This window comes from Thalassotalea piscium, from assembly GCF_030295935.1.
GTDB lineage: Bacteria > Pseudomonadota > Gammaproteobacteria > Enterobacterales > Alteromonadaceae > Thalassotalea_B > Thalassotalea_B piscium.
This window is the reverse complement of sequence record NZ_AP027362.1, coordinates 2,306,856-2,537,541: the sequence shown is the minus strand read 5'-3', so window position 1 is coordinate 2,537,541 and position 230,686 is coordinate 2,306,856. Positions and strand designations below refer to the sequence as shown.

Here is a 230,686-nt window from a genome sequence, read left to right as displayed (position 1 = left end):
TTTAGTCTTAGCTTTGCAATATGAATAATATTCTTGGCAGGTTGTGGCAACAAGCCAAAACGATCAATTAATTCAATTTGCACTTCGTCTAATTGGTTGTTGTTAACACAGCTAGCAATTCGCTTATACATACTAAGCCTTAAGCTTACGTCAAAGATATAATCGTCAGGTAAAAGCGCAGGAATGCGTAAGTCAATTTCAGTTTGTTTTGCCATTACTTGATCGAGCGATGGTTGTTTGCCTGCTTTTAAAGAGTTAACGGCGTGATCTAACATTTCCATGTATAGGCTAAACCCTATCTGGCTCATAGAACCACTTTGCTCTTCGCCGAGTAATTCACCTGCACCACGAATTTCTAAATCGTGAGTAGCAAGGGTAAAACCAGCGCCTAAATCTTCAAGCGAAGCTATTGCGTCGAGGCGTTTTTTTGCATCTTTAGAGATCAGCCTTTCATGTGGTGTTAATAAATAGGCGTAGGCTTGATGATGCGAACGACCAACACGGCCACGTAACTGATGCAGCTGCGCTAAACCTAAACGGTCGGCTCTATCCATTATAATGGTGTTAGCACTTGGTACATCTATACCTGTTTCTATAATAGTAGTACAAACAAGCACATTAAAACGTTGGTGATAAAAGTCGCTCATTATTCGTTCAAGATCACGTTCTCGCATTTGGCCATGTGCAGTTATAACATTTGCCTCGGGTAATAACGCTTTAATTTCTTCTGCGGTACGCTCAATAGTGTCTACATTATTATGGAGAAAATAGACTTGACCACCACGTAATATTTCACGCAATATTGACTCACGTATTAATGCGTCATCGCGTTGACGTACAAAGGTTTTAACGGCTAAGCGTTTTGCTGGCGGTGTGGCAATAATTGATAAGTCGCGCATGCCGCCCATCGCCATATTCAAAGTACGAGGAATGGGGGTGGCAGTTAGTGTTAAAATATCAACGTTACTACGCAGTTGTTTAATTTTCTCTTTTTGTTTTACACCAAATCGATGTTCTTCATCAACTATTAGCAGTCCTAAATCTTTATACTTAATTGCGTTTTGTAATAATTTATGGGTACCGATTAATATATCTATATGGCCCGATTCAACTTTTGCAATTACTGCGCTTTGTTCTTTTGCTGTTTTAAATCGAGAGAGCACTTCTATTGACACTGGCCAGTTAGCAAAACGGTCTCTAAAATTATCATAATGCTGTTGTGCAAGTAATGTAGTAGGAACAAGAATAGCGACTTGTTTACCATCGTTTACGGCAATAAAAGCTGCGCGCATAGCTACTTCAGTTTTACCAAAACCAACATCACCACAAACGAGGCGATCCATAGTTTTGGGTGATAACATATCACTAATAACGGCATTAATTGCTTGCTCTTGGTCGTGTGTTTCTTCAAAACCAAAACTGTCAGCAAATGCGCGATACTCTTCTTTATTACGTTTAAATCCGTACCCTTGATTACTGGCTCGTTTTGCATAAATGTCAAGCAACTCGGCTGCTACATCTTTTACTTTTTCTGCGGCTTTGCGTTTAGCTTTACTCCAACTGTCCGTGCCTAATTTATGCAATGGTGCGTGTTCAGAGTCTGTACCTGAGTAACGACTAATTAAGTGCAAGGAAGCAACTGGCACATAAAGTTTAGCGTCGTTTGCGTAACTTAACGTTAAAAACTCTGTGGTAATACCACCCGTTTCCAGCGTTTGTAAGCCAAGGTAACGGCCAATTCCGTGGTCGATATGAACAACCGGTTGGCCAATTGACAATTCAGCTAAGTTTTTAAATAGGGCATCGGCTTGAATATCTTGTTGTTTATTACGTCGACGTGTTTGTCTTACTCTATCGCCTAACAACTCAGTTTCTGTGATCAGTGCAATTGCATTTTTGACTGATGCACCTTTATTTTGAAATACAAAGCCGGCGCTTAACGCATTAACCGTTATGCCTATTTTTTCATTTGAATTAACAAATTCTTCAATTGTTTTAAATTGGGTAGGGGTAATATCTATCCGCTGTAGTAACTCTAAAACACTTTCTCTTCTGCCTTGGCTTTCTGCAACAAATAACACTTTGCTCGGTGTTGTTTTAGCTGCTAAATATTGTTTGATTAAATCAAAAGGGTGTTTAAGGTGGTGATCAATTGTAATGTCTGGCAGCGGCTTTACATCGTACTGAATAACGCCGCGTTGTTCACCTGGGGTATTAACAGTGGTAATTTCTGTTACGGAGCTATTTTCAGCGGTATCGGTAGACTTTACTTTTAACGGGTGTTTAATGGTAATTCTATCGAATGGTTTTAATGCGCTATAGAGCTCATCGCTACTTAAAAATAAGCTGTTAGGTGCAAGTAAAGGACGAGTAAGATCGTAGCGGCGATCTTCATAACGGTAATTAATGTCTAACCAATAACTTTCAAGTGATTTATCAATATCACCGGAAATAATAACTAAGGTATTTTCAGAGAGATAGTCACATAAAGTATTTGTTGTATCAAAAAACAGGGGTAAATAATATTCAATCCCTGCGGGCATAATGCCGTTACTTACTTGATGATAAATAGACTCTTTATTAATGATACTTGGGAATTGATCACGATATTGCTGACGAAACATATTAATGCCGTCAGTATCTGTTGGAAATTCATGGGCAGGTAATAAGTCAATCTTTTCAACTTTATCACTTGAACGTTGGTTTTCTGGATCGAATAAGCGTATCTCTTCTATTTCATCATCGAAAAAGTCTAATCTAAACGGACTAGTACTTCCCATTGGGTAAAGATCTAAAATTGCGCCTCGTGCAGAAAACTCACCATGCTCCATTACTTGATCAACATAACGGTAACCACTTGCTTCCAAGTTTTGTCTTAGTTGGTGTAGATCTTTTTTATCACCTTTATTAATTAATAGGCTATTACTCTCAAGGTAATGTTTAGGTGCTAAACGTTGCGACAATGTTGTAACTGGCACAATAACAATACCGTTAGTCATTCTCGACATTTTATATAGGGTAGATAAGCGTTGAGAAATAATATCTTGGTGCGGTGAAAACGAGTCGTAAGGTAATGTTTCCCAATCAGGAAATAAGCAAATTTCAAGTTTGTGGCTATTTAAACTTTGGAGCTCATGCTCCAGCCTAATAGCGTTTGGCGTGTCATGCACCACAATTAATACGGGTTGTTGTGACTGCACCGCGGCTTGATACATTGCAATAGTGGCGCTACTACCTGTTAAGTTGCTCCATATTTTTTTATCTGCATTTTTGCCACGACGACTGGTAAGTACCGGAGAAAATAAAAGGTGTTGTTTACTCATTGAATGCTTACTATATTTTGATTGAAGGAGAGCTATTTGTAAGTGATATATCTTATCACGACTTTCGTTAAATTTTGATGTATTAAGTTAAAAGAGTGATAAAATAGTATAATGTTGGCATTGGCCATATTATTAGCTCAAATTGAGCATTATTATATTTGTGAGTGCTAGTAAAGCAAACACACCCCTGGAGAATTCATTGACTAATAACGACGTGTTGCGACGTATCCGCTATGCTTTTGATTTTAGAGATACAAAATTAATCAGTATTTTTGCCTTAGGTGGCTTAAATGTTGAGCTTGATCAAGTAAAGCGTTGGTTAAAAAAAGATGATGATGAACAGATGTTAGCATTAGAAGACGTTGAGCTTGCTAGCTTTCTCAATGGGTATATTGTTGAAAAAAGGGGACCACGAAAAGATGGTGAGAAAGTAGAAGCTGAAACTACCTTGACTAAAAACCTTATTTTAATGAAGCTAAAAATCGCGTTGTCATTGCAAACAGATGATATTGTATCTATGTTAGCTAAAGCAGGTTTTACTGTTGGGCAGTCTGAGCTAACCGCATTTTTTAGAAAACCAACACACAAAAACTATCGTCATTGTAAAGCACAGTTTTTACGTAACTTTATTCAAGCGATTCAAGATCAACATCGACCTTTTGCACCAGCGCCACGCCAAGATAAAAAAGTAGATAAAAAGCAAGATACCTATAATAAAAAAACTCATAACAATTCAAGTGAGCATAAATCATCTAGTCAATCTTATGCTAAGTCACGCGATAAAAAACCGGTGCCAAAAGAAGTTTATGTAAACCCTAAAGCGAAAAAGCCGGAAGCTAAGCAAACTGAGCGTAAGGTGTTAAAATTAAAGCCAGAAGATATTTACAAGCAATAAGCTGTGAATTTATTCAAATGTCTAAAGTGATCCCTTTTATTAGTCAGTTGCCTGTACATGAGCAAAATCAATGGTTGGCGAAATTAAACCAAGTGCTTGCTCCCCATCAAGTGATTTTAGCTGAACGTATGAGTAATGAGGAAAAGCTGCAGGTAAAGGTTGCGATAGTTGCGAATCCTGAGCCGACTGAACTAGCATTATTTACTAACTTAGTTTGGGTGCAAAGTTTATGGGCAGGAGTTGAGCGTTTAGTTAAAGAAATAGCACAACCACAATTTAACATTGTACGCATGGTAGACCCTAAGTTAGCTCAAACAATGGCAGAGGCGGTATTAACATGGAGTTTATATTTACACCGACAAATCCCCCTGTATATTGCCCAACAAAAAAGAGGTGATTGGCAGCAGCACCCTGTTGTTAATGCCTCAGAATGCAATATTGGTGTTTTAGGGTTAGGAAAGCTTGGTCAAGCCAGCGCGCTGCGTTTAAAAGATAATGGCTTTAATGTATATGGCTGGAGCGCTAGTTCAAAAAACCTAACCGGCGTTAAGTGCTACAGCGGGAAAAAAGGTTTAGAGACGCTACTGGCTAATGTAAATATTGTAGTCGTTTTATTACCGTTGACAGATGCCACTGATTTACTACTTAATAAAGCGCTTATTTATAAATTGCCTAAAGGTGCGAACATTATTAATTTTGCACGGGGGAGAGTTATCGACCTTCAAGCGGTGATCGAAGGATTAGATAATGGCCAGTTATCGCATGCGGTTTTAGATGTATTTGAGCATGAACCCTTAATGCCAAACGATCCATTATGGCGGCATGGTAAAATTACTATTTTACCTCATATTTCAGCACCAACCAATTTAACTTCCGCCGCTCAGGTTGTACGTAAGAACATTTTACACTATTTCAACGAAGGGATAATACCTGAAGCAGTGAACATAAAACGAGCATATTAATAAAGCTTGATGTAAATCAAAACGACAATATTAAACCTTGTTAGACTTGCGGGTATTGAATGTAAGCAAGGAAATTCTATTGGATATGTTAAAGCCTATTGTTTATGCGTGTGCTGGCTGCTCAAATGTTGCTCGTATAGCACATGATGTTGCACTAACATTAGATTGTGATGGTTTAGCGGAAATGTCGTGTGTTTCCGGTGTTATTGGTAATATTGCCCCCATTAAAGCACTCGCTACTTCAGGAAGGAAAATTATAGCTATTGATGGCTGCTCACTTTCCTGCACAAAAGCGTGTTTAAACGCATGTAAAATTGAACCTGATCACTACTTCACAATTACAGATTTAGGGATCGAAAAAAGAGATAAATGGAAAGATTCTTTAACTGACAATAGTTTAGCTATTAATAGCATATATAAAACGCTTGATAAGCATGGGATAAACTTTGTTAATTAATGAAACTGGTATAACTTCAGTTTAGACAAAAGTGCTTAAACTAGACTGAGGTTTTATCGCTGATGCTAGCACTGATCTGTGTTTGTTAATAAAACTGGCGTGTTTAATAGCTATCTTGTTATATTGGCTTTATGAAAGTTCATCAAACTTTGACAGTTATTGCAAACAAGCTAGCTGTTTGTATAGGTATAATAAAACTTATTTCGATATTTATTGTTATCGCAATAATATACCTATTTGGTTTTTCATCAATACAAACACAAAACCAATTACTACAACCTTTATTTCTTGGGCTCATTTGGCTATTACTGTTAAAGCTATTCATTAACAGCTTTGCAAGAAAACTATGCGACGAACAAAGGAGTGGTTGTTGGTTTACGATAAAAAACAAAGTAAAAAACACACTTCGTTATCTGGTTTTGCTTAGTTTTATTTTAGTCTCTTTAACTGCTTGCTACTTTTCTATAAGACTGTTGAGCTTGTAGTATTTTACTTAACCTGAACTCGGGTTAATGAATGTTGACTTTCTCACATAAAACATTATTTTTTCAATAGTTTAATTTTATTCACTATTTAAAAAGCTAACCTTTACTTCTCTGTATTGATAGTTTTGTGAATATCAAGGCGAATTTTTTGATCCAATAGCGGGCTATTGGCAACAAATTCAACGTAGATAGGCTCAAAAATAGCTTACTGAGTAACTTTGCTTAACCCGAGTTCAGGTTACTTATTAAATGCTCAAGTTAACAGCCTTTAACTTGATGCGTTTGCTATAAGTAGCACCGCTGCGGTACTACTTTTACTGAGGTTGGGGCGAGTGAAAGCAATTGGAATTGTACATAAAATACTACCAGATGATTTAAAAGGTAGTAGGCATCAACGATTTATCGTCAAACTAAAAGATAACCAAACCGTCCTTATAATTCACAATATAGATATTAGCCGTAAAATACATGATCTGCGTATTGGTGATAAAGTTGAATTTTCAGGTGAGTACCAGTGGAATAGTGCCGGCGGAATGGTGCATTGGACGCACAAAGACCCCCATAGCAAGCAGAAGGGGGGATGGATAAAGCACAAAGATCGCCTATACAATTAAATACTTAAGCTAAGCGATTAAATAGAAAAAGCCTCATATCATGAGGCTTTAAACTACTTTAAACGGTATGGTATTACTGATTCTTTCTAAATATTTCACAAGCGACTTTATCATCGCACTCGCCATACAAATAGAGGCTATGGTTAGTCAGTTTCATCTTGTGTTGCTTGGCAACTTTTTCTTGTTGTTGCTCAATTATGTCGTCTTCAAACTCAACAACTTTGCCACACTTTAAACACACTAGGTGATCATGGTGGTTATTTTGAGTTAGCTCGAATACAGATTTACCGCCTTCAAAGTGGTGACGTGTAACAATACCCGCATCGTCAAATTGATTTAAAACACGATAAACAGTTGCTAGACCAATTTCCTCATTCTGATCAAGCAATATTTTATAGACCTCTTCAGCACTGATGTGTTGGTTATCAGGATGCTGCAATATCGCTAAAATCTTAACTCTAGGCAAGGTGATTTTTAATCCCGCCCTTTTTAGCTCTTCATTTTGCTCTGCCATATAAATTGCTTCTCACATTGTTGGATAAACCAAAAATTATAGGTGGTTCGAGTCAGGGTTGGAAGCGCTATTTCATTTAAAGTCGATAAATAGGTGTTTTTCTTTAAATTGCATGGTGGTACGATGAGTTAATTGTAATTAATGTGTTGTAAAAAATGTTTAAAAAATCTTGGGTAATGAAATTATTACTTAATCTATGGCCACCTTTTCTATTTTCGGGTATTCGTGTTGTCTATTTATCTAAAGATTTTCGTGAAGCGAAAGTTGAATTAAGAATGCGCCCTTGGAACAAAAATGCGGTAGGTGCTCACTTTGGTGGTTCTCTCTATTCAATGACAGATCCCTTTTATATGTTAATGTTGATGCCGCAATTAGGAGACCAATACTACGTATGGGACAAAAAAGCAGATATAGAGTATGTTAAACCAGGTAAAGGTGTTGTATATGCAGAGTTTCATATTAATGAGGCCATGATTGACGATATTATTATTAATACCGCTAATGGTGAAAAGTATTTACCTGAATTTTCGGTGCTTGTGAAAGACCAAGAGGGAGATGTAGTTGCAGAACTTAACAGGCAACTGTATATTCGCAAGAAAAAACGACATCGCTAGTTTTTTATAATATTGAAGGTAGTTTTTTTTACTTTGGATTTAAAAACCCACCGGAAAGTGGGTTTTATTTCAATTAACATTGTAACGAACAATTAATCCGCTAGTTCAGCTAAACACATTTCTTCGTAAACTTGCTTAACCCATTTATCAACACGTTCTTCGGTTAGTTCTGGTTGACGGTCTTCGTCAATACATAAACCGATAAAGGTGTTTTCATCAACAAGGCCTTTAGATGCTTCAAATTCGTAGCCTTCAGTTGGCCAATTGCCAACAACAATAGCACCTTTAGATTCAACGATATCACGCAGTGGAGCCATGGCATCACAGAAATATTCAGCGTAGTCTTCTTGATCACCTAAACCGAATATTGCAACTAGCTTATCGGTAAAGTCAATTTCTTCTAATTCTGGAAGAAAGTCGTCCCAGTCACATTGGTTTTCGCCGTAATACCACGTTGGGATCCCAAGTATGATCAAATCAAATTCTGCGATTTCTTCTTTGGTGCTTTTAGCGATATCTTTTACATCAACTAACTTTTTACCCAGTTTTTTCTGGATCATTTTACTGACTGCTTCAGTATTACCAGTATCACTACCGAAAAATAAACCTACAATTGCCATTGAATTTTTACCTTTTATTTCTAAAATTAATTCTGCTGCTTTGCTAGTGCTTCAACTATCAAGGCTTCAATTAGCTCGCTTCGGTTTACACCTTTACTTGTAGCTAATTGCTCTAACTGTTCGATTATGCTTTGGTGAATTTTAAATTCAACGCGTTTTAAGCCATTGCTTTTATCACGCTTTACTTGGTTACGTTTATTGATTTTTACCTGTACGCTCCGAGAGTAAGGATTAGTTTTCGGACGTCCGGGACGTTTTTCATCGCTGAATAAATCAATTGTGGTAATGTCTGCGTTTTGTTTTGCCATTGTCGATTAACCTACGCCTTGGCTTTCCCAAACAAGCTGAATAATACCTTTGGCGATAAAACCAGCACAACCAAGAAAAAGTACAAGGTACACAACATAACGCCCCATTTTAGGCACGTCATTTTTCTTCATCACGTCATTTATTGATAAACCAATGAAAATGAAGATAAAAGCAAAAAATAAATTGAGCCCAACGGTTTCTATAACGACAAAATATTCTGCAAGCATAACTCACCCTATAAAATTCACGCGCACTATAGCATAAGCGTAACTCTTAGCACATAGCTTTTCTTTTATTGTCATATTAAATACGCGATTAAGTAGACTTCTTTGATGTTTTTTTGATAGACATCAAAGATCAACACGTTCTAGTTATTCGCTATAAAATCTAAAACGACTTTATTAAAAGCGACAGTTTTTTCAGCATGCAACCAATGACCAGCACCTTGTATTATTTTAGCTTTACTGGCAGGAAATAACTGAGTTATGGTGTTTTTATGTTCAGGTAAAATGTAATTTGAATTTCCGCCTTTGATAAATAAGGCTGGCCCCGAGTATTGGCTATTACCATTATAGCTAGCCATTATTTGCGGATAACACTCAACAATATTATGTAGATTACATTTAAATTGCCATTGTTCATTCATTAGCACTAAGTTACGAAGCAAAAACTGCCTTACACCTACCTCTTTCACATAAGGTGATAACTGCTTATCAGCATCTTTACGTGACGTTATTTTGGTTAAGTCAATCGCTTGTAATCCTGCTAATATTTGTTGGTGGTGTGCCGGATATTTTACAGGGGCAATATCAGCTACAATAAGTTGTGCAACTCGATTTGGAAAAGTTAACGCAACCTCCATTGCTATTTTTCCACCCATAGAGTGACCTAAGATAGTACATTGCTCTATAGCTAAATGGTCTAGCAAAGCGATAATATCTTGTGCAAGCTCGGAATATGCCATCGTATTGTCATGAAAAGAGTCGCCATGGTTCCTAACATCTACGCTAGTAACACAGTAATGTGCTTTTAGATCTCTAGCTACCATGTTTAAGTTGTCTAAACTGCCAAGTAGCCCGTGAATTAATATTACATGCGGGCCAGTACCTTGTTGTTGGTAATTTAAAATAGACATAACAATTCTCAACGTTTAAATGTAGGGGTATTGTCGTTGTTTTTAATTTCTGTTGCAAAGCGAAAGCGAAACTTTACGGTAAAAGATGTTAATTCATGTTAATCAACGCTAGAGACTTACACTTAAGGTAAGTATAATTAATGTAGATTAACCAAATACTTTTAATTATTTAGGCTTTTAATGAAAAACATTGAAGTAGATGAAGAGCTCTACCAATACATTGTTACCCATACACAAGAAATTGGTGAAAGTGCCTCTTCTATATTAAGAAGATTACTCAAGTTAAGTGAAAGCAATGTTGCGTTAACTACAAAAGACGCACAAACTTCGCCTGATGGTTCACATAATGATGAAGGTTCACGTCAAGAGGAAATACCAGACGTAAGTGTTGCTAAAGGTTCAATTTTTAATATTATAAATCGTGAAGAATTAGCCATGCAGCGCGGTGCGGTAGGGCGTTTTTTAATTATTTTAGCGGCACTTCACCGAGTTCATTCAAATCAGTTTGATAAAGTCTGTGATATTAGAGGTCGTAATCGACTTTATTTTGCCACGAGTGAAACAGAGCTTGAGCAAAGTGGCAGTAGTACCAAGCCTCGCCAAATCCCTGACAGTAATTTTTGGGTTATTACTAATTCTAATACCACTCGCAAAAAAATGATGTTAACAGAAGTGGCAAAAGAAATGGGCTATAGCAACGATGATGTTGAGGCAATAAGAGATTTACTTTAATTACCTAATAATTACTAAAAGGATATAAAATGTCGGTGCACCCCCACGCAGGAAAAGCGGTTAGACCGCAAGACAGAGTAAACTTAGGGCGTTTAGTTAGCGATTACTTTTTAATGAAACCAGATGTTAGCCTAAATGAACAAAAGGTTACATTTGGAACTTCTGGCCATCGTGGTAATGCAAGTTTATGTAGTTTTAATGAACAACATATTGCGGCTATTTGTCAGGCTATTGCAGAATATCGTACAGTTCAGGGGTATAAAGGGCCGCTTTACCTAGGTAAAGACACCCATGCCTTGTCTGAACCTGCCTTTGCCACGGCATTATCGGTACTTATTGCTAATAAAGTTCCGGTAATTATACAAACAGACATGGGCTATACACCAACACCTGTAATATCACGTTTGATCATTGTTCATAATAAAACTAACAATAGCCAAGCCGACGGATTAATTATAACGCCTTCTCATAATCCACCCACAGATGGCGGAATAAAGTATAACCCACCTCATGGAGGGCCAGCGGAAGGCGAAGTTACGAAAATAATAGAGCAGCGAGCTAACGATATTATTGTTAATGGCATGGCCGATGTGAAAGCTGTTGATCTTGAAGTGGCACTTAGCTCAAACCTACTTTCCAAAGAAAATTTCATTCAATTTTACACTGAGCAACTCGAACAAGTGCTCGACTTAACAGCAATAAGCCAAGCAAATGTTTGTATTGGCGTTGATCCTTTAGGTGGTTCTGGTATCGATTATTGGCCTGTAATAGCCCAGCGTTATCAATTGAACTTAACGATTGTAAACTCTGTTGTAGATAGCAGCTTTTCTTTCATGCCATTAGATAAAGACGGCAAAATCCGAATGGATTGCTCTTCTCCTTATGCAATGGCTGGCTTAATAGCGATGAAAGATGACTTTGATGTAGCTGTTGGTAATGATCCTGACTTTGATCGCCATGGCATTGTAACTAAGTCAGGTGGGCTAATGAACCCGAACCATTTTCTAGCGGTAGCCATTCATTACTTAATGACCCACAGAGATTGGTCTCAAACGTGTAAAATTGGCAAAACGTTAGTTTCAAGCAGCTTAATCGATCGAGTTGCTAGGTTAATTAATAGACCACTATCTGAAGTGCCTGTGGGCTTTAAGTGGTTTGTTGACGGTTTACATTCAGGTGAATACGCATTTGGTGGTGAAGAAAGTGCTGGCGCCTCTTTTCTAGCAAAAGATGGTAGCTGTTGGACGACAGACAAAGACGGTTTTATAATGGCGTTACTTGCCGCTGAAATTTTAGCGGTTACCGGTAAAGACCCTTACCAATATTACTTAGATCTCGTAGGGCAATTGGGACAACCTTGTTACGGACGTGTTGAAGCTGTAGCGTCTTTTGAACAAAAACAAGTGCTATCTTCGCTAACACCTGAAATGGTAACTTCAAACACCTTAGCAGGTGAAGAGGTTAAGCAAGTATTATCTCATGCGCCTGGCAATGGTGCGGCTATCGGTGGTTTAAAAGTGGTTACCGACAATGGCTGGTTTGCAGCAAGACCTTCAGGCACCGAAGATATTTATAAAATTTATGCTGAAAGCTTTATAGACGAAGCCCATTTACAGCAAATAATTTTAGATGCGCAAACGCTTGTGAGTAATGTATTTAAAGAAGCAGGGGTATAGTTGCTACTATGTAGGTTTGACTTAGGCTGCTCAGATTTATTAACGTATTTTGAGCGCCAATTGCCAACCTACATTTATCACTTTTTTCAACACGCCCTAATAACGTAATCAATTATTATCCAAAGTAGGTACCAGCTCAATATGAAATTAACAGCACAACATTTACAGCAGCAACTCACTCATACGGGCGACTTTTTATCACTTACTCGCCAGTACCCCGAGGGGTTTGGCACTAGTGTTACCTTTCAAGTGAAAAATTTGCACCAAATTATTAATGTAAATGTGCTCGAAACGGGTTTGATTATTTTTGAACCAGTTTCGAAGACCACCACTCAGGATATTGTGCTTTCTAGTGCTGTACATGGTAATGAAACTGCACCGATTGAAATTTGTGCTGATCTTATTCAACAACTTATTATGGGGCAGCTTTACTTAGCTGAACGCGTTTTATTTATATTTGGTAATCCAGCCTCTATGAATATTGCTGAGCGCTTTGTCGAAGAGAATATGAATCGTTTATTTTCTGGTGGGCATTCACAAGATCAAGGCCAAGGTGCAGGTCTTATTAATAAGGAACGCTTAAGAGCGAAGCTTTTAGAAGACACTGTTCGAGAGTTTTTCGAACAAGGTAGTCAAGTTAGTCAGAATAGAAAGCGTAGCCATTACGACTTGCATACAGCAATTAGAGGCTCAAAAAATGATAAATTTGCTGTTTACCCTTTTCGTCATGGCAAGCCTTGGAAAAAAGAGCAACTATCATTTTTACAAGCCTGTGGTATTGAAACAATACTCCTTTCGCATTCACCAACTACAACGTTTAGTTACTATTCATCGAATGAATTTGGTGCAGATGCCTTTACTGTTGAACTTGGAAAAGTAATGCCTTTTGGTGAAAATGATATGAGTAAATTTACCCAAGTTAAGTCGACATTAACGGCATTAATTTCAGGTAATAAGCTTGAGCTGAAACCCTTTAATGAAAGTGACTTTTATATTTATGAAATTCATCAAATTATTAACCGAACGCATGAAAACTTTTCATTTACTTTTGCTGATGATGCCGAGAACTTCACTGATTTCCCCAAAGGTAGTGTATTAGCATACGACGGTGATAAAGCGATTGTGACAGAGGTGGAAGGAGAGGCAATTATTTTTCCTAATGCAGAAGTAGCTATTGGGCAAAGAGCTTTATTAACCGTAATCCCTGCCAAAATTTGATTAATAAGCCCTTTTAGCCCTGCACTTATATTGTACGCTTCAAGTATTTTTGAGCGGAGGGGCATTATAAACATTTTGTAAACTTTTATGCTCAGTATGATAAAAATTGGCGGTAAATGAGCACGGGTAAAACTTGTTTTTCAGTTTACGTAAAGGTAAAGTGCGGTCAATAAATATATTCAATGATTAAAGGTCTGTTAATCTTTTAGTTTAAAAACGCAGTTGGCATGAATATATGGCAATCGTGGCACTTACATAAAACCCTTATGTGTTGTCAGTCTAGGTTAAAGGGCCGAGAGTAACGTTTTTAAGGCAATCTTTAGCGAAGACTAAAATAAAAGATCAACTGAACCTTATAATAAAATTTAACCAACTATACTTTACGTATTCTTAATAATAGTTATACCTTGCGCGCAAGGGATAAAACAAGAGAAGGCTATGAACACTGAAATTTATAAAGAAAGTCAGGTGGTGCATACCCCTACTTTTATTGATGGTCATTCAGTAGAAATCCCCATCCTCAAAATATTACAACAAGACGGTACTACCTACTCAGGTGCAGAATTACCTGATATCGATCAAGCTAAAGCAACAAAGATTTATAAAGCGTTAGCATTTCATCGCGTATTAGATGAACGTATGGTTGCTGCTCAGCGTCAAGGACGAATTAGTTTTTATATGGCAGCACTTGGTGAAGAAGCCGCCAGTGTTGGGGGAGCTGCTGCTCTTGAAGATCAAGATATGATCATGGCGCAATACCGTGAACAAGGTGCGTTAATCTACCGTGATTTTTCTCTTGAAAACTTTATGAACCAAATGTTTTCTAATGAAAAAGACTTAGGTAAAGGTCGTCAAATGCCAATTCATTATGGATCTAATGAATTAAATTATATGACAATATCATCACCATTAGGTACGCAAATACCTCAAGCGGCTGGTTACGCTTATGGGCAAAAATTGCAAGGTAAAGAAGCGGTAACTATTTGTTATTTTGGTGAAGGTGCCGCATCTGAAGGTGATTTTCATGCGGGCTTAAATATGGCCGCTGTTCATAGAGCGCCGGTGATATTTTTCTGTCGAAATAATGGCTATGCTATTTCAACACCTGCAGAAGAGCAATATGTAGGCAATGGTATTGCTTCTCGTGGTGTTGGATACGGCATTAAAACCATTCGTATTGATGGCAACGATATTTTAGCGGTTGTGAAAGCAACTCAAGATGCTCGTCGTTATGCATTAGCTGAGCATAAACCTGTGATTATTGAAGCAATGTCATATCGTTTAGGCGCGCATTCAACTTCAGACGATCCTTCTGGGTATCGAACACGTGAAGAAGAAGAGAAATGGCAAAAGCATGATCCAATTTTACGTATGAAAAACTGGATGATAGCGCAAGGTTGGTGGAACGATGCACAAGAAACAGAGCTATTTGAAAAGCTGAGAGAACAAGTGCTAGCAGCTGTAAAAGTTGCTGAAAAAATTGACAAGCCACCAGTTGAAGATTTAATTACTGATGTGTATGACGAAGTGCCAGAGCACTTACATAAACAATTAGATGAATTAAAAGTACATATTAAAAAATACCCTGAGGCATATCCTTTTACAGCAGGGAGAATTAAATAATGGCACAAATGAACTTATTACAAGCAATTAATAATGCGTTAGATATTGCAATGGCTGAAAATGACAGTGCGTTATGTTTTGGTGAAGATGTTGGTCATTTTGGTGGTGTATTTAGAGCAACTAGCGGCTTACAAGAAAAGTACGGTAAAGCACGTTGCTTTAATACGCCATTAGTTGAGCAAGGCATTATTGGTTTTGCTAATGGTTTGGCAGCACAAGGCTGTACTCCTATTGCTGAAATTCAGTTTGCTGATTACATTTTTCCTGCGTTTGACCAAATAGTGAATGAAACTGCTAAATTTAGGTACCGTAGTGGTAACGAATTTGATGTGGGTAAATTAACTATTCGTACGCCATACGGCGGCGGTATTGCCGGTGGTTTATATCATAGTCAATCTCCAGAAGCATATTTTGCCCATACTCCAGGTTTGAAAATTGTTGTGCCTCGTAATCCTTATCAAGCAAAAGGTTTATTACTAGCCTCGATTCGTGATGATAACCCAGTAGTGTTTTTTGAACCTAAGCGTTTATATCGAGCGTCTGTTGGGGAAGTGCCTGAAGAAGATTACCAATTACCCTTAGGTAAAGCAGAAGTTATGCAAACAGGTAATGATATTACGTTGTTAGGTTGGGGTGCCCAATTAGAAATAATTGAAAAAGCGGCAGAAAAAGCGTCAGCTGACGGTATTTCTTGTGAAATTATTGATTTACGTACTATTTTGCCTTGGGATGTTGAAACAGTAGCAACTTCTGTGCGCAAAACTGGTCGCTTATTAGTTAGCCAAGAAGCGCCATTAACAGCAGGGTTTGCCAGTGAAATTGCTGCAACCATTCAACAAGAATGTTTCTTGCATTTAGAGTCGCCTATCGAGCGTATATGTGGTCTTGATACACCTTACCCGTTAGCGTTAGAAAAAGAATATGTGGCCGATCATTTAAAAATATATGAAGCGATAAAACGCAGCATGAATTACTAGGAATTTGAACATGAGCATTGATTTTATATTACCAGATATTGGTGAAGGTATCGTTGAATGTGAACTGGTTGAATGGCTAGTTAATGAAGGTGATATTATTGTTGAAGACCAACCCGTAGCTGACGTAATGACAGACAAGGCATTAGTGCAAATTCCTGCAATGCATTCAGGTGTAGTAGACAAACTTTATTATGCAAAAGGTGATATTGCTAAAGTGCATCAACCATTATTTGCTATGACACCCTCAGACGGGGCTGCAAACGACACAGTTGCTGTGCAAAGTTCTTCATCGACAACGGAAGCAGCTAATGAAGTAAGTGCTGAGTTAACACCACAAACTAGCACTGAAACTATCGTTGAAGACTTTATTTTACCTGATATAGGTGAAGGTATTGTTGAATGTGAAGTTGTTGAATGGTTAGTTACCGAAGGTGACGTGATTGTTGAAGATCAACCTGTAGCTGACGTAATGACTGATAAAGCGCTAGTGCAAATTCCAGCTATGTATTCAGGTAAAGTGGTTAAATTACATTATGCGAAAGGGGATATTGCTAAGGTTCATGCGCCTTTATTTGCAATTGAGCGCATTGGTGTTTCAACCCATACTAAAGCAGTAAACAATACCCAAGTGCCAGAACAAAAAGCAAAAGTTCCTGAACAGGCTATGGCAAAAAGTGCTCCTGTAAGTAATGAAAAAACACTCAATACTAAAGCACTAGCTAGCCCTGCAGTAAGAAGAGTGGCGCGCGAAATGAATGTCAATATTCATCAAGTACCCGGTAGCGGCAAAAAAGGGCGAGTTTATAAAGACGATGTTGTAGCGTTTATTAATGGTAATACGCAAGGTTCAGCTAAACAATCTGATGCGACAGGTTCATCAGTTAATTCAATAGTAGCTGGTGGCAAGCGTGTTGAGGCTATTCGTGGCGTAAAAGCAGCCATGGCAAAAGCGATGGTTAATTCAGTATCAACTATTCCTCACTTTACTTATTGTGAAGAAATAGATATGACTAAATTAATAAAATTACGCCTTGAGCTTAAAGAAATATATGCCAAGCAAGACATCAAATTAACTATGATGCCTTTCTTTATGAAAGCCATGTCGTTAGCGTTAAAAGAGTTTCCAATTGTTAACTCTCAAGTTAATGAAGATTGTACCGAGCTAACTTATTTTGACGATCATAATATTGGTATGGCGGTAGACTCAAAAGTAGGCCTGTTAGTACCAAATATCAAACAAGTCCAAACAAAATCAATACTAGACTTGGCTCAAGATATTACTAAATTAACTAATGATGCACGCTCTGGGCGCGTAGCTAGCGCAGACTTAAAAGGCGGTACTATTTCTATTTCTAACATTGGTGCTATAGGCGGTACGGTTGCAACACCAATTATTAATAAGCCAGAAGCTGCTATTGTTGCATTAGGTAAATTACAAACATTACCTCGTTTTAATGAAAACGGTGAAGTAGAAGCACGCTCAATTATGCAGGTTAGTTGGTCGGGCGATCATCGTATTATTGATGGTGGTACTATCGCTCGCTTTAGTAACTTATGGAAATCATTCTTAGAAGAGCCAACAAATATGCTAGTGCATATGGCGTAATTACTAAGCCGAGTTTAACTTTGTAAACTTCATTTTTAATGTTTTTAAAACCTGCTTCGGCAGGTTTTTTATTTGTCGTGCTATTGCAGGAAATAAAAAAGCCTTAGTAAAATTACTAAGGCAAATATCCGATAAGGGATAACAATTACGAGGAGGTACTTATGTCTATCTAGAGAACATCCTTACTCAACACTAGGTGCTTAATAAGTGAGGTAATGATACCCTTATTTTGTGACAGCACTATGACATAGATCAATTTATATAAAAGCATTTTAAATCGCTATTAAATCATTATTAAGTTGATATTATATAAGTAAAGTAAGTGCTAAATTTAGTAAGGGCTCCTTTGGTAGAAAAAAAACTTAAGCATTTTTATATTGCAGAAGATCAATCGGTCTATTTACTTAATCATGAAGATGCCACTAAATTCAAAGAGTGGGTGAAACTCTGTCAACAACAGCTCTCTTTATTGGGTTATCATAATATTGCAATGGTCGGAAAAGGCGCCTATGGTTTTGTTTTTTCTGGTGATGATGACGAAAACAATGCCTATGTTTTTAAGTTCTCCCGTATTAATTTACCCCCTCATGTTCAAGATCGACTAGCAGAAGAAGCTGAAATTCAAGATGAACTTAATCACTCTCGCATCCCTCAAGTGTATGAATATTATAAAATTAAGCGCCAAAATATTTTACATATGCAACGTGCGCCAGGTATCGACTTAGAAAAACTGTCACATCAACGAGGCCCGCTAGCGCCTGAACTTATCGTGAATATTGCCATTCAACTTGCTGAAATACTTCGCTATTTACGTGACTCAAAGCAGCATAAAAAAGGTAAACCCTATGTACATGGCGATATAAAGCCATCAAATATCGTTTATAACGAAGAATTACAAAAAATATATTTAGTCGACTGGGGATCAGCTGTTGTTGCTCAGTTAGACACGCATGGTCAAACGACAGCTAATAATGTGATGGACTTAATGAGCAGTGATTTACAAAATACCAATGCTCGTTTAGGTGATGTTTATTTTATTGGTCCAGAACAAATTAATGGTTGTATGTCTTCTCCTCGTTTTGACGAGCAGGGCTTTGCTGCAACCATTTATGCTTTAGCATCAGGCCAATCGTGCAGGTATGGCGCAAAAGTGATCACGCCACTTTCTTTGGGGTTACCTAAGTTACTTGCTCAAATTTTAGATGGCATGTTAAGTGATGATAAAAAAATACGAGACAAAGCAGGCGACTATCTGTTTAAGCACCTTAAGCTTTTAAAGCAAACGGTTTTGTCTTCTCAGCCTACTTGGCCGGAAATTAAACCTCTTATTCCTGTTTGGGCTAAACCTATCGCTGGCGAAATTGACACGGTTGTTTATGGATCGCGCAAATCATTTTTGCGAGAATTAGATAGTGATGACGAATTAAATAAGATTGATGATGTACAGCTTGAAAAATACTATAAAAACTACCTTATGGGGATGGGCGATGTTGAAAAAGCTTTTATAGCCGCTGTTGGGCGCTTAGGTAGTTTTCCTGTTGTTGGGGGCATTGCCATTCGCTGGGAAAAAAATGGCGTGTATATAGATTCAAGCTTACGACTATTTGACGAGTCTCTCAAAGTGTCTTTTCAAAGTGCGGTTAATAATATGGTTAATTTAGCACAGGGCATTTTTCGAGTGGGTGTGTTCAAAAGCTGTTTGTTTAATGCGAGAAACACCTTACACGTTGAGCGCAATTGTGAGCAAGAGCCCTTTGTTGCGGCTGAGGGACAAAAAATTAACTTTGATATTAGTGATGTGGCTGAAGTAGACGACATTACACGACTACATTCATACTTTGAAGATGGTAAAGACCCTGATGAATATTTATATTTGCCAGAGCCAATTATGGCTGTATTAGCCAAACTTAACCAAATTCACCATACAGGTTGTATTATTTTTGAAGTGCTGCCCACGCATTTAAAAATTCATAGCTATTTAAGGTTATTAAATCATGATAAAGCCCAAGAATTCAGTGAGCATTTAGCCGAAATTATCACATTACTTCCCACTATTGAGGGGTTAGGAATCTCTGGCTTTATGAAACTCCCTTACAAAGACACACGATTTTTTGAACTAATAAATCAATTACCAGAGCGTTATTACCCTAAAAACCCTAAAATTTAATAAATTAATCATAGGAATAAACCAATGAAATCAACAATAGGCGATATGGCATGGATAGACTTATCAGTTAAAAATGCTACAGCAGTAAAAGATTTCTACCAACAAGTTATTGGCTGGAAAAGTGAATCAATATCAATGGGTGAATATAATGATTATGCAATGTCATCACCTGAAAGTGGCGACACTATTTCGGGTATTTGTCACGCTCAAGGGGTAAATAATAATTTACCGCCGACATGGTTACCTTATTTTTTAGTTGAAGATATCGACAAGTCCGTTGCACAGGTTTTAGCTAATGGTGGAGAACTCGTAACAGCAATTAAAACAATGGGTGATGATCGTTATGCGGTTATTAAAGATCCCGCAGGGGCTGCTTGCGCAATTTACCAAAAATGGAAATAAAGATGAAAGATCAACAAAAGTTATCGATTTATCAAGTTGATGCCTTTGCAAATGCTGTGTTTAAGGGAAACCCTGCTGCTGTTGTACCTCTTGAGGAATGGTTGCCAGATGAGATATTACAAAAAATAGCGCAAGAAAATAACCTATCAGAAACTGCTTTTTTTATTCAGCATGACCAAAGTGTAGAGTTGCGTTGGTTTACTCCTGCTGAAGAAGTTGATTTATGCGGACATGCAACATTAGCAACTGCACATGTGTTATTTGAGCATTTAGCATTCTCGCAAGAAAAAATAAGTTTCATAACTAAAAGCGGTGAGCTAATTGTTGTAAAGACCAGTGCAGGGCTATCGATGAACTTTCCAGCGTCAATGCCGAAAAAATGTGATCCTCCTCAAGCACTTATCCATGGTTTAAATGACACAAAAGCCATAGCTTTATTAGCAGATTTTGACTACTTTATCGTGTTAGAGTCAGAGCAAGCAGTACAATCGCTTCAACCTGATTTTACTGCATGGAATAAATTAGATCGTCGTGGTGTTATTGTTACCGCCAGAGGAACTGACACAGATTTTGTTTCTCGATGCTTTTACCCAACACTAAATGTAGAAGAAGATCCTGTTACAGGCTCGGCTCATTGCTTATTGGCTCCGTATTGGGCAAAGCAATTAAATAAAACGACATTGATCGGTAAGCAATGCTCCAGTCGAAGTGGAGAAGTACATTGCCAATTACTAGAGGACAGAGTGGTATTAACAGGGCAGTGCGCAGATTACCTAAAAGGTGAAATTACCTTTTAACGTTTCAGAGGCTGTTTATAATAATACCAATCTCACTAATTATGTGATCATTTCTACTGGTTAAAACAATCAACTACTGCGTTATTTATTTTATAATTAGAACAACTAGTTATGAAAATAAATGCCTTGTATTTGACTATTTTCACTTCGTATAAAATAGATCACTTATTTAATGAAACTGGTATAACATTAAATTGTTTTAAGTTTACTGGCTAATAAGTTTGGACGATGAATGATATTGTCCAACTCTTCTGCCAAATAATTTGTTGCTGATAATACCTTCCGCCAATACTTAATGCGAGTATCGGCATCCATCTCGGTAAAGTCTTTCCTGTCAGGTATTTTCTGAAAAGGTAGTTGCTGAATAAATTCATCAGAAGGCACTAACATTACCGTATTATCGTAATGTTTTATGTTAACAGCACGAGTTGAACTTTTATCAAACCAGCCTGCTTTTGGATTAGCATTAAAGTGAGGGTATAAAGTTAACCCATTAATAGGGTTTAGCTGAAAGTCAAAATGATAATCAATAATACCACCATCGCGATACATTCCTTTGGCACAACCATTAATATCTTTAATACCTTGCATCACCAGCGGTATCGAACCAGAAGCTAACAATGCATCGGCTAAATTTGCATGAGTTAACGGCTGATAAACATCATTAAAGCGGTGGTTATCACTTATGGTTAATTGGCTTGTTGGATGATGAAAAACAATACGTTGATATTGATGGCGTAACAAGCCACGATCAACCTTGTTGAGCATCACACTTGTTACTAAGCCTAAAAGTTGTAGTGGTTTGGCTTCAAAACTTGTTAGCCCTTGGCAACGTGCCACAATGAAATGTGCTTTAAAAATAGGGTTGTTAATAATTTGCTCTATCCCATCTTTACCATACACAGCAGCTAGTAATTCACGTGCTTTGGTGGTGATCTCTTGGGCATTTGCCTTTTTTGAATATACAGTCTCACTATAATGCTTAGCAAGCCGAGTGATAGCGGTTACAGGATCATTTTGACTTAAAGCAGCAAAACGAAAAGCACCAGCAGAAGAGCCAATTAAGTTAAGCTCAGTACTTCTTTCTTTAAAGAACTCACCAAATAAATACTTATCTAAGCCAAAAAGCGTAAACCACTTGGGCCCACCGCTAGCGCCTAACATTGAGGTGAATAGGTCTTGTTTAAAACCTTGAGTTAATAGTGTTTCTCGGGCAGTTTTACCCACGTAAATATTAAGCATGGTTTAAGTGTTGGACCTTGTTTATTTAAGTAAAATTTTGGCTTGATTTATTGCTTCTTTATTTGCAAAATAATTTTCAACTAAGAAGGCCAATTTTTCATCATCGTCTAACACTTCAGCTAATGTTTTTATCATAAATTTATAATCGGTGAATTCTGTTTCAACAGTAAGCATCTTATTGATCCATAGCCACATTTTTTCCTCACCTATTTCCTTTTCAATAGCTAACCAAACAATAGGAGCATAAGTGTAGACATAACGATTTCTGTTACTGTAATCAGATTTATTTTTAATATTTTTAATTGCGACAAAGTTTTTGTCTGCTAAATTACTTAGTTTCTTATTTATGTTTTCTAAGTAAACTTTTTCATCAATTAATTTTTTTGTTAACTTTAATGAAAGATATTCTGCTAATGATTCTGAAAACATGTCACCAAGTTCTGAATTAAATACACGATAAGTACCAAAATAATAATGTGCTAATTCATGAGCAATATAAGGCTTAAACCAACCTGATTTATCTTGGTCAACTAAACCACTTAACCCATTTTTTTCATGGTTTATGGCTACAATTAATGGGTAAGTCACAAACATCCAAGAATCTTTTTTCGATGTAGGTGTGGTGTGAATATAAACAACATTTTCACCATAAGGTAAATTCAGATTATATTGATAATACTGTTTGAATGAAGCTGTTATATTTCCTAACTCAGACATTTGTTGCTTTGATAATCCTGAATTTAAGTAATAACTATTGTTTTGTTTATCAATATCATAATCACCTGCGAACAAAGCGACCGATGTCAGCTCTTCTCTTTTAAATATTCCGTGCGTGGCTGAAATAGGATCACTACCATTTACATAAATTGATTTACAATCTATGCAAGTAACTTCAATGTCATAAGTTACCGCGTCATATCGCTTATCTTTTTCAATATCATATAAAACGGGATACCATGCGGTTTGAAGTCCGTCTGCTCGAATAGTTTTTCCATTGAAAGCTATATTCCCCTTCCAGTCTCCTCGATCACTTGCTTTGTCCATATTATCAATAACTGGAAATTTTCCTGTATATTTAAATTGTATAGAAGCAGGTAAAAATTTATTTTTACCTGTATTGTCTGGAAAGTAATAACCAAAGCTCTCATATGAAAAATTAGTATTATAAGATTTTTCAAATGCATAATTGAATTTATCTTTGTCATTTCTAAAATATTGAATGTTGAATCCTGTATTTAAGAATATTAAGTAGTCTTTAATTTTGGGAATGTTATCAAGTTGGAAATTGGCGTCAATAGTGCCTGAATTAACAGATATATTAATGGTTCCACTTAATTTTGGAACTTGCTCCGTAGCTAAAGCTGTGACTGAAAAAAGTAATGGAAAGAAAAATGTTTTATTCACATGAATTCCTTGTCTAGAATGTATTTAGTTATTTTGTTCTAATAAATAATTTGTATTTCTTTAATGCAACTTTAAGCCGATAGTAAGCTTTGTTAAATTACTAGGGGTTCAATAGGAGGGGAAAGTGTAAATGTTTTATTCTCCACCAGCAACACATTCACATGACTGCTTTATTACGCGCCCATTCTTTGTTGTTGTTGTACAAACTTCATCTTCATTATCAGCGCATTGAACAGCAAATTGAGGTGTTATGTCACCACCTTTGACAACCGTTTTAAATTTTAATAACGGCATATTTTTAGAGAGAAAAACTTTAATTCCAGTTATTTTGTTGTGGTAAACCATTTTTGTAAAATTATCATCATTGGCTAACTCAGGATAATTGTAATTAAACTCCTGAAGCAACTCTTTACCGCTAAGTTCATTTGTGTTTAACGTTTGAGCGGTTGATGATAATGTTATTATGCTAGCAAATGCTAATACGGCAACTTTCAATGCTTTCATATTATTAATCCTTAAATAATAGTTAATTTAACATGTATCATTCAAGGACGTTAATGATGATTTAAAAAGCCTATCTATTGATTTGCTCATCACAATAATCATCCTTGACTACATATTGTGTTTCATATTCAAAAGTATTTGAATATGAAACACACCGTATCACGGATATAGCATTATCCGCAACTTCATCAAAATACTGGGGTGAGCTGAAAATTGTCGTCTATACTTGTGGCTGAGGATTTGATGATTACTTACTTGTGTTAATAGTGTTTTTTGGGCGCTTTCACCCATGTAAATATCAAGCATTTTTGGGCTATTAAATATGTAAGTCGTGGTGATTACGAGTATTACTTGGCACAAATAAACTTTGATAAAGATTCGTCGCAAAGTCATCAGTCATACCTGATACATAATCAGCAATAACGCGGTAACTGTTTAATCCATTTTCAACCGCATGTTGATAACGGTTACGGGCATTATTAGGTAATAAACGCATAGGATCTGAAGCTAGCGCTTCAAATAACTCCATTACTATTTGTTGGCCGCGGTATTCATGATGTTGAATTTCAGTGCGTTTGATCACAAAGTCGAAAACAAAGTCTTTAAATATTTGTAATGCTTGTCGGGCAACTTTTGGATGCTGTGCATTGTAACGTAACAGTGGCTCTTCAAATTTGGTGCCTGCAGTTTCATTTAAATCAACGAGTGTAATAGCGGTGATCAAGTAATTAACTAAACCGCCAATCGCTTCTTTTTGCTGATAGGTTTTCTGGCTAAAGAGTTGTTTTGATAAATGATTACTGATTTGCTGTAGCCATTCATCATTTAAATGTTGAAGTTTATTAATAACGTGTTGCTCAAAATCTTCTCGCCTTACTACGCCTGTTACAATGGCGTCTTCCAAATCATGAATCCCGTAGGCAATATCATCAGCTAATTCCATTATTGAACAGTCAAGCGACTTATAAATGGTTTTGTTATGGCCTGTTTTGCGCACATTAATTTGTTGAAATTGGGCTTTATCCTTTTCAGATAAAGGTGCTAATATCCAGTTTAATGTATCTAAGTCATCTTGATAAATACCCTTAGGCGGGTGCCAGTCATTGGCTTTTAATTGTCGAAACGAGGTTGGAATATTTGGTGTTTTTTTGGCAGTAAGTTGCTCAAGTGTTTGGGGATATTTAATTAAGCCAAGTAGGGTTCTTCGGGCTAAATTCATCCCGTTACTTTCACTAAAAGGCTCTAAATTAGACACAATACGCAAGGTTTGACCGTTGCCTTCAAAGCCACCGTGATCGCGCATCATAAAATGTAGCGCCACTTCACCACCATGACCAAAGGAAAACAGACACCCACTAATAAATATAAAAATGTATCCATTGTTTGAAAGATAAATTAGTATGTAATTAGACGTGGTGTGAGAAATAGATGATGTATAACTTTCAAAGTGAAAAATATAAAACAAAGATGATGTGTGACTCTGATGGTATTCCATTGTTGCTACCCAACTTATATTTACATTCGCTTTATAAAAATAGACAAGTATACAAATTAACATGGATCGATGGGTCTGGAAAGCGCCGAATTAAAGACGCTGAGCTAAATAAAGTAACGTTATCAAAGAAAAAAATTACCGAATTCTTTTATGAGTTGAGAAAGTTTCTTTTATGGCTTGAAAGTTATTCAGAAAACTCATCTACAATTTCGCTAACTACACACCACAACTTACCTGAAGAAGTAATCAATTATTACATAAATAATGTATTGATTTTAGATCGTAATACCAGCGAGAAAATGATCGAAAAAGCTGTCTCAGGCTTAATATATTACTACAACTATTTAGCTTTCAATGGATTTACCAACATTAAAGAGATCAGTGTCAAAAGTGAAAACAAATCTATTGCAAGGGATAATACTAAAAGGAGAAATGTTATTAAGTATTTGTCTCCACGCATGCGAGCTGAACTTTATGCAAATGCTAAAAGCCTGCGAGTCGAATGTATTTTGCGTGCAGGTGGAGAATGCGGCCTTCGTACAAAGGAAAATATGGGATTATTACTAAGCGATTTTAAAGTTGGTGGCCGATCATATTCAGGAATAAAATCGTTTTGCAAGGAAATAGATATTGAAACAAAACTCAATAAGCCCTTTAACAAACAAAAGCAAGAGTTCAAATATTGGCTTCAAGGTAAATATACTAAAGGCCGCAGAGGTGGTGTTGGCGGCATTTCTAGATGGATTTATATTCCACGTGATGTCATGTTGCGATTTAAACTTTATTACGAGACTGAAAGACCCGAATGTGCTGAGGATAGCTTGTTGTTAACAGATCCTAAAAGTGGTGTTGTACATGGGATTAAGGAATACCAAGGCTCTAGAGATTTTAGTGAGACGCAGGGCTTAGTAATTGATAAACAACAGCAAGGACTATTACCAGATTATCTTCATATGCTGGACGATAAACATTCATACCACATTCTCAGGCATTCTTATGGTACAGATAAGTTCCATGATGCTATTGAGGAAGATGGGCTTGAGCTTGAAAGTGTTACGCATTTATCTAGGCCATATTTGCTAGTAGCAGAATTATTGGGTCATGAAGCTCAGGGCAAAGATGCTCCAATAACAACAAGAAAATACATAAGGTCTGCTAAGGAAAAGCGTGATCAAGAAAAATCATACTTGGAGTGCTCATATGGATAACGTTGAAGCTAGCTTATTAAAGCAACAAGCTGAGATGCTGGCCGAATTTTCGAGCAAAAAAACAGTTAGAGCAGTTGATTTTGAGCCATTTGATGTGGATAGATTTATTGTTCCCGAATATCAGGGGGCAAAGTCGCAAATCATAATTCTCAAAGATGGAGAATCACAAGAGAAGCGATTGATATTTGCGGCTTTATACGCTGCAAATTATATAACATTTGTTCTTGATGAGGGGACTGAAGGCTATCGTAAAACATTATCTCATATAGTTCCGAAGTTTATGATTTATTTAAATGTACTAAAAATAGATCAATTTAATCGTGTAAATATCTTAAAGTGTTTTGAATCTTATCGGGTTGAAAACGATGGAGTAAAGACTCAAAGCACAGGAATGATCGAATTAATACGGTTGATTAACAAAGCGCTCAATTATGTTCCTTTTGGTAACGAGTTACTTGCAACCAATGATTATAGATACTTAGATTTACTATCAAAAAGCAAACCCGCAGTAAGTGATGGTAGTGTGCAAACTACACTCACTGATTACTTTGGCTTTCACTCTTGGTTAAGAAGAGATGATATCGGTGTTGGTGCGCAACTATATAAAAGAGCTGAATCACCAAAATTATTGATGTGGTCATTCCAAATTACAATTAGCAGCGCATTAATTGAAATTAATAAGGCAAAACACGCGCTTATTGATCTGTTTAATAAGAAGAGGGTTCAACCAAAATATTTTCCCGCGAAATTGATTCGTCCTCATTTAGATAATTATAAAGGCGGACGCGAAAGTAAGCAGTTTCGAGTAGATGAAGCAGCATTTAAAGTTGCTACTTTAACTAATAAAAGAGATTTTTTTGAGAAACTTAGAAATGTTCTTACTGGTATCGAAGCCGATAGCATAATCAATACAGCTTTAGAGTCTCTAATATATTCTCAATGCGTGGAAGAGGCACAACAGTATGCTAAAGACGAATTTTGGAATACAGGAAAAATAGCAACCCAAACAACAAAGATATCTAATAAAAGAGTCACAGTTTTTCGTCAGGTAACTGAAAGCTCACTTTTATTTACACCGGACTTTATTCAAGAGCTAGTTGAATATTCGCAAGCAAAAAAAAGAAAGATCCCAATTTCTAAAGGGGAAAATTACTTATTTGCGCTATTAATGTCATATCAAACGGTACCATATAATGATTTGTTTAAAATAAAATTGAGTGATTTTAGATTTTCTAAAAGACAAACAGGAGAAGTTACTCAAATAGAATCAGACTATTTCAAGTCTCGCGCAAAAAGCTATCATGAAATAGAAGCAGTTGAAGGAAATTCGGTACTAGGTACTTCAATAATTGCTTTTCTAAATGACCGTACTGACAGCCTTAAAGTCAACAGCAAATTAATTGATAACGATGGTTCGTTACAATCCAAAATGGGAATAACAACAAGCATCTCGCTGTTTTTCAAGTTTTTAGGGAAATCTCATATTCGTGACGTGCTAAATACCCAGTTATTAAAAGAAAAGGTTTCACCCGTATTCATCGAATGTGTTGTGGCTATATGTGAGAAAGGTATTCGAAAAGAGGCTTATGAGAGAAAAAATACTAACTGGCTTTTAAACTGCGAAACACCAACGGTGACTCGTATCTTTAGTTCGGAAGCAGTTAAGAACTCAAAGGTACACTCTCAATCAGATAACTTTGACCCAACTCGAATTACTAATTACAACTCTCATACGAATGAAACAGAGCGCACTAATTATCGTACCGAAGACAATCAAACTTGGATAGATAACTGCGGAAAAATTACTCGCACTGTAATGAATGATATTTCCTTAAATGTCTTAAGGCCTAGTAAGTCAGAAGTTTCTGAATATAACACAACAATAAAAAGTGCATTACAAACCCTAAAATTAAAGGCAGATAATACCTTGGCACTATTAAAAGTTGTTACTGGCAAAAGTGATGGCAAGGTCAATGACCTTGGTTTCTTGGTATCAAATAAACACAGTGAAGATAGTTTGCCTGATAACATTTATCTTGTTGATTCACCGGAAACTGTTCTTAAGTTTTTACACTACTTAGGGGAAATAGAACGCTGTCATCAAAAAATCTTTGAACGAGCACCAGAGTACTTGTTTCTAGAGGCGTTACCCACGGCAGAATGGATAGAAGCAGTTTTATCTAACAGATTGTTTAGCAATGAAACGGTTGCAGAAGGTCAGAAGTTATATAAAAAGTATAAAAAAGATCTACCACCCATTTTTACCGCATTTACTGGGAGTTACTAAGTGAAAAATTTAGTTAGTTCAGTTAGCTACATTAATAATTCTAAATCTAGGTTCTTAGAGCATTGTAATGACATGCTCCGTTTAATTGATCCTAACGGACATGCTTCCTTTGAAAGTCATAAATGGGTAATTCCTTTTTCTTCAAATAATACAAAAGTGGAAAATTGGTATGCAACGTTATATTTTGAAGACTTCAATAATGAAACTTTAAATTTCAAATCAAGTATTAGAATTGAGTTTGAAGTTGAAGAGTTCATTAATTTGAAGATTATCGACTTTGCCAAGTGGCTTTTTTTACAACAAAGACATAATAACTCGGTGGATTATGCAGGTGTTTGGTATTTACAAATGTTAAAAGTGCTTTTTGCATTTCTGCGGGAAAATAACATCGACTCGTTAGATGAAACTAAGATAGAGGATTTTTTTAGTTTGGCTCTTACTCACGATTTTATTGACGGGACCTTTGTTAGACGCCTGTCATCTCCAGCTTATGCTTCTCGATTTAAAATGTTTAACTTATTGAGTATTACAAGAACTTTGCGCCTTCACGGCGTAGAAGGCGTTGTTCCTAATATCCAAGAGGATGATATAAACAAAGCGTTTAATACAGCGTGCTTAGCGCAAATAGATATGACTTTGGCAGATTATAAAAAAGGCGGAACATTTGACTTTTTAACTTTGGATGTGGGTAAACATTATGTTGATTATTGTGCAAGCTTCTTTGAGCAACATATTGTTTTTGCTACAGCTCTTCGTAGTGCTGTTATTGAACTAGGATTCGATTTAGTAGAGAACGGAAATCAATACAAGTGGGATGCCTTATTTAGTGAAAATAAAGAGCAACTCTGCAATTTAATTGCTAATAAATATAACCAAATAGTAGTTAAGTATCATGCGTTTAACATATATAAACTTAATCAAATAATATCAGAGTTAAAACTGGACGAAACTCGTTTTGACTCTTATGAATTCGTGAGATCACTGATGTATGCTCGCTTTTATGATGGTCAGCTTAAAAAAAGAGAGCATATACTGTCAGAATACGCTGCGTGTATTAATAGTGATAACGCAGGCTTCAGGATCGACTTTACATTACAAGATTTCGATGATTATTGTGACGATGCTTTAAGCGAACAAATTTTAAATTTAGAGAAAACGAAAGTACTTCTGGACGAATACTTAGATCTATTTCGTGATAGAACTAATGCCAAAATGGGGAGTTTTTTCAGGGATGTTGAAGCTGCTGGTGTAACGGCTCTGGTAGCTTATACGGGCTGGCGAGCAAGTGAATACGGGTTTCCTGAATCATCGTTAAAATCTACTGTTAATAAAGATATTTCAGATGCCGTTTATTCACCGTTTCGATTTTACATTAAATGGATTTCGCCAAAGACAAATGGTGAAACATTACTGGAAAGAGAGATAACGTTATCCACTGCAATTCTTATTAGGCAATTGTCTGTTTTTACAGAGGAAAATGACAATGGTTTTGCGTTGACTTCAGCTAAATTTGGAGACACTACGCTAATTGGGAGTCATGTTCGCGGTATGGTAGCGAGGCATTGGGTAAGATTTCCTGAAAAATACGAAACATTTTTGGATTTAGATGAGCTTGAATTACTAACTGTTAAAGATACCGATGGCAATTTAGTAGAATTAAAAAGAAGGCAGTATTTGACAGATAAATATGATTTGAATAGTCCTGTAGTCGAGGGACTTATAGAGCTTAGAGACAAACTCAGAAAAGATAATCAGGTCTTACAGCTAATTGCTCGCAGTTATAAAATCGGTCAGAAACACTTACGTGTTGCCGAAACTATTAGACTTTATGCCAATGGTGAACTTGATGAGATTGCAGTTGAAATTTTAGAAAGCCGCTTATCTCAAGAAACTTTGGAATACATTAAAATAAATCATGTCAATATCAGCGATTCGGATACAAGAGCAATAATAGACGAGATTAAAGAAGGTATATTTAATGCAACCCCACATGCATTAAGACATGTATGGGCAGAAGCAGTATTAAGACGATATAAAGGCGATATAGGCAAGTTTATCCGAGCAAACTTCAAGCACATTGATGACCGATTTTTTATGGCCTATCTGAAGGGTAAGGAAGCTAAGGCTATAATGCAGGTAGCTAAGAGAACAACAATAAATCACATTGTGCGATCTAGAATCCAAAGCATTAATGAGGAAAGAAGACATTATGCTGGTATGTTTGATCGGTTCATAAATAAAGCTGTTGCTATTACCAAGGTTAATACATTAGAAGAGTATGAAAAATTAGCAAACATGGTTTCGAATAACAGAATAATTGATATTAAAGTTAATCCTTGGAATACGTGCGTGTTGCGAAAAGGTACGTTTGCCAACGCTAAGTGCTCAGAGGGTGGTATACCTCAGCGGCATAAAGCTGAACCTAAGTTTTGCTTAGGTTGTATCAATGGTGATTTTGAAGAAGGAAACTACAACGGCACTGTTGTTTATGTCAAACCAGATGTTGAAGCTTGTAGAAACCCCAACCTTCCAATGTTTATCAAAAGATCACATTTAGTGACTGTTAGATTAGCTCTAAAACGTATACAAGAGCTAGGTAAAAATTACGATGAATCACCTTATCAGAAATATATTGATTTTTTAAATGAAACAATAGAAATGGCGGTCAGCTCTGAGGAGGTGTCGTAATGAGTATAAATTACTACGATGACTTTTTACTGGAAGAAGAAAGGATTCAAGAGCCTAAGGGTATAGAAGTTGATAAAGATTTAACATGGATTTTGCTTCATCCAACTGCCAAAGAAGCTTACACAGCAATAAACAATCTTAAAATGGAAAAGTTACGCTTCATTAGTGGTCATCCGGATAAAGGTAGTTATAAATATAAAAAGTATTGGACTATTTCAAAAGTAGAAGTCGCTAGAAGAGTTGGAAAAAAACCTCAGCCATTGTTCAACAGCAATACATACTCAGCAGGGTTAATAACTTACTTTAATGGCGTAAACAGTAAACTTCATAAAGCGAAATATGACCGAATCAATAAGCCTAACAAGGGGTATCAGCACAAAACTAAGGAAGAGTTGAAAGCAAGTACGGTTAAATTAACAAAAGAAAATAAAAAATTACTTCAGAATACTTGTGAAGAGCTGTATGGAAGGATGTTGAATGACATACCCCTTGATGTAAAAAGAAAGCTAGGTTTAAATTAACAACATTTGCCCAACAGATATAGGTATTGAACAAACATTCCTAATGTTTGTTGGAATTGTAAATTTATAATTATTGAATAATAACAATATTAAGGGAACAGCAGTATGGATTATAACGAAAAGCTAAAACATGAACGCTTTCGTGCATCAACAGCTCCGAAAAAAACATTCGATGAGGAAATGGAATCAGACCGGGGCCGTTCAATCAACTCTGCTGCGGTAAGAAGGCTTCAACAAAAAACTCAAGTGTTTCCTTTAGAATCGAATGCGGCAGTAAGAAGTCGTTTAACTCACTCGTTAGAAGTACAACAAGTTGGTAGGTATATAGCTAAGCTTGTATTAAAAAAACTTGATAATGATGGTAAGTTAAGAGAATTAGGGTTAGAAGATAAAAAAGACGGATTTACCAGCGCAATAGAAATAGCATGTTTACTTCATGATGTTGGAAACCCAGCCTTTGGGCATTTTGGTGAAGAAGCTATCAACATGTGGTCAGGAACGTCATTGTTAAATATCTTTACAGAAAAATTCGGGGATAAAGTTAAGGATAGTAAACTACTAAAAGACTTACTTTGCTTTGAAGGTAATGCCCAAGCCATTCGAATTTTACATAGCTTGCAGGACTTGAACTTGTCATTTACTCAAGTAGCTTGTTTAATTAAATATACTAGACCTGCCTATGAGCAGAGGCCGACAGGAAAAACTGAATCGTATAAATATAGAAAGAAAAAACCCGGCTATTATTATTCTGAAGAAGAATACGTTAATAAACTACAAAGTAGTTTAGGCATTGAATCAGGAAATAGATTTCCACTTACTTACATAATGGAAGCAGCGGATGACATATCATACTGTATTGCGGATTTAGACGATGCTTTGGATAAAGGTATTTTGGACGTAGACCAACTTCATCAAGCTATCGTTAGTATTTGGGAATCTTACTTAGATGATGATGAAGTAGATAACGAGGTAGTTGAAAAACGTTATCTTCCTAACCTTGCGCAAAAGGCATATGCAAGATATGAATCGGAATCTCATAATAAGAACCATTCTTATATACTTACTTTAAGAACTAACTTAGTAAATGATCTAGCCAATTATGCTTCTGAACGATACATTTCCAATCATGAATCAGTTTTCAATGGAACACTTGATGAATCTTTATTAGATGGTAATGACGAATATAATTTGGCAACAGAAGTGTTAAAGGGTGTTGCTTTTAAGTATGTGTTTTCTGCCAAGGAGGTAGAAAGATCAGAATTGCAAGGACATGCTATCATATCAGGGTTACTTGATATATATACACCACTTCTCAAATTAGATTATGAAAACTTTAAATCTCTTTCAAAAAGCGAATCTTTAAAATCTTTTCCTATAGAGACTAGGTTGTACCATTTATTATCTAATAAACATAAGCGCTATTATTGTGATAGCGTAAAAAGGCTACACGATGCAGCAGTCGTAACTGATGAAGATAAAATTATAGAAATGTATTACAGATCGCGCCTACTGATTGACTACGTTAGCGGAATGACTGATAGGTTTTCATTTGAGGAGTATAGAAGTCTATTAGCTATTGATTAGATATATGATTTGGAAGTATGAGTTTAATTCAGTACGAATTGAAGCGTTTTAGTACCAATTCGTTGCAAGTTTGCATTTTAGCTTCTAAAAATGAAGCATGTATTTAAAAACTATTTGAACAGGCAAATAATGAGCAAAGTAGATACTCATCAATCAGAACAAAATATACAGTTATGTAATGATCAATTATCACTTAATCAGCGCATCATGATCAAAAATGTCCGAGAGGCTATTGCTAACAATCGTATTGACGGCCTATCAATAAATCCTATTCAGGTAGAGAGAGTAATTGCAGTATGTAAAGATAATCAGAAACTAGATACTGAACAATTGATCAGAGAGTTTGTAACTCAAAATTAGTCAACTAGCGTTTTTTAAAAACTGCCGAAGCTGGTTTTAACTGTATTTTACAAATAGCACCGTATTTACTGCCAGTAAGCCCAGAATTCATTTGTCTTTTTCTATATTTTTTAAGTTGACGTGTGTTCAATTTTTGAAGTTGGCTAACTCTGTGATGATAATACTGTTGACCTATTATTTTTACTTTAGCGATAGATTCCAAAGTAACAGTTTTACTATTAGCGCGAGTAATATTCTGCTGATTTTTGAAAAATGCAGTTAAGTGCTTTTTACGCAGACGTATCAATTTTCTTTTCATATTTTGTCAGAATGCGTGTGATATTTATGATTAATTGCTATCAACATTAAATGAAATTTATAGATCTTCCAAGTTTGTCATTTGCTATACTTAAACTTCAGCAATTCAAGAATTAGAGATATGCCTTATTGCCACACTGTCTTTCAACCAATAGCTCCTAATGAAGTTGAGTCATTATTATCGACGTTTACTATCGAGAACTTTGTCGACGGACGAGCAGCGTATCACTTAGGCAATGGCAGTTATTCGATAGATGCTGGCGAGAATGATATTCGTGCTATCTATGATGATGAAGATGAGGTCGTTCGATTCTTTTGCCGTCACGAAAAAGAGATGCTTCGGTATGAAAAAAAGCTAAAAGCATTTGCAACCAAGCATGGTATTAAGCTTAGCACTAGCAGTTAAAGGCCCCAAAAACGCTTAGACAGCGAATGCGAGGTGATGAGGTTGGACTCAATGCGGGTCAGTTCGAACATTCGTTTAGCAACAAAAGCATGTCTAGTAAAATCTAGGAATTCCAGTTCCAGTAGTGGTCTTTCCGAATTTCTGCTTCACACTACGAATTCACAACTCAAAACGGTCTAAATTAGTTGTTAGGTTGAACGGCATATATATTGAGTTATCAATGGGGTGGACTCAGTCTAAAATTACGCCTAGCTTAACGAGCTAACACATTCATTTTTTAAAATATGTAATTGATTTAATGCTACACAAAGAAGTTCTGCCCACTCCATACAATCATTTAGACTAATATTTATTTGATTATCTTCTGGCACTTCATAAGGTTGGACTGCCTGTTGGCATGCGTCTAATGTTTGAATCCAAGTGTTGGTGACATTGCTATCATATTCTTTTGCTATATTTATCAATTTTTGTGCCGCGTTGATATGCTCTGTTAGCGGTTCAATTAAATTACTACAATAATTTTCTAGTATTTCTATTCCTGTATCATTTGCATTTTGCGGGAGAGTTGATCTTCCCCCGATTTTGTAGACCTCTAGCTTCCAGTTAGAAACTGGTTTTCATACTCATCAGGTGACACATGACCAAGGTGGCTATGCAATCGTTTTCGATTGTAGAACATTTCAATGTAATCAAACAAGTCAGCCCGTGCTTCATTGCGGTTTTCGTACACTTTTCGTTTAACTCGCTCAGTCTTAAGTGAGTGAAAAAAGCTCTCAGCAACAGCGTTATCTAAGCAATGGCCTCTTCGACTCATGCTAGGAACTAAATTATTTGCAGATAAAAATTCTCGATAATCACAGCTTGCATATTGGCTACCTTGATCACTATGAACAATAACTTCTTGCTTAGGATTTCGACGCCAAACGGCCATTAGCAGTGCTTTGATAACAATATCTTTAGACATGTTGGGCTGCATCGACCAACCAATGATTTTGCGTGAGAACAAGTCGAGGACAACAGCAAGATATAGCCAGCCCTCATAGGTTTTTATATAGGTGATATCTGCTACCCAAGCAGTATCAGGCTCACATACAACAAACTGTTGCTGTAAATGGTTATCAGCAATCAATGCTGGTACGGATGACTTAAAGTAGCGACGTTTGTAGCCAATACTTGCTTTGAGCTTAGCTTGTTTCATTAAGCGAGCAACTCGATTTTCACTACAGCTTTCACCCTGACGGCGTAGCTCATGCGTAATACGTGGGCTACCATAAACACCACCACTTTCAACATAGCTTGCTTTGATATGCTCAAGTAGTCGTTGATTATCAAGCTCACGGTTTGATATTGGTTGCTTCAACCACGCATAGAAACCGCTACGATGAACGTTAAGTGCCTGACACATAGCTTTAACACGATAAACATCGAGTCGTGACTTTATGAACGTGTACCTTTCTTTGACTCGCTTGCAAAGTACACGGCGGCTTCCTTTAAAATGTTGCGTTCCTCAGTAACACGCTTAAGCTCTGCTTTAAGTTTGCGTATTTCTTCTTGCTCGGCCGATTTAGCGGGTGGCGTTTTGGCTTTACTCACCCAGTAGTAAAGTGATTTATCTGAAATACCCAATCGTTTAGCAACGTCAGGGACGGAAAAGCCTTTATCAACCACTTGGCGAACAGCTTCATCTTTGAATTCTTGTGGGTATTTATTATTACTCATAACATCTCTCATCATACTTCATTTTCTAAATAAAAGATGTCTACATTATTTGGGGAAGATCAAATCATCCTACCACTGCGTCCATCTGGCAGAGTAATATTTTTAAACTTAGACTCCCCAAGGTTAACCGTTAGTCTGGGTAGTTCATTGACTTCAAAAAGCGCTAAAGTGTCAGATTTTTCAAATACCTTATTTTTGTGCCAAAGCTGATAATATTCAGGATTTTCTTTACCTTCAAACTCAGGCATAAACTCACCCGCAAAATCAAAATCAACCTCTTGCTCGTCTTCTTCGACCAACGTTTCGAGCAAACTAGCTTTGTTAGTCATTGCACGATCAAATTCACTACTGATCCACGTGTCAACGCTTATATCTGTTGCTAGCAGAATAGAAACCAAGAGTATTGATATCGAAATTGATAAATAGCGGCTGAGCTTCTTTTTAATAGAATTCACAAATCACTCTCTACGAAATAACCAAACCCGCGTTTAGTTTTAATGGGCAAATCGAACCCCAGTGCTTTCACTTTTTTTCTCGCTGACGATAAATGTGCTTCGATAGAATTTTTAGCTACAGCATCATATTGCCCCGCTAAATATTCGCTAAGCTTTTCTGGTGAGATAACTTTACCTTGATTAGAAAAAAGGCACTCAACAACTTTATATTCATTCGGTGTTAAATTAGCGTCAGTCCCTCCGCACTTTAGCTGTTTTAAATGAAGGTCTAATGAAATAGCACCAATATTTATACTACTATCATTAACGTTTAAACTGCCGCGTCGCATTAGGCACAGCAAACGAACATGAAGTTCATCAAAAGAAAAAGGTTTAGTTAAATAATCATCAGCGCCATTAAGTAAGCCGTCCACTTTATCTTCGGTTAGATCTTTAGCAGATAATATTAATACCCTAATATCTTTATTTGCTTGACGAATTGCCTTTAAGATAGCAGTACCGCTAAGGGTAGGAAGCATAAGGTCGAGTATCAGCAATGAATAATTACCTGCTAACGCCATACTTAGCCCCTCAGAACCATCACCAGTGTCGTCAACGGTGAAACCAAGGTTGGATAGGCCAACCCTTAAACTTCTTCTTAGCGAGGTTGAGTCTTCTATAATTAAAACTTTCAACGTTTGGATTACCTAACAAATAAATATTATTTAACTTAAACTATTAAACTTAAGATTAGCTGAATTTATACTTAATTTTATTAATTTTATTAATTTTATTAATTTTATTAATTTTATTAATTTTATTAATTTTATTAATTTTGAGGATTGATTTAGCTCATAAGCTCGGCAAGAGTGAAGATTAGTTCTATCTCGGTAGGGGGCGATTGTGCCTTCGACTTAATCTTATATTTATTCAAAATTAAATGATTCTAATGTCTGCTTTGGGGGGGGGCGATATCTAACGCAATGCAAAAGTTGTAGTCATAATTTTAGTTGTGAATGAGCTAGTTTCAGGTGAAAACGGAAGCTTTAGAATCTCTGCTCTGCTGCTATAAACAAGCTAATTACTGTCATTAAAAGCTTAACGGTCACTGTCTGTTTCTCGCTCTAGAAGTTTCCCTTAAAGTATTTGCATTTACTCGTTAAGGGGCAGGAGCGAGTCAGAAGTTAACTCGCCAATGGACAATTGTGAGTTAGAACAAATGTGTGCTTTGTGCCATTAAGAGACCTTCAAGGTACTTTTAATCTGCGTGTAGAACGTTTCTATATGACCTTTTGAATAGCCCCGCGCAAAGGATGAATGGGGCTATATCGAGTTGCTAAGACCTAATCTCTTTTAATTTTCCTTTAGAAAATAACTGATATAGGCTTGGTACAACAAATAACGTGAGTAATGTTGCTGTAATTAACCCACCAACAATAACGCTTGCTAGGGGGCGTTGAATTTCCGCGCCAACCCCATTAGACATTAACATCGGAATTAGCCCTAACGCTGAGGTGATTGCGGTCATTAGCACAGGTCTTAACCGGGAAGTAGCCCCGTCAAATATTGCATTAGTAGTTTCCAAACCATCTTGAATACGCTGGTTAATACTTTCAACCATAACCACACCATTTAACACGGCAACACCAAATAGTGTAATGAAGCCAACGGAGCTTGGCACGGACAAGTATTGCCCAGACAAATATAAGGAGAAAACACCGCCGATAACAGCTAATGGGACATTAACTAAAATCAACATTGCTTGACCAACTGAGCCAAATGCGAAGTAAAGCAAAAGAGCAATTAGGGTTAAAGATAGAGGAACCACTATAGCTAACCGTTGTTGTGCTCGTTGTTGACTTTCAAATTGACCACCGATGGCAACAGAGTAGCCAGCAGGTAAATCGACTTTCTCGGCGATTACTTGTCTGATATCGGCAACAACACTGCCCATATCTCGATTCTGTACGTTGGCTTGGATAACAACACGTCGTTGCACATCATCTCTTCTCACTTGCGGAGGACCTGACTCAAAGAAGATTGTTGCAACATCACTAAGACGAACCCAAGCACCTGTAGGTGACTGAATGCGAATATCGGAAATAGCTTCTTTATTATTTCGATATTCTTGTTCGATACGAACATAAATATCATACCGCTCATTGCCATTAATAATTTGTCCTGCTTCAACTCCACCTATACCATCTCGTACCACTTCCATTATATCACCGACCGATAGGCCAAAACGTGAAAGCTCTTGTCTGTTTGGCTTTACAACTAATTGAGCTTCACCAGCTATTTGTTCAAGCGCAACATCTCTAGCGCCTTCAACTTCTTTAATTGCCGATTCTATTTCTTGCCCTTTAACTGCCAATTGATTGAGGTCTGGCCCAAACAGCTTTATCGCTAGTTGTGCTTTTACACCAGATAGTAACTCATCTACACGGGTGGCAATTGGTTGAGAAAAGTTCAGTAAAAGTCCCGGAAACTCTTCAAGCGATTGTTCCATTTTGTTTTGCAGTTCATAACGGTTTGAAGCACTGGTCCACTCGGATACAGGTTTAAGTCCGATATAAATCTCGATGTTATTAACTGGTTCAGGATCGCCGCCAATATCAGGTCGCCCGATACGGCTTAGCGCATAAGTAACTTCAGGAAATGCCATCAACTTTTCTTCTAATATAGGTGAAACCATCAATGCAGTATCTAAACTAGAAGAAGGAGCAAGAGTTGCTCTTAAGTTAATTGTTCCTTCTTCTAGCTCTGGAACGAATTCAGTACCTATGTAAGGTATAATTGAAAAAGCCGAAGCAACCATAATTAGCGAGGTAACAACAATTAACTTGGTACGTTTAAGTGCAAACTTAAGCCCCTTTTTATATAGCTTATCTAAAGGTTTAACGACAAAGCTTTCTCTTTCTTTTATGCCTTTTTTGAACATGAAAGTGGCGAGTGCTGGTACGATAAACAAGGCAACAACAATAGCTGAAATGATGGCTAAAATAATACTAATTGCCATTGGCTGGAATAATTTTGCTTCGACGCCTTCAAAGCTAAACAAAGGCAAGAACACGACTAAAATGACAGAAGCAGCAAAAAATACTGGGCGAGCCACTTCTTTGCCTGCTTGTTTTAGCCGCAACTCGATACCATGATCATCTTTTTCTATTGCAAAGGGATCAGTATCATCACTAGGAACACGTGCTTCTACACTTTGTTGGTGTGTTGAATCAGGGTGGTTTAAATGTTTAAACATATTTTCAACCATGACCACTGAGCCGTCCACAAGCATACCAATAGCTACGGCAATGCCACCTAGTGACATAAGATTGGCAGAAATTCCCCACCAAGCCATGATCATTAATGCAATACCTACCGATATTGGAATGGAAATAAGAACAAGAAACGTTGCTCTTAAATTCATTAAGAACAGGGCAAGCACGATACAAATAAAGATAAAGGCAAGTGCTAGTGCATTGACTACAGTACTGACAGCTTGTTCGATTAAATCAGCTTGATCATAGAAGGGTTCGAATCGAACACCTTTAGGTAATGCCTGATTGATTAGTGGAATTCGTGCATTAATACCATCAATGGTTGCTTTTGTATTGGAACCCATACGCTTGAGTACAATGCCTGATACAACTTCACCTAGGTTTTCAACTTTTCCTTCGGACGTTTTACGGGTCATAGTGACCGCACCTTGTCGAATTTCACTACCTAGTTCAACTTTGGCGACATCAGAAACCGTCACAACAGTACCATCTACGGTTTTTACAGGTACTTGCTTAATGTTGCTAATGCCTGCTTCACCACTTTCGAACCAACCCGTTCCTCGAATAACAAGCTGCTCTTGTCCTCGGTTCATATACCAACCGCCAACGTTGGCATTGTTACTATCCAGTGCATTAACGATATCTTCTTGCGACAATCCATATGCAAGGAGCTTAGAGGGAGCTATGTTCACTTGATATTGCCTAACATTACCTCCGAAAGATAAGACATCTGTGACACCATCAACTGGCATAATTAGCAATTTGATTATCCAATCATTGAGGCTTCTGAGCGCCATTGAGTCATATCCTGCGTCTTTATCTGACACGAGCAAGTATTGAAATACTTGACCTAACCCAGACGTATTTGGTCCCATTTCAGGCGTACCTACACCGTCAGGTATCAACTCTTTTGCAGCTTGAAGCCGTTCAAAGACGAGCTGCCGTGCAAAATAGATATCAGTCCCTTCTTTAAAAACGACAGTAACGCCAGACAGCCCCGTTTTGGAAATTGAACGTACTTGTTCAACATCAGGTAACGCATACATGACCGCTTCAATCGGATAAGTGATGAGTTGTTCTACTTCTTCTGCGGCAAGCCCCGGCGCTTCTGTATTAACCGCGACTTGAACATTAGTCACATCAGGGAAAGCATCCAAGTTCAGTTTTGGGATCACCATTATTGCGCCAACAATAGTGGCAAATAAGGCAATCAAAATAAGGAGTCGGTTGTTTACAGACCAATCTATAATTTTATTAAACATAGCGGCTCTCCTTAATGGTTATGCGGATCAAATCCGCCTTTAGCTATTTCAGAAGCAACAAAAAACGCTCCTTGAGTGACCACACGAGTACCACTTTCTAAACCAAATATTTCTCTGAAATTACCTAGAGAACGACCTAACTCAACCTCTGTCGCTTTGAATTCACCGGGATGATCCTCAACAAATACGGTCCAATCTCCGTCCGCACTTCTAATTAGCGCTTCTTCTGGAACGGCCATAACTTTTTGTTCAGTGGCAAATTGAAAATATACTTTAACAAACATGCCTGAATGGAGATTGTCATCTGCATTATTAACACTTAGGCGAATGATTCGAGTTCTAGTGATGGGATCAATCGTGTGGGCTTCCTGAATAACTTTTGCCTTATAATCCTCTCCTTCTAATTTAACTATTGCCGGAGAGTTGATTGATAGATTGAGCTTTTTGTTGGGTGATACTTTAGCTTCCACCCACAGCTTATTTTCATCTGCCAAAAGCATGATAGTATCACCCGCATCGACTCGTTGGCCTTGGGTGAAGTCATCTTGTAAAACTACTCCTTCTCGCTGAGCTACTAGCGAATATTGGCCAAACGAAGTTATGTCTTTATTTGATATGTCTTTTATCGCTTTTTCAGTTAACCCTAGTGCGATAAGTTTTCCGTATGTAGCGTTAAATGTGGTTTGAGCCTGAAGTAAACGACTTTCACTTACTGTTTTGTTGCCTAATTTCTTTACTCGCTGCCATTCAGTTGACGCAATCAAGTAGTCAGCTTGAGCTTGAGCCATTGCTTCACTAAATAGGGTGACCAGCTTTTGTCCTTTTTCTACGTGTTCACCGAGTGCAGTATGTCTGCTTATTATCACTGACTCGGTACGGGGAGAAACGACATAGCTGCTATAACCATCTACTTTGACCTCTCCGGGCGCATAGATTGTACTGAATTGATAATCAGGTCTTATGCTTTGAACTTTAATATTGGCTAGTGACATTTTTTGAGGGCTTAGAGTAATACCTTCTTCATGTTCCTCTTCAGTTTCTTTATTTTTGCTCTCTTGGTCGTGACCATGTTCGTCATGTTCTGTGTCTTTTTCAGAATGGTTGCCTTCATTTTCCTGATGGCCTTCTTCTACATGATTTTCTTCACTTTCCGAGTGTTTATGTTCTTTGGGTTTTGCTGTTACAGGGTCAATTGTATTTACTTGTAGAGCATACACTTCACCGCTTAATGTCCCACCTAAAAAAAGTCCACTAATTAGTATTGCTAATATTTTTTTGCTAAATAATGTATTCATTTTTTTACCTATATTCTTTTAAAGTTTAAGATTTCTAATTGCCGTTTTAACTAATTAAATCTTGAACTTAGATAATTGACCCATGCTCCAAATGAAGGCTATTTCAGAGAGTCTAAATTGTTTTTCTAGTTGAATGCCTGAGTGCAATCCATCAGCTCTTTGGCTCAACGCTATTAGATAGTCTGAAGTATTGATGTCTCCAGCCTCCCAACGAGCGTTTAGCAACCTCGCGCTATTATCAATTCGGTTTTGTATAAGGTTTTGCCATCGCTGATAGTATTTTTTACTGATCATGAGGGATTCATAGTTGGCCTGAGCTTCAAAAGAGCGTTTTCGATAAATGGATTGGAAATAAGCTTCCGCAGCAACGGCTTCTGAATATGCCGCTTTAGTAGTATCGGAATAGTTATTTCTGATATTCAAAGGCATAGAGAATGTTAAGCCAACGATATTATCGTCACTATTTTTTCCTGCGCTAATCCCTATGGTGGGATTAGCTTTATTCTCTATGGTTGTTAGTTGTGCTTTAGCTTGTTGCTCTTTCCATTTTGCTTTAGCCAATTGTACTTGGGGGTGTTGTTCAATCCATTCAGCTTTGTATGAATAGTTTTCAACATCGAAATCAATAGAGGTTTTACTGGCTAACTCTGGTGTCCAATCAGGCAGCAGCTCTTTAACTTTAACCTCAGCATTTTTTAGCTCTATTTGATATTCAGCTATTTCACTAAAAACTTGAGACAAGTTTAAGTAAACCAGCTCAGCATCTAGAGGCTCAAGTATTCCCGCCTTTTGTTTGTCTTCCACAATACTAAGTAAGGTTTGCAGTTGACTTTCTCTCTCAGTAGAGAGCTGTGCAGCATCTTTCGCTGATTGCCAATTTGTCAAAGCAATTAACGCATCGGCCTTTTTTGAATCGATTAAATTCAATAAGTGCTGCTGGCTGGCATAAAGAGTTATCTCGCCAATTGACGTATTGGCAGAGCGTTTATCCCAAAAATCAATGGTCTGACTCAAACCGATTGAATAGTTATTAAAATCACCTTCTTTCTCAAAACTTGCGTCAAACTCAGGGTTATATATTGCCTGAGTTAAGCTTTTTGCATGATGATTGCTTGCGATTAACAACTCTCTTGCTTCAATTATTTCGGGATCTTTATTTATTTGTGTGTCTAACCACGACTCACTTTTTTGCTTGCTGTAAGCGGCATATGAAATACTTACAAGTAGGCAGAATGACAGGCAAGTGCCTGTATTTTTTATATATTTATACATAAGACTTCTTAAATTTTAAGTATTAATCATCTCTCATTTACCGATTTTTTAATCGATAAATGGACGGTCATAAATTTAGAAATTTAAGAAATAGGGGGGCGTAATATAGCGTCTAAAAATTCTTTTGTTTGATCGAATTGATAAGGTATTAGGTTGTTGTTATATAACTTTGTTGCACTATTTGAATTGCTAATTAATATCCAAGATAAGTGGCTGCCGCTACAGTGACCACAGTGATGACAATCCTTGATATCATGAGGTTCATCATCAGCGTTTTCATTTAAAATATCGCGATCATTTTTATGGTCATGTTGAGTTTGCAGGTGCTCTACATCGATTTGATGATTCTCAGAAGTTGCAGACGCAATAGAGCTTATCGATTGTAGAACAATCGAAAGAACTAATATTATCCTTAAAGCAACAGTGAAATTCAAAATAGACACCCATAAAATTGTGAGATAAAACTATAACAAGAAGCGACAGTTGAGACTAGCTCTATGTTTCTTTTTCATGCTCATCTCTGCAAGTTTCTTTGGGAAACTCAAACTCAATGGTTGTATGAGACAAATGATATTCTGAAAGTTCAATTGCGATAGTTTGTTTTAATGCCACGAGTTCATTCACACTTGAGTTTTTAGATAACTCCAAATGAGCTGTTAGTACATGACTTTCTCCGTCTAACGACCAAAAGTGCATGTGATGAACCCCATTAACTTCAGGTAATTTAATTAAAGTTTGTTTGATATTCTGTTGAGTTTCTTCATCTGGAGCGGCTTGAAGAAACAAAACAAGTGTAGATTTTAGATTTCTGAAAACATTAAATAAAATAAATAATGTAAAACCAATTGATAGCAGTGGGTCTAGTATTGGCAGTTCTACAAATAACAACACAATTGAAACAATTAGAACGGCGACCCAACCCAGAACATCTTCCAGTAAGTGCCAAGTTAGTACTTTTTCATTTAAAGTTTCCCCAGCTTTTAATTTGAATACGGCATACCCATTTACGGCAACACCGAGTATCGCAAGCCCTAACATTCCTTCAACTACAGGCATTTCAGGGTTGGTTAGCCTTGGAATTGCTTCAAACAACACCCAAATTGAGCCAATTACTAATACAACGCCATTTACCAATGCCCCGAACAGTGTAAGTCGGCGGTAACCATAGCTGTATTTATCTGGCGCTGCTTTGTTTGAAAAACGACTTAATATCCATGCAAAGCCAATCGATAAACTATCTCCTAAGTCATGCACCGCATCAGCCATAATAGCGGTACTGTTGGTGAGCCAACCACCAATAAATTCGATGATCGTAAAGGTAACATTCAGAAAAAATGCCCAACCAATCCTGTCGTCTGTTCCATGTTGATGACTATGACTATGCATTTTGTACCTCCAGCGCTTTATTTTTTCTTAGATTAGTGACATTGAAATTTATTAGGTGGCGGATCACTTTTTGATACATCCAGCGTTTGACTCCAGACAAATTAGTGCCTTTTTCAAGATAAAACTCATCAGGGGAATTATAAAGTCCAAAGTCGTCGTGAATCCCTTCTTTTTGAATATATGTGTCGGTTCCGCGCCAACCTGTATCTGGTGATGAAAAACATTTTGTTGCAACACCATAACCACAGAAATTGTCTTTTATTTGATTAAACTTTTGCTGTATTGAAGTGAGATATTGATTGTCTAAAATAAAGCCCTCTAAGTTGATCCAACGTCCTTCAAAGTAAACTTCAACCCAACTGTGAATAATGTATTTGGGCGCTAACCAAAAGACATAGGTAGGAATAGCTCCTTTTTGTAATTGCTGATCTATTGTAAACCCGTGAAATCGGCACTGAATTCTTAATCCACGTAATAAGGCCATTAAAAGGTTGCCCTTAGTGTTACATTGCCCGTATCCGTCAGATAAAACTTCACTTGCGGAAATATCGTCGCTTTTGTTATAGCCAAATAGTATTTCGTCTTTTACAAACTGATAAGCAGTGCCAATCTTGTTGTAGTCATCAAGTTCATGCCATTTTCGCTCTGTTATTAATGATTGGATAGTGGGGTGTTCAAAATTAACTATCTCAGTTTTTTTAAGATATTCTTGATTCATAAGAGCTTCCTTACTTTGAATTGCAGCAGGTTGATTGTTTATTTTTATCTGATACTTCAGATGTATATTGAGCCGATACTAATTCTTGTTTGGCATCCGTTAATATCATGTAAGCACCTCGAAGAATTAACATTGAAATGATGCTACCAATAACAATATCAGGCCAGCGTTGTTCTAGCACCATGACAAGTATGCCAGCAAATACGACACCAAGGTTTGCGATCACATCATTAGCTGAAAATATCCAGCTAGCCCTCATATGCACTTCATCATTGTTGTGTTTTCGTATAAGCATCAAACAAATGACATTAGCGATTAAAGCCACAGAACCAACTCCAATCATAAACCAAGAATGAGGCTCACTTTCTCCAACTAGTCGCCTAGCTATATCGAGAAGAATTAGAACCCCTAACCCCAATTGGAAATAACCACTTACTAATGCTGCATTAGCTTTATGTTGGATTGACTTCCCCACGGCATATAAGGCAATGGCATAGACGATAGCATCAGCTAGCATATCTAACGAATCAGCAATTAATGCGGTTGATTCAGATAACCAACCTAAACCAATTTCAAATACAAACATCGTGGCATTTATAGCTAAAAGCCAATAAAGCACTGTTTTTTGTTGGTCATCTTTTAATTCTACTTCACAGCCACAACCGCTCATTTTTTAACTCCGCCTTACTTGTATAATTCAAGTGTAAAACCTATAGTAACTATAGGGTCAAGTTTAAAAAGAAAATATTATGAAAATAGGTGAATTATCGAAAACATCCGGTTGTTCTATACAAACTATTAGATACTATGAAAAAGAAGGATTACTTTCTGATCCAGAGCGTACAGAAGGTAACTTCAGATTGTATGACGTTACCGCTTTGAAGCAATTAGAATTCGTAAAACATTGTCGCAGTCTCGATATCTCTCTGATTGATATCAAACGTCTTATCGACCTAAAAAATAAACCAGAAGAAAGTTGTTCAAGTGTAAATGAACTGATTAAACAGCAATTAGATTTAGTTAATAAACGCATGAAAGAATTAAAAGCCTTAAAAATCGAATTACAACAAATGTCTAGTACGTGTAATTCTGATAATACTATTGAAAGGTGTGGGATAATTAAGTCATTAGATAGCTAAAGTGATGTACAAAAGGCTATTTTTTTAATTCACCTTGATTATTGATACAGACTAATTAATAGTTATTTTCTTACCCACACGAACAGACTTTAGTTCCCCTGTAAACTCCTTTTCAACTAGCAATAGCGATTTATCGCTTGTATCGTGAGTACCTAATGCAACCATTTTGAGTTTACGGGACATTAAATTAATGTCATTAAGGACGTATTGTTTATCAATAAGCGAGCATACTCCTTTGCTGTATATCAAATGAAATTATGAATGCTACATGTACCTCTTTGAAAAAATTGACGTTAGTCAAATATTCATAAATGTTTACATGACATCAATTTACTTATTCGAAAATTTGTATTAGCATAAGCCATGTATATTTTTATGAGAATTTTATGTCTAAAGCATTTTCAAAAGTCTTAGTAATAACGCTTATGCTGGTTGCCTTTGTAGGGCAAGCATTTGCGTATTCTGCTATGTCTTGCGAAATGTCATTAGGTTCTCATGAATCACACATGAACATGGAACATTCCAAGATGAGTCATCATGAAGGAATGGAGCATGGTGATATGAATAAAAGCAGTAACGGTCAATCAGAAGATTGTTGTGGTGTTTGTGTTTGTCCTACAAATGCTTGCTCATCTACGACAGTCCTAAATTCCAGTATTGATTCGACAGATATTCAAATATTCAGTGAATCTGTAGCTGCTCTGCAATCTAAACAACCTCATTCAATTTCCACTTCCCTTTATCGTCCACCAATTTTTGCCTAATACAGGATTAGTGCGTCCAAATTTCTCGCACATGTAATTAATTTTTCTGTTAGTCAATATAGCGTCGTAGCGCTATAGATATTTTCCAGCGATGTCTGGGGGCAAAAATGATCAATAAGTATTTAAAAATAGCAGTAGTAATGCTGCTTTCACCTGCGTTTGCAAACGCCAACGAACATAACCATGCAGACAATCACGACGTAACACCTTTGGAGTTAATCGTTTATAAAACCCCTACTTGTGGGTGTTGTAAAAAATGGATAACTCATATTGAAGACAAAGGGATCGTTGCGCATTCCAAAGATTTCCGAAACATCGGCAACATCAAAACTAAGTATGGTATCAAACCTAATTACCGTTCATGCCACACGGCAGTGAGTAGAAATGGATTTGCCTTTGAAGGTCATATACCTGCTAAATTTATTCAGCAGTTCTTATCAGAAGAACATCCCAATGCGATTGGGCTTTCAGTTCCAGCAATGCCAGTTGGCTCTCCCGGTATGGAAGTCGATGACCGCTTTATGCCATACAACGTGTTAATTCTATTTAAAGATGGAACGAGCAAAGTCTATGCAAAAGTTAAGACATACGAGGAGCAATTCTAATGAAATTGAACTCTTCAAACCTTACTTCACTTTCAACTGCATTAATACTCGGCTTATCTGTATTCTCAGCTCAAGCTGAGAAAGTAGTGTCGCTTGAACAAGCTATCACCTTAGCTCAGCAAAATGATCCTTGGCTTCATGGTAGCCGATTGAAACAAAGTGCAGTTGAAAATAGAAGTATTGCTTCAGGTACTTTGCCTGATCCGAAAGTATCGCTAGGGATAATGAATTTACCAACAGATACTTGGGATTTAGATCAGGAAGGAATGACTCAGCTAAAGGTTGGCGTCTCTCAAATGTTTCCGAGAGGCGACAGTCTAGAGATCAAGAAAGACCAGTTACAAATTGAGTCCACGAAATTTCCACTGTTACGAGAGGATCGTAAAGCTAAGTTGAAAAGCCAAGTGTCACAACTTTGGTTAGATGCTTACTTAGCCCAACAAACTATTAAATTGATTGAAGATGATTGGTCTCTCTTTGAGCAGATGGCGGAAGTGGCTAAAGCTAGCTATTCAAACGTTGTTGGTAAAACTAGACAGCAAGATGTTATTCGTGCTCAGTTGGAAATCGTGCAGTTAGATGACAGATTAACTTCGCAAAAGCAGAAACTAGAAACGACAATCGCTCGTCTCAATGAGTGGCTTCATATTTACGATGCGGATCGTTTGAATGAATCATTCAACTTTGACGCGCAACCATTAGAGTTTAGGGTTTCTAAAAAGTTACCTGCAATTACTCTGAATAATCCAACAGTCCTAAAAGCATCTAATTACTCAAGAAATCTATTGGCTCAGGAGCTTTCGAATCACCCAGCCATACTTGCAATTGATATAAAACGCAAAGCTTCAGAAAAAGGAATTGAGTTAGCCAAACAGCAATATGAGCCGCAATGGGGTGTTAATGCTAGTTATGCCTATCGCGACAATATGCCCTCTGGTGATAGCCGAGCTGATTTATTTTCTGTTGGGGTAACGTTTGATTTACCCTTGTTTACCGAGAACAGACAAGATAAGCAAGTTGCAGCTTCTATTGCAGATTCAGAGACTATTAAAACCGAGAAACTATTACTGACAAAGCAAATGATCAGTGTTTTAGAAAAAGAACTAAGACAGCTTAAACGCTTATCAGATAGACAATCTATCTATCAAGAACAACTCCTTAAACAAACTCATGACCAAGCAGAAGCGTCATTGACAGCCTACACAAATGATGATGGCGATTTTGCCGAAGTTGTTCGAGCAAGAATCGCAGAATTAAATGCCAGAATATCAGCCTTAAGAATTGATGTTGACGCACTTAAAACAGTTGTTCGTATCAACTATTTATTTGCGCATTCTCAATCTAACTCAAATGCTGAACATAAGTCGAAGCACACTTCGCACAAAACTAATCAGCTCTTATCCAGTCAGCAATTTGGAGAAAAATAATGTCAACGAATACTAAAACAGTTATTGCCGTCATCATTGGGGCAGCACTAGGTGCTGGAGCATTGAGTTTATATCAAGGTACTGGCTCAAACAGTAATAGTAATGAAGCAACATCAGGAGAAAAAAAGCCTCTGTATTGGGTTGCACCGATGGATTCTAATTACCGCCGGGACAAGCCCGGTAAGTCGCCTATGGGGATGGATTTAATACCTGTGTATGAGGAAGAATCATCTGGTGATGACTTTGGCCCCGGAGCAGTAAAAATTGCGCCTCATGTAGTGAATAACCTTGGGGTTCGCACTGCACCTGTTGAACTGAAAAATATGCATACTGAAATCTCAACGGTAGGTTATGTTCAATATGATGAAGATAAGCTAATTCATATCCACCCACGGGTTGATGGCTGGATTGATAAACTTTACATCAAAGCAGCAGGTAACCCTGTAGAGAAAGGGCAGCCTCTTTATACACTATATTCTCCTCAGTTAGTTAATGCTCAGGAAGAGCTGTTAATAGCGTTAAAGCGCAACAATAGTTCTTTAATTTCAGCAGCCAAAGATCGCCTAAAAGCGTTACAGCTTTCAGCAGACTTTGTTCAAAAGCTAGAAAAGACACGAAAGGTTCAGCAAACAATTACCTTTTATTCACCACAAGCAGGTGTTGTCGATGGTTTGAAGGTTAGAGAAGGTTTTTATGTAAAGCCGGGAAACACCTTATTAAGCATTGGCCAGCTAGATCAAGTTTGGGTTGAAGCAGAAGTGTTTGAACGTGACGCAGCCTTAATTAAAAAAGGACTTCCTGTATCAATGACACTAGATTATTTACCCGGTGAGGACTGGGCTGGTGTCGTTGATTATGTTTATCCAACATTGAACAGTAAAACACGCACACTCCGAGTGAGATTGAAATTTGATAACACAGACTATCAATTAAAACCAAATATGTTTGCACAAGTCTCTATTCACGCTAATCAAGCTGATAGCACCATCCTCGTGCCTAAAGAAGCCGTTATTAGAACAGGTAAACAGGACAGAGTAGTACTTGCGTTAGGTGATGGGCAATTTAAATCTATTGAAGTGACTATTGGCCGGGTTGATATCGACAGCATCGAAATATTAGACGGCTTAAATGAAGATGACGTTGTGGTGACATCTGCCCAATTCTTGATTGATTCTGAATCAAGTAAAAGCTCTGACTTTAAACGAATGACTCATGATGAAGTGCCTAACTCTGTTTGGATGCAAGGGGATGTTAATAGTGTTATGGCAGGGCACCGCATGGTTAATATTTCACATGGCCCTGCTGAAGCTTGGGATTGGCCTGAAATGGTTATGGATTTTACTGTGGCTGAAAAAGTCGATATTGACTCATTAAAGTCAGGTCAATCTTTGCACTTTGAAGTGAGCAAAACCGAAGACGGTGGATATGAAATTACTGGAATTCATATCATGAGTGAGCCTGAAGTATCATCAGCAACAGTATCTGGTTTGATCAATGCGATTGATATTGATACACGGATTCTAAATATTAGCAGAGGCCCAATAGAGAAATGGGATAGACCTGCTGCGACGATGGATTTTATCGTCGCGGACAATATAGAAATGGTTGATTTCAATGTCGGTGATAATGTCACTTTCACTTTTGAGGTTAGAGATGACTTAGTTATCACTGACATTTCTCTTGAATCAGATGAACAACACGGCAAGGAAAATAAAGCTGCTGTTGATCATTCTAATCATTAAGTGGGAGAAAAATAATGATTGAATCAATTATTAGATGGTCTATCGGCAATCGTTTCTTTGTTTTGTTGATTACCTTAATTATCGCGTTTGGTGGTTTGTATTCATTACAAAAAACACCAGTAGATGCACTCCCCGATCTTTCTGATGTGCAGGTGATAATTAAGACGAGCTATCCGGGACAGGCACCACAAGTAGTGCAGGATCAAGTGACATTTCCTCTTACTACAGCGATGTTATCAGTGCCGGGGGCGCAAACTGTTCGTGGTTACTCATTTTTTGGTGATTCCTACGTCTACATTATTTTTGATGATGATACTGATTTGTATTGGGCTAGAAGCAGAGTACTTGAATACTTAAGCCAAGTAGCATCAAGCCTGCCTGATTCGGCAAAACCTCAATTAGGACCTGATGCAACAGGTGTGGGTTGGGTATACATTTACGCTTTAACAGATAAGTCTGGAAACCATGATCTAAGCCAATTAAGAAGCATTCAAGACTGGTTCTTAAAGTATGAACTACAAACTGTTCCGGGCGTGTCCGAAGTTGCCGCCGTTGGTGGTATGGTTAAGCAGTATCAAGTGCAAGTAGATCCTGATAAATTGAGAGCTTACGATATTCCTCTAAGTTTAATACAAATAGCCTTACAAAAAGGGAACAAAGAAACTGGCGCATCCGTTGTGGAAATGGCTGAAGCTGAATATATGGTTACCGCAACGGGGTATATTCAATCAGTTGGAGACATTGAGAAAATTCCACTTGGTATTAACGAACAAGGCACGCCATTGCGTATTGGTGATGTTGCTACCGTTAATTTAGGGCCTCAAATGCGCCGTGGTATCGCAGAGCTAAATGGTGAAGGAGAAGTTGTTGGTGGTGTTGTCGTTATGCGCTTTGGTGAAAACGCTCAACAAACCATAAACGGGGTAAAAGAAAAACTTGAATCGCTTAAATCTTCTCTACCAGAGGGGGTGGAGATTGTCCCTGTTTATGACAGATCGAAGTTAATAGATCGTGCTGTTGATAATCTTTGGAGCAAGTTGCTAGAGGAGCTTGCAGTCGTTGCTATTGTCTGTGTGGCTTTCCTATTTCATCTTCGCTCATCTATTGTGGCAGTTGTTACTCTGCCATTAGGTATCTTGGTGTCGTTCATTATCATGTATATGCAAGGCATCAATGCCAACATTATGTCTTTAGGCGGTATCGCTATTGCGATTGGTGCGATGACTGATGGTGCAATAGTGATGATTGAAAATATGCACAAGCATATGGAGAAAACACCACTAACAGATGAAAATCGCTGGCAAATTGTTGCTAAGGCTGCGAGTGAAGTAGGCCCTGCACTATTTTTTAGCTTACTGATCATTACAGTCTCATTCTTACCTGTATTTATCTTGGAAGCGCAAGAAGGAAGAATGTTCTCTCCGCTCGCCTATACAAAAACCTATGCAATGGCGGCATCAGCAGGTTTGGCGATCACATTGGTGCCTGTTTTGATGGGCTACTTTATTCGAGGCAAAGTTGTTTCTGAAAAGAAAAACCCGTTAAACCGATTATTGATTGCTATCTACATGCCTGTTTTAAAGCAAGTCATGAAGTTTCCAAAATCGACAATAGTAGCAGCAATATTAGTGACTATCGTTGGCTTTTGGCCTGTCGATAAAATTGGTAGTGAATTCATTCCGCCATTGGATGAAGGCGATCTCATGTATATGCCTACTACCTATCCCGGTATTTCAATTGGTAAAGCAAGGGAGTTATTGCAGCAAACAGACAAGCTTATTCGCACTGTGCCAGAAGTTGAAACTGTATTTGGTAAAGTAGGAAGAGCTGAAACTGCAACCGATCCTGCACCTTTAACCATGATTGAAACCTTTATTCAATTGAAGCCACAAGAGCAGTGGCGAGAGGGTGTGACTACTGAATCGTTAAAAGCTGAGTTTGATAAATTGGTTAAGTTTCCGGGCTTAACGAATGCTTGGGTTATGCCAATCAAGACCCGAATCGACATGTTAGCAACAGGCATAAAAACGCCTGTGGGTATTAAAGTCGCCGGACCAGAGCTTGATGTGATTCAGGAAATCGGCCAACAAATAGAGCAAATTTTACCCGAAGTTACAGGCACAGCATCAGTTTACTCAGAGCGAGTTGCAGGTGGACGATATATCAAGGTTGATATTTCACGCGATAAGGCAAGTCGCTTTGGGTTAAACATCGAAGATGTTCAACAAGTGGTTTCTACAGCTATTGGTGGTATGAACGTTACCCAAACGGTAGAAGGTCAAGAGCGTTACCCTGTTAACTTACGCTATCCGCAAGACTATCGAGACTCTCCTGAGCAGCTATCACGATTACCTGTTGTAACACCAAGTGGTCAACGCATTGCACTAGGTGATGTCGCAGATATTCGAGTTGAGAACGGTCCGCCGGGAATTAAGAGTGAAAATGCTCGTTTAAATGGCTGGACGTTTATCGATATAGACGGTGTTGACGTAGGTACTTATGTTGAAAGTGCAAAAATACACTTGGCTAATAATCTAAAACTACCAGCAGGTTATTCAATTACTTGGGCTGGGCAATACGAATATATGGAAAGAGCGAAAGAAAAGCTCACCTATGTATTGCCTTTAACACTCGCCATTATTGTTATTCTACTTTACTTAAACTTCAGAGCGTTTAGTGAGGTGGCTATCATTATCGTTACCTTGCCGATGGCGATGATTGGTGGCTTATGGTTGATGTATCTGGAAGGGTTTAACTTCTCTGTGGCTGTTGGCGTGGGCTTTATTGCTCTAGCTGGGGTAGCGGTTGAGATTGGTGTGATAATGTTGGTCTATCTCAATCAGGCACTTGCTGAGCTTAAGGAAAAAGCTGAAGAGCGAGCTGAACCTATCTCTGATGATGCATATCAAGATGCATTATTGCACGGTGCAGGCTTACGAGTTCGTCCAGTAATGATGACAGTTGCAACAATCATTATCGGCTTGATGCCCATTTTATATGGTACAGGAACAGGTTCGGAGATTATGAGTCGTATTGCTGCACCTATGGTAGGCGGAATGACAAGTGCTGTGCTACTCACTCTTATTGTGCTCCCAGTAATTTACTCAATCGTTAAAAAGCCAGAATTAAACGCCTTTAACAAGGAGCTTTCTAAGGCGGAGCTAAAAAGTAATGCTTAGCGAAGTTAAGAAACCATAAATAGCAATTTCAATAAACTAAAATAGAGGTAAATATGAAAAAACTAATTAAATTTTTAACCGTAATCAGTGTCGTTTTTAGTAGTGCGGTATTTGCGCATGTGCATCTTGAAAAAAGTGTGCCTGCTGATAATGCAATGCTAATGAATCCTCCAGAAGAGTTAACTTTGGTGTTCACCAAAGAGGTACGGGTTGTAAAAGTTTCATTGGCCAATAAACAAGGCGAAGAATTTAAATTTGGATTCGAGCCTTCTAAAGTCGCTACTAGCAAATTTACATGGAAACTACCTAAATTAGCTCCTGCAAACTATGCTGTGGATGTAACCTTCTTAGGTAACGATGGTCATAAAATGAAACATAGCTTCGGCTTTATGGTTCACTAAAATAGGCGGTGTGATTGATATGGAAATGTATATCTGGAATACAGTCATTGTACTGTCAAAAATTGTATTTTACGTCGGCTTTGCCTGTATTGCAGGTTATACATTTTTCAGGCAAATATTTGAGAATAATGAATCTCATACTAATGCTGTAATAGCGAATTTAACGTGGACAAGAACTTATATAGTTATGGCTTTGATCGCTAATATTACTTGGTTCTTTGCCAGTACTGGTGCAATGGCAGAAGAGGGAATTCAGGGGGCGATAGACGCTGATATATTGGCTATTATGTGGGACTCCTCTGTCGGCACTGGAGCTTTGCTTCGAGCGCTTGGGCTAGTTACCGCAATAATCGCTTTAGCTTTAAGGTTCAAACTCGCTGTGAACTCGTACTTAAAACAAAGCGCTTTAATGTTGAGTTTATTAATCCTTGCATACTCATTCACGTTACTGGGTCATATTTCTGAGTTAGGCACAATTGAAAAAGGCTTGCTTATTTTGCATGTGCTCGTTATGGCATGGTGGTTTGGGGCGTTATTGCCACTAAAACAGGCTTGCCATCAGCTAAGTTATGCAGAACTTCATTTGCTGATGGAAAGCTTTGGCAAACAAGCAAGTTTTACATTGAGCCTATTGTTGGTAGCAGGCCTCTGGCTCGTGATTCAATTGGTCGGAAGTCTTGATGCACTAATAAGCTCAAGTTACGGACAAACACTGTTGTTTAAATTGGCCCTTGTAGTGTCTATTTTGGCACTTGCTGCTAAACATAAACTAATACTCGTTCCACAACTTAAAAATAGTCAAGGCAGAGAGGCTTTATCTAAATCTATCTCGATAGAAATGGTAGTAGCTTTTGCCATTTTATCTGTAACGGCTGGGCTTACTAGTGTTGTTGGCCCTGCAAATTAAAACCTAAAAGAGAGAATGAAAATGAAAACAATAAATATATTACTCGTTTTATTAATGACGTTTAGTTTCGCAGCAAACGCTCATGGTGATAAGAACAAAGACAAAGGTTTGTTTAAAGGTATAGATACCCCTGCCGCAAAAGTTGTTTTGGCATTTCATCAAGCACTTGAAACTGGCAATCAAAAACAGGCTAGAGCGCAGTTAGCGGATGATGTCACCATTTTCGAGGGAGGCCGCGTTGAAAGGAGCGCTGATGAATATGCTCATCATCATATGTTGTCGGATATGAAGTATTTAGCAGCGATGAAGAGCGACACACTTGAACATCAAGTGACGATACTTGGAAATACCGCTATCTCTGCGTCGCGTAGTCAAACTACAGGTACTCATAAAGGTGTTGAACGCGATTATCAAGGCATGGAAACGATGGTGCTGGAAAAACAAAATGGTGAATGGAAGATTAAGCACATTCATTGGTCACATTAACTTATTGGTTAAATAACGGAGTACAAAATGAGAATTAAAAGTCCATTACATCAAGTTTCTACGCCACGTAGACGCTTTGTACAAGGTGTAATTGCTGGCGGTGTATTAGCTGCTTTTCCAAGTGTTCTTCATGCAGCTTCATCTTTGATTGCTGGAACTTCAACAGGTACTGCGCCCGAACTAAGTGGAGAAGTAATAGATTTAGTGATAGATGAGTCACCCGTAAACTTCACAGGTGTTGTAAGAATGGCTACAACAATCAATGGCTCAATACCAGCTCCTACCTTGCGCCTCAGAGAAGGTGATGACGTTACTATCAGGGTAACTAATAAATTATCAGTGCCGAGTTCAATTCATTGGCATGGGATCATTCTTCCGTATCAAATGGATGGCGTACCGGGTATTAGCTTTAAAGGTATAATGCCGGGTGAAACCTTTGTTTATAAATTTAAGCTGCAACAAAGCGGCACATATTGGTATCACTCACACAGTGGCTTTCAAGAAATGACAGGTATGTACGGCGCATTAATTATTGAGCCAAGAGAAAAGGATATTATTAGTGCTGACAATGAGCATGTCATCCAATTGTCTGATTGGACTGATGATGACCCAATGGATTTGTTTCGCAAGTTAAAAGTACAGAGCGATGTATTTAACTTTAATCAACCTACTGTTCCAGAGTTTTTTGATGACATTTCAAATAGCAGCGTTTCAAATGCGCTACAACGCCGGGAAATGTGGAATAAAATGAGAATGAACCCTACAGATCTTGCAGACTTATCAGCATCTGCAATGACTTTTTTAATGAATGGTTGTGCGCCTTTGACAAACTGGCGTGGAATGTTTAAAGCTGGCGAAAAGGTTAGGCTTAGATTTATTAACGGTTCTAGCAATACGTTTTTTGATGTAAGAATACCTGAGCTGAAGTTAACAGTTGTACAAGCTGATGGACAAAATGTTGAACCTGTGACAGTAGATGAATTTAGATTTGGTCCCGGTGAAACTTATGATGTACTTGTCGAGCCAAAAAATGATGCATATACGATTTTTGCACAAAGCATGGATCGCTCAGGTTATGCTAAAGGTACTTTATCAATGGCACCTAACGTTGATGCACCAGTACCTTCTTTAGACCCCGTTGAGTGGTTAACGATGACAGATATGATGGGCAATATGACCCATGATAGTGTGCATTCTACAATGGCTGATACGGCAGGTATGTCGGGCATGAATTCTAATAAAATGGATCATAGTGCAATGGGTCATGGAGCGATGGCAATGGATCATAGTAAACATGGAATGACTAAAAACCCATTAGCTGTTGCTAGCACTAAAGTGCGTCATGCAAAAACAGAGTATGGAGCTTCTGTTGATATGCGTGTTGATATGCCTAGAACAAACCTTGATGATCCCGGTATAGGTTTACGTAAAAATGGACGCCGTGTTTTAACACTTGCAGATTTACATTCTCTTGAGGGAATTACAAACCAGCAAGAGCCAGAGGCTGAAATTGAATTACATTTAACTGGAAACATGGAGCGTTATAGCTGGTCATTTGATGGCTTGGAATTTGGAAAAAGCACGCCAGTTCACATGAAGCATAATCAACGTTTAAGAGTTATTTTACAAAACGATACAATGATGACACATCCCATGCACCTGCATGGTATGTGGAGCGATTTGGAGAATGAAAAAGGTGATGTACAGGTTCGTCGCCATACTATCCCTGTACAACCAGCGCAAAGAATTAGTTTTTTAACAACACCTCATGACGTAGGTCGCTGGGCATGGCATTGCCATTTATTATTCCACATGGATGCAGGTATGTTTAGAGAGGTAGTTGTATCATGAAAAAGTTAATACTAACCAATACCTTAAGACTATTATTAATAGGTTTGCCCCTTATAAGTGTATCTGTATCTGCAAAAGATGAGATGACTGAGATGGGTGATCCTAAAATGCAAGCACAAGGTGGAGATGCACCTAAAGATGCTAGAGACCCCCATGCTTATGCAGCAGGTACAACTTTGACTGAAGGCCCTTACGCACTCAGTAGCGACAAACGACTGACTTTGGCAGATGAGCATTCATTTTACGCGCTACTAGGGGATCGTCTTGAATATAATGAGCAAACAAACGCAGGTGTTTTTGACTTTCAGGCATGGTATGGCACTACTTTTGATAGATTAGTCATCAAAACTGAAGGAGATTTTAGCGAAGGTAATTTAGAGGAGAACCAAACAGATTTTCTATGGGGCCACGCAATATCTGCTTATTGGGATACACAAGTCGGTATTCGACTTGATTACAATAACGAAGGTGAAAACCGCAAATGGCTAGCTTTTGGTTTACAAGGTCTAGCCCCCTACTGGTTTGAAATTGATATGACTGCGTATTTAGGAGAGCAAGGTAATAGTGCATTTTCGATCGAAGCTGAGTATGAGCTATTACTTACTCAAAAGTTAATTGTTCAACCACGAGCAGAGTTGACGCTTTACGGTAAGGATGACGTCCAAAATAACCTTGGTAGTGGCTTGTCTAGCAGTGCTATTGGTTTTCGGGTTCGTTATGAGTTTACCCGCCAGTTTGCTCCCTATGTGGGCGTTGAGTGGACAAATAAATTTGGTAATACAGCCGACTTTGCGAAGTTAAATGGGCAAAGTACTCGTGATACTGCTTTTGTTGCAGGTATCAAGTTCTGGCTCTGATATGAAGAAATACTATATTGACTTGATGAGAGCTACCGCAACTATATTGATGGTAGCTTTCGCTTTTTGGGATTTAAACCATTTTAGTTATGTTAGGAAAGGCCTAGCTAATAGTTTTTTTGGAAAGAACTAAGAGCAGTAATAGTAAGCTACTTCTTGTTTTCAGTCGGTGCCAGTCTGGTGTATACCTATCAAGGTGGAATATCAGCTAAGAAGTAAAGTTGGCGAATGGTTAAGGTTAAAGAGTCAAGGCAAAAAACATCGCCATTGAAAGACCTACAATAGGCCATTTTATCATTTTTGATGAACGGGAATTGGATGTGCCCGGGATAGAACCGATTGTTGCAAAGTACAGCGCTTAAAGCTGAACAATTGGAAAAATGATCCCTTACTCAATACCTAATTATGAGCGTAGGGTTTTTATTTCTTTTAATGGTGCTCATGCTTGGCTTCAATCTCATGAGTATAAATTAGACACCCCTTTTATACTTGTGAAGTTTAAGCTGTTTAAAAAAGTAAAAAGTAAAAAGTAAAAAGTAAAAAGTAAAAAGTAAAAAGTAAAAAGTTTAGGTTTTAGTTCAAAGGTTGATCAAGATCATAAAATTATTTTTATAAAGTGGCTAATATTGTAGGTGCTAAAGAAGGAATGATAATGTTTGGACTTTTCAGGTGGTTTAAAATAGTAATAATAACTGTGTTGCTTACGCAGCATGGCTTTGCTATTGCTAAACCAATGAATTGTGAAGAGCATCATAATGGCTCATCCGACACGCATATTATACAACCAAGCAAAAATATGCATCATCAATCAATGATTGACAATAGTCACTATCACACTGAAAATTCGCAAGATTCTAAAAACCGTCATGGTGATGAAGACTGTGAAAAATGTAAAGCTGGTGATTGTGTTTGTTGTGAAGGCGGTTTTTGTACAAGCTTTCATTTAAATGCCTATCTTGTGGAAGCGCAAGACGAAGGTATTTGCAATATTCATTCTGAGCTAATTCTACAGCGTACACCCCTACCAAAATCTGGTATCCATCTCTTACTTTATCGTCCACCAATTATTGGCTAATCACAGGATCAGTGCGTCTTTTTTTCGCCACTCCCATCAAAAATAGAATGACTTATTCATTGATTTAAATAATCAATTGTTTTGAACGATTAGTACGATATTTGGAAAGGCATTATGAAAATGCTCAAGTTATTGCCATTTACAGTAATTAATACTGTCGATTTTGGCCGAGATTCCTCTTTTTACCAAAAATTAGTTTTTAGCTTTTGCATTATTAATCACGAATAATCACTTGACCTGTGTCTTAGACACAGGTCTAAGCTGTAGGTGAGATTACAAACTTAGGTGAAGAACTAAGGAGTGAACATGAAAGTTGCAGAGCTGGCAAAAAGCCTTGGAACGACTGCTGATACGGTGCGCTATTACTCGCGATTGGAACTGTTAAAACCTGCTAAGTCAGTGAACGGCTACAAGTCATACTCGAATAAAGAAGTATCGAGACTTAAATTCATTTTAAGTGCCAGAAACCTTGGTTTTTCTGTTGCAGATATCAAGGAAATTATTAATGAATCTGAAGATGGTAAAAGTGCGTGCCCATTAGTCAGAAGCCTGATCAAAGAGCGGCTTGAAGAAACAGAAAAGCAGTTTCAAGCAATGTTGGCACTTCGAGGAAAAATGTCTTCTGCGCTTTCTCGATGGGAAGAAATGGAAGACAAAGCACCGACTGCAAACATGGTTTGTCATCTCATCGAAAACTTTGAGCAAATTAAAAAAGCATAGGAGGAAAAAGGGTGGCTACTAACACAAATATAAAAACTGAATCAGGCTGTTGCTGTCAGGCAAAAGCTCAATCCTCTTCGTGTAAAAGTAAGGAGAATACGTTGGAGAAAGTATCACATAACCAACAGCTTATCATTGAAGGTGCTGGGTGTGCTAGCTGTGTAGGCAAAATTGAAGGGGCGTTAAAGGCAACTTTTGGTGTAGTCAGTGCGGAAATGAATTTTGCTGATAGGACTGTAATAGTTTCTGGGACAGCTAAAACAGAAGAATTGATCAAAGCTGTTGAATCTGTGGGGTATAACGCGAAGCCAATTGATGATAGCTCTGCAACAGATGCGCTTGACGAGAAAGAAGCGGCTGATTGGGCATATTATAAAAAGCTAATGCGCGATACATTTATTGCCCTTTCACTCGGTGTTCCTTTGATGATCTACAGTATTGTAGTTGGAGAAATGACGGTTGAAACCAACCTTGAACGCATGTCTTGGCTGGTTGTAGGCATTTTAACTTTTGGTGTTATGTATTTTTCAGGTAAGCATTTTTATGTTGGCGCTTGGAAAAGCTTTAAAAATCACTCCGCTAATATGGACACTCTAATAGCTTTAGGAACAGGTACAGCTTGGGTGTATTCGATGGTTGTCGTGTTTGCACCTGACGCCGTTCCATTGATGGCACGGCATGTTTATTTTGAAGCTACCGCCATGATCATTGGCTTAATTGATTTAGGTCTAGCATTAGAAATAAAAGCCAGAGGTAAAACCTCTGAGGCCATTAAACGTCTTATCGGCTTGCAGGCCAAAACGGCAACCGTAGTTCGTGATAACAAAGAGGTTCAGATTGGTATTGAGCAGGTTTTACTGAATGATGTTGTAAAGGTAAAACCGGGCGAAAAAATTCCCGTCGATGGTGTGGTATTGGAAGGCCACACCTCCATTGATGAGTCCATGCTGACAGGCGAACCCATGCCTGTTGAAAAAGCTGAAGAAGATGAGGTTGTCGCTGGTACTTTGAACAAATCAGGCATGATTTTATTTAGAGCGACACGCGTTGGTAAAGACACGGCGCTTGCACAGATCATCAATATGGTGAAACGAGCACAAAATTCAAAACCGCCGATTGGCCGCTTGGCCGATGTTATTTCAGCTTTTTTCGTGCCTGTAGTGATGATCATCTCTGTGTTAAGTGCGCTAGCATGGCTTAACTTTGGACCTGAGCCAGCAGTCGCTTTTGCCATCGTATCAGCAACCACCGTACTTATTATTGCCTGCCCGTGTGCTTTGGGCCTAGCAACTCCTATGTCTGTCATGGTCGGAGTAGGAAAAGCAGCAGAAGCTGGCGTGCTTATTCGAAACGGTGAAGCACTGCAAAACGCCTCTAAAATCACTGCCATGATTTTAGATAAAACGGGCACTATTACTGAAGGGGCACCTAAGGTAACCGATATTGTTTTAGCAAAAGCTACTGACGAAAAAGACGTACTACAGCTTGCAGCAAGTTTAGAAAGCGGCTCAGAGCACCCTTTAGCGCAAGCGATTGTTGAAAGTGCATTAGATAAGGATATTGAGTTACTAAAAATTGAAGCCTTTAACGCCATCACGGGTTTTGGTGTAGAAGCAAACTGCAACAATAAAGCCCTGCTTTTCGGTAACGATAAACTAATGAAGTTAAAAGGCATAGACCTCACTGGCTTTGTTGGAAAAGCCCAGTCTTTAGCAAAAGAAGCTAAAACACCTATGTATTTTGCTGTTGATGGTGAGCTTGCCGCAATAATTGCTGTTGCAGATCCAATCAAGTCTGACTCAATCTCTGCTATCCAACGTCTTCAGGCCAATGGTATACGCGTCATCATGCTAACGGGGGATAACAAGGAAACCGCTGCCACTGTTGCCAAAAAAGCGGGCATTAGCGAGTTTTTTGCTGAAGTGCTGCCAGAAGACAAAGCCAACAAGGTGAAAGAGCTACAAGGCAGTGGCGAAATCGTTGGTATGACAGGTGATGGCATCAACGATGCTCCGGCGCTAGCGTTAGCTGATGTTGGTTTTGCTATAGGCACAGGTACAGACGTTGCGATTGAAAGCGCGGATATTACCCTGATGCGTGGTTCACTTCATGGCCTTGCTGATGCCATCGCGGTAAGCAAAGCGACTTTACGAAATATCAAACAAAACTTGTTTGGCGCGTTTGTCTATAACGTAGCCGGGATTCCTTTTGCTGCGGGGGTTCTATACCCCTTCTTTGGCATTCTGCTTAGCCCTGTAATTGCTGGTGCTGCAATGGCGTTTTCGTCATTGACCGTAGTGTCAAATGCAAATCGACTTCGCTTTTTTAAAGCCCAAAACTTATAGAAAGTAAGCATTAGGAGAATCACAATGATGATAATTAACTTATTAGGCTTAGTGTTAATTGCAATGATTGTTTGGTGGTTTTGGCTATACAAACCCAATAAAACAATTGTTCAAGATAGTGAAGTACTCATTGAAGTGAGGGATGGTGTGTATTCACCATCCTCAATTCAAGTGTCTGCTAGCCAGCCTGTCACTCTGAAGTTTATGCGCAAAGATCAATCACCCTGCGCTGAAACAATGCTTATTCCATCATTGGAGATAAGTGAGCAGCTTAAATTAAATGAAATTACTCAAATTACCTTATTGAACTTATCACCGGGAGAGCATGAGTTTCATTGTCAGATGCAAATGTATCGCGGTGTCTTAAAGGTCGTTTAGGAGTGCTTATGAACATGAAAAAAGTGACAGCCATTTTTGATGAAATGGTGTTAACACGAGTAGAAGAGGCACTACTTTCACATGGCTATAAAGGCTTTACCCTACATAAAGCAACTGGCAGAGGCGCATATGCTGATACCTACAATAGAAATCACTTATCAGCACATATAGTAATGACAATTTATGTTGCCTTCGACGATGCCGAACATGTTGCTGAAGTTTTGCTTGATGCAGCGCATACCAACGTTGAAGGAGAAGGATTAGTTAGCGTCTCTCCTGTGGATAACCTCTACTGGATAAATTCTAAGTCTGAAGCTTTAGCGGAAGATTTACGGTCAATAGGAGGCCAACATGAAAAATGAGCACCCTAAATTTTGGTTTACACCCACAGGTTGGGCTGCATTGGTGCTTATTGCCGCAGCCACCTATTTTTTAATCTTTGAACATGGACAACATGTTCTGCAATTTCTTCCCTATTTAATTTTGCTGTTATGTCCTTTGATGCATGTATTTATGCATGGCAGTCACGGCAAACATGGTCACGATCATTCACATGCGCCTGATGACAAAAAGGAAGAGAGCTTTCAAGAACTCACGGATAAAAATGAAGCCTATCGCGATGGCTACATACAAGGGTTAGAAGAAGGACGCAAGGAATTGCATAAGAAGGAGAACAGTGATGAATGAGACATATGATTATGGCTTATGGTCAATGGTGATACTGAATTCAGCAATTTTTATCTTTTTTGCCTTTAGTTTTGTAAAACCAAAAACATCAACTGATTGGCGAAGCCTAGGAGCGTTCTCCGCCTTTATTGTCGCTCTATTTACTGAAATGTATGGCTTTCCTTTAACTATCTATTTTTTGTCTGGATGGTTAACTGAAAATTACCCAGAAGTTAACTTCTTTGCGCATGAAAATGGGCACTTATTACATACTTTCTTTGGTTTGGAAGGTGATGCCCATTGGGACCCATTTCATATAGCGAGTATGGTGTTTATTGTGGCAGGTTTCTTTATGTTGTCTTCAGCATGGAACGTATTGCATCACGCGCAAAAACACCATCAATTGGCTACTACAGGATGGTACGCGAGGTGTCGTCACCCACAGTACGTAGCTTTCATTCTAATCATGTTCGGCTTCTTATTGCAGTGGCCGACCATCCCAACACTTGCGATGTTTCCAATCTTAGTCGTTGTTTACGTCAAGCTAGCGAAACGCGAAGAGACACAAGCTATTGCCGAGTTTGGTTCGGAGTACCATAGCTATATGGAATCGACACCAAGTTGGATTCCAAATTTTAATAAGAACATAGAAGGTAAAAATCATGAAAATGTTAGGTAAATCAATTTTATTTGTCAGCTCACTATTGGCGGCCACAAGCTTATTTGCTCAAAACAATGAGAATAAACATGAAGGTGCGAACAAATCGGATATGCATCAAGGCATGGCAATGTCGCATGAGAACATGGGAAAAATGCATTCAAAAATGATGGAAATGAAAAAGGAAGTCCATGCCATTAAAGCTGAAAAAGATCCTGAAAAGCAAAAGCAGATGATGGCTGAACATCACCGCTCAATGATGAAGATGATGCAATCCATGCACAAAAACATGGAAGCAATGCCAATGCATAAGCAAATCAAGATGGCTGAACATCATCTGGAAATGATGGAAAACATGATGCCACAAATGAAATACAAAATGGCAGAAATGAAAGACAAAAAACAACAACACTCGCACTCACATTAGGAGATAAAATATGAGCGATTTAGATCATAGAGTTGGCGTTAGAGAGCAGAATTTAGTTGTTCGAAATTTAAGACTAAGTAATGTCACAGAAGAAAACTGTGACGAGTTAGTAAAATCAATTGATCAGCTTTTTGGTATAGATGAAGTCAGTTACAACATCAAAGAAGGTGAAATACACCTAGCATATGATGCGGCAAATATAAACCTTGATGGGATTGAGGAAGTTATTCGCAAACATAATGCCGATGTTCATGACGATTGGTGGACGCACACTAAAGAAAGCTACTACAAATTCGTTGATCAGAATGTCAAAGACAACGCTGCTCATAAACCGTGGAGTTGTCACAAAGTTCCTCCGGGTGCAAGCCGGAAAAATAAGTAAGCTTCCAAAGAGCTTGCTCAGTTAATAAGTTAGATGAGGAAAAAATGATGAAAACATCCAATATGAAAATTCTTTTGCTTGTTGTATTCGGTATCTTTTTAGCAGGCTGTTCGAATACTGCGTTTTATCACAAAAATATGATGAGGGGCCAAGTGGTTGAGCAGTCTACTGATCGAACTCTGATTTGTATTGGTGCCAAACATGGTGCAGAGGTTGGACAAAAATACAGTGTTATTAGATTCCATGAGGAAATTGCGCCGGGTGAAGGGTAAGCGTCGGTTAAACCACACCTTTTCAATAATCGCCAAACTAAATCAACTCCTCAATAATTTACTATTGAGGATATATCATGACCCGAAGAACGTTAGATGATTGGACGAAACTTATTGAACAACAAGCCCAAAGTGGCTTATCTATTCTTGCTTTTTGTAGGCAACACCTGATACCTACGTCAAATTTTTATAAATACCGACATAAAATTGAACACCTCAATCAAACATCGGGTTTTGTAAAAGCTAAGGTAGCAACAAAGGTAACAACTCAACCTGCCGATGCAACAATACACATAGTCTTTGGCGACACAAGGTTAACGCTACCTCATCATTGCGAACCAACATGGTTAGCTGAACTTATTAAAGCGTTACACGCATGAAGATGTTTGTTGATGTGCCTGATGTCTATTTACACCGCCAGTTTGTCGACTTTCGCAAATCCATTAATGGTTTATCGGCTTTGCTCGATAGTGAGCTGCAATTACCCGTGCTCTCTGGGGCTTTGTTTGTGTTTTGTAATAAAGGTCGCGATAAATTAAAAATTTTGTATTGGGATCAGACGGGTTTTGCGCTGTGGTATAAACGCCTTGAGCGAGATAAATTTAAGTGGCCAACAAGGTTAACTGAATCGACCATGGAGCTCACCGAGCAGCAATTACATTGGCTGTTATCTGGCTTTGATGTGGTGGGCCATCAAGCGATGAGCCTCGATAATTTGTCCTTATAACCTGCGATCATAAGCAGCAGTTATCGATCACGAAATAGTCTAGGTAATAACAACAACTTAACCATTTACTCTGGTAAAATAACTGCATGAATACCAAGACTAAACTTCACCAACGTATTGCTCAGTTAGAGCGGTTATTAGCAGAAAAAGACGCACGTTTACTGTTCCTTGAAGAGCAGTTTCGCCTAGCGCAGCAAAAACAATTCGGTAAAAGTGGTGAAGGCTTTGCAGGTCAAGGGGAATTGTTCAACGAGGCGGAAGAAATCGCTGTGCTTGCTGAAACTGAGCAACAAGACATCAGCTATCGCCGTAATAAACCAAAGCGTAAACCCTTACCGAAAGACTTACCACGGGAAGTGGTGGTGCATGATATTAGCGACGCTGAGAAAGTGTGCGTTTGTTGTCATGCTCAATTACATAAAATCGGTGAAGACATCACTGAAAAACTAGACTTCATCCCGGCACAAGTCAAAGTTATTGAACATGTTCGCCCTAAATACGCGTGTCGTGAATGCGAAAAAACAGGCACTAGCAACCCGATTAAACAAGCGTTGATGCCAGTAAGTCCTATCCCTAAAGGCATTGCTACTGCAAGTTTACTGAGTCAACTCATTACCAGTAAATATCAATATGGTTTGCCTCTTTATCGCCAAGAATCATTATTCAAACAATACGGTATCGCGCTCAGTCGCCAAACAATGAGTGATTGGATGCTCAAATCAGCAGCGTTATTTCCCCCGCTCATCAAACGGCTTAAGGAAGAATTACGAAAACAAGCAGTGATACATGCCGATGAGACTACGGTCAATGTCATCAAGTCTGACAAAATAAAAAGTTACATGTGGTTGTATTGCACGGGCACGGATTCCCCCATGCCCACTAGTTCAATCCCAAATATTATCTTATACGATTATCATGATAGCCGTGCAGGTCGCTGCGTGGTTGATTATCTCGACGGCTATTCGGGCTACCTTCAAGTTGATGGTTATCAAGCCTATCATCAAACCCAAGCAACCTTAGTGGGTTGTTGGGCACATGCGCGGCGTAAATTCATTGAAGCCAAACAAGCACAACCCAAAGGAAAAAGTGGTAAAGCTGATGTGGCGCTAAGTTATATTCAAAAATTGTACGGTATTGAATCGCGTTTTAAAAATACAACTCCAGAAGAGACTTACGAGGCTCGCCAAACTCAAGCCAAACCGATACTAGATAAATTACACGGTTGGTTTACTCAACAAAATGTGTTGCCCAAAAACAAATTAGGTGAAGCTATCACGTATCTGAGTAATCAGTGGCCAAAATTGGTGGGTTACCTCGAAGACGGTCGCTTGAGCATCGACAATAATCGTGCAGAGCGGGCAATAAAGTCCTTCGTTATCGGACGTAAAAATTGGTTGTTTAGCCAAACCGCTAACGGTGCCGATGCGAGTGCTGCACTGTATAGTATTATCGAAACCGCTAAAGCTAATGGCTTAGTTCCATTTGATTATGTCAAGCAATGTCTTGAAGAGTTATGTAAACCACACCCTGATATTGACGCAATATTGCCGTGGAACATCAAGCGTTAGTCAGTAGAAAATGATAATGCAGAAATAAAAACGAAAGGTAAAACAGAGGTAATCATCCGTGATCAACACTCCCTGTTTACTTCATCCCTCATAGCAATCCTCGCTACATCACCTCATCCGTAAAGCTTCCCTAAACAAGCATCCAGCTTGCTGTTGTTACCAACTTTTTAAGTCTAGAATAAGGATGAAATATTGCAAATAATGCTGAATAAAAAATTTAGGTGTGGTTTAACCGACGCTTACGGTGAAGGTGATGATCCGTACACTATTGAAAAAGTGGGAACGGTACAAATTACTAAAATTGTGAATGATCACTTCGCGACGGTAAAACTAATATCTGGTGACATCGCAGCGAAAGATATGGTGGAACTTGAAGACTAGTAAAGTGGTGGCGAAAGCCACCACAGGAGAATAACGATGAAACTTAATGAAAAAGCTTTTGCGTTGGCCTGTGCCGCCGCCTTTGCCATTGTTTGGGTTGTGTGTTCAGTTCTGGTTATGGTGATGCCAGATATGATGTCCAGTATGACTGGAAACATGTTACATACGGATTGGAAAAGTATGGGCTGGCATATGTCCTTTATAGGGGTACTTATTGGTGGCTTTTTATGGGCATTATTGATGGGGATCACTGGCTGGCTGATCGCTAAAATCTATAATATGCAATCAAGTTAGCAGAGAAGGTTAATTTTAGTGGAATTATCTCAAGGACATTATTTGAAGCAATGGTTGGGTAGCACACTAATAATTGAGTTAATTGGTGAATTATCCGTTAGTGGAATAAACCAATATTTGGAAGAGATTACCGATGAGCTATCTTCGGTTAACCAGCCTGTTAATTTTATTTTGGATCTATCTTGTTTTAAAGGTGTAGTTGTTAGTTGTTGCTGTAACGTAGAACCAATATCAGTGCAAATACGCTCTACTGGAGTGACTTCAGCGAGAAAAGCTATTGTCGGAGATAAGTTAAAAGGTGTTCAAATAGACATAACTGAGTTTCCGGAATGCTCTATCAATAATACTGAGCACTTTAGTGATCTGAGTAGTGCGTTGAGGTGGATTCAATAATGATGCTTACTATAAGACTGGTTTTTAAAAAGTATAAATTAAAGTAGCAGAATCCGAACTAAAGTTGATATTTAGTTTCGTTCATGAACGAAATGGATTTAGTGGACTTTCGTTCACTTAATTGATAAGGTGTACGAAAGTTATAACTTTGGTGCATGAAGATGACGAATGAAGCAGAAATAAGAAAATTATCTTTTGAACAAATAAAAGAGTTACTTACAGATCCTTTCAGGGTTCTGGTAGAAGAGGGTCGTGTTATTCATATATGTGCATACGGCCAAGATTCCAGTGAGGTGCTTGAAGAAGTATCGATTAGTACTGCGGCACATGATTTGATTAGACAACTAAGTAGATCAAATATCATTCACAAAGCAAAGTGGGGGCAAAATATTATTTCTGATATTCCTGACTTCGCTTCTTTTTATGATATTCATCGTGGGGATATTTACGGTATTCAAACAGAAGACGAATATCAGCTTGCTAAGTCATTAGAGCTAGCAGAATCTAGATAAAATGAAAGTAGGTTTTGCTAGAGTCTCTACAAATGAGCAAGATTTAGAAGTGCAACTTTCTAAATTATCAGATTTTGGCTGTGAGAAAGTTTTCAAAGGTAAGCAATCAGGTACATCAATAAAAAATGATGAAAAGCTTAAAGAGCTTATCGATTTCATTAGAGAAGGTGATGAAGTAATTGTTACTCGACTAGATCGGCTTGGACGTTCATTAAAAACAATATTGGACTCAATAGACAATATTCATAGAAAAGGCGCTTGCTTGAATATCATCGATGGATCATTAAATACGAGTAACGACAATCCTTTTTCAAACGCAATGATTAATCTATGTGGCGTATTCGCTCAACTAGAGCGTGACCTAATAAAAGCGAGAACAGCCGAAGGCAGAGCTGAAGCAAAAGCAAAAGGAAAACACTTGGGGAGAATGCCCGCACTTAAAGATCAGCAAGCTAGAGAGTTATTTAATGCAAAATTAAATGGGGAGTCTATTTCTGCTTTAGCAAGAAAATATAAAGTGAGTCGTCCTACCGTTCACAGAACAATTAGTCGGATAAAGAAAATCATTGAGCAGAGTAAATCAATAACCCTATAACATTACAATATATGGAAATATTCCACTTGATGAATCAAGTGGGGAGGAAATTTATTTATAGCGCATCCTTTAGCAGGAAACTTTTTGAGTCATTGAAATTGTATTTTCAATAGTCAAATAAAAAATAACATTAGTTTTATTAAGAGGTGGTTTTTGTGAAAAATAGTTCTTTTTTAGCTTGGATACTTCGAATGAACCTCATTAAACGCTGGTCTCCTATGCATTTAGTGAAGGAAGAGAATGTAGCTGAGCATAGTCATCAGGTAGCCGTAATTGCACATTTATTAGCAACGATTAAAAATGTTTATTGTGATGGTCATATAAGTCCTGAAAAAGCCGCCACTATCGCTTTATATCACGAAGTTTCAGAAACAAAACTTCAAGATATAAACCATGTTACCAAGTACAGTTCACCCGCGTTAACAGAGGAATTTAAAAAAATAGAAGATTTAGCTGAGATAGAGTGTTTGAATTCCTTACCTGAAAAGTTGCAACCGCTATTCAAAGAGCTAGTTATACAAAAGCAGGTAGATAAAGAGTATAAGAAGTTAGTAAAAGCAGCCGATGTTCTTACTGCTTACTTTAAAGCATGCGATGAACTAAAATTTCATAACCCAGAATTTGTCTCTGTTAAAAGGCGTTTATCTTTGAAAGTAGACACTTATAAGAAAGATATGCCTGAGGTAAGTATTTTTATGGAACTTTTTGAACAAAATTGTTTGGCTAGTCTGGATGATTTATCTAATTAAACTTGACAATAATAATACGTATGTAATAAAATGTATGTGTTGATTCTTCCCCTTTACCTTTATAATTAAGGTGTTAGAGTTACAAACCTCCAAAATAAATACGTTTGTGGTGTTTTGTTCCAAAGGGTGGGTGGCCAATATCATGGGCTAAACATAACGATTCTATTAAGCTATCTTCATTAGGTATTAATGCTTTGCTAAGAAGTGGGTCTTTCATCCGTAGTTGAGCGCAGATCCCTGAGCCAATTTGAGCCGCCTCAAGCGAATGTGTTAATCGCGTGCGGTAGAAATCACTTTGCCCACTACCCATAACTTGGGTTTTTGACTGTAACCGTCTAAATGCAGCCGAATGCAGTATACGTGCGCGGTCACGTTGAAATGGACTACGGTGATCATCTTTGCGCTGTGCGATATTGGATAATCGGCGTTCAAACCAAATGTTTGGCATAACTTCCTTTAATCTTTTAAACGTTTTTTCAAAATAACTGCTAGAATACTACTAAGACTCTAACCGTTTTAGCAAGAGTATTACCTAAATAGTTATCAATAAAGCGAATTATTATTTAAGTTGTAAGGATTATTGCCGTTTGAAAATCAACCTTAAGTGCGTTTTAGCGTCGCTATTACTAAGCACATCAGTTTTTGCTGAAAATGCTGTTCAAATAGAACAAAAAACTATCGTTGCTGGTTTAAATAAACCTCCCTATGTAATTGAAGAAGATGATCAAGGTATTCAATTAGATTTAATGCGTAAAGCATTTGAGGATATAGATGTTTCTTTTATCTATATTCCTTTTGGTCGAGGTCCTACAGGTTTCCAACAATTTAATGCAGATGGCTTGCTTACGGTCCCACCAGATGCCAGTTTTGCAGAAATGTATATTAGTGAACCCTATGTTTATTATCAAAATATAGCTGTGACCTTATTAGAAAATGACTTTTCAATAACTTCGATTAGTGACTTAGCAGGTAAAGATATTACTGCATTTCAGAATGCTAAAAAATATTTAGGCTCAGAATATGAGCTAACATCAACACGTTTTATGAATTATCGAGAAGTACCCGAGCAAGATAAACAAATAGAGTTATTATTTTTGCACCGAACAGAAGTGATTATATTAGACATCAGTATCTTTAAGCTTTATTTGAAATCTCATGCTGATAGCGAATTAACTAAACCTTTTAAGGTGCATTATATTTTTGGGGAAAGGCCCTACGCGGCAGGCTTTAGAACTAAAGAAATGCGTGACACATTTGACCTACGCATTAAGGAAATGAGAAAAAATGGTACTTACCAATTAATTTATGATAAGTACTTGTAAACATAGTTAGCTATATATTGGCGATAAAAATAGCCCGTTTAGGGGCTGGGTAGCCTTCAATTGTTTTTGAACTATCGTTTGGGTCTAAAAAGTCTTGTAACGACTCGGTATCAATCCATTGCGTTTTACGCTGTTCATCGAGTGCGGTTATATCGGTATTTACCACACGAATATTTTTAAATCCTACCCGCTCTAGCCAAGCGCACATAGCGGCTGCACTTGGTAAAAACCATACATTTCGCATTTTTGCATAGCGTTCTCCTGGTACTAATACTGTATTTTCATCACCATCAACAATTAAGGTTTCAAGGACTAATTCCCCCCCTTTAGTTAATTGAGATTTTAGTTGGTAGAGAAAGTCGATAGGTGAACGACGGTGATAAAGTACGCCCATTGCAAATACTGTATCAAATGCTTTTAACTCGGGTAAATCTTCAACACCTAAAGGAAGTAAGTTTACGTTATCATCTTTAATAAAGTGCTGAATAGCATTGAACTGCATTAAAAATAATTGAGTTGGATCAATTCCAACTACAAACTTAGCGTGCTCGCCTCGCATTCGCCACAGGTGATAACCGCTACCACAACCTATATCTAATACGTAACGATCTTTGAGTGGACTGATATGATCTTTTAATCTGTCCCACTTAAAATCGGAACGCCATTCAGTGTCTATATGTAAGCCATGAATATGGTAAGGGCCTTTTCTCCATGGCTTAAACTTCTTTAATAAGTTTTCAATGCGCTTATATTCACCATCGTTAATATCTTCACGTTCGCCTGCTTTAACTTGAGTATTTAACTCTACGTTACTTACTAAGGTCTTTGGGAGTGCATCAAGTGTTTTTTGCCAATGTGCAAATTCACCATGTAAATTTGCTTTCTGCCAATGAGTTAATTGTGCAGGTAACGTATTGAGCCAATGACTCAAGCGGTTCTCGGCGATTTTTTGATAAAAACGGTTGTATGAAATCATTTGATAGCGACCAAAGAAAAGAAATTAAAGCATTGAAACCAAGGAGCTACATGGCTAAAACCAGCATTCGAAAGGCGAGTAAGGTGAGTGTCTAAACTATCAGGCTTCATAACATTTTCAAGTGCTGTTCGCTTTTGCGCTATTTCTAGCTCACTGTAGCCGTTGGCGCGTTTGAAATTGTGATGTAAGTTGATAAGTAATTGATCGCACACTGGGTCTGAATTGGTAATTTTTTCAGATAATACAAGTAAACCTCCTGGTTTTAAGCCTTGAGCAATTTTAGTAATTAACTGAGCGCGTAATTCTGGCTCAATAAATTGCATTGTAAAGTTAATCACTACCATTGAAGCATTAGCGATTTCACTATCTAAAATATTTGCCTCGATAATCTCAACGGGTGTTTTACCTTTAAAGGCATTCACATGAATTTTACAGCGTTCAACCATGGCTGGGGAGTTATCAATACCAATAATTTTACAATTGTCGGCTAAAATTGCTTTTCGCATTGCAGAAGTTGCAGCTCCTAAAGAGCAACCTAAATCATAAACATTTGAGTTATCGGTGACGTATTCTTGGCTGAGTCGACCAATCGTGTCAATTATTGTGTTGTAGCCTGGCACAGAGCGAGAAATCATGTCAGGAAATACTTCAACAACTTGCCGGTCAAAAGTGAAGTCTTTTAGTTGAGGGTGCTTTTTTGAAAAAATTAAATCTGTATCAGGCATAAATACAATTTGTAACCGCTAGCGTAAATTAGCACTATTTTAACTGAATTTGTAATAGGATTAAATGCTGTTGTAATTATCGATATTAATTAACCTTTTTAGTCGATAATTAGAGAGGAAATATCGTATTTATCCTACTGGAAAATTAATTAGTTAGGTGACAATCTTTCGCTTTACTATATAATGTGCAACATTTTTTATGCTAACAGAAACTAGTGGCAAATAGTTGCTACTCCATCGGTTAGTTCATAGTTATCAGGGCAAAATAGTATGCGTACGCTTTATTGTGGTGAGGTCAACGAATCTCATATTGGTCAAGAAATTACATTGTGTGGCTGGGTTAACCGTCGTCGTGACTTAGGTGCAGTGATCTTTTTAGATTTACGCGACCGAGAAGGGATAGTACAAGTAGTATATGATCCAGACTTACCAGATGTAATTACTAAAGCAAACGCTTTACGTAATGAGTTTTGTGTACAGGTTCGCGGCAAAGTAAGAGCTCGCCCAGAAGGCCAAGTTAATAAAGACATGAAAACAGGTGCGATTGAAGTGCTTGGATTAGACCTTGTTATTTTAAATAGATCGGCGCCTTTGCCTCTTGATAGCAACCAAATAAACTCTGAAGAGCAACGTTTAAAATATCGCTATTTAGATTTGCGTCGTGCTGAAATGACTGAACGTTTACGCTTTCGTGCGAAAGTAACTTCGGCGGTACGCTCATCGTTAGAAAAACAAGGCTTTTTAGATATTGAAACGCCAATTTTAACAGCTGCGACCCCTGAAGGCGCGCGCGATTATTTAGTGCCAAGCCGTACCCATAAAGGTCAATTTTTTGCTCTACCTCAATCGCCGCAACTGTTTAAGCAGTTACTGATGATGTCAGGGATGGAACGTTATTATCAGATCGTAAAATGTTTCCGTGATGAAGATTTACGTGCCGATCGTCAACCTGAATTTACCCAAATTGATATTGAAACCTCATTCATGAGCTCTGATCAAGTAATGGAAGTTACTGAAACCATGATCCGTGAATTATTTCAACAGTTACTTAATGTAGATTTAGGTGAGTTTCCACGTATGCCGTATTCAGAAGCCATGACACGCTTTGGCTCTGATAAGCCTGATCTACGTAATCCATTAGAAATTGTTGATGTTGCTGATATTCTAAAAGATGTTGAATTTAAAGTATTCTCTGGTCCTGCAAATGATGCAAAAGGGCGAGTTTCAGTTATTTGTGTCCCTGGTGGCGCGGCTAAGTTTTCACGCAAAAATCTAGACGATTTAACCAAATTTGTTGGAATTTACGGCGCTAAAGGTATGCCGTGGCTTAAAGTTAATGACAGAGATGCTGGACTTGAAGGCTTGCAATCGCCGATTTTAAAGTTTTTAACTGAAGAATCAGTCAATGCATTACTTGAACGTGCTAATGCTAACACAGGAGATATTATCTTCTTCGGTTCAGATACCTACAACGTGGTAACTGAATCATTAGGTGCATTGCGCCTTAAATTAGGAGAAGACTTAGACCTACTTCAGGGAGAGTGGAAGCCATTATGGGTTGTTGACTTCCCAATGTTTGAAGAAGTTGATGGTCAAATGCATGCGATTCATCACCCGTTTACTGCGCCAACTAATCTAACAGCGCAAGAGTTAGAAGCTAACCCTGTAGGTGCGTTGTCTGATGCATACGACATGGTATTGAACGGTTGTGAATTAGGTGGTGGTTCAGTTCGTATTCATAAGCAAGATATGCAAGCAGCTGTGTTTAGAATACTCGGTATTAGCGATGAAGAAGCGCAAGAAAAATTTGGTTTCTTACTTGAAGCTTTACAATATGGTGCGCCGCCGCATGCTGGTTTAGCATTTGGTTTAGACCGTTTAGTGATGCTAATGACAGGAGCGAGTTCAATTCGTGACGTTATGGCATTCCCTAAAACAACTACGGCAGCTTGCCCGTTAACTAATGCTCCAGGTAAAGCAAATCCTGCTCAACTGGCTGAATTAGGTATACAAACGGTAGCTAAAGAACAAAAGTAGTTATAGTTTAATGAAGATAATGCAGTTAAAGTGTATGCTTTAACTGCATTTTTTATGTCATTTTTACGTATCATACCAGTTTCATTAATTAAGTGATCTATTTTATACGCAGTGAAAACAGTCAAATACAAGGCATTTATTTTCATAACTAGTTGTTCTAATTATAAAATAAATAACGCAGTAGTTGATTGCTTTAACCAGTAGAAATGATCAAATAATTAGTGAGATTGGTATCAAACCATATGTAATTAAGGGTAACTTTGAGTATTATTTTAGGGATAGATCCCGGTTCTCGCTTAACCGGTTACGGGGTGATAGCGCAACAAGGTAGAAAGTTTACCTACCTTGGTAGCGGCTGTATTAAAGCAATTGCCTCAGGTGACGACCTAGCTGGCCGTTTGCAAACAATTTTTGCTGGTGTGTCAGAAATTATAATGCAATTTAACCCCAACATGTTTGCTATTGAGCAGGTATTTATGGCAAAAAATCCCGATTCTGCCTTAAAGTTAGGGCAAGCACGTGGCGCAGCTATTGTAGCAGCCACAAATGCAAAACTTATTGTTGCAGAGTATTCAGCAAGGCAAATAAAAAAATCAGTTGTTGGTACGGGTGCTGCAGACAAAGCACAGGTACAACACATGGTTAAAACTATTTTAAAACTACCCGCTACACCACAAGCCGATGCCGCAGATGCTTTAGCCGTAGCCCTTTGCCATGCGCATAGTTATGACTCTTTAGTTAAAATGTCAGGGCAGGTGAAAAAAACAGTGCGTGGTCGATTACGTTAAAATAAAGCCATGTACAATTCTACTTTACTGTATATTTATCTAGTGTTATCTTAAGCCTATTATTTTGCAAAGAGTTTGTTGTTTTGATTGGTCGTTTACGTGGATTACTGGTTGAGAAAATAGCCCCAGAGATATTAATTGAATGTAATGGCGTTGGTTATGAAGTGACTATGCCAATGACAAGTATTTACGCTTTGCCTGAGCTTAACCAAGAAGCAATAATATTTACCCATTTTGTTGTTAGGGAAGATGCCCAATTACTTTATGGTTTTGCTAATAAAACAGAGCGTAAGCTATTTAGGTTACTAATTAAGGTAAATGGCGTTGGTCCTAAATTAGGTTTAGCCATATTGTCTGGTATGTCAGCAGAGCAGTTTGTAAGTTGTGTGGTTCATGATGACTTAACCACTATTGTTAAAATTCCTGGTGTTGGCAAAAAAACAGCAGAACGATTATTAATTGAAATGCGCGATCGCATAAAAGACTGGCATACCGATGAAAGTGTTTCAACGTTTACGCTTAACTCTTCAAGCGCTAATTCACAACCGGTATTGACCAATAACATTAAAGGTGATGCGATTAACGCCTTGATCTCTTTAGGGTACAATCAGTCACAAGCTGATAAAGCGATTAGGGCTGTTTTTCAAGCAGGTATGGACAGTGAAGACTTGATCCGTGATGCACTAAAGTCAATGCTTTAATAGTATGTTTACTAAAAGGTTTAATTAATAATTATGATTGAAGCTGATCGTTTGATCCAACCTGTGGCGACCATCGAAGATGAAAGTGTTGACCGTGCCATTCGTCCTAAAATGTTGTCTGATTATACAGGGCAAGATCATGTAAAGTCACAAATGGAAATCTTTATTCAAGCGGCAAGGCAACGCAGTGAACCATTAGATCATTTATTGATATTCGGTCCTCCTGGGCTAGGTAAAACGACATTGGCGAATATTGTTGCCAATGAGATGGGTGTAAGCATTAGAACTACTTCGGGCCCAGTTTTAGAAAAGGCTGGAGACTTAGCTGCGTTATTAACGAACTTAGAAGAAAATGATGTGCTTTTTATTGATGAAATACATCGGTTAAGCCCTGTAGTTGAAGAAATATTATACCCGGCGATGGAAGATTACCAATTAGATATTATGATCGGTGAAGGGCCTGCTGCACGCTCAATAAAACTTGATTTACCCCCATTTACTCTGATCGGAGCAACTACAAGGGCTGGTGCTTTAACTTCTCCGTTGCGTGACCGCTTTGGTATAGTTCAGCGTTTAGAATTTTATAATAGTAAAGACTTAACAGATATCGTTAATCGTTCAGCACACTTTCTTAATTTAACTATTGATGATCAAGGTGCATTTGAAATAGCTAAGCGATCAAGAGGTACACCAAGAATAGCCAACCGTTTACTACGCAGAGTGAGAGACTTTGCAGATGTAAAAACACAAGGAGTAGTTAATCAGGGCACTGCAGCTGATGCTTTACGTATGCTTGAAGTTGATAATGAAGGCTTTGACATTATGGATAGAAAACTATTAACCGCCATAATCGACAAGTTTATGGGAGGTCCTGTTGGCTTAGATAACGTTGCCGCTGCTATTGGTGAAGAGCGCGAAACAATTGAAGACGTACTTGAACCTTTTTTAATTCAGCAAGGCTTTTTACAACGAACACCACGAGGGCGTATTGTTACCGATAAAGCTTACTTGCATTTTGGTATAGATAAGCCTGAACTAAAATAAACTATTTACTTCAAACAACAACTTTTAGAGATAAACGTACATTCAGGCTTACCAATAAATTTTTGACAAAAAAAAGCCCGCAGATACACTGCGGGCCAACTTAGTAATAAGTTGATAGAAGGAATTACATTTCCAGAAAACATGTCAGAGAGAATAAATAAAATTTACTCAAAAAATTCCGGCTAATGAAATAACTGTTGGGAGTCGAGTTGTTTCACTGCGCTAGCTCAGAAAGTAAGAGTATTCTACTTAGAGTAATTACTTTAGACAACTGAATTAAATTACTATATTCGGATTAGATAAACTAATGTGAAGTAGAAAGTGTAAAAATATAAGCCTCTAGTATTACCTACCCCAATATAGATTCAGTCCCCTCATTTTAATTTACCAAGCTTCTTGGTGTTTTAGCTCTAAGAAACAGTATTATAAAGTTGTAATTTTTTATGCAGTTTATTGGTTTGGTGTAATACCAATCTCACTAACTATGTGATCATTTCTACCGGTTAAAAACATCAACTGCTGCGTTGCTTATTTTATAATGATAACAACTGGTTATGATAATAAGTGCCTTGTATTTGACTGTTTCACTGCGTATAAGATAGATCGCTTAATTAATGAAACTGGTGTAGTACCAAATAGTGATCAAAATAAAATGTAGACTCATCGTTAATAAAAACACAATGTGTTGTAAATAAACTATAATTTGTAGTTTATAACAGTTTTTATCCCCGATTCTTTCCAAATTACCGAACATAAAAAGCTTATGTTTAGCCATCAGTATTTATAATTCGTAAATTCTTACAATCTAGTGTGATTAAGACTTGTTTGTCTGCCAATATATCTATTACTATATCTATAGACTGACTAAGCTTGTATTTTAATTTTTTTTCCGCCTGATTTGCTCTTATTTAGTAAGCACATATCATTTGTGAAAGAAAAACACTTTTACGTGATTTGCAAAGCGTAGCTCTACATAAAGCTAATAAACTGAAGATCTATAGATCTTTAATTACAATACATTTACTAATCGATTGAAGTTATCAATGAACGATAAACATCATATTAGAGTTTACTACGAAGACACTGATGCTGGCGGTATTGTATATTATGCTAACTACCTCAAGTTTTTTGAAAGAGCTCGGACAGAATTTTTGAGACTACGAGGTATAAATCAGTCAGATTTTTTAGAACAAAATATAGGTTTTGTGGTCAGAAAGGTTGAAATGGAGAACTTAGCTTCCGCAAAGCTTGATGACTTACTACTGGTAACCTCTAAAATTTGCCAATTAAAAGGCGCGAGTATAGTTTTTGAGCAAAAAATCTTCACTCAATCACAAATATTAATATGTACTGCTAAGGTGCGTGTTGCCTGTGTTAACCTAGCGTTAGCAAAACCCTGTGCCATACCTGAAATTATATTAGGAGCGTTAAAACGTGTCAGCTGAAATATCATTCTTTGATTTATTTTTACAAGCGAGTTTATTAGTTCAATTAGTTATGCTTACGCTATTAAGTTTTTCTATTGCCAGCTGGGCGGTTATTTTTCAACGCAGAAAAAACATTACCCAAGCTGCTAATCAGCTACAAGTGTTTGAAGACAAATTTTGGAGTGGGGCAGACTTAAGTAAACTGTACACTGAAATTAGTGCTCGTTCACACATTTATGGTATTGAAAGTTTATTTGTTGCTGGATTTAAAGAGTTTGCACGAATTAGAAAAAGTAATATTAGTTCTCCGCAAGCAGTCATGGATGGAACTCATCGTGCGATGCGTGTTGCATTATCGAGAGAGGTAGATGAATTGGAAACACATTTACCTTTTATGGCGACAGTCGGTTCAATCAGTCCGTATATAGGGTTATTTGGTACTGTTTGGGGAATTATGAACTCTTTTATTGCATTAGGTGCGGTAGAGCAGGCGACTTTAGCTATGGTAGCACCAGGTATAGCAGAAGCATTAATAGCAACGGCTATGGGACTGTTTGCCGCGATCCCTGCTGTAATGGCGTTTAACCGATTTAGTCACCAAGTTGAAAAGCTTGAAAATAGCTACGGTAACTTTATGGATGAGTTTTCAAGTATTTTACAAAGACAAACCGCTGGCGAACAACAAAATCAATAAGGGCTTTCTTTTATGTATACGCGTGTTAGACGAAAAAAAGTGGCTGAAATAAATGTTGTGCCTTATATAGACGTAATGTTGGTATTGTTAATTATTTTTATGGTTACCGCACCATTAATTACTCAAGGGGTAAAAGTTGAATTACCTAAGGCAGATGCAGAGCCACTTAGCAAAGACAGTAAACCGCCGTTAGTTGCATCAGTTAACGCTAAAGGTGAATACTTTTTAGCCGTTGGCGCTAATAAAAATGAACCTATGTCTGCTGATGAAGTTGCTGCTGTGGTAAAGGCGCATTTAGCTAAAGCGCCGGACACACCTGTTGTTGTTAATGGCGATGGTGCTGTTTCATACGATGCCGTTATTCAGTTAATGGTGATATTGCAAAAGCAGGCAGGCGTACCTTCGGTTGGTTTAATGACAGATTCTCCGGAGAAATAATTGTTTAAATTTAAACCATTGTCGCCTTTGTCTTTAAGCGTTACTTTACATGTTATTGTATTATTAGTTTTGATTATTGGTGACTTTACTTCAACGCCGCCAAAGCCAACAACAATGGCTGCTCCTATGCAACCAATTACGGCTGTAGCAGTTGAAAGAAAAACAATAGAAGCACAAATAAACAAAATTAAACAAGCTGAAGCAGCGGAAGAGAAACGTAAGCGCGATAAAATAACTGCGGCTAGGAAAGCTAAAGAAAAGAAAGCACGTGATGAAAAGTTACGTAAAAAAAGAGCAGCAGAGAAAAAAGCCAAAGCTGTTGCTGCAGAAAAAGCGCGTAAAAAGAAAATAGCAGAGCAAAAAGAAGCAGAGAAAAAGGCAGCTGCCGAGAAAGCTAAGCGTTTAAAAGATGAACAACGTAAAAAAGAGCAGAAAATAAAGCAAGAAGCTGAACGACAAAGAAAAGCTAAAGAGGCCAAAGAAAGAGCTGCACAAGAGCGTTTACTAGAGCAGCAAATGGCTGAAGAGATGGAAAGTCGCCAGCAGGCACGGCGTCAACAAATGTTAAGTGAAATTGGTCGTTATACGGCATTGATAAGCCAAACAATTCAGCGTAATTTAATTACTGATAAAGCAACAATGGAAGGACGCTCTTGCAAACTAACAATAAGTTTAGCACCATCAGGGTTTGTTACTAATGTTGTTATTGGTCAAGGCAATAGAGTAGTATGTGATGCAGCAAAAGTCGCAGTGTATAAAGCGGGCACTTTACCTGTTTCAAAGGATCCGGAAGTATTTAAAGAGATGCGTACTATTAGTTTAACGGTAGTACCCGAATTTTAATGTCTGACAGTTTTATAGAGAGAAGATAGTATTTAGTATGATAAAAATTAGAATATTAGCAATAGCGCTTTTAAGCTTAGTAGCTACACATGCAATGGCTACTTTAGAAATAGTGATTACCGAAGGAATTGATAGTGCACGACCAATAGCTATTGTCCCGTTCGAATGGACAGGCTCAGGGAATATGCCAGAGTCACTTTCAAAAACAATTAGCGATGACTTGCTACGCAGTGGTAAGTTTAACCCTATTAATCCAATACGTTTTCCACAAACGCCAAGCCATGACAGTCAGGTAGATTATGCCGCGTGGGCTTCAAAAGGGGTTGAAGCAATTTTAATTGGTAAAGTAAAAGAAGCCTCTATTGGTCGTTATCAAGTTTCATATCAGCTAATTGATGTTATCCGCGGGCAAATAACCGGTGGACAAACTCAAATGCTAAGTAGTGGCAAATTAGTCAATACTTCTGATCATATTTATCATGAAAGTAGTGTGCAAATTAATACGTCACAATTTCGTCGCTATGCACATCAAATTAGTGATGTGGTATATGAAAAACTTACAGGTACACGAGGGGCATTTTTAACAAAAATTGCGTACGTTATTGTTAGAGATTCAGGTGAATATCCGTATCAGTTAGTTATTGCTGATTATGATGGTTATAATGAACACGTATTGTTAAGCTCTAAAGAGCCTTTAATGTCGCCTTCTTGGCACCCTAAAGGAGATAAGTTGGCTTACGTTACTTTTGAAAACCATCAGGCTCAAATATATACTATTGATATATATACTGGTAAACGTACTATGATAAGCTCTTTTAAAGGAATTAATAGTGCACCTAAATGGTCGCCAGACGGTAAAAGTTTAGCGATGGTACTCTCTAAGGATGGTAACCCTGAACTTTATGTGATGGACGTAGCGAGTAAAAAATTACGTCGAATAACACGACATAGAGCTATAGATACAGAGCCTAGTTGGGCACCTGACGGTAAATCATTGATATTTAGTTCAGAACGGGGTGGAAAAGCGCAGCTATATCGCGTAAATTTAGTTGACGGCAAAAAAAGACGTTTGACTTTTGACGGAGAAATGAATTTAGGTGGCTCATTAACACCTGATGGTCGTGAACTTGTGATGGTTAACCGCACAAGAGGTAATTATCATCTTGCTAAGCTAGAGTTAGATTCTGGAGTGTTTCAAGTCTTAACGAAAACTCGCTTAGATGAGTCGCCAAGTATAGCGCCTAATGGCGGTATGATTATTTATAGTACTTTGCACAACAAACGCCAAGTACTAGGGTTAGTTTCGGTGGATGGACGATTCAAAGCACGCTTACCTGCACTTAATGGGCAAGTAAAAGCACCAGCTTGGTCGCCATTTTTATAATATAGATTTTAAAATTGTAGAAACAATAAGGAAAAAGCAATGCGCTTAAATAAAACAATGAAAGCTCTAGCTATTGCATTACCAATGATGACATTAGCAGCCTGTAGTTCAAACTCTGAAACTGACGCACAAAGTCAAGTGGATACAAACGCTCAAACTCAAACTAGCACAAGTACACAAGATAACGTGCAAGTTGCAGCAGCACAGCGCGCTGCAGAAATTGAAGAGCAAAAGCGTCAAGAGCTAGACAGATTACGCTCTGAGCATATCGTTTATTTTGGCTTTGATAAATCAACGGTAAGTGGGCAATTTTCAGAAGTATTAGATGCACATGCTAAATTCTTAAATGAAAATACTAATGTATCTGTATTAATTGAAGGTCATGCAGATGAACGTGGTACGCCTGATTATAACATCGCATTAGGTGAACGCAGAGCTAAATCAGTAGTTACTTATTTAGAAAATATGGGTGTTTCACCTTCACAGTTAAGTGTTGTTAGTTACGGTGAAGAAAAGCCTATGGTTAAAGATCGTAGCGAAAGTGCTTTTGCTAAAAACCGTCGCGCTGTTTTAGTATATTAATTAGGGCGTTAAATGAAACTATCTAAAGTTTTATTAAGCGTTGCTTCAGCTGCTATTACCTACGGGGTAATAGCAGCTGAGCCCGCTCCAGTAATTGACGTTAGCAATAACAAATCGTCACATTCGCAATCAATTTCAGAGCAATTAACTACACTTGAACGCAAGCTTGATACCCGTAATAGGGCACAAGTGAATGTTCAACGTCAGCTTGATGAATTGCAAAATGAAGTGAATGAACTTCGTGGAATTACCGAATTACACACTCACCAATTGTCACAGATATTAGAGCGTCAGCGTGAACTCTATCAAGAGTTAGATCGCAGAGTTAGCCAAGCATTAAAGCCTGCTAATAGTGTTCCAAGTTCAATCTCAGCGCCTAGTAAAGAGGCCGTGAGCTATAGTACTAACCTGACAGAAAATGAGGCGTATGATCGCGCAGTAAATCTTGTACTAAAAGATAAAAACTACGATCAGGCTATTCCTGAATTTAAAGCTTTTAACCAACGTTTCCCAAATTCAACCTATGCAGCAAATGCGCATTATTGGTTAGGACAACTCTTATTTAATAAGGGTGAGCTAGATCAATCGAAAGCTGAATTTGAAGTTGTAGTAAAAGAGTTTAACACGTCGAGTAAACGAAGTGATGCACTACTTAAGTTAGCAATGGTTGAACAAAAGCAAAATAATACGACAAAAGCAGCTCAATTATATAGGCAATTGATTTCTGAGTACCCAGATTCAAGTGCAGCTAAACTTGCTGCACCTAGACTAAGTGCAATTAATTAGTTTATAACTTACGCTATGTGCCGACTTTTTGTGCAAACAAACGGCATATTTAAAAAAATATTAATTTATTCTTGCACTGAGAAAATATATAAGTATTATATGCGGCGCGTCGGGGCACCAATCCTTTCGCGGTAAATGAATAATATCGGTCGTTAGCTCAGTTGGTAGAGCAGTTGGCTTTTAACCAATTTGTCGAAGGTTCAAATCCTTCACGACCGACCACTTTTTTTATAATAAAAGTGGTCACTATTCACAAATTAAATTTAATCGGTCGTTAGCTCAGTTGGTAGAGCAGTTGGCTTTTAACCAATTTGTCGAAGGTTCAAATCCTTCACGACCGACCACCTTCTTTTCCCTGTTCGGGATAGTAAGTTGGACTTATTACTCGCATAGTAATTTAAGTATTAAATTTAATGTCACACTATATCGGTCGTTAGCTCAGTTGGTAGAGCAGTTGGCTTTTAACCAATTTGTCGAAGGTTCAAATCCTTCACGACCGACCACTTTTTATTAAAGTATTATAAAGTTTTCAACTTTATACAAGCTTTCCCTTGTTTCAATATTTATAGCGTCAGTTATTAATTCACACCCATATACACATTTGATATTGTTTAACGTATAATTCAGCTCTTTTTTAATCTCAGTTGTTAGAGTTACTCATGTCTCAAGCTAATTTAGCCGTTGAATATGATTTTAAATTTCCTGCCAAACCAGCTCCTTTAAATGAGCAAGAAAAGCAAACTTATAAAGATCGTATTAAACAATTATTAATTGAAAAAGACGCGGTATTAGTTGCTCATTACTACACAGATCCTGAAATTCAAGCATTAGCTGAAGAAACAGGTGGCTGTGTAGCTGATTCACTTGAAATGGCGCGTTTTGGAAATAAGCATCCAGCAAAGACACTTATCGTTGCAGGTGTTCGTTTTATGGGTGAAACAGCAAAAGTGTTAACACCAGAAAAAACGGTTGTTATGCCAACGCTCGAAGCAACATGCTCTTTAGACTTAGGCTGTCCAATCGAAGAGTTTAATAAGTTTTGTGATCAGCACCCAGAAAGAACTGTTGTAGTATATGCCAATACTTCAACGGCAGTAAAAGCAAGAGCTGACTGGATTGTTACCTCATCTTGTGCACTTGAAATAGTAGACTATTTAGATGCTAAGGGTGAAAAGATACTATGGGGACCTGACAAACACTTAGGTAACTACATTCAAAAGCAAACTGATGCAGATATGTTAATGTGGCAAGGGGCCTGTATCGTTCATGACGAGTTTAAAACAAAAGCCTTGTCTGATATGAAAGCCTTACACCCAGATGCTGCTGTATTAGTACACCCAGAGTCTCCTATTGACGTTGTAGATTTAGCAGATAAGGTAGGCTCAACAAGCCAACTAATTAAAGCTGCGCAAGAACTCCCTAATAAAAAATTTATTGTGGCAACAGACCGTGGCATTTTTTACAAAATGCAACAGCTTTGTCCTGATAAAGAATTCTTTGAAGCCCCAACCGCTGGTGAAGGAGCTACCTGCAAAAGTTGTGCACACTGCCCGTGGATGGCAATGAATGGTTTAAAAGAAATAGAAGACGCATTGCTTGACCCAACAGGAAAAGAAGTCTTTGTTGACATGTCTTTGCGGGATGGGGCGCTTAAGTCACTCAATCGCATGCTAGATTTTGCTGCAAATATGAATAAGTGATCTAAATTATTGAATGGATAAATATTAAGCAACTAAAACCAAATGCAATAGTTTCAGTTGCTTAATTTAGTCAATTTACCTAACATAGCGCAGCTTTATTTTGTTGTTCAGCTAAATGCTTTGTTCACTTTAATATAAATTGTAATAAAAGCAGGACTTGTAGGTTGGGCTTTAGCGCATCAGTTATTTTAAATGTATTAGATTAACTATTTGACGGCATAAATGCCGACCTACAACTAAAGACGTAACAAGTAGACTTGTAGGTTGGGCTTTAGCCTATCAGTTATTTTAAATGTATTAGATTAACTATTTGACGGCATAAATGCCGACCTACAACTAAAGGCGTAACAAGTAGATTTGTAGGTTGGGCTTTAGCCCATCAGTTATTTTAAATGTATTAGATTAACTATTTAACGGCATAAATGCCGACCTACAACTAAATAAGTTCAAATAAGGTGACGTGTCCGAGTGGCTGAAGGAGCACGCCTGGAAAGTGTGTAAAGGGCAACCTTTCGAGAGTTCGAATCTCTCCGTCACCGCCATCTTCTCTTCAAATACAATCTAATGTTACTCTACAGCCAATAAAAATATTACCAAAACGTTTTTTCTGTCTCGTAATATTCAGATTGGCTATTTATCACCCATAATATAAATTTCACTAACGATGTGAGCATTTCCATTGGCTAACAACAATTAGCTACGGCGTTATTTATTTAATCATTATCACTATAATTGGTAGCATAAATTATGGTAAGTGTGAATATTACCAAGGTAAAAAGAGCACCTAAAACTGTGCACTTACGCTGCTAATTAATAGTGATTGTATTCTGGCGTTTAATTTAGACTATTCATCGCGAATCACCGGTAGGAGCAGAGCAACTTCAACGAATACGTTGTATATTTAGTAGTATAAAGTTAGATAGCCTAATTTAGGTTAATGAAAGCCATTTATAAATAAAGGAAACATAATGACGTTAATACGGCATTCGATTGCGGTGATTGCATTATTAATAGTTTGCCAAGTGCAGGCTCAGTCTTTTGGTTCTGATAAAGCAGCAGAGGTTATTACTACGCCCATTAGCTTTGAACAAAAAACTAGCCGAGTAGAAGCCGTTGGTACTGCTGAAGCCGTTCGTTCTGTAATTGTATACCCTGCGGTAGCTGACAAGGTTACAGCAGTAAACTTTGTGCCTGGGCAATATGTTAAAAGTCAAGAAAGTTTACTTGAGCTAGACTCGCGCCGCCAAAAAGTAGCTCTTGAACGTGTAACAATTCAACTTGCCGATGCCGAACGTACGGTTCTTCGTTTGCAAGAAAGTCGTAAGAAAGAGGCTATTGCGCAGAGTGTTTTAGATGATGCCATTACGGTACGCGATTTATTGAAAGTTCAGTTAGTAGAAGTAAAAACTGAGCTTGAAGATAGAACAGTTAGAGCGCCATTTTCAGGTGTAGTAGGGTTAACTGATGTTCAACCCGGTGATCGTATCGGTATGCAAACAGCAATTACTTCGATAGATAATAGAGAAAAACTATTCATCAACTTTAATGCACCTGAAGCCGCTTTACCAATATTACAGGGTAAAGCCAGTGTAGAGCTAGAACCATGGCAAACACAAGGGCAACGAATCAAAGCGAATATTACTGAAGTTGATTCGCGGATCAATCTTTCCACTCGTAGTATTCGTGTTAGAGCTTTATTAGACAATAAAGACGACTTATACCGCCCAGGTATGAGCTTTCGCGTTATTCTTCAGTTAGCAGGTGAGCAGTATGCTGTTATTCCTGAGGCTGCTTTAATGTGGGGGGCAACAAGTGCTTATGTTTGGCTAATAGAAAATGGCAAAGCTAAGCAAGTTGATGTACAAATTCGTCAACGTTTGAGCGGCCGATTATTAGTGTCTGGAGAATTAACCGAGAACGATCAATTAATTATAGAAGGTGTACAAAGCTTACGCGAAGGGCAAAGTGTGAAAGCGGCTACATCGCAAGGTGCTAGCTTATGAGCCAGCAACCTTTACTTCAAAATGACTTGCCATCACTATCTATTCGTCGGCCAGTATTAATAGTTGTTCTTAATCTATTAATTATTATTGCGGGCTTAGCTGCATTTAATGCTATTGAAGTGCGAGAGTTACCTGATGTTGACCGCCCAATAGTGTCGGTAACCGCTGCTTTTCCTGGGGGATCTCCTGAAACTGTTGATACCGAGGTTACAAGTAAACTTGAAGGAGCGGTAGCTCGAGTTAGCGGCGTTAAATCAATTAATGCCAATAGCGAAGAAGGAAGTGCACGAGTAAGAGTGGAATTTCGACCTGGCATTAATTTAGATGATGCCGCGAATGAAGTTCGTGAAGCCGTCAGTCGTGTTCAACGTGAACTACCCAGAACAGTTGAACGTTTAGCCATAATTAAAGCTGACAATGATGCTCAGTCGGTTGTGAGCCTAGCAGTTTCTAGCCCAACCCTAAATTTAGAAACGTTAACCGAACGCGTTGAAACAGATTTAGCGCCATTATTTTTAAGTATACCTGGAGTTGCTGATGTCCGTTTAAATGGGGATCGAGAACGCGTTTTACGGGTGCTATTAGACCCGCTTCGTTTAACCAGCTTTAATTTATCTGTAACTGAAGTTGCGGCAGCGCTTCGTCAAGCTCCGTTTGACGTACCTGCTGGCAGTATGAAATCAACCGATCAGCAACTTATTGTTCGCGCCGATGCAACATCTATTAGTGCAGAGCAAGTTTCCGATATTATAGTCAGTGGTAACACCAGAATTGGTGATGTAGCCACTGTTTATTTTGGTCCAGCTGATGCGCAAAGTTTAGTAAGGCTAGATGGTAAGCCTGTGATTGGTTTGGGGGTTATTCGTCAAGCACGTTCAAATACCATTGAAATATCTGACGAAGTATTAGCGTTAGTTAAACGAATTGAAAGTCGATTTCCAGAGTTAGAGATACAAGTCACCTCTGATGACGCAGAGTTTATTAGGGGATCAGTAGAAGAAGTAATTACCTCGTTGCTGTTAACAATTATATTGGTTATCGCAACATTATGGCTATTTATAGGTTCGGGTCGAGCAACCATTGTGCCAGCTTTGTCGATACCTGTTTCATTAATAGGTGCGTTAGCTGCAATTTGGTTAATGGGCTTTTCAATTAATATTCTTACATTGTTGGCACTTGTGTTAGCCACAGGCTTAATAGTTGATGATGCTATTGTAGTAACCGAAAATATTCAGCGTCGTCGAAGCATGGGCTTAGGCGCTAGAGCTGCAGCTGTTATTGGTACAAGAGAGGTGTTTTTTGCGGTTGTTGCTACCACTGCCGTATTAGTTGCAGTATTTGTACCCATTGCTTTTCTACCATCTACAGCAGGGCGCTTATTTAGAGAGTTTGGTGGCGTACTTGCCATTGCAGTCATAATTTCATCATTTGTGGCGTTATCTTTAGTACCTGCACTAACCGCACGTTTACCTGTTAAAGCCAATAGTAAAAATCGTTTAGCGGGAATGGGAAATGTAATTCTAGGATGGTATCAACGTTCTCTACATGTTGCGCTTGATAAAGCATGGGTAGTCTTTTTGGCAAGCTTAATTGCAGCTTTATCCGCTATTAGCTTATACAGTGTGTTAGATAATGAACTGATGCCATCAGAAGATCGTGGCAGTATACGCATTTTTGCTCGAGGCCCAGACGGTGTAGGTTTAAACTTTATGGATCGTCAAGCTGACAAAATGGAAGATATATTATTACCTTATGTAAACGGTGGTGATATTGATTCAATCTACACAGTTGTTGGTCAATGGGATCCTAACCTAGCATTTATTACAGTGCCCTTGAAACATTGGGATGAACGCTCGCGTTCACAACAAGAAATTATTGAAGAGATAAAAGGTCCGTTATCGGCAATACCAGGCGCTCCGGCCAGAGCTTTTGGCTCTAATAGCTTGAATTTACGAGGTCAAGGTGGTGGGCTAGAGCTTGCGTTAACAGGGCAAACCTATAATGAAATATTTCTTGCGGCGCAAAACTTCTCTAAAGTTATTCAAGAGAAGCTACCAGCGCTTGGTATACCTAGAATTTCCTATCAGCCAACTCAGCCTCAGCTTAGGGTAAATATTGATCGTCGTAGGGCGCAAGAGTTAGGCGTGCCATTATCTGATATTGCGACTACATTACGCGTGGCAATAAATGGCGACAACATAGCTGACTTAAACGTTGGCGACCAAGCTGTTCCTATTATTTTGCAAGCACAAAGCCAGCAAATAAAAGACCCAACGGATTTGGCTAACCTTTATGTAGGCTCAAGTAGTGGCAGTTTAGTGCCCCTATCTAGCTTGGCTAATATATCTGAAGAGGGGGTTGCCGCAGAGTTAGAGCGACAAGCACAACGACGCGCCATTAAAATGGACATGCAGTTACCCGACGATCTTCCTTTAGCTGATGTGGTAGAACAATTACGCGATATGGGTGAGCAGAGTTTACCTGCCAGTATTGGTTTAATTTTCTTGGGTGAAGCATTAACCTTTGAAGAAACAGCACGTGATGTAACATTAACCTATGTGCTTGCTTTTGTTATTGTTTTATTAGTGTTAGCTGCCCAGTTTGAAAGTGTTAACAGTGCTGTTGTTGTTATGGCAACAGTGCCATTTGGAATAGCGGCTGCGTTATTTGCGTTATATTTAACGGGGACCTCAATTAATATTTACTCGCAAATTGGCTTAGTTATGTTAATTGGTTTGTTGGCAAAGAATGCGATTTTATTAGTGGAATTTGCCGATCAACTTCGCGATCAAGGCTACAGTGTTCGCAAAGCGGTTGAAGAAGCAGCAAGTATTAGATTGCGTCCAATTACCATGACCTTACTTTCTACATTATTAGGTTCTTTACCACTAATTTTATCCAGTGGTGCTGGCGCTGAAGCACGAAATGCTATTGGTTGGGTTGTATTTGGTGGTTTAGGCATTGCTGTGGTATTTACGCTCTATTTGACCCCCGTATTGTATTTAGCATTGGCTCGCTTTACTAAACCTCGTGCTGATGAAACACAGCGTTTACAAAATGAAATGGACCATGCAGAGCAGCTAGAACCCTAATAAATAAGCAAGAGACTGCGGCTAGTTAATGGTTAATAGTTAAAGTCGACTTACCTTATTATTAAGGCTAGTCGACTTTATCGTTTGGCTAAAAGGGAAGTTAAGCTGATACCAATCTCACTAACTATGTGATTATTTCTACTGGCTAAAACAATCAACTGCTGGGTATAAAATAGATCACTTAATTAATGAAACTGTTATTAATAACCAGCAGCTTGCCCATCTTTTCTAGACTCTGAGGCACCGTAATACACTTTCTCTTTGTCATCCCACATAATTGCCTGATAGCCACCATAACCGCCCATATCAAAACCTACTTTGTGGCCACGTTGCAAAAGCCCTCGCACCGTTTGGTATGGAATATCAGACTCTATAACTAATTGACCACTATCAATTAAGGTTTTGCCATGCGCTTCAGTAGGTTCTGTTGAACCGTAATGTTGCCAGCGGGTTGCATCGCCAGCTTCCTGTAAATTCATGCCAAAGTCGATAATATTAGTCACAATTTGAACATGTCCTTGTGGTTGCATTGCACCACCCATTAAGCCAAAGCTAATAAAGGGTTTATTATCTTTCATCACAAAGGCTGGAATAATTGTATGGAAAGGGCGTTTATTGGGTTGATACACATTTGCGTGACTTTCGTCCATAGAAAATAACTGGCCTCTATCTTGAAATACAAAACCTAATCCAGGCACAACAACACCTGAACCCATGCCACGATAATTACTTTGAATAAGCGAAACCATGTTGCCATCTTTATCAGCCGTGGTTAAATAAATAGTATCACCTTGATAAAGTGCAGGGTTACCAGCATCTACACGTTTAGCTGCGCGTTCACCAATGAGCTTTTTACGTTCCATTGCATATTTTTTGTCAATTAACCCTTCTAGCGGTACATCAAAAAAGTCTGGATCTGCATAAAACTTAGCACGATCTTCAAATGCTAGTTTTTTTGCTTCAGTCATAACATGCAGTGCATTTTCCGATAAAAACCCCATTTCTGATAAATTGTAAGCTTCTAAAATATTGAGCATTTGTAACGCGGCAATACCTTGGCCGTTAGGTGGTAATTCAAATACATCATAACCACGATAGTTCGTTGAAACAGGCTCTACCCAAGTAGAACGATGACTTGATAAATCTTCACGTGAAATATAACCGCCATTGGCTTTCATAAAAGCGTCAATTTTATTTGCAACTTCACCTTGATAAAAACCAGCTCGACCTTTATCGGCAATAATAGACAAGGTGTTGGCAAGTTCAGGGTTTTTAAATAGTTGACCTTTACGAGGTGCGTTACCGTTAATGGTGAAAGTTGTTTTAAAGCTACCTGGTTGTACCGATAGTTTCGGAACACTACGCTCCCAATAGTAAGCGATAAGTTCACTTACGGGAAAGCCATTAATAGCATAATCAATGGCGGGTTTAAGAATGTTTTTCATTGGCATTTTGCCAAATTTATCATGCATTTCAAACCAACCATCGACAGTGCCAGGTACTGAAATAGGTAACATTCCATAAGGGGGAATGTCATCACGTTGTAGTGTAGCTAATTCAGCTTTTAATTTTTCGAGTGTAAGCGATTGAGGCGATCGTCCACTGGCGTTTAACCCGTAGAGTTTTTGGCTTTTTGCATGCCAAATAATGGCATATAAATCTCCGCCTATACCATTGCCGGTTGGCTCCATTAGTCCTAGCGCCGCATTAGCAGCTATAGCTGCATCAATAGCATTACCACCATCTTTTAATACTTGTAAGCCTATTTGCGTTGCTAAAGGTTGGCTTGTTGCAACCATACCATTTGCAGCAATAACTTCTGAACGAGATGCGTGTGTTTTCCCTGTAACCCTGTCGGCATTGGCGTGGGCTTGCAAAGTTAACGTAGAAATTATGATAATTCCTGCCTTGCAGAGCTTAGTTGATAGCTTATTAAGCTTTATATTCATTATTTTTACTCATTGATAAGCGAAGCATAATAGATACCATGAGCTTAAAAAACGTACAAGACTAACAGGTTAGTATTACCTTTTTTTAAGTTAAAAATATCTTGATTAGGGTCTGTTGATCTTTCAGTTTATAGCTCTGTTGCATTTGAAAAAGATGACAGTCGAGGCACTTAATGTAATGTTTGGTTGTTCCAAATGCACATTAAGTAACAAAGAGTGACTCTTTGTCAAGGCAACCCAAAGGGCTATGACTATTTTTCAACCTAACATCGTTAAAAATGCTTAAAGTACGACTGCACGGATGCAGAAGGTAGAGCGACGCAGGATGCCAAAGCCGAGAATGCTACATTGCACCATTTTCGCCTTGTTATCTTAAAAAATAGTCTATAGCAGAGGCTAAAATGAAAGATCAACAGATCCTAGAGAAACTTTTATTATAATAAAGCTTTTATTTCTCTTTTAAGATAAAGTTCAGCCCTAATGTGACTTTTTAATTTAATACCAGTTTCATTAATTAGTGATCTATTTTATACGCAGTGAAAACAGTCAAATACAAGGCATTTATTTTCATAACGAGTTGTTCAGGGCAATTATGCATCTCCTGCATTGCCCACATAAGCTGCATCCTTGTAGCGATAATTATAAAATAAATAACGCAGTAGTTGACTGTTTTAACCAGTAGAAATGATCACATAGTTAGTGAGATTGGTATAACACTTTATCGTTTTTTTTAGGAATTTTACATGTCTACAGACATTATAACCTGGTGCGCCATTGCATTTTGTATTTCACAATCTGCGATATTTTCAGGATTGAATCTCGCATTTTTTTCAATTAGTCGACTACACCTAGAAGTTGAAGCAAAAAAGGGCAATAAAGCCGCAATAATTGTTTTGAAACTCAGAGATGACTCTAACTTTTTGTTGGCTACTATTCTTTGGGGAAACGTTGGAATTAATGTGTTGCTCACCATGCTGTCAGATTCTGTTTTAACAGGTTTGGGGGCTTTTTTATTTTCAACAATTGCCATAACGGTTATTGGCGAAATAACACCTCAAGCATATTTTTCACGTAATGCCTTAAAAATGGGCAGTATGCTCGCACCAATTATTCGATTTTATCAGTTTTTGTTTTACCCAGTAGCTAAGCCTACTGCATTAATTTTAGATGGCTGGTTAGGTAAAGAAGGGATTACTTATCTTGAAGAAAGTGAGCTTCGTAATATTATTCGCCAACATATTACCGCTGAAGAGGCCGATTTAAATCAAGTTGAAGGTATTGGGGCACTAAACTTTTTTGCCTTAGATGAAATACATGTAACGCAAGAAGGGGAGTTGATCGATCCTAAATCAATTATTACTTTACCTACAAAGTTAGATTTACCAATAATTCCAGAAATTACACAACACCCTGATGATCCTTTTTTAAAGCTAATTAACAGTACAACGCATGGTTGGGTAATACTGATCAATAGTGACGATAAGCCATTATTAGTGCTTGATGCTGATGGTTTTACACGAGCAGCTTTGTACCAAACTAACGACTTTGACCCCTATAGTTATTGTCATCGCCCAGTGGTTATTACTGATGAAAAAACACCGCTAAATGAAGCAATGCTTAAAATGAAAGTTAATACCTCAATTGATAAAAACTTTGATGGCGTAATTGAGCATGATGTATTACTTGTTTGGGGTGATAAAAAGCGCATTATTACAGGCGCAGATATTTTTGGTTTCTTACTTAAAGGTATGTTGCCTGAAGTTATCAAGGCTTAATTGCTAACTTAATCGCTAAGTTTTGATGGCTAATCAGTATGAGTTCAGCGGCAATAGTGACTGGATAAATTTTCTGAAGCTTTAACAAGCATAAATGTAATTTTTACACACTTAACCCTACTGTGTTGCTCGGTTTTATTTAAATGCATTTAATATCAATGAGTTAGCTTTAGGTGTGAATCTTGCATCTGTAGTTTATTCACTTTTACTATAGAGCGCTTTATGTTTGTTTATTTGTATTACATCGCATTAGCGATATTATCTTTTGTGGTAGTTGTAATTGGTAGTGGTGCCGTTGCATTTCTCTTTGCTTGGCTGGGATTATCTTTAACGTTAGTCTCAAGTGCTTACCTACTTAAAAACCCGTCAATTTTTAGAAAAAATTCGGATGGTAGCATCCCGTTTATTATTAGCCTGGTGCTATTGCCATTTATCGTAGGTGTTCACCTTTATAATATTATTGCCACTTGGTTTGATAAAACCGATCGTATTCATCATATTAATCATGGCGTTCATGTAGGTAGACGCCTCAACTCTAGTGACTTGCTTACCTTAGAAGAATTAAATATTAACGCAATTGTTGATATGACGGCTGAATTTAGCGCACTGAATTGGAGCGCATCTGCAATGGAGTTAGATTACTTTAATATTCCAGTGCTAGATCACCAAAGCCCGAAAGAAGAAGAGCTTAGACAAGCTATTACTTGGATAGATAATCAAGTTACTCGCGATCGTAAGGTGGTAGTACATTGTGCACTTGGTCGAGGACGCTCAGTTTTTGTGGTTGCTGCTTATATGTTAGCAAAATCGCCTGATCTTTCTGTACGTGAAGTATTAGAAAATATTACTAAAATACGCTCTTTTGCTAAGTTAAACCGTTCACAGATGAAACGTTTAGTTGAGTATCATCAGCAAAATAAAATTTATATAAATGAAGAAGCATGTCTGATTGCTAACCCAGTATCAGGTGGTGGTAAATGGCTAACATCAAAAGAGCTTGTTATTGACCAGCTATCTCGACATTTTAAGTTAATCGTTCATGAAACCACATTAGAACAATCAGCAAGTGACTTTGCTAAACAAGCAATTAACAATAACATTAAAACAATTATTGCGGCTGGCGGTGACGGCACATTAAGAGAGGTAGCAGAGCACTTAGTAAATACAGATACTTTATTTGGTGTAATTCCTTTAGGTACTGCAAATGCACTTGCTCATCACTTATATGGAAACCTCTCGAAAATTGATCCTGTTGGCACAGCAATGTCTCATATTGTCTCTAAAAATTGTGAGAAAATTGATACGGCATCCTGTAATAACCAAACAGTATTATTATTAGTTGGTATAGGTTTAGAGCATGAAATGATCAGTTATGCTGATCGAGATAATAAGAATAATTCGGGGCAATTTGCCTACTTAGAAGGATTCTTTCGAGGCTTTGCTGATGGGAAGTCATACCCTCTTAAAGTTAAGTTTGATCAAGAAGCGGAGCAAGAGATTAACTGTACAAGTTTCGTCGTAGCCAATGCAGCACCTTTTACAAGCCTATTAGCGCAAGGAAATGGTTCTCCTGACTTTACAGACGGATTACTTGATGTAACTTGGATAAAACCAACAGCAGATACTACAAGTAAACTTGTAGACTTTGCCGAGTTAGTCAGCGCTAGCTTTAACCTTCGTCAAGGCAATGAACTACCAAATGAACAGGGTAATATTAATGCAACTCTGGCTAAAAAAGTAACGGTAACAAGCGATAAAGCAATAAGTTATGTAATTGACGGCGAAGTCTTTGAAGAGCAGAGCGTTTGTATTGAATCTAACCCTGAGTCACTTAATGTGTTTATCAATAAATCATAAGGTTATTTTTAGCTAACAGCTACACTATTGTCATAATTATAACAATACTCGAGAGGATTTAATGGAATATTTAGATATTAATAAGTACTGGTCACTTATCGACGAAAAGTTAAATGTTTGGTTAGAAACGATAATTAAGCATATTCCAAACTTAGTGGTTGCTATATGTTTTATTATTATATTTTCTGTTGTTGCCCGTATTGTTGGTAAGCTAGTCAAACAGTTTTTACGACGTAGTTTAGACTCTCAGCAAATAGCAGACTTGTTAGCCGCTATATTTAAAGTTTGTTTTATTCTTACTGGGGTGTTTATTTGTTTAGACTTTATTGGTTTAAAGGGCACAGTAACCTCATTATTAGCGGGTGCGGGTATTATTGGTTTGGCAATAGGTTTTGCCTTTCAAGACATGACAGAAAACCTTATTGCTGGTGTAGCTATGGGAATAAGAAAACCGTTTAGCATTGGCGATATTATTGAAGCTGATAACGTTTTTGGTAAAGTTATCACCATCAACTTACGCAATACCATAGTGGAAACTTTTTCTAGTCAAATAGAAGTAATTCCTAATAAAATTTTATTTAGAAATATAGTAACTAACTATTCAAGTTTATCCATTCGCCGAGTTGAAGTACCTGTGTCAATTTCTTATGCAGACGACCCTGATCATGCAAAAGAGGTTATTGTCGATGCAATTAACCAATGTGACTTTGTGATAAAGCAAGATCAAACAGATGTTTATGCTGAAAGTTTTGGTGATAGTGCCGTTAATTTATTAGTTTGGTTTTGGATTGATTACCCAGGTGAAACTGGCTACATGTCGGCAAGGCATCAAGCAATTAGTTTGATTAAAAAGTCATTAGAACAAGCCGATATATTAATACCATTTCCAATTAGAACACTTGAATTTGGTGCTAAAGGTGGAGAAACATTAGGAGATATATTAACCCAGCAAGCGCAGGTGAAAAATAGCAAAGCAGAGAAAGAGTAGCTTTGTTTATTGCTATACCCACTGGCTTATGTGGTTGAGCAGGAGTTTAGTCGTTATTGAATAGCAAATGTTTATTTTAAAATTTGTAACATAATAGAACGTTTCAGGGAGTTAGTAATGATAAAAATAATAAAGCGCACGAACTTATTTATTCGAAGGTTGAATAGACAAGTTATTTATACAGCCTTGTTAGTGGTCGCAGTAATGCTAAGTTCTGGTTGCTCTTCCAAACAAGAGCATCTGGCTGAAGCAACTGTAACCAATGAGCAGCCGGTTAAAGGTCCCTACGAAATAGCCGCTGAAAAAAACCTACCGAGTGTGGTGAGTTATCAGGCACCTGAAGATTCTTTACGTTTTATTAATGAGCCTATTTTTAACTTTAATGATACCGTTTATCGTTATGTACTGAGTCCATTAGCCAACGGTTATCAAAAAGTCGTACCCAAGCCAGTAGATAACAGTATTCGAAACTTTTTTTATAATTTACGTGAGCCACTGTACGCGGTAAATCACTTATTACAAGGTGAGGTGGTAAAATCAGGAAAGAGTCTAGCTCGGGTACTAATGAACTCTACAATAGGCTTATTAGGTTTATTCGACCCCGCTAATAGTATGATGGAGTTAACGCGAGACAAAACTACTTTTGGTGAAACGCTTGCAAGTTATGGTGTAGGGCATGGTGCATATATAGTATTACCGCTTCTTGGTCCGTCAGACTTACGAGATACCGCATCATTGTCGTTTAATTACTTAGCACATCCATTAAATTTTATTAGCGATGAGAAAGCGGCCCAGCAGTTATTATTAACTGATGGTATACAAGCACAAATTCCTATTTTGGCAAAATATCCGCGTGTACTCAATGGCGTGGATAATTCTTATGAGTTTACTCGAAACTTATACATGCAAAGTTTACAGCGTGATGGACAAGAGCGTCGAAACGAAGTGTTTAAAACTGAAAAGCAAAAGCAGTCGCCTGTTCAATCGGTTTCGGTTAGTAATCAAGTGGTAGAATAAACATGATTAACAAAAATATGACGCCATGGGCTTACCTTATTTGTTTTATATTCACCTTACTAACAGGTTTACTTGCGTGGCAAGCGCAGAAGTTTGAAATCGATGCTTCAGCAGATACCTTACTTGTTGATAATAACCAGCATTATATTTTAACGCAGCTGGCTGATCAGCGTTACGGCTCTGAAGAATTTATTTTAATTGCATTCAAACCCAATAGCAGTCAATTATTCTCAAACACCAACATGAACACAGTGTCTACTATCGGACGTGAAATTGAGAATATATCACGAGTTAAGCAGGTTAACAGTATTGCTAATATGCCCATTTTTACAGCGGCAGACACAGTAACTGCCGATGTTGAAAAGTTAACTTGGGAAAACGAAAAATTCGATGAAAAAACATTATCGTTAAGTTTAAAGCAACACCCGTTGTACGAAGGACTATTAATCAATAAAGCACAAAGCGCGCTGTCGTTACAGGTGGTATTTAAGTCTGATCCTGCATTAGAAAAAATTAACAACGATATTATTGAGATCAAACGCCACTTGTTAACGAGAGAACTAACCAGGCAAGAACAACAGGCTGTTGACCAGTTAAAGCAAAAGCAGCAAGTACTTAACAAAAGTTTAGAGCAAACGCGTATTAATGAAATTGAACAAATTCGATCTATTTTAACGCCGCATAAACAAGTAGGTGAGTTTTATTTAGGGGGTAATAATTTATTATCTTATGAATTAATAAAGATTATCGAAAGCGACTTAGTATTGTTTGGCGCGTTAATTATTATCGTGGTTATTGCGTTGTTATGGTTTTTATTCAGGCAAGTGAGCTGGGTATTACTGCCAATTATATGTTGCGCAACCAGTGTGGTGATGACAATAGGTTTATTAGCCGCGCTTGATTTTAAAGTAACGGTAATTTCAGCGAATGTGTTTGCGCTACAAATTATTTTATCGTTAGCAATGATAATTCACCTGATTGTGCATTACCAAGAATTAGTTAGTAAACATAACGATTGGACACATAAAAAGTTGGTTTTAGCGACAATAAAACAAAAAATAAAGCCTTGTTTTTATGCTGGATTAACTACCGCAATTGGCTTTGGCTCGTTAGTATTTAGCGGTGTTCAGCCCGTAATTAGCTTTGGCTGGATGATGGTAGTTGCAATGTTTGTTAGCTTCATAGTCAGCTTAGTGTTTTTTCCAGCACTCTTATACGCCATATTCAATAAGCAATCGTATGTTAAACAACACCACCAAATTGAACGGGGCATGCAAGCAACTGCAAGCCTAGTTATAAATCAGCCTAAAAAGATTATGGTGATCTCGGCTTTAATATCGCTAGTGGGCGTGTTTGGTTGTACACAGCTTACAGCTGAGAATAGCTTTTTAAATTACTTCAGCGAGTCTACAGATGTTAGAAAAGAGCTAACCTTTATTGATCAAGAATTTGGTGGTTCAACACCATTTGATGTACTGCTTGAAATTCCTGAAGAACAAATTAAGCCTAATTTGATCATATCGGCAAGCACAGTTCAAACGGTAACTGCTATACAAAATATGCTTGCTAAGCAACAAGCTATTGGCGTTATTACCTCGATTGCCGACTTTACCCGCATTGCTCAAGTTGTCAATGGTAAGCCACTAACAGAATACGAACTAACAGCTCTATATAAAAGTTTAGATACTGACTTACAACAACAATTATTTGGTGCTTACTTTTCTGAAAAAGACAATCAAATACGAATTTCTATGCGTGTACAAGACAGCACCAAAACATTAAATAGGGCGGATTTACTGAAAGAAATTCATCAAGAGTTATCTGCAATGGGCATTAAAAAGCAAGAGTACACGCTAACAGGCCTATTCATTCTTTACCAAGATGTGCTTTCTCGTTTGGTTAACTCTCAGGTGCTTACTATTTTAATTGTATACGGTGCTATGGCCACTACGTTAATGATTATATTTTCATCGCTTAAAGTTGCAGTAATCGCATTAGTACCTAATTTTATAACTACTTTAGTAATAATGGGAGTTTTAGGATTGTTTTCAATTCCGCTCGATTTAATGACCATTACTATTGCTGCTGTTGCTATGGGAATTTCAATGGACGATACCATTCATTATATTCATCGTTATTTAGAAGAAATTAAAGGTAACCATGATAGTCAAGACCAGTGGGTAAAGCGTACTAACTTATCGGTAGGTTATGCGTTAATTTATACCACAACTGTCATTGTTATTGGTTTTGGTACCCTAGTGTTTTCTAACTTTGTACCTAGCATGCTGTTTGGTTTACTAACGAGTGTTGCAATGATAGTTGCTTTACTCACCGACATCACCACGCTTCCTGTTTTACTGAGGAAATATGTGACTAAGGCAGATGTTAAACAAGCGTAGTACTACCTACCTTACAAAGGCTCATTTACAAAGGCTCATTTAAATAATGAGCCTTTTTGCTTTTTAATGGTAAGTGTTGTTTATACATCATGTACTTTTTACATTATTTGCATGTAAAAAAGGTAAGTTTCTAATTGATCAAAGTATGCTTTTATATTTTTGCCTTTATTTTTCAATAGGTTAGGCTTTGGCATGGAAGTGGCATTAATAAGTATGATTCATTCAAAAGGAGAAGATTATGAAATATTCAATTGGTTCTATCATTATTGCTACAGTATTAACCGTAGGTTCAACTGCAGCCTATGCTGAAAACACTTGGAAAGATAAATCTAAAGATGCATGGATTGACGGTAAAGCCGAAAGTACCATACTGTTGAATGGCAATTTAAACTCTTTTGACATAAATACTGACGTTCACCAAGGCGTTGTTACGTTAACAGGGAAAGTAGACAGTAAAGTTGATAAAGCATTAGCGCAAGAGTTGGTTGAAAGTTTAGATGGGGTTAAATCTGTTGATAATAAATTAACCGTACTAAGCAATAAAAACGCTGATGATGACTCAGTAATGACCGCATTAATGGACTCAAAAGTTGAAACAGTAGTAAAGACTAAGTTATTGGTTGAGTCTGAAGTTAATGGTACAGACATAGAGGTTGAAGTGACTGAAGGCACTGTAGTGTTAACGGGTGAAGTGCAATCTGATAGTGAAAAACAACTTGCTGTTGCTATTGCTAAAAATACGAATGACGTTAAAAAAGTAGTTAACAAGTTAACTGTTAGCAATAGTTAACTACACGCTACTCTGTTGTTTATTTAGCTTGAGCAAGTAACTAGCAATTAAATTAACAACGCTAAAACCAACGGCTCTAAATCCAACTAAACATTGGTTTAGAGCCGTTAATTTATCTTCATTAGGCAATAAAAGACTCTAGGTTAACCGCAGTTTATGTTAGCGGTATTAATTGATTTTATACCATTATCCCAAAGGCCTAAATAAAGTAGGTTTTCTGTATTAGTTTGCAACATTAATAAACTTTTAACGCCACCTTTACTGACTTCTTTTGAAAAATCGTTACTGTTCCAAGTAACCCCGTTATCACTACTGCAAAGTACTTTTAATGGCTGCTCTGCTCCTCCTTTGTTAAAGCTGGCGCTGTATAGATTACCAATATCATCAATAACAATGTCCCAATAAAAATGGTGGTCAACATCGCCCAATGGTTGCTCCCAGTTTGTGCCGTTATCACGGCTGATTACTATACCTCCTTCGCCGCCCACTAAAACAGTTTTATTGTCGGTTGGGTGGATCAATCCTCCTTTAAAAACGGATGGATTTGGCAGCAAGTCAGTCCAAGTCGTCACGCTGCCGTCGACAATTGAATAACGATTTAAGTGACCATTTTCAATTGGCCCTTGTCCACCAAACCAGATAAATTGTTGAGATGGATGAGGTAAAATTAGTGCTAAACCAGATGCTATTCCATCCCAAGCTCCATCTAATAGCGTCCAGTTTTCTGCTGCACTATTTGCAACAGCAAAAGAGGTATCGCCCACTGCATACAGTTGGTTATTCACTTGGTCATAGACAATATTATTAATAGTACTAAATTCGTCACCGCCAAAATTATGGTTGATCAGTTGCCAATTTTGGCCACTATCTTGGGTAATATACAGCGGTGAAGGCTTAGAATATGGAGCTGCTTCATCAGTTTGAACTGCAGCTATATAATGTCCTTGAGAAATTATTGCTAATGCTTTTATTCCACTTGAGCTTGGAGAGCGATCTTGCCACTGAGCATCAGCGTTGGCTCGCCAAAGCAAGCTTTGTGTTGTAGCGGCGAGCTGGGCTTCTCCGTCTAGATATAAATGGCTAACAGTAACAGAGTCATTTAATTCTGTGTTAACTATTGTTGTTGGTGGAATAGGAGGTGTTGGTGGTGTTGTTGGTTGTTCGCTGTCAGAACTGCCACCACAGCTATAAAGAAACACTGAAGCGATTAATATTAAACCATAGCTAATTTGATTTTTCATCATTAAGCATCCTTTCGTTGATAATGTAAAATAGTTTAATAGGCAATGCTACAAAACTTATTACGTGATTTCAATTAGGCTCGCGATTGTATACTTAACGAAGTTAGTTAACCTGTGCTCTGGATAACGGATGTACGACCAATACAGATAAAGTTATATTTTTCAATTGCTTATTATAAAAAACCGTATTGCTTATGTAGTTATATATCAATGTTATAAGTGTTGAGTGAATCAAGGCAAGTTTGCGTACCTAACAACGCAGATACGCGCAAAAATCGTGACATTGACGTGCTTAGCTTATCCAGAACTCAGGTTAGTTAGTTCAAATGTTGCAGTTGAATGTTATTTATTGGTCTTTTGTTAAGTGGAGAAATAGCCCAAGAGATGCTAATAAAAGTGCAGTGCTTGAGATAATAGCAACTGGATAATATAAATTTCCTGCTAAGTCGAGTTGACTGTATTTTATCACCATAATTAACCCTTCAATTGAAAGCGCTATACATACGGTGCCTATAAACCTTGGAATGGTTCTTCTTAAGCTGGCAATAACATCTTTTGTTTCATCACGGTTGGTGTATTCCTGGTTGATCACTAACGCCAATTCAAACACAGCAAGAGCAATAATGCCGGTGTTAATGCTGCTAATAAATATTTGCATTATTTCGGTGCCGTTAATTACTCCTTGCAATATGGTGTTAATTAATGAAAATATAATGGCTGCTGCTAATCCAAAGAAGATAAAAGCAAATACTTTTGCAAATAGGGTTCTTATCGTTGTATCGGTAATAGGTAGCATAAATTTTTCCTTTGTTTATTGCTCTTAACTTTTAGTTTTTATACCAGTTTCATTAATTAAGTTATCTATTTTATGCATAAGAAAAACAGTCAAATACAAGGCGTTTATTTTCATAACTAGTTGTTCAGGGCAATTATGCTTGCATTGTCTGCATAAGCTACATCCTTGTAGCGATAATTATTAAATAAATAACGCAGTAGTTGATTTTTTAGCCAGTATAAATGATCGCATAGTTATTGAGATTAATGGTATTGTTAATTATTCGTAGCAAAAATTTCTTTTTGTGTTGCTAATATGTTTTCATCTGTCGGTGACAGAGTTACAGCCTTATTAATGAGAATTTTTGCCTCTTCAATCTGACCGTTTTTAAAGCGTGCATAAGCATAGTTATTTAAATAATGGCTTTGCTTTTGTCCATTGCTAATGCCCTGATCAAACCAAAAAATAGCCTTGGTTAAATTACTGCTTTTGTTTTCGTCTTTCTCTAAATAATAATTGGCAAGTAAAAAGTAACTTAACCAGTTATTTGGCCAAGCCTTAATGGCATTGTGTAAATAAGGTATTGCAGCCAACGCTTGCCCTGTTGATATTAAATCTTGAGCGGCACTAATATAAGTAAAGTCATCTAGAGGTGTTGTGCTTTGTGTTGGTGTTAACGCTGCAACAAACCAAAAGCTTGCCCGTTGCCATGTGCGTTCAAATACTTGCATTGATACCCTGCGATTTTCAATGTCAGCAGAATGAAGAATAAACTCATGGGTGTGTAAGTCATAACCTTTAACAACAGCATAATGCCATAATGGATACCAAGAAAGGCCTAGGTTCTGCAACACAATAACTGGGATGTTTTGGTTAACTAGATCCATTAACTCTGTTAATGAACCACGTTTAGCGTAAGCAAGAAACCCTTGTTGTCTAATGGCAGCAACCATTTCTAGCTGTAAACTACCTTGCCTTTTTGGGATAAATAGTTGCGGAGCAATTTGTTCTGGTGTTTGTTTTACGCCATTGTATTCAAACACCTCAGCAAGCGTGGTTGGCCCACAATAATAGGCTTGTTGAGGGTAAAAAGGAACGCCTTGAATATTTACTTTAGCAGGTATGTTGGTTGGCGCGTGCTCAACAAGCTGCAATGTTTGTGGTGGGGTGGCACAACCAAGCAGAGAAAAAAGGCTGGCTATAATGCCAACCTTTATTACTTTATTGGCTAATTTAAATAGGGTCGATGAACGAATAAGCATCAGTAACGCCTAATAAATCAAGCACAGCAACCACAAGAAGCACTGTAAATATTGTTCCAACAACACCACTGCCTGCTGGGGCATCGTTAATTTGGTTATTTAACGATGCTAATTCGGCATTGGTTAGGTTATTGATACGTTGCTTTGCATCATCAGGGCTTACACCTAACGCTACTAATTGCTGTTGCACTTTATCTGTTTCAACCATTGATAATATTTGTTGCTTGGTGATAGCAGATCGTTGTTGCTCAATAACTGAAGCAGAACTTACTGTTCCTGCTAATGTAGTTACTGGTAAAATACTAGTTAGCAGTGCTGCGAATAGCATGATCATGTTTTTCATTTTCTTTCCTTATTGTTTAATTTATTCAATTAATTTTAACTTAAAGTAATGAAAATAATGTGAATTAAATGATTTTAGTCTTTTACTAAAATGACTTAATTCACTAGGTATATACCCTCTAGGTATAATATCTATTGTTTGGCACTAGTGTTTAACAATCAGTATCTTTTACATCAAGTTTGTCTTTAGCTTTTTCACAGGCATCTTCAATAGCATTGCCAGTATCTGTTGCTAAATCTTTAACTTTGTCTTTTGCACTTTCAGCGGCGTCTTTTAAGTTGTCACCAGCATCTTTTGCAGCATCTTTAGTATTAGCTATTGCGTTGTCTACTTTTTCACCTGCGTTTTCAGCTTTATCATCACTACAAGCTGCTAAGCTAAGTAGTACGGTAAGTGTTAGTGCTGTAATTGAAATGTTTTTATTAATATTCATGAAATTCTCCTTAAAAAATATAATGGTTAAGCTCTTGGAGCTTTTCCTCGTAATGCGTTAACTATCAGTGATATAACAAGTAAAACTACAAAGATGAAAAAGATAATTTTTGCTATTCCAGCTGCTGCACCTGCTATTCCACTAAAGCCAAATATGGCTGCGATTATTGCGATAACTAAAAAAGTGAATGCCCAACTTAACATTAGATTTCTCCTTTACTTTATTGTTTGACATACCTTAACTATGCGATAGTTGTGCCATGTATTAAGTGACTGAAAAGTAAGTGTATTGTTTATCTTCTTGATTTGGGCGTTTAAAAGGTTAGGTAAATATTACAAGGTACTTTTGTAGTAGTTGCACAGTATGCAGAAGTTACTGTTGATCAAACAGTTGTTGAAGTAGTGCGAGGTTTATTGGTTTGAGTAGCGCTTTATCGGCCCCCGATTGGGCAATACTTTCTTTTGATACCTGATTACCGCTAACAATGGTTATATTGGCATTGGGTACTTGCTGCTTTAGTGACGAACTGAGGATTAGGCCATTAGCATCAGGCAGGTTCATGTCAACTAATATATACTGCCAGTGCTTATCTGTAATAAGTATGTTGTTTGCTGCTGTTGCGCTGTGAGCTATTGTTACTGCTTTATCTAAGCTTTGAAGTAATAATGCAGTGATTTCTGCAGCATCAACATCGTCTTCAATTAGCAGTATACGTTCATTATTTTTAATGTTTTTTTTGGTGTTGTTTTTATGTTGCACTGTTGAATCAAGCGGAGACTTAATGAGCTGCTGCATAATTTTTTGATGTAATTCGTATTTATCTATGGGTTTGGGAACTACGTCATTAAAGCCTAGGTCATGCAACTCTCGTTGTACCCCTTTCATTGTTGCCGCAGTTATTGCTAGTATTGGAGTGTTTATGTGCATGTTTCTAAGCTGAGATATAGCCCTTTTACCATCTAACACAGGCATGTGAATATCCATTAAAACTAGATCATAAGGTGCACAAGACTCGCTTGCTGAAACTATTTTTGAAATCGCTTGCTGGCCATTATTTGCATAGCTCACTTCAAGGCCAAAGGAGCGGCAAACATAGCCAATTAATCGTCTAATATCATCAATGTCATCAACAATTAATACTTTGCCTGAAAGTTTGCTAAGGGTTTCTGTTGATGACTTATAATCGCTACGCTTGAAGGATAACGTTTTTTGTTCAACACCTGAAATGTTGCCAGGGTCAATCGATACTACAAACTTACTACCCACACCTAGTGTTGATTCAACTGATATATTGCCACCCATATGCTTTAACAGTTCACTGCAAATTGATAAACCAAGGCCTGCGCCTTCTTCGTTACGTGAAACAATATCTTGAACTTGTTCAAAAGGTTTAAATATTGTTGCTAACAAACTGTCAGGTATACCAACACCGGTATCGCTTATTGAAAAACATAAGCATGGCTTATTGGCGTTATCCTCTAACCAAATATGAAGGTCAACAGAGCCATGATTGGTGAATTTAATTGCATTATGAATAATGTTAATCAGCACTTGGCGTAATCTAAGGGGATCAGCCGTAATTTCGATAGGTAGTTTGGTTTTAGCAATTAAATTTAGGTTAATACCTTTATCTTGTGCCGACATAGACATGAGTGTGTAAACATCTACAATAAAGCTTTCAAATGACACTGTGGTGTTATTGAGTTCAAACTTTCCAGCGGCAATTTTAGAGAGGTCGAGTACATTATTTAATAACCCCAATAGGTGTTTACCGTTGTCTAATATAGTAGTAAGTTCAGGTTGAATTGCATTGTTAGCGTGATCACTCAGTAGTAATTCTGTATAGCCAAGTATTGAGGTGAGTGGCGTACGTAATTCATGGCTTAAATGTGCTAGAAACTTATCTTTGGATCGGCTTTTAGCCTCAGCTTTTATTCGTTCAACTCGTTCATTTTCTATGTCTTTTCTTGCCAGTGCATAGCGAATTGCTCGGTTAAATCTTGCGCTATTAAGTTCAGATTTTACTAAGTAATCTACCGCACCGGCATCGAGCGCGCTGTTATCAAGTTCAGTATCTGTTTGCCCTGTAAGCATAATAATTGGCACAGTGCAGCCATCAGCAGAGGTTTGTTTAAGTACCGCTAAACCGTTTAAACCACCTAGCTGATAGTCTAACAAGCAAATATCATGGGTATTTGCTTTTAGCAGCGCTAATGCTTCAACAGGGTTATCGACCCAGTCAATAGTAAAGTGATGACTTGGCATTTGCTGAAGGTAATCGCAGGTGAGAATATAATCATCTTCGTCATCTTCAACTAATAAAATACGGGTACTTAACTTAGACATAGTGTTGTTACTAATTTTTTTCGTTATACGATGGCAGATCAACAAACTCTACCCAGTATTTACCTAGTGCTTTCATTAAGTCGACAAGCCCTTCAAAGTTAACAGGTTTAGTAATATATGACGCTGCACCCAGTTCATAGCCTTTGACCATATCTTCTTCTTGCTTTGACGTTGTTAAAATAACAACAGGAATACCCTTTAATTCAGGGTTAGCTTTTATTTCTTTTAACGCTTCTCGGCCGTCTTTACGGGGCATATTTAGATCAAGCAGTATTAGTCCTGGCCTAGGTGCGCTTTCTTTGTCTTTAAATTTGCCTTGGTGTGTTAAATAATCGAGTAATTCAACACCGTCTTCAACAAAGTGTAATTCGTTTATTACTCTGCTTTCAATTAATGCATCGCGTGCAAGTAAACGATCATCTTCATCGTCATCAGCCATTAATATTACAATGGGAGTGCTTGTTTTCATGGTGTAAATTCCTTTAATTGGTTATTCTGCCATTGTAGTTGGTGCTGTATATTGGTGCGGTATACTAATGGTAAAAGTAGTGCCGTGATTCACCTGACTTTTAGCTGAAATGGTGCCGCCATGACGTTCAACAATACGCCGGCAAACGGCTAAGCCAATACCAGTTCCTTTATATGCTGTTCTTGCGTGCAAGCGTTGAAAGGGTACAAATATTTTATCTTCAAACTCTTGTTCAAAACCAATTCCGTTATCGGTTATGGTAATAACATGCCAAAGTGAATCAGTACTTAGTATAGGATCGTATGCCGATTCTTTTTGATAAGCGATAGTGATCTTAGGCGCAAGATCTTTTTGCCTAAACTTAATAGCATTACTTAGTAAGTTAAGTAATAACTGATTAAGTTGGCTAACGTCACCATTTATTTCAGGTAAATCTGGGTAGTTTATTACCGCAGCACTTTCTTCAATTGCTACTTCTAAGTCATCAATTACGTCGCTTACTACTTGATTAAGCGCAACAGGTATAAACTTGTTTCCTCGCGTATTAATTCTAGAATACTCTAATAAGTCATTAATTAGGTTCGACATTCGCTCTGCTGCACCACTCATGCGCTTAATAAAGTCGAGCCCGCGTTCATCAATTACATCATTGTAGCCAGTTGAAAGCCTATCACCAAAAGCTCTAATTTTACGTAAAGGTTCTTGTAAGTCATGAGAAGCGACAAAGGCAAAGTCTTCTAACTCTCTGTTGCTTCTTGCTAACTCTTCTGAATAAACTGTTAATTCTTTAGTGCGTAAACTTACTTTTTCAGCTAATTCTTCATTTTGAGTTTCAAGGGATTGTCGATAGAAAAGCTCTGTTTTGCTATTTATGCGAACCATTACACCAATGCCAACTAATAATAAAAAACTAGTGATAGCTGAAATACTAAAGGTAAACTTTGCTTCTCGTTCTATGTTTTCTAGTTTTTTGTATAAGTCGTTTCGGTGCAGTACCTCACTTGTTTTTATTTCATTAAAGAGGTTTTCCATTTTCTTATATAGCGTTCTGCCACGACCTGTCATTACTATTTTTAACGCGCGCTTTTCGTTGTCACTTAGTGCAAGATCAACAGTATCGCTAAGCTCTATCATTTTAATTTCTACTAAGTTTGATAGTTCAGCAATTTTTTCACCTTGAATTTCAAGGTCTGAGTTTAATGAATTAACTAGCTTTATTTGTTTGATTACTTGGCCAATGGCGTTTTGATAGGGCTGTAAGTAATCTTCTTTTTCTGTTAGCAGATAACCTCGCTGGCCGGTTTCGGCAGACAACACTAAATTATGCAATTTGTCTAAGCTAAGAATTATTTCGCCAGTATTAGTAATACCTTTTTGAGTTATTGATAAATCATCAATGGTTTTTAATGCTAAAACGATATTTATAACAATAACGCCAACAACAATAGAGAAGATTAATCCCCATGATACTTTATTGTTTTCTAATAGTTTTTCAATTCTAGTCATTATAAATTCGTTACTTTACGTCACATTAATTTAGCGTTTAGCTGCCTTTGAAAGTTGCTCAAGTGTTTGACTGCACTCTTGGCACGATGCAATAATTTTGGCTGCTGCCTCTAGTGCTTTGTCAACTGGCATATCGTTTTCAAGTACTAATTTAATCATTTCTGCCTGCATAGAAATTCTATTGAGTGGTCCACGGGCATCATGAATAAGTTGATTTAAATCAGCCTGTTCAGATTCTTCATTGTGCTGGTTATTATTCATTATTATTTCTCTTTGCTGGGGAGCTTACTTAGCCTCATTCTTCAAAGTCACCATAGGCATGCAAACGGTTATATAATGTTTTTATACTAATACCTAACATTTTAGCGGCAAGCGATTTGTTGCCTTCTACATCTTCGAGCGTTACTTTTATCAATTCACGCTCGACATCTTCAATAGTACGACCAGCGCTTAAGCTATGCTGATTTTCTGAGATAGAAGAGAAAGGCGAACGGAAGGTTTTTGGTAGTTCAATATGATTGCTATCAGGGTCGGCCATAATAAATGCGCGATGAATGGCATGGCGCATTTCTCTAATATTACCTGGCCAATCATATTCAGTTAAACGTTGAATTTGTGGGGCGGTCCATTGATAGTCTCTATTGTACTCATCGTTTAATTCCGCTAAAAAAGCTGCAGCTAAAAGGGGAATGTCATCTTTTCGCTTGCGTAAAGGGGGAATGCTAATAGGAAAAACAGCTAACCTAAAATAAATATCTTCTCTTAACACTTTGCTTTGTGCTATTTCTTCAATAGAACGATTAGTTGCTGAAATAACCCGGCAATTTACATCAATCTCTTTTGTTCCTCCTATTGGCGTTACTTTATTACTTTCTAGTACGCGTAATAAATTGGGCTGCATATCTATTGGCATTTCAGTAATTTCATCTAGAAACAAGGTGCCATTGCCGGCACGTAGAAATACACCGTCTTTTTTAGCTATTGCACCAGTAAAAGCGCCTTTTTCGTGTCCAAAGAGTTCGCTACCAATTAAATCTTTTGCCATTGCGCCACAGTTAGTTGCAACCAGCTCTTCACCCGTGTTGCTTGCGGTATGAATTGCTTGTGCGACCACTTCTTTACCTACACCACTTTCTCCTAACAACATAACGTTGGCTTTTGTTGATGCGATACGTGAGATCATGGTGTACATCTCTTGCATTGCTTCTGATTCGCCAATTAAACAATCGAAATGTTTTTTAGGGAGTGCTTTGTTGTTCTTTTTCGGCTGAGTTGCCTTTTTAGGTTGATGTGTTAGCGCTTGCTCTAAATCTTCACGCTGTAATGGCTTAGCGATGTAATCGACTTTAGGGCCGCATAACCCTGCAAGTAAGCCTTTTACTAATGGGTGACCAGTAATTAATGTAATATAAGGATCATGCTCAGACTTTTTAAGGTGGTCTATTAAATGTAAACCACTACCATCTGGCAGCATAAAGTCTAAAAAAATATGATCGAAGCTATTGTTTTCTAGCCACTCGTAGGCTTCTTTTAAACTATTTGCTGTGCAAATGTCATGACCTAAAAATTCAATAATATGGCAGGCGACTTCGGTAAACTCCGTATCGTCATCCACTAATAGTATTTTTAACACTTTTATCCCTCAAGTTGGTTTAATACCAATCTCACTAACTATGTGATCATTTGCTACTGGCTAAAACAGTCACTACTGCGTTATTTATTTTATAATTATCGCTACAAGGATGTAGCTTATGTGGGCAATGCTGAAGCATAATTGCCCTGAACAACTAGTTATGAAAATAAACGTCTTGTATTTGACTGTTTTCACTGCGTATAAAATAGATCACTTAATTAATGAAACTGGTATAACTCGTTTACAATTAACAATCGCCCTATAAATTTAGGTTCGCTTTATTAATTTGGTGTGTAAACTGATGACGATAGCTAATTAACAGTTCTCTTGTTTTAATTTTTAAGATCTTTATTACATTATGTGATTACGTTCAGTGTTGATAAATTAGCATATTGTACTAATTGAGTCTTTATACTTAACACGCCCTAGTTGTTTATGTGGGTTTAATGCAATTTATTCAAGCTTACTCATTAATTTAATTGTAAAAAGCATGTGTTCTTTCACAATTTAGTTTATCTCTAACTAAAATTGGTAACACAAGAATAAAAAACGAAGCCTATACATTAGCTTCGTTTAATAAAATAGTAGGTGGCTGTACTTAACGCTCAGCTCTATATTTTCCTTTATTGAGCGGCATCTTGCACTGACTCTCCAGCGTCTTCAATATCTTCACCTAGACCTTCCATTGTAGAACAAGCAGATACGGCTAAAGCGAATGTAAGAATAAAGGATAAGCCGATCATTTTTTTAAATAGTTTCATTTATACCTCCGTCATTGTGATTTTACTTAAGATGTAAATTGATACCAAACTCATTAACCCGATGAAGTTGACTTGCAATAATAAATAACGAGCCTGCTATGTTTCCGATATTAGTGAAGCAGATATTGTTCCAGTAAATTAAAAGTTTTTTATTTCAGTTAGTTAATTTAATTTTATTGATTGTCTAATCATAGATTTAATGTTTATTTCTGTAAAAATTTCACAGAAATAGTAATTTATACAAAGTGTATTTAATTGTTGTGATTAAAAAGCAGACAAAAAATATTATTAGGTAGGGCGGCTGAACATTATGCTGTATAATGCGCGACCTTATTATTTTGAGACTTTGGCTATTTAATTATTCAAGTAATACAAGCAGCCGTACTCAAAAGTTATTAGCATTAATTAGCAATACCAAGGAATACCTTTTTGATCACTACATCGAACATTACTATGCAGTTTGGCGCAGAGCCGTTATTTGAAAATATCTCGGCTAAATTTGGCAATGGCAACCGCTACGGATTAATTGGCGCCAATGGTTGTGGCAAGTCTACTTTTATGAAAATTCTCACAGGAGAGCTAACACCAAGTGCTGGTAATGTGTCTATTACTGCTGGGAACAAAGTAGGAACCTTGAGCCAAGACCAGTTCGCGTTTGAAAAGTATAGTGTTATTGATACCGTGATCATGGGCGATGTGGCCTTATGGAAGGTTAAGCAAGAAAGAGACAATATATACGCGCAAGCAGAAATGAGTGAAGCTGATGGAATGCGTGTTGGCGATCTTGAAAGCCAGTTTGCTGAAATGGACGGTTATAGTGCAGAAAGTCGTGCAGGTGAAATATTATTAGAAGCTGGTATTGAGGAGTCATTTCATTATGGCTTAATGGAGCAAGTAGCACCTGGTTGGAAGTTAAGAGTGTTAATTGCACAGGCATTATTTGCAAATCCCGATATTTTGTTACTAGATGAGCCAACCAACAACCTTGATATACACACTATTTCTTGGTTAGAAGGTGAATTGAATAAACGTAAATGCACCATGATCATCATTTCTCATGATCGCCATTTTCTGAACTCAGTGTGTACTCACATGGCAGATATTGACTATGGGGAGTTGCGTATTTACCCGGGAAATTATGAATTTTATTTAGCCCAGTCAGGTCTGATCCGTGAACAATTACTTGCCGGTAACGAGAAAAAAGCAGCTGAAATTGAAGAATTACAAGACTTTGTAAATCGCTTTGGAGCGAATGCTTCAAAAGCAAAGCAAGCCAGTTCACGTGCGAAAAAAATGGATAAAATTAAACTAGATGATGTTAAAGCCTCAAGCCGTATGACACCGAAGCTTTCGTTTAAGTCTGGAAAGAAAATGCACCGCCAAGCATTAGAGCTTGAAAACTTAAGCCATGGTTTTGAAGGCGACCTTTTATTTGAAAAAGGTGATTTATTATTAGAAGCAGGAGCAAAACTGGCAATTATTGGTGAGAATGGCGCGGGTAAAACCACATTCTTGCGATGTTTAACCGGTGAGCTAGCGCAATTAACCGGTGTCGTTAAATGGTCTGAAAATGCATCTATAGGTTATTGCCCTCAAGACAGTGGTCACTTTTTTGATAATGACTTAACGCTAATGGATTGGATGTCGCAATGGCGTAGACCTTGCCATAACGATTTAACCGTTCGCGGCATGCTAGGGCGATTATTATTTACAGAAGACGACGCCAATAAAAAAGCACGCAATTGTTCAGGAGGCGAGAAAAACAGACTCCTATTCGGTATGTTAATGATGCAAGATATCAATGTTTTAATTATGGATGAACCAACTAACCATATGGATATAGAAGCAATAGATGCCCTTAACAATGCACTTAAGGCGTTTGAAGGTACATTAATTTTTGTTAGCCATGATCGTGAGTTTGTATCAAGCCTAGCTACACGTATTATTGATATTAAAGATAATAAATTAGTCGACTTCCAAGGATCGTTAGATGAATATTTAGCTAATGAAGCGATTAAAAAAGACATAGCACAGAAAAAAAATGGTCAGAGAAAAGTGGCTTAATGTTAATTAAAGCTTGCTGACTTACGCATGACTTGCTTATGCACTGTTAATTGAAAAGGTTACCCATGATAAATAATGATATTCTTCGCAGGATCAGTACCATATTTGAATTTACTGATGAAAAAATGATTGCTGTGTTCGCATTGAATAATTTTGAGATTAGTGCAGAAAAGCTAGCCTGTTTTTTCAAAGAAAAAGATGATGCTAATTACACAGAGTTACTTGATGTAGAACTTGCTAGTTTTCTCAATGGCTTAATTGTTGATAAAAGAGGGGTAGGAGACGGGCCCCAACACCAAGCGGAGCAAGAGGTTAATAACAACCTTATTTTTAACAAACTTAAAATTGCGTTAGCATACAAAGCTGAAGATGTTATTGCTGTGTTAGCGTTAGCAGATCTGAATTTAAGTAAGCATGAATTAAGTGCGTTATTTAGAAATGTTAATCATAAACGTTATCGAGAATGTAACGATCAGACATTATCTGCCTTTCTAAAAGGTTTGAAAATTAAGTTGCACGCCTAAGCGCTTATTAAATAACAGTAAAAGCACCATTTTATGGTGCTTTTTATTTTTAACCGCGGCTACAAATAACGGAAGATGTCGAACCCTTCTGTATCTATATCGGGTGTTGTCTTTGATACGGCATCGGCGAGTAACTTACCTGAACCGCATGCCATGGTCCAGCCAAGTGTGCCATGTCCGGTATTAAGGAATAGGTTAGCTATTTTTGTTTTGCCGATCACAGGTGTACCGTCTGGTGTCATTGGACGTAAACCTGTCCAAAACTCAGCTTTACTTAAATCGCCTCCTTGAGGAAATAAGTCCTCAACTACCATAGAAATTGTTGATTTTCTCTTTTGAGAAAGCGCTAAATTCAGACCCGCTAATTCAGCAGTACCAGCAACCCGAATTCTGTCTTTAAATCGAGTAATGGCAACCTTATACGTTTCATCCATTACCGTTGAAACAGGAGAGTAGTCTTTGTTAGTAATAGGAAGCGTTAATGAATAGCCTTTGACAGGATATACCGGTAAATTAATGCCATGAGGTTTAACAAGCTTAACAGAGTAACTGCCCAAGGCTACAACATAAGCGTCTGCTTTAAGGGTTCCAATAGATGTGTTTACTCCAGTAATGGTGTCGTTATCACGCAATAAATGATTCACCTCTACGTTAAAGTTAAATTTAACCCCCGCCTTTTTTGCCATTTCGGTAAGTTGTTGACAAAACATAAAGCAATCACCCGTTTCGTCATCTGGCAAATGTAAGCCTGCAACAATTTTATCTTTAACAAGTGATAATCCAGGCTCTTTTTCTATGCATTCTTTAGTATTTAATAATGTAAAACGTGTACCACTTTCTTTAAGTAACGCCATATCTTTTTCAACGGCTTCAACTTGTGCTTGGTTTCTAAAGACTTGTAGTGTACCTCTTTGCTGTCCTTCATACTCTATAGATGTACTTTCTCTTAAATCAATTAGGCACTTACGGCTATAGTTTGCTATGCGTAACATTCTATTTTTATTGAGTTGGTAACGCTGTAAATTACAGTTTTTTATGAATTTAGTTGTCCATGCATAAAACTCAGGCGATAGGCTAGGTTGTACAACAAGCGGTGCGTGTTTTTGCATTAACCATTTAATCGCTTTAAACGGAATATCAGGTGCAGCCCATGGCGATGAATAGCCGTATGAAATTTGCCCTGCATTAGCAAAGCTGGTTTCTTCAGCACTTGTTGATTGTCGATCAACCACTGTCACTTGATGACCCGCTTTAGCTAAGTACCATGCAGATGTCAGCCCAATAACACCACTACCTAATACAATTACCTTCATAACTTAATCTAGCTCATTATAATTTATGCCGTCATATTGAAAGATAATATTGGATTAAACAATCGATAGTTATTAATATTAGCCTTTAGATATTTTAAAGGCTAAGTGTTGTGTCTATTGCAGGAAATACATTGTCAGGTTTATCGACCTTTAGCGTTGTGGCAAGTTGTGGCAGCTTTACCCAAGCAGCTAGCTATTTAAATATTACCACGGGGGCTGTTAGCCAACAAATTAGCTTGTTAGAAGAGCGTTTATCATTCAAATTATTTGAAAGACACTCAAGAGGGATAAGACTCACAAATTCCGGAAGTCAGCTGCTTAGAGTTGTTGAAAGCAGTTTTGATGATATTGTACAAACCATTGATAACATAAAGCGCAATCCTATCATAGGCGGAGAAATACGGTTAAAACTCACACCGTCATTTGCCTTTAAATGGTTAGTGCCACGCCTTCAAAATTTCTATAGCCTCTATCCTAATATTAGTATTCATACCTTTGCAGAAAGGGCATTAGTTGATCATCGAAATAGTAGTTTTGATTTAGCGATAGATTATGGGCAATCGCCTTATGTCTATGCCAACTCTCAATTATTACTCGCTGAGCAGTTAATACCTGTGATGAGTCCTAGCTATTATAAACGCTTTAATTGGCATGATAATTCTCAAGAAAATGTAAACAACATTTGGCAGAAAGTTACACTATTGCATGATGCTATGCCTTGGGAAGGAGCTGAAAAATATATTGAATGGCAGTATTGGTTTAACACTATGAATATAAAAACTGAATATAATAAAGGGCACTTTTTCAACCGCACTGATATGGCCATGGCAGCCGCAGAAGCAGGATTAGGTATTGCAATGGCACGCTATGCTTTAGTTGCTGAAGACTTCAAGCACAAGCGTTTAGTTTCACCATTTAAGCCGGTAGCAGCCAATGCAGGCTACTACCTAATAAAACATCATTCATCACCTAGCATTGAATGTTTTTCACAATGGCTGTTAACTCAGTCGAATTAACGCAGTCGAATTAACAGAGATGAGTTAGCGCAAACAGGTGAAATATTATTGCGATAGCCAATCAGGAATAGTTTCTTGTGCAATCAACTCTTCATAACTAAGGCGAGGCTTAATAACAGAGAATTGTGCGTCGTTCACCATAATCTCAGGTGCATTTAAGCGAGTATTATAGTGTGAAGACATGACACTGCCATAGGCGCCACAACTTAAAATGGTAATTAAGTCGTCTGTTTTTGCTGTGGGTAGCTCTCTATTTTTTGTAAATGTATCGCCAGTTTCACACACGGGGCCAACAACATCATACACTGACATTTCTTGCTCTGTATTATCAACAGGAAGAATTTGGTGATAGGCGTCGTACATACTCGGTCTGATCAGGTCGTTCATACCCGCATCAATAATTAAAAATTGGCGTTCATCACCTTTTTTAACATAAACAACACTTGAGACAAGCACGCCAGCATTGCCAACGATAGATCTGCCAGGTTCCATAATTATTTTACAGTTTAAGTGCCCTAAGCAGCTTTTAACTATAGAGGCATATTCGTTTTTATCAGGTTCTATTTCATTTTCACCATAGCCAATGCCTAAGCCACCACCAATATCGATAACAGATATGTCATGACCGTCCATCGTTAACATCGCAATAAAATCAGCTAGCTTAGCGAATGCTTCTCTAAATGGTTGAAGATCAGTAAGTTGAGAGCCAATATGAACATCAACCCCTTGAACTTTAATGCCGGGTAACGACGCCGCATATTGATAAACTTGTCTGGCATTAGTGATTGGAATACCAAATTTGTTCTCTGATTTACCCGTGGTGATCTTTGCATGAGTTTTAGCACAAACATTCGGGTTTATTCTAATTGATATTGCAGCTAATTTGTTGGTTTGGGTCGCTAATTGGCTTATTAATAGTAGTTCAGGCTCAGATTCTACGTTAAATTGAAAAATACCTTGGTCTAATGCAAAGGCTATTTCATCTTTGGTTTTAGCTACACCAGAAAAAACAATTTTACTTGCAGGTATACCTGCACTTAGTGCTCTTCTTATTTCACCACCCGATACTACATCTGCACCTGAACCTAGGTTAGCAAGAGTTTTTAAAATAGCTTGATTCGAGTTTGCTTTAACGGCGTAACATATCATTGTATCGAGTTGGTTAAAAGCTGTTGTATACGCTGTATAAGACGCTTTAATTGCCGAATGCGAATAGCAGTAAAAAGGAGTCTCCACCTGTTCAGCGATTGTATCAAGTGACACGTTTTCTATGTGCATTTTATTATTGATGTAAGAAATATAAGGCTTAACGTCCATGAATAAAAAATTCTGCAGTTATTTAGTTGTGGGAATAATGTATTTCTTTTTGAGGTGGTGATCAAGCAATACCGTGATATATTTATAGTGTTTAATAAATTAGTGGATAGTTAAAATAAAAAGAGTAGGTAAAATAACAAGCCGTTTACCTAACGTGGATCTATAAAAGCCCTTACTTGGGCTTTTATTTTATGAATGGTACGCATAGTCCGTAGACCGTTTCCAACATGCTCCTTAAAATAATACCCATTATTAATAGGAGCAAACTATGAAGCTAGAGCAAATTCAAGAATCTCAAGGCCTTACGCTTAATGGATATTACTATCAAATCCAAAACATTGATGAATACGCTGAAGAGATACATGTAATATGCACAGATAATCAGGGCATTATGAGTTCACACTTAATGAACTAAATGAAAGTTCAAACTTAAAGCTTGATTAGCCTAGAAAGATTTCTTTCTGACAGTAATGAAACTCAAAGCCTTATTGTACATAAAGAAAAGTGGTGCTGAATTGATACTAGCACCACTTTAAGTAAACGGCTTGGTAAAAGGGGGATTAGTTTATTAATAACCATACACCTAAAACGAGAAGCAAGTAGTTCATTATGTTTAAAAACAATTGCTTATCGATTGTGCTATTTATTTTTACACCTATCCAGTTACCAACCAGTGCTAGCGGCAGAAACATTAGTGCGGTAAGCGCTGTAGTGCTAGTTAATAATCCAAACGATACTGCACCAACAAGTTTAAATACATTCATTACTGCGAAAAATATACCTGCAGTAGCAACAAACTTACTTGGTTTTAATCCAATAGCGCTGAAATAGATAATAATAGGCGGCCCACCAGCATGAACTAAACTACTAGTTATGCCCGAAAACATCGACATCACTAATGCCCCTATTTTATTATTAATAAAGGTGATGGTGGTTTGTTTAAAAAGTAAGTTTTTTAGAGAGAAAACGATACAGATAACAGCAACTAATAATCTGAGGTGATCAGGGTTTATGCTCTCTATAATTAAGTATGCAGTCAGTACACCTATAGCTGCACCAGGAATAAGCGTAAATAATAGTTGTTTATCCCACTTTCGCCAAAAGCTTTTAACGGTTAACACATCACCAATAATTAATAATGGCAGCATTAGAGCAATCGCTTGAGTTGCGGGTAATTTTAACATTAAAAGGGGCACGGCAAATACACCTAGTGCCCCAGCAAATGCTGACTTTGATATACCAATTAGCACTACAACCAGTGCTATTAGTATAATGGTTACTGCATCCATTACGTTCTATTACATTGGCGGTAATTCAAACCACAATGCCTCAAGTGTATTTATTGTTTCAAGCTCAACCGTTTGTTTTGGGTCAATTGCAAAGGCATCGCCAGCTTCAAACGTAACACCGTCAACCTTTATTTTTCCTTTAACAAGGTGCAAATAGCCAATATGCTCAGCTGAATTAAGCTTGAACGTTTCTTTCTCATTTAACACTAAGCGAGATAAGCTAGCTTTTTGGTTTAATGATAACGTGCCATTTGCTCCAGTTTCAGTAACAAGCGGGGTTAATGGTCCTTTTTGTGGAATACTTTTTTGTTCATAACTTGGTTTTATCCCCATTTTGATGGGTTGTATCCAAATTTGAAAGAACTTTACTCGCTCTGTCTTCGATGGGTTAAATTCAGAGTGCATTACTCCACTTCCGGCGCTCATACGCTGTACGTCACCTGCAGGTACAACATGTTCATTACCTTCACTGTCTTCATGCTTTAATGCGCCTTCAGTAACATAAGAGATAATTTCCATGTCACGATGACCATGTGCACCAAAGCCTTGACCTGGCATAACCATATCATCGTTAATTACACGAAGGGCAGAAACGCCCATGTGTTTTTGATCGTAGTAATTACCAAAAGAAAAGCTATGTTTACTTTCTAACCAACCAAAATTTGCTGTGCCTCTATCTGCCGATCTTCTAATGTATTTCATCAGTACATTCCTTCCTCTAATTTCAATGAGGTTAGTTTAATGTTTACTTTAAACGATTAAAATTAGTAAGATTAGCGTTAATCATTCTTATAAAGAGAATGATTGTTCGGCGTTTAGTTGGGGCATTGATACCTTAATTCTCCAAGAAAGGTTTTGGCTGCGGGGCCAAGGCTATCTTTGTCTTTAAATATCAAATGTAGCTGCATTGAGCGCTTGCCATTATATTGCAGGGGTAATGGCTTGAGCTGACCTTTTTCAAGCTCATTTTTAATAGAGCTAATAGGTAACCACGCAAACCCCAGCCCATTGCAGATCATATCAATAGAGGTGCGTAAGTGGCTTACTGTCCACCGTTGATTCGCGCCTAGCCAACCAGCGTCACTTTTATTTTGCAGTGCAGAGTCTCTAACCACTACTTGCCTGTGGCTTTTTAAGTCTTCAGCAGACAACTCTCTATTTAAGGCATGCAATGCATGTTCAGGATTGGCAACCGCAATAAATTCAATGTCGCAGAGTTGTTCACTAAAACCATCGATTAATGCAACCGGAGAAATGGCAATATCAACATCGGCATTATTAATTAGTTCGCTAGCACCACTAAGTACCGACTCTATTAGCTCTATTTGCAACATAGGATATTGTGCAGACACACTATCTAATACTTTATAGAGCAGTAATTGCGGAAACATTTCATCTACAGCAATACGTAAGCTGCTTTCTGTACCTTGGCCTAGTGTTTGCCCAACTATTTCGAGCTTTGCGGCTTCATCAAGTAGAAAGTTTGCCCGCTTTAACATTAACTCGCCCGCTTCGGTTAAGATAGTTTTTCGACCTTCAATTTCAAAGAGCTTAACGTTTAACGAGCTTTCTATTTTACCAACGGCATTATGTATGCTCGACTGACTCTTATGTATGCTTTGAGAGGCTTGATTAAAACCACCGTATTGGACAACAGAACGAAACATTCGCCACTGCTCTAACGTTACTCTAAGCATCAGCTATGCCTTTACTAGTGCTAATATACTCGGCTGGGGTTTTTAACTCGTTTTTCTCAGTGCAAGTATTTAGGTCTTTTTGTGCTTGAGCATCGCCTTCTAATACTTGTTTTAAGTCTTCCAAACGCTGTTTTACTGCAATGCCGTAGCTGTGATCATCACCCCATAAATGCGCAAGTATTTTCAGGGATTCTTCATCGTGATCAGCAAATAACTTTCCAGCGCGCTCGGCATCGTTACGGTTATTACCTAATAAAGTGAGCGCTTCAACACCTAAGTTAAGGGCAGAGTCGAAAGTTTCACGTTTAAAGGTTGTGATACCAAGATGTAAAAGTTCATAAGCATGGCGACGGTCAATGGCACGTGCCACAACTTTTATATGCGGATAATGCTTTTTGGCAAGTTCAGCAACTTGTAATATTTTGTCTGGATCGTCTATTGCAATTACCAGCAATTGCGCATCATTAGCGCCAGCTGCGGCTAAAAGATCTCTGTTTGCTGCATCGCCATAGAATACTTTATTGCCAAAACGACGCACTAAATCAATTTGGCCGGGACTATGGTCAAGAATCGATAAATGATAGCCTTGCGCAGTTAAAAGGCGGCCAATAATTTGGCCAAACCGCCCATAACCCGCAATAATAACATTTTTTGTTGGTTCCATTTGATCTACAGAGTCGTATGCTTTGGAAGTGTTTACATCTTTATTTAAAAACGTGTCGTAAATAATCAGTAATAACGGTGCCATCAGCATTGAAATAGCGACAACTAAGGTCGTTAGTTTACTTTGTTCTAATGTTAAAATTTGTAATGTTGACGTTAGCGATAACAGTACAAAGGCAAATTCCCCACCTTGCGCTAAAGCTAGAGTGAATAACAGTTTCTGCTTACTTCTGATCTTAAAAACTACCGCTAAAAGGTAAAGTACTACTGCTTTAACTACAATTAAGCCAACGACTAATGAAATAACAAGCAGTAGGTTTTCGAGTAATAGCGGGAAATCAATTGAGGCGCCAACAGTAATAAAAAACAACCCAAGTAATAGGCCTTTAAAGGGTTCTATATCAACTTCAAGTTCATGTCTAAATTCGTTATCTGCTAATACTACGCCAGCTAAAAATGTACCTAAAGCAGGAGATAACCCTATTTTTTGCATAATTACGGCAATAGCAATAACTAAAAATAAAGCAAATACGGTAAATAACTCTCTAAGGCGTGTTTCGGCAATATATCTAAATACCGGTGCTGAAACATAACGGCCTGCAAATATAATTGCAGCGATAACCATAAGCGATATTAGCACTTGACCATAGACTGGATAATGCTCAATGAGATTAGCCTGATCAGACATTACGCTAATAGTATCGCTAAAGGCTAATAAAGGTAACAAGGCTAAAATAGGTATTACTGCAATGTCTTGAAAAAGTAATACCGAAAATGCGTTTTGACCTGCTTCTTGTTTTATCCAACCCTTTTCGGTCAGTGTTTGTAGCACAATCGCGGTTGAAGAAAGCGACAACATTAGGCCTATGGCTAATGCTGTTTCCCACCGTAACGATAATAAATAATAGCCAATGACAAAAAATAGCAAGCTAGTTAACACAACTTGTAGCCCACCAAGGCCGATAATAGAGTTTTTCAGTTTCCATAATCGAGAGGGTTGTAGCTCTAGCCCAACAAGAAATAGCATCATAACTACACCAAACTCGGCAAAGTGCATTACCGCTGTCTGGTCACCTACAAATGCTAATGCAAATGGTCCTATTAATATGCCAGCGAGTAAATAACCCAAAACTGAACCTAAACCTAATCGTTTGGCTATTGGCACAGCAATAATAGCCGCTGCTAAATATATCAATGCAATTTCAAGCATTTAAACCTCATGTTTTTATTATTTAGTGTTACTGTTTTCTTGTTTTAATTATTCGATAGTTTTTTTAACAACTAACTTACTGTGTAAGGTTTTGTTCACAGGGCATCGGTCTGCAATGGCTAAAAACCTTTGACGCTGTTCGTCTGTAACATCGCCAACAATTGTTATTTTGCAATTTATTAGCTCGACTTGGGTGTCTTTTTCGTCACAATCTTTGCAATCTTGATGATAATTTCTGTTGTGACTTAACGTTGCGCTAATATCGTCGACAGCTATTTTTTTGTGCTTGGCATACATACGTAATGTCATAACGGTACAAGCGCCTAACGCCGCTAATAAATGTTCATAGGGATCAGGGCCAAGGTTTTGTCCGCCGACAGCCGTTGGTTCATCGGCTAACCAATGATGACTGTCACTGACTACGTCGAGAGTAAAGTTATGATCTTTTTCTGAAACAACGACATTACCTTTAGTCGCGAGAGTCGCTAAGGTTGCTTCATCTGTTTCGTATTCAATGTACTTATCAGCCCAGCTGCTAATAACTGCAGCGGCATATTCGGCATCTGCTTTATTAGATAAGAAGTGATCGGCTTTATCGAGCGATATAAAACTTTTTGGATGCTTAACACTCGTGTAAATTTTTTCTGCTTCATTGATTGAAACTACGGTATCAATGGGGCTATGCAATACTAATAGTGATTTACCATGCAGATCGAATTTTTGCTGACTATTTTCATTAAGATCATCAATAAACTGTTTTTGGATGGAAAACTCTTTTAAACCAAGTGTTACCTTAGCCTCGCCATCGCGTTTAATATCTTCTAAGCTCGCTTCAAAGTTGTGTATAACGTGCTCTGCCTTTGCTGGGGCAGCAATTGAGACAACAGCCTTAACTGACTCAATACTGTTTGCTACTGCAAGTACAGCAGCGCCCCCTAAACTATGACCAATCAGTAATTGTGGCGCTAAATAATGTTCAGTTAAATAAGCTGCCGCGGCTCTTAAATCATCAAGGTTTGAAGTAAAATTGGTATTTGAAAAATCACCATCGCTGTTACCTAAGCCGGTAAAATCAAAACGCAGTACGGCAATACCTTTTTCTACTAAAGCGCGCGAAATTCTAGTTGCGGCAGCAATATCTTTTCCGCATGTAAAACAATGGGCAAACACTGCATAGGCTTTTACACTAGTTGCCGGCGACTCTAATAAACCAGAAAGACGCAAACCATTACTTGTAAACTCTATCTTTTTTCTCACAACATCACCTTTAACTTTTAATGAAATTATTGCAGTCACTCATAATTTTAATTATTTAAGTGGAATAAACTCTTTATCATCACCTGGTATGGTGGGAAAACGACCGTTTTGCCAATCACTTTTAGCCTGTTCAATGCGCTCTTTACTGAAAGAAACAAAGTTCCAGTGGATAAAAGGTACTTGTTCAAATTTTTCACCGCCAAACATAATAAAACGACCATCATTCGCTAGTGTAATTTCACTGTCACCAGGCGCTAATAAAATAAATTCGTTGGTGCCAAAGGTTTCACCATTAATAGTTACCTCACCGCAAATAGTATATATTGCCATTTCTTGCTCAGGGTTAGGGCGCTTAATAACACTACCTTTACTGGCAACAGCGTCTATATAAAACATAGGTGAATAGGTTTTTACAGGAGAGCTTAAACCGTAAGCTTCGCCGACGATTAATCTCATCATTATGCCTTCGTGGATAATTTGAGGTAATTCATTCTTTTTTGTATGCGTAAACGATGGCTCTAACTCAGCCATTGACTCAGGTAAAGCAACCCAACATTGAAGCCCACTAATTGAATGTGGGTTTGCACGTACTTCAAAACTTTCTCGCTCTGAATGAACAATGCCTTTTCCTGCGGTCATCCAATTTACATCGCCGGGGCAAATTTCTAAATTATTACCAAGAGAATCACGATGTAAAATACTGCCATCAAATAGGTAAGTTAATGTTGATAAGCCAATATGCGGGTGGGGTCTAACATTAATACCTTGCCCTGCCGGAAAATTATTAGGCCCCATTTGATCAAAAAATATAAAGGGGCCAACCATGCGTTTTTCTTGGTGTGGTAATACGCGTTTTACATTTAGCCCACCAATATCATGTTCTTTAGCTTTGAGTACTTTGGCCATACTAACTCCTACTTAATTTATTATTAATTTACAATTTATTAAATCAATCGTTCTTATTTAATTAACAAAAAACTCTTAAACGATGAAGTTTGTTCTTATTTATAGAGTGCTAGCACGTTAAAATAGTAATGCACACAAGGCTACGTCCTTATTTATAGAATAAATTGTTCTGTTTTAACAATAGAAGTGGGTGCTAAATAGGTTAGCTGATAATAAATAACCTGAGTTCGGGGTAATGGCTGTTCATATAAATAAGCTGTTTATTATGAATTTATGATTATCAAAGTAGTGATGATAAGCTATTACTACAACTAAATAATAGAAAACTGATTATTGATGAGGAAATTAATGCGCACAATTACGCTATTTTGTTTTTTGGCACTGCTAGCCAGTTGTTCGTCATCACGCTTTGTTGAATATCAAAACTCTAATGAAATTATCGGTAAAGGGGGGAATGTTCAGTTAGTTGATTTGGCTGCTTTTTCCACGCAAGAGGTTCATACATACTGTTTATCTTTGCCAAAACTTACAGATGTGGGATTAGGACAGCTTATCCACTGCACTAAAACGCTGCTGGGTCGTAATAACTTATCTAGCAATTTGCGTAATTATGCAATCTCTAATTACAACTATGCGATTTATCATTTATTAAAAAATGGCAACGACGGTGCAAGCTCTGAAGGCCGCGTAACATTAATACATAGTAACCTTAATCACTTTATCTTTAGCGAAGAAATGTTAGCTAAAGACCCTAGCTTACAGCCCAAGATTTTTGGTGAGCTTGGTATACCTGTTGTATTTAGTCGTGATAACCAACAGGTAGGTTTAGATAGGTATGCTCCGCTTGAAGGCGTGATGAAAGACGCTACGCTTATCGTAAGTGATATTAAAATACGAAAAAAACGCTTTGAAGTAATGCTTGATTTACAATTTTATAGTAACCATTCCAATCTGATGATCGGTACTAACCAATACCTATTACGACATTCGCCTGGGGCTGCATATTTGGCGTTAATTGAAAAGGCAGACATAGACGACTATAACTGGCTCGGTTTTGTTTCTCCCAAACAGGCTGAAAAGCGCAGGGGGGTTTTTGCAATAGGTGGGATCTTTAAAGATAAAATTCCGCTGATAATGATCCACGGTTTAAATTCTGATCCGTTAATCTGGCGACACTTAACAATGGCGATACTAAATGAACCTTCGTTAATGTCTCGCTATCAAATTTGGCATATATACTATCCTTCAGGGCCACCTCCTTTTTATACCGCCTCAAAAACTCGCGATAACTTACATAGCTTATTAACAGAAATTGGCAGTAATAATCTAAAAGAAGAAGCTGTAATAATAGGCCATAGTATGGGAGGGGTGATTGCTAAACTGTTAGCAGTTAAGACTGACTTTAGTTTATGGAACACTGCTTTTAATCAAAGCCCAGAACATTTATTAACCGAAAATGATGTTAGCTTAAAAAATATTTTTATTTTTGATCCCGTGTTTAATTTAAATACGGTTTTTTCTTAGATACACCGTTTAAAGGTTCAGCTGTTGCCAATTCAACCATTGGTTATATTGGCGCATTATTGGTTGCACTTCCTGGAGAGTTTACTCAATTATTTCAGTCTCTTATTAAACGTGCAGGTCCAGAAGTAATCACTAAGGCGATGCAACCTTTTTTATTGGATTACGGACCCAATAGTGTACAGGTGTTAAGACCAGGTCACCCGTTAATGGGAACACTGTATGACCTACCAATAGCGGGTAAAGCTTATGCTATTGTTGGCTCTAACGGAGAATTAAGCTGTGATACTTCATTAACTTGTTCAGCAATAACTGATGGTGTGGTCAGTTACGACTCGGCCAATTATCGCTATGCAAAGGAGTTTATTATTGCTCCCTCATCACATAACTCATTTCAAAGTCGAAAGGCGATAGACTTTATTATTGCTAAACTTAAAAATAACAGCATTTAGTGACTAAGCGATAGTTTGGTGTTAAAGAGTATAGTACAGTGATTATCATGTTCATTTATCAGTCGTATATAAGGATTATAACTAGATGATAAAAAAAGCTTTTACAGCAACTTTTGCTGTATTTTTAACGGCAAACGTACAAGCGGAAGCAGTTGGCTTATACCTAGGTGGCCAAGTGTGGCAAAGTGAGGCTAGTGGTGTTTTTGGCGAAATAAATGCGCTAAGAGACTTTGATTTAGCAAAAGAATATCAAAACAACTACTTTGTTGCCATTGAGCATCCATTTCCTTTACTCCCAAATATACGTATTTCAAGTACAAGCCTTGCTACTTTAGGACACATTCGTTCAATGCAAGAGTTTAGTAACGATAACGAAGTTTACTATGTAGATGTTCGTGTTGACTCTGATGTTGAGGCCAATTTTAATGTTAGTTATATCGACTACACGCTTTATTATCAGGTTTTTGATAATGGCTTGTTTTCAGTTGATTTAGGGTTAAGTGCTAGAGACTTTAACGGTAGCGTTACTGTAACTGAGACAACAAATACTACGACTACAACGGCTGATAAAATTTGGGATGAGGAAGAACACGACGGACATGATCATCCTCCTATTACTGAAACAACAACTACAGTTGAAGCAAATAATAAAAAGACCAATGATATTGAGCCAATGTTGTATGTTGCCTCTAGTATCAGCTTACCTTTAACCGGAGTAAGTGTTTTTGCCCAAGGTGACTTTTCATTAATAAATGACCATTCACTTTATGATTATCAATTAGGGCTAAGTTACGATTTAATTAATAATGTTATGGTAGATTTTAATCTAACCTTAGGTTACCGCGCAGTAAAAATGGAATTTCAAGATGTAAACAGCTTATATACTGATCTTGAATTTAAAGGGGCTTTTGTTGGCGTAATTGCACACTTTTAAAGGCCGCAACCTTGTTATACCAAGTGAAATAACTATTTGACCAATTCAGAGTATCGTTAGAGAAGTTAGAACAAAGCAAATTGATGCAGGTGTAGTATTCTCCATCGAATCAATTTGTAACGTTAAAATTACTCTTACTATATAAGTAGCGCTTCGGGCTTATCCAACACCTGAATAAGGTGTCGGCTACGCGACACCTATTCTTATTTGTTATAAGTAATTTACTCAGGCTTGGCTCTACTAGTTATTAGAGTTATTAAAGCCGCAATCAAAAGCCAAAAAATAATGATTATTGCATAAGCTAATGCTGTTTGCGGTAATGCACCAAACTCTTCTATTTTAAAGTGAGTACTGCCTATAGCCTTTGCAATGCCAGTCCACAAAACAGGTATATTAACCCAGAATAATAATGGTAAAAATAAAAGACCAACTTTTGTGACTGCGAGTATTGGCGGTAAATTTAAAATAAAAGATAACAACAAAAAACGTTTAATTGAGAAACTTCGTAAATTCATCCATGACTCCAATACTTTGGTTACTTATAGACATAATGACTCCCCACGAGGTTAGCCTCCATATCGTGGGTTAACTTAAAAAATTAGAGCAATAATTAATTTGTTAAATAACTAAAGCGGAGGCTAGCATTAATAACTTTACCATAATTTTTATCAGATTAGATACACATAAAACATTTACCCAACTCACTGCTTTGAAAGACGAAAGTGAAGCTAAACCTGAATTATAAGCACGAATAAGTCAGCCTTTATTAAATTCGCAATAAAATATAATAAATGAGAAATATAAGCGACTGTCCTAGTTATTTTAATATATTTAACTGGTTTTAACGGTATCTTCTAAATAGATGTACTGATAAAACAAGTAAAATATAAAACTCAAAATTGGAATAATAATAAACAGTATTAACCAAATAATTCTCTTAGAGTTTTCTTTAACGCGTTTCTTCATAATAAAAAACGGTAATACTACTATCAACAGTATTGCGAAAATTTGTCCTAAAATAAACATTGCATTGCTACCTTATACAATTTTACAAGTTAATACAGTACGCTCGGGCGTAGAATCAGTTGTTGGGTATACTTTAGTTGTACGCAGAATAACTAGGACACTCGCTTATAAGTTATTTACAACAAAGCCTGCATGCAAGCGAATAAACGCTTAAAATAAACTCAATAAATATAAGCGACTGTCCTAGTTATTTTTTTTGAGTGACTTGTTAGGCATTTAGTCACAAGCTCCAATGTATTTCCCACTACCAACTATCTTCATTTTCATACTGAAGCTTTCGTCTGAGGTTGTGCTTTCAACTAACGAAGTTAATGTTTTACCATTTAAATTCATTTCACCGACTGTTTTAGATACTCCACCAGCTTCAGTATCAGTGCATACACTTTCAAATAATAGCTTGTTAGAGCTTATACGTTTGATATTTACTTTACATTCTTCTACGTCATCAGGCTCAGAATCAAACATCGCAGAAAATGACAAGGACACTCGCTTATAATTTACCTACAACAAAGGGAGCATGCAAACTAAATAACAACTCGAATTAAACTAAAAATACACTCAATAATTAAGAAGTCGGCTTCGCGACACCTATTCAAAAAATTAACAAGGACACTCGCTTATCAATTACCTACAACAAAGCCAGCATGCAAGCTAATAAACAGCTTAAAATAAACTCAATGATTAAGAATATAAACTTAATTTGAAAAACATTGGCCAAAGTTGGTAAGCGTCGGTTAAACCACACCTAAATTTTTTATTCAGCATTATTTGCAATATTTCATCCTTATTCTAGACTTAAAAAGTTGGTAACAACAGCAAGCTGGATGCTTGTTTAGGGATGCTTTACGGATGAGGTGATGTAGCGAGGATTGCTATGAGGGATGAAGTAAACAGGGAGTGTTGATCACGGATGATTACCTCTGTTTTACCTTTCGTTTTTATTTCTGCATTATCATTTTCTACTGACTAACGCTTGATGTTCCACGGCAATATTGCGTCAATATCAGGGTGTGGTTTACATAACTCTTCAAGACATTGCTTGACATAATCAAATGGAACTAAGCCATTAGCTTTAGCGGTTTCGATAATACTATACAGTGCAGCACTCGCATCGGCACCGTTAGCGGTTTGGCTAAACAACCAATTTTTACGTCCGATAACGAAGGACTTTATTGCCCGCTCTGCACGATTATTGTCGATGCTCAAGCGACCGTCTTCGAGGTAACCCACCAATTTTGGCCACTGATTACTCAGATACGTGATAGCTTCACCTAATTTGTTTTTGGGCAACACATTTTGTTGAGTAAACCAACCGTGTAATTTATCTAGTATCGGTTTGGCTTGAGTTTGGCGAGCCTCGTAAGTCTCTTCTGGAGTTGTATTTTTAAAACGCGATTCAATACCGTACAATTTTTGAATATAACTTAGCGCCACATCAGCTTTACCACTTTTTCCTTTGGGTTGTGCTTGTTTGGCTTCAATGAATTTACGCCGCGCATGTGCCCAACAACCCACTAAGGTTGCTTGGGTTTGATGATAGGCTTGATAACCATCAACTTGAAGGTAGCCCGAATAGCCGTCGAGATAATCAACCACGCAGCGACCTGCACGGCTATCATGATAATCGTATAAGATAATATTTGGGATTGAACTAGTGGGCATGGGGGAATCCGTGCCCGTGCAATACAACCACATGTAACTTTTTATTTTGTCAGACTTGATGACATTGACCGTAGTCTCATCGGCATGTATCACTGCTTGTTTTCGTAATTCTTCCTTAAGCCGTTTGATGAGCGGGGGAAATAACGCTGCTGATTTGAGCATCCAATCACTCATTGTTTGGCGACTGAGCGCGATACCGTATTGTTTGAATAATGATTCTTGGCGATAAAGAGGCAAACCATATTGATATTTACTGGTAATGAGTTGACTCAGTAAACTTGCAGTAGCAATGCCTTTAGGGATAGGACTTACTGGCATCAACGCTTGTTTAATCGGGTTGCTAGTGCCTGTTTTTTCGCATTCACGACACGCGTATTTAGGGCGAACATGTTCAATAACTTTGACTTGTGCCGGGATGAAGTCTAGTTTTTCAGTGATGTCTTCACCGATTTTATGTAATTGAGCATGACAACAAACGCACACTTTCTCAGCGTCGCTAATATCATGCACCACCACTTCCCGTGGTAAGTCTTTCGGTAAGGGTTTACGCTTTGGTTTATTACGGCGATAGCTGATGTCTTGTTGCTCAGTTTCAGCAAGCACAGCGATTTCTTCCGCCTCGTTGAACAATTCCCCTTGACCTGCAAAGCCTTCACCACTTTTACCGAATTGTTTTTGCTGCGCTAGGCGAAACTGCTCTTCAAGGAACAGTAAACGTGCGTCTTTTTCTGCTAATAACCGCTCTAACTGAGCAATACGTTGGTGAAGTTTAGTCTTGGTATTCATGCAGTTATTTTACCAGAGTAAATGGTTAAGTTGTTGTTATTACCTAGACTATTTCGTGATCGATAACTGCTGCTTATGATCGCAGGTTATAAGGACAAATTATCGAGGCTCATCGCTTGATGGCCCACCACATCAAAGCCAGATAACAGCCAATGTAATTGCTGCTCGGTGAGCTCCATGGTCGATTCAGTTAACCTTGTTGGCCACTTAAATTTATCTCGCTCAAGGCGTTTATACCACAGCGCAAAACCCGTCTGATCCCAATACAAAATTTTTAATTTATCGCGACCTTTATTACAAAACACAAACAAAGCCCCAGAGAGCACGGGTAATTGCAGCTCACTATCGAGCAAAGCCGATAAACCATTAATGGATTTGCGAAAGTCGACAAACTGGCGGTGTAAATAGACATCTGGCACATCAACAAACATCTTCATGCGTGTAACGCTTTAATAAGTTCAGCTAACCATGTTGGCTCGCAATGATGAGGTAGCGTTAACCTTGTGTCACCAAAGACTATGTGTATTGTTGCATCGGCAGGTTGAGTTGTTACCTTTGTTGCTACCTTAGCTTTTACAAAACCCGATGTTTGATTGAGATGTTCAATTTTATGTCGGTATTTATAAAAATTTGACGTAGGTATCAGGTGTTGCCTACAAAAAGCAAGAATAGATAAGCCACTTTGGGCTTGTTGTTCAATAAGTTTCGTCCAATCATCTAACGTTCTTCGGGTCATGATATATCCTCAATAGTAAATTATTGAGGAGTTTATTTAGTTTGGCGATTATTGAAAAGGTGTGGTTTAACCGACGCTTACCAAAGTTGAGCAAAATTACAGTTAAAGTAGAAAAACACTGTTTTCTAAGCATAACTACTACATCAGGCTTGATGTGTTGGTGGGATTTAAGTGGTAGTACTAAAAGTTTTGCTTAATACTATGCTAACAATTTAGTACAACGGTTAACATTGGCTCGTCGTTTTAACCCTTTATGCTCACAATAGTCAGTTAATACATCGCTATGACCTACAGCACCATGAAAGAGCTTTCTAAAATCTTTACTTAACGTTAACCAGTTTTCAGGTTTTATATTTAGCCTTGTTAGTAGTGCTGGTTGGTGTTTATCAATATACCCTGTTTTGTCTTCTCGAATACAGCGCCCTGTTAGCTCAATGAGTTCAAGGTAGTCTTTAAGCTCAAACGGTAAGCCTTTTGGCATGGTTTGGCGTGGGTTGCCTATAAAAGGCAATAATAGTGTTGGCTGTGTCGCTTTTCTAGCTGATATTACGCGTTGTTTGACACTAGTATTCTCTGAGCTTTCTGGTGTTTTAGCTACATTGGCTCGCACCGGGTTTAAATCAACATAGGCCATACAAGCTGCAAGGGCGGCTTCATCAAGTAACGCTTGTGATTTAAAACGTCCTTCCCAAAAATGCCCTGTACAGTTATCTTCTTTGTTGGCTTTTGTGGCAATACTTTGGTTTAGTATGCGCATAAACCAACTAATATCCATTAAACGGCTGCGATATACCTCAACTGTTTCAAGCAATGAGGACATTAAATAGTCGGGAATTTCATCACCACAACAATATTGCTGTGTGAGTAGTGTGCCTTTGAATAATTGATGCCAGCGTTCAAGCACTTCTTTGGTTGACCAACCTTTAGCGGTGTCTTCATCAATAAACAGTACGGTATGCGTGTGGTTACTCATCACAGCGTAAGCGCATACATCAATAGCAAACACTTGAGTTAGGCTAAGTAGTTTTTCTTCTACCCAGCCTTTCCTGTGGTTAAAGTTCTGACCTGTATTTTTATCTTCACCACACAAAAAAGCACGGCGTACACAACGAGAAATACAATGATAATAAGGGGTGTCGGTTAAGCTAATTAACTGTTTTCTCGCTGTTGTCATAATACCATCCTTGAATTTTGATTAGATATTAACCTTAGTTCAGTGATTTGTATTATTCAAATATAAGCGACTGTCCTTGTTATTTTTTTATTTGTCCTGATTTATTTGCTTGTTATATGCAATTACTTATTACAAGCACAGGCCTTTTTACCATTTTTTTGAAACCACTCTTGGTAATTACCACTTGAACAGGTTCGCTTTACATTAGGACAACTTGCAGAATTGTGACTTATTTTAGTACTTGTGGTTTTTTCAAAAACTTTCCCAAAGATGACATTAGCGACTTGATGACTAGCAGGTTGAGATGAACAGCCTGATATAAGGATAATAATTAGTAGTGACAAATACTTCATGCGATCTCCATTTGCATATAACAGCTTTAACAAAAGGAATTTTTCTCGTCTATTACTTACCACGATCAATTTTCCTTAATTTTTAAATAATTTAACAATATAGCGTAATGCATTAAACATTAAAATAAATTTATTTTAATGTTTAGTTGTTTTTGCGTGAAAGCGAGAATTTTTCTCGCTTTCATTGTAGAAACCGAGAAAACGTCTAAACTGTAATTATATACAGTTAAAATAAAAGATTTTAAATGAGATTATTATTTTTAACATATGTAAAAGAATAAATGTGGGCAATGCGTTACGCTAAAAGAACAACGCAAAGCTATTTTTTTAAATTAAGGCCTATATTAACTTTTCTGATAAAAGATAACCTTCAGAGTGTCTAACCACGAAGTAGAATCTTTACGTAACTAATCAACTTAATCTTGCTCCTAAAACTTAAGTAGTCTAACTGTTAACTTAACAGCATTATCGTTGGCATTTCATGCTTTACCATCGTTCTAGTGTGATTTTTTAACAGGTGGAAATCGGTTAGGTTAAAACTTTTAAGCCTAAAATGTCAGAACGGGTTATATTAACAGGATTAAAATCAACTAATTATACAATCTGGGTAACCCAAACTGTTGGCAATTATTTATTTTTATCTTCCAAAAGAGTGAAAACAAAATCAACCATTTGTGTTTGTACCGATAAGTGGTTTTCTCCCTGACCATTGTTTTCTCTTTCAGCTTCTACATTGATGTAGCGATAGCCTTTCATTTCGGCATAAACAGATAAAGAGCCATCGTCTTCTTCCGGGTCAAATGCAACTTCTGGGTTTTGTAATACGGCATTCCAACCGTACTGCTTTGTTGTGGCAAAATCATTTTTATCTGTTAAAAAATAGAGATCGTCTTCATCATGGTCGCCTTGGGTAACATCAATTAAATAATTAGCACCGCTGGCAAGTTTTTTTTGATAACGAATAATAGAAACGTCTCCATAACCATCTTTACCGTCACCTGTGTAGCCGTTAGTGTTGTTATGCATAGCAACTAGGGTAGAAGGTGGTTTTGTTCCATTTAATGATGCTAAAACAAAATGGCTGAGTTTTTCAGCTAACTGTTCTGCTTGTGTAATCAATGGCGATTGCTCACTAATTGTCGGGTTTTGTTTTTTTAAACTTTCAATTCGACCATGTCTGGTAAACATTCGGTTAGGATCTATTTTAACTTCTTTATTGTTGATGTTAAATGTGATCAGGCGTTCACCATGTTGGCGTAGCACAACAAATACACCGCCTTTATCTACTATTTTTTCGGCAACATATTGATTTGCAACAAACTCAGTTTCGTGTGGAGCAAAAAATGCCCAGTCTTTTTCTGAGTTACTGTTACCCACAATTTCTAAATAGATATTGGGTTGTTGCGGAAATACCAATGCATGAGATAAAACAAATAATAAATTATGCATTTAACTAACAGCCGTTTCGGTGAGTATTAATCGTTTGTTATTCGCGTCAAGTGTTGCCATTGCACCAATAGGTATCGTTGAGTTATCGTCAATATGGCCGATCATTAAGCCTTTTAATACCGGAATATTTAAATCGCCCAACCTGTCTTTTATTACCTCTTCAATACTTAATGAGTTGCCAGATGCCTTACAGTCGGTACATTTACCAAACACTATGCCGGCAAGTTTGTTCAGTCGCCCTGCAATTTTTAAGTGAGTTAACATACCGTCGACACGGTAGGGAGCTTCTTCAACATCTTCTAAAAATAGAATTTTATTGGTGTAATCTGGTTCAAAAGGCGTACCAACTAATTTAACCATTAACGACAGGTTTCCTCCAATAAGCTGGCCATGGGCAACCCCTTTACTAACTAATGTCAGTCGATTGTCTTTTTCTGCTTGGCCTTCTGCTACTTCAAATAATGGGGGTGTACCAAGATCTATATTGGCCTTTGGAGAGAATAAAATATCTTTAAAGCTTTTAAGTGTGTATTCACTAAAATTTTGCTTAGCAATAGGGCCGTGAAAGGTCATTAATCCCGTACGCGCGTAAATTGCATTGAGTAGCGCTGTTATATCGCTATAGCCGATAAAAGCCTTAGGGTTTTTTGCTATTAAATTGTAATCTAAATAAGGCAGTATGCGCGGTGAACCATAGCCGCCACGTAAACAAAATATACCGTCTACGTTTTTATCTTGGAACATATCATTAATATCCCAAGCTCTTTGCTGGTCGGTACCTGCAAGATAGCCACTACGCTCAAAAATATATTTACCTTGCTTTACTTTAAAGCCAAACGATTTTAAAACATCAATAGCAAAATGAATTTCTTCGTCTTCCCATGTATTACTACTTGGTGTAATTAAGCCAATAGTGTCTCCTGCTTTTAAACGTTTAGGCTTAATCAGTTTATTCGAATTAGTTGCTGAGTGAGCCTGGTTGCTTGTGCTTGCATTAGTTATAGTTGGCAATAAACTTGTTGCAATAGCAGAAGTGATTATTGCTTTTAAGAAGGAGCGTCTTGGCTTCATTATTATTCCTGTTTTTCTTTAAAGTTAATAAAATAGTATCATATAGCAAATAATAATTATTACAAAATAAGAAGTTTGTAAGAATTTTATAGTATTTTTAGTTTATGTTAATAACAATAATGTAACTCTAGGGTCTGTTGATCTTTCCTTTTAGGCTCTGCTATAGGTTATTTTTTAAGATAACAACACGAAAATAGTGCAATGTAGTTATTCTACTTTATCTATTTTTAACGTAGTTAGGTTGAAAAACAACCATAGCCCTTTAGCTTGCCTTGAAAAAGCCTCACTCTTTGTTGCTTAATGTGCATTTGGAACAACCAAATATTACATTAAGCGCCTCGATTGACACCTTATTCAAGAGCAACAGAGCTATAAACTGAAAGTTCAACAGACCCTCGCAATTAAAGGCTGATTTATGTCTACATTCAACTCTATCCCTCGCGTGATAATCTCTCATAGCCCTACACCTTTAGAGCCAATGCCTCGATTATCGTCGTTGTTTAATCATAACTTGTATGTAAAGCGCGACGATTGTACAGGTTTAGCAGGTGGCGGTAATAAAACCCGTAAATTAGAATATTTGGTTGCTGCAGCGCTTGCCAATAAAGCAGATACCCTAGTAACTGTAGGTGGTATGCAATCTAATCATGCTAGGCAAACTGCGGCGGCAGCGGCTAAATTTGGCTTGAACTGTAAATTAATATTAGAAGATGTACATGGTACGCCTAAATCAGACTTTTACCATAATGGTAATATGTTATTAGATAAGTTACTGGGAGCTTCTATTCATCGCTTATCTGACGAGCAAAACTGTACAGAATATGCCCATAACTTGATGACAAAGTTACAAAATAATGGGAAAAAACCTTACTTTATTCCTATGGGTGGTTCAAACCCATTGGGTAGTCTTGGCTATGTTCATTGTGCGCAAGAAATAGTAAACCAAATAAAAGAACAAGCAATAACTATTGATCAAATTGTGCTAGCCACTGGCAGTGCTGGCACACAAGCAGGGTTGTTAGCGGGGTTAATTAAAGCGGGTGTAGATATTCCTGTACTAGGAATTTGCGTAAGTCGCTCTGGTAACGAACAGGTAAAACTTGTATCAGAGTTATTAGCGCAAACCTTAACCTTAATGGGTTTAGATCCTTATTTGGCCGAAGGCAGGGTAGTTGCTAATGGCCATTATTACGGTGAAGGTTATGGTATTGCTACTGAGGAAATGATTGAAGCTGTTCGTTTATGTGCGCAGCATGAAGGGTTGATACTAGACCCCGTATATACAGGTAAAGGAATGTCGGGCATGATTGACCTATGTAGAAAAGGCTACTTTAGTGATAAGCCTAATATTTTGTTTCTTCATACAGGCGGTAGCCAAGGTGTGTACGCTTATCAGGAAATCTTTTGATAACTATATGGTGTTGATTTTTGAAGCACTAGGGGCTGTAAGCTTTAAATTGTTAGCAGAGGCTAAAATAAAAGTTTAACACGCCCTAATGTCTCATATAGCGCAAAGTTCATCCTAGACTAACAACCAAACTGCACAAACGTTCTTTATGCAAAATATATTTTAGTAATAAAAAATTACATTTGATTGTTAAAGCTTGAATAATCTATTCTTATTTGTCAGTATGTTCACTTAGTAATATTAATAAGGGTTTAATATGGAATGGTACTCATTGTTACCTCCGTTAGTTGCTGTCGCAGTTGTCTTATGGAAGAAAGAAGTAATACTTGCATTATTACTCGCTATTCTTACCTCTGAAGTATTACTTGCTGAGACTGGTGCATCTATGATTTTTCATGGAGCTGTAGGAACATTCGAGCGTATCGTTTCTATTTTTGGTTCAGCTGGAAATACACGAATACTACTGTTTAGCTTAATTATTGGTGCTGTTTTAGCATTTATGCGACATTCTGGCGGGGTAACTGCCATGGTCGAGTATGTTATTTCTAAAGGTTTAGGTAAAAATCGGCGTCAAGCTGCGTTTATGGCTAACTTTACAGGAATGGCCATATTTATTGAAAGTAACCTGTCTGTGCTAACTGCGGGTATAGTCTCGCGGGGCTTATTCGACCGTTATAAAATGAGCCGAGCCACACTTGCTTATATTATAGATAGCAGTGCTGCACCTATTTGTATTTTAGTGTTACTCAATGGTTGGGGGGCATTTGTACTGGGCTTACTGAGCAATTATGAATTTGAGCAAAGTGCGGCTGAAATAATGTGGGGTACCGTGTTATTAAACTTTTATCCAATTATTGCATTAATGATGGTTTGGTACACTGCCTATACTGGCAATTTACATGGACCACTTGCCCGTTCAAAGTTTAGCGAAGAGCATGATATAACACGTAAGCATGAGTTTAAGCCTACAAAAGCAAGATTTATGTTAGTGCCATTATTAACTATGGTTTTGGGTATGATCATGTTTATGTTTTGGACTGGCGATGGCACCTTAGCTAACGGCAGTGGTTCAAAATCTGTGTTGTATGCAACAGTTAGTGCCTGTTTAATTGCTTATATTATGATGCTATTTTCACGTAAATTTACTCATCATCAACTGGTGAAAATTGGTTTTGACGGTATGAGTGAATTATTACCTTTAGTGGCTATTGTATTACTATCGTTAACCTTGGGCGCTAGTTTAAAAGTATTAGGTACGGGTATATATGTAGCGCAAATTATTGGCGACTCTTTACCGTTATTTTTAATTGCACCTATGTTATTTCTTGCAGGCGCTTTTATTGCATTTTCAACAGGTACTTCGTGGGGTACTTTTGCCATATTAATCCCAATCGGTGTACCTCTTATTCAAACCTTAGGCTTACCACCTTCATTTATTATTGCTGCAATATTAGGTGGTGGGGTATTTGGCGATCATTGTTCGCCTATTTCTGATACCACGGCTGTTTCTGCAATTGCATCAGGCTGTGAGCTTTTAGAGCATGTTAAAACTCAACTACCTTATGCTTTATTTGGTGGTGCCTTAACCGTTATTTTATATATGGTATATGGCTTGGCTTTTTTATAAAAACAACTACTTGATATGAGAGATTTTTATTGATGAAAAATTATTTATTTCTATTCACTTTTATCGTGAGTTTGTTTGGTCAGCCACTATACGTATATGCCCAAACAGATGCTTTTAATGTGAAAGAAGTCGATAGCTTAGTACATAAGGTATTAGCTACATTTAAGGTACCAGGTGCAGCGGTTGGCGTAATTAAAGACGGCGAAGTATTATTGAACAAAGGTTATGGCTTACAAGATATCAATAAAGAAGCGCTGACCGTTGATAAAAAAACACTCTTTAAAATAGCTTCAACCTCTAAAGCCTTTACTGCTGCAGCTTTAGCAATGTTAGTTGATCAACAAAAAATAACTTGGGAAAGTAAAGTTGTTGATATTATTCCTCAGTTTGCATTATACGATCAGTGGGTGACGAAAGAATTTACTATTGCTGATTTGCTGACTCATCGCAGTGGCTTAGCAAGATTTGCCGGTGACTTAATGCTGTGGCCAGAACCAGCAGGCTTTAGCCGAGATGAAATAATACGTAACCTTAAACATTTACGTCCCGCTTCGGGTTTTCGCAGTGAGTATGCCTACGACAACTTGCTTTATATTGTAGCTGGTGAGGTTGTTGCAAAGGTTTCGGGATTGTCTTGGGAGCAGTTTGTTGAACAGCAAATATTTTCAGCGCTAGAAATGAAGCGCTGCTTTGCTGGCGCTGTACCAAAAAAGCAAATGACAAATATTGCTCAACCTCATGGTTTAATTAACGATAAACCAACCATTATCAAACGTAATCAAACGTATGATAAAGAGAGTGTTATGGCTGCTGCTGGTGGTATTAAATGTAGCGTTAATGATTTACTTGTTTGGGTACAAACACAATTAAACCGTGGTATTTCACCTGCTGATGTGAGAATTTTTAGCGATGAGCAAAGTAAAGTTATGTGGTCTCCACATACTATTTTATCTGTCTCAGAAAATGATAAAAAATATCATAATACTAACTTTAGATCTTATGGGTTAGGCTGGCGTTTAGCCGATACGCATGGTTACAAACGTGTTTCTCATACGGGGAGTTTGTCAGGTAACTTATCTCAAATTACTTTGATCCCAGAGTTAAATTTAGGCGTTGTTGTTCTTATTAATCAAAACTCAACCTATGCTAGAAATACAATAATGAATTCTATTGTTCAGTCTTTTATAAATGTTGAGCAAAGAGACTGGTTAACAATTCAAACACAAAGACAACAGGAGCGGTTAGACCGACTCCGCACGAAAAGTGCCCAAGCAAGTTTAACGCATAATGTTAAGCCTTTAAGAAAAAAGGTAACACTACCCTTACAACGTTACGTTGGTCTTTATCAAGACCCTTGGTTTGGCCAAGTTAACATTTCAATTAAAAACAAACAGCTTTACTTTGAATCTTTAAAGTCGACTCGTATGCACGGGCACATGATAGAGAACGAGGGTAACGAATTTATTGTTTGGTATGACGATAGAAGTTTAGAGGCAGATGCGTTTGCTCGGTTTACAGTAGAAAATAATCAGGTAGTTGGATTAACAATGGATCGACTTTCAGACGATATTGATGCCAGTTTTGATTATATAGATCTGAACTTTACCCGTATTACTGAATAGGTATCAAGTGAGTGAAACTAGATATTAAACAGGTATTAACACCGTTAATTTACATTGAGTACAGCCAGAGGAATTATGTTTAGTCGTATTAATAGGAAAGTTGTGTTGGGTTTGGTCATAGGCATAGTAATACTGCTTGCTTTACTGTTTAAACACCAAGCTGAACGCGCTGAAATAGCACAAAAAATAGCACAAAAAATTATGCTTGATATTCGCTATTATTGCCCTGAATTAACTGAACATGTTGTCTTTACCGATGAAAATAGATGTAAATCTCCAGTAACCACATTACATGAAGACTTATCTGGCTTAATAACAGATACGTCTCTAGGGTCAATAATTCTTTTTGCAGAAAACTTTACTGATATTGAGCAAACTATTCATCTTACGCAAGATCTACAGCAAGCGGCATTAGCATCAAACAGTGCACAACCGCTGTTAATTTCAATTGACCAAGAAGGTGGGCGAGTTGTACGTTTACCTCGTGCTATTGCAACTTCCTTCTCGGGTAATATGGCCGTAGGTGCAACCTATGAAAATCATAGTGACTACTTTGCAAGAAAAGTAGGAGAGGTTATTGGCGCTGAATTATTCTCGCTAGGTATAAATGTTAATCACTCACCTGATGTAGACGTAAATATTAATCCAAATAATCCTGTAATTAACGTACGCTCTTTTGGCGAAACCCCCGAAATTGTTGGCGAGTTGGGTGTTGCTATGCTTGAAGGTTTGCAGTCGCAAGGGGTTATTGGCACATTAAAGCATTTCCCTGGCCATGGCGATACCAATACAGATAGCCATACAGGTCTACCACGTGTTGAACATAGCTTTGATGTGGTTAAATCAGTTGATTTATTGCCATTTCAACAAGCAATAGACACTAGTAATGTTGAAATGATAATGACGGCACATATTCAATATCCTGCACTTGATAATAGTTTAGTCATAAACAAGTTTGGCGACTCTATGATCAAACCCGCAACCTTATCTAAAGCCATTTTAACGACATTACTAAGAGAGGAAATGGGGTTTGATGGCGTAGTGATCACTGATGCGTTAGACATGGCGGGAATTGCTGAGTTTTTTGCTGAAGATGAAGCCGTTATCCATACCTTTAATGCTGGTGCAGACATAGCAATGATGCCAATGAGCATTAGGCAGCCTTCAGATATCCCTCGATTTAAAAATATGCTTAATCTACTGGTAGATAAAGTTATGTTAGGTGATATCTCAATTGAAGAGGTTGAACACTCAGTTGCTAGAATACTTAAATTAAAACAATCGCTTGTGCCAGTTGATAAAACCAATATTGATGAGAAGGTGTTGAATGCTAAGCAAATAATTGGAAATGACAAGCATAAGGCGTTAGAGCAGGCGCTTGCTCAGCAGTCAGTGGTTGAAATTAAGCCCAATGAAATACTGCCACAAACGTTATCATCGATAACTAAAGTTCACCTTGTCTTTCCTAAAAAAGAGCAGTCTGAAGCAATGGCGCGTGCGCTCAATCAGCAAAGTGTGCTCATGGGTGAGCAACCATGGTTGATATCAACATCAAACTTGGAAACGTTTAACCAAGAAGCCATGTTTGCTCAGCTTGATAATACTGAACTTGTAATTGTGGCCAATGATAGCCAAAAAACTGCCGTTGAAATAGGGCAGGCGAGTGATCTTACCATACAGAGTGTTAACCTAGATAAAACGGCGGCAGATCATGCTTTAAGTGTTTTAGCGTATGCAAAGCAAAAGCAGTTACCTGCGATATATATATCCCTTAAAGCGCCATATCAATTAGCACAATATACAGCAACTGCTGATTGGGTATTAGCAAGCTTTGATGGTAATGCATACCAAATTAAAGACTCGGATGGGTATACTGGGGCTGTATTTAATAGTTTAGCTGAAATAATAACGGGTGAAGTTAGTGCTACCGGACATTTACCCATTACCCTAGATTTATGATAGATATTTTTAATGTTAACTAAGGAACATTTAAATGAAAGTTAAAGTCATAATTTCATTTGTATTACTTTTACAGATGAACTTTTTTTCGCTCGCAGCATTTGAATATGTGGAACAGAAGTCAGACGTTATGAACATAAATGAATCACAATTGACAACATCGCACTGGATTGAGCTTCATAAAAATAAGCAAGCAAGTGAAGATGCAGTGTTGATTGATAACCAAGGTGTAAGCCAGTTTAATCAACAGTTGATAGCGAATAATGAGCATGTTAGCGATCCGCTGACAATGCCCGAACAATTAACTCAAGCTCAATTAATTAGCTTAATTAATCAAATTAGTTCAGTACCCAGTAGCGCGAGGTTTTATAGCAATGGTCGCAAGCTAGGTGACAAAGAGTTTAACAATTACAGAGAAAACTTAAACCTTTTGGCTGTAGCTACTAAGAATAGTGTGAGATGGGGGTTAGTGGTTAAACGAGCATCTTTGCGAACTTTTCCTACTAATGACCGAGTGCTTAATAGTGGTATGGATAGCGATCTTGACAGGTTTCAAGAAACCGCAGTGTTTCCGGGCGAGTCGGTTGCGGTATTACATGAGAGTAAAGATAAACAATGGTATCTGGTGCGATCATACAACTACCTTGCGTGGGTAATGCAAAAAGATATAGCGCTTGGAGATAAAAAAATCGTTAATAACTTCATGAAACCGGAACAGTTTTTAGTGGTAACTGGCGACAAAGTGTTTACAACTTTTGTACCTGACAAGCCTGAAGTCTCGGAAATTCAGCTAGATATGGGGGTTAAATTACCACTAATGAATAAAGGTGAATTTGTCGGTAACCTGTATGGTCAAAACCCTTATGCTTCACATATTGTTCAGCTTCCTGTGAGAAATAAAAGTGGAAAGTTGAGTTTTTTACCTGCGTTGATAGCAAAAAGCCAAGATATTAATATAGGTTACTTACCCTTTACAAAACAAAATATTATTAAGCAGGCGTTTAAGTTTTTAGGTGAACGTTATGGCTGGGGGCATGATTATAACGCAAGAGATTGTACCGGCTTTGTTGGTGAAATTTACAAAACTTTTGGGGTGTTAATGCCGCGAAATTCAGGACAACAAGGCAAAGCAAACTATGGTAATAGCATTGACTTTACTACCGAATCTAAAAAAGAAGACAAATTGGCGGCAATAAAACAATTGGAAGTTGGCGACTTAGTTTATATTCCTGGTCATGTTGTTATGTATTTGGGTGAAGATAATGGTCAGCCTTATGTGATTCATGATGTTAAAGGTATGTCTTACTTCACCGAAGATAACAAATACTATAAAGGCACATTAAATGGTGTTTCAGTAACGCCTTTACTCCCTTTACAGTTATCTGAATCTAAAAGCTATATTGATAGAATCTATAATATTAAACAGATAAGACTTAACGAGTAAAGGTGGCAAAATGAAAATTACCAATATACGTTTTGCGAAGTTAATAGTGCCATTAATAACGCCTTTTAAAACGTCGATGAGAACGGTTGAAAATATAGAAGACCTAGTGGTTATTGTTGAAACTGATGCAGGCGAGGTGGGCTATGGTGCTTCACCAGCAACACCGGTAATTACCGGTGACACGCACGGCGCTATTATTGCGGCAATTGATACTGTCTTATTGCCTAAATTGAAAGGCATGGATATTGAAAATTTAAATGGCATTATTCATGTTATTCAATCTTCAATTATTAATAATACCAGTGCTAAAGCAGCATTAGAGTTAGCGATATATGACTTATGGGGAAAGCTTTATAAAGCACCTTTGTACCAATTGTTAGGTGGTGGAGACAATAAACTACAAACTGATATAACCATCAGTGTTGATAATATTGATAAAATGATCAGTGATTCAGTTCAAGCCGTTGCTGATGGCTTTAATATATTAAAGATTAAAATTGGTACAGATATTAAAGAAGATATTGAAAGAGTTAAAGCCATTCATAGCGCGGTAGATAACGATATATTACTAAGGCTAGATGTTAATCAGGGCTGGAGCGCTAAACAAACTGTTTATGCGGCTAATTACTTTGAAAGTATTGGCATACATTTGGAGTTAATAGAGCAGCCTGTTCGCGCAGATGATATTGCGGGGTTAAAATATATTTCTGATCGAGTTCATACGCCTATTATGGCGGATGAAAGCGCATTTTCACCTAAGCAAGTGATAGAGCTTATTACGAGCCATTGTGTTGATATTATTAATATTAAACTAATGAAAACCGGTGGCATTTCAAATGCGATAAAAATAGCTGATATCGCTAAAATTTATCAGGTGGAATGTATGATTGGTTGCATGCTTGAGGGCAGCATAGGTGTTTCTGGTGCTGCTCATCTCGCAGTGGCTAAGTCAGATGCTATTACTAAAATTGATCTCGATGGGCCAGCGCTTGGCCAATATGATCCTATATCAGGCGGCGTAACATTTGATAAGTCTGTAATACAGCTTAATAATGCACCAGGCTTGGGTATCAACCGAATAAATGGTTTAGTCGATCTGTAATATCCTTTTGTAAAATGCAGGTTATCTAATTAATGAAACGGATATAAACGTTAAGTTCAACAGACATTAATATCTATTACCTATATATTTTTTGTTATATTTAATTATTGTTTTGTGTTAATGTTTGAATAAATTATTCCTTTAACCTTTGTAAAGTGAAATTTTAAGGAACATATGAGTACACTATATTCGGGATTAGATTGGCTTGTTTTTGCTTTGTACGGGGCGTTATTACTAGGCTCTGGAATTTACTTTAATCGTAAAAAATCACAAAATACTCAAGACTTTTTTCTTGGTAGTAATACGATTCCTACGTGGATGGTTGCTATTTCTATTTTAGCGACCTCTCAATCAGCAGCAACTTTCTTAGGTGGTCCAGACCAAGGGTATCAGGGCGATCTGTCGTATCTTGCGACCAATATCGGCGCTGTAATTGCCGCTGTTTTAGTGACAGTTTTTCTTGTGCCAAAGTTTTATCAAAATAAAGTATTCACCGTTTATGAGTTACTTGAAAAGCGTATGGGAAGTGCAGCCAAGAAACAGGCAGGGATAATGTATTTATTTGGTCGTGTTTTTGCCAGTGGTGCACGACTATACATGGCCGCTTTAGCTGTTGCCATGATTTTATTTGGTAATATTGCTGCTGAAAACGTGATTATAGCGACCATTATTTTAACCTTTGTCGGGTTAATTTATACCGTATTTAGTGGCATTAGAACCGTAATTTACAGTGATGTGATTCAATGCGTTGTTTATATAAGCGCAGCAGTGTTTGTTATTTACTTTATCTATACGGCGATTCCTGCAAGTTTTTCTCAAATTATAGATGCATTACAAAACCCGTCACCGGGTCAGTCTTCAAAGTTGGCCGTATTAAAGTTTGACTGGGACTTTACTTCAACAGGTGTTTTTAACTTTTGGTCTGCTATTACCGGTTTTATGTTGTTAAATTTTGCGGCATTTGGTTTAGACCAAGACATGACACAACGCATTTTAACCTGTAAAAATGCTAAAGAAGCTAACAAAGCAATGCTACTTTCCGTGTTACTTGTTATACCTGTAATGCTGTTATTTATTGTGATCGGATTGTTGCTTTATATTTTGTATCAACGCCCAGACATTATGCAAATGTCATCAGGTGGTGAGCTAATTCAAAGTTTTCAAGGCGAAAAGATTACAATTTTTATGTACTACGTTCTTAATGAAATTCCTTCTGGCGTACGTGGACTAGTTACTATTGGGATAATAGCTGCAGCCCTATCTACCTTGAATTCAGGCTTAAATTCAATGTCGTCAGTTATCGTTAACGACCTGTATCGTCCTTTTAAAGAAAAACAAAAAATAGTAATGCCTGAGTCTCATTATGTTAGTGCTGGGCAATTAGGCATGGTAGTGGTCGCTTTAGCACTTTGTTTAATGGCAATTCTTTGCTTTTACTGGCAAAGGTATACGGATATGCCACTATTAAAGTTCGCACTAAGCGTTATGGTGTTTTCGTATAGTGGCTTACTTGGCGTATATTTTACTGCTTTATTTACAGAGCGAGGTAATCAACAATCTGTTTTTTGGGCACTAACGATAGGCTTTCTTGTTACTTTATTTTTTCAGCCTTATGTAATGTCGATGTTTTTATCTGAGGAGTTGTTGTTTGACTTAGGCTTTACATGGCAGCTATGTATTGGCGCTTTTATATCATTTTTTGTTTGTATGTTAGGGCGAAATAAAACACATGCTACCAACTTAACAACTTGTTCGGATAATGCGTGATGAATGATCTTGAAAATCTAAGAACCTTCATTTTAGGTGTAGATGGCGGTGGCACTAAAACGATTGCTCGCCTTATAAATATAGACACTGAAGAGCAATGGCAAGCGAGCACGGGCCCTTCGTCTTTAACCAATGACTATAATACTGCATTACGCAGTTGCCAAAGCTTGATTGAACAACTGCGTATTCAAGCTAACTGTTTAAGAACTGAGATCACTGTTGTTTTTGGCTTAGCCGGTGCGGGTCATATTGAAAGAGCTAATGAGTTTAAGCGAGCGATACCTGAAGACTACAAGGAAGTAGAGGTTTACACAGATGCCAAAATTTCTTTATATGGTGCTAATGAAGGCAATCCTATTGCGGTTGTCTCTTTAGGTACTGGCTCAGTTGGCGCGGCATTAACTCATGAAGGCAAAGAGATTCAAATTGGTGGTTGGGGTTTTAATGTAGGCGATGAAGGTAGTGGCGCTAAAATGGGCGTTTTAATTGTAAAGTCTATTTTAGCTGAGATAGAAGATTTTGGTGGTGTAAACAGTTTATTAGCTCAAATGGTTGTTCAAAAGATAGGTGGAGATTTTGAGGCAGTTTTACCTTGGTCTACATCGGCTAAACCAACTGACTTTGCAAGTTTAGCCCCTTTAGTTTTTGAACTTCACGGAAAATGTCATTTAGCAAAAAGCATTTTAATTGAACATGTTCGTCATGTAGAAAGCCTGATCACAAAAACAAGAGCTAACTTACAGCTACCGGTAGTGTTGCTTGGAGGCCTTTCAACACCAACTATGCCATTTTTAAGTACTGATATTAAAAATATGTTAGTAAAAGAAAAAGGTAATGCTTTAGATGGCGCATGCTTTTTAGCAAAAAAATTAGCGCAGAAAAACCTCACAGGGTACTCAACGTATGGAAGTTAAATTAAATACTCAACAATCTCAATTAATTGGTGATCTACAGCAAATGTCTTCTGAAGGTCGTAATCCAGACACAATGGATTTAGATTTATTAGATACTAATAGCCTGTTATTGGCGTTAAATAGAGAAGACCAAAAAGTAGCTCAAGTAGTAAAACAGTCGATACCAGAGATAACGTATGCGGTAGAAGCTATAGTAACTGCATTTGCTAGAGGCGGTAGACTTATTTATGTGGGCGCAGGAACAAGTGGACGTTTAGGTGTTTTAGATGCCGTAGAGTGTCCGCCAACATTTAGTGTGTCTGAACATCAAATAATCGCATTAATCGCAGGCGGAACAACGGCTATGTATAAAGCGGTAGAAGGTGCTGAAGATGACCCTGAACTTGCAATTACAGAGCTTAAACAAGTGAATGTTAGCAAAAATGATGTTGTGGTTGGTATTGCTGCCAGTGGGCGAACACCCTACACCATTTCAGCTTTAAAGTATGCGAAAAAAGTTGGTGCTGTTGCGGTTGGTGTTTCTTGTAATTCTGGCTCAGCGCTGCTTAAAGAGGCTGATATTGCAATTTGTGCTGAAGTTGGACCTGAAGCACTTACCGGCTCAACGCGCTTAAAGTCAGGTACTGCACAAAAACTTATCCTTAATATGCTAACAACAGCTAGCATGGTAAAAACGGGTAAAAGCTACGAAAACCTAATGGTTGATGTACACGCAAGTAATGAGAAATTAAAAGCAAGAGCCGTTCATATTGTAATGCAGGCTACATCTTGTGATATTCAAAAAGCGTCAGCGGCATTAGTACAAGCTAATAACAACGCTAAACTTGCCATTTTATTAGTGTTAACAGGCTTACCTGTCGATCAGGCAAAAGTATTGTTAGCGGCTAACAATGGCTTTTTAAGATCAGCCGTTGATGAATCAACTAAGAAAAGCAATTAACGATGAAAGCATTAACTTATATTCTTTTTAGTCTTTGTTTCATAATGTTATTTAGCGTTAATAGCCATGCACAGACTATTACCGTTGGTGCTGAACAACCAGTAAGTTATTTACCCTTATTAAAGGGTAAAAAAGTAGGATTAGTGGTTAATCAAACCTCTGTAGTACAAGGAAAGCACCTTGTTGACTTTCTCTTAGGGGAAGGGGTTGATATTAGCTATATATTCGCACCTGAGCATGGCTTTCGTGGAGATCATGATGCAGGGGCGACGGTTAAAAGTGATATTGACACCAAAACTAAATTACCGGTTATTTCTATTTATGGGAAAAACAAAAAACCAGCTAAAGCACTAATGCAAGCGCTTGATGTTATTGTTTTTGACATTCAAGATGTTGGTGTACGTTTTTATACTTACCTAAGCTCAATGCACTATATGATGGAGGCCGCAGCAGACAACAATAAACATTTTATTGTATTTGACCGTCCCAATCCAAATATTAAGTATGTTGATGGCCCGATATTAGAAGAGTCATTTAAGTCGTTTGTTGGCATGCATCCAATCCCTATTTTACATGGGATGACTTTAGGAGAACTGGCACAAATGATTAAAGGGCAGGGGTGGCTATCAAGTAAAAACGCACTCAATTTAACGATAGTGCCAGTGAAAAACTATACACGTAATAGTCAATATTCTTTACCTATAAAGCCAAGCCCTAATTTACCTAATGACCAATCAATTCAACTCTACCCGTCTTTAACGTTTTTTGAGCCTACGGTGGTAAGTATAGGTAGAGGTACACCATTCCCTTTTCAAGTCATTGGGCATAATGATTACGCAATTGGCGACTTTAAGTTTATGCCTGTATCTACACCTGGTAGCGCCTCAAGACCTAAATTAATGGATGTTCAGCTCACAGGACAAGACTTAAGAAAGTCTACTATTCATGGACTTGATCTTGGACCATTGATTCAGTGGCATAATTTATTTAAAGAGAATAACCAAGAGTTTTTCAAACATCCCAAGTTTATGGACAAGCTAGCGGGCACCGATAAACTTCGTAAAAGCATTGAATTAGGTGAAAGTTCACAACAAATAAAAGCGACATGGCAAAAAGACTTAGCCGCTTTTAAACAATTGCGTACCGAATATTTAATTTATGAATAGTTGACTTATCGCCTTAGCTTTCTCTGAAGTCTTTAACCACATTATTACTTTTCTCGAGTAACTTTCTACCCTGGCTTGATGACTGGGTTAGCGCGATAAACAAGATATCAATGACAAACTCTTGTGATGTTCTGGCTAAAATAGACGATAACCGAATCGACTCTTGCTCTGCAACTGAATAAAGCTTCACGTCAGCATTATCTGAAACAGGTGTTGAACCATACTTAGTTAGCGAGATAACAGAGCTATTATTTGCTTTAGCTTGTTCAGTAACAGAGCGCACCTCTCTAGTTTGCCCCGATTCACTAATAGCAAAAACTAAATCACCTTTTTTAAAGGTTGAAACAAATGCCAATTGTGCATGACCGTCTGGCTCAGCGTAGGCTGAAAAACCAAGCTTTTGTAATTTATACGAAAAATCTTTACCAACAAGTGCAGAGCCACCTAAACCACATATTAAAATACGCTTTGCAGACGTTATTAATGCTAGCGCGTCTTCAAAAGACTTTTGTTCATTAAGTATTTTTGTTTCAGTGAGTACAGCCATTTTACTGTTAAGTAAAATTTCTGCCATTTGAGTTAAACTAGAGTGTAATGTTATTTCACCATGTAATTTTGGATCATTCGTATCGCTATTTAACGCATCAATAACTGCCATTTTAAACGCTGGATAGCCTTTATAACCGAGCTTTTGTGTAAACTTAACGACACTTGATTGGCTGATCCCAATGACATTCGCTAATTCTTGAGATGATAGCTCCCGTATTGCATTTGAAGATTTCAACACAAAATTGGCTAATTTTAACTCACTAACAGAGAGCGATTTTTTCATCGCTTTTATTTTAACAAGTGCTGACATTTCGACCCACAGTAATAAATTATTTTAAAGTTTATATCATTATTTAATTCTTAATTACTAGTAATAATTAACTACTAGGCTATATTTTAGAGATTATTATCTACAACTAACGTGTTTTCTTGGTAATAATATATTTGTTGTTTTCAATAAAGTTGTAATAAAATATTTACTTTAATTGCTAGTGTGGTAAGTTACTAACAACGAATAAAAATTATACATTTGAACAAATATGATTGTTTATAACAAAACATTGGGTTAGGGATAACTATGGTGTGTTATTAATCTTATTGATTATTCTTTTATAATAATAACTTGGAGAAGCTCAACATGAAATTAACAAAGATAGCGCTTGTTCTGGCTATGGGACTTAGTGCTTCAGCATTTGCACAATCTTCCAGTAGCATAAGAGGTAAAGTAACAACAGAAGATGCAGGTATAAGTGTTGCCGGTGTTACTGTAACCGCCACAAGTGAAAACATGCCCAAACCACGCTCTGTGGTAACTAATGCTGACGGGTCATATAACCTTCAAGCGCTAATTCCAGGCAAGTACCAACTGACATTTGTTTCTAGTGATGGTACAACCCGTCAAATGGATGTTGAGGTTTTTTTAGATCAATCAACAAGAGTTAACTTATTGCTTGAGCCGACATCTAAGAACGTTGAAGTTATTACTGTTACTGGTTCAAAAATTTTTAGAGAGGGTAACTCTTCTTTAACAAACTCGGTAAGTGCAGAAGTTGTAGATGCTGTACCAACAGGTACTAACTACCGCGACTTAATGAAACTTATTCCTGGTGTACAATACTCTGAAAATTCAGTGTTAGGCCCATCGGCTGGTGGTTCTGGTCGAGATAATAAATACGGGTTTGACGGCGTTGATGTGTCGTTACCTATGTTTGGTACATTAGCCTCTGAGCCATCTACCCATGATGTGCAAAGTGTAACAATGGACCGTGGTGGTGCTAAAGCTATTGGTTTTAACCGCTCTGGTGGTTTTTCAATAGATACTATTTCTAAATCAGGTACTAATGAATTTCATGGCTCTTTAGAGTATAAAATTCAAGATAAAAGCTTTGTTGCCGACAAAGACGATGCTGATGGCACTAAGTATGAACTTAATAAGTCTTGGTTAATTGGTAGCTTAAGTGGGCCAATTATTGAAGATGAATTATTCTTTTATGGTTCGTTTTATCGTCCAGAAAGTGATCGTGTAAACAAAGAAACGGCTTACGGCGAAACAAAAGACTATAGCAGTGTGCGTAAAGAGTATTTTGGTAAGCTAACCTATGCACCTACAGACGATTTACTATTAAACTTTAGTTATCGTACCTCAGACAAAGATAATAGCGGTGAGTCTATTGGTGCATTTGATACTGATAGTACTTCTGAAGGTTCAAGTGCAGATCAAGATATTATAACCTTTGAAGGGTCATACATTATTAATGATATGACGACCTTTAATTTTCAATATAGCCAATTTAAACTTGAAACAGCGGGTGGTCCGGATAGATTACTCAGCGATGTTACCCCAACTTTAGGTGACAACTTAGATTTAACCAATTTAGACAACCTAGGTTTATTCAATGTACCTAATTTGCAACTTGATAACCCAGATTTTGACAATGCTCAAGCCCAATTATTAATCGACCAATATGGTTATGTTGATGATGCAGGTTTGAAAGCAGGCGGTGGTTCAATTGGTGCTGGCTCTACTATTAACGAACAAAATTTTTATCGAGACAGTTTAGAGCTATCTTTACAGCATGAATTAGAATGGGGTTCAACTTACCATAACATCCATGTTGGTTTTAAATGGGCTGAAGGTACTGAAGAAATTAGCCGTTTTTCAAATGGCTGGGGTAGCATTAGTTACTTTGGCGGTCAAGAAACTGCTACTGATGGTACGCCAATTTATTATCGTGCTATTACCCAACAAATGAGCTTACAAGATGCCTCAGGCTCTACTGTACCGGTTATTGAATCTTCGAATGAAAGCTATAATATTGAGATTAACGATTCAATTGAATACCAAGACTTTGTATTCGAGTTAGGTGTGTTAGTAAGTAAAGATGTTTTATATGGTCAAGGTTTAAGAGCTAACTCATCAAATGTGTCTGGTTATGAGCTAGCGCCAGGCGAAAAATATAAAATGCACACTATTGGTTTTAGCGACATGATTCAACCGCGTTTAGGTGCAACGTGGAATTACCAAGACGATGCCTCTGTATTTGCAAACTATGCGCGTTATAATCCTGAAGCGTCTTCATTATCTCGTGCTGCGTCTTGGGCAAGAAATACTCGTTCAGCGCTAAATGTTGACTTTGACGAAAATGGTAACTTTATTGAATCTGAGCCAAGAGATGGTTCTTCAGGTAAGTTTTTCCAAGAAGGGATGACACCAAGAAGTATAGATGAATTTACCATTGGTGCGACTAAAGCTGTGTCTAGCGATTTATTATTTCGTGGACATGTACGTCATCGTAAAGGTGATCACTTCTGGGAAGATACACCTAACACATCACGTCTTGATGGAAAATATAAAAGTCCATTTGGTGGCGTACCTGATCACATTGCAGCTAAAGGCGAGTACATTCCAAATTTAGGTGCAATGCGTGATGAAGTAGGTGGTTCATCATACGTAATTGCTGAATTAGATGATGCCTTTACCAAGTATTGGGAAGTTAGTTTAGAAGCGGAATACCAAGGTGATCGTACTTACCTTAATGTGTCGTATGTATGGAGCCATTACTATGGTAACTACGACCAAGATATTACTGGTGGTTCAAGTGATGCCAACCTATTTATCGGTTCATCAAACCTTGGTGACGGTAAAGGACGTCAAGTTTGGGATGGTAAATACGGTAAGTTAAATGGTGATAAACCGCACGTATTTAAAGCCTATGGTTATTATACAACAGATTGGGAAGCTAACGTTGGGGCTTACCTTGTTTACCAATCTGGTGATGTGTGGGAGAAATGGGATGGCTCTGAATATGGTTATTCAAGTTCAACCATACGTTATGCTGAGTATGCCGGTAGCCGCCGTGAAAGCAGCCATTGGCAAATGGATTTAACTTATAATCAAAACTTTACCGTTTATGATAACTATGTAGTTGAATTTTCTGCTGAATTGTTTAACGTTTTTGATAACCAAACAGGGTATAACTACGACCCGTATGCATCAAACACAACGTTTGGTGAAGCGCGTAATTTAATTAATCCGCGTAGATTACAATTATCAGTTAAAGTAGGCTTTTAATTGAGTTTAGTGTAGTTAAACGTAAACGTTAATAATTAAATCCCCGTCATTGCATGGGGATTTTTTTTAATATATAAATTATAAAACATGAATGAGCAATACACTATGAAGAGTAAATTCTCTTTTTTTGAGGCTAAAAATAATAAATACTTTTTAGGGCACTTACTTATTATAGTTTTGTTGATAAGTAGTTGTAGTTCGTTACCGATAAAGTCGCTACCGTCAAATAATTATAGTGAGCGTGTTAAATTTTTAGTAATGCACTATACGGCTATTGATTATCAACAATCAGTAACTGCATTAGTGGATCAAGGAGGAGTTAGCTCACATTACCTTATTCCAGAATCAAATGATGACAGCTATAAAGAAAGTGAGTTATCTATTTATCAATTGGTGCCAGAATCAAAACGCGCTTGGCATGCAGGTAGCAGTTATTGGCAAGGACGTATTGATTTAAATGATCAGTCTATCGGTATAGAAATAGTTAACGTCCCTGAATGTCGAAAACTAGAAAAAATTGAAGGCGAAAGGGTACTAAATTATCAACAAGAAAATGATGATAATAAACTGTGTGTCTTCCCTGATTTTGACCCCAAGCAAGTTGAATTAATTATTCAGTTGTCAAAAGACATTCTTAAACGTAACCCAGATATAACCCCTACGCAGGTGATTGGTCATTCTGACATTACGCCCACACGTAAAAATGATCCAGGTCCACGATTCCCATGGCAGCAACTGTACCAAGCAGGTATTGGCGCTTGGTATGAAACAGAAACCGTCGATAAATATTGGCAATTGTTTAATGCTACCGCTCCTAATATAGGGCTTGTTCAAAAGGCATTAAACAGTTATGGCTATGGCATAATTGAAACCGGTGAATTAGACAGTCAAACACTTGATACTCTTTCTGCCTTTCAAATGCACTTTATTCCATGGAAAGTTACGGGCAAGCCAGATTCAAAAACAGTTGCTACTATTTTTGCATTGTTAGAAAAGTACTTTCCTGAAAAGATCGAACGATTATTAAGTCGGTATGAAGATGAAAAGGTTGTTGAGTCTATTAGCTTATTCAAGCCGAAACGAGGGCAAATAGATCAACGCTTTCCGGAAGTAGAACGAAGCACTAGAGCATTAGTTAACGATAGAGCGACTTTTAAAAGTTATCGTGGCGGTGGTGAAATTATTATTGATAATAACGATGCACTCTCTGCAGATATTTATGTAAACGGTGAAAAACTGAATATTAACACGAAGATGGAGCATGGACAGCGCTATCAATATAGCTTGAAGCGTCGAACCAAAAATGGTGTTAATACTTTAAGGGTAGATAATATTTTACCCGAAGGGGCGTCACTCAATATTATTATTCCATTTCCAGAACTTACACTAGCAACTAATAAAAATAGTACACGTTTTAAGAAGGTTGATGAGCAAATACAGTCTGATATTGAGCAGGGATTTCCCGGTGCAGTATTAATGGTGATAAAAAACGGTAAGGTAATTAAACATAGCGCGTATGGCTTTGCGAAAAAATATGAGGATGGCGGCCATTTATTAGCCTCTCCTGTACCAATGACTACCAATACCATTTTTGATATCGCATCAAATACGAAAATGTTTGCAACTAATTTTGCATTAATGAAGTTAGTAAGTGAAGGGCGGTTAGATACTAATAAGCCGATTTCATATTATTTACCAGATTATACTGGCGCTGGTAGAGACACGCGATTAGTTAAAGATTTATTAACCCACAGTGCTGGATACGCTCCCCAAATTCGTTTTTTTGATAGTAACAACAAGTTAGGTAAAAAGTATTACTCGCAAAACAGTGCGAGATCCAAACAACTTATTTTAAACAAAGTACCGTTTTCAATGGGCAGAAATACTAAACATATCTATAGTGATACCGACTTTATGCTACTTGGCATGTTGATAGAGCGTATTACTGGCAAAGGATTAGATCAATACAGTGAATATGATATTTATCAACCCTTGGGTTTAAAAGACACGCTATTTAACCCTTTAATCAAAGGAAAGGTTAAATCAGAAATTGCCGCTACAGAAATACATGGTACGACACGCGGTGGCCGAGTTGAATTTGATAATGTTCGTCGTTATGTGTTGCAAGGTGAAGTGCACGATGAAAAAGCTTATCACTCTTTCGAAGGAGTAGCAGGGCATGCTGGACTATTTTCCACTACTTCTGATATCGGAATATTAATACAAACATTACTTAACAGAGGCGGCTATGCAGGCACTAAAATTTTTAACGAAAGTGTTATCGACCAATTTATAAAACCTGCAGATACGAATGGTAGTTATGGTTTAGGTTGGCGTAGAAACAATAACGGCGCATTAAAGTGGCACTTTGGGCCTTATGCAAGTCCTTCAGCCTATGGGCATACGGGTTGGACTGGTACAGTTACCGTTATCGATCCAGAGCATGACTTAGGCATTGTATTATTAACTAACGCTAGACATTCCCTGATTGAAAATGATGAAGAGAATGAAGAAAACTATTACTTTAAAGGTAAAACATTTGAAACAGGAAAGTATGGCAGTATTATTTCTTTAGTTTACGAGGCGGTGTTGGAAGGTAAGTAAAAAGCACTACACCTATCGGTTCAAAGCACTTGGGTTTATTCAAGTGCTTTAAACTATTTTGTTTAAATATGACTTAGTCTTCTATCCAGGAAACTTTATACAGATCACGTCTACGGTCTAAATAATTTCTAACTGAGCCTTCATTTTGTAATTTGTTTAATTTATCTAAGTCAAGGTCAACCACCAATGTCATCTCGGTATTGGGTGTTGTTTCAGCCATAATTGCATCATGAGGAAAGGCAAAGTCTGACGGTGAAAACACTGCTGATTGCGCGTATTGAATATCAGCACCATCCACTTTTGGTAAATTGCCCACACTACCAGCAATAGCAACATAACATTCATTTTCAATTGCGCGTGCTTGTGCGCAACATCGAACTCTGAGATAACCATTTTTGGTATCAGTCCAAAAGGGCACAAATAATATTTGTACGCCTTGCTCTGATAATAAACGTCCAAGCTCTGGGAATTCGACGTCGTAGCAAATTAATATGCCAATACGTCCAAAGTCAGTATCAAAAACTTTTAATTTATCACCGCCTTGCATTATCCAAGCACGTTTTTCATGTGGCGTTACATGGAGTTTATATTGTGAGTCTATTGTTCCGTCTCGTCGACACAAATATGAGACATTAAAAAGCTCATCATTTTCAATAACCGGAATGGAGCCTGCAATAACATTAATGTTATAAGTTACAGCCATCTTTGAAATAACTTCAACAATTTCAACACTGTATTCTGATAATGCTTTTACTGCGGCAATAGAGGTAGCATGATTTTCGATACCCATTAAAGGCGCATTAAAAAACTCAGGAAAAAGTGCTACGTCGCATTGGTAATCTGAAAGCGCATCAATAAAAAACTCTATTTGTTGCGACAGTTCTTCTACCGAAGAAAATGCTCGCATTTGCCACTGAACACAGCCGATCCTTGCGGATGTTTTGGTTGCCCCGATAAGTGGTGACTTTTCAGGATCGTAATATAAATTATTCCACTCTAATAATGTTGCATAACCATGTGACTCTTGATCTTCAGGCAAGTAATTTTTTAACACTCGCCTTACTTCAAATTCATTTGAGAGTTGAAAAGTTAGAATTGGATCGTAAAGCTCTTTACGTTTAACTTTTTCTATATACGCTTGTGGGGTTAACTCTTTTGCGTGATCTTTATATTTAGGGATCCGTCCACCAGCAACGATAGATTTTAAATTAAGGTTTTGACAAATTTCTTTTCGTGCTTCATAAAGCCTACGCCCTAAGCGCATAGCACGATAATCTGGAGATACGAATACATCTACACCATAAAGTACGTCACCCAATGGGTCGTGAGTAGTTAAATATGCATCACCCGTAATTTCATCATAAGTGTGTTGGTCACCAAATTTATCGTAATCAACTATTACACTAAAGGCTGCAGCTACCACTACGCCATGGTCTTCAATACAAATTTGCCCGTCAGGAAAGACCTTAAGTTGAGCTCTGAATTTATTTTTAGGCCAAGCCCCACCAAGCCCTGGGTAAACTGCGTCCATTAATTTCTTAACATCTTCATAGTCAGCGAGAGTTAAGTGTCTTAGGTTAAGTTTATGGCCTATATCTTCAATGCATGTATCGTCTGTCATATTCCACTCTTATTAGCATTATCACGGTTATAGCACAAGATATCAGGCTATTTAACAGCATCAAAGATAATTTAGGACGTGTTATAAAATTTTGTTTAAATTAAACATGGTTTAATCACGGTGAGTAGTGTGTAGCTTAGTCATTCCAAGCAAGTACTACTCAACAAAGAGTCAAATGCTTTTAGCTGGATCCTGCTGACAGCGTTTGTTGGTCATTTTTTATGGCGTTATTGACTTTTTATGTGCAATAGCTAAATGACAAAGGTTCTGCTTTGTACAGCCCCCGAATAAAAACTGTAAAAACAGCCCTAAAAGCTCAACACGCCCTAGTAACTCTGCATAAATAACCTAGATAGCTACTACCTTATGATTGCGATCAACAAACATATAAAATTATTACTATTAAATGTCTTATTTTTGTACCGCAACTAAAAGATGTAGTAATGTTAATATTAGGGCGTGTTGAACTTTCGAGTACAAATTTTGTACGAATTAAACATGATTTAATTGAGGCGTAGCGAATAAAGTGTAGTATTCTACATAAATGAGCTAGAACGAAAAGTAAATCATGTTTAAACGTATTAGTAGGACAGCGCCTATTTGGTTTTTCTACGGCGTTTTCACTTATTTATGGGGAACAAGCCCATTACATAAGTTCAGCCTTGTATAAACACCAAATAAATCGCTGTAAAAATGTACAATAAAGAACAACACGCCCTAATTACAAGCTGTTTAGCTCAATATATTGAAAGTGCATTTGTGCGAATTCACTTATGGTATATGGTGTATAAATAATTTTAATTAAAAGTCAATTTTTGTCAGCCTATTGCGTTTATACAAAATATTTTAAACTACCAAAAGAATATATTTATGAAAAAAATTTTCCTGTTTGTTGTTCATTTAATTTTTAGTGCTATTTTCATAAAGGGTTTTTTTATTCCAGCATACAGTTTCAACAAACCTACAGCATTAGTGAACGAATACTCAGTAAAAAAATTGACCGCAGAAGATGGTTTTGTCTCTTCAGAAATCTATTCTATTATTCAAGATACTCAGGGGTTACTTTGGTTTGGCACTGCTGAGAATGGTGTTATGCGTTACGATGGTAGAAAAGTTACGCTTTATGAATTTAACAGCATGAGCTCAAATACTTTGTCTCATAATGATGCGGGCAACCTATTGTTAGATCATAATGGAAACATATGGATTGGAACTTGGGGAGGAGGGGCTAACCTTTATGAACCACCTACCGGGCTGTTTTATAACTTTATGCATGACTCTCAACGTCATGACTCTATTTCATCTAATCGCATTCAATCACTATTTCATGATCAAGAGGGAACCATGTGGTTTGGCTCTTACGATAGAGGGCTGAATCGATATCTTGGTAATAACAAGTTTGAGCGAATTGAAAAGGTTGATGGAATTGCATCAAGTTTATCTCATAATCGAATATGGGATATTGAAGACAACGATGCAAATAGTTTATGGGTTGCTACAAGTTATGGGCTTAATCTTTTAAATAAAACGAAACGCACCTTTACGCATTACTTTCCAGACCCAGCAAACATAACACCTACAGGTGCAAACGAAATTCGTAGTATTTTAAAAACATCTCAAGGAACGCTTTATGTAGCAACCCAGCAAGGTCCATATACGTTTAACCCCAGCAATGGGATGTTTTCTAGAATTGAAAGCCCTGACAATAAAAACTTAGGGCAAGTAAATTCTATGATCGAAGATCGTAGTGGTCACATTTGGTTTGTTACAAGTAAAGGTGTTTATCGTAAAGGAAAGTCAGGAGGTAAAATTGAAAAGTTACAATTAGAAAGTGATGATGGCTTAAGAATTATATTTGAAGATAGTTCACAAACAATTTGGATTACTAGTGAAATCAACGGTATCTATAAGCTAACGCCTCATCGTAAGTTTAAGGCTATTACGAATGCTTCATTAAGTGCGCCCAATGGAATTACCACCGATAATAATGGTGATTTATTAATTGTATCCTCTACCTCACAACTTTATAAATGGCATGTTAACGCGCAAAAATTAGAAACATTATCAGGTTCCATTTTTAGCGATAAGAATGGCTTTGGTAAGAACAGGTTGATAGAAAGGCCCATTATTTTCTCTGATAATAACAATTTATGGATAGCACAAGATGAAGGACTTGCTAAATTTCAGTTAACTACAAAAAAAGTAGAAGTAATACAGTACCCAAAAACCAGTCAAGATTATAAAAAGTTCAGAGAGTTTAGGGCGTTGGCGCTTGACAAGTTTGGTAATCTTTGGATAGGTACATATAAGAGTGGTGTTTACATCTACAATACATCAACCAAAACCTTTAGTCATTTAAATGATACTGTCGGTTTGTCTCACCCTGAGGTTTTAGAAATATTTAAAGATAAAGACGACAATATGTGGGTGGGTACGGGCGATGGTGTTAACCTTTGGCAAGAAGAAAGCCAAGGGTTTATTTCATTCAAAGGTAATGTCAATAAAGATGGAAGCTTACTAGGTAATATTATTCAAGACATACACCAAGCTGCAGATAGTACTATTTGGATTGCCACTCAAAAAGGGCTTAACCTTTATCTTCCCGAAACTGAAAGTTTTAAACATTATAGTGCCGAAAATGGTTTACCAACGTCTTTAATACGCGCTATTGCCGATGATGAAAATGGCGATTTATGGCTAACCACTAACAAAGGTATTTCAAAGTTAGATCCTAAATCAGGTAAAATAACTAATTATGATGAACATAATGGGGTACTGGGCCTGAACTATTATGCTAATAGCCTAGTAAAAGGGGCAGGTGAGACATTATTTACTAGTAGCCAAAGAGGGGTTGAGTATTTTAATACTGAACCCGTTGAGTTGAGTAAGAGTGAAGCAAATATTGTGTTAACAGGCTTTAATAAAATGGGGGAGCCAGTCAAACTTGATACGCCATATTCTTATGTTCAAGATATCCAGTTAACCTATCTTGATTACTTTTTCTCTTTTGAATTTGCGGTACTTGACTTTACTTCGCCAAATAAAAATTTATATGCTTATAAACTTGAAGGCTTTGATGATAAATGGATAGAAATAGGTAACCGAAATACCGCTTCTTTCACCAACTTAGATGGCGGTTCATATAAATTTTTAGTTAAAGCTACAAACACGAGTGGTAATTGGGGAGAAAAATTACTGTCGATTAACTTATCTGTTTTACCTCCGCCATGGAAAATGTGGTGGGCCTATTGTTTGTATGCAATTGCTATAGCTCTTGCTGTGATAGCAGCAATTTATTTAAGAACGAGGTTACAGCAGGTTGAAATAACAAAGCAAAAGAACTTTGTGACAGCGCTTGAAGATCAAGTGACTGAAAAAACGGCTATATTAAAAAATCAAGCTAATGATTTAAAAGAAGCGTTAGAAAAAGCTGAAGAAGCTACCCAGTTAAAGTCTGAATTTTTAGCTAATATGAGCCATGAAATACGAACACCAATGAATGGTGTTATTGGTATGCTTAACTTACTTAAAGATAGTGAGTTAACGCCAGAGCAATCACACCGTCTTCGAATTGCATACTCTAGTGCCAATTCACTATTAATGCTAATCAACGATATATTAGATTTTTCAAAAATTGAAGCTGACAAGCTTGAGTTTGAGTTTATTGACTTTGATATACGGCATTTATTAGAAGAGCTAGCCGAATCTATTGCACATTCTGCACAAACTAAAGGAGTTGAAGTTATTCTAGATATAACTGATGTTGACCTTTCTTTAATTAACTCTGATCCTGGTAGAATACGACAAATAATCACTAATCTTTTAAGCAATGCTATAAAATTTACAGATGAAGGTGAAATTTTAATAGTCGCCAAGTTAGAAAAAGCTATTAAAGCTAATGGCTATTTGTTTAGTTGTAAAATTCAAGACACAGGTATTGGAATTGACCAAGACAAAATATCATCACTCTTTGACGCTTTTAGTCAAGTGGATGCTTCAACTACAAGAAAGTATGGCGGCACAGGCTTAGGGTTATCAATAACAAAAAGGCTATGCAACTTGTTGCACGGAGATGTAAAGGTATCTAGCAAAATTAATGAAGGAAGCTGCTTTGAAATATCCTGTCTGGTCAACAAAAGCGAGAATGCCAAAAATGTTACTCCACCAGAAAATACCATAAATATTAAAGTGTTAGTAATTGCTAATAATAAGACAAGTGGTGAGGTATTATACAAACAATTAACACATTGGAGCATTAAGGCCACAGTTGTAACCAATATTAAAGATGCTTTATTACATTGTGAGCAACGCTTATCGTCTGGACACGATAACCTGTTTGATTTAATACTAATAGATACAGGCTTGCCAAGCAAAAATAGTAATGTTTTTGTTAATTACATTCGAACAAATGCGAAGTATGACCAAATAAAGTTGGTTTTGATGTCACCAATAGGTGAAAACCCACAGACTACAGAATTTGCTGAAAAAGGGATCAACGGTTACTTTCCAAAGCCAGCAACCACTGCTGAGTTATTTTACTCACTACAATTAGCGACGAAAAAAGATATCACTATTCATGCAGAAACGCTGAAACAACCACCGGGTAAAAGTGCTAATTTAAGTTCAGTAAAACAACATTGGGATAAAAATGTGCGTGTATTACTTGTAGAAGATAATCGTATAAACCAAATGGTAGCGTTGAGTGTGTTAAAAAATATTGGATTAATCGCAACAATTGCATCTAATGGAGTAGAAGCAATCAGCATAATGAAAGAAGCTTCGCAAGCCACCCCATTTACTATAATAATTATGGATTGCCAAATGCCAGAAATGGATGGATACGAAACGACTCGAAGAATAAGAGCGGGGGATGCAGGTACAGGTTATATCTCAATACCAATTATTGCTATGACTGCCAATGCGATGCAAGGGGATAAAGAAAAATGCATTGCAGCAGGTATGGATGACTACTTAAGTAAACCAATAGAGCCAGATAGTGTGCTCGAAAAGCTCAATCATTGGATGAATAAAGGTGAATAACTGTAAAGGTATTATAGTTATGGATGCGAGCAGATGATTCTTAAAGATAAAAAACTTCAAAATACTGTGTCTCCAACAGCGAAAGCAGGACAAAGACAAGAGCAAGATGTAGCTTTCTTTTTAAGACGTACCTTCAAAGACCATCAGCAGGTTTATGTAATCAATGACTTCAAGTTTACTCACAATGATGAAACAGCCCAGATAGACCATTTAATTGTTTATCCATTTGGCTTTGTGTTAATTGAATCTAAAAGCATAACAGGTGAAGTAAAGGTTAATGATTTAGGTGAGTGGACTCGGAGCTTGAACAGTAAATGGTCTGGAATGGCTTCGCCAATTAAGCAGGTTGAATTACAACAAATGCTACTGCGAGAAATGTTACATGCTAATCGAGAAAGTATTTTAGGTAAGTTACTCGGTATTAAACAGCAATCATTTGGAATGCTTTGTTGGCATAACGTTTGTGCTGTATCAAGTAATGCAATCATCGACCGTGATTCAATGCCTAATGATGTATCAAAGCAGCTTGTTAAAACTGAGTTTTTAGTCGACAAGCTCAACGAAATAATGAAGTTGAAAACTTATGCCATCACAAAGCTTAATCCTTTCGATACGCGACCTGGCTTTAATGACGAAGAATTAAAATCGATAACGGCATTTTTAATGGATCAATTAGGCGGTAGCAAAACCGTTGAAAAAGTAGTGCAACAAGAAGTAGTAAATACGCCTGTTAAGAAGGTTGAATCTATTGCTGATTCAATTTTGCAATGTAAATCGTGTGGTGAAAAATCAGATTACTCTGCGCAATACGGTCGTTATGGCTACTTTATTAAGTGCAATAAGTGTGAAACGAATACCGCAATGAAAACACCTTGTGTTAGTTGTAGTAGTAAAAATACAAAAGTATCCAAAAAGAAAGAAAGTTACACGCTCAATTGTGGTGATTGTGAGCAAAATACTGTAATTATGCAATGATATTTATAGTATCGTTACTGTTGGGCTGGTGGTTTGGGCAACCTAGTTAGTTTTTTGAATGATGAAATGCAGACAAAAAAAGCACCAATGAATGGTGCTTCGTTTAACATTTAATAGAGAATTACTGTTTCTTAAATCTTCTTGATGCTAACCCCATCATGCCTAAGGCGAAGATAACAAGTGTAGAAGGCTCTGGTACACTGGTAGAAGCGTAATCTAAACTAACTTTTACAAATGGGCTAATGTTATTTAATTTGCCATAAAATGTATCAACGCCTTGGTTAAAATTAATATCTAGCTGAAATAAATTATCACTCAATAACAATGCCATCTGTGAACTTGTTAAGTTAAAATCTCTTGCAACATGCCAAGCATTAATGCCTGAAGTAGCACTTAGGTTTGTCCAACCATTTAGCCCTGATTCAAACAAGCCATGGGTACCTAAATTAATGCTTTCTAGTATAATATCAAAGTTTTCACCCGCAGATGGATCTGAGTAACCTAGATCCGCCTGTACTTCAATTGTTAAAGTAGCGTCAGTATTAGCAAGCCAATCTGAGACTCCCCAATTGAAGCTAAAGTCTTGATAATCAATTGTTTGTTCTGTTGTTTCAGTTATTAAACCAGCATTAGCAAAACCGCTAACAGATAAAACTAGACCTGCAATAGCAGCTTTTAACATTTTTAAATTCATAACATTTCCTTAATAATACATTCCTGGGAATAGAAAGGCATTTTTCATCATTACCAAATAAAAGCACAAACTGTACTAGTTTGTTTTATTGTTTATTTTTCATTGGTTTAGTCGTTATTTGGTGATGGTTAGATTGGAAAGTGTAAAATAACAGGACACTTTACAGTTTTAATAGTTTTTTATAAGAAACTTACATTTTTAACGATTTGTACTTGTTTCAGCATCAACAACAACGTCAAAAACATTTATTCATCCTTTCCCAACATTCCTGTATAATCCCACGCATTAAACAATCGCCTTAGCGCTTATTCCAAGTAAAGCCTGAGTTTGCAATAAAGGCATTAAAACCACTTTTTATAACGCTTTAACCTAATGGTTTAAGCCAGTTAAAGCACAGAGCACACTATGACCGTAGAACAATTCGACCCAAGTACAATTAATTCAGCACAAAGCCAAACAACCACGTTAGACATTCCCTCTAAAATGATCGAAGAGCAAAGTCAGCGTTCAGAGCAATTAGCTAACGCTAATCAAAGTGTAGAACGCACTGCAAAGATAGGCTTTCTGAGTCTCGGCTGTCCAAAGAACTTAGTTGACTCTGAGAGGATTCTTACCCAACTTCGCACTGAAGGCTACGATGTAACAAATAGCTACAACGATGCAGAGTTAGTTATAGTTAATACTTGTGGCTTTATTGATTCGGCAGTACAAGAGTCGTTAGATACTATTGGAGAAGCACTTGCTGAAAATGGCAAGGTGTTAGTTACGGGTTGCTTAGGCGTAAAGAAAGATGAAATTATTGAGCTTCATCCCAACGTTTTAGGCGTAACTGGACCACATGCATACGATGAAGTATTAGCGCAAGTGCATGAGCATGTTGCAAAGCCTGTACATAATCCGTTTATCGATTTAGTGCCACCACAAGGGGTTAAGTTAACACCTAAGCATTATGCTTATTTAAAAATATCGGAAGGTTGTAATCATCGTTGTACTTTTTGCATTATTCCGTCAATGCGTGGCGATTTAGACTCACGCCCAGTGGGTGATGTATTAGGTGAAGCGCAACGCTTAGTAAAGTCGGGCGTTAAAGAATTATTAGTTATTTCTCAAGACACCTCTGCTTATGGTGTTGATGTTAAGCATAAAACCGACTTTTGGGATGGCATGCCCGTTAAAACACACATGCAGCAGCTATGTGAACAGCTAGCGAAGCAAGGTGTTTGGATACGTCTACATTATGTTTATCCTTATCCGCATGTTGACCATATTATTCCGTTAATGCGCGATGGCAAAATTCTTCCTTATTTAGATATTCCATTTCAGCATGCTAACAAACGTATTTTAAAATTAATGAAACGCCCTGGTAGCTCAGACCGCGTATTAGAGCGTATTGCTAAATGGCGTGAAATTTGTCCTGAATTAGTTATTCGTTCAACCTTTATTGTTGGGTTTCCGGGGGAAACAGAAGAAGAGTTTGAAGAACTTTTAGACTTTTTAGAAGAAGCGCAATTAGACCGTGTTGGTTGTTTTAAATACTCACCCGTTGAAGGTGCAACGGCAAATGCGTTACCTGATCATGTTTCAGAAGAAGTAATGGAAGATAGATTACAACGGTTTATGGAAGTACAAGCGAGAATTAGTGCAGAAAAATTACAAGCACGTATTGGCCAAGAGTATTTAATTTTAATTGATGAAATAACCGAGCTTGGTGCGGTAGGGCGCTCTTATATGGATGCACCTGAAGTTGACGGAAAAGTTTACTTAACTGATGAATTTGATGTTAAGCCTGGCGATCAAATATGGGTTCAAATTATTCATGCTGATGAACATGATGTTTGGGGAGTTCGCGTAGAAGATTAATTTTAACTTTTGTTATTGTTTATTTAACAATTGAACATGTTTACTCTCTCAGCCCAACATAAATCACGTTGGGCTGTGTATTTTTAACCCTCAGATAATAGCCAATGCTCTTTAATTGATACATAACATCACTGCAAAATATTACCTTAAAATACAGTTAACCTTAGCTAGGGTTAAGAGATAAGTTAATGCCCTGAAATTGTTAGACTTGTGGTTGTAGCAACTCACTAGCTTGATAGTTTTTCTTAATTCAAGGAAAATTCATTAAGAATAGCTATTCTATTGTTTATGAATTTAACACAGATGTAAGGAAAAAATAGCTGCTGAAGCGCTATTTATTATTCCGAGTTGAGGTTAGTTAAGCTATTTAGTTTATCTTTTTTTTCTAACCTCTCTATGGTGCCAAATATAACTTAGCTGCGATTGTTGACAGTATGTAATCTAGTGGTTTTAGTTAACTTATTAAAAACACTATTGATCTGAAAGAAATTAAACGTAGAATGTAAAAATATTAATAATTTTTTGTAGGTATCTTATGGTAGCAAGACTTTCACGATTAAAATTAAAACTATGGTTATCAGTTGTTAGTGTGGCTCTTGTTATAGGGGGACAGGCTTGGGCTCAAAACTCAGCACTTGAACAAGAAAAAGCTACGTTAGTAAGCAAGTTTGCTAAGTTTGTTAACTGGCCAGAAAGCGCAATAGGTTCTGAGTTTGTAATTGGTGTCTACGAAGATACCGAAAGATATGAGTTCTTTAAAAGCTACTTTAAAAATAAAGGCGTTAACAATAAAGATATTTCAGTACGCTTGATAACAACATTTAATGAAGTTAAAAATGTTCATATATTATACGTATCATCAAATAAAAGAAATGTGTTAACTTCAGCCGATAAAGCAGTGAGTGGTACGCCCACGTTAATGATCACTGAAAACAATAATGACCTTAATAAAACGATGATTGATATCTCTTCTGATGAAGCGAAATCGAACATTACGTTTAAGATAAATGATATTAATATTGATAAAGCGGGGTTAGTTGTGCCTGATTTATCTTATTTTGTAGATGATTCAAATAATGACTCTATATTATCGATAGGTCCAACTTATGCTTTACAGCTAAAGCAAGAAAATGAATTGTTAGCACTTGAAAATAAATTTAAAGAAGAGAAAAAAGCCCTTGAAAATAGGTTAGTAAAACAAGAAGCTTCGTTAAATAAATTGAATGAAAAGTTAAACGAGAGTCAAGAAAGTACCGAAAAATATAATGCAGACTTAAAGGCGTCAACTGAGCGTTTAAATAGTGCTCAAGATCAAATGACTAAATTGAGTCAAGAGATCGGTGCTAAAGATGCACAACTTCAAAGCTTAGAAGAACAATTAAAAGCACTGCAAGAAAATAAAAGCTTGGTTGTTGAAGATAACGCCGAAACGCCTAATGAAAACTTACAAGCTCTAAATGAAAATGCGATTGCGCAAGAAAAGGCGATAGCAGAATTAACTGAGAGTCTGAAAAAACAGAAAGACATTGCAAATAATGCAACTGCTAAACTCGCTAAACTCGCTAAAATCAGTAAAGAAAAAGAGTCATCGTCGAGTTTTGAAATACTATTTTATGTGTTTGTTTTAATCGCTATAATTGCCTTAGCGGTTGCATTTTTGATGTGGAAAAAAGCGAAGAGCTCAGCGTTAGCTTCAACACGCCCTGCACCAGTAAATGAAAAAAATAGCTTGTTACCTATTAGAGAGAAGCAATTAATTAGATCTGAAAATATTGCTGCTTTAGGTTATATAGCTACGGATATAACCTATGCTGTTGGTTTGTCGTTGGCAGATTTACTAGAACAATTAGAATCAAATGGTGACACTAAGAATGCTGCAACACTTAAGCCTGTTGTATCACTATTAGATAACTTTAATCTAATTGCAGCAGATCAAGATGATACTGAAATTCAGAGCTTTGATTTAATTGCTTATATGAACAAAATGATGATGCTTTATGATTTTGAATTTAATCAAAGTAATATTAACTATAATTACTCTGGTGAAAGTTCGTTAACCATCAAGTCGATACCTAGCTATATTGCTTTAGTATTACTTAATTTAATTAACAATTCACTTAAGCATGGTTTTGACAATAACGGTAACGGAAAAATATCGTTAAACGTTGAGAAGGGCGCTAATAACAGTACTAAAATTACTTATTCAGATGATGGTAAAGGAATGAATAAGGCAACATTAGAACAAGTGTTTACGCCATTTTTTACTACGCGAAGTGACAGAGGGTACATAGGTGTTGGTATGAGCACTACCTTCGAATTAGTTAAGAAAAAACTTGCTGGCGATATTAAAATTGACAGTAAAGAGGGTAAAGGAACAACCGTTAGTATTACCTTACCTTAAGACTGGTTAAGCTTTAATATGGTTTAATAACAGTTTAATTAAAATAATAAAATCGAATAGTTATTGTATACGTACATTACCTGTTCGATTTTTTTTGCATTAAATAAATTACAGTTAAAGGGTAAGTAAGCTTAGAAAGCGATAATGTATGTGAAGAGCACAAAATAATTAGCATATAAGCATATAAGCATATAAGCATATAAGTTTATATGAATATCACCTAAGTTAAGTGTGTGTATTATACCAGTTTCATTAATTAAGTGATCTATTTTATACGCAGTGAAAACAGTCAAATACAAGGCATTTATTTTCATAACTAGTTGTTCTAATTATAAAATAAATAACGCAGTAGTTGATTGTTTTAACCAGTAGAAATGATCACATAATTAGTGAGATTGGTATTAAGTATATATTTGACCAATGTTATCTATCTGGGTTAAATAAAGCCTGAGATCTAGCTCTATTTGATGGTAGCTTGGCAGCATATGTTGGCACAATTGATAGAATGCTTTGTTGTGTTCTTTTTCCTTTAAATGGGCGAGTTCATGAACCACTATCATCTCTAGAAATTCTTCGGGTGCAGACTTAAAAACAGTGGCGATACGTATTTCATTCTTTCGTTTTAATTTATTGCCTTGTACTCTTGAAACGACACTATGTAATCCTAAAGCGTTGTTAATCACATGTATTTTGTCATCAAACTGCACTTTACTCAGCGGTGCGGCCTTTTTTAAATGTTGATTTTTTAGGCGCATTACAAATACTCTTAATGCTTTGTCATTAACGACATCATGCGATTTGGGATACTTTGAAAGTAGGTATTTGCCTAGTGAATTGTTAGCTAACATTAACTCTACTTGATTTTGAACTTCTGTCGAATAAGAAGAAATATATTTAAGTTTGGTCAAATTGTTTTGCTCGAAGCGTGAAGTATTGGCTTGGTAAAGTCATTTTGAAAGGGCTTATTGTAATGGGAAATAAACTAAAACGCACTTTACATTTATTATGCTATTAATTAAAAAGTTCGCTTTATTATAACTATGTTTAAATAATTACGTTTTATTAGTACAAAACTTGTACCTAAAAGCTCTCACACCGTAATAATACATTTAAAAAAAGGCCAAATGTAATAATACAAATGGCCGTTTGAATTAATAGCGCAGAAAATATAAACCACTACTTTAATGGTAGTTTATTTATCGAGGCTAAAAACCGCACTGTTTACCTTTATTTTTATCTTTTAACCAAGTATGCAATGGTGCGAAGTAATCTAAAATGGCTGTTGCATCCATTTGTTCACTACCAGTTAACACTTTATAAGCTTCTTGCCATGGTTGACTTGAGCCCATTTCAAGCACGGTATTAAGTGCTTTACCCGCTTCTTTACTGTTATAAATAGAGCAGCGATGAATGGGGTCAGTATTTCCTGAAATATCACAAAGCGCTTTGTGAAATTCAAATTGTTGTATATGCGCTAAGAAATAGCGAGAGTATGGAACACCACCTGGGACGTGATATTTTGCGCCAGGATCAAATGCATCGGTAGCACGTTCTACTGGAGCGCCAACGCCTTGGTATTTCTCTCGTAATTCCCACCATGCAGTATTGTAATTTTCTGGTGTAACTTCACCTGAATAAACTTTCCAGCGCCATTGGTCAACTAGCAAACCAAACGGAATAAACGCAACCTTGTCTAATGCCATTTTTAATAATAAACCAATATCTTTTGATTCATCAGGAATAGCATCTATTAACCCAATTTCTTTTAAATACTTCGGTGTTACAGAAAGGGCAATGGTGTCACCAATTGCTTCATGGAAGCCATCGTTGGCACTACCTTGATAATATACAGGCTGATTTTGATAAGCTCGTTGGTAAAAGTTGTGGCCTAATTCATGATGGATTACGTTAAAGTCTTCACCCGTTTTTTGGATACACATTTTAATACGAATATCATCTTTAGCGTCTAAATCCCAAGCTGAAGCATGACAAACAACGTCACGGTCAGCTGGTTTAGTGAATAACGAACGCTTCCAAAATGTTTCTGGCAAAGGGGCAAAACCTAATGAGGTAAAAAAGTTTTCCGCACCTTTCACCATTTGCATTTCGTCGTAACCATGCTTAGCTAGCTGTTTGGTTACATCGTAACCAGGATCAGCATCTTGAGGTGCTACTAAGTCGTAGATATTGCCCCAGCTCTGCGCCCACATATTACCCAATAAATGTGCAGGAATTGGCTGGTCTTGTGGAACTTTATCTTCGCCATATTTTTTACCTAACTCTGAGCGAACATAACAATGTAAGTCGTCATATAGTGGCTTAACTTGTCCCCATAAACGATCGAGTTCGGTTGCAAATTCGTTTGGCGACATATCATAATTTGAGCGCCACATAACACCTAAGTCGTCATAACCTAAACCTTTTGCACCTTCATTCGCTAGTTCTGATTGACGAACAAAAGAAGACTTCATTGGAGGGCTTACTTGACGCCAACCTTCCCATAACTCAAGCAGTTCATCGTAATTACGAGACGTTGCCATTGTCGAGGTCATGTCGCCCAAGCTAAGCTTCTTACCTGCTTTATTAGTATATGTACCTTTACCGTACATACTGTTTAGTTCAGAGCCTATTTGTGCTAATTCAGCCGATTTAGCAGGATCTTGCGGAGCTGGCATTACTAAACTTTGTTTTAGAATGTTAAGTTTGCGACGTTGATCAGCCGAAACTTTTACATCATCAAACTTTGCAGCTTCCATGGCAAACCTAACACCAGCTTCGGTTGATTTCTGATTTGCTTCTGCTGCAAGCGAATCAGTGTCATCTGTAATGAAGTTTGCATTAATCCATGCGGCACGAGCACCTTCTAAGTTAAGTGCTATCGTTTCTTTTTCTACATCAGCTAAAAACTTTTCAGCATCTTGTGCTGTTAACTGTTTGCTAGCTTGAGCATTCATTGACTCAGGTTGTACTGTTGTTGATTTATTGTCTTGGCAAGCGCTTAGTGCGGCCATTAAGCATATAGCAATGCTTGAATATTTAAGTGATTTCTTCATGTTAGTTATTTTAATCCTGTTGATTGACCACTAGTAGTATAAGCAAATGAAAAATACAGACAAGGGGAGTATTGAGAAGAATGAACAATAAAACTAAAAATAAAAAGCCCAGCAAGTATTTGCTGGGCTCGTGTTCATGAAACGTAGGAAACTCGTTCAAGAGATACTCTTTACAGCGAGTATTTCATAAATGAGTTGCATAAATATTAGCCTATTATTAAATGAATATCTGCACTAAAAATGTAAAACTTTATAAGGCATTAGTATACTTAAGAAATTAGTTTAATTTAAACGCTCCAAGCAATTGTTAACCGTGCGATAGAAAAGGTTATTGCATGTTTTAAAACGCTTGTTTAAACTGACATTGAAAATGAAACTAAAATACAATAATTTGGCGTAGTAAATGAGCACAAAAAATAAAATATTAGATGCTGCAGAAAGTTTGTTTGCTGATAAAGGCTTTAATGGAACTTCTTTAAGGGAAATTACAAGTTTAGCTGAAGTAAACTTAGCCGCGGTTAATTATCATTTTGGTTCCAAGAAAGAGCTTATTAAGTCAGTTATGTCACGCTATATGGATGAATTAGCGCCTAATTTAGTTGCGGCTTTGGAAGACATTTGTCAACACCCAGAGCAACCTACTTTAATTGAAGTCTTTTCCGCATTTATTGAACCGTTATTGTCGCTAAATGTCTATAGACAAAATGGTACGAGTAATTTTTTACAATTATTAGGAAGAGGTTATACAGACAGCCAAGGTTTTTTACGCTGGTTTTTTACTACTCAATACCCAGGTGTAATAAGTAATTTTGTTGTTGCTGTACAGAAAGCTTATCCGGAGCTGAGCCCTGAAGATATTTTTTGGCGCTTACATTTCACAATGGGTACAGTGGTCTTTACAATGTCTTCGAGTGATGCGTTGATGGATATTGCTAAAAATGACTTTAATAAAACATTAACTATTGCTGATGTTATTAAACAAGTTATCCCTTATGTTGCAGCAGGTGTTGCAGCCCCAATTAACCAATAAGTATTTTGTTTTTATAAGATAAATTGGGTACAGTATCGACAATTTTGTTGTAATAATGAGTTGTTATGGGTCCATTAATGCTTGACGTCGCTGGTACGTCATTAACCGCCGAAGATAAAGAACTACTTAATCATCCCCTTGTTGGTGGTCTTATTTTATTCACTCGAAACTTTCAAACCCCTGAGCAAGTTAGTGAGCTAACCCGAGCGATTCGAATTGCTGCTAAGAAAGATATTTTAATTGCTGTTGATCACGAAGGCGGTCGCGTGCAACGATTTCGTGAAGGCTTTAGCTCGATTCCTGCTATGGGCAATATATGGTCGTTAGCCAATCAAGATATTGAACAAGCTAAAACAGTAGCAAAACGTTGCGGTTCATTAATGGCGATGGAAGTACAAGCTGTAGGAGTAGATATTAGCTTTGCCCCAATATTAGATATTAATGGTGTAAGCGATGTAATTGGTGATCGTAGTTTTCACTGCGATGTAAATTATATAGCACCACTCGCACAAGCCTTTATTGCTGGTATGCAAAATGTTGGTATGAAAGCAACAGGTAAACATTTTCCGGGGCATGGAAGCGTGCAGGCCGACTCACATATAGATATGGCCATTGATAATAGATCATACGAACAAGTTAAAGCGTTGGATATGTTGCCTTTTCAAATGTTAATTGCTAGCAATGATCTAGACGCTATGATGCCAGCTCACGTTATTTTTCCAGAGGTTGATGATAGGTCTGTTGGTTTTTCAAGCGTTTGGTTACAAGGTATTTTAAGAAATCAGTTAGGGTTTAATGGTGTAATATTTAGTGATGACTTATCTATGCAAGGAGCCTCCTCTATAGGCGGATATATAGAACGTTGTGAAGCAGCTCAAGAGGCAGGTTGTGATATGTTGTTGTTGTGTAATACCCGAGATGCAGTAGTTGATGTACTTGATAATGCCAACTTAAAGGTTGACCCAACGAGTAGTGAGCGATTAAAACGGATGTTAAAAACAACGAATATTAATTGGCAACAGATGAAAGAAAGTCACTATTGGCAGCAACTTAGTAACGAGTTATCGTCAAAATTAAGTAAATAAGTAACAAGCTCTACACATTGTTACTTATCTATTTTGTTATAAATAATCTTCAGTAACTAGAGCGATCTTTTTTGGTATAACCGAGCAACCAAAACTGCTGCAAGAAGGGCGGTGTAAGCGCTGTAGTTAGCAATCATCCATTGTGGCATAGAGTAACCTAAAAACTGCCAGTTAATATCACCACAGTCACCTGTTGCTGCAAATAAAGCGGGAAGCCATTCGTGTAATGGAGCCCAAGTAGGAAAGTTAGGGACAAAGTCACAGCTGTATAAAAAAGACATGGCTGAAGTTTGCGTTTCCACATGCTCAATAGCAATAAGTAAGCCCCAAATCGCACCCACGCCCCATAAAAGAAATGCTGTAACTCTTACAAGTAAATATTGAGTGCCTATGCTGCCGACCACACCAGCAAAGAATATTGCCCATATTGCTACTCGTTGATATATGCACATAATACAAGGTGCAAGATCTAAAACATATTGGAAAAATAAGGCGGCCAACTCAAGTCCGAGTGCGCTTATCGCTAATAATTGCCACGCAGTTGGCCGAGTTACTAAATTGCTTAAAAACTTCACTAAAGTATTCCTAAAGGTATTTTGAGTTTAAATAGATATATTTTTTGTAATCTACCAATAATTTCACGTATATAGAATACAAAAAAGCGCCAATAAGGCGCTTTCTTTGTAACAAAAATTAATGTCCGGAGTTTTTAGGTTCTTCAGATAGTTGCTTAGTACTATGATGGTGAATTAATCCCGAGTCATAGTAATCCTGTGTTCTGCTTTCTAAATAGCCTGTTGAAATTGCTAACCCACCAACTAAACTTAATACGATTGTATAGGGTAGCGCCATAATAACCATACGGCCGTATGATAGGCGTATAAGTGGTGCAATAGCCGATGTTAACAAGAACAAGAAGGCAGCTTGTCCATTTGGTGTTGCTACACTAGGTAAATTAGTACCAGTGTTAATTGCTACAGCAAGTAGGTCAAATTGATCTCTAGTGATAGTACCTGCGGTTAGGGCTTTTTGTACCTCAGTAATATATACCGTGCCAACAAACACATTATCACTCACCATTGAAAGAAGACCGTTAGCAATATAGAACATAACTAATTGCATATTACCTTCATAGGTTAATACCCAGTCGATAACAGGAGTAAATAGTTGTTGGTCGATAATAACGGCAACTACAGCAAAAAATACGGTTAATAATGCGGTGAAGGGTAAAGCCTCTTCAAAAGCATGACCAATTTGATGCTCTTCTGTAACGCCAGTAAATACAGTGGCTAAAATAATAACTGATAAACCAATTAATCCAACAGGCGCTAGATGAAGGGCTAATCCAATAATTAACCAAACTGCAATTAACCCTTGCATAATAAGCTTTACATTGTCTAGTCTGTCGCGCTTCTTACTTTCTTCGATATCAAATTCATTTAAGATTTTGTATACGTTCTCAGGTAGGGCAACTCCATAACCAAACCATTTAACCTTTTCAAGAGTAAAACAAGTTAGCATACCTGCAATAAAAGTTAAGATGGTAACTGGTGACATACGAATAGCGAACTCTAAAAAGTCCCAGTCGGCTTGTTGGCCAATAATTAAGTTTTGTGGTTCACCTACTATTGTACAAACACCACCTAATGCAGTACCTACACCGGCATGCATTAATAAGTTACGTAAATAACCGCGAAAGTTTTGTAAATCGTCGCGAGAGTATTCTGCAACTTCAAGATCAGAGGTATGGTCATGTGCATTTTGAGCACCTTTGCCCGAAGCAACTTTATGGTAAACAGAGTAAAAACCAACCCCAACACTTATAATTACTGCAATTACAGTTAATGCATCTAAAAACGCAGATAAGAATGCGCCTGAAAAACAGAATAAAAGTGATACCATTACTTTAGAGCGTACTTTGGTTACTATTTTTGTAAATAAAAATAGTAACAAGTTTTTCATAAAGTATATGCCTGCAACCATAAATATCAGCAATAAAATCACCTCAAAGTTGAGTATCATTTCATGCATAACTTGATCGGTTGAGGTCATCCCTATTGCTACGGCTTCAATAGCAAGTAGACCGCCAGGCTGTAATGGGTAGCATTTTAATGCCATGGCAAGAGTGAAGATAAACTCAATAACCAAAGCCCACCCAGCTACGTAAGGGCTGATATAAAAAAATAGAATAGGGTTTATAATTAAAAACGATACAATGAGGAGCTTGTACCAGTCGGGGGAATTACCAAGAAAATTATTATAACATGCGCTCATAAAAGATTGTTGCATAGTAAGCCTTTTATTCCTTCTAATAGCATTGAAGATAAATGATATTAGTAATTGTTAATTATATGATTTAACTAAGTGTAAGCCTTAATTAAAGCCATGTAAATTAGATTCAAGTGATCCTGTATTATGGTGTGTTTATCTTTACCGTATATTTTTGCAGCTGACCATTTGATATTCAAACAAGGCAAAGCTGCTGTAACAGGGGTAATCCCTCATTAAAAAGCGAAAATGCAGTAGAAAATCAAATGGACGCTGTGCTTTAGATACGTTTAAACATGTATTACCTTTTGCAGTCGCTCATTTATATAGCAGAACTATACTTTTTTCGGCACATTGCAATTATGTTATGTTTAATTTTTATACCAAAGATCAACACGCCCTAGTACTTGATATTAATAACTTATAAAGAGTAGTCCATTAAAACCTTCAAATATCGACACTAAAAGTTTTAATGATGTTTATTAGTGCTTTATCTGTCAGCGCGAATAATATTTTATAATGAGGTATTAAAGCTGTGATCTATATCAAATGACGCTATAATTTTGCTCACAGCTGAAAGTAATTTTTAATATTAAATAGGTAAAAAAATAGCGCCTTTATGTTAGACGGGTATTTATTTCTAATTTTCTTGTGCCAAGCATTTCTTCTGGTACAATCAGTGGAATTTTATTACAACTCAAGAGGTGCTAGAGCCATATGGTTATAAAAGCACATAGTCCAGCGGGCTTCGCTGAGCAATATATTGTAGAGTCGATCTGGAACGGTGGCTTTCCACCAGGATCAATATTACCCGCAGAGAGAGAGTTGTCAGAACTCATTGGTGTTACACGTACAACATTGCGTGAAGTGCTACAACGTTTAGCGCGTGATGGTTGGCTAACAATTAAGCATGGAAAACCAACCAAAGTAAATAACTTCTGGGAAACGTCGAGCTTAAATATATTAGAAACATTAGCACAGTTAGACCAAGAGGGTATTCCTGACTTAGTTGATAACTTAATGTCTGCTAGAACGAATATAAGTGCTATATATGTGCGTGGTGCAATAAAAAATAATCCTGAGAAAACAATTGAGCTACTTCAGGAGTATCATGAAATAGAAGATACTGGTGAAGCTTTCGCACAATTTGATTACCAATTAAATAAAGAATTAGTTGTCGCGTCTGGTAACTCTATTTATCTGTTAATATTAAATGGTTTTAAAGGTCTATATTCTCGTATTGGCAGCTTATATTTTTCCCACCCTAAAGGTAGAGAGCTTTCGCGCCACTACTACGACACATTAATAGAATTAGCCAAAGCTGGTAAATTTGACGAAGCGGTATTTGCTGTTCGTAAATACGGTATAGAGTCGGGTAAGCTTTGGTCTGAACTTAAAGATGATGTACTTAAAGAATTGGTAGAGTAACTCATAAGGTAGGTTGCGCAAATAGCAACCTACCACCATGTTAAGCTGTTCAAAGCTAAGCTGAACTTGTGCCTATTTTAGACTCCTTGTAAAAAAAATATTTTTTTATTGTACATTTTCTTGATGCGGGCTAATTATGTTCTACACTTTGAGTAAGTACCCGTTTGATATTCAATTTAAATAACAGTTACATAAGTTTGATCTTGTTTATTTAAGTTTCAGATATAGGAAGTTCTTGACGATATGATACCTGTAAACTCTCTTGGAAAAAAAAATATGAAAAAACCAATTAACTTATTAATGCTAAGCGCACTTATTGCTTCTGCCCCCGCTAGTGCAGATATTGCATTTAATGGATTTGCGAGCGTAGTTGCAGGCACTACTGTTTCAGGCAATGAGCAACTTTGGGGGTTTAGTGATTCAGATTACTTTAAACCAGGCTCTTTGTTCGGTTTACAAGTATCGAGCGACTTAACCGAAGGTTTATCGGTAACTGCACAAATTATTGGGCGGGGTGCAGACGATTGGGATCCAAAGTTTGAATGGGCCTATTTGGGTTATCAAATTAATGATGAGCTTAAAGTATTAGTTGGGCGTCAACGTGCTCCATTTTATATGTATTCTGACTTTTTAGATGTGTCGTACGCTTACCCTTGGATCACTCCACCGAGTGGTGTTTACGATCTTCCTTTGGATGCTGTCGATGGCGTTAGTGCCATTTATGAATTTCCAATCGGTGAATTTAGCTCAACTTTACACGTTATTTATGGCACCAATACCGATGAATTAGTCGCTTTTGGCGAAGAAATTAAGCCTGAATTTGATAATCTTTTTGGCGCATCACTTACCACAAATAGAGACTGGCTAACGCTTAGAGCAGCCTATTTTGTTGCAAAAAGTACGGTACCTTTAGCTGCAACTCAACCTTTAATTCAAGGTTGGAGAATGACACCATTTGCCGATGTTGCAAATGGTATCGACCTTTTTGAAAAAGATTCAAGTTTTGCAGGGGTCGGCTTTCAAGCAGACTTTGATAGTTTCTTCGTTGTAGGTGAATACACCGAATTACAAATAAAAGACAGTTTTTATCCTAAAGACGAATCTGCGTATATCATGGCTGGATATCGTTTTAACGATAAAGTTGTGCATGTGACGTTCGGTCAGGATGAAGTTAAAGTTAATCGAATTACACAAGGCGTGCCTTACGGTTTAGACCCTTCTATTGACTTTTTGAAAGCACAGACTGACGGTTTGTCTGACTCTCAGGCAGATAAAAGTAGCTATATTACGGCAGGTTTGCGTTGGGATTTCCATGGTTCAGCCTCATTGAAACTTGAATATACTGATTATGAAAATGACATAGACTCTGATTTTGATTCGGGTTTATTTAAAGTGGCAGTAGTAACCGTATTTTAAATAACCCGGGCTCGGGATAATGGATGTGCGCAAAAAATCGTAGCTTTGGTGTACTTAGCTTATCCAAAATTCAGGATAAATGTTAAGGTTAGCATTGTTAGGTAATTAAAAAGGGAGAGTAGCTTGCTACTCTCCCTTTTACTTTATCTTGTTTTATAATTTAGTAATCCAATTATAAACTCCGATATTATTAACTTAGTTGATTAAGCTGAAAAGTTTGCGCTAGCAAATTCCCAGTTAGCTAATGCCCAGAAAGCTTCCATGTAGCTCGGACGTAAGTTACGGTAATCGATGTAATAAGCGTGCTCCCATAAATCAACAGTGATCACAGGTGTAACCCCGTCATCTGTTAATGGTGTTGCTGCATTTGATGTATTAACAATTGCTAAGCTACCGTCAGCATTCTTTACTAACCAAGTCCAGCTAGAGCCGAAGTTGTTAATTGCACTGTCAGTGAATTTTGCTTTAAATTCAGCAAAAGAACCAAAGCTAGCATTAATCGCATCAGCTAATGCGCCAGTTGGTTCACCGCCACCGTTAGGGCTAAGGCTATTCCAGTAGAAAGTGTGGTTCCAAATTTGAGCCGCGTTATTGAAAACGCCACCTGAAGATGTTTTAACGATATCTTCTAAAGACTTGCCATCAAACTCAGTACCTTCGATTAAACCATTAAGTTTTACTACATAAGTGTTATGGTGCTTACCGTAATGATATTCTAAAGTTTCAGCTGAAATATGAGGTGCTAGTGCGTCTTGCGCATAAGGTAAAGCAGGTAATGTAATCGCCATTATATTCTCCAGGAATTGATTAGATATAAATTTTTGAGCCTAAAAATTAAGAAGTAGTTTGTTTTTATTAAAAACCGAGTAAAATACTCAAGTATTACAAATCTTCATATAGTTTACTCAAATATATAGGTATTACTAGTGCAATTATCAAGGCTAAAAAGCTTTAACCGAGTTATTTTTAAATATTAGTCCCTATTGCATTGAATAATGGGGTCATCGTACCCATTATTCAATGCAATATAGATTAAAATTCAATGTAATGCAGATAATGTGCATTCTAGCTTAAATATAGGGGCTGACTATGGAACAAGATACGATTGAACGTATTAAAGAACAGATAACGCAAAACAATATTTTATTATATATGAAGGGCTCACCCAAACTACCTAGCTGTGGTTTTTCTTCACAAGCGTCACAGGCGTTAATGTCGTGCGGTGAAAAATTTGCTTTCGTTGATATATTACAAAACCCTGATATTCGTGCTGAACTACCAAAATATGCACAGTGGCCGACTTTTCCCCAATTATGGGTTGAAGGAGAGTTAGTTGGTGGCTGCGATATCATTATGGAAATGTATCAAAAAGGTGAATTACAAGAATTAATTAAAGAAGCTGCAGCAAAAGTAGATTCTGAAGAATAATTTTTTATTTTATCCTTGAAAATTAAAAGGTCGTCTCAATATCTATGAGATGTTATTCGAGTACTCAGTTAAAATATTTGGAGAATAAAATGAGTGTATTAGTTGGTCGTCAAGCACCTGATTTTACAGCAGCAGCAGTGTTAGGTAGTGGTGAAATTGTAGATAGTTTTACACTATCAGAAGCTATCAAAGGTAAAAAAGCAGTATTGTTTTTCTATCCGTTAGATTTTACGTTTGTTTGCCCTTCAGAATTGCTGGCATTTGACCACCGTATTGAAGAGTTCAAAAACCGCGGTGTAGAAGTTATTGGTGTTTCTATTGACTCTCAGTTTTCACATAATGCATGGCGTAATACTCCAGTAAATGAAGGGGGTATTGGTCCAGTTCAATACACTTTAGTTGCTGATGTGAAACATGAAATTTGTAAAGCGTATGATGTTGAACATCCAGAAGCGGGTGTTGCATTTCGTGGTTCATTCTTAATTGATGAAGAAGGTAATGTTCGTCATCAAGTAGTAAACGATTTACCGTTAGGTCGTAATGTTGACGAAATGTTACGTATGGTTGACGCACTACAATTCCACCAAGAGCACGGCGAAGTATGTCCTGCTGGTTGGAACAAAGGCGACAAAGGCATGACAGCGTCACCAGAAGGTGTTGCTTCTTACCTTACGGATAATGCTGACAAGTTATAATACTTAGCTAATAAGTTTCTGTAAAAGCCGCGAAAGCGGCTTTTTTATTGCCTTGGGAAATAAGCATACTTTATATTAAATGTCCGAACACTATTTGTCTTTAACGCGATAGCGCCGTAAACTGAAAGTGTAAAAGCACTAGTAATAAGTTAATTTTGATCTACACTTAAATAACAGTGTTTATATTGAAAGGACGCTTATGAAATTAGCTAAACCAATTTATGAAAGTTTGCCTTATATTTATTTTTTTATGAGTGGTTACTTATTATCTTTAGATAATAGTTTAGTGTTAATTTTTTCTGCAGCACTGTTTTATACAGCAGGTTGTGTAACCCTAGTCACTCGCTCATCTCATCGCCGCTTAGATAAGCAAATTGAATCAATTAAACACGCTATCCCCGAGCTAATTTATGAATACAAGCCCTACGTATTTGGTGCTATTGCTATTTTTACGTTGATGCTCACTAAAAATGCATATATACAGTTCGCTGCATTTACTTTAGGGGTAGTCGCTTTAAGAATTCTATTATTTAGACATAATAATAGATGTAGACCTAAAGCGCTATTTTAGTAGGGTTTGAGCTTTATACACAACTTATAATGTTAGTGTTTAACCAACGCTAACTTAACTAACCTGAGTTCTGGATAAGCTAAGTACGTCAATGTCACGATTTTTGCGCGTATCTGCGTTGCCTGCATGGACGTAGGTACTTGGTTTTTGTCTGGAACTAAAAAACCGTTAATTTGCTACTAATAGCTCGCTATTAGGTACGCAAACTTGCCTTGATTCACTCAACACTTATAACATTGATATATAACTACATAAGTAATACGATTGTTATATTGTAAGTGATTGAAAAATAGAGCTTTATCTGTGTTGTTCGTACATCCGTTATCCAGGGCTCAGGTTAACTAGCTATCTTCTGTATTTTCAGGGTTTGACTCTTCAATTGGCCAGCCACCTAATTGTTGCCATTTATTGGTGATATAACAAAAGAGCTCTGCTGTTTTCTCGGTGTCGTAAAGGGCGCAGTGTGCTTCGTTATTATCGAATGTTATATTCGCTGCAATACACGCTTTTGCAAGCACTGTTTGTCCCAGCGCTAAGCCAGACAAGGTGGTGGTATCAAAGCTAACAAAAGGGTGAAATGGTGAACGTTTAATAGCACAGCGTTCAACGGCCGCATTAACAAAGCCTAGATCAAAAGAAGCGTTATGAGCAACCATTATGGCTCTTTGGCAATCAGCGGCTTTCATCTTTTTGCGAATTAACTTAAATATTGCTTTAAGTGCCACTTCTTCATCTACTGCTCCACGAAGCGGGTTTGTTGGGTCTATCCCAGTAAACTCTAAAGCAGCTTTCTCTAAATTAGCGCCTTCAAATGGATGAATGTTAAAATGAATGGTTTCGTCTAAAGAGAACAATCCAGTTTCACTGTCAAAAGCTAACGTAGTAGCAGCAATTTCAAGCAAGGCATCGGTTTTAGCGTTAAAGCCTGCGGTTTCAACATCAACAACAACAGGGAAGTAACCTCTAAAACGGTTAGAAAATACATGGGGATTACTAGAGTTTGAGCAAATTTCAGTCATACTATATAAAACACTATACCAAGATAATAAATAAAATTGGTGGTATTATCGCAGAAAGTATCAACGAAAACTCATTTGTTGTCTAAAAAGTTATGATAAAAGAGAGATATGATATTTTTTATTAAAGAAATTCTAATTTAAGTCGATATCATTAATGTAGCTAACTAACTAGAAAGATTGTTATGTATAAAACCTTATCGATTCTTACATTGTCGTTTATTGTCACTACTGCTAATGCGAGCATTAGGCAGTATCAAGCTGATCTAGACAGCTCAAAGTGGCAGTTAACAAATAATTCTCGTCTGGAGTGCACATTAGCTCATCAAATTCCTAACTATGGCCTCGCTAAATTTTATAGCCGTGCTAGTAGAGACTTAAACATGGAGTTTGAGTTGGATATGTTACGTTTACCCGATAATTATTCATTAGCCGAGGTGCGTTCAGTTGCACCTAAGTGGAAACCCGGACAATCAGGATACACTATCGCGGACATGAAATTACATAAACAATTCTCCCCTGACTTACCTAAGAAAGTTGCTTGGACCATGTTAAATGAGCTTGAGCAGGGTATGAGCCCAACATTTTATTATGATGACTGGTATAGCAATAACGATAAAATATCAGTTGGTCTATCAAGTGCTCGCTTTAAAAAAGCGTATCAGAACTTTGTTGGCTGCGTTGGTAACTTATTAAACTATAATTTTGATGATATTGCTTATACGGTACTTAATTATCAATTTAATAGCGATGAGCTAACAAAAGCATCACGTAAGCGTATAGCGATGATAACTGAGTATTTAGCTTTAGATGCTGAATTGGAACTTGTACTAATTGACGCTTTTACCGATAGCTTTGGTGGGCGAAGTTTAAACCAAACAATTTCTAAAAAGCGCGCAGATAAAATCAAAGAGTACTTTATTGCTAGTGGCATTGATCCAAACCGTATTGCAGCTAAAGGCTACGGTGAGAGACGACATATTGCTTCAAACGATACTGTTTTAGGTCGCGCAAAAAATAGACGTGTAGTTGTTCGAATGGAACAACCCTAGCAAAGTTGCTGTTAACTCAGCAAAAAAAAGGCTACTACCTGAATTGGTGTAGCCTTTGTTTATGTGAGTTAGTTAATTAATTAAGATATCTACTTGATGCTTATTACTTTGTCGAGAAACTATAATACGTATATTATCGCTTTCAGATGAGAATTTAAGTACAAGCTGACCTTTAATTCGTGTTTGACTAGTGATTTCACCATAGTTACTTTGATAAAAATCTATAATTTCTTGTTCACTCTGCTCAGTAAAAAAATTGGCAACAAAAGGTTTTTTATCTTGATATTGTGCAAATACTTGAGCACCCGGTAATAGCTCAATAGTAGCTGCTGTTTCAGCACTCGACTTAAGAGCGAATAAGGATAGTGATAACACAATAACTGTAATGCGTTTAGTGGTGTTTTTGCTTAACATGAAGTTCCCTTAGCCATTTTTATTTTGATTATTTTTAAATTATATCAAACAGTATAATAATGTGATCGCAAGATCACAATTTTAAGTTTGAAAAGCAAACAACTGAATACACAGAGCAGCTTTCTCATACAAACAAACTTTTTACTCAATATCATAAAATGCATATGTACTAGGGTTTGGGTGAACTTTTGGTTTGTAGTAGAGTATAAGGTGTTGTTTTTAAGGTGATTTATACTGCGTTATTCATTTTAATAATAGAACCACTATTACTTACAATCAATGCCTTGCCTAAATCGCTTCTAATTCCAACTGAAACTCGCATCTTGAGGTGGTTTGGGTATATACCCAAGCCACCTCAAGATGCAGAATTCAGCGTTTCACAGGTACTTAATATCAAGGCGTTACTTTGCAAAAATGGCAGTCCCTTTTAAGAAGTAACAACGATGAGAGTAAGTGCCTGTGAGACGCCTAAAAGGTTGGTTTAAAAGCTATTTATACTGCGTTATTCATTTTAATAATAGAACCACTATTACTTACAATCAATGCCTTGCCTAAATCGCTTCTAATTCCAACTGAAACTCGCATCTTGAGGTGGTTTGGGTATATGCAGTATAAATATACTCATTTACGCTACAGAGTAAGTTTTTCGATTATATTGTTAAATTGTTCGATCAATTAACTGGCTAAACAGTTATAATATAATTGATATTTTTAATAATACATCACCTAGGAGAACGCTTTTGCTATTTAGCGATTTTGGTTTAGATAAACGCTTATTATCAACGGTAGAACATTTAGGGTTTCAAGCCCCTACCGATATTCAACATCAAGCTATACCTGTTGCTATGACAGGCCAAGATTTAATTGCATCTTCAAAAACAGGCTCAGGTAAAACACTTGCTTTTATTTTGCCTGCTATGCAAAGGCTAATTAAAAATAGAGCACTTACTAAGCGGGATCCTCGGGTTGTTATTTTAACGCCTACTCGGGAGCTTGCTAAACAAGTTTTTACTCAACTACGTTTATTTACTGCAGGCACACAATTTAAAGCAGTATTAATATTAGGTGGTGAAAACTTTAACGATCAGGTGAAAACACTAGAGAAAGATCCACATTTTATTGTAGCTACGCCAGGCCGATTAACAGATCACTTAAAGCAGGGGCACTTTTATTTACATGGCCTTGAGCTTTTAATTCTTGATGAAGCTGACAGAATGTTAGATTTAGGCTTTGCTAAAGAACTTAGCTTAATTAATAAAGCTGCTGATCATCGTAAACGCCAAACATTGTTATTTTCTGCAACCTTAGACCATGCACAAGTAAATGATTTTGCATTAGAGCTATTAACCAAGCCTAAACGCATTGCAATAGGCGCGGCACACACGGAGCATAAGGATATCACTAAACGTTTTTATTTTGCTGATGATCTTGAACATAAAGAGGCTTTATTACATCACTTCTTAACAGATGAAAAATACCAGCAAATGATAATTTTTACCGCTACACGATCTGACACAGAACGTTTAGCTAACGACTTATCCAAGAAAGGTTTAAGTACTGTTGCGTTAAGTGGCGACTTAAACCAAAGCCAAAGAAATCAAATAATGGAGAGTTTTAGTAAGGGACAACATAAAATATTGGTTACTACTGATTTAGCTTCTAGAGGTTTAGATTTAGTTAACGTTTCACATGTTATAAATTTTGACTTACCTAAACACTGTGAAGAGTTTGTTCATCGTATTGGCCGCACAGGCAGGGCCGGCAATAAAGGTGATTCTATTTCTTTGGTAGGGCCAAAAGATTGGACTAGCTTTAAAAATATAGAAAGCTTTTTACAAATGAATTTTGACTTTAGTGATGTTGAAGGTTTAAAAGCGAAATTTTCAGGGATAAAAGCGCAAGAAAGTAAAACAAAAAAAGCAACTGTTAGCAATACTAAGAAGATTAAAGCAAAAGCTAAGAATCAACAGAAAAAGCCTATGCGAAAGGTTGTATTTACTCAAGATGCCGGAGACCTGCCAGTTATGAGGCGTAAGCAAAAGCTTGATCCAAATTTAATTGATAAAGATACTAACGAAGAAGTTGATTAACAGTTACAACATGATGTTAAAATGTTTTATTATATTTTTTATTATTGTAAGTATGGGAGTTGAGAGCGCTGAGCGACTTCCAACTCACATCTCAGTAGCTGCACCTGAAATTCCACCACTTATATTTTATGACACAAATAAAGAGTTAACAGGCACACTAGTTGAGCAGTTAAATCAGTTTGCTGACAAAACAGGAATTAATGTATCAATTGATGTGATGACATGGGCTAGAGCAATGGTTCAAGTTAAAAACAATCAACATAATGCGTTAATGCCAACGATAAAAAATATTGATCGAGCACAGTTTTTAGTTTTTCCTCAATTGCCGCTGATCAATCTAGAAAGCTCAGTGTTAATTCAGCATAAAAGCAAACAGTCAAACTACACATCAATAACGTCTTTACTCAAAGGGAAAGCTATTGCTAAAGCTCGTTCAATGGTGATGGGTAATGAAATAGATAACTTAATTGCCAATGGAGAATTAACTGTCTTTGAAGTTAATTCTGTTGAGTCGGCTATACAGATGTTAGCGGCTGGAAGGGTTGATTTTGTAGCGACTAAAAGAAGTATTGCTTCTTCGGTAATGGAAAAATTACAGATGAAGAATGACTTTATCTATATCTCTGTAGACAACAAGCCTTCATATACCTACTTAGCCTTTTCTCAAAAATTTGCAGCTAAATATGATATTGAAGCGATAATGGCGCTAATTACCTCTAGCAATAATAATTAAGAGGGATTTATTATTTTTTTAATTGGTATAAGTGCTATATTTAGATTACCTATATTATTTAAATGGAAGTAAAACAGTGGCAAGGATGTTTAATATAATAGAAAAAGAATGGTATAAACGCGAAACATCAACAGGGCAGTACATTACACCAGTACATGTGGTTATACCAGACTATCAACAAGTACATAATCATATTTGTAATATGGTGGTAAGTTATAGTGATGGCTCAACCAAGTCCTTAATTGCACGAGTGCTATTCAACGAGTTCAACAACCAATGGACAGTCGATGGAATGGAGGTTGCTGTTAAAGTGATAGAAAATGCTATCGAAAACTTTCAATCTGACGAACAGGTAGGCTAGTGTTTTCGTTTCTTAAAAATTTAATTAGAAGTAAAATCAACTTAACTTAGCTTTTCTACCTTAGTTTGGATTAGCTATTATTCCTCGATTAGCTGCACTAAATTAAAACTTGAGCTTGAATTTCCCAATTTACTTTGTAAGTAAGGCATTATTTCAGACAGTTGAGTATTTAATTGCCATGGTGGATTAATAATAAATAAGCCCGTTCCTGTCATGCCATATTCATTAGTATCTGCTGTTAAGCAAAACTCCACTTGAAGTAGGTTTTTTATTTCGCTCGTGGTAAATGCATTTTGCATTTGATTTACTAATTCTCGTTTTACGACTGGATACCAAAGAATATAGGTGCCAGTTGCAAACTTTCGATACGCTTTTATTAACGTTTTAACAGCTTTGGTGTAGTCCTCTTTAAGTTCGTACGGAGGATCCATTAATACGACAGCACGTCGGTTTGGCGGTGGCAATAAACTTAGAAGCCCTTGATAACCATCAAGTTGTTTAATATGTGATTTATTCCACCGCTGACAAAAATCAGTTAAGTGTTGAACATCAGTTGGGTGCAATTCAAATAAGTGGGTACTATCTTGCCGACGAGAAAACTTTTTAGCAATACCTGGAGAGCCAGGGTATAACGAAAGTTGCTCTGTACCTAGTTGCTTATTTAACTCGTTAATAATATCGATATATGGAACAAGTGCTTCGGGTAAATCACTATTACTGAATAGCTTATTAATACCGTTTTTATATTCGCCTGTTTTTTGGGCATATTCATCAGCAAGCTGATACATACCTGCGCCAGAATGAGTGTCTATATAGGTAAATCCTTTTTCTTTTTTAGTCACATGTTCAAGCACTAGTGTTAAAACGCTATGCTTTAGCACATCAGCAAAGTTTCCTGCATGAAAAGCATGACGATAACTTAACATTTAATATTTACCCCTGTAATAGTCATTATTAAGTGTTATCTCTCACAACAACTTTAATAATAAACAAATTTACCAATTAGTTTGATTGTTACAAATTAATAACGCCTGAAAAATATCAGGCGTAATTTCGTTAAAGTAATGTTATACCAATCTCACTAACTATGTGATCATTTCTACTGGCTAAAACAGTCAACTACTGCGTATAAAATAGATCACTTAATTAATGAAACTGGTATTAGTTAACCTGAATTAGGGATAAGCTAAATACACCAAAACTAAGATTTTTGCGCACATCCATTATCCCGAGCTCAGGTTAGTTAAGCTTAACTAATCTTTGATGCTAAATAAGCATCATAGTTACCATCGAAATCTTGATAGCCGTCTTTTTCTAGTTCAATAATGCGCGTCGCTAAGCTCGAAACAAACTCTCTGTCATGGCTGACAAATATTATTGTACCTTCGAATTGCTCCATTGCCATGTTTAGCGATTCAATTGACTCCATATCCATGTGGTTTGTAGGCTCATCCATCACTAAAATGTTAGGGCGTTGCATCATTATCTTGCCAAAAAGCATACGACCTTGTTCGCCACCAGATAATACTTTAACTGATTTAGAAATATCGTCAGCAGAAAATAATAAGCGGCCTAAATACCCACGTACAGCTTGCTCGTCGTCTGTAGGCTGGCGCCATTGACTCATCCATTCGAATAAAGTCATATCATTTTCGAACTCATGGGCATGGTCTTGAGCATAATAGCCAATATTAACATTCTCAGACCAGGTAAATTCACCTGAGGTTGGCTGATAGCCAACTTCATTCATTAGCATGCGTAAAAATGTTGTTTTACCAATACCATTTTCACCAATTACAGCGACACGTTCACCCACTTCTATCATTAATGACATATCTTTAAGTATATGATTATCATCAAAATTTTTATTGATATTCTCAAGTGTTAAGGCATTTCGAAATAACTTTTTTTCTTGCTCAAAACGAATAAACGGATTCACACGACTTGATGCTTTAACTTCTGATAACTGAATTTTGTCGATCTGTTTCGCCCGAGAAGTTGCTTGTTTTGCTTTAGATGCATTAGCCGAGAAGCGGGCAACAAAGGCTTGTAATTCACCGATTTGTGCTTTTTTCTTTGCATTTTCAGAAAGTAATTGAGCTCTAGCTTGTGTTGAAGCAAGCATGTACTCATCATAATTTCCTGGAAAAACACGTAATTCTCCGTAATCTAAATCAGCCATATGTGTACAAACACTGTTTAAAAAGTGGCGATCATGCGAAATGATGATCATGGTTGAATCACGTTCGTTTAATATTTCTTCCAGCCATTGGATAGTATGAATGTCTAAGTTGTTGGTGGGTTCGTCGAGTAATAAAATATCAGGATCTGAGAATAGGGCTTGGGCTAACAATACACGTAATTTCCAACCTGGTGCGACTTCACTCATTAAACCATAGTGTTGATCAACAGGAATACCTACACCCATTAATAATTCACCCGCGCGGCTTTCAGCAGTATAACCATCCATTTCAGCATATTGAGACTCTAAGTCACCAACACGCATTCCGTCTTCTTCAGTCATTTCAGGTAATGCGTAAATGCGATCTCTTTCTTCTTTAACAGCCCAAAGCTCGGTATGGCCCATTATTACGGTATCTACTACAGAGAAGTTTTCAAAAGCGAATTGATCTTGGCGTAACTTACCAATACGTTCATTAGGATCTAAGCTAACATTCCCGCTTGTTTGCTCTAAATCGCCGCCTAAAATCTTCATAAAGGTTGATTTACCACAACCATTAGCGCCTATTAAACCATATCGGTTGCCGCCACCAAATTTTTGTGAAATATTTTCAAATAAGGGCTTAGCGCCAAATTGTTGTGTGATGTTGTTTGCATTGAGCATTAATAAAGCCTACCTATCTAAGCTATCTAAATAATGCGCGCGATTATACCTGAATACGCCTTGCTTTAATAACAAACTTTAAGTTGATTGCGATAAAGCGATAAAACTAAACCTAGTAGAAAGGGCTACTTGGTTTTAATTTACTTAAAGGAACGGAAGAGCAATAGTTTTAAATTATCACTCTTTTGTGCTGCTTAGTATTATCTATGAGCTTAACGTATTGAACTAGCTACGTTAGGTTTGCCAGTTGATTTTAGCCGTTATTATCTACTTTTACGTTGAGCGGTTGGCTTACGATCATTAAATTGATTAGCACTAAAGCGGGTTAAACCTTGTTTTCCGTTTGTTGCTGGCTTTTTGGTAAAGCTACGCTTTTGGCCTGGCGATGTTTTATTACCAAGTGCATTATTTTTACCTTTACCATTATTTTTATAATGCTGTTGGCTTTTTTCAGCATGTGTTTCATGCGGTATTAAACACCCTGGAGCCGTGCCAATGAGCTTTCGAGCAAGTCCCATTTTAGTAAATGCTTCTCGCAGTAGGGGCCAATTTGCAGGATCATGATAGCGTAATATTGCTTTATGCAAGCGTCGTTTGATTGTCCCTTTGGGTACCACTACCGAATCACTTGTTTTCTTAACATTCTTTAATGCGTTAATTTCCGTATGATAAAGGGTGGTAGCACTTGCTAAAGGTGATGGATAAAAGTTTTGTACTTGATCAAGTTTAAAGTCATTGTCTTTTAACCATAAAGCAAGATTTATCATGTCATTATCGGTGGTGCCAGGATGAGCTGAAATAAAATAAGGTATTAGGTATTGTTTTTTACCTGCTAACTTTGAATAGTGCTCAAACATTTCCTTAAATTTATTATAGCTCCCCATGCCCGGTTTCATCATACTATTAAGAGGGCCTTCTTCAGTATGTTCTGGTGCTATTTTTAGGTATCCACCGACATGGTGGCTTGCCAGCTCTTTAATATACTCTGGATTTTCAATAGCTAAGTCGTATCGAACACCTGAAGCAATTAATATTTTTTTAATACCTTTAATTTTTCTCGCTCGTCGGTAGAGATTAATTGTTGGGGTATGATCTGTGTCTAAATGGCCACAAATTGTAGGCCATACACATGAAGGTTTGCGACAAGTAGCTTCTGCTTTTTCACTTTTACAATTAAGTTTATACATATTGGCGGTAGGGCCGCCTAAATCTGATATTACACCAGTAAACCCTGGTACTTTTGCTTGAATATCTTCAATTTCTTGAATAATAGAATCTTCACTTCTACTTTGAATGATACGTCCTTCATGCTCGGTGATAGAGCAAAAGGTACAACCTCCAAAACAACCACGCATAATATTAATTGAAGTTTTAATCATATCGTAAGCGGGTATTTTAGCATCACCGTATGAAGGGTGTGGCACTCGTTGGTAGGGTAGGCCAAAAACACCATCCATTTCACTTTCAGACAGTGGCTTTGCTGGCGGGTTTAACCAAATAATTCGATCTCCATGCTTTTGCACTAAAGGTTTGGCCGACGTAGGGTTTACTTCTTGGTGAAATATTCGTGATGCATGAGCATAAAGCACTTTGTTATCTTTTACTTGCTCATAGGTGGGCAAGTTAATATAAGTGGTTAGCCAAGGCTTTTTCTTATCCGCCCAAGATTTGTTTTGTAATTTAGTTGCGCTAAAGTCAACCATGCTGACTGACTGTGGCGTAACAGTTATATCAGCAGTGTCATCTATTGCACTTTTTTCGTCGCTGCAATTAGCTGTCATATCTTGATAAGGGCTAGGGATAGGTTCTATTTTTCCTGGTTTATCAATACTTCTAGAGTCGATACCATGCCAGCCAGGCAGCGCTTGTTTAGTTATAAACGCACTACCTCTTACGTCAGTGATCGTTTTTACATCGTCACCATTAGCTATTCTATGTGCAATTTCAATTAAAGGTCTTTCTGCATTTCCATAAATTAAAAGGTCTGCTTTTGCATCAAATAATACAGAGCGACGCACTTTATCAGACCAATAATCATAATGTGCTATACGGCGTAAGCTTGCTTCAATTCCACCAATAATAACAGGGATGTTTTTATAGGCTTCTTTACAACGCTGAGTGTACACTGTTACTGCGCGATCCGGTCGTTTTCCACCTTCATCGTTTGGCGTATAAGCATCATCATGTCGCATTCTGCGCTCAGCGGTATAACGGTTGATCATGGAGTCCATGTTGCCAGCAGTTACCCCAAAAAATAAATTAGGCTCACCTAACTTCATAAAGTCATCTTTTGAGTGCCAGTTTGGTTGGGCAATAATACCAACCCGAAAGCCTTGCGCTTCAAGCATGCGACCTATTATTGCCATGCCAAAACTTGGATGGTCGATATAAGCATCGCCTGTAACTAAAATAATATCGCAACTATCCCAACCCAATACATCCATTTCTTCACGAGACATAGGTAAAAATGGCGCAGTTCCGAAACACTCCGCCCAGTAAAGCGGGTAGGAAAATAAGTTCTTCCCAGCGGTTGTGTATTGTGATGATTTAGACACGTTAGACTCAATTTAAAAACAAAGGGTAATTATATACCCAAACCACCCCAAGATGCGAATTCTGCATTTTGAGGTGGCTTGGGTGTATCATTATTGTTTGGTCTGTTGAACTTTCATTTTAATCGTAAGGTTTGGTTTTGTATTAACTTACACCCATAGGTTTTAAGTGGTAAAGAAAAGTTTAATTGGTTGAGTTAATCAGTCATTACAAAGGTATAACCACTCAGACTATTGTGATAGCGTTAGCGTTATTATTCATGAAAACATGCACTGCAATGCCAACTTGATTTTGATGGGGAAAATGATGGATAACAAGCCCTTGATAGGATGTGATATTAGTTGGTTATTTTGACTTTTGTTGAATGGTTAAATAACGTAAAGTTTAATCTGCGGTTAAATTGTAATTCATCAGTATTTTTAACGGATATAAATGAATTTTAAGTAGCATATTTGGTGGTGAATACTTTAATATGCGCTTTTTTAATCTTATAGAAATCTACCCAAATAGCACCAGACGCTATCTAGTAATTTTGAGGGCAAGCACATGCTTTTTAATGGTTCGTTAACCACTGACTGTCCAATTCGTCAGAAGATCCGTGAATTTTATCGTATTGATGAAAATGCAGCGGTTGATTATATTCTGCCTGTAGCAGAAGTTAATGTTAGTGCGAGAAGTAGAGCTTGGGAAAGAGCTCGTAAAATGGTAATGCAAATTCGCGAAGACCAAGAAGGTAATGGCGCTATAGATGCTTTATTAAATGAATACTCACTTTCAAGCGAAGAAGGTGTTGTATTGATGTGTTTGGCTGAAGCTTTGTTACGTGTACCAGATAAGAAAACCCAAGACGAATTAATTCGTGACAAAATCTCTCAAGGCCAATGGAGCTACCATTTAGGCAGCAGTGATTCTTTATTTGTTAATGCTTCTTCTTGGGGGCTTTTAATTACAGGATCTATGGTTAATTACGCTGATAAGCGCAAACAAGATAGTTTTGGTTTACTGAAGAAAACTATTGGTCGTTTAGGTGAACCTGTTATACGTAAATCAATGAACTATGCCATGAAAATTATGGGCAAACAGTTTGTTATGGGTGAAACAATCGCTGCCGCCACTGAACGCGCTGCCACTAAAGAACAGAATGGTTATGTATATTCGTATGACATGCTTGGTGAAGGTGCACGCACCATGGCTGATGCAGATCGCTATTTAAAATCATATCGAGATGCGATTGACACTATTGGTGAAATTTCACTGAAATCGGGGAAAAACGACCCTCGTCGAGTACCTGGCATTTCAGTTAAACTTTCTGCTATTCATCCTCGCTATGAATTTACCAACAAGGCCCGCGTCATGGCGGAAATTGTTCCGAAACTGAAAGCGCTTTGTCTACAAGCTAAAAGCTATAATATTGGTTTAACCGTTGATGCCGAAGAGTCTGAGAGATTAGATATTTCTCTTGATATTATAGAAGCGGTATTTAGTGATAATGAATTAGCAGGTTGGGATGGTTTTGGTATTGCATTACAAGCCTATCAAAAACGTGCGCTATGGGTTGTTGAATGGTTACGCGAATTAACGCTACGTGTTGACCGAAAAATGATGGTGCGATTAGTAAAAGGTGCTTATTGGGATACAGAAATTAAAAATACCCAAAAAGACGGACATCAGCACTTTCCAGTTTTCACACGTAAATCATCTACTGATGTTTCTTATCACGCGTGTGCTAACAAGCTTTTAGATTACAGAGATAGTATCTATCCACAGTTTGCTACTCATAATGCTTACACGGCAGCGACTATTGTAGAGCTTGCTGGTGATGATAAAGAAGGGTTTGAGTTTCAATGCTTACATGGCATGGGTGATTCTTTATATGATCAAATTGTTAGCGGTGAACATATTCAATGTCGAATTTACGCACCTGTTGGTCAGCATGAAGATTTACTTGCATATTTAGTACGTAGGTTACTTGAAAATGGCGCTAACTCTTCATTTGTAAATGCTATTGTTGATGAAACACAACCGGTTGAGTCATTACTAGAAGATCCTGTTGAAAAAACACAGCGCTTAAAAGATAGATATAATAATCAGATAATTAAACCAATTGCGTTATATCACGATAAAAATGGCAAAGGTCGAGATAACTCTATAGGTATTGATTTAACTGATATTAATGAAATTACGCCATTAAAAGCGTCATTAGAACAATGGTTTTCTGATAACTTACTGAATAATAATGAAGTGCCCGAAGGTGCTAATCCAGTCTTAAACCCAGCAAATCATAGCGAAATTATTGGTTTTCAACACCATAGTAATACAGATGAAATGCTTGCCATGATTGATACCGCTGAAAGCGCTTTTGAGACTTGGTCAAAAACGCCTGTGGCAGAGCGCGCTGAGTTACTATGTCGCGTTGCTGATAAACTTGAAGAACATATGGATGAGCTTATCGCTATATGTATCAAAGAAGCAGGAAAAATAACCCAAGATGGTATTGACGAAGTAAGAGAAGCGGTTGATTTTTGTCGTTATTATGCAGAGCGAGCAATTGAGCTAGCAGAAGATGAACGTTTAGAACCTCGTGGTGTAATACTGTGTATTAGTCCTTGGAACTTCCCGTTAGCGATATTCTTAGGTCAAGTTGCCGCAGCAATAGCAACGGGTAATACAGTGTTAGCTAAACCTGCTGAGCAAACTAGTTTAATTGCTTTGTACACAATTGAGTTAATGAAATCAGTTGGATTGCCCGATGGTGTTGTACAAGCGGTAATTGCTCGTGGTAGTGAAGTTGGGAAGGTTATAATTCCTGATAACCGTATTCAAACGGTAATGTTTACTGGTTCTACCGAAACAGGCACCAGAATTTCACAAACGTTAGCTGAACGTGGTGGAGACCAAGTACCTTTGATCGCTGAAACCGGTGGTCAAAATTGTATGATAGTAGACTCTACTGCTTTAGCTGAGCAAGTTGTTGACGATGTTATCTCTTCAGGGTTTCAATCGGCAGGTCAACGTTGTTCAGCACTTCGTGTATTATTTTTACAAGAAGACATTGCTGATGGCGTGATTAATATGCTTAAAGGTGCTTTAGCTGAATTGCATGTAGGTGACCCTTCTCAACTTAGTACTGATATTGGTCCGGTAATTGATCAAAAAGCACTTGATGCACTTAACGCTCATAGCGAGTATATGAAATCTAACGGGCAACTGTTGTATCAATGTGAAATATCAGATGAAGTATCAGACAATGGGCACTATTTCTTTGCACCTCGTCTTTATGAAATAAGTGATATAAGCGTTTTAAAACGAGAAGTATTTGGCCCATGCGTACATGTAATTCGCTTTAAAGGCAGTGAAATTGAGAGTGTTATAGATAAAATAAATGGCACAGGTTTTGGCTTAACAATGGGGATTCATACGCGAATTAACTATCGTGGTTTTGAACTAGCTAAGCTTTCAAGAGCGGGTAATGTTTATATTAACCGTAACATGATCGGTGCAATTGTTGGTGTACAACCTTTTGGTGGACGTGGCTTGTCAGGTACAGGGCCAAAAGCTGGCGGACCTAATTATCTTACACGTTTAGTTAAAGAAAAAGCGACTCCAGATGAAGATCAATTTAATGTTTTACCATCTCAAGCAGAAGCGTTAGAGGGAGATGATAAAGCTAGTTCAGAAGCTAATTTGTTTATGGAAAGAGCAAGTGCTGCTGAAAAAGGTTGGCGCTTAACTGAGTTAAATGATCGGATTTCTTATGTTCGCCAATTATTAGCAAAAATTGCCCATGTTGGTATTGTTGATGATTTAGCCGACGATTTAAATCGCACTTTAAAGGCTGCTCGTGAGCAATTAATTAGCATTGAAAAACATTTGAAAAAGCCAACAATTTTGCCAGGGCCAACGGGGGAATCTAATATTCTTTATCTTGAAAACCGTGGCAATATAATTTGTTTCGCTGATAAAGACGTAAGTTTCCATTTTTGGACTCTTTCTGTTGTAACCGCATTAGCAACGGGTAATACGGTAACCTCAGTTGTTTCTGATCTGTTCTATGAAGAGGCTATTGCATTTAGAGAGAAGTTTATTGCAACTGGGGCAGATAAAAATGTGTTCCAAGTGGCACGACTACATCACTTATCTGCAATGTTGGCGCATCCTGCGTTATCGGGTGTTGTTGTTGATAGTTTATGTGATAGAAAGCATTATATCAGTGAAAAATTGGCTGAACGCGAAGGAGCAATATTGCCTGTGATCAGTTCAGAATATTTTGATAATTTGATTCAGCGTTTGTTAACTGAGAAAACTATCAGTATTGATACAACGGCATCTGGCGGTAATACTTCATTAATGACGTTAGTTGAAGAAGATTAGTTACTGATAACGAGCACCTAAAGGTGCTCGTTTTTTTTTGAATTTATTCACCAACTAAAATTATAGACTTATTTTTGTCGTATTTTCCTGCCAAACCGCTTTAGTTCAATTTTTTATTTGAAAATTGTTACAACATTTATCCACTGATTTTAACTTGTTGGTTGCCTAATGCTCGACAGCTTAGTATAAATAGAGCCATCTAAAATTTATTGAAATGTAAAGTTTAACTTATGAAAATAAAAATAATTGTCGCTGCCATTAGTTTATCCTTGGCGGCTTGTGTAGTTACTGAATCAGGTGAACAAACCCCCGAGTCAGTTTTAAATAACTCAAGTAGCTCTTCTATCGTTAGTGAACCGACTCCAATTAGAAGTAAAGAAATTGCCACAGTTGAGGTTAGCAAAGAAATTACGCCAGTATCAGCAACTCATCTTTCTGATATCAAAATAACGCTAGAGCAAATCATGTCAGATCCTGATTGGATGGGGCGTTCTCCTGAGCGCTGGTATTGGGGAGATGATAGTCAAAGCATTTACTATTCTCAGAAACAGAAAGGTACACCGCTGAGAGAGTTATATCATCAGTCGATTTCGGCTAAATCGTCAGATAAAGTGGCACTAGATAAACTCCATCAAGCTTCTGATCGAAATGCAGTTAAAAATGATACAGGTACTCAGGAGGTTTATACATACCAAGGTAATGTATTTCTTAAACACTTAGTAACAGGAGTCGTTACACAGCTTACACATACAACAGCTTACGAAAGTTCAGTGATGTTTTTAGCAAATGGTAATGTTGCCTACCGTGTTAAAGATAAGTTTTTTGAACATGATTTAACTAACAATCGTATAGTTGAATTAGCTAGTTTACTTACTGCTAACGATCCTAAAAACGCTGATAATAAAGTGTCATATTTAGCGGGTGAACAAACAAAATTAATTGGCTATATTGCTCTTCAGCAAAAGAATGAAGCACTAAAAACGCAACAAAGTGATCGATTAAAAGCGCAAAACAATAGCATTACCCAAACAGAATTTTATTTTGGTAAAGGTAAGAGAATTACCCATGCGAGTTTATCGCCACATGCAGATAAAATGATTGTCAGTATTGCTGATCAAAAATCATCAAGAGATGATAGTGATATAATGCCTAATTATGTAACTGATAATGGTAAAGTAGATGCAGAAAAAGTACGTGCTCGTGTTGCCAATAATACTCAATACAAAGAACAATTGTATTTACTTGACTTAACGTCAGGGCAAAAATTTGAATTAGCATTTGATACTTTACCCGGTTTTGATCAAGACGTTTTAGCTTCAGTACGAAAAGAAAATTTTCAGCGAGAAGGGAAAACTTACCAATCAAAAAAATCACCTCGTAATATTCATGTAATGAGAGCGAATTCGCCTATTAAGTGGCATAAAAGTGGTAAGCAGGTCGCGTTATTATTAGAAGCTTGGGATAATAAAGATCGTTGGCTTACATCAGTTAATCTACTCAACAATACCTTAGAAAATCAACATCGTTTACATGATAATGCATGGATAAACTGGAGTTTCAATGAATTTGGCTGGATTGAAGATAAGTTGTATTACTTATCTGAAGAAACAGGGTATTCACACTTATATACTAAGTCGTTAAAAGGCAAAGCGAAACAATTAACTTCAGGAAAGTTTGAGGTTAATAACGTTACGCTAACTAACAATAAAGATCGTTTTATTTTTAGAGCAAATAAATCTCACCCTGGTATTTATGATATTTATCAAGTTAATGCAGATGGCAGCAATTTTACCGCATTAACTGCGCTTGGCGGTAATAATGACTATGCGTTGAGTCCTGATGAAAGCAAATTATTGATAGAACACTCAACCGTTACTATGCCACCAGAATTATATGTTAAAGATTTAACAAACGATTCACCTGCAAAACGTATTACACATACAGTTTCAGAGCAGTTTTTAGCAATGCCATGGGCTTCGCCAAGTGTTATCGCAATCCCGTCTACTAATCAAAAAGAACCGATATATTCACGCGTTTACTTGCCTAAAAACTATGATCAAACCTCAAGTAAAAATAAAGCAGTTATGTTTACCCATGGTGCTGGGTATTTACAAAATGCTCACTTAGGTTGGTCTGGATACTTTAGGGAATTTATGTTCCATAGTATGTTGGTGCAACAAGGCTATGTAGTGATAGATATGGACTACAGAGCTTCAGCAGGCTACGGACGTGACTGGAGAACAGCAATCTATCGTCATATGGGTAAACCTGAAGTTGAAGATATGAGAGATGGGGTAAACTGGTTAGTTGAAAATGCCAACGTAGATCGCAACCGTATAGGTACTTATGGTGGATCATATGGTGGGTTTTTAACACTGATGTCGATGTTTACAGCACCTGATCTATTTCAGTCGGGCTCTGCTTTACGGTTAGTGTCAGACTGGGCTTATTATAACCATGGGTATACATCCAATATTTTAAATACACCAGAAGATGATGCGATAGCTTATGAGCGTAGCTCTCCAATATACTTTGCTGAAGGGCTTGAAAAACCATTATTAATTAATGCGCCAATGGTAGATGACAATGTGTTTTTTCAAGACACAGTAAGACTTGTACAACGTTTAATTGAATTAGAAAAGCAAGACTTTGAAACCGCTATTTATCCAGTTGAACCGCATGGCTTTGTACAGCCAAGCTCTTGGTTAAATGAATACCGTCGAATTTATAAGTTATTTGAATCAACGTTATAAATAAAAGTTTGTTTTAATTTTATACCAGTTTCATTAATTAAGTGACCTATTTTATACGCAGTGAAAACAGTCAAATACAAGGCATTTATTTTCATAACTAGTTGTTCTAATTATAAAATAAATAACGCAGTAGTTGATTGTTTTAACCAGTAGAAATGATCACATAATTAGTGAGATTGGTATTACTGATAAAGCAGCGATATTATTGCTGCTTTTTACTTACCAAATATAAAGTAATAGCTACTAAGAAACCACAAATTACGCCGTATAAATGCGCATCTATTGCCACATTAGCTTCAATAAGTTGTATTACTTCTTCACTTGCGCCATAAACTTGTTCGTAAGCTACTTTAACTAACACTGCAACTATTAATACATAGCCTGTTTTTTCATGTACTTGTATATCTTTATATGCACCAATAACAAATAAGCCATGTAAAATACCAGACAAACCCACATAGCTAATAATTTCGGGTGAGAAAATATAGAGCCCTATGCTAGTGCCTAATGCAAGAAGTAACCAAATAGTTAAATAGCTTTGCCATGTAAAAAACTGTCCGTGTAACGCCCACAGCAGAAAAACAGCGGCACAATTTAATACTAAATGCATATCGTTTGTATGAAATAAATGGCCGGTGATAAATAGCCACCAATGATCCTGTGTAATTAATTCACGATTAAAATTAAAACTATGACTTAATTCATGATTAAAAATGAAAGCAAGAGCGGCTAGCAACATAATGACTAAAGGACCGATGATATGTGTGCTTTTTGTTGGTAATTTTTTAAATGTGATCATCATGGTGTCATAAAAGTAAAAAGTTAATATAAAGTACTTTATCCCAAGTGGTATGATTAGCTGTAGAAGAGATTCTAGTGCGCATTAGCATTGTTTTTTGGTGATAAATTGGCGATTAAAGAAATGTCTCGTAATTATTGTAACCTATGTTCGAAGCCCGAAGTAAGTTGTATCTGCAAATTTATGATCTCAATAAAAAATGAGATTGAGATCATTATTTTACAACACCCAAGTGAAGTAAAACAAAGTAAAGCTACCGTTCCTTTGCTTGCTGGTTCTTTAGCAAAGTGCCATGTTTTTACGGGGGAAAACTTTGATACCAATGAATCACTACAGCAGTTAATCGCGAAATATTCCAATAGTGTGGCGTTACTTTATCCAAGTGAGTTTGCTCAAGTACTTGCTAATAACGAAAATTCTTCATGTTTAAAAGGAATTCGTTGTTTAATATTACTCGACGGTACGTGGAAAAAAGCCTATCGTATCTATCAGTTAAATACATTTTTACATCAAATGCCACACTGGGTATTACCCGATATTTACAAAGGTAAGTATCAGATTAGAAAAACAACAAAACTTGGTGGGCTGTCAACACTGGAGGCCTGTTGTTATGCGCTGACAACTCTCGAAAACGGTAATGAGCGCTACAAGCCGCTGTTAGATAACTTTGTGGCTTTTAATCTGTTTCAACAGCGTTTCGTACCAACAACATCTAATAATAGTTCAATGGAAATACCAAATGAATAGAAAAATGTTTATAGCACTATCAATTTTAAGTTTCTTTTGTACAGCGACCAGTTTGCATGCACAAGAAATAAGAGAGCCAGAAGCAACGGTATCTATTACGGCTAAACAGGCCGTAGTTGCAGATAAATTTATGGTTGTAGCTGCAAACCCTTATGCAAGTGAAGCCGGTTTTAATATTTTAAAACAAGGAGGTAGTGCTATTGATGCCGCGATAGCAGTGCAATTAGTATTAACCCTAGTTGAACCGCAGTCTTCAGGTATTGGTGGCGGTGCCTTTATTTTACATTGGGATAAAAAAACACAAGCGTTATCAACGTTTGACGGCAGAGAAACAGCGCCAGAAAAAGCGACCAGTGAACTCTTTTTAGATAACAATGGCAAGTCTGTTCCTTGGGTAAAAGCAATAGTAGGTGGACGCTCCGTAGGGGTGCCTGGTGTATTGGCCGCACTTAAAAAAGCACATTTACAATATGGTAAGCTCCCTTGGTCGGTGTTGTTTAGCGATGCAATTAAACTCGCAGAAGAAGGTTTTATTGTTTCTCCACGACTTGAAAAGCTGCTGTCGATGCAATTAAACCCAGGCGTGACTCTTATGCCATCAATTCACAATTATTTTTTTCCTGATGGTGAAGTGATTAAGGCAGGTGCTTTATTAAAAAATCACGCTTTAGCTAACGTTTATAAGAGTATAGCGAAAAGTGGCACAACACCATTTTATCAAGGTTGGATCGCTGAAAAGATAGTTGCAGCGGTTAATAATAGCCCAGTAGCACCAGGTGTATTATCGCTTAACGACCTAGCTACTTATGAAGCAAAAGAACGAGCAGCCGTATGTGGGCCGTATCAAACTTATAAAATATGCGGTATGGGGCCCCCAAGCTCTGGTGGTATCGCAGTTATTCAAATGCTTTCAATGCTGGCACCATTTAAGCTGAATGAGCGAGAATTTTTAGATCCTCAAACATTAAATTTATTTACGCAAAGCTCTCGTCTAGCCTTTGCCGATAGAGAGATGTACCTTGCCGATAGTGACTTTGTACAAGTACCGACAGACCAGTTACTTAACAAAGATTATTTAGCAACACGATCGCAATTAATATCACCAGATAAAGTGATTGATAAGGTTCAAGCAGGACAATTTGCTACGCCACTTGCTTATGCTAATAACGACAGCTTTGATCTACCTTCAACTAGCCACTTTTCTATAGTTGATCAACAGGGTAATGCTATTTCCATGACAACGAGTATTGAAATGGCATTTGGCTCAGCTGTTATGGTAGAAGGGTTTATTTTAAATAATCAATTAACTGACTTTGCGTTATCACCTAAACGCAATGGCAAGTGGGTAGCTAACCGCGTTGAAGCAAATAAACGCCCACGAAGTTCAATGGCACCAATGATGGTGTTTAATGCTGATAATAGTTTAAAACTTGTCGTTGGCTCTCCAGGAGGAAGTCGCATTATTAATTATGTTGCAGAAACCATCCTAGGTGTTTTAGATTGGCAACTTAATCCTCAACAAGCGATTAATTTACCTAAAATTACTAATCGCAATGGTGCTACAGCCATAGAGCAAGGTAGTAAGTTAGTTAAATATGTAACCACGTTAGAGCAAATGGGCCATAAGGTTAGCGTTCGCGATTTAAATAGTGGTGTTCATGCTATTGAATTGAAAAATGGGAAGTTAATTGGTGGTGCTGATCCAAGAAGAGAAGGAGTAGCGCTAGGGCAATAGCAAGTATTTTTGAGTTCGTGCTTTATACCAATCTCACTAACTATGTGAGCATTTCTACTGGCTAAAACAATCAACTACTGCGTTATTAATTTTATAATTAGAGCAACTAGTTATGAAAATAAATGCCTTGTATTTGACTTTTTTTTACTTCGTATAAAATTGATCACTTAATTAATGAAACTGGTATTATATTTAATTCTGCGATATTCGGGGATGGTTTTTAGAAGGCTTAACAGAGAGCGATAGGCATTATTAATTGGTAGAAATTAATAATGCCTTTGGTATAAATATTAAAACGGGTCTTTTAATATTTTATCTATAACCCACTTATCATTGATTTGAACTAATGAAAGTCGCTTAACTTCTTTAATACGATCATTCTGATAATAACCATCAAAATATACTGTGATAACCGCAGCATCTTTAAATTGCTCCCTTACTTTTACACCACTATCATCAGGTCTAATTTCTACATTATCGTAAGACATGTTAAAAAGATGGCGGGCTATTGCGCTAGGCGACTTGTAGTGCATTACAATACGAGCTAACCGCGGAGAGCAAACCGATGCTGCTTTTTTTGCGTTTTTTTCATTATATAATGCTTCAAAAAAAGCGACAGCCACTTTTTCTGGGTTTTCAATTTCCGATATTTCATCTTCATTATTTCCGCAGGCAGATAATAATAAAAGTAACGGTATAAGTAATATAGCTAAATATTGGCGCATGATATTTCATTTTTCCTAAAAACTTAGTTTCATCATACCCTAAGTACCTGATTAATTTCTATGGTTTGGCAATAAAAAGGGCGCCTAAGCGCCCAAATTCAACTATTTTGTTCCGCTTTCTAAATAACTACTGCACTAATTCTTTTTCAGAAAACGTTTCGCCAAATAACGGACTTGATAAATACCGCTCGGCTGAACTTGGTAAGATCACTACTACGTTTTTGTCTTTGTTTTCTGCTTTTTCAGCTAAGCGAATTGCAGCAACAACAGCAGCGCCTGATGAAATTCCTGCTAAAATACCTTCTTCTTTCATTAATCGGTGAGTCATTGCCATAGCATCTTCATTAGATACTTGCTCAACTGCATCAATGACTGAAAGATCTAAATTGCCAGGAATAAAACCAGCACCTATACCTTGGATCTTATGCGGGCCTGGTGTTAATTCTTGTCCTGCCATTTTTTGGCTGATAACAGGTGAATCTGTTGGCTCAACTGCAACAGAGATAATTGTTTTATCTGCTACTTTTTTAAGGTATCGACTTACACCAGTAATTGTACCGCCAGTGCCTACACCAGCAACAAAAATGTCGACATCGCCTTTAGTATCTTCCCATATTTCAGGACCTGTAGTCTTTTCATGAATTTCAGGGTTGGCAGGATTATCAAATTGACCTAAAAGAACATATTTATTTGGATCTGAGTTTTTTATTTCTTGTGCCTTGGCAATTGCACCGCCCATACCTTTAGCGCCTTCAGTTAGTTCTAGCTTTGCGCCTAATGCTGATAATAATTTTCTACGCTCTAAACTCATTGTTGAAGGCATAGTAAGTGTTATTGCATACCCGCGAGCTGCAGCAACAAAAGCTAAGGCAATACCTGTGTTGCCACTGGTAGGCTCAACGATTTCTTTACCTTCAGTTAATAGGCCGCGTTTTTCAGCATCCCAAATCATATTAGCGCCAATTCTACATTTAACACTAAAGCTAGGATTTCTTGCTTCTACTTTAGCAAACACATTACCTGTTGTTACTCGGTTTAATTTAACTAGTGGTGTATTTCCAATAGTTGTTGAATTATCTTGAAAAATATTTGGCATGTTCATTTCCTTTCGGTATGGTGATGCAAATTAGTGACGTTATTCTTTTAATTTTAGCTAACTCGGATCATAAGTTTGTTATAAATACAGTGTAAGAGTAGCGTGTATTGAAATAAAAAGAAGTGATATTTCGTTATATCTTATATGCAATAATGGAATAAGTAGAGCCTTTCTTAATCATAATTGTTGAAATTTAATCCCAATGGCTAATAAATCAACCATGGCCATAAATAACCCTACTTATTTAAGTAACCTGAATTCGGAATAAGCTAAATACACCAAAGCTACGATTTTTGCGCGTATCTGCGTTGCCTGCATGGACGTAAGTACTTGGTTTTTGTCTGGAACTAAAAAACCGTTAATTTGCTACTAATAGCCGACTATTAGTTATACAAATCAGCCTTGATTCGCACAAAACTTATAGCATTGGTATTAAAAATGCACATAGAACTTGTAAAGAAATAATTTAACGCATTGTAAAATATTACTTTTTCTGTTTTTTGCGCACATCCATTATCCCGAGTTCAGGTTAAGTAAAAAAGAAACACGAAAAATACTAACCTCATTTGCTTTTGAAGTAGATAAATCGTTATTTGGTCTTCCGCTAGCGCCACCAAGAAAACGTGCTAATGCATTGCAACCCGATGTTTCGAATCAGGTTGCTCCTCAAGATAAAGAAACCCATCAAACATTTTATGAAGGGCTTGACTGGTTTAAAGGAGTTATAAAGGATCTTGGTTTGAGTTTTGGTTGGGCAGCTTTATATTTTTCGGTACTTACTTCTGTATGGAACGGGCAAACCTTAGGTAAGCGCATAATGCAACTAAGCGTTATTCAGCTTGATGGATCTCCATTAACAGTGCGGGAGAGTTTTGGCCGTTATGGCGGGTATGGTGCAGGGCTTGCAACAGGTTTATTAGGTTTTTTGCAAATTTATTGGGATGCTAATCGCCAATGTATACATGATAAAATATCATCAACTGCTGTAATCGATAATAAAAAAACAATCAACAAGAATAAACATTAATCGAGTAAACAATATGTTAGCTAAATTGTAGGTCATTTATGCTGGAAATAAGCAATTTATTACCCCCTTTTTGTAATCTATAACTATACTTTAGTTAGATGTTCGTGTCGCCGCAGTCAAAGACACTTTTACCGGGTTACCCGTATGTGCGTACAATACACGCACCTTGTTTTAGGACTAACATGTTAACATTTAGGTGTTAATTTATGTGAATGGCCGTCGAAACACTCCCATAAACTGTCGAAATGACGACACGGGCATCTTACTTTACTAGGAGTGTTGATCTTACTGCAACATTGCAAATTCAGCCGCAGCTTGCGCGTGAATAGCTGTTGTATTAAATAACAATACTTCAGTGTCTTTCTGATCAATTAATAATGCTATTTCAGTACAACCTAAAATTATTGCTTGTGCACCTTGTTGGTGTAAGCGGTTAATAATATTAAGGTATTGTACTTTAGATGAGTCGTTTATTTTTCCAAGACATAATTCTTGATAAATCACTTGATGAATCATTTGTTGGTCTACTTCATTAGGCACAATAACATCAATTGCAAATTTATCTTTTAGGCGACCTTTATAAAAGTCCTGCTCCATAGTGAACTTTGTTCCTAGCAAACCGACTTTAGTGATATTTTGTTGCTGTAATTCAACTGCGGTTGCATCGGCTATATGTATTAAAGGAATTGAAACACTATTACTAATAGTGTCAAACACTTTATGCATAGTATTGGTACAAATAATTAAAAAGTCAGCGCCACTAGCTTCTACAGCTTGAGCTGCTTTAGATAATATTTTTGCCGTTTGTGCCCAATCACCTTGGCGCTGTAGCTTTTCTATTTCATCAAAGTTTACGCTGTTTAAAATAATTTTAGCTGAATGTAATCCACCGAGCTTTTTGTTAACACTTTGATTGAGCAGTTGGTAATAGCTAACAGTAGACTCCCAGCTCATTCCCCCTAACAATCCAATGGTTTTCATTACATTACTCTTTATTTTAAATAGCTTAAGGTAACCAAGCGTAACTGACTTTAGTGAAAAAGGTGCGCTCTGCACGTTCGAGACTGAACAAGTCATCATCTTGATAACTAAAGTCAGAATACCCTAAGAAAAATACCGTTTGAGGGTTAATTTTGTACGCGTAAATTAACTGAGCTGATAGATCATTATTAGTTGCTGAAACGTCTACCATCGGGTTGTTATTTGGATTTCTTTCAATATCACTATAAACAAGGTTAAGTTTTAAATAACTGCGAACATCAAATTGATAACTTAGCCTTAGCTCTGAGAGTGAGGCTCGATATACATTAGCGCTGTCAGCCTCTAAACTGCCGTAAGTTTGGTAAAAATCTATTTCAAGGTGCTTAGTTGCGTTATAGGCGATATTAGCACTTATTTCTTTATAGTCACCCAAGCGGTTATTATCGTAGTCAATTTTATCACCTAATGTGATATCTACAGAGCTATATAATTTATTGCTAGGCTGTATATCAAGATGAAAGACTGCTTGATTTTCAGTAAATAAGGTCGTGTTGCCATCAATAGCGGTTTTGCTTGGGTCATAGCGCAAACCTACTTTTTCTGCATGAGTTAACATAATGTCAACGTAGGAAAGTAGCGGGCCATCAATTCCAAAGCTAGTGGCTAGGCTTTTTTCAAGTAATTCGCCCTTATCACTATGTTTAATTTGCCACTGGCCTGAGAGTTTTGCTTCCTGCCAAATGCTATCTGATTCACCATAAAAAAAGCGATCAACTAAAATACTGTCTAACTGATAATCAGCATAAGGCATGTAACCTAAGTCAGCTCTAAAGTCTTGGCCTATATCTTGATGCTCAGCTTTAATACCCCAATATTCTGAGCTGTGGATAAAGTTAAGCTTTAATGCCTGATCTTGAAAGTTTCCCTCATGCTTTGTATCTGAACTTAACCATTGTGCGAGGATGCTATTTGAGTCATCAAATTTGTACTTACCATCGAAACCAAAGACATAGTTATGATAATTGTCGGCAGTTCTGAGCGTGCTAATAGCGCCAATAGACAAGTCTTCATTGGCATCAAAGCGATATTTAATTGCCCCTGAGTGACTCTCTGTATTTAATGAAGCAATGCGCGATTGAGTGTTGCCAGGAATAATAAAGTTGGTTTCAGTATCATTTGTTATAAAAACACCATAGCTGTGTTTGTCTTTGCTACCAGTAAGTTTGGCACCATAATCAGGATCTGCAATATTACGGCTATAAACCAAATTATAATTTGAACTAAAATAATCTGAATTTTCAGTAAAAAACTGGCGTTTCTCTTCGTAATAAAGTGAGAAGGTTTTATTAATGCTCAACTGACCCGCGTCAGATTCTACGGTTGAAAAGTCTGGGTTTATAGTGGCATTTAATAACGTATTTGAATTGATACCCCAGCGTAGGTCTAAGCCTGCTTCAATATCACTATCGCTGTGCCAATCGTTGGAGCTGTCATAAACATCTCTGTATTGATCTTTTTGAGCGACAAGAGCAGGTGTTAACATGAGCTTTTTGCCCGCTTTAGCGTTTTTAAAACCCTTTGCTTCTGGTATTTGACATAACCAACAGTCATTATCTCGGTCTAAAGGTATATGTGAAATACGCAGACGAGTGTCACGAGGGTATAATCTAATTAGTTCTATTGCCCATGTTTTAATTTCATCATTATCTGAAAAATTAAGAATACGGTAAGGAATCGCCAGTTCAACTTGATATCCCTGTTCAGTAATTTTTCCATAAGACTGCCAAATCGCATCCCATGAAGAGTTAGCCTCACCCGTCATTTCATTATTTATTTCGTCAATTTGAACACCAAAAGGATTGACCATAAATTGATAATTAAGTCGACGGGTATTAAAGGTGTCAAGTTTCACAACAACTAAGTCGTCTCCCCACTTAGTATCCCTATCACCTAAAGAGGCTTGAATATTTTCAGGGTTAGGGTCTTGTGCAACAAAAGAAACATACAAAAATTCGCCATTCTCAACGATTTTAGCCGTAGTTTTTACGGGGCTTGATACGTTATTCCAAGGGTAATTGACAATATTGAGTTCGACAGTGTTGGCTTCATCCCAAATTGGATCGTTTAATTCTCCATCTATAATAGCGGTATTTTTACTATAGGGTATTGAGAGTGATTGGATACTGTTGGAAGCCTCTTGAGCGGTTAAAAGAGGGCTTGTGAGTGTGAATACTACAGTTACAAAAAAGGCGTAACTATTCCTTATTTTGAGCATAACTTTTTCTACTTTTTGTTTATTATTTTTATTATGTAATGCGAATTACAATTCCTTTTCGGTTAAATTGTGTCAAATTAGTGTCATTAATACAACCAATAATTGATTGATGTAAAAGCATAAAGTTGAACTTTATGGTGATATTTTTATGCGTGTACATCAATCGTGCTGTGGTGAAATAGTAATTATTGTACCCATGCATAACTAAACTTGGTAAAAATACTTCGTTGGTTTTGCTCGAGATCACTAAAGTGTTGCTCAGCGTCATGACTATCAGAATAACCTAGATAAAATACGGTTTGCGAGTTGATTTTATAGGCATATAACAGTTCAGTTGAAAGCGCTTTACTGTGAGACATTAAGTCTTCAGGGGCAATATAGAGATAGTTACCTACGTTACGATGTGTATTATTATAGATTACACTAAATCGAATGAAGCTTTGTACATTAAATTGATACACTGCGCGTAAATCTGTTAATCGCGCAATAAATACGTTTTGTTGATCTGCATCGAGCTTACTAAATGTATGTTTTAGTTTTATTTCAATATGTTGGTTTAGGTTCCAAGTCATATTTGATTGAAAGCGTTTACTTTTACCTAAACGATTATTACTGTAATCAATTGAATCGCCAGTGCTAACATCAGCACCAATGATAAAGCCTAACGTAGGTCTGACTTCAGCGAATAATGAAGTATTTTTTTCAGTAAATAACGTGGTATTACCGTCGATAGCTAAATTACTTTTATCGTGGCGGCTACCAACTTTATCTCTATAGCTATAAGCTAGTCTGACGTTGGTATTGTGGCTAGCAGTTAGGCGGGCATTTATATCAAATTCTTTTTCAATTAATTCGTTATTGTCATTTTTTATAATATCCCAGTCTGAATATATTTTAAATTGACTCCACCAATCACCTGGTTGTGCGTACCATTTACGGTCGCCGCCAATTGAAAATTTATTATGATCTACTCGTGATATAAAGCCTAAATCCCCTCTAAAACCTGCATTTTGGCGGTCATAAGTTACCCGATAGTACCAATCACTGTCGTTATGGTAGTATCCAGCTCTTATTGCATTTCCGCTGAAACCATCGCTGTTAAGTGTTCGGAGAACTTTTTCATTAAAATCACAATTGCCAAATTCACACTCCGTATTATTCGCATTTAAGCAATCGTCAGGATTATCCGCGTTACAAAACTGTTCAAAGAGTGTGCTTGGGTATTCAGTATCTGAATATAAGCTTTGGAACTTTATAACATCATAAGTACCCAAGCGTACTCTTGCATCAATACCATGTACTTGGTTTTGATAATCTGTTGCAGTTCTTAATGTTGAAATCCATCCTAGTGTAATGTTTTTATTATAATTATAACGATAGCGTAGCGCAGAGGCTTTAGATTCGCCTTCTATTTCAGCTACTGATGACGCTCGGTTTCCGGGAATTAAAATATTGGTACTGTCATCATCGGTAACAAACAATCCAAATGAGTGGTTGTTTTTCCGTCCTGTTAGTTTTGCTCCATAATTAGGTGCATTAATATTTCTGGTATAAATTAAGTCGTAATTTGAGTCGAAGTAATCAGCATTATCTAAAAAAAACGCCCGTTTTTCTTGAAAAAATAAAGCAAAGGTATTGTTAATATTAAGCTGGGAGCTGTCTGTTTCTATCGTTGAAAAGTCTGGGTTTATGGTGGCATTAAGTAAAACATCAGGTGTTATACCCCAGCGTAAATCTAAGCTAGCTTCGGTATTAGTTGTATTGATCCACTGGCTATCATTCGCAGATCTTTCTTGGCTTTTACCCGTAACTAACGAAGGTGCAACGATCAAGTTGCTACCTTGTTTGGCTCCTGAGAAGCCTGTAGCTGTGGCAAGCTGACAAAGCTCACAGCTATTATCGCGATCTATTGTGATGTTAGAAATTCTTAACGATTCTTCTCTAGGATAAAAGCGAACTAATTCAATCCCCCAGTCTTGCGGCGTAGATTTTTCGGTAAAGTTCAAAATACTCAAAGGAAGGGCTATTTCTACCACATAACCGTTGCAGGTAATTTCACCTGCAGCATCCCATATTCCATCCCATGCATCGCTTTCTCTTTGGGTGACTTCGTTTTCAACACCATCAATTTTTACACCAAGAGGGTTAACCAAAAACCGATAAGCACTGCGTTGATCATTAAAAGTGTCTATTTTTATACCAACGATATCGTCTCCCCAAACCTTATCGCGATCTTTATAAAAAGCGCGTATTTTTTCAGGCTCAGGATCTTGCGCGAAGAAAGCAATGTATAAAGTATTACCATCTTCCATTAACAAGGCCTCTGTGTTAATGCTACTTGGTATATTATTATGAGGTCGAGTGATGTTATTAATCAGTACCTTTTTGGCATTACGCCATTGCGGCTCTGAAATTTTAGCATCTATTGTAATTTGACCTTCAACGCGAGGTATTTCAATTTTAGAGGTGTTTTTAACATGCGAATTAGCAAAAGCATTATTCAACATAAAATAAAGAGGAAAGCATAATAAAGCGAAGGCTATCGATATATTGCTATTTTTCATTAATAGCCCTTAGGTATCTTTTGGACAAAATAAATTTGAGACATAATATCGCTATGTGAATATGAGTCAAAGAAAACACGATGACTGACCAATACAATAAGATTAGCTGTATTTTTACATTAAGGCGTTTTTTTCTTTAATATATAAATATGCTACAACACCAATGACCTTTATTGGATTGAGCTACTGCGTTTTGCTTACTTGTTGGAAACAATAACTTTGTATCCGCTTGGCTGTATTTAGCAATAACTTATTAATGTTGAATAATATACACAACTTCACCCACTTTAACTAATTGATATTCATTGTTAATTTATATTGCAAAGTATTTAGTAATATAAATTAAAATTTAGAGCCTTAGGTGGATATTATCTAATGTAAATCAATAAGTTCACTTTAAAATTTCACAATAATTTAAAGAAATTGTTCTCGAATAAATAAGCATACTAATGCATACTTGCACTATAATAACTGCAACTTGATTGGCTATGAATAATTATTACTTTGATTTATTTGCTTTAATTGTCTTTGTTTTTAGTTGGACAGGCTATACATGGTTTGCAAAAAAACGAGCTAAAACAGACGACTGTATTGCACGTTGCTTACATCAGCACAGAATTCATTGGATGTATGAAACAATGGAGCGTGACTTAAGGATGGTAGAAGCAGGGTTACTTGCAAACTTAGAACGTAATATTGCTTTTTTTGCCTCAACAACCTTGCTGGTTTTAGCAGGGGTATTAACGTTATTTTCACAAGTAGATAGACTAGAACAAGTACTCGCGACTATCCCTTTTACGGCATATCCTGATCATGGCATCATCCAAGTTAAGCTTGGTGTATTGGTTGTTATTTTTGTTATGGCATTTTTTCACTTTACCTGGTCGATGCGTCAATATGGCTTTTTAAATGTGATGATTGGTGCAGCTCCTTACAGTCAAAATGGGCCTGAAGAAAGTCACCAAAAATATGCTTATCAAATGGCGATAGTTCAAGATCAAGCAGCCCATTCATATAATTATGGTCTGCGTGCTTTTTATTTTTCTATTGCGGTTGTTTTATGGTTTTTTCATCCCTTTTTACTGATTTTTGTGAGCTTGTTTGTCGTACATACCTTGTTTAATCGAGAGTTTCGCTCTAAAGCCGTTAAAGCTATTACAGAGGGGCAAAAAATACTTGAAAGTGAGCGAAACGGTAGAAAAAATAACATTTAAAATGAATAACAAACATCGTTTTGCCCATTATTTACCAAGTGACTTTGATCAATTTGATTGCGTAAAGTTATCTAAAATTTTTTATTTGTTATTACTCATTATTCTACGAGGCTACATTGTATGGATTATGTCGATAACGAACTTTAAAGATCGTGTTAGCGTAATTGAGTGGGTTTACCCTGAGCCTATATTATTTTATACCAGTCTTATTTCGGGAATAATAGGCCTATTCGTTTTGTTAATTATAAGTTTAAGAAGACCTGATGCGCCTAACTGGATAAAGAAATGTTGGTACAATATAAGACATTTTTTTGCCGTAGCCTTATGTTTTGATTGGCTTGTTAATTTAGCGGCCTATTTCTACGATATTCTATATGCTTTACCATTAATTATTATTTATGGTGTATTTGTTGTTATTGCGCTAATTGTGCTTTATTCCAATACACGAATTAAAATTAATGTTGAAGAGTTTCCAGAAAAACTGCCAGATTAAGTGCTATTATTTCAACAGATTAAAGAAGGGTAATTATAATGAGTGAAGAGCTACAAGAACATCGACTGATTATTCTTGATACTGAAACAACGGGTATTAATCCAAGAGAAGGGCACCGCATTGTTGAAATAGGTTGTGTTGAAATGATCAATCGACAATTAACAGGGCGTACTTACCACGCATATATCAAACCTATGCAAAACGGTATGCAAATGGTGATGGAACAAGAAGTCATTAACATACATGGTTTAACTGATGAATTTCTTCGTGATAAGCCTCAATTTAATCAAGTAGCGCGAGAGTTTATCGATTTTATTAAAGGCGCAGAGTTAGTTATACATAATGCAAAGTTTGATGTTGGCTTTATGAATCATGAGTTTTCAATGATTAACGGCCTACCGATGACAGAAGAAATTTGTACAATAACTGATACGCTACAAGTAGCAAAGGATGAATTTGGCTCACCTAAAACACTCGATTATTTAGCTCGGTTTTATAAAGTAGATAAATTAATAGATCGTACCTATCACGGTGCATTAATTGATGCTCAGTTACTAGCTTTTGTCTATGTAGAAATGACACGTAAACAGTCGGCTTTAGACTTAACTGCTGGCGATGGACATAAAGAAGGCACTGATGCTAATGCAATAAGACGTTTAGATGAGGTGAGAAGTAAATTAAAGGTTATCTATGCAACTGCCGATGAAGAGATTGCACATCAAAAACGTCTTGCCATACTGGCAGAAAAAGGGAGCGAGCCTTTATGGCAAAATTAATGGCAAAGTTAGGTTGCTGTAGCCGTTATTTATTTATCTTACTTGTTATTATACAAAGTTACTATGTAATGGCGCAGCAAGAGTTAACAGAAATTGAATATTACAAAAATGATGATGTTACTAATCAAATTGCCCTATTAGATAATCGATTTCGTATAGATGCTCAATTAGAAGAAGTGACCTTGTTATTTTACCGAGCAACGGGTAGTCAACCGGTAATTCTTATTCGTCCTGACGGTAGTAAACTTAAAATTAATAACTACCCTAAAGATGAAGTTGAATGGTTTGACGATCGAACTTATGACTTAATACGTATGAAAAACCCGATGATAGGGCCATGGCAAGCTGTAGGTGATATTTCACCCGATAGTAAAATAATGGTAATAACAGAGGTGAGAATTGAAGTCGAGCCACTTCCTGAAACGTTGTTGTCAGGTGAAACCTTAAAAGTTTTTGCGCGCCTATATAATCGAGAAAAAGCAATTGATGACCCTCGTTTTGATGATGTAATCGACTTAGACATTGATTTTTATAGTACTAATAATTCTAACTTTGATAACTTTGGTGCAAAACCAATAGAAATTGGCTCGTTCAGAGACGATGGCTATGAACTTGATGAGCATGCTAAAGATGGGATTTTTACTGCAGAATTTGAATTAAATTTTGCAGCTGGTGAGTGGGTACCTATTTATCGTGTGAAAATGCCAATGGCAGAGAGAGAACTAAGACAAAAGCCGGTTATATTACGTCCTGTTCCTGTGAAAATTACTGTCGATAAAACAGTTAACAAAAACGAATACCATAAAATAAACTTTAATATCGATGGCACCTATGTTGATCCCGATAGTATGATTTTTCAAGGAAAGATTACATATCCAGATAAACAGGCTGACCCTTTGTCTATAACTGAAGGGCAGGGTACGAAGCGGGTGAAAAAAATTGCTTTTACCGAACCTGGTATTCATCGTTTAAATATTAATGCTTTTGGTGAAACAATTGATGGTCGAGAATTTCGTTTAGTAATACCTGAGTTTACTTTCAATGTAGAGCGTAAGGGGGGAGTGCGCATTGGCAACCTATCAGGAGATGGCGAAACCAATGACGCTGAAAATACAGTGGAAACAGCACTTGCGATAAAAGAAGCTTCTGTTAAAAAACTTCAAGAAGAATTAGCCCTCGCAAAATTAAAGCATGAACAAGAGCAAGCAGCTAAAAAAGAAATGAATATAATGATCGCAATCATTGTAAACTTAGTCATTATTCTAGCTGCAATAACTGTGTTTATTATTATTCGCCGTAAAAAAAGCAAAGAGAGTAAGTAATAATCAGTGTGTTTTTGCTGTGTTTTTCATCGTATTGCTCAGCAAACACTCATACAGTAAAAAGAATACAAAAAAGTGGTTGACGCACTGGCCTGTTAACCGTATTATTCCCGCCGCATTCAACGACTTGTTGTTGGGCGTAGAATAAAACGTGTGGAGTGGTAGTTCAGTTGGTTAGAATACCGGCCTGTCACGCCGGGGGTCGCGGGTTCGAGTCCCGTCCACTCCGCCACTTTATTCTACAATGTATATCTCTGCGGAGTGGTAGTTCAGTTGGTTAGAATACCGGCCTGTCACGCCGGGGGTCGCGGGTTCGAGTCCCGTCCACTCCGCCAATAGATATACAACAAGTTGATGCATGAGATTAGGTTATAGCGGAGTGGTAGTTCAGTTGGTTAGAATACCGGCCTGTCACGCCGGGGGTCGCGGGTTCGAGTCCCGTCCACTCCGCCACTAATTTCAAAGTAATATAGTATTTATACTTAAAAGGGGAGCCTTTAAAAATACTCACAACCTCGCTTGTTTACAAGCACTGTGCGGAGTGGTAGTTCAGTTGGTTAGAATACCGGCCTGTCACGCCGGGGGTCGCGGGTTCGAGTCCCGTCCACTCCGCCAACTCTTTATTTCAAATCTACGTATTTACAGAATTAATAAAACTAAATATTCAAAGCAGCAAACTGAACTTGTTCAGTTGGTTTGGCTTATTTAAAATTCAGCAGCCTGTCACGCCGGGGGTCGCGGGTTCGAGTCCCGTCCACTGTGCCAACTCTTTATTTCAAATCTACGTATTTACAGAATTAATAAAACTAAATATTCAAAGCAGCAAACTGAACTTGTTCAGTTGGTTTGGCTTATTTAAAATTCAGCAGCCTGTCACGCCGGGGGGCGCGGGTTCGAGTCCCGTCCACTGTGCCAACTCTTTATTTCAAATCTACGTATTTACAGAATTAATAAAACTAAATATTCAAAGCAGCAAACTGAACTTATTCAGTTGGTTTGGCTTATTTAAAATTCAGCGGCCTGTCACGCCGGGGGGCGCGGGTTCGAGTCCCGTCCACTGTGCCAACTCTTTATTTTAAATCTACGTATTTATAGAATTAATAAAACTAAATAGTCAAAGCAGCAAACTGAACTTGTTCAGTTGGTTTGGCTTATTTAAAATTCAGCGGCCTGTCACGCCGGGGGTCGCGGGTTTGAGTCCCGTCCACTGTGCCAACTCTTTATTTCAAATCTACGTATTTACAGAATAAATAAAACTGAATATTCAAAGCAGCAAACTGAACTTGTTCAGTTGGTTTGGCTTATTTAAAATTCAGCGGCCTGTCACGCCGGGGGTCGCGGGTTCGAGTCCCGTCCACTGTGCCAACTCTTTATTTCAAATCTACGTATTTACAGAATAAATAAAACTGAATAGTCAAAGCAGCAAACTGAACTTGTTCAGTTGGTTTGGCTTATTTAAAATTCAGCGGCCTGTCACGCCGGGGGGCGCGGGTTCGAGTCCCGTCCACTGTGCCAACTCTTTATTTTAAATCTACGTATTTACAGAATTAATAAAACTAAATAGTCAAAGCAGCAAACTGAACTTGTTCAGTTGGTTTGGCTTATTTAAAACTCAGCGGCCTGTCACGCCGGGGGGCGCGGGTTCGAGTCCCGTCCACTGTGCCAACTCTTTATTTCAAATCTACGTATTTACAGAATAAATAAAACTGAATATTCAAAGCAGCAAACTGAACTTGTTCAGTTGGTTCGGCTTATTTTGTTATTTTCTTGAATTAATCTTTACGTTTTCTTAGCTTTAAGTAACCGAGTACTATTGTGCCGGTTCAGATTTACTTACTAGTGCCACTAAGTCGCTGCGCTTATTGATCCCAAGTTTAGAGTAGATACGATATAAATGGTTTGAGACGGTAGAAGGAGATAAATTTAAACTTTTAGCAATTTGTTTGAAAGTACTACCTTTGCATATTCCCTCAACTACTTCTCTTTCTCTTTGTGTTAATTCATCAAGTTGATTTTTTACTCGTACAGTTAATTTAAATAACTCGCCGAAAGACTCACGCTTAAATTGCAGGTTTGCAATAGTAAAGTCGTTACTTAAATCTGTCATTGTTAACGGAAACTGCTGCTTAGCTGAATTAGGTAAGTGAGCTTCTAGTACATCTAAAAAGCTAGATGTTACGTTATGGTATATACCCTCGCGATCGCATAGTGCACATTTATTGTCATTTTTGGCATCTAATGTGTTTTCATTTAACGTGATAAACTGTTTATGAGATAAAGCACAGCGTAAATGAAAAAGTAATTGGTTATGCAACCGTTTTTCCTCGTAGGAAAAGGTAGCATTCCTATCAAACCTATAAAGAGTTAATAATGTAAATATACCGCTGCGAAATTCAATATCAATAGAACTTAATATTCGTTCTATTTCATAGGGCTTAAAGCAATCTAAATATAGTGAAGATTGATAAAACTCCTCATCAGTTAATATTTCTCGCATATCTACTGCTAGGCCTTCATTTAACATTAATTGTTTAAAAATTGGATTAATAGCGACTGTTTTTCTTAATTTTTCAAAAATTTCTGGCGGTACGTCAAGTGTTGTTTGAGTGTGAAATTGCTGAGAAGATATATGGCCAGTGCCCCAAATTGCAGCATCAAAATGAATGACTTGTCTAAGCAGATCTAGTGCCCAACTAGAAAATTCTTCTAGAGGGATAAATGAAGCATCGCGATAAAGTTTGCTGATAAATATGTCGGGAGTCATGTTATTCCATTGTTATTTTAAAGTTACCTATAGCCAAGGCTAAAATGAAGGTTAAACAGTCTCTAGTGATTAGGCAATTTTTACTATGGTCAACTAAACCTTGTTAGCACACTATAATATAAAGTTAAGTGATTCCAAGTGAAATAATTACATGAAACAAAACAAAGTGATTAATTGTGATACAGCAATTGCAGGTGGCGGCATTGCCGGCTTAGTTTGTGCGTTAGAGTTGCTTGAGGCAGGGCAGCAAGTAATTATTATTGATAGAGATACTCCAGAACGTTTAGGAGGACTCGCCCGCTGGGCATTTGGAGGTATGGCTTTATCTGAAACGGCACAGCAAAAGCGAATGAAAGTGCCTGATACTCCTAAGTTGTTATTGAAAGATTGGCTTAGTTTCGCAGAGTTTAATCGTGAAGATTTTTGGCCTCAGCAATGGGCTAAAATGTATGCTGATAAAAATAACGAAATGGTGTACCAATGGTTGCTGAAGCTAGGCCTTAAATTTATGCCTGCGGTTAATTGGGTTGAACGAGGTTTATTTGTTCCTGGTAACTCACTACCTAGATACCATATTTTATGGGGAACAGGTTTACACCTAATTGAAACTATAATTGCCAAGCTTTCGTCTTACCTTACGATACCATACGGTGATAGTTATCAGCTTCAAATTTTTCATCAACATAAAGTTATTAAACCTACCGTTGAAACAATTAATAATACAGTTGGGGTTACGGGGGTAGAAGTACTTAATGAACAAAGTGGAAAAACCTTTTTTATTGAAAGTATGCAAGTTGTCATTGCCTGTGGTGGTATTAATGGCAGTATTGAAAAGGTAAAACAAAATTGGTGCTCATCGCTAGAGCGCTCTCCTAAAACATTACTCAATGGTGCGAATCCAATTTCAGATGGTAAGCTACATGATGAAGTTCAAGCACTTGGCGCAACGGTTACACACACAGATAAAATGTGGAATTATGCTGCTGGTATACATCACCCTCAAGCAGAGTTTGAAGGGCATGGTTTAAGCTTAATTCCCTGTAAGTCTGCGTTGTGGATGGACCATACGGGTAAGCGAATTGGTCCTATTCCCTTGGTGACAGGCTTTGATACTCACTATTTATGTCAAGAAGTTGCTAAGCAAGAAAAATCCTGGACATGGCATATTTTAAATTGGGATATAGCCGCTAAAGAATTAGCTGTTTCAGGCTCACTACATAACCCCGCCATTGTTAACCGAAAACTTTTTACTTTAATTAAAGAAATGTTGTTAGGGAATCATCGCTTGGTTAAGCAATTAGTGAATGAAAGTGATGACTTTATTTGTGCTGAAAACCTCGAGGAATTAGTAGAGAAAATGAATAAACTGACAGGCGATAATCATGTTGAAAGTAAGTTTCTTAAACAAGAAATAGCGCAATACGACCAACAATTAATTAATGGCAATAATTTACACAATGACGATCAGCTAAGGAGAATTAACCATGCTCGCCAATGGAAAGTTGATCGTTTACGAACCTGTAAACCTAAACCAATATTGTTAAATAGTAATAAAAATAAGCTCATTGCTATTAGAGTGCAACTCATTAGCCGTAAAAGCTTAGGTGGAGTTCAAACAAATTTAAACAGTGAAGTTTTAGACAGTAAAGGTAACCCGATTACTGGGCTGTATTGTGTTGGTGAAGCGGCAGGGTTTGGTGGAGGTGGTGCAAATGGCTTAAGGTCACTTGAAGGTACATTTCTCTCTGGTTGTATATTAACGGCCAGAATCGCAAGCCAAGCAATAGTGAAAAAGGGTAAGCGGTAAGCGCTTAAGATCAGCACGCCCTAATATTAATTTTATATAAGAGTATATGTTATGAATAAAACAGCAGCATGGCTAGTTCGGTACGCATTAGAGCAAATAAATGTAAGGTTCACATTTGGTATTCCAGGGGTTCACAATACTGAAATTTATGATGAGTTAGCGCATTCACCATCAATTACTCCAGTATTAGTGACCCATGAGGGTTATGGTGCCTTTATGGCTGATGCAGTAAGCCGTAGTAGTGATAGTATCGGTACATTGGTGATAGTGCCTGCTGCTGGTGCTACACACGCCGCTAGTGGTATTGGAGAAGCTTATCTAGATGGTATACCAATGCTGATTATTTGTGGTGGGGTAAGAAATGATTCACAGTTTGACTACCAGCTCCATGATATGGACCAGCATAAAATGTTAGAAGCAATTACTAAAAAAACATATAAGGTTAATACTCATGAGGAAGTGGTGTCTACAATATTTGAAGCGTTTACTGTCGCAAACGAAGGGGAGCCAGGGCCTGTTTTTGTCGAAATTCCTGTAAACTTGCAGCTAGATAAAGGTGCGATCGCACAATTGCCAGTTTATCAACCCAAAATAAAATCACTAGAGCACAATATTGAAGATGAAATTAATCAGGCTGTTGAACTTTTAACTAACGCTAAAAACCCAGGTATATTTGTTGGTTGGGGGGCGGTTGAAGCTAGCGATTTAACCAGTGAAATTGCGGATATTTTAAATGCACCTGTTTCGATCACATTACAAGGGCTAAGCGCCTTTTCCGCTAAGCATCCTTTGCATACGGGGATGAGCTTTGGCCCTGCAGCAGTACCGGCTGCAACTAATGCATTTGAACACTGTGATTGTTTGTTAGCTGTAGGTACCCGATTTGCGGAAATAGCCACGGGCAGTTTCGGCGTAAAAGTACCTGAAAACTTAATTCATATTGATATTAATAAGCAGGTTTTTAATGCCAATTACCCAGCGAAAGTAACGATGGAGGGTGATGCTGTTTTACTATTAAAAGCACTAGCGCAAAAGCTAAAAAGTACAGGTTTTAAACATACTGATGTAGCTAATGTTAAACAAACAAAAATAAAGCAAGACAAGCAGTTATACCTTGAAGAATGGTTTAATCATGATAGCGGTAACCGAGTAAATCCAACGAGCTTCTTTTTAGCACTACGCCAGCAAATTGATGACGATGCTTTTGTGATCGCTGATGATGGTAACCACACGTTTCTAACGGCAGAGCTTATGCCTTGTTATTATCCCAAACACTTTTTCAGCCCAACTGACTTTAACTGTATGGGGTATGCGATTCCAGCTGTTATTGGTACAAAGTTAGCGAATCCTCAGAAGCAGGTGGTTGGTATTATTGGAGATGGTGCATTTTTAATGAGCTATACCGAGCTTTTTACTGCCTCAAATTTGGGCGTAGGAGCCATATTTACTATATTTAATGATGGAGAATTAGCACAAATATCACAAGCACAGTCAGTTCCTTATAATAAAAAAACTTGTACCGTATTGTCTAATTTGAAATTTAAAGCGTTAGTAGAAGCAAGTGGCTGCCATTATCTGCGTATTGAAACCAATCGAGATATTAATACTGCTATTAGTCAGGCAATTAAATTATCTACGGACGGTGTTGCAGTGGTATTAGATGTAAATATTGATTACTCGAAAAAAACACGTTTTACAAAAGGTATTATTGCTACTAACTTAAAGCGCATGAAGTTTCCAACAAAAGTACGAATGATCAGTCGGGCACTTTGGCGCAGAGTTAATTAACAGTTTGGCGTGTGTTTGTATTAAAAGCGTGCTGTTAAAACTTTATTCGAATAAGAGGTAAGACCAGTTGACTTTGGTATTATTCCCATGGTTAACTATGCTTAGTTACGATCATATTCTTGGAGTGCACCTATGCTTACTTATAAAGCACCACTAATGGACATTAAGTTTTTATTTGAAGATGTCTTAAAATATTACCCACATTATGAAAAATTTCCTGAGTTTGAAGATGCGACTCCAGACATGGTTGACGCAATTTTACAAGAGTGTGCAAAATTTTGTGAAAACGAATTATTACCAATAAACCAAAGTGGTGATAAAGAAGGCTGCACCTTTGATAAGGGTGAGGTTCGCACTCCTAAAGGTTTTAAAGAAGCGTATCAGCTTTATGTAGAAGGCGGTTGGCAAAGTTTGTCACATCCTGTAGAGCATGGCGGACAAGGTCTACCACCATCATTAGGTATGGCTAAGTCTGAATTGATGGGCACAGCTAACTGGTCTTGGGCTATGTACCCGGGCCTTAGTCATGGAGCCATGAATACAGTACAGGCTCACGGCACCGATGAGCAAAAAGAAATTTATCTAACAAAACTTACTGAAGGTACTTGGACAGGTACCATGTGTTTAACCGAACCTCAGTGTGGAACCGATTTAGGGCAAGTAAAAACTAAAGCCCAGCCAAACGAAGACGGCACTTATGATATAACCGGCACCAAAATATTTATTTCTGCTGGTGAGCATGATTTAACTGAGAATATTATTCATATTGTGCTTGCTCGTCTACCAGGTGCACCTGAAGGTACTCGCGGTATTTCATTATTTATCGTGCCTAAAATGACAGTTGATGCTCAAGGTAATTGTGGTGAAAATAACAATGTGGCTTGTGGCTCATTAGAAGATAAAATGGGCATTAAGGGTTCGGCTACTGCAGTACTAAATTTTGACAAAGCAAAGGGCGTGTTAATTGGACCTGAAAATAAAGGTCTAGAATGTATGTTTACCTTTATGAATACGGCACGTGTTGGTACAGCGTTACAAGGTGTTTGTGCATCTGAGTTATCGTATCAAAATGCTTTAATATATGCCAAAGAGCGATTATCAATGCGCTCTTTAACAGGGAAGAAAAAACCAGAATTAGTCGCTGATCCAATTATTGTTCATCCCGATGTTCGCCGTATGTTGCTAACGCAGAAGGCTTTTTCTGAAGGCGGGCGAGCGATGATATATTATGCGGCCAAATTAGTTGATATTCTTGAGACATCAAAAGACGAAAAAGAGAAAAAGCGTGCAGACTATCGTTTAGGTTTTATTACACCTATTTTAAAAGCATTTTTAACCGAAGTAGGTCTTGAAAGCGCTAACCATGGTGTACAGGTATTTGGTGGTCATGGCTATATTAAAGAGTGGGGTATGGAGCAAATTGTTCGTGATACTCGAATAGCGACACTTTATGAAGGTACAACGGGCATACAAGCGCTTGATTTACTTGGACGTAAAATTTTATTAAGTCGAGGAAAGTCACTTAAAAGCTTTACAATGGAAGTACTAGGCTTCTGTAAAGATAAAAGTATGATTTCAAGTAATCCTTATAAACGTCAAATGAATAAGTTTGTATGGCCATTAAGTAAAGCCGTAGCTAACTGGCAGCAGTATTCAGTTAGACTTGCCATGAAAGCGAAGAAAGATCGTGACATTGTTGGCTCTGCATCCGTTGATTACCTAATGTATTCTGGTTATATCGTAATGGCTTATTTTTGGGCGCAGATGGCGCAGGCTGCTTATGAAAAACTAGGTGGTGAAGTTGAAAATCGTGATTTTTATCGGGCAAAAATAAAAACAGCCGAATTTTACTTTGAAAGGTTATTACCTCGTACTAAGTCGCATGCGGCAACGATGATGGCTGATCCTAAAACTTTAATGCAATTGGACGAAGAGCTCCTTTAATTGACTAAAGCAATACTTAGTTAAGAAAAAACGCTACGATATAGTATATCGTAGCGTTTTTATTTTATCTAAGAGCGTTATTTCCAATACAAACTTATTTCAATTTCATTATCCAGCCAACAACTCGGTTAACCTGCTCGTATATAGCAGCTCTATCAATTTGATCTACTGGCAGCATAATGTTTCTATATTCTATTTGCGTAAAAATGGTAAATAATATGTCGGCATCTAACTTTGTGTTTTCTTGATCAAAGTATTGGCAAAGCTTCACAAATGGACCAAGTAATAAATTTCTATGTTGATCTGCCAACTCACGTAACTGAGGTGTAGTTTGTATCTCGGTAAACAATAATTGCTCTACGGCTAAAGCAATTGGCATTTCTGTTACTTTATTGATGATATATTCAGTTGCAAGCTGTGATAGTTGCTCACGTACTTGCTTTTTAACCGACACTTTTTTTAGCTGTGTTTTACCTATGGCGTCTAAGTAATCAAAGGCTTGCTTCCAAGCAAAATCAGTTAGTTGGGTGATATGCTCAGAGTTTAGTTTAAACGCTTGATGAACTAGCTCTTGAATATCTTTAAAATAATAGGTTGTTAAAGATAATTGAATGTTCGCATGATTGGCGATAGCACGGTGAGTTGTTCCTTTTATTCCGTTATGGGCTAAAATATCAATAGCGGCGATTAGAATGTTATTTCTGGTTTGTTCACCTTTACTGCGACGTTTAACCGTTACATTTTCCTTTGTAGCTAACATAGTATTATTTTCCTCCTATTTAATTAACATTAAATTAACGTATTAGTGATTGTATTTCAATAAAATCTTTCAAAATTTTATTTCAAAATATGCATAATAGTACTATTTTTTTTACACCAAATACTATTGAGCCACTGTTGGAATTTCAACTTAAAAGCAGGATCATTGTTGTAATCACCAATTAAACACTCATCAACTTCAACTTGTTCTATGTTAATAATTACCTTGGTTAAACGTCCTTTTAGTACATCTTTCATAATGTTTTTTGAGGGGGAGTTGTAAGCTAGAGTAATATTCAAAATTTTATTAAATTGCGTACCCAAGGTGGCAAGAGTGAAAGCAATACCGCCTGCTTTTGGTGGAAGTAAATGGCTAAAGGTTGGGTTTTGTTGCTGCTTAATTGTTGTAAAGCGAGTCCCTTCAACAAAATTTATAATGGTTGTTGGGTGCTGTTTAAAAGAATTGCATGATTTTTTTGTAGCTAAAATATCTTGTCCAGCTAAGTGTGGGTTTTTAGCGATAAAAGCCTTTGAGTAGCGTTTCATAAAGGGCATATCTAAAGCCCAACAACCAACGCCTAAAAATGGGACTTTCTTTAATGATTCTTTTAAAAAGTATTTAGGATCTGATGTGTATTTTCTGCAAAAATGAGATAGCACAATAATGTCTAACCAACTCTGGTGGTTTGCAATTAGCAAATACCACTCATTTTTACTGAGGTCTTCAGTACCGGTCATCTGCCAATCAATACGATTAAATAGTGAAATAATTAAAAAATTATTTAATGCCCATAATCGATAAAAAAAATGCATTGGTGCATAGAGTAAGCGATGAAAAAAGCTTATTGGAATTAATAATTTTAATAAGCCACCTAAGGTAATAATAGATCCAATAATAACTAAATTTAAACAAAATAATATAAATGAGAATGGCATCAACACTGCTGATGGTAAAAAAGACAGCATTAAAAAAAACCTAATTTGAGTATACACTTGTTACTATTTTAACGAGGTTTGCAGAGGAAAGGTATTGCTTTATTTGTTACAACTGTGCGCTAGAATTATATGGGCTGATTTTAAATAAAATAAAATCAAGTAGATATAAAAAAAGGCAAGCAATATTTTGCTTACCTTTTGTAGTCATTAATGGTGCTTTAATCGCACTAATTGATAATTACTTTGACTGCTTAGCAAATTTAGCTGTAATTAATTCACTATTGTCAAAATCATCTACATTAATTGCTGCTAGTCGACCTACTTCAGTCTTTCTTAACAGCGCGGCTTCGGCCTCAGTTATCAAGTTTGCGGCTAAACCTCTATCTGCAACCTCACCTAAACGATAGAAAGGCAATCGTTCACCGAGCGCTTTACAAATTTTATCGAAAATTGGCTCACTGGCAAGAATATCATCTAATGTTTGCTCTAATTGTCCCAACAAATTATCTTCGTCGCGGGTTAAGTACTGACCTTTACCTAATGCTGTTCTTGCCGCACTAGGTGTTTGTAGTAATCGTGCCACGCTATGATCTAATTCATCAGATGGCTTTTGTAGCCAAGTCCCTAGTGGGAAGATTATCAAGCGTAAAGCGCCTGCTACTATCTTATTAGGGAAATTGTTAATTAACTCATCAATAGCTTGTTGTGTGCGGTATAAAGAGTCTTCAGCAGCCCACTTTACCATAGGTAGTTCTGATGCTTGTCTACCTTCATCGTTAAAGCGCTTGAGCGTAGCACTTGTTAGATACAAGTAGCTTAAAACATCACCTAGCCTAGCTGAGATGCGCTCTTTGCGCTTTAAGTCACCACCAAGCACAAGCATTGCTATATCTGATAACATCGCTAAATTTGAGCTAAAACGCGTCATTAATTGATAGTAACGGCGCGTATCATCGTTAAAAGGTGCTTTAAGGATACGAGAACCAGTAAATGAGAACCAAACTGAGCGAACAATATTACTTATTGCAAACCCGATATGTCCAAACAATGCATGATCAAACTCTTTCACTGCTTGTTGCTCATTTTCATTATTACCAGCGGCTAGCTCAGCTAATACATACGGATGACAACGAATAGCGCCTTGTCCATAGATAATTAAGCTACGTGTGAGGATGTTTGCACCTTCAACAGTTATTGCAACTGGAGCACCTTGGTAGGCACGTCCTAAGTAGTTATTTTCACCTAAACAAATACCTTTACCTCCATGGATATCCATAGAGTCATTTACACAATCTCGCATTTTCTCGGTTAAATGATATTTAGAAATTGCAGAAATTACAGATGGTTTTTCGCCTAGGTCGATAGCACCTGTCGACATAATAGTCACAGCATCCATTAGGTATGCATTACCACCAATGCGAGCCAATGCCTCCTCAACGCCTTCCATTTTACCAATGGGGAGTTTAAATTGTCGACGAATACGGCTATATGCACCTGTAGCTAGTGCTAATGATTTTATACCACCAGCACTATTCGAAGGTAATGTTATCGCTCTGCCAACAGATAAGCACTCAACTAACATTCTCCATCCTTGGCCTGCCATTTCTGGGCCACCAATAATATAGCTTAATGGCACGAATACCTCTTCACCTTGCGTTGGACCATTTTGAAATGGCACGTTTAATGGAAAGTGTCTTCTGCCTGTAATAACACCTTCAACACTTGTTGGTATTAAAGCACAGGTTATACCCAAGTCTTCTTCATCACCTAGAAGGTGATCAGGATCTTGTAATTTAAAAGCTAAACCGATAACAGTAGCTACAGGAGCCAGCGTAATGTAACGCTTATTCCATGTAAGTTTCATACCTAATACTTCTTCGCCGTCGAACTCGCCTCGACAAACAATACCAAAGTCAGGAATTGCACCAGCATCAGAGCCAGCTTCAGGGCTGGTTAAAGCGAAACAAGGTATCTCATCTCCTTTAGCTAAGCGTGGTAGGTAATAGTCTTGTTGTTCCT

196 protein-coding genes, 8 tRNA genes and 1 pseudogene (2 of these 205 only partly in view) are annotated in these 230,686 nt (G+C 37.3%); 127 read left to right on the top strand and 78 right to left on the bottom strand.

What is annotated here, in order from left to right:
* Window positions 1-3,323: the 5' portion of a transcription-repair coupling factor gene (gene mfd, locus QUD79_RS11075; RefSeq protein WP_184424813.1), read on the bottom strand. It extends 232 nt beyond the left edge of the window; the window shows 3,323 of its 3,555 coding nt (coding positions 1-3,323); the start codon lies at window positions 3,321-3,323; its stop codon lies beyond the left edge, outside the window.
* Window positions 3,324-3,522: 199 nt separating this feature from the next.
* On the opposite strand from mfd, the gene QUD79_RS11070 reads away from it, so the two are divergent.
* From QUD79_RS11070 to QUD79_RS11055, 4 genes are all read left to right on the top strand, one after another.
* Window positions 3,523-4,218, top strand: coding sequence for a YehS family protein (locus QUD79_RS11070; RefSeq protein ID WP_184424815.1), 696 nt, complete (start codon window positions 3,523-3,525; stop codon window positions 4,216-4,218).
* 17 nt (window positions 4,219-4,235) lie between these two features.
* A complete protein-coding gene (locus QUD79_RS11065; RefSeq protein ID WP_221435212.1) occupies window positions 4,236-5,180 on the top strand; it encodes a 2-hydroxyacid dehydrogenase in 945 nt (314 codons plus the stop codon).
* A gap of 85 nt (window positions 5,181-5,265) precedes the next feature.
* The gene (locus QUD79_RS11060; protein ID WP_184424817.1) at window positions 5,266-5,637 is read left to right on the top strand and encodes a putative zinc-binding protein; all 372 of its coding nucleotides are present in this window, start codon (window positions 5,266-5,268) and stop codon (window positions 5,635-5,637) included.
* An 817-nt stretch (window positions 5,638-6,454) separates the two neighbouring features.
* Window positions 6,455-6,736, top strand: coding sequence for a DUF3465 domain-containing protein (locus tag QUD79_RS11055; RefSeq protein WP_221435213.1), 282 nt, complete (start codon window positions 6,455-6,457; stop codon window positions 6,734-6,736).
* A gap of 73 nt (window positions 6,737-6,809) precedes the next feature.
* Here the strand turns inward: QUD79_RS11055 and fur are convergent, their stop codons facing one another.
* Complete coding sequence (fur, locus tag QUD79_RS11050) at window positions 6,810-7,250, bottom strand: ferric iron uptake transcriptional regulator (protein WP_184424819.1); 441 nt, start codon at window positions 7,248-7,250, stop codon at window positions 6,810-6,812.
* A gap of 155 nt (window positions 7,251-7,405) precedes the next feature.
* On the opposite strand from fur, the gene QUD79_RS11045 reads away from it, so the two are divergent.
* On the top strand, window positions 7,406-7,864 hold the full coding sequence (locus tag QUD79_RS11045) for a DUF4442 domain-containing protein (RefSeq protein WP_184424821.1): 459 nt from the start codon (window positions 7,406-7,408) through the stop codon (window positions 7,862-7,864).
* 92 nt (window positions 7,865-7,956) lie between these two features.
* Here QUD79_RS11045 and fldA read toward each other — a convergent pair whose 3' ends face one another.
* The 4 genes from fldA to QUD79_RS11025 form a co-directional block, all read right to left on the bottom strand.
* The gene (gene fldA / locus QUD79_RS11040; protein ID WP_184424823.1) at window positions 7,957-8,484 is read right to left on the bottom strand and encodes a flavodoxin FldA; all 528 of its coding nucleotides are present in this window, start codon (window positions 8,482-8,484) and stop codon (window positions 7,957-7,959) included.
* A gap of 26 nt (window positions 8,485-8,510) precedes the next feature.
* Window positions 8,511-8,792 (bottom strand): LexA regulated protein, encoded by a 282-nt coding sequence (gene ybfE / locus QUD79_RS11035; protein ID WP_184424825.1) that lies wholly within the window; start codon window positions 8,790-8,792, stop codon window positions 8,511-8,513.
* 6 nt (window positions 8,793-8,798) lie between these two features.
* On the bottom strand, window positions 8,799-9,020 hold the full coding sequence (locus QUD79_RS11030) for a DUF2788 domain-containing protein (protein WP_184424827.1): 222 nt from the start codon (window positions 9,018-9,020) through the stop codon (window positions 8,799-8,801).
* Between the two features lie 140 nt (window positions 9,021-9,160).
* The gene (locus QUD79_RS11025) at window positions 9,161-9,928 is read right to left on the bottom strand and encodes an alpha/beta fold hydrolase (RefSeq protein WP_184424829.1); all 768 of its coding nucleotides are present in this window, start codon (window positions 9,926-9,928) and stop codon (window positions 9,161-9,163) included.
* A gap of 180 nt (window positions 9,929-10,108) precedes the next feature.
* Between QUD79_RS11025 and seqA the strand changes: the two genes are divergently transcribed.
* The 9 genes from seqA to QUD79_RS10980 all read left to right on the top strand — a co-directional run bounded on the left by seqA (window position 10,109) and on the right by QUD79_RS10980 (window position 21,126).
* Window positions 10,109-10,660: a replication initiation negative regulator SeqA gene (gene seqA / locus QUD79_RS11020; protein WP_184424831.1), complete on the top strand. Its 552-nt coding sequence runs from the start codon at window positions 10,109-10,111 to the stop codon at window positions 10,658-10,660.
* Window positions 10,661-10,689: 29 nt separating this feature from the next.
* Window positions 10,690-12,336 carry a phosphoglucomutase (alpha-D-glucose-1,6-bisphosphate-dependent) gene (gene pgm / locus QUD79_RS11015; RefSeq protein WP_184424833.1) on the top strand — a complete coding sequence of 549 codons (1,647 nt, stop codon included), beginning with the start codon at window positions 10,690-10,692 and terminating at the stop codon, window positions 12,334-12,336.
* 141 nt (window positions 12,337-12,477) lie between these two features.
* Window positions 12,478-13,554: a succinylglutamate desuccinylase gene (gene astE, locus QUD79_RS11010; protein WP_184424835.1), complete on the top strand. Its 1,077-nt coding sequence runs from the start codon at window positions 12,478-12,480 to the stop codon at window positions 13,552-13,554.
* A gap of 438 nt (window positions 13,555-13,992) precedes the next feature.
* Window positions 13,993-15,177 (top strand): thiamine pyrophosphate-dependent dehydrogenase E1 component subunit alpha, encoded by a 1,185-nt coding sequence (locus QUD79_RS11005; RefSeq protein WP_184424837.1) that lies wholly within the window; start codon window positions 13,993-13,995, stop codon window positions 15,175-15,177.
* Window positions 15,177-16,154 (top strand): alpha-ketoacid dehydrogenase subunit beta, encoded by a 978-nt coding sequence (locus QUD79_RS11000; RefSeq protein ID WP_184424839.1) that lies wholly within the window; start codon window positions 15,177-15,179, stop codon window positions 16,152-16,154. The genes QUD79_RS11005 and QUD79_RS11000 overlap by 1 nt, the downstream gene beginning before the upstream one ends.
* 10 nt (window positions 16,155-16,164) lie before the next feature.
* The gene (locus tag QUD79_RS10995) at window positions 16,165-17,760 is read left to right on the top strand and encodes a dihydrolipoyllysine-residue acetyltransferase (protein ID WP_184424841.1); all 1,596 of its coding nucleotides are present in this window, start codon (window positions 16,165-16,167) and stop codon (window positions 17,758-17,760) included.
* 322 nt (window positions 17,761-18,082) lie between these two features.
* On the top strand, window positions 18,083-19,927 hold the full coding sequence (locus tag QUD79_RS10990) for a protein kinase domain-containing protein (protein ID WP_286288129.1): 1,845 nt from the start codon (window positions 18,083-18,085) through the stop codon (window positions 19,925-19,927).
* A gap of 24 nt (window positions 19,928-19,951) precedes the next feature.
* Window positions 19,952-20,329, top strand: a complete 378-nt coding sequence (locus QUD79_RS10985) for a VOC family protein (RefSeq protein ID WP_184424842.1) — start codon at window positions 19,952-19,954, stop codon at window positions 20,327-20,329.
* 2 nt (window positions 20,330-20,331) lie between these two features.
* Window positions 20,332-21,126 carry a PhzF family phenazine biosynthesis protein gene (locus tag QUD79_RS10980; RefSeq protein WP_184424844.1) on the top strand — a complete coding sequence of 265 codons (795 nt, stop codon included), beginning with the start codon at window positions 20,332-20,334 and terminating at the stop codon, window positions 21,124-21,126.
* 189 nt (window positions 21,127-21,315) lie between these two features.
* Here QUD79_RS10980 and QUD79_RS10975 read toward each other — a convergent pair whose 3' ends face one another.
* The 4 genes from QUD79_RS10975 to QUD79_RS10960 form a co-directional block, all read right to left on the bottom strand.
* Window positions 21,316-22,368, bottom strand: a complete 1,053-nt coding sequence (locus tag QUD79_RS10975; protein WP_184424846.1) for a patatin-like phospholipase family protein — start codon at window positions 22,366-22,368, stop codon at window positions 21,316-21,318.
* 21 nt (window positions 22,369-22,389) lie between these two features.
* A complete protein-coding gene (locus QUD79_RS10970) occupies window positions 22,390-23,772 on the bottom strand; it encodes a gluzincin family metallopeptidase (protein WP_184424848.1) in 1,383 nt (460 codons plus the stop codon).
* Between the two features lie 135 nt (window positions 23,773-23,907).
* Complete coding sequence (locus QUD79_RS10965) at window positions 23,908-24,276, bottom strand: hypothetical protein (protein WP_184424850.1); 369 nt, start codon at window positions 24,274-24,276, stop codon at window positions 23,908-23,910.
* Between the two features lie 316 nt (window positions 24,277-24,592).
* Entirely contained in the window at window positions 24,593-25,771 is a 1,179-nt protein-coding gene (locus tag QUD79_RS10960) for an anti-phage deoxyguanosine triphosphatase (protein WP_281401849.1), read from the bottom strand.
* On the opposite strand from QUD79_RS10960, the gene QUD79_RS10955 reads away from it, so the two are divergent.
* The 6 genes from QUD79_RS10955 to QUD79_RS10930 all read left to right on the top strand — a co-directional run bounded on the left by QUD79_RS10955 (window position 25,705) and on the right by QUD79_RS10930 (window position 34,419).
* Window positions 25,705-26,979, top strand: coding sequence for a hypothetical protein (locus QUD79_RS10955; RefSeq protein ID WP_246454991.1), 1,275 nt, complete (start codon window positions 25,705-25,707; stop codon window positions 26,977-26,979). The two genes, QUD79_RS10960 and QUD79_RS10955, sit on opposite strands and share 67 nt — an antisense overlap.
* Window positions 26,939-29,266 (top strand): hypothetical protein, encoded by a 2,328-nt coding sequence (locus QUD79_RS10950; protein ID WP_286288118.1) that lies wholly within the window; start codon window positions 26,939-26,941, stop codon window positions 29,264-29,266. The genes QUD79_RS10955 and QUD79_RS10950 overlap by 41 nt, the downstream gene beginning before the upstream one ends.
* Window positions 29,267-31,954, top strand: a complete 2,688-nt coding sequence (locus QUD79_RS10945; RefSeq protein ID WP_184424857.1) for a hypothetical protein — start codon at window positions 29,267-29,269, stop codon at window positions 31,952-31,954.
* Window positions 31,954-32,475, top strand: coding sequence for a hypothetical protein (locus tag QUD79_RS10940; protein WP_184424859.1), 522 nt, complete (start codon window positions 31,954-31,956; stop codon window positions 32,473-32,475). Before QUD79_RS10945 ends, QUD79_RS10940 begins: the two co-directional genes overlap by 1 nt.
* 105 nt (window positions 32,476-32,580) lie before the next feature.
* Complete coding sequence (dgt, locus tag QUD79_RS10935; RefSeq protein WP_184424861.1) at window positions 32,581-34,059, top strand: dGTPase; 1,479 nt, start codon at window positions 32,581-32,583, stop codon at window positions 34,057-34,059.
* 129 nt (window positions 34,060-34,188) lie between these two features.
* A complete protein-coding gene (locus QUD79_RS10930) occupies window positions 34,189-34,419 on the top strand; it encodes a hypothetical protein (protein ID WP_184424863.1) in 231 nt (76 codons plus the stop codon).
* A 4-nt stretch (window positions 34,420-34,423) separates the two neighbouring features.
* Here QUD79_RS10930 and QUD79_RS10925 read toward each other — a convergent pair whose 3' ends face one another.
* Window positions 34,424-34,717, bottom strand: coding sequence for a hypothetical protein (locus QUD79_RS10925; RefSeq protein ID WP_184424865.1), 294 nt, complete (start codon window positions 34,715-34,717; stop codon window positions 34,424-34,426).
* Window positions 34,718-34,798: 81 nt separating this feature from the next.
* Between QUD79_RS10925 and QUD79_RS10920 the strand changes: the two genes are divergently transcribed.
* Entirely contained in the window at window positions 34,799-35,122 is a 324-nt protein-coding gene (locus QUD79_RS10920) for a hypothetical protein (protein WP_286288114.1), read from the top strand.
* A 248-nt stretch (window positions 35,123-35,370) separates the two neighbouring features.
* On the opposite strand, the gene QUD79_RS10915 is transcribed toward QUD79_RS10920, so the two are convergent.
* The 11 genes from QUD79_RS10915 to QUD79_RS10865 form a co-directional block, all read right to left on the bottom strand.
* Entirely contained in the window at window positions 35,371-35,586 is a 216-nt protein-coding gene (locus QUD79_RS10915) for a hypothetical protein (RefSeq protein WP_184424869.1), read from the bottom strand.
* 128 nt (window positions 35,587-35,714) lie between these two features.
* Window positions 35,715-36,841, bottom strand: a protein-coding gene (locus QUD79_RS10910) for an IS3 family transposase (protein WP_184424871.1) whose coding sequence is annotated in 2 segments (ribosomal slippage) — window positions 35,715-36,625 and window positions 36,625-36,841 — 1,128 coding nt in all. Because the reading frame shifts where the segments join, the coding sequence is not laid out codon by codon here.
* Between the two features lie 59 nt (window positions 36,842-36,900).
* Window positions 36,901-37,296: a hypothetical protein gene (locus QUD79_RS10905; RefSeq protein WP_246454992.1), complete on the bottom strand. Its 396-nt coding sequence runs from the start codon at window positions 37,294-37,296 to the stop codon at window positions 36,901-36,903.
* Entirely contained in the window at window positions 37,293-37,970 is a 678-nt protein-coding gene (locus tag QUD79_RS10900) for a response regulator transcription factor (protein ID WP_184424873.1), read from the bottom strand. Before QUD79_RS10900 ends, QUD79_RS10905 begins: the two co-directional genes overlap by 4 nt.
* 641 nt (window positions 37,971-38,611) lie before the next feature.
* Window positions 38,612-41,812, bottom strand: coding sequence for an efflux RND transporter permease subunit (locus QUD79_RS10895; RefSeq protein ID WP_184424875.1), 3,201 nt, complete (start codon window positions 41,810-41,812; stop codon window positions 38,612-38,614).
* Window positions 41,813-41,823: 11 nt separating this feature from the next.
* A complete protein-coding gene (locus QUD79_RS10890; protein WP_184424877.1) occupies window positions 41,824-43,107 on the bottom strand; it encodes an efflux RND transporter periplasmic adaptor subunit in 1,284 nt (427 codons plus the stop codon).
* Between the two features lie 54 nt (window positions 43,108-43,161).
* Entirely contained in the window at window positions 43,162-44,379 is a 1,218-nt protein-coding gene (locus QUD79_RS10885) for a TolC family protein (RefSeq protein WP_184424879.1), read from the bottom strand.
* Window positions 44,380-44,462: 83 nt separating this feature from the next.
* Window positions 44,463-44,822, bottom strand: a complete 360-nt coding sequence (locus QUD79_RS10880) for a hypothetical protein (RefSeq protein WP_249363239.1) — start codon at window positions 44,820-44,822, stop codon at window positions 44,463-44,465.
* Window positions 44,823-44,874: 52 nt separating this feature from the next.
* The gene (locus QUD79_RS10875; RefSeq protein ID WP_085286036.1) at window positions 44,875-45,765 is read right to left on the bottom strand and encodes a cation diffusion facilitator family transporter; all 891 of its coding nucleotides are present in this window, start codon (window positions 45,763-45,765) and stop codon (window positions 44,875-44,877) included.
* Window positions 45,758-46,483, bottom strand: a complete 726-nt coding sequence (locus QUD79_RS10870) for a transglutaminase-like domain-containing protein (RefSeq protein ID WP_184424881.1) — start codon at window positions 46,481-46,483, stop codon at window positions 45,758-45,760. Before QUD79_RS10870 ends, QUD79_RS10875 begins: the two co-directional genes overlap by 8 nt.
* Window positions 46,484-46,493: 10 nt before the next feature.
* Window positions 46,494-47,153 (bottom strand): cation efflux transmembrane domain-containing protein, encoded by a 660-nt coding sequence (locus QUD79_RS10865; protein WP_138628190.1) that lies wholly within the window; start codon window positions 47,151-47,153, stop codon window positions 46,494-46,496.
* A 79-nt stretch (window positions 47,154-47,232) separates the two neighbouring features.
* Between QUD79_RS10865 and cadR the strand changes: the two genes are divergently transcribed.
* Window positions 47,233-47,622 carry a Cd(II)/Pb(II)-responsive transcriptional regulator gene (gene cadR / locus QUD79_RS10860; protein WP_184424883.1) on the top strand — a complete coding sequence of 130 codons (390 nt, stop codon included), beginning with the start codon at window positions 47,233-47,235 and terminating at the stop codon, window positions 47,620-47,622.
* Between the two features lie 51 nt (window positions 47,623-47,673).
* On the opposite strand, the gene QUD79_RS10855 is transcribed toward cadR, so the two are convergent.
* Window positions 47,674-47,805 carry a hypothetical protein gene (locus QUD79_RS10855; RefSeq protein WP_268245254.1) on the bottom strand — a complete coding sequence of 44 codons (132 nt, stop codon included), beginning with the start codon at window positions 47,803-47,805 and terminating at the stop codon, window positions 47,674-47,676.
* A gap of 203 nt (window positions 47,806-48,008) precedes the next feature.
* Here QUD79_RS10855 and QUD79_RS10850 point away from each other — a divergent pair, with 203 nt between their 5' ends.
* From QUD79_RS10850 to yfbR, 29 genes are all read left to right on the top strand, one after another.
* Window positions 48,009-48,386 (top strand): hypothetical protein, encoded by a 378-nt coding sequence (locus tag QUD79_RS10850; protein WP_138686582.1) that lies wholly within the window; start codon window positions 48,009-48,011, stop codon window positions 48,384-48,386.
* A 107-nt stretch (window positions 48,387-48,493) separates the two neighbouring features.
* Window positions 48,494-48,991 (top strand): DUF411 domain-containing protein, encoded by a 498-nt coding sequence (locus tag QUD79_RS10845; RefSeq protein WP_036956660.1) that lies wholly within the window; start codon window positions 48,494-48,496, stop codon window positions 48,989-48,991.
* Window positions 48,991-50,418 (top strand): TolC family protein, encoded by a 1,428-nt coding sequence (locus tag QUD79_RS10840; protein WP_184424885.1) that lies wholly within the window; start codon window positions 48,991-48,993, stop codon window positions 50,416-50,418. The genes QUD79_RS10845 and QUD79_RS10840 overlap by 1 nt, the downstream gene beginning before the upstream one ends.
* Complete coding sequence (locus QUD79_RS10835; protein ID WP_184424887.1) at window positions 50,418-52,160, top strand: efflux RND transporter periplasmic adaptor subunit; 1,743 nt, start codon at window positions 50,418-50,420, stop codon at window positions 52,158-52,160. Before QUD79_RS10840 ends, QUD79_RS10835 begins: the two co-directional genes overlap by 1 nt.
* 14 nt (window positions 52,161-52,174) lie before the next feature.
* Window positions 52,175-55,339, top strand: coding sequence for an efflux RND transporter permease subunit (locus QUD79_RS10830; protein WP_184424889.1), 3,165 nt, complete (start codon window positions 52,175-52,177; stop codon window positions 55,337-55,339).
* A 53-nt stretch (window positions 55,340-55,392) separates the two neighbouring features.
* Window positions 55,393-55,740, top strand: a complete 348-nt coding sequence (locus tag QUD79_RS10825) for a copper resistance CopC family protein (RefSeq protein WP_010558032.1) — start codon at window positions 55,393-55,395, stop codon at window positions 55,738-55,740.
* A 19-nt stretch (window positions 55,741-55,759) separates the two neighbouring features.
* The gene (locus QUD79_RS10820) at window positions 55,760-56,647 is read left to right on the top strand and encodes a copper resistance D family protein (RefSeq protein ID WP_024596191.1); all 888 of its coding nucleotides are present in this window, start codon (window positions 55,760-55,762) and stop codon (window positions 56,645-56,647) included.
* A gap of 15 nt (window positions 56,648-56,662) precedes the next feature.
* The gene (locus QUD79_RS10815) at window positions 56,663-57,133 is read left to right on the top strand and encodes a YybH family protein (protein WP_008467847.1); all 471 of its coding nucleotides are present in this window, start codon (window positions 56,663-56,665) and stop codon (window positions 57,131-57,133) included.
* A 27-nt stretch (window positions 57,134-57,160) separates the two neighbouring features.
* Window positions 57,161-58,984: a copper resistance system multicopper oxidase gene (locus QUD79_RS10810; protein WP_058405792.1), complete on the top strand. Its 1,824-nt coding sequence runs from the start codon at window positions 57,161-57,163 to the stop codon at window positions 58,982-58,984.
* Complete coding sequence (locus QUD79_RS10805; protein ID WP_182724336.1) at window positions 58,981-59,841, top strand: copper resistance protein B; 861 nt, start codon at window positions 58,981-58,983, stop codon at window positions 59,839-59,841. The genes QUD79_RS10810 and QUD79_RS10805 overlap by 4 nt, the downstream gene beginning before the upstream one ends.
* A gap of 652 nt (window positions 59,842-60,493) precedes the next feature.
* Entirely contained in the window at window positions 60,494-60,916 is a 423-nt protein-coding gene (locus tag QUD79_RS10795) for a hypothetical protein (protein ID WP_004589264.1), read from the top strand.
* 306 nt (window positions 60,917-61,222) lie between these two features.
* The gene (locus tag QUD79_RS10790; RefSeq protein ID WP_184424891.1) at window positions 61,223-61,636 is read left to right on the top strand and encodes a MerR family transcriptional regulator; all 414 of its coding nucleotides are present in this window, start codon (window positions 61,223-61,225) and stop codon (window positions 61,634-61,636) included.
* 101 nt (window positions 61,637-61,737) lie between these two features.
* Window positions 61,738-63,981, top strand: coding sequence for a heavy metal translocating P-type ATPase (locus QUD79_RS10785; RefSeq protein WP_184424893.1), 2,244 nt, complete (start codon window positions 61,738-61,740; stop codon window positions 63,979-63,981).
* Window positions 63,982-64,005: 24 nt separating this feature from the next.
* Window positions 64,006-64,359 carry a cupredoxin domain-containing protein gene (locus QUD79_RS10780; protein WP_029773135.1) on the top strand — a complete coding sequence of 118 codons (354 nt, stop codon included), beginning with the start codon at window positions 64,006-64,008 and terminating at the stop codon, window positions 64,357-64,359.
* Between the two features lie 8 nt (window positions 64,360-64,367).
* Window positions 64,368-64,721, top strand: coding sequence for a P-II family nitrogen regulator (locus tag QUD79_RS10775; RefSeq protein WP_184424895.1), 354 nt, complete (start codon window positions 64,368-64,370; stop codon window positions 64,719-64,721).
* The gene (locus QUD79_RS10770) at window positions 64,711-65,046 is read left to right on the top strand and encodes a DUF2933 domain-containing protein (protein ID WP_058405795.1); all 336 of its coding nucleotides are present in this window, start codon (window positions 64,711-64,713) and stop codon (window positions 65,044-65,046) included. The genes QUD79_RS10775 and QUD79_RS10770 overlap by 11 nt, the downstream gene beginning before the upstream one ends.
* Window positions 65,039-65,704: a methyltransferase family protein gene (locus tag QUD79_RS10765; protein ID WP_184424896.1), complete on the top strand. Its 666-nt coding sequence runs from the start codon at window positions 65,039-65,041 to the stop codon at window positions 65,702-65,704. Before QUD79_RS10770 ends, QUD79_RS10765 begins: the two co-directional genes overlap by 8 nt.
* The gene (locus tag QUD79_RS10760) at window positions 65,688-66,110 is read left to right on the top strand and encodes a hypothetical protein (protein WP_184424898.1); all 423 of its coding nucleotides are present in this window, start codon (window positions 65,688-65,690) and stop codon (window positions 66,108-66,110) included. Before QUD79_RS10765 ends, QUD79_RS10760 begins: the two co-directional genes overlap by 17 nt.
* Window positions 66,111-66,120: 10 nt before the next feature.
* Window positions 66,121-66,492: a cation transporter gene (locus tag QUD79_RS10755; RefSeq protein WP_184424900.1), complete on the top strand. Its 372-nt coding sequence runs from the start codon at window positions 66,121-66,123 to the stop codon at window positions 66,490-66,492.
* A gap of 44 nt (window positions 66,493-66,536) precedes the next feature.
* Entirely contained in the window at window positions 66,537-66,764 is a 228-nt protein-coding gene (locus QUD79_RS10750; RefSeq protein WP_246454993.1) for a hypothetical protein, read from the top strand.
* Between the two features lie 77 nt (window positions 66,765-66,841).
* Entirely contained in the window at window positions 66,842-67,144 is a 303-nt protein-coding gene (gene tnpA, locus QUD79_RS10745) for an IS66 family insertion sequence element accessory protein TnpA (RefSeq protein ID WP_184423956.1), read from the top strand.
* Window positions 67,141-67,491 carry an IS66 family insertion sequence element accessory protein TnpB gene (gene tnpB / locus QUD79_RS10740; protein WP_286287996.1) on the top strand — a complete coding sequence of 117 codons (351 nt, stop codon included), beginning with the start codon at window positions 67,141-67,143 and terminating at the stop codon, window positions 67,489-67,491. Before tnpA (QUD79_RS10745) ends, tnpB (QUD79_RS10740) begins: the two co-directional genes overlap by 4 nt.
* A gap of 86 nt (window positions 67,492-67,577) precedes the next feature.
* Entirely contained in the window at window positions 67,578-69,059 is a 1,482-nt protein-coding gene (tnpC, locus tag QUD79_RS10735; protein WP_184426944.1) for an IS66 family transposase, read from the top strand.
* A gap of 192 nt (window positions 69,060-69,251) precedes the next feature.
* Window positions 69,252-69,440, top strand: a complete 189-nt coding sequence (locus QUD79_RS10730) for a hypothetical protein (protein WP_246455003.1) — start codon at window positions 69,252-69,254, stop codon at window positions 69,438-69,440.
* Window positions 69,441-69,476: 36 nt separating this feature from the next.
* Window positions 69,477-69,734, top strand: a complete 258-nt coding sequence (locus QUD79_RS10725; protein WP_138529288.1) for a DUF5676 family membrane protein — start codon at window positions 69,477-69,479, stop codon at window positions 69,732-69,734.
* An 18-nt stretch (window positions 69,735-69,752) separates the two neighbouring features.
* Complete coding sequence (locus QUD79_RS10720; protein ID WP_184425363.1) at window positions 69,753-70,127, top strand: hypothetical protein; 375 nt, start codon at window positions 69,753-69,755, stop codon at window positions 70,125-70,127.
* A 161-nt stretch (window positions 70,128-70,288) separates the two neighbouring features.
* Window positions 70,289-70,639: a hypothetical protein gene (locus QUD79_RS10715; protein ID WP_184425365.1), complete on the top strand. Its 351-nt coding sequence runs from the start codon at window positions 70,289-70,291 to the stop codon at window positions 70,637-70,639.
* Between the two features lies 1 nt (window position 70,640).
* Window positions 70,641-71,234 carry a recombinase family protein gene (locus QUD79_RS10710; protein ID WP_184425367.1) on the top strand — a complete coding sequence of 198 codons (594 nt, stop codon included), beginning with the start codon at window positions 70,641-70,643 and terminating at the stop codon, window positions 71,232-71,234.
* A 155-nt stretch (window positions 71,235-71,389) separates the two neighbouring features.
* Window positions 71,390-71,983: a 5'-deoxynucleotidase gene (gene yfbR, locus QUD79_RS10705; RefSeq protein ID WP_184425369.1), complete on the top strand. Its 594-nt coding sequence runs from the start codon at window positions 71,390-71,392 to the stop codon at window positions 71,981-71,983.
* Window positions 71,984-72,101: 118 nt separating this feature from the next.
* Here yfbR and QUD79_RS10700 read toward each other — a convergent pair.
* Window positions 72,102-72,431, bottom strand: a pseudogene (locus QUD79_RS10700) (HD domain-containing protein); the annotation flags it as partial.
* A 139-nt stretch (window positions 72,432-72,570) separates the two neighbouring features.
* Here QUD79_RS10700 and QUD79_RS10695 point away from each other — a divergent pair.
* Window positions 72,571-73,305, top strand: a complete 735-nt coding sequence (locus QUD79_RS10695; RefSeq protein ID WP_184425371.1) for a substrate-binding periplasmic protein — start codon at window positions 72,571-72,573, stop codon at window positions 73,303-73,305.
* A gap of 10 nt (window positions 73,306-73,315) precedes the next feature.
* On the opposite strand, the gene cmoB is transcribed toward QUD79_RS10695, so the two are convergent.
* Window positions 73,316-74,281 (bottom strand): tRNA 5-methoxyuridine(34)/uridine 5-oxyacetic acid(34) synthase CmoB, encoded by a 966-nt coding sequence (gene cmoB, locus QUD79_RS10690; RefSeq protein ID WP_184425373.1) that lies wholly within the window; start codon window positions 74,279-74,281, stop codon window positions 73,316-73,318.
* Complete coding sequence (gene cmoA, locus QUD79_RS10685) at window positions 74,278-75,006, bottom strand: carboxy-S-adenosyl-L-methionine synthase CmoA (RefSeq protein WP_184425375.1); 729 nt, start codon at window positions 75,004-75,006, stop codon at window positions 74,278-74,280. The genes cmoB and cmoA overlap by 4 nt, the downstream gene beginning before the upstream one ends.
* 270 nt (window positions 75,007-75,276) lie before the next feature.
* Between cmoA and aspS the strand changes: the two genes are divergently transcribed.
* The 18 genes from aspS to QUD79_RS10595 all read left to right on the top strand — a co-directional run bounded on the left by aspS (window position 75,277) and on the right by QUD79_RS10595 (window position 92,525).
* Window positions 75,277-77,043, top strand: coding sequence for an aspartate--tRNA ligase (aspS, locus tag QUD79_RS10680; protein ID WP_184425377.1), 1,767 nt, complete (start codon window positions 75,277-75,279; stop codon window positions 77,041-77,043).
* A gap of 260 nt (window positions 77,044-77,303) precedes the next feature.
* The gene (gene ruvC, locus QUD79_RS10675; protein WP_184425379.1) at window positions 77,304-77,831 is read left to right on the top strand and encodes a crossover junction endodeoxyribonuclease RuvC; all 528 of its coding nucleotides are present in this window, start codon (window positions 77,304-77,306) and stop codon (window positions 77,829-77,831) included.
* An 83-nt stretch (window positions 77,832-77,914) separates the two neighbouring features.
* On the top strand, window positions 77,915-78,532 hold the full coding sequence (gene ruvA, locus QUD79_RS10670; protein ID WP_184425381.1) for a Holliday junction branch migration protein RuvA: 618 nt from the start codon (window positions 77,915-77,917) through the stop codon (window positions 78,530-78,532).
* A 33-nt stretch (window positions 78,533-78,565) separates the two neighbouring features.
* Window positions 78,566-79,576, top strand: a complete 1,011-nt coding sequence (gene ruvB, locus QUD79_RS10665; RefSeq protein ID WP_184425383.1) for a Holliday junction branch migration DNA helicase RuvB — start codon at window positions 78,566-78,568, stop codon at window positions 79,574-79,576.
* Window positions 79,577-80,619: 1,043 nt separating this feature from the next.
* Entirely contained in the window at window positions 80,620-81,021 is a 402-nt protein-coding gene (ybgC, locus tag QUD79_RS10660) for a tol-pal system-associated acyl-CoA thioesterase (RefSeq protein WP_184425385.1), read from the top strand.
* On the top strand, window positions 81,011-81,697 hold the full coding sequence (tolQ, locus tag QUD79_RS10655) for a protein TolQ (RefSeq protein ID WP_184425387.1): 687 nt from the start codon (window positions 81,011-81,013) through the stop codon (window positions 81,695-81,697). The genes ybgC and tolQ overlap by 11 nt, the downstream gene beginning before the upstream one ends.
* 12 nt (window positions 81,698-81,709) lie before the next feature.
* The gene (tolR, locus tag QUD79_RS10650; RefSeq protein ID WP_184425390.1) at window positions 81,710-82,135 is read left to right on the top strand and encodes a protein TolR; all 426 of its coding nucleotides are present in this window, start codon (window positions 81,710-81,712) and stop codon (window positions 82,133-82,135) included.
* A complete protein-coding gene (gene tolA, locus QUD79_RS10645) occupies window positions 82,136-82,978 on the top strand; it encodes a cell envelope integrity protein TolA (RefSeq protein ID WP_246455004.1) in 843 nt (280 codons plus the stop codon).
* Window positions 82,979-83,015: 37 nt separating this feature from the next.
* Window positions 83,016-84,362: a Tol-Pal system beta propeller repeat protein TolB gene (gene tolB / locus QUD79_RS10640; RefSeq protein ID WP_184425392.1), complete on the top strand. Its 1,347-nt coding sequence runs from the start codon at window positions 83,016-83,018 to the stop codon at window positions 84,360-84,362.
* 39 nt (window positions 84,363-84,401) lie between these two features.
* Complete coding sequence (pal, locus tag QUD79_RS10635) at window positions 84,402-84,944, top strand: peptidoglycan-associated lipoprotein Pal (protein WP_184425394.1); 543 nt, start codon at window positions 84,402-84,404, stop codon at window positions 84,942-84,944.
* Between the two features lie 12 nt (window positions 84,945-84,956).
* Complete coding sequence (gene ybgF / locus QUD79_RS10630) at window positions 84,957-85,730, top strand: tol-pal system protein YbgF (RefSeq protein WP_184425396.1); 774 nt, start codon at window positions 84,957-84,959, stop codon at window positions 85,728-85,730.
* A 146-nt stretch (window positions 85,731-85,876) separates the two neighbouring features.
* Window positions 85,877-85,952 (top strand) — tRNA-Lys (locus tag QUD79_RS10625).
* Window positions 85,953-85,998: 46 nt separating this feature from the next.
* A tRNA-Lys gene (locus QUD79_RS10620) sits at window positions 85,999-86,074 on the top strand.
* Window positions 86,075-86,157: 83 nt separating this feature from the next.
* Window positions 86,158-86,233, top strand: a tRNA-Lys gene (locus tag QUD79_RS10615).
* 156 nt (window positions 86,234-86,389) lie between these two features.
* On the top strand, window positions 86,390-87,430 hold the full coding sequence (gene nadA, locus QUD79_RS10610; RefSeq protein WP_184425398.1) for a quinolinate synthase NadA: 1,041 nt from the start codon (window positions 86,390-86,392) through the stop codon (window positions 87,428-87,430).
* A 454-nt stretch (window positions 87,431-87,884) separates the two neighbouring features.
* Window positions 87,885-87,972 (top strand) — tRNA-Ser (locus QUD79_RS10605).
* A gap of 426 nt (window positions 87,973-88,398) precedes the next feature.
* Window positions 88,399-89,433, top strand: a complete 1,035-nt coding sequence (locus tag QUD79_RS10600) for an efflux RND transporter periplasmic adaptor subunit (protein WP_184425400.1) — start codon at window positions 88,399-88,401, stop codon at window positions 89,431-89,433.
* On the top strand, window positions 89,430-92,525 hold the full coding sequence (locus QUD79_RS10595; protein ID WP_184425402.1) for an efflux RND transporter permease subunit: 3,096 nt from the start codon (window positions 89,430-89,432) through the stop codon (window positions 92,523-92,525). The genes QUD79_RS10600 and QUD79_RS10595 overlap by 4 nt, the downstream gene beginning before the upstream one ends.
* A gap of 200 nt (window positions 92,526-92,725) precedes the next feature.
* On the opposite strand, the gene ggt (QUD79_RS10590) is transcribed toward QUD79_RS10595, so the two are convergent.
* On the bottom strand, window positions 92,726-94,474 hold the full coding sequence (ggt, locus tag QUD79_RS10590; RefSeq protein ID WP_184425404.1) for a gamma-glutamyltransferase: 1,749 nt from the start codon (window positions 94,472-94,474) through the stop codon (window positions 92,726-92,728).
* A 743-nt stretch (window positions 94,475-95,217) separates the two neighbouring features.
* Here ggt (QUD79_RS10590) and QUD79_RS10585 point away from each other — a divergent pair.
* From QUD79_RS10585 to QUD79_RS10560, 6 genes are all read left to right on the top strand, one after another.
* Window positions 95,218-96,249, top strand: a complete 1,032-nt coding sequence (locus QUD79_RS10585) for a DUF21 domain-containing protein (RefSeq protein WP_184425406.1) — start codon at window positions 95,218-95,220, stop codon at window positions 96,247-96,249.
* Window positions 96,250-96,471: 222 nt separating this feature from the next.
* The gene (locus QUD79_RS10580; protein WP_184425408.1) at window positions 96,472-98,106 is read left to right on the top strand and encodes a diacylglycerol kinase family protein; all 1,635 of its coding nucleotides are present in this window, start codon (window positions 96,472-96,474) and stop codon (window positions 98,104-98,106) included.
* 61 nt (window positions 98,107-98,167) lie between these two features.
* On the top strand, window positions 98,168-99,094 hold the full coding sequence (locus QUD79_RS10575; protein ID WP_184425410.1) for a mechanosensitive ion channel family protein: 927 nt from the start codon (window positions 98,168-98,170) through the stop codon (window positions 99,092-99,094).
* 117 nt (window positions 99,095-99,211) lie between these two features.
* Window positions 99,212-100,111: an MlaA family lipoprotein gene (locus tag QUD79_RS10570; RefSeq protein WP_184425412.1), complete on the top strand. Its 900-nt coding sequence runs from the start codon at window positions 99,212-99,214 to the stop codon at window positions 100,109-100,111.
* Between the two features lie 2 nt (window positions 100,112-100,113).
* Window positions 100,114-102,510 carry an efflux RND transporter permease subunit gene (locus tag QUD79_RS10565; protein ID WP_221435236.1) on the top strand — a complete coding sequence of 799 codons (2,397 nt, stop codon included), beginning with the start codon at window positions 100,114-100,116 and terminating at the stop codon, window positions 102,508-102,510.
* A gap of 238 nt (window positions 102,511-102,748) precedes the next feature.
* Window positions 102,749-103,300, top strand: a complete 552-nt coding sequence (locus QUD79_RS10560) for a BON domain-containing protein (RefSeq protein WP_184425414.1) — start codon at window positions 102,749-102,751, stop codon at window positions 103,298-103,300.
* Window positions 103,301-103,443: 143 nt separating this feature from the next.
* Here the strand turns inward: QUD79_RS10560 and QUD79_RS10555 are convergent, their stop codons facing one another.
* The 11 genes from QUD79_RS10555 to QUD79_RS10505 all read right to left on the bottom strand — a co-directional run bounded on the left by QUD79_RS10555 (window position 103,444) and on the right by QUD79_RS10505 (window position 113,308).
* Window positions 103,444-104,544 carry a WD40/YVTN/BNR-like repeat-containing protein gene (locus QUD79_RS10555; protein ID WP_184425416.1) on the bottom strand — a complete coding sequence of 367 codons (1,101 nt, stop codon included), beginning with the start codon at window positions 104,542-104,544 and terminating at the stop codon, window positions 103,444-103,446.
* Between the two features lie 343 nt (window positions 104,545-104,887).
* Window positions 104,888-105,337, bottom strand: a complete 450-nt coding sequence (locus tag QUD79_RS10550; protein WP_184425418.1) for a hypothetical protein — start codon at window positions 105,335-105,337, stop codon at window positions 104,888-104,890.
* A 254-nt stretch (window positions 105,338-105,591) separates the two neighbouring features.
* Window positions 105,592-106,578 carry a PA2778 family cysteine peptidase gene (locus tag QUD79_RS10545; RefSeq protein ID WP_184425420.1) on the bottom strand — a complete coding sequence of 329 codons (987 nt, stop codon included), beginning with the start codon at window positions 106,576-106,578 and terminating at the stop codon, window positions 105,592-105,594.
* On the bottom strand, window positions 106,550-106,921 hold the full coding sequence (locus tag QUD79_RS10540; protein ID WP_184425422.1) for a PA2779 family protein: 372 nt from the start codon (window positions 106,919-106,921) through the stop codon (window positions 106,550-106,552). Before QUD79_RS10540 ends, QUD79_RS10545 begins: the two co-directional genes overlap by 29 nt.
* A gap of 151 nt (window positions 106,922-107,072) precedes the next feature.
* Window positions 107,073-107,354 carry a hypothetical protein gene (locus QUD79_RS10535; RefSeq protein WP_184425424.1) on the bottom strand — a complete coding sequence of 94 codons (282 nt, stop codon included), beginning with the start codon at window positions 107,352-107,354 and terminating at the stop codon, window positions 107,073-107,075.
* 26 nt (window positions 107,355-107,380) lie between these two features.
* The gene (locus QUD79_RS10530) at window positions 107,381-107,557 is read right to left on the bottom strand and encodes a DUF1328 domain-containing protein (RefSeq protein WP_184425426.1); all 177 of its coding nucleotides are present in this window, start codon (window positions 107,555-107,557) and stop codon (window positions 107,381-107,383) included.
* A 169-nt stretch (window positions 107,558-107,726) separates the two neighbouring features.
* On the bottom strand, window positions 107,727-109,700 hold the full coding sequence (locus QUD79_RS10525) for a response regulator (RefSeq protein ID WP_184425427.1): 1,974 nt from the start codon (window positions 109,698-109,700) through the stop codon (window positions 107,727-107,729).
* A gap of 10 nt (window positions 109,701-109,710) precedes the next feature.
* Window positions 109,711-110,169, bottom strand: coding sequence for a response regulator (locus tag QUD79_RS10520; RefSeq protein ID WP_184425430.1), 459 nt, complete (start codon window positions 110,167-110,169; stop codon window positions 109,711-109,713).
* A 21-nt stretch (window positions 110,170-110,190) separates the two neighbouring features.
* Window positions 110,191-111,675, bottom strand: coding sequence for a sensor histidine kinase (locus QUD79_RS10515; protein ID WP_184425432.1), 1,485 nt, complete (start codon window positions 111,673-111,675; stop codon window positions 110,191-110,193).
* A 30-nt stretch (window positions 111,676-111,705) separates the two neighbouring features.
* Window positions 111,706-111,936, bottom strand: coding sequence for an ATP-binding protein (locus tag QUD79_RS10510; protein WP_184425434.1), 231 nt, complete (start codon window positions 111,934-111,936; stop codon window positions 111,706-111,708).
* Window positions 111,937-111,970: 34 nt separating this feature from the next.
* Window positions 111,971-113,308, bottom strand: a complete 1,338-nt coding sequence (locus QUD79_RS10505; RefSeq protein WP_184425436.1) for a sigma-54-dependent transcriptional regulator — start codon at window positions 113,306-113,308, stop codon at window positions 111,971-111,973.
* Between the two features lie 118 nt (window positions 113,309-113,426).
* On the opposite strand from QUD79_RS10505, the gene QUD79_RS10500 reads away from it, so the two are divergent.
* Window positions 113,427-113,573 (top strand): hypothetical protein, encoded by a 147-nt coding sequence (locus QUD79_RS10500; RefSeq protein ID WP_184425438.1) that lies wholly within the window; start codon window positions 113,427-113,429, stop codon window positions 113,571-113,573.
* A 358-nt stretch (window positions 113,574-113,931) separates the two neighbouring features.
* On the opposite strand, the gene QUD79_RS10495 is transcribed toward QUD79_RS10500, so the two are convergent.
* Window positions 113,932-114,069: an entericidin A/B family lipoprotein gene (locus tag QUD79_RS10495; protein ID WP_184425440.1), complete on the bottom strand. Its 138-nt coding sequence runs from the start codon at window positions 114,067-114,069 to the stop codon at window positions 113,932-113,934.
* A 429-nt stretch (window positions 114,070-114,498) separates the two neighbouring features.
* Here QUD79_RS10495 and QUD79_RS10490 point away from each other — a divergent pair, with 429 nt between their 5' ends.
* Both QUD79_RS10490 and QUD79_RS10485 read left to right on the top strand, forming a co-directional pair.
* Complete coding sequence (locus QUD79_RS10490) at window positions 114,499-116,133, top strand: ABC-F family ATPase (protein ID WP_184425442.1); 1,635 nt, start codon at window positions 114,499-114,501, stop codon at window positions 116,131-116,133.
* Window positions 116,134-116,198: 65 nt separating this feature from the next.
* Window positions 116,199-116,657: a YehS family protein gene (locus QUD79_RS10485; RefSeq protein WP_184425444.1), complete on the top strand. Its 459-nt coding sequence runs from the start codon at window positions 116,199-116,201 to the stop codon at window positions 116,655-116,657.
* A 59-nt stretch (window positions 116,658-116,716) separates the two neighbouring features.
* On the opposite strand, the gene QUD79_RS10480 is transcribed toward QUD79_RS10485, so the two are convergent.
* On the bottom strand, window positions 116,717-117,970 hold the full coding sequence (locus tag QUD79_RS10480; RefSeq protein WP_184425446.1) for a D-amino acid dehydrogenase: 1,254 nt from the start codon (window positions 117,968-117,970) through the stop codon (window positions 116,717-116,719).
* A 110-nt stretch (window positions 117,971-118,080) separates the two neighbouring features.
* Here QUD79_RS10480 and QUD79_RS10475 point away from each other — a divergent pair, with 110 nt between their 5' ends.
* The gene (locus QUD79_RS10475; protein WP_286288014.1) at window positions 118,081-118,986 is read left to right on the top strand and encodes a LysR substrate-binding domain-containing protein; all 906 of its coding nucleotides are present in this window, start codon (window positions 118,081-118,083) and stop codon (window positions 118,984-118,986) included.
* 45 nt (window positions 118,987-119,031) lie between these two features.
* On the opposite strand, the gene lysA is transcribed toward QUD79_RS10475, so the two are convergent.
* Entirely contained in the window at window positions 119,032-120,303 is a 1,272-nt protein-coding gene (lysA, locus tag QUD79_RS10470; protein WP_184425448.1) for a diaminopimelate decarboxylase, read from the bottom strand.
* A 268-nt stretch (window positions 120,304-120,571) separates the two neighbouring features.
* Here lysA and QUD79_RS10465 point away from each other — a divergent pair, with 268 nt between their 5' ends.
* Entirely contained in the window at window positions 120,572-120,718 is a 147-nt protein-coding gene (locus tag QUD79_RS10465) for a hypothetical protein (RefSeq protein ID WP_184425450.1), read from the top strand.
* A gap of 145 nt (window positions 120,719-120,863) precedes the next feature.
* Here the strand turns inward: QUD79_RS10465 and QUD79_RS10460 are convergent, their stop codons facing one another.
* The 6 genes from QUD79_RS10460 to QUD79_RS10435 all read right to left on the bottom strand — a co-directional run bounded on the left by QUD79_RS10460 (window position 120,864) and on the right by QUD79_RS10435 (window position 127,325).
* Window positions 120,864-121,592, bottom strand: coding sequence for a sulfite exporter TauE/SafE family protein (locus QUD79_RS10460; protein ID WP_184425452.1), 729 nt, complete (start codon window positions 121,590-121,592; stop codon window positions 120,864-120,866).
* Window positions 121,593-121,601: 9 nt separating this feature from the next.
* Window positions 121,602-122,294, bottom strand: coding sequence for a pirin family protein (locus QUD79_RS10455; protein WP_184425454.1), 693 nt, complete (start codon window positions 122,292-122,294; stop codon window positions 121,602-121,604).
* Window positions 122,295-122,407: 113 nt separating this feature from the next.
* Window positions 122,408-123,289, bottom strand: coding sequence for a LysR family transcriptional regulator (locus QUD79_RS10450; protein ID WP_184425456.1), 882 nt, complete (start codon window positions 123,287-123,289; stop codon window positions 122,408-122,410).
* Window positions 123,282-125,162 carry a monovalent cation:proton antiporter-2 (CPA2) family protein gene (locus tag QUD79_RS10445; RefSeq protein WP_184425458.1) on the bottom strand — a complete coding sequence of 627 codons (1,881 nt, stop codon included), beginning with the start codon at window positions 125,160-125,162 and terminating at the stop codon, window positions 123,282-123,284. The genes QUD79_RS10450 and QUD79_RS10445 overlap by 8 nt, the downstream gene beginning before the upstream one ends.
* A 48-nt stretch (window positions 125,163-125,210) precedes the next feature.
* Entirely contained in the window at window positions 125,211-126,419 is a 1,209-nt protein-coding gene (locus tag QUD79_RS10440) for a bifunctional alpha/beta hydrolase/OsmC family protein (RefSeq protein WP_184425460.1), read from the bottom strand.
* A 51-nt stretch (window positions 126,420-126,470) separates the two neighbouring features.
* Window positions 126,471-127,325 (bottom strand): pirin family protein, encoded by an 855-nt coding sequence (locus tag QUD79_RS10435; protein ID WP_184425462.1) that lies wholly within the window; start codon window positions 127,323-127,325, stop codon window positions 126,471-126,473.
* A gap of 348 nt (window positions 127,326-127,673) precedes the next feature.
* Between QUD79_RS10435 and QUD79_RS10430 the strand changes: the two genes are divergently transcribed.
* The 3 genes from QUD79_RS10430 to QUD79_RS10420 all read left to right on the top strand — a co-directional run bounded on the left by QUD79_RS10430 (window position 127,674) and on the right by QUD79_RS10420 (window position 130,232).
* Window positions 127,674-128,849, top strand: coding sequence for an esterase/lipase family protein (locus QUD79_RS10430; protein ID WP_184425464.1), 1,176 nt, complete (start codon window positions 127,674-127,676; stop codon window positions 128,847-128,849).
* A gap of 59 nt (window positions 128,850-128,908) precedes the next feature.
* Window positions 128,909-129,298, top strand: coding sequence for a hypothetical protein (locus QUD79_RS10425; protein ID WP_184425466.1), 390 nt, complete (start codon window positions 128,909-128,911; stop codon window positions 129,296-129,298).
* An 85-nt stretch (window positions 129,299-129,383) separates the two neighbouring features.
* Window positions 129,384-130,232: a TIGR04219 family outer membrane beta-barrel protein gene (locus tag QUD79_RS10420; RefSeq protein ID WP_184425468.1), complete on the top strand. Its 849-nt coding sequence runs from the start codon at window positions 129,384-129,386 to the stop codon at window positions 130,230-130,232.
* A gap of 221 nt (window positions 130,233-130,453) precedes the next feature.
* On the opposite strand, the gene QUD79_RS10415 is transcribed toward QUD79_RS10420, so the two are convergent.
* From QUD79_RS10415 to QUD79_RS10380, 8 genes are all read right to left on the bottom strand, one after another.
* Complete coding sequence (locus QUD79_RS10415; RefSeq protein WP_184425470.1) at window positions 130,454-130,747, bottom strand: hypothetical protein; 294 nt, start codon at window positions 130,745-130,747, stop codon at window positions 130,454-130,456.
* Between the two features lie 727 nt (window positions 130,748-131,474).
* Window positions 131,475-131,738 (bottom strand): DUF3617 domain-containing protein, encoded by a 264-nt coding sequence (locus QUD79_RS10410; RefSeq protein WP_184425472.1) that lies wholly within the window; start codon window positions 131,736-131,738, stop codon window positions 131,475-131,477.
* Between the two features lie 486 nt (window positions 131,739-132,224).
* Window positions 132,225-133,706 carry an IS66 family transposase gene (tnpC, locus tag QUD79_RS10405; RefSeq protein WP_184426944.1) on the bottom strand — a complete coding sequence of 494 codons (1,482 nt, stop codon included), beginning with the start codon at window positions 133,704-133,706 and terminating at the stop codon, window positions 132,225-132,227.
* An 86-nt stretch (window positions 133,707-133,792) separates the two neighbouring features.
* Window positions 133,793-134,143, bottom strand: coding sequence for an IS66 family insertion sequence element accessory protein TnpB (gene tnpB / locus QUD79_RS10400; protein WP_286287996.1), 351 nt, complete (start codon window positions 134,141-134,143; stop codon window positions 133,793-133,795).
* Entirely contained in the window at window positions 134,140-134,442 is a 303-nt protein-coding gene (tnpA, locus tag QUD79_RS10395) for an IS66 family insertion sequence element accessory protein TnpA (RefSeq protein ID WP_184423956.1), read from the bottom strand. The genes tnpB (QUD79_RS10400) and tnpA (QUD79_RS10395) overlap by 4 nt, the downstream gene beginning before the upstream one ends.
* Before the next feature lie 199 nt (window positions 134,443-134,641).
* On the bottom strand, window positions 134,642-135,616 hold the full coding sequence (locus QUD79_RS10390; RefSeq protein WP_286287992.1) for a transposase: 975 nt from the start codon (window positions 135,614-135,616) through the stop codon (window positions 134,642-134,644).
* Window positions 135,617-136,596: 980 nt separating this feature from the next.
* Window positions 136,597-137,418, bottom strand: coding sequence for a hypothetical protein (locus tag QUD79_RS10385; RefSeq protein ID WP_184423041.1), 822 nt, complete (start codon window positions 137,416-137,418; stop codon window positions 136,597-136,599).
* Window positions 137,419-138,489, bottom strand: a complete 1,071-nt coding sequence (locus QUD79_RS10380; RefSeq protein ID WP_184423043.1) for a S66 peptidase family protein — start codon at window positions 138,487-138,489, stop codon at window positions 137,419-137,421.
* 415 nt (window positions 138,490-138,904) lie between these two features.
* Here QUD79_RS10380 and QUD79_RS10375 point away from each other — a divergent pair, with 415 nt between their 5' ends.
* The 10 genes from QUD79_RS10375 (at window position 138,905) to QUD79_RS10330 (ending at window position 152,438) form a co-directional block, all read left to right on the top strand.
* A complete protein-coding gene (locus QUD79_RS10375; protein ID WP_184423045.1) occupies window positions 138,905-139,897 on the top strand; it encodes a D-cysteine desulfhydrase family protein in 993 nt (330 codons plus the stop codon).
* Window positions 139,898-140,153: 256 nt separating this feature from the next.
* A complete protein-coding gene (locus QUD79_RS10370) occupies window positions 140,154-141,524 on the top strand; it encodes a Na+/H+ antiporter NhaC family protein (RefSeq protein ID WP_184423047.1) in 1,371 nt (456 codons plus the stop codon).
* Between the two features lie 32 nt (window positions 141,525-141,556).
* Window positions 141,557-143,146, top strand: a complete 1,590-nt coding sequence (locus QUD79_RS10365; RefSeq protein WP_184423049.1) for a serine hydrolase — start codon at window positions 141,557-141,559, stop codon at window positions 143,144-143,146.
* A gap of 75 nt (window positions 143,147-143,221) precedes the next feature.
* Window positions 143,222-145,105: a glycoside hydrolase family 3 protein gene (locus QUD79_RS10360; RefSeq protein WP_184423051.1), complete on the top strand. Its 1,884-nt coding sequence runs from the start codon at window positions 143,222-143,224 to the stop codon at window positions 145,103-145,105.
* A 34-nt stretch (window positions 145,106-145,139) separates the two neighbouring features.
* Window positions 145,140-146,549, top strand: coding sequence for a C40 family peptidase (locus tag QUD79_RS10355; protein ID WP_246454888.1), 1,410 nt, complete (start codon window positions 145,140-145,142; stop codon window positions 146,547-146,549).
* A 10-nt stretch (window positions 146,550-146,559) separates the two neighbouring features.
* The gene (locus QUD79_RS10350; protein ID WP_184423053.1) at window positions 146,560-147,651 is read left to right on the top strand and encodes a dipeptide epimerase; all 1,092 of its coding nucleotides are present in this window, start codon (window positions 146,560-146,562) and stop codon (window positions 147,649-147,651) included.
* Window positions 147,652-147,825: 174 nt separating this feature from the next.
* Window positions 147,826-149,418, top strand: coding sequence for a sodium:solute symporter (locus tag QUD79_RS10345; RefSeq protein WP_184423055.1), 1,593 nt, complete (start codon window positions 147,826-147,828; stop codon window positions 149,416-149,418).
* The gene (locus QUD79_RS10340) at window positions 149,418-150,332 is read left to right on the top strand and encodes a glucosamine kinase nucleotide-binding domain-containing protein (RefSeq protein WP_184423056.1); all 915 of its coding nucleotides are present in this window, start codon (window positions 149,418-149,420) and stop codon (window positions 150,330-150,332) included. The genes QUD79_RS10345 and QUD79_RS10340 overlap by 1 nt, the downstream gene beginning before the upstream one ends.
* Window positions 150,322-151,272, top strand: coding sequence for an N-acetylmuramic acid 6-phosphate etherase (gene murQ / locus QUD79_RS10335; RefSeq protein WP_184423058.1), 951 nt, complete (start codon window positions 150,322-150,324; stop codon window positions 151,270-151,272). Before QUD79_RS10340 ends, murQ begins: the two co-directional genes overlap by 11 nt.
* 2 nt (window positions 151,273-151,274) lie before the next feature.
* The gene (locus QUD79_RS10330) at window positions 151,275-152,438 is read left to right on the top strand and encodes an exo-beta-N-acetylmuramidase NamZ family protein (protein ID WP_184423060.1); all 1,164 of its coding nucleotides are present in this window, start codon (window positions 151,275-151,277) and stop codon (window positions 152,436-152,438) included.
* A gap of 13 nt (window positions 152,439-152,451) precedes the next feature.
* On the opposite strand, the gene QUD79_RS10325 is transcribed toward QUD79_RS10330, so the two are convergent.
* Window positions 152,452-153,297: a MurR/RpiR family transcriptional regulator gene (locus tag QUD79_RS10325; protein ID WP_184423062.1), complete on the bottom strand. Its 846-nt coding sequence runs from the start codon at window positions 153,295-153,297 to the stop codon at window positions 152,452-152,454.
* Between the two features lie 327 nt (window positions 153,298-153,624).
* On the opposite strand from QUD79_RS10325, the gene QUD79_RS10320 reads away from it, so the two are divergent.
* A complete protein-coding gene (locus tag QUD79_RS10320) occupies window positions 153,625-156,558 on the top strand; it encodes a TonB-dependent receptor (protein WP_184423064.1) in 2,934 nt (977 codons plus the stop codon).
* 105 nt (window positions 156,559-156,663) lie between these two features.
* Entirely contained in the window at window positions 156,664-159,162 is a 2,499-nt protein-coding gene (gene pbp4b / locus QUD79_RS10315; RefSeq protein ID WP_184423066.1) for a penicillin binding protein PBP4B, read from the top strand.
* Between the two features lie 73 nt (window positions 159,163-159,235).
* Here the strand turns inward: pbp4b and QUD79_RS10310 are convergent, their stop codons facing one another.
* Complete coding sequence (locus QUD79_RS10310; protein ID WP_184423068.1) at window positions 159,236-160,783, bottom strand: carbon-nitrogen hydrolase family protein; 1,548 nt, start codon at window positions 160,781-160,783, stop codon at window positions 159,236-159,238.
* A gap of 870 nt (window positions 160,784-161,653) precedes the next feature.
* Between QUD79_RS10310 and QUD79_RS10305 the strand changes: the two genes are divergently transcribed.
* On the top strand, window positions 161,654-165,823 hold the full coding sequence (locus QUD79_RS10305) for a hybrid sensor histidine kinase/response regulator (protein WP_221435140.1): 4,170 nt from the start codon (window positions 161,654-161,656) through the stop codon (window positions 165,821-165,823).
* A 33-nt stretch (window positions 165,824-165,856) separates the two neighbouring features.
* Window positions 165,857-166,798 carry a nuclease-related domain-containing protein gene (locus QUD79_RS10300; protein ID WP_184423070.1) on the top strand — a complete coding sequence of 314 codons (942 nt, stop codon included), beginning with the start codon at window positions 165,857-165,859 and terminating at the stop codon, window positions 166,796-166,798.
* 121 nt (window positions 166,799-166,919) lie between these two features.
* Here QUD79_RS10300 and QUD79_RS10295 read toward each other — a convergent pair whose 3' ends face one another.
* On the bottom strand, window positions 166,920-167,492 hold the full coding sequence (locus QUD79_RS10295) for a PEP-CTERM sorting domain-containing protein (RefSeq protein WP_184423072.1): 573 nt from the start codon (window positions 167,490-167,492) through the stop codon (window positions 166,920-166,922).
* A gap of 405 nt (window positions 167,493-167,897) precedes the next feature.
* Between QUD79_RS10295 and rimO the strand changes: the two genes are divergently transcribed.
* Both rimO and QUD79_RS10285 read left to right on the top strand, forming a co-directional pair.
* Entirely contained in the window at window positions 167,898-169,352 is a 1,455-nt protein-coding gene (rimO, locus tag QUD79_RS10290; RefSeq protein ID WP_184423074.1) for a 30S ribosomal protein S12 methylthiotransferase RimO, read from the top strand.
* A 535-nt stretch (window positions 169,353-169,887) separates the two neighbouring features.
* Entirely contained in the window at window positions 169,888-171,753 is a 1,866-nt protein-coding gene (locus QUD79_RS10285) for a YfiR/HmsC family protein (RefSeq protein ID WP_184423082.1), read from the top strand.
* A gap of 401 nt (window positions 171,754-172,154) precedes the next feature.
* Here the strand turns inward: QUD79_RS10285 and QUD79_RS10280 are convergent, their stop codons facing one another.
* Both QUD79_RS10280 and QUD79_RS10275 read right to left on the bottom strand, forming a co-directional pair.
* Entirely contained in the window at window positions 172,155-172,661 is a 507-nt protein-coding gene (locus tag QUD79_RS10280; RefSeq protein ID WP_246454889.1) for a M48 metallopeptidase family protein, read from the bottom strand.
* 297 nt (window positions 172,662-172,958) lie between these two features.
* Window positions 172,959-174,806, bottom strand: a complete 1,848-nt coding sequence (locus QUD79_RS10275) for a M2 family metallopeptidase (protein WP_184423084.1) — start codon at window positions 174,804-174,806, stop codon at window positions 172,959-172,961.
* Between the two features lie 403 nt (window positions 174,807-175,209).
* Between QUD79_RS10275 and psrA the strand changes: the two genes are divergently transcribed.
* Together psrA and nagZ are read left to right on the top strand one after the other, a co-directional pair.
* Window positions 175,210-175,836, top strand: a complete 627-nt coding sequence (gene psrA, locus QUD79_RS10270; RefSeq protein WP_184423086.1) for a TetR family transcriptional repressor PsrA — start codon at window positions 175,210-175,212, stop codon at window positions 175,834-175,836.
* Window positions 175,837-175,901: 65 nt separating this feature from the next.
* Window positions 175,902-176,921, top strand: a complete 1,020-nt coding sequence (gene nagZ / locus QUD79_RS10265) for a beta-N-acetylhexosaminidase (RefSeq protein ID WP_184423088.1) — start codon at window positions 175,902-175,904, stop codon at window positions 176,919-176,921.
* A gap of 56 nt (window positions 176,922-176,977) precedes the next feature.
* Here nagZ and dsbB read toward each other — a convergent pair whose 3' ends face one another.
* Both dsbB and nhaB read right to left on the bottom strand, forming a co-directional pair.
* Window positions 176,978-177,496, bottom strand: coding sequence for a disulfide bond formation protein DsbB (dsbB, locus tag QUD79_RS10260; protein ID WP_184423090.1), 519 nt, complete (start codon window positions 177,494-177,496; stop codon window positions 176,978-176,980).
* A gap of 118 nt (window positions 177,497-177,614) precedes the next feature.
* Window positions 177,615-179,210 (bottom strand): sodium/proton antiporter NhaB, encoded by a 1,596-nt coding sequence (gene nhaB, locus QUD79_RS10255; protein WP_184423098.1) that lies wholly within the window; start codon window positions 179,208-179,210, stop codon window positions 177,615-177,617.
* 696 nt (window positions 179,211-179,906) lie between these two features.
* On the opposite strand from nhaB, the gene fadR reads away from it, so the two are divergent.
* Window positions 179,907-180,617 carry a fatty acid metabolism transcriptional regulator FadR gene (fadR, locus tag QUD79_RS10250; RefSeq protein WP_184423100.1) on the top strand — a complete coding sequence of 237 codons (711 nt, stop codon included), beginning with the start codon at window positions 179,907-179,909 and terminating at the stop codon, window positions 180,615-180,617.
* Window positions 180,618-180,893: 276 nt separating this feature from the next.
* Window positions 180,894-182,033, top strand: coding sequence for a porin (locus tag QUD79_RS10245; protein WP_184423102.1), 1,140 nt, complete (start codon window positions 180,894-180,896; stop codon window positions 182,031-182,033).
* A 203-nt stretch (window positions 182,034-182,236) separates the two neighbouring features.
* Here the strand turns inward: QUD79_RS10245 and sodB are convergent, their stop codons facing one another.
* The gene (gene sodB / locus QUD79_RS10240; protein ID WP_184423104.1) at window positions 182,237-182,821 is read right to left on the bottom strand and encodes a superoxide dismutase [Fe]; all 585 of its coding nucleotides are present in this window, start codon (window positions 182,819-182,821) and stop codon (window positions 182,237-182,239) included.
* A gap of 301 nt (window positions 182,822-183,122) precedes the next feature.
* Here sodB and QUD79_RS10235 point away from each other — a divergent pair, with 301 nt between their 5' ends.
* From QUD79_RS10235 to QUD79_RS10225, 3 genes are all read left to right on the top strand, one after another.
* Complete coding sequence (locus QUD79_RS10235) at window positions 183,123-183,461, top strand: Grx4 family monothiol glutaredoxin (protein ID WP_184423105.1); 339 nt, start codon at window positions 183,123-183,125, stop codon at window positions 183,459-183,461.
* 89 nt (window positions 183,462-183,550) lie between these two features.
* Window positions 183,551-184,156, top strand: coding sequence for a peroxiredoxin (locus QUD79_RS10230; RefSeq protein ID WP_184423107.1), 606 nt, complete (start codon window positions 183,551-183,553; stop codon window positions 184,154-184,156).
* Between the two features lie 199 nt (window positions 184,157-184,355).
* Window positions 184,356-184,727 (top strand): hypothetical protein, encoded by a 372-nt coding sequence (locus QUD79_RS10225; protein ID WP_184423109.1) that lies wholly within the window; start codon window positions 184,356-184,358, stop codon window positions 184,725-184,727.
* Window positions 184,728-185,068: 341 nt separating this feature from the next.
* On the opposite strand, the gene rnt is transcribed toward QUD79_RS10225, so the two are convergent.
* The gene (gene rnt / locus QUD79_RS10220; RefSeq protein WP_184423110.1) at window positions 185,069-185,746 is read right to left on the bottom strand and encodes a ribonuclease T; all 678 of its coding nucleotides are present in this window, start codon (window positions 185,744-185,746) and stop codon (window positions 185,069-185,071) included.
* 182 nt (window positions 185,747-185,928) lie between these two features.
* Here rnt and QUD79_RS10215 point away from each other — a divergent pair, with 182 nt between their 5' ends.
* Window positions 185,929-186,795, top strand: a complete 867-nt coding sequence (locus tag QUD79_RS10215; protein ID WP_184423112.1) for a flagellar protein MotY — start codon at window positions 185,929-185,931, stop codon at window positions 186,793-186,795.
* 72 nt (window positions 186,796-186,867) lie between these two features.
* On the opposite strand, the gene QUD79_RS10210 is transcribed toward QUD79_RS10215, so the two are convergent.
* Window positions 186,868-187,209, bottom strand: a complete 342-nt coding sequence (locus QUD79_RS10210) for a hypothetical protein (RefSeq protein ID WP_184423114.1) — start codon at window positions 187,207-187,209, stop codon at window positions 186,868-186,870.
* Between the two features lie 740 nt (window positions 187,210-187,949).
* On the opposite strand from QUD79_RS10210, the gene QUD79_RS10205 reads away from it, so the two are divergent.
* The 3 genes from QUD79_RS10205 to QUD79_RS10195 all read left to right on the top strand — a co-directional run bounded on the left by QUD79_RS10205 (window position 187,950) and on the right by QUD79_RS10195 (window position 190,393).
* Window positions 187,950-189,299, top strand: coding sequence for a DEAD/DEAH box helicase (locus QUD79_RS10205; RefSeq protein ID WP_184423116.1), 1,350 nt, complete (start codon window positions 187,950-187,952; stop codon window positions 189,297-189,299).
* A gap of 10 nt (window positions 189,300-189,309) precedes the next feature.
* Window positions 189,310-190,032, top strand: a complete 723-nt coding sequence (locus QUD79_RS10200; RefSeq protein ID WP_184423118.1) for a substrate-binding periplasmic protein — start codon at window positions 189,310-189,312, stop codon at window positions 190,030-190,032.
* An 85-nt stretch (window positions 190,033-190,117) separates the two neighbouring features.
* Window positions 190,118-190,393: a hypothetical protein gene (locus tag QUD79_RS10195; protein ID WP_184423120.1), complete on the top strand. Its 276-nt coding sequence runs from the start codon at window positions 190,118-190,120 to the stop codon at window positions 190,391-190,393.
* Window positions 190,394-190,470: 77 nt separating this feature from the next.
* On the opposite strand, the gene QUD79_RS10190 is transcribed toward QUD79_RS10195, so the two are convergent.
* The 3 genes from QUD79_RS10190 to QUD79_RS10180 form a co-directional block, all read right to left on the bottom strand.
* On the bottom strand, window positions 190,471-191,319 hold the full coding sequence (locus QUD79_RS10190; protein ID WP_184423121.1) for a 23S rRNA (adenine(2030)-N(6))-methyltransferase RlmJ: 849 nt from the start codon (window positions 191,317-191,319) through the stop codon (window positions 190,471-190,473).
* A 323-nt stretch (window positions 191,320-191,642) separates the two neighbouring features.
* The gene (locus tag QUD79_RS10185; RefSeq protein ID WP_184423123.1) at window positions 191,643-193,238 is read right to left on the bottom strand and encodes an ABC-F family ATPase; all 1,596 of its coding nucleotides are present in this window, start codon (window positions 193,236-193,238) and stop codon (window positions 191,643-191,645) included.
* Between the two features lie 263 nt (window positions 193,239-193,501).
* Window positions 193,502-195,697 (bottom strand): YgiQ family radical SAM protein, encoded by a 2,196-nt coding sequence (locus QUD79_RS10180; RefSeq protein WP_221435142.1) that lies wholly within the window; start codon window positions 195,695-195,697, stop codon window positions 193,502-193,504.
* Window positions 195,698-196,337: 640 nt separating this feature from the next.
* Between QUD79_RS10180 and putA the strand changes: the two genes are divergently transcribed.
* Entirely contained in the window at window positions 196,338-200,162 is a 3,825-nt protein-coding gene (putA, locus tag QUD79_RS10175) for a bifunctional proline dehydrogenase/L-glutamate gamma-semialdehyde dehydrogenase PutA (RefSeq protein ID WP_184423127.1), read from the top strand.
* 230 nt (window positions 200,163-200,392) lie between these two features.
* Entirely contained in the window at window positions 200,393-202,915 is a 2,523-nt protein-coding gene (locus QUD79_RS10170; protein WP_184423129.1) for a S9 family peptidase, read from the top strand.
* Between the two features lie 202 nt (window positions 202,916-203,117).
* Here QUD79_RS10170 and rrtA read toward each other — a convergent pair whose 3' ends face one another.
* A complete protein-coding gene (gene rrtA / locus QUD79_RS10165) occupies window positions 203,118-203,717 on the bottom strand; it encodes a rhombosortase (protein ID WP_184423131.1) in 600 nt (199 codons plus the stop codon).
* Between the two features lie 120 nt (window positions 203,718-203,837).
* Here rrtA and QUD79_RS10160 point away from each other — a divergent pair, with 120 nt between their 5' ends.
* Entirely contained in the window at window positions 203,838-204,461 is a 624-nt protein-coding gene (locus QUD79_RS10160) for a tRNA-uridine aminocarboxypropyltransferase (protein WP_184423271.1), read from the top strand.
* On the top strand, window positions 204,454-206,196 hold the full coding sequence (gene ggt / locus QUD79_RS10155; RefSeq protein WP_184423133.1) for a gamma-glutamyltransferase: 1,743 nt from the start codon (window positions 204,454-204,456) through the stop codon (window positions 206,194-206,196). The genes QUD79_RS10160 and ggt (QUD79_RS10155) overlap by 8 nt, the downstream gene beginning before the upstream one ends.
* 290 nt (window positions 206,197-206,486) lie before the next feature.
* Here the strand turns inward: ggt (QUD79_RS10155) and QUD79_RS10150 are convergent, their stop codons facing one another.
* Both QUD79_RS10150 and cysK read right to left on the bottom strand, forming a co-directional pair.
* Window positions 206,487-206,921 (bottom strand): hypothetical protein, encoded by a 435-nt coding sequence (locus QUD79_RS10150; protein WP_184423135.1) that lies wholly within the window; start codon window positions 206,919-206,921, stop codon window positions 206,487-206,489.
* Window positions 206,922-207,048: 127 nt separating this feature from the next.
* On the bottom strand, window positions 207,049-208,017 hold the full coding sequence (gene cysK, locus QUD79_RS10145) for a cysteine synthase A (RefSeq protein ID WP_184423137.1): 969 nt from the start codon (window positions 208,015-208,017) through the stop codon (window positions 207,049-207,051).
* Window positions 208,018-208,651: 634 nt separating this feature from the next.
* Here cysK and QUD79_RS10140 point away from each other — a divergent pair.
* Entirely contained in the window at window positions 208,652-209,044 is a 393-nt protein-coding gene (locus tag QUD79_RS10140) for an RDD family protein (protein ID WP_246454891.1), read from the top strand.
* Window positions 209,045-209,329: 285 nt separating this feature from the next.
* On the opposite strand, the gene QUD79_RS10135 is transcribed toward QUD79_RS10140, so the two are convergent.
* The 3 genes from QUD79_RS10135 to QUD79_RS10125 form a co-directional block, all read right to left on the bottom strand.
* Entirely contained in the window at window positions 209,330-210,025 is a 696-nt protein-coding gene (locus tag QUD79_RS10135) for an aspartate/glutamate racemase family protein (protein ID WP_184423139.1), read from the bottom strand.
* 25 nt (window positions 210,026-210,050) lie between these two features.
* Window positions 210,051-212,300 (bottom strand): carbohydrate binding family 9 domain-containing protein, encoded by a 2,250-nt coding sequence (locus QUD79_RS10130; protein WP_184423141.1) that lies wholly within the window; start codon window positions 212,298-212,300, stop codon window positions 210,051-210,053.
* A gap of 185 nt (window positions 212,301-212,485) precedes the next feature.
* Complete coding sequence (locus QUD79_RS10125; RefSeq protein ID WP_184423143.1) at window positions 212,486-214,864, bottom strand: carbohydrate binding family 9 domain-containing protein; 2,379 nt, start codon at window positions 214,862-214,864, stop codon at window positions 212,486-212,488.
* 488 nt (window positions 214,865-215,352) lie between these two features.
* Here QUD79_RS10125 and QUD79_RS10120 point away from each other — a divergent pair, with 488 nt between their 5' ends.
* The 8 genes from QUD79_RS10120 (at window position 215,353) to QUD79_RS10085 (ending at window position 219,284) form a co-directional block, all read left to right on the top strand.
* Window positions 215,353-216,078: a DUF599 domain-containing protein gene (locus QUD79_RS10120; protein WP_184423145.1), complete on the top strand. Its 726-nt coding sequence runs from the start codon at window positions 215,353-215,355 to the stop codon at window positions 216,076-216,078.
* Between the two features lies 1 nt (window position 216,079).
* On the top strand, window positions 216,080-216,571 hold the full coding sequence (locus QUD79_RS10115; RefSeq protein ID WP_184423147.1) for a DUF2919 family protein: 492 nt from the start codon (window positions 216,080-216,082) through the stop codon (window positions 216,569-216,571).
* A gap of 38 nt (window positions 216,572-216,609) precedes the next feature.
* Complete coding sequence (gene dnaQ / locus QUD79_RS10110; RefSeq protein WP_184423148.1) at window positions 216,610-217,347, top strand: DNA polymerase III subunit epsilon; 738 nt, start codon at window positions 216,610-216,612, stop codon at window positions 217,345-217,347.
* The gene (locus QUD79_RS10105) at window positions 217,335-218,669 is read left to right on the top strand and encodes a TIGR03503 family protein (protein ID WP_184423150.1); all 1,335 of its coding nucleotides are present in this window, start codon (window positions 217,335-217,337) and stop codon (window positions 218,667-218,669) included. The genes dnaQ and QUD79_RS10105 overlap by 13 nt, the downstream gene beginning before the upstream one ends.
* Window positions 218,670-218,824: 155 nt before the next feature.
* Window positions 218,825-218,901, top strand: a tRNA-Asp gene (locus QUD79_RS10100).
* Between the two features lie 26 nt (window positions 218,902-218,927).
* Window positions 218,928-219,004 (top strand) — tRNA-Asp (locus QUD79_RS10095).
* Between the two features lie 41 nt (window positions 219,005-219,045).
* Window positions 219,046-219,122, top strand: a tRNA-Asp gene (locus QUD79_RS10090).
* An 85-nt stretch (window positions 219,123-219,207) separates the two neighbouring features.
* Window positions 219,208-219,284: transfer RNA gene (locus tag QUD79_RS10085), tRNA-Asp, on the top strand.
* Between the two features lie 1,195 nt (window positions 219,285-220,479).
* On the opposite strand, the gene QUD79_RS10080 is transcribed toward QUD79_RS10085, so the two are convergent.
* Window positions 220,480-221,433 carry a response regulator transcription factor gene (locus QUD79_RS10080; RefSeq protein ID WP_184423152.1) on the bottom strand — a complete coding sequence of 318 codons (954 nt, stop codon included), beginning with the start codon at window positions 221,431-221,433 and terminating at the stop codon, window positions 220,480-220,482.
* A 151-nt stretch (window positions 221,434-221,584) separates the two neighbouring features.
* Between QUD79_RS10080 and QUD79_RS10075 the strand changes: the two genes are divergently transcribed.
* The 3 genes from QUD79_RS10075 to QUD79_RS10065 all read left to right on the top strand — a co-directional run bounded on the left by QUD79_RS10075 (window position 221,585) and on the right by QUD79_RS10065 (window position 226,972).
* The gene (locus QUD79_RS10075; RefSeq protein WP_184423154.1) at window positions 221,585-223,240 is read left to right on the top strand and encodes an FAD-dependent oxidoreductase; all 1,656 of its coding nucleotides are present in this window, start codon (window positions 221,585-221,587) and stop codon (window positions 223,238-223,240) included.
* 51 nt (window positions 223,241-223,291) lie between these two features.
* Window positions 223,292-225,028 (top strand): thiamine pyrophosphate-binding protein, encoded by a 1,737-nt coding sequence (locus QUD79_RS10070; protein WP_184423156.1) that lies wholly within the window; start codon window positions 223,292-223,294, stop codon window positions 225,026-225,028.
* A gap of 132 nt (window positions 225,029-225,160) precedes the next feature.
* A complete protein-coding gene (locus tag QUD79_RS10065) occupies window positions 225,161-226,972 on the top strand; it encodes an acyl-CoA dehydrogenase C-terminal domain-containing protein (RefSeq protein ID WP_184423158.1) in 1,812 nt (603 codons plus the stop codon).
* A 94-nt stretch (window positions 226,973-227,066) separates the two neighbouring features.
* Here QUD79_RS10065 and QUD79_RS10060 read toward each other — a convergent pair whose 3' ends face one another.
* The 3 genes from QUD79_RS10060 to fadE all read right to left on the bottom strand — a co-directional run.
* Window positions 227,067-227,732, bottom strand: a complete 666-nt coding sequence (locus QUD79_RS10060; protein ID WP_184423160.1) for a TetR/AcrR family transcriptional regulator — start codon at window positions 227,730-227,732, stop codon at window positions 227,067-227,069.
* 77 nt (window positions 227,733-227,809) lie between these two features.
* Window positions 227,810-228,697 carry a 1-acylglycerol-3-phosphate O-acyltransferase, YihG family gene (gene yihG, locus QUD79_RS10055; RefSeq protein WP_184423162.1) on the bottom strand — a complete coding sequence of 296 codons (888 nt, stop codon included), beginning with the start codon at window positions 228,695-228,697 and terminating at the stop codon, window positions 227,810-227,812.
* Window positions 228,698-228,905: 208 nt separating this feature from the next.
* Window positions 228,906-230,686 carry the 3' portion of an acyl-CoA dehydrogenase FadE gene (gene fadE, locus QUD79_RS10050; protein ID WP_184423164.1) on the bottom strand. Its footprint extends 658 nt past the window's final position, so only the last 1,781 of its 2,439 coding nucleotides appear in the window; its start codon lies off the right edge, out of view; it ends in the stop codon at window positions 228,906-228,908.

What these genes read in the sequence shown, in the direction of transcription:
- QUD79_RS10125 (WP_184423143.1), bottom strand. Translation starts at nt 214,864, where the DNA reads ATGAAAAATAGCAATATATCGATAGCCTTCGCTTTATTATGCTTTCCT.
- QUD79_RS10135 (WP_184423139.1), bottom strand. Translation starts at nt 210,025, where the DNA reads ATGAAAACCATTGGATTGTTAGGGGGAATGAGCTGGGAGTCTACTGTT.
- QUD79_RS10515 (WP_184425432.1), bottom strand. Translation starts at nt 111,675, where the DNA reads ATGACTAGAATTGAAAAACTATTAGAAAACAATAAAGTATCATGGGGA.
- QUD79_RS10795 (WP_004589264.1), top strand. Translation starts at nt 60,494, where the DNA reads ATGTTTGGACTTTTCAGGTGGTTTAAAATAGTAATAATAACTGTGTTG.
- QUD79_RS10965 (WP_184424850.1), bottom strand. Translation starts at nt 24,276, where the DNA reads ATGAAAGCATTGAAAGTTGCCGTATTAGCATTTGCTAGCATAATAACA.
- QUD79_RS10530 (WP_184425426.1), bottom strand. Translation starts at nt 107,557, where the DNA reads ATGTTAAGTTGGGCATTCACTTTTTTAGTTATCGCAATAATCGCAGCC.
- QUD79_RS10160 (WP_184423271.1), top strand. Translation starts at nt 203,838, where the DNA reads ATGTCTCGTAATTATTGTAACCTATGTTCGAAGCCCGAAGTAAGTTGT.
- QUD79_RS11045 (WP_184424821.1), top strand. Translation starts at nt 7,406, where the DNA reads ATGTTTAAAAAATCTTGGGTAATGAAATTATTACTTAATCTATGGCCA.
- QUD79_RS10385 (WP_184423041.1), bottom strand. Translation starts at nt 137,418, where the DNA reads ATGCATAATTTATTATTTGTTTTATCTCATGCATTGGTATTTCCGCAA.
- QUD79_RS10510 (WP_184425434.1), bottom strand. Translation starts at nt 111,936, where the DNA reads ATGAATAATAACCAGCACAATGAAGAATCTGAACAGGCTGATTTAAAT.
- QUD79_RS10895 (WP_184424875.1), bottom strand. Translation starts at nt 41,812, where the DNA reads ATGTTTAATAAAATTATAGATTGGTCTGTAAACAACCGACTCCTTATT.
- QUD79_RS10805 (WP_182724336.1), top strand. Translation starts at nt 58,981, where the DNA reads ATGAAAAAGTTAATACTAACCAATACCTTAAGACTATTATTAATAGGT.
- QUD79_RS10150 (WP_184423135.1), bottom strand. Translation starts at nt 206,921, where the DNA reads ATGCGCCAATATTTAGCTATATTACTTATACCGTTACTTTTATTATTA.
- QUD79_RS11060 (WP_184424817.1), top strand. Translation starts at nt 5,266, where the DNA reads ATGTTAAAGCCTATTGTTTATGCGTGTGCTGGCTGCTCAAATGTTGCT.
- QUD79_RS10170 (WP_184423129.1), top strand. Translation starts at nt 200,393, where the DNA reads ATGAAAATAAAAATAATTGTCGCTGCCATTAGTTTATCCTTGGCGGCT.
- QUD79_RS10810 (WP_058405792.1), top strand. Translation starts at nt 57,161, where the DNA reads ATGAGAATTAAAAGTCCATTACATCAAGTTTCTACGCCACGTAGACGC.
- QUD79_RS10845 (WP_036956660.1), top strand. Translation starts at nt 48,494, where the DNA reads ATGATCAATAAGTATTTAAAAATAGCAGTAGTAATGCTGCTTTCACCT.
- psrA (WP_184423086.1), top strand. Translation starts at nt 175,210, where the DNA reads ATGAGCACAAAAAATAAAATATTAGATGCTGCAGAAAGTTTGTTTGCT.
- QUD79_RS10940 (WP_184424859.1), top strand. Translation starts at nt 31,954, where the DNA reads ATGAGTATAAATTACTACGATGACTTTTTACTGGAAGAAGAAAGGATT.
- QUD79_RS10225 (WP_184423109.1), top strand. Translation starts at nt 184,356, where the DNA reads ATGAAATTAGCTAAACCAATTTATGAAAGTTTGCCTTATATTTATTTT.
- cmoB (WP_184425373.1), bottom strand. Translation starts at nt 74,281, where the DNA reads ATGATTTCATACAACCGTTTTTATCAAAAAATCGCCGAGAACCGCTTG.
- QUD79_RS10465 (WP_184425450.1), top strand. Translation starts at nt 120,572, where the DNA reads ATGAAGCTAGAGCAAATTCAAGAATCTCAAGGCCTTACGCTTAATGGA.
- QUD79_RS10375 (WP_184423045.1), top strand. Translation starts at nt 138,905, where the DNA reads ATGTCTACATTCAACTCTATCCCTCGCGTGATAATCTCTCATAGCCCT.
- QUD79_RS10435 (WP_184425462.1), bottom strand. Translation starts at nt 127,325, where the DNA reads ATGGCCAAAGTACTCAAAGCTAAAGAACATGATATTGGTGGGCTAAAT.
- tolB (WP_184425392.1), top strand. Translation starts at nt 83,016, where the DNA reads ATGATAAAAATTAGAATATTAGCAATAGCGCTTTTAAGCTTAGTAGCT.
- tolR (WP_184425390.1), top strand. Translation starts at nt 81,710, where the DNA reads ATGTATACGCGTGTTAGACGAAAAAAAGTGGCTGAAATAAATGTTGTG.
- ggt (WP_184425404.1), bottom strand. Translation starts at nt 94,474, where the DNA reads ATGAATATAAAGCTTAATAAGCTATCAACTAAGCTCTGCAAGGCAGGA.
- QUD79_RS10565 (WP_221435236.1), top strand. Translation starts at nt 100,114, where the DNA reads ATGATTAACAAAAATATGACGCCATGGGCTTACCTTATTTGTTTTATA.
- QUD79_RS10355 (WP_246454888.1), top strand. Translation starts at nt 145,140, where the DNA reads ATGAAAGTTAAAGTCATAATTTCATTTGTATTACTTTTACAGATGAAC.
- rrtA (WP_184423131.1), bottom strand. Translation starts at nt 203,717, where the DNA reads ATGATGATCACATTTAAAAAATTACCAACAAAAAGCACACATATCATC.
- fadR (WP_184423100.1), top strand. Translation starts at nt 179,907, where the DNA reads ATGGTTATAAAAGCACATAGTCCAGCGGGCTTCGCTGAGCAATATATT.
- QUD79_RS10420 (WP_184425468.1), top strand. Translation starts at nt 129,384, where the DNA reads ATGATAAAAAAAGCTTTTACAGCAACTTTTGCTGTATTTTTAACGGCA.
- seqA (WP_184424831.1), top strand. Translation starts at nt 10,109, where the DNA reads ATGAAAAACATTGAAGTAGATGAAGAGCTCTACCAATACATTGTTACC.
- fldA (WP_184424823.1), bottom strand. Translation starts at nt 8,484, where the DNA reads ATGGCAATTGTAGGTTTATTTTTCGGTAGTGATACTGGTAATACTGAA.
- QUD79_RS10390 (WP_286287992.1), bottom strand. Translation starts at nt 135,616, where the DNA reads ATGACAACAGCGAGAAAACAGTTAATTAGCTTAACCGACACCCCTTAT.
- QUD79_RS10545 (WP_184425420.1), bottom strand. Translation starts at nt 106,578, where the DNA reads ATGCTTATTCGTTCATCGACCCTATTTAAATTAGCCAATAAAGTAATA.
- nadA (WP_184425398.1), top strand. Translation starts at nt 86,390, where the DNA reads ATGTCTCAAGCTAATTTAGCCGTTGAATATGATTTTAAATTTCCTGCC.
- QUD79_RS10105 (WP_184423150.1), top strand. Translation starts at nt 217,335, where the DNA reads ATGGCAAAATTAATGGCAAAGTTAGGTTGCTGTAGCCGTTATTTATTT.
- pbp4b (WP_184423066.1), top strand. Translation starts at nt 156,664, where the DNA reads ATGAAGAGTAAATTCTCTTTTTTTGAGGCTAAAAATAATAAATACTTT.
- QUD79_RS10840 (WP_184424885.1), top strand. Translation starts at nt 48,991, where the DNA reads ATGAAATTGAACTCTTCAAACCTTACTTCACTTTCAACTGCATTAATA.
- QUD79_RS10780 (WP_029773135.1), top strand. Translation starts at nt 64,006, where the DNA reads ATGATGATAATTAACTTATTAGGCTTAGTGTTAATTGCAATGATTGTT.
- QUD79_RS10460 (WP_184425452.1), bottom strand. Translation starts at nt 121,592, where the DNA reads ATGGATGCAGTAACCATTATACTAATAGCACTGGTTGTAGTGCTAATT.
- QUD79_RS10500 (WP_184425438.1), top strand. Translation starts at nt 113,427, where the DNA reads ATGTGGGCAATGCTGAAGCATAATTGCCCTGAACAACTAGTTATGAAA.
- QUD79_RS10825 (WP_010558032.1), top strand. Translation starts at nt 55,393, where the DNA reads ATGAAAAAACTAATTAAATTTTTAACCGTAATCAGTGTCGTTTTTAGT.
- murQ (WP_184423058.1), top strand. Translation starts at nt 150,322, where the DNA reads ATGGAAGTTAAATTAAATACTCAACAATCTCAATTAATTGGTGATCTA.
- QUD79_RS11025 (WP_184424829.1), bottom strand. Translation starts at nt 9,928, where the DNA reads ATGTCTATTTTAAATTACCAACAACAAGGTACTGGCCCGCATGTAATA.
- QUD79_RS10180 (WP_221435142.1), bottom strand. Translation starts at nt 195,697, where the DNA reads ATGTCTCGTGAAGAAATGGATGTATTGGGTTGGGATAGTTGCGATATT.
- QUD79_RS10755 (WP_184424900.1), top strand. Translation starts at nt 66,121, where the DNA reads ATGAGCGATTTAGATCATAGAGTTGGCGTTAGAGAGCAGAATTTAGTT.
- tnpB (WP_286287996.1), bottom strand. Translation starts at nt 134,143, where the DNA reads ATGAAGATGTTTGTTGATGTGCCAGATGTCTATTTACACCGCCAGTTT.
- QUD79_RS10120 (WP_184423145.1), top strand. Translation starts at nt 215,353, where the DNA reads ATGAATAATTATTACTTTGATTTATTTGCTTTAATTGTCTTTGTTTTT.
- QUD79_RS10595 (WP_184425402.1), top strand. Translation starts at nt 89,430, where the DNA reads ATGAGCCAGCAACCTTTACTTCAAAATGACTTGCCATCACTATCTATT.
- QUD79_RS10350 (WP_184423053.1), top strand. Translation starts at nt 146,560, where the DNA reads ATGAAAATTACCAATATACGTTTTGCGAAGTTAATAGTGCCATTAATA.
- QUD79_RS10235 (WP_184423105.1), top strand. Translation starts at nt 183,123, where the DNA reads ATGGAACAAGATACGATTGAACGTATTAAAGAACAGATAACGCAAAAC.
- QUD79_RS10555 (WP_184425416.1), bottom strand. Translation starts at nt 104,544, where the DNA reads ATGATGAAAAATCAAATTAGCTATGGTTTAATATTAATCGCTTCAGTG.
- rimO (WP_184423074.1), top strand. Translation starts at nt 167,898, where the DNA reads ATGACCGTAGAACAATTCGACCCAAGTACAATTAATTCAGCACAAAGC.
- QUD79_RS10955 (WP_246454991.1), top strand. Translation starts at nt 25,705, where the DNA reads ATGATGTATAACTTTCAAAGTGAAAAATATAAAACAAAGATGATGTGT.
- QUD79_RS10770 (WP_058405795.1), top strand. Translation starts at nt 64,711, where the DNA reads ATGAAAAATGAGCACCCTAAATTTTGGTTTACACCCACAGGTTGGGCT.
- tnpB (WP_286287996.1), top strand. Translation starts at nt 67,141, where the DNA reads ATGAAGATGTTTGTTGATGTGCCTGATGTCTATTTACACCGCCAGTTT.
- QUD79_RS10765 (WP_184424896.1), top strand. Translation starts at nt 65,039, where the DNA reads ATGAATGAGACATATGATTATGGCTTATGGTCAATGGTGATACTGAAT.
- QUD79_RS10325 (WP_184423062.1), bottom strand. Translation starts at nt 153,297, where the DNA reads ATGTCAGCACTTGTTAAAATAAAAGCGATGAAAAAATCGCTCTCTGTT.
- QUD79_RS10985 (WP_184424842.1), top strand. Translation starts at nt 19,952, where the DNA reads ATGAAATCAACAATAGGCGATATGGCATGGATAGACTTATCAGTTAAA.
- QUD79_RS10320 (WP_184423064.1), top strand. Translation starts at nt 153,625, where the DNA reads ATGAAATTAACAAAGATAGCGCTTGTTCTGGCTATGGGACTTAGTGCT.
- tnpA (WP_184423956.1), top strand. Translation starts at nt 66,842, where the DNA reads ATGACCCGAAGAACGTTAGATGATTGGACGAAACTTATTGAACAACAA.
- QUD79_RS10775 (WP_184424895.1), top strand. Translation starts at nt 64,368, where the DNA reads ATGAACATGAAAAAAGTGACAGCCATTTTTGATGAAATGGTGTTAACA.
- QUD79_RS10980 (WP_184424844.1), top strand. Translation starts at nt 20,332, where the DNA reads ATGAAAGATCAACAAAAGTTATCGATTTATCAAGTTGATGCCTTTGCA.
- QUD79_RS10535 (WP_184425424.1), bottom strand. Translation starts at nt 107,354, where the DNA reads ATGAATATTAATAAAAACATTTCAATTACAGCACTAACACTTACCGTA.
- QUD79_RS10080 (WP_184423152.1), bottom strand. Translation starts at nt 221,433, where the DNA reads ATGACTCCCGACATATTTATCAGCAAACTTTATCGCGATGCTTCATTT.
- QUD79_RS10065 (WP_184423158.1), top strand. Translation starts at nt 225,161, where the DNA reads ATGCTTACTTATAAAGCACCACTAATGGACATTAAGTTTTTATTTGAA.
- QUD79_RS10890 (WP_184424877.1), bottom strand. Translation starts at nt 43,107, where the DNA reads ATGAATACATTATTTAGCAAAAAAATATTAGCAATACTAATTAGTGGA.
- tnpC (WP_184426944.1), top strand. Translation starts at nt 67,578, where the DNA reads ATGAATACCAAGACTAAACTTCACCAACGTATTGCTCAGTTAGAGCGG.
- QUD79_RS10060 (WP_184423160.1), bottom strand. Translation starts at nt 227,732, where the DNA reads ATGTTAGCTACAAAGGAAAATGTAACGGTTAAACGTCGCAGTAAAGGT.
- QUD79_RS10975 (WP_184424846.1), bottom strand. Translation starts at nt 22,368, where the DNA reads ATGCTTAATATTTACGTGGGTAAAACTGCCCGAGAAACACTATTAACT.
- QUD79_RS10580 (WP_184425408.1), top strand. Translation starts at nt 96,472, where the DNA reads ATGTTTGTTTATTTGTATTACATCGCATTAGCGATATTATCTTTTGTG.
- QUD79_RS10300 (WP_184423070.1), top strand. Translation starts at nt 165,857, where the DNA reads ATGATTCTTAAAGATAAAAAACTTCAAAATACTGTGTCTCCAACAGCG.
- QUD79_RS10310 (WP_184423068.1), bottom strand. Translation starts at nt 160,783, where the DNA reads ATGACAGACGATACATGCATTGAAGATATAGGCCATAAACTTAACCTA.
- QUD79_RS10245 (WP_184423102.1), top strand. Translation starts at nt 180,894, where the DNA reads ATGAAAAAACCAATTAACTTATTAATGCTAAGCGCACTTATTGCTTCT.
- QUD79_RS10600 (WP_184425400.1), top strand. Translation starts at nt 88,399, where the DNA reads ATGACGTTAATACGGCATTCGATTGCGGTGATTGCATTATTAATAGTT.
- QUD79_RS10445 (WP_184425458.1), bottom strand. Translation starts at nt 125,162, where the DNA reads ATGCTTGAAATTGCATTGATATATTTAGCAGCGGCTATTATTGCTGTG.
- QUD79_RS10480 (WP_184425446.1), bottom strand. Translation starts at nt 117,970, where the DNA reads ATGAAGGTAATTGTATTAGGTAGTGGTGTTATTGGGCTGACATCTGCA.
- QUD79_RS10995 (WP_184424841.1), top strand. Translation starts at nt 16,165, where the DNA reads ATGAGCATTGATTTTATATTACCAGATATTGGTGAAGGTATCGTTGAA.
- QUD79_RS10560 (WP_184425414.1), top strand. Translation starts at nt 102,749, where the DNA reads ATGAAATATTCAATTGGTTCTATCATTATTGCTACAGTATTAACCGTA.
- pgm (WP_184424833.1), top strand. Translation starts at nt 10,690, where the DNA reads ATGTCGGTGCACCCCCACGCAGGAAAAGCGGTTAGACCGCAAGACAGA.
- QUD79_RS10820 (WP_024596191.1), top strand. Translation starts at nt 55,760, where the DNA reads ATGGAAATGTATATCTGGAATACAGTCATTGTACTGTCAAAAATTGTA.
- QUD79_RS10885 (WP_184424879.1), bottom strand. Translation starts at nt 44,379, where the DNA reads ATGTATAAATATATAAAAAATACAGGCACTTGCCTGTCATTCTGCCTA.
- ruvB (WP_184425383.1), top strand. Translation starts at nt 78,566, where the DNA reads ATGATTGAAGCTGATCGTTTGATCCAACCTGTGGCGACCATCGAAGAT.
- QUD79_RS10550 (WP_184425418.1), bottom strand. Translation starts at nt 105,337, where the DNA reads ATGCTACCTATTACCGATACAACGATAAGAACCCTATTTGCAAAAGTA.
- QUD79_RS10430 (WP_184425464.1), top strand. Translation starts at nt 127,674, where the DNA reads ATGCGCACAATTACGCTATTTTGTTTTTTGGCACTGCTAGCCAGTTGT.
- QUD79_RS10340 (WP_184423056.1), top strand. Translation starts at nt 149,418, where the DNA reads ATGAATGATCTTGAAAATCTAAGAACCTTCATTTTAGGTGTAGATGGC.
- QUD79_RS10200 (WP_184423118.1), top strand. Translation starts at nt 189,310, where the DNA reads ATGATGTTAAAATGTTTTATTATATTTTTTATTATTGTAAGTATGGGA.
- QUD79_RS10540 (WP_184425422.1), bottom strand. Translation starts at nt 106,921, where the DNA reads ATGAAAAACATGATCATGCTATTCGCAGCACTGCTAACTAGTATTTTA.
- QUD79_RS10855 (WP_268245254.1), bottom strand. Translation starts at nt 47,805, where the DNA reads ATGTCCCGTAAACTCAAAATGGTTGCATTAGGTACTCACGATACAAGC.
- QUD79_RS10790 (WP_184424891.1), top strand. Translation starts at nt 61,223, where the DNA reads ATGAAAGTTGCAGAGCTGGCAAAAAGCCTTGGAACGACTGCTGATACG.
- ybfE (WP_184424825.1), bottom strand. Translation starts at nt 8,792, where the DNA reads ATGGCAAAACAAAACGCAGACATTACCACAATTGATTTATTCAGCGAT.
- QUD79_RS10930 (WP_184424863.1), top strand. Translation starts at nt 34,189, where the DNA reads ATGAGCAAAGTAGATACTCATCAATCAGAACAAAATATACAGTTATGT.
- astE (WP_184424835.1), top strand. Translation starts at nt 12,478, where the DNA reads ATGAAATTAACAGCACAACATTTACAGCAGCAACTCACTCATACGGGC.
- QUD79_RS10305 (WP_221435140.1), top strand. Translation starts at nt 161,654, where the DNA reads ATGAAAAAAATTTTCCTGTTTGTTGTTCATTTAATTTTTAGTGCTATT.
- QUD79_RS10585 (WP_184425406.1), top strand. Translation starts at nt 95,218, where the DNA reads ATGTCTACAGACATTATAACCTGGTGCGCCATTGCATTTTGTATTTCA.
- tnpC (WP_184426944.1), bottom strand. Translation starts at nt 133,706, where the DNA reads ATGAATACCAAGACTAAACTTCACCAACGTATTGCTCAGTTAGAGCGG.
- QUD79_RS10495 (WP_184425440.1), bottom strand. Translation starts at nt 114,069, where the DNA reads ATGAAACTATTTAAAAAAATGATCGGCTTATCCTTTATTCTTACATTC.
- cadR (WP_184424883.1), top strand. Translation starts at nt 47,233, where the DNA reads ATGAAAATAGGTGAATTATCGAAAACATCCGGTTGTTCTATACAAACT.
- QUD79_RS10760 (WP_184424898.1), top strand. Translation starts at nt 65,688, where the DNA reads ATGAAAATGTTAGGTAAATCAATTTTATTTGTCAGCTCACTATTGGCG.
- yihG (WP_184423162.1), bottom strand. Translation starts at nt 228,697, where the DNA reads ATGCTGTCTTTTTTACCATCAGCAGTGTTGATGCCATTCTCATTTATA.
- dgt (WP_184424861.1), top strand. Translation starts at nt 32,581, where the DNA reads ATGGATTATAACGAAAAGCTAAAACATGAACGCTTTCGTGCATCAACA.
- cysK (WP_184423137.1), bottom strand. Translation starts at nt 208,017, where the DNA reads ATGCCAAATATTTTTCAAGATAATTCAACAACTATTGGAAATACACCA.
- fur (WP_184424819.1), bottom strand. Translation starts at nt 7,250, where the DNA reads ATGGCAGAGCAAAATGAAGAGCTAAAAAGGGCGGGATTAAAAATCACC.
- QUD79_RS11000 (WP_184424839.1), top strand. Translation starts at nt 15,177, where the DNA reads ATGGCACAAATGAACTTATTACAAGCAATTAATAATGCGTTAGATATT.
- QUD79_RS10485 (WP_184425444.1), top strand. Translation starts at nt 116,199, where the DNA reads ATGATAAATAATGATATTCTTCGCAGGATCAGTACCATATTTGAATTT.
- QUD79_RS11065 (WP_221435212.1), top strand. Translation starts at nt 4,236, where the DNA reads ATGTCTAAAGTGATCCCTTTTATTAGTCAGTTGCCTGTACATGAGCAA.
- QUD79_RS10295 (WP_184423072.1), bottom strand. Translation starts at nt 167,492, where the DNA reads ATGAATTTAAAAATGTTAAAAGCTGCTATTGCAGGTCTAGTTTTATCT.
- QUD79_RS10815 (WP_008467847.1), top strand. Translation starts at nt 56,663, where the DNA reads ATGAAAATGAAAACAATAAATATATTACTCGTTTTATTAATGACGTTT.
- QUD79_RS10450 (WP_184425456.1), bottom strand. Translation starts at nt 123,289, where the DNA reads ATGCTTAGAGTAACGTTAGAGCAGTGGCGAATGTTTCGTTCTGTTGTC.
- QUD79_RS10875 (WP_085286036.1), bottom strand. Translation starts at nt 45,765, where the DNA reads ATGCATAGTCATAGTCATCAACATGGAACAGACGACAGGATTGGTTGG.
- QUD79_RS11030 (WP_184424827.1), bottom strand. Translation starts at nt 9,020, where the DNA reads ATGCTTGCAGAATATTTTGTCGTTATAGAAACCGTTGGGCTCAATTTA.
- ggt (WP_184423133.1), top strand. Translation starts at nt 204,454, where the DNA reads ATGAATAGAAAAATGTTTATAGCACTATCAATTTTAAGTTTCTTTTGT.
- QUD79_RS10070 (WP_184423156.1), top strand. Translation starts at nt 223,292, where the DNA reads ATGAATAAAACAGCAGCATGGCTAGTTCGGTACGCATTAGAGCAAATA.
- putA (WP_184423127.1), top strand. Translation starts at nt 196,338, where the DNA reads ATGCTTTTTAATGGTTCGTTAACCACTGACTGTCCAATTCGTCAGAAG.
- QUD79_RS10130 (WP_184423141.1), bottom strand. Translation starts at nt 212,300, where the DNA reads ATGCTCAAAATAAGGAATAGTTACGCCTTTTTTGTAACTGTAGTATTC.
- QUD79_RS10275 (WP_184423084.1), bottom strand. Translation starts at nt 174,806, where the DNA reads ATGAAGAAATCACTTAAATATTCAAGCATTGCTATATGCTTAATGGCC.
- QUD79_RS10750 (WP_246454993.1), top strand. Translation starts at nt 66,537, where the DNA reads ATGATGAAAACATCCAATATGAAAATTCTTTTGCTTGTTGTATTCGGT.
- QUD79_RS10365 (WP_184423049.1), top strand. Translation starts at nt 141,557, where the DNA reads ATGAAAAATTATTTATTTCTATTCACTTTTATCGTGAGTTTGTTTGGT.
- QUD79_RS10345 (WP_184423055.1), top strand. Translation starts at nt 147,826, where the DNA reads ATGAGTACACTATATTCGGGATTAGATTGGCTTGTTTTTGCTTTGTAC.
- QUD79_RS10415 (WP_184425470.1), bottom strand. Translation starts at nt 130,747, where the DNA reads ATGAATTTACGAAGTTTCTCAATTAAACGTTTTTTGTTGTTATCTTTT.
- QUD79_RS10190 (WP_184423121.1), bottom strand. Translation starts at nt 191,319, where the DNA reads ATGTTAAGTTATCGTCATGCTTTTCATGCAGGAAACTTTGCTGATGTG.
- QUD79_RS10380 (WP_184423043.1), bottom strand. Translation starts at nt 138,489, where the DNA reads ATGAAGCCAAGACGCTCCTTCTTAAAAGCAATAATCACTTCTGCTATT.
- QUD79_RS10830 (WP_184424889.1), top strand. Translation starts at nt 52,175, where the DNA reads ATGATTGAATCAATTATTAGATGGTCTATCGGCAATCGTTTCTTTGTT.
- QUD79_RS10330 (WP_184423060.1), top strand. Translation starts at nt 151,275, where the DNA reads ATGAAAGCATTAACTTATATTCTTTTTAGTCTTTGTTTCATAATGTTA.
- lysA (WP_184425448.1), bottom strand. Translation starts at nt 120,303, where the DNA reads ATGGACGTTAAGCCTTATATTTCTTACATCAATAATAAAATGCACATA.
- nagZ (WP_184423088.1), top strand. Translation starts at nt 175,902, where the DNA reads ATGGGTCCATTAATGCTTGACGTCGCTGGTACGTCATTAACCGCCGAA.
- QUD79_RS10075 (WP_184423154.1), top strand. Translation starts at nt 221,585, where the DNA reads ATGAAACAAAACAAAGTGATTAATTGTGATACAGCAATTGCAGGTGGC.
- QUD79_RS10520 (WP_184425430.1), bottom strand. Translation starts at nt 110,169, where the DNA reads ATGAAAACAAGCACTCCCATTGTAATATTAATGGCTGATGACGATGAA.
- QUD79_RS10865 (WP_138628190.1), bottom strand. Translation starts at nt 47,153, where the DNA reads ATGAGCGGTTGTGGCTGTGAAGTAGAATTAAAAGATGACCAACAAAAA.
- QUD79_RS10185 (WP_184423123.1), bottom strand. Translation starts at nt 193,238, where the DNA reads ATGCTCAATGCAAACAACATCACACAACAATTTGGCGCTAAGCCCTTA.
- pal (WP_184425394.1), top strand. Translation starts at nt 84,402, where the DNA reads ATGCGCTTAAATAAAACAATGAAAGCTCTAGCTATTGCATTACCAATG.
- QUD79_RS10455 (WP_184425454.1), bottom strand. Translation starts at nt 122,294, where the DNA reads ATGAAATACATTAGAAGATCGGCAGATAGAGGCACAGCAAATTTTGGT.
- QUD79_RS10525 (WP_184425427.1), bottom strand. Translation starts at nt 109,700, where the DNA reads ATGTCTAAGTTAAGTACCCGTATTTTATTAGTTGAAGATGACGAAGAT.
- aspS (WP_184425377.1), top strand. Translation starts at nt 75,277, where the DNA reads ATGCGTACGCTTTATTGTGGTGAGGTCAACGAATCTCATATTGGTCAA.
- QUD79_RS10715 (WP_184425365.1), top strand. Translation starts at nt 70,289, where the DNA reads ATGACGAATGAAGCAGAAATAAGAAAATTATCTTTTGAACAAATAAAA.
- nhaB (WP_184423098.1), bottom strand. Translation starts at nt 179,210, where the DNA reads ATGCAACAATCTTTTATGAGCGCATGTTATAATAATTTTCTTGGTAAT.
- QUD79_RS10370 (WP_184423047.1), top strand. Translation starts at nt 140,154, where the DNA reads ATGGAATGGTACTCATTGTTACCTCCGTTAGTTGCTGTCGCAGTTGTC.
- dnaQ (WP_184423148.1), top strand. Translation starts at nt 216,610, where the DNA reads ATGAGTGAAGAGCTACAAGAACATCGACTGATTATTCTTGATACTGAA.
- cmoA (WP_184425375.1), bottom strand. Translation starts at nt 75,006, where the DNA reads ATGCCTGATACAGATTTAATTTTTTCAAAAAAGCACCCTCAACTAAAA.
- QUD79_RS10285 (WP_184423082.1), top strand. Translation starts at nt 169,888, where the DNA reads ATGGTAGCAAGACTTTCACGATTAAAATTAAAACTATGGTTATCAGTT.
- QUD79_RS10575 (WP_184425410.1), top strand. Translation starts at nt 98,168, where the DNA reads ATGGAATATTTAGATATTAATAAGTACTGGTCACTTATCGACGAAAAG.
- QUD79_RS10230 (WP_184423107.1), top strand. Translation starts at nt 183,551, where the DNA reads ATGAGTGTATTAGTTGGTCGTCAAGCACCTGATTTTACAGCAGCAGCA.
- QUD79_RS10870 (WP_184424881.1), bottom strand. Translation starts at nt 46,483, where the DNA reads ATGAATCAAGAATATCTTAAAAAAACTGAGATAGTTAATTTTGAACAC.
- QUD79_RS10570 (WP_184425412.1), top strand. Translation starts at nt 99,212, where the DNA reads ATGATAAAAATAATAAAGCGCACGAACTTATTTATTCGAAGGTTGAAT.
- QUD79_RS10835 (WP_184424887.1), top strand. Translation starts at nt 50,418, where the DNA reads ATGTCAACGAATACTAAAACAGTTATTGCCGTCATCATTGGGGCAGCA.
- QUD79_RS10210 (WP_184423114.1), bottom strand. Translation starts at nt 187,209, where the DNA reads ATGTTAAGCAAAAACACCACTAAACGCATTACAGTTATTGTGTTATCA.
- ybgF (WP_184425396.1), top strand. Translation starts at nt 84,957, where the DNA reads ATGAAACTATCTAAAGTTTTATTAAGCGTTGCTTCAGCTGCTATTACC.
- QUD79_RS10115 (WP_184423147.1), top strand. Translation starts at nt 216,080, where the DNA reads ATGAATAACAAACATCGTTTTGCCCATTATTTACCAAGTGACTTTGAT.
- QUD79_RS10195 (WP_184423120.1), top strand. Translation starts at nt 190,118, where the DNA reads ATGTTTAATATAATAGAAAAAGAATGGTATAAACGCGAAACATCAACA.
- QUD79_RS10960 (WP_281401849.1), bottom strand. Translation starts at nt 25,771, where the DNA reads ATGGAATACCATCAGAGTCACACATCATCTTTGTTTTATATTTTTCAC.
- QUD79_RS10725 (WP_138529288.1), top strand. Translation starts at nt 69,477, where the DNA reads ATGAAACTTAATGAAAAAGCTTTTGCGTTGGCCTGTGCCGCCGCCTTT.
- QUD79_RS10710 (WP_184425367.1), top strand. Translation starts at nt 70,641, where the DNA reads ATGAAAGTAGGTTTTGCTAGAGTCTCTACAAATGAGCAAGATTTAGAA.
- sodB (WP_184423104.1), bottom strand. Translation starts at nt 182,821, where the DNA reads ATGGCGATTACATTACCTGCTTTACCTTATGCGCAAGACGCACTAGCA.
- ybgC (WP_184425385.1), top strand. Translation starts at nt 80,620, where the DNA reads ATGAACGATAAACATCATATTAGAGTTTACTACGAAGACACTGATGCT.
- QUD79_RS10850 (WP_138686582.1), top strand. Translation starts at nt 48,009, where the DNA reads ATGTCTAAAGCATTTTCAAAAGTCTTAGTAATAACGCTTATGCTGGTT.
- QUD79_RS10360 (WP_184423051.1), top strand. Translation starts at nt 143,222, where the DNA reads ATGTTTAGTCGTATTAATAGGAAAGTTGTGTTGGGTTTGGTCATAGGC.
- QUD79_RS11005 (WP_184424837.1), top strand. Translation starts at nt 13,993, where the DNA reads ATGAACACTGAAATTTATAAAGAAAGTCAGGTGGTGCATACCCCTACT.
- tnpA (WP_184423956.1), bottom strand. Translation starts at nt 134,442, where the DNA reads ATGACCCGAAGAACGTTAGATGATTGGACGAAACTTATTGAACAACAA.
- QUD79_RS10215 (WP_184423112.1), top strand. Translation starts at nt 185,929, where the DNA reads ATGTATAAAACCTTATCGATTCTTACATTGTCGTTTATTGTCACTACT.
- QUD79_RS10925 (WP_184424865.1), bottom strand. Translation starts at nt 34,717, where the DNA reads ATGAAAAGAAAATTGATACGTCTGCGTAAAAAGCACTTAACTGCATTT.
- rnt (WP_184423110.1), bottom strand. Translation starts at nt 185,746, where the DNA reads ATGACTGAAATTTGCTCAAACTCTAGTAATCCCCATGTATTTTCTAAC.